This is a genomic window from Stutzerimonas stutzeri (assembly GCF_009789555.1).
Taxonomy (GTDB): Bacteria; Pseudomonadota; Gammaproteobacteria; order Pseudomonadales; family Pseudomonadaceae; genus Stutzerimonas; species Stutzerimonas stutzeri_R.
The window spans coordinates 3946982-4171580 of sequence record NZ_CP046902.1; the positions used below are offsets into that span (position 1 = coordinate 3946982).

The following is a 224599-nucleotide window of genomic DNA, read 5'->3' on the forward strand; positions in this document are numbered from 1 at the left end:
CCCTGAGCGGCAAGTCCCAGACCGGCCACGACTCCGAAGGCCTCGAAGAGATCAACCTCATCGGTGGTACCTATGCCTTCACCGACAACCTCAGCACATCGCTGTACTACTCCGATGTGAAGGATGCGTTCGAGAAGATCTACGGCAACGCCAACTACAACATGGCGCTCGCCGACGACCAGTCGCTGGCCTTTGATTTCAATATCTACAAGACCGACTACGATGCCGAATTCACCGGCACGGGTCAGGACGAAGACAACACCATCTGGAGCCTGGCGACCACCTACTCGCTCGGCGCACATAGCTTCACGGCTGCCTATCAGAAATCCCATGGTGGCTTCAACACCAACGGGTACGTGTATGGCATCGACGGCGGCGGCACCGTATGGCTGGGCAACTCCGTCCAGTATTCGGACTTCTTCTATGAAGACGAGCAGTCCTGGCAGGTCCGCTACGACCTCGACATGGCGGCCTACGGCGTATCGGGTCTCAGCTTCATGACCCGCTACATCGAGGGTAGCAACATCAACATGGGCGCCGGCAACGCCGATGCCGAAGAAACCGAGTGGGACATCGAAGCCAAGTACGTATTCCAGGAAGGCCCGGCCAAGGACCTTTCCCTGCGTGTACGTCAGGCCTTCTATCAGGCCACGAACGGTCTCGACAACGACCTGAGCGACACCCGCCTGATCATCGAGTACCCGCTGAGCATCCTGTAACGCAGGCCTGTCAGCGACTCGAGTCATACAAAGAAGCCCGGCGATCGCCGGGCTTCTTCGTTCTGGCTCACCAACCGATCGATTCTGTACGCCACCGTGGCGCCGCCGTACAATGCTGGGCCAATTTCCCCGCTCTGCAAGGACACAACGGCCCACATGCGCACCAGTCAGTTCCTGCTCTCGACGCTCAAAGAAACGCCTTCCGACGCGGTTGTCATCAGCCATCAGCTGATGCTGCGTGCCGGGATGATTCGCAAGCTCGCTTCCGGGCTCTATACCTGGATGCCGATGGGGCTGCGCGCGTTACGCAAGGCCGAAGCCATCGTTCGCGATGAGATGAACAAGGCCGGCGCACTCGAAGTCCTGATGCCTGCAATCCAGCCCGCCGAACTCTGGCAGGAGTCAGGCCGCTGGGAGCAATACGGTCCCGAACTGCTGCGTCTGAAAGATCGCCATGACCGTGAATTCTGCGTCGGCCCGACCCACGAGGAAGTCATCACCGATCTGGCGCGCAACGAGCTGAACAGCTACAAGCAGTTGCCCATCAACTTCTTCCAGATCCAGACCAAATTCCGCGACGAAATCCGCCCGCGCTTCGGCCTGATGCGCGGGCGCGAGTTTCTCATGAAGGACGCCTACTCGTTCCATGCCGACCAGCAATCGTTGCAGGAAACCTATGACCGCATGCATCAGGCGTACTGCAACATCTTCACCCGCCTGGGCCTGAACTTCCGGCCCGTGCAGGCTGACACCGGCTCGATCGGCGGCACCGGCTCGCACGAGTTCCATGTGCTGGCCGATTCAGGCGAGGATGACATCGCCTTCAGCGACAGTTCCGACTATGCCGCCAATATCGAGAAGGCCGAGGCCATCGCCCGCGAGACCGAGCGTGGCGCCGCCACCGAGGCGTTGCGCCTGGTAGACACGCCGAACTGCAAAACCATCGCCGCGCTGGTCGAGCAGTTCCAACTGCCCATCGAGAAAACCATCAAGACGCTGGTCGTTCATGGTGCCGAAGAAGGCCGACTGGTAGCACTGGTGGTTCGTGGCGACCATGAACTGAACGAAATCAAGGCCGCGAATCTGGCCCAGGTGCTGAGCCCGCTGGTGTTCGCATCCGATGCCGAGATCCGTTCGGCCATCGGTGCCGGCCCTGGCTCGCTGGGCCCGCTGAACCTACCCATCGATTGCGTCATTGATCGCTCGGTCGCGCTGATGAGCGACTTCGCGGCCGGCGCCAACCAGGAAGACAAGCATTACTTCGGCGTCAACTGGGAGCGCGACCTGCCGGTGCCTGAGGTCGCGGACCTGCGCAACGTGGTTGCCGGCGATCCGAGCCCCGACGGCGTGGGCACGCTGGTGATCAAGCGAGGCATCGAAGTCGGACATATCTTCCAGCTGGGCACCAAGTACAGCGAAGCGATGAATTGCAGCGTCATGGGCGAGAATGGCAAACCCGTAACCCTGACCATGGGCTGCTATGGCATTGGCGTTTCGCGTGTCGTCGCCGCTGCCATCGAGCAGAACTACGATGATCGCGGCATTCTGTGGCCGGACGCGCTGGCGCCCTTCCAGATCGCGTTGGTACCGATGAAATACGAAAATCAGGCCGTTCGCGAGGCGACGGACAAGCTCTACGCAGAGCTGACCGCCGCCGGCTACGACGTTCTGCTCGATGACCGTGACAAAAAGACCAGCCCCGGCGTCAAATTTGCCGATATGGAGCTGGTGGGTATCCCGCATCGCATCGTCGTGGGCGACCGTGGGCTTGCCGACGGCACACTGGAATACAAGCATCGCCGTGATGCCGAAAGCCAGGCCGTCCCTGCCGCTGAAATCCTTGAGTTCATCAAATCGCGCGCCAGTCGCTGACGGAAATCATGCTCAACCGAAGTGCTTCAACCTGCGCCACGCTTTGCGTGGCGCTTTTTGTGAGTGGCTGCGCCAACCAGTTGCCCCAGCGCAGCGAACACGAAGCCCGTACCGAGCGCACGCTGCTTGACCACAGCCTGCGCATCGAAGTGGGCGCCCCGTTACTTGAACTGCCTCAGCGACGCATACGCGTGCTCGACCAGAAGACCTTCGAAGTCACCGATTTCGAGGTGACTCGCCGCTATGACCGCTATACGCCTTATCAGGCGTGGCGTGAGCTGTACGAGGTTCCCCTGGGTGCCGTTGCAGTGGTTGCCGGAATAGGCGCCAACGTGCTCAACGTCGTGTTGCTGGGCAACTTGCCGGAGAGCGCCACGCGCGGCTGGATCAGCTACGGCTTCGCGGGCCTCAATCCGTTCGTGAACGTCGAGTCCAACGGCCGCTCGCAGCAGAACCTCGCAAGCCTCGACGAGCGGCGGCGTGATGCACGGCTCGAATATTCCAGCCTGCCTTGGGCCGAGCGCCCGGTGCTGGTGATGGCCGGTGATGAAACCCACGAGCTGAGCACCGACCGCAATGGCGTGCTGCGATTGAATCTGCTCGACGGTGCGCTCGCCGATCAGGATGTCAGTTCGGTCGGCAAGCTTTTGCTGCGCGTCGAAGATCCGCAGGACGCTACCCGCGCCGAGGCGACGCTGCTGGTCAGCCGCAGCCTGCGCGCGAAACTGCTCGAAGCCCACGACCTGATCTTCGACGACCTCGAGGGTGACGATGTCAACCAGTGGGTGCATCGCGTCCAGCGGCTGTCGAAACTCGGACTCGAGGAGGAAGCCAGTGAACTCGAACAGAGCCTGATCGAGTTGACCCGCCACGATCCGGATCTGCAGCAGGAGTTTCTGCGCAGCCTGATGCAGGACGCCGGTCGCCAGGCCAGCGATCCCGGCGAAGACGACTGACCCGCGATGAAGGCGCTTCCCTGCCTGTGCCTGTTGGCGCTGATGGCCGCCTGGCCGGTCTTGGCCAGCGTTCGTCAGGCACCGGAGCCGGAATTGCGCGAACTGATGCAACACACCGTTGCACAGGCCGAAAGCTTTGAGGATCGATTCGATGCCGAGGTCTGGCTGCTGGACATGTCGACGCGACTCAAGCGCTACGTTCCCGACCCGCAGGAGCGCCTGACGCTGCTGCGGCTGGTGCATCAGGAAGCGAGCCGGGCGGGACTCAAACCTGACATGGTCCTGGCGCTGATCCATGCTGAAAGCCATTTCGACCGATTTGCCATTTCGAGCGTTGGCGCACAGGGAATGATGCAGGTGATGCCGTTCTGGAAAGCCGAGCTGGGTCGCCCGCAGGACAACCTCACCGACAACGCCACCAATCTTCGCTACGGCTGCACCATCCTCAGTTACTACCTGAAAAAGGAAAACGGCGACATCAACCGCGCGCTGTCACGCTACAACGGCAGCCTGGGCAAACACCATTATCCCGCCAAGGTCATCGGCTTCTGGCAGGACTTCTGGTACGTCAAACCTTGAACCACGGGCTGGCAGGCAAAGCGCCGCGCGGCCTTGTCGTTCCTCAGCGCGCCTGAGCCGTCATCGCCCCAGTCGCTGCAATTGCGCCTGAAGCCCTTCGCCAGTCTGCTCGCCGACCAGACTCGCTCGCACCTTTCCACTGCTGTCGACGATGTAGGTCACTGGCAACACCGCGCTGCGCGGAAGGTCCAGTCGCTCGGATGGGTCCACACTGAGCACTCTGAACCCGATGCCCAGGTCCGCGCTCGCGGCGGTCAGCTCGTCGCCCTGGAGGCCGTCGAAGTTGACCCCGAGCACCGTCACATCGTCTCTTGCCTGGTCGAGCGCATTCAATTCCGGAATCTCGGTACGGCATGGACCGCACCATTGCGCCCAGTAGTTGATCAACAGCCATTGACCTTCGAGTTGCTGAGCGGTGACTTCCACACCGTGCTGGTCCGGCCCCCAATCTTCTGCGCAGCCAGCCAGGGCCAGGCAGGCGAGCAAACCGAGCAGCCCCTTGGATCGCTTGATCATCTTCATTTCCTTGCAGTGCCGCAGACCGAAATGTTCATACACGCCGCGCCTGCAACCAGTCAGCGACACTGCCACCGAACAGGTTCGCCTGTTCCCTGTGGAGCAACTCGAAGGACTGGCGCAGCGTCGGATACCAGGGTTCATCCAGATGCTCGGGCAGCGACTGTCTGCCCGAAAGCGGCCACGGATTGCAGCGCAGCAACTGATCGAAGCTGTAATGATGAAGGTCGCGGCACAGCACCCAACCGGACCCGGTCCGGCAAACGAGATGCTCGCGCTCGAAAAACTCGAAGATTTCGTCCCATTCATCCTCCGGTAGCGGCCAGCCGCTTCGATGGGCATCGCGCAGGCGCACCTCACGTCCGGCCAGCTGGCTGTCGTAGAGCACGCGCAGCAGCCCCAGCATGACCAGCAAACGCGGGATCGAGCGGCGCCGCCATTGCTGCGACGAAGACAGCCCGCATACCAGCTCCGCACCGAACAGGACGATCATCCAGGACAGATAGACCCAGAGCAGAAACAGCGGCACCGCCGCGAACGCCCCGTAGATCAATTGGTAGCTGGGGAAGTAACTGACATACAAGCCGAACAGCTGCTTGGCCGCCTCGAACAGCACCGCAGTGAAGGTGCCGCCGACCACTGCGTGACGCAGCGGCACGCGCGTATTCGGTACGGCGGCATAGATCAGCGTGAACGCCGCGATGCTGAGCACCAGCGGCATCGCCTTGAGCACGGTGCGGGCGCCAATCAACGCGTCGGGGCCCGAAATCAGCGACAGGGACGTGATGTACGTGCTCATGGCGAAACCGGCACCCAGCAACAGCGGGCCGAGGCTGAGGATCGCCCAGTACAGCAGGAAGCTGGAAATCCCGCGGCGCGGCTGGCGCACCCTCCAGATCACGTTGAAAGCCTTTTCGATGGTCAGCAGCATCATCAGCGCCGTCGCCATCAGGAATCCCACGCCGAACCAGGTGAGCTGCCTGGCCTGATCGGTGAAAGCCACCAGGTACTGCTGAATGGTCGCGCCAGTGGAGGGGATAAAGTTGCTGAAAATGTACATCTGGATCTGTTCACCGACGCCCTGAAACGCGGGGATCGCAGAAAGCATGGCGAAGGTCACCGTCATCATCGGCACCACCGCGAAGAGCGTGGTGTAGGTCAACGCAGCCGCGCTGTGCGGGCCACGGTCCGCCAGGAAACGTTGCACCAGGAAACGACCGAACTCCGTGAAATCCTTGATCCGTTGCTGCATTCCATCCCCTCGATGCCAATCGCGATCATCGGAACCCGCGTGTCTGCAGGCGTGTGACAACCGAAAGCCTACCTTGGCACACCAATCGTGCGCGACCGTCGTTTCAGGCCTGGCTGTATTGGAGGTTAGAATGGCCACCTACCCTGGCGCGAAGCAACCCCAAATGACCGAACTGACCCTCTATCACAATCCACGCTGCTCGAAATCCCGTGGCGCGCTGGCATTGCTCGAAGCACGGGGCATGACCCCCACCGTCATCCGCTACCTCGAGACACCGCCCTCTGCGACCGAGCTGCAACAGATCCTCGCCCGCCTGGGAATCGGGCCGCGTCAATTGCTGCGCACCGGCGAGAAGCCATACACAAGTCTCAACCTGGCCGACACCACGCTGAGCGACGCCGCTCTCATCGATGCGATGGTCGCTCATCCTGAATTGATCGAGCGGCCGATTCTGGTTGCAGGCGAGGTGGCGGTGATTGGCCGGCCGCCGGAGAAGGTGCTGGAGATTCTGCCATGAATGCGCCCTATATCCTGGTGCTCTACTACAGCCGCCACGGCGCCACGACCGAGATGGCACGGCAGATTGCACGCGGCGTCGAGCAAGCCGGCCTCGAGGCGCGACTGCGCACCGTACCGGCGGTATCAAGCGAATGCGAAGCCGTGGCGCCTGCGATTCCGGAGCAAGGCGCGGTCTACGCAACGCTCGACGATCTGAAGCACTGCTCGGGTCTGGCGCTTGGCAGCCCGACCCGCTTCGGCAACATGGCCGCCCCGCTGAAATACTTCCTGGACGGCACAAGCGGGCTCTGGCTGACCGGCGAACTGGTCGGCAAACCCGCCGGCGTGTTTACCTCGACCTCAAGCCTGCATGGGGGCCAGGAAACCACGCTGCTGTCCATGCTGCTGCCCTTGCTGCACCACGGCATGCTGGTGCTCGGCCTGCCCTACAGCGAAAACGCCCTGCTCGAAACCCGCGGTGGCGGCACGCCCTACGGCCCCAGCCATCATGCTGGTGCGGATTCCAAGCGCCTGCTGGATGAGCACGAAATCAGCCTCTGTCGCGCGCTGGGCCAACGCCTCGCCCAAACCGCCAAGCGCCTGGAGAATGACCGTGGCTAGAACACCCAAACCCCTGCCGTCCCTTGAATGGCTGGCACCGCGGGTGAAAGTCAGCCGATCGCTCAGCCTGGCCAGCTTCATCGGCCTCGGCGTACTGCTGATCGTCTGGAATCTGGTGTTCGCCGATCTGCACGGCGCGCGAACCTGGGTCGTGGTCGGCATTCAGCTGATTCCACTGTTGCTGATCGCGCCAGGCATGATTGCCGGCAGTCCCCGGGCCCACGCCTGGACCTGCTTCATCGTCAATCTTTACTTCATCCAGGGCGTGCTCGCCGCCATCGATCCGGCCCGGATGGTGTACGGCTGGCTGGAGGCGATCATCAGCCTGACGCTATTCGTCAGCGCACTGCTTTACACGCGCTGGGCTTACCAGTACGAGCGCAAGGCCGCAGGCGAGAGCTGAAAGCCCTTGACCGCGCAGTCAGGCATCACTGTTGTTCCTGACCGCGCGGCCCAGCGGATCGCTACCAGCCGAGCGTTTCCTTGAGAAAGGGAATAGTGAGCTTGCGCTGTGCCTGCAACGAAGCCTGATCGAGCCGGTCCAGCAACTCGAACAGCGCACTCATGCTACGCGCGCCACGGGTGAGGATGAAGCGTCCAACATCGTCTGGCAGGTTCAGGCCGCGGCGAGAGGCGCGAAGCTGCAACGCGCGCAGCTTGTCCTCATCGGACAGCGCCTGCAGTTGAAACACCAGCGAAAGGCTCAGACGGGACTTGAGGTCCGCCAGTTGCACAGCGATTTCCCGCGGAGAGGCATCCGCGGCCAGCAACAGCCGCCGACCACCGTCACGCAGCCGGTTGAACAGGTGGAAGAGCGCTTCCTCCCAGACGGGGTCACCGGCCACGGCATCCAGATCGTCCAGGCATACCAGCTCACTCTGTTCAAGATTGTCCAGCAGCGCCGGGCCATATTCAGCCACATCGGCCAGCGGCAGATAGACCGCCAGCTCGCCTCGCTGCTCGACACGCAGACAGGCCGCCTGCAACAGATGGCTGCGACCCACGCCCGTATTGCCCCACAGATAGACCAACTCATCGGACCAACCGGCCTCTGGCGAACAGATACGCTCGACATAACCCAGCGCGGCAGCGTTGGCGCCGGGGTAGAAGTTGGCAAAGGTGGCATCGTCGCGAAGGCGGATGCCCAAAGGAAGCTGGATGGGTTTCATGGTTGGCGCTGCGGGTCGACCGGCGGTTCTGCATAGAGGTCAGAGAGTTTATAGAGATCATGCACGTGACGCAGCAGAACCATGATCACGGCAGCCACCGGCAACGCCAGTAGCACGCCGGTAAACCCGAACAACTGCCCGCCGGCCAGCACCGCGAAAATCACCGCAACCGGATGCAGACCGATCCGGTCTCCCACCAGGAGCGGGGTCAACAGCATGCCTTCGAGCATCTGGCCGACCGTGAACACCGCAGCGACACCCAGCAGCGGATAGGGCTGCAGCCCGAACTGGAACAGGACGGCGACGACTGCCGCGCCTATGCCGACCACAAACCCCATATACGGCACGATGCTGGCAAGACCCGCCAGCACGCCGATCAACAGTCCCAGCTCGACGCCGACCAGCATCAGCCCGACGGAATAGACCACCGCCAGGGCCAGCATCACCAACAGCTGGCCGCGGAGAAAGGCGCCGATCACCTCGTGGCATTCACGCATCAGCGCCATGACGGTTTCCTCCCGCCGCCGCGGCAGTAATGATCGCAGCTTCGCCATGATCAGGTCCCAGTCGCGCAGCAGATAGAAGCACACCACAGGCACCAGCAGCAGGTTGGCCAGCCAGGCCAGCAGTGCGATGCTGGAAGCCGTCGCCTGACTGAGAATGACTGCCACCACATCCTTGGTACTGCCCAGGTTGGCCGAGAACGCGCTCTTGAGTTGATCGAAGCGCCAGAAATCATCGTCCAGTCCAAACTGCATCTGCACCCAGGGCAGCGCGGTCACCTGCAACCAGTCGAGCCCCTGCGGCGCCAACTGGTACAGGTGCATCAGTTGCTTGCCAAGCATCGGCACCAGCACCAGCAACAACAACAGGCACAGCAGAATGAACAGCGCAAAAACCAGGATCACACCCCAGGTACGCGACAGACTCCAGCGCTCCAGCCGGTCAACCAGCGGATCACCCAGATAAGCCAGCAGAATACCCACCAGAAACGGCGAAAGAATCGGCGAAAGCTGATAGACCAGCCAGCCAAGAAACAGTAGCACCGCCAGCCATAGCCAGCGGTTGGTGTGTGTGATCGTCATGCTCGGACGCCTTGCTCCAGTTGATTTCGAGGCCGCATGGCCAGTGCGGACACCGGCTGTGCTGGCACGGACACAGCGGCGCGGCCGCCGGTACCCTTTACCAGCGATAGCGCAGCAACTCGCCCTGTTCGGCCGGTGGCGTCGCCTGGACGGCAGGCTGCGCAGGCGCCTCGAGCGGCGCCTGCGCATCGATCGGCAGAGCATCGCTGGCATCGGCTGGCGCCTCGGCAGCCGGCGATGCCGCCTCGAATTCGTCAGCCGGCACTTCCTGCAGGCGCGCCAACGCCAGCTGTGCCCGCAACTGCTCGGGACTGGCATTGAGGCGATACACCAGCCGATCGCTCTCCACCCGCTGCAAACGCGCACCGAACGGTTCGAGCAGGCGGTCCAGCTCGGCGAACCGATCGACATCGGCGCCCAGCACCTCGAGCGTGATCTCCGACGTCTCGCCCGGTGCCACGCGGTATTGCGGCGCGAGGTATGTGCTGACGGCCAGCATCACCTTGTCGGCCACGGCAGGCCGACTCTCGCCGCTGGCCTTGCCCTGAGTCTGCTTGTCGCCAAGCCAGAGGCGCCAGTTCGCCTCCCAGGCGTCGCCCGACGGGCTCGCCACGACAGCCAGCAGCCCATCGGCATCGTAGCGCTCGGAGACGTCGCGCAGTGCCTGAGGCTCCTTCGCCGAAACCGTCTCGGCAGTGGCCGCCAGCTGCTCACTCAGGTCGGCCAACGGCAAACGCAACGGCAACCCGCGGTGCTGAGCAGCGGCACGCAACACGGACGAGCCCTCCTGCGCATCACCAACGAGCTGCGAGCCCTCGGGCGAGGTTGTGAGCCACCAGGTGAGAATGCTCGGCCGATCGGCCCCCCACAGCGACAGACCAGCCGATCGCAGCGCCCGCTCCGTGGTCGCAGGATCGAAGTTCACCACCACCGCGTTGTCTTCATAGGCGTACCGACTGACGAGTTGCTGCGGATCCTCGCGCAACCGCGCAACGCCCGCCTGGCCCGTCTCGGCTTCACCCGTGAGGCGCAGCACCAGCGTATCGAACGCCTTGCGCAGCGCCTCTTCACGCTCCGCCGGCTGTTGGCTGGCGACGGGTTCACGCACCTTGTAGAGGTCGCTGAGCGGTGCCGCCAGGGAATGGGCGGACGCGATCGCACAGCACAGGGCAAACATTCGGGGAATAAGGCGCATGGAGATACTCGCTGGCTGGCCAGTCATGGGGAGCCGGCCGGTCGCGCGGCGACGACCGGCACGGTGAGTCAAGCGTCATACCTTAAACAGGCCCCTGAGTCGGGGCAACCGCCGCACTCACAAGAGAGGGTCGGCATCATTAAAATCACGATAGGTTCGCTGTGGGTGGTGCGCCGGTAATTGCGCGCGGGATGGTCGCTATGCGGCAAGCCTGATAAAATCGCGCGCTTTCCGCAGACCGGTCCGGCGCCTTCGCCATGCTGAGACAGCCGTCTCGCCCAACCGGTCGCCCCGCACTCTCCTCACAGGTCCGGATTATGAGCAAGCAACCCTCCATCAGCTACAAGGACGCCGGTGTCGACATCGATGCAGGCGAAGCGCTGGTCGAACGCATCAAGGGCGTGGCCAAGCGCACTGCACGTCCTGAAGTCATGGGCGGTCTGGGCGGCTTCGGCGCGCTCTGCGAAATTCCAGCCGGCTACAGGCAACCGGTGCTGGTATCCGGTACCGATGGCGTGGGCACCAAACTGCGGCTTGCCCTGAACCTGAACAAGCACGACAGCATCGGCCAGGACCTGGTGGCCATGTGCGTCAACGACCTCGTGGTCTGTGGCGCCGAGCCGCTGTTCTTCCTGGACTACTACGCCACCGGCAAGCTCAACGTCGATATCGCCGCCACCGTGGTGACCGGTATCGGCGCCGGCTGCGAACTGGCCGGCTGCTCGCTGGTGGGCGGTGAAACCGCCGAGATGCCGGGCATGTATGAAGGCGAAGACTACGATCTGGCCGGCTTCTGCGTCGGCGTGGTTGAAAAGAGCGAAATCATCGATGGCTCGACAGTCGCCGCTGGCGACGCGCTGATCGCCCTGCCCTCCTCCGGACCGCACTCCAACGGCTATTCACTGATCCGCAAGATCATCGAAGTGGCGGGTGCCGATATCGAGAACACCCAACTCGACGGCAAGCCACTGACCGAGCTGCTGATGGCGCCGACCCGCATTTATGTCAAGCCGCTGCTCAAGCTGATCAAGGAGACCGGTGCGGTCAAGGCGATGGCGCATATCACTGGCGGTGGCCTGCTGGACAACATCCCGCGCGTGCTGCCCGAAGACAGCCAGGCGGTCATCGATGTCTCCAGCTGGCAGCGTCCAGCGGTGTTCGACTGGCTCCAGCAGCAGGGCAACGTCGACGAGCATGAAATGCACCGGGTACTCAATTGCGGCGTCGGCATGGTCATCTGCGTCGCCCAGGCGCAGGTCGAGGCCGTTCTCGACAACCTGCGCGACGCGGGAGAAGCTCCCTGGGTGATCGGCCAGATCGCGTCGGCGGGCGGAGCGGCCGACCGCGTCGTGCTGAACAACCTGAAAAGCCATTGATGAGCGAACCCAGCAACGTCGTGGTGCTGATTTCAGGGTCTGGCAGCAACCTGCAGGCCCTGATCGACAGCCTGGGTGAAGACAATCCAGTACGCATCAGCGCGGTTGTTTCGAATCGTGCCGAAGCGTTCGGCCTGCAGCGTGCGCAAGCCGCCGGGATCGCCACCCACGTGGTGGTGCACAAGGATTTCGCCGATCGCGAAGCCTTCGATGCGGCATTGATGTCGATCATCGACACCTACCAGCCGCAACTGGTCGTGCTGGCCGGCTTCATGCGCATACTGACGCCGGCCTTCGTGCGTCATTACCAGGGCCGCCTGCTCAACATTCACCCGTCCCTGCTACCGAAACACAAAGGGCTCGATACCCATCGCCGCGCACTGGAAGCCGGTGATCGCGAGCACGGTTGCAGCGTGCATTTCGTCACCGAAGAACTCGATGGTGGCCCCGTGGCGGTACAGGCCACCTTCACCATCGAAGCCGGCGACCGCATCGACACACTGACCGAACGGGTGCATGCCGCCGAACACATGATTTATCCACTGGCGGTTCGCTGGTTTGCCGAGGGCCGCTTGCGCCTTGGCGAGCAAGGCGCGATGCTGGACGACAAACCGCTGCCGGCTACCGGCCATCTGTTACGAATCTAGGAGATCTTATGCGTCGCGCTTTGCTGCTCGCTCTTGCCGTGCTGACCTTGCCGGTTCAGGCTCTGGAGCTCAAGCCCTTCTCCGCCAGCTACACCGCCGACTGGAAACAGGTGCCCGTCAGTGGCACCGCCCAGCGCAGCCTTGAAAAGCTCGACGGTGACGTCTGGGAGCTGGATTTCGAGGCCTCCATGCTGGTCGCCAGTCTCAATGAACGCAGCACCTTCAAGGTCGAGGGCGAAACCTTCGTACCGCAAAAATACCGCCTCAAGCGCAGCGGCCTGGGCAAAGGCAAAGCCATCAAGCATGACTTCGACTGGGCGACCAAGCAGGTTATCGGGGAAGATCGCGGCGACCCGGTCAAGTTGCCGCTCGACCGCGGCCTGCTGGATAAATCCACCTACCAGATCGCCCTCCAACAGGCCGTCGCAGCGGGCGAGAAGAGCATGAGCTATCAGGTCGTGGACGGGGACGAGATCGAAACCTATGACTTCCGTGTGCTGGGCGAGGAGAAGGTCAGCACCAAGGCCGGACAGGTCGATGCGATCAAGGTCGAGCGCGTACGCGACCCTACGCAGAGCAAGCGTCAGACGATCCTCTGGTTCGCCACCGAATGGGACTACATGCTGGTCCGCCTGCATCAGGTGGAAAAAGACGGCAAGGAATACCAGATCATGCTCAAGGAAGGCACCGTTGGCGGTAGAACCATAAAAGGCAACTGACAGCCACTGCGCGCCATCCACCTTGGCGCGGCATCGCCCGCTCGCTCATAGAGTCCGTCCATGACCTTGCACCGCACCTTGCTGCTTGCCTTGCTGCCGATCTTCTCCGGCTGCCAATCCTGGCCCTGGAGCAATGAGACGCCCGGACATCCGATTGAACGGCTGCAGGGCGAGCTCACGCGCAGCGAGGGCGTGCTGTCGTTGCGCACCTGCCAGGGCCAACGCCGGATCGAACTGCTCGATACGGGCGCGACCGGATTGTCCGACGATGCGCTGGCGCTGCTGTCCGACGGTGGCCAGGCCCTGTTCGCCGACGTCCGTGGCAGACTGATTTCACCCGCCAATGGTCCCAGCCAGCTGCAGCTGACCCAGGTCTATCGCGTGCAGGCCGAAGGGCACGGCTGCGGCGAACGGGAATTCAACCAGCTGACCCTGCGCGCTGGCGGCCACGAACCGGGCTGGAGCGTTCGGGTCACGGCGCAGGGCATGTTGTTCGAGCGTCCCGATCAGGCGCCGCTGGCCTTACCGTATCTGGAAGAACAGCTGCCGGGTGGCCAGACCAGTTTCAGCAGCGAAGCCAATCGCCAGCGCCTTAATCTCTGGGTTGCCCCGCAACGCTGTGTCGACGACGCGACCGGCGCGGTGAGCCATCTGACGGCCGAGCTTCGCATCGACGACCAAACCCTGCGTGGCTGCGGCTACTACGGCGGCGCGCGCAACGAATGATTCTATCGAAGCGCGATCTTCGCGCTTCCCTACGCTTCGAAGATCCCGACCATGAATGACGACCTGTCACTGCTGCAGCCCTATCCGTTCGAGAAACTTCGCGCCTTGCTCGCCGACGCGCAACCGCCAGCCGAGAAGCGTCCGATAGCGCTGTCGATTGGCGAACCGAAACACCCTTCGCCCGATTTCGTCGCCCAGGCGCTGGCCGCGAACCTCGACCAGCTCGCGGTGTACCCGTCGACGCTCGGGATTGCTGCACTGCGCGAGTCGATCGCCCGCTGGTGCGAGCGGCGATTCGGCGTGCCCGCCGGCTGCGTAGACCCGGCGCGCCATGTGCTGCCGGTCAATGGCACCCGCGAAGCGCTTTTCGCCTTCACCCAGGCTGTCGTCAACCGTAGCGCCGATGCGCTGGTGATCAGCCCCAATCCGTTCTACCAGATCTATGAAGGCGCGACGCTCCTGGCCGGCGCCGTACCGCATTACCTTGCCTGCACTGCCGAGAACGACTTCAACCCGGACTTCGATGCGGTCTCGGCCGATACCTGGCGCCGCACGCAGATCCTGTTCCTCTGCTCGCCAGGCAACCCCACCGGCGCGCTGGTGCCCCTCGAAACGCTCAAGCGCCTGATCGCGCTGGCGGACGAGCATGACTTTGTCATCGCGGCGGATGAATGCTACAGCGAGCTGTATTTCGATGAAGCGCACCCGCCAGCGGGACTGTTGACCGCCTGCGCTGCCCTGGGCCGCGATGATTTCAAGCGCTGCGTGGTCTTCCACAGCCTGTCCAAGCGATCGAACCTACCCGGCCTGCGCTCCGGATTCGTCGCCGGCGACGCCGATATCCTCAAGGCGTTTCTGCTCTACCGCACCTATCACGGCTGCGCCATGCCGGTGCAGACACAGCTGGCCAGCCTCGCCGCCTGGAGCGACGAAGCGCACGTCCAGGCCAACCGCCAGATGTACCGCGAAAAGTTCGATGCGGTGCTGGCCATACTCGCCCCGGTGATGGATGTGCAGCGTCCCGACGGCGGCTTCTACCTGTGGCCGAAGACACCCACCGATGATCAGCAATTCACACGCGACCTTTTCACCCGTGAACACGTGACGGTGGTGCCAGGGTCTTACCTGTCGCGGGAGGTAGAGGGTTTCAGCCCGGGTTCGGGCCGGGTTCGCATGGCGCTGGTGGCGCCGCTTGCCGATTGCGTCGAGGCAGCCGAGCGGATTCGCGACTTCATCACCGCGCAGTGATATCGGAGCCGGACGTCGCGACGTCCGGCTCCGACTCAAGCGACTCCCGGCGGAATCTTGTCCTTGCCGTAGTCACGCAGCTTCTCAAGGTTTTCGGGTTTCATATGTTCGGGGATGTCCGCCGCAGGGGCCTCATCGCGCTTAGTGCGCTTGTCCGTATCAGGCTTTTCGGGCTCGCTCATGGTGTCCTCCGTCAGATTGCATTTTCTTCCCAGATCAGGTCGCCTTCGTCACTCACTTCCATGACTTTGGTCAACGCCGCCTCGGCTGCGGTCTCGGCCTCCGAGGCGAGGTCGTAGCGTCGCCCGTTGGCCACCTTGAACACCTGGGCGTTGTCATCCGTGCCCCGACGTTTCACGGCGATCACCGCTTCGAATCCGTCATCGGCAGGAACGGCGGATGAAATGGCCTCATGGTTCTCGAAATGCTTGCGTGCCATACATGACCTCATCGTTGCGATTGTCCTCAATGGACAACGTACAAGGGCAAAAAGGTCGAACGGCTTGGCGACGCAGCGGCTGAACCGATGACTGCCCAGTGACTCCCAATGATTGACAGCGATGATCAGGAAGCCAGCCATGCCCATGAACGACACTTACACGATCAACGCGCCCTCGCGAGCCGAAGTGGATGCGCTCGACGGTTTCACCCTGCTGGAATTCGGTACCGCCTGGTGCGGCCATTGCCGCGCCGCGCAGCCGCTGCTGGGCCCGGCAATGGCCGAGCGTGACCTGCGCCACTTGAAAATCGAGGACGGCCCGGGTCGCCCGCTGGGCCGTTCATTCCGCGTGAAGCTCTGGCCTACCCTGATCCTGATGCGCCAGGGAGTAGAACTGGCCCGCTTGGTGCGCCCCACCAGCAGCCAGGCCATCGAGGACCTGCTGCGCCAGGCCGACGACCTCTCGGGCTGACCGGCGCTCCGTTTCCCAGGTCATCCGGTAGGCGGCAGGATTCGCCTCATCGTGGCATAATCGGCGGTCCAGTCTGGCCGGAGAACGCGGAGCTGTCATGCCCGAGAAAAGCGAAGGACTCTGTCTGTACGGCATCAAAGCCTGCGACACAATGAAAAAGGCCCGTACCTGGCTCGAAGAGCACGGGCTAAGCTACGACTTCCATGATTACAAGAGCGCCGGCATCGACCGCGCCCATCTGGAAGCCTGGTGCGACGAACACGGCTGGCAGATCGTACTCAACCGTGCCGGCACCACTTTTCGCAAGCTGGACGACGCGCAGAAGGCCGATCTCGATCAGGCCAGGGCCATCGAACTGATGCTGGCCCAACCGTCGATGATCAAGCGCCCGGTGCTCGATCTGGGCGAGAAGACCCTGATCGGCTTCAAGCCGGATATTTACGCTGCCGAACTGGCAGCCAAGAACTGATAGCGGCTCGCCAGGACGAGCCGCGATTGATGAGAAGGATTCCCTATGAGCAACACCTTATTCAGCCTGGCCTTCGGCGTCGGCACACAGAATCGCCAGGGCAACTGGCTGGAAGTCTTCTATGCCCAGCCGCTGCTGCAGCCAGCCGGTGAACTGGTCGCGGCCATCGCCCCGCTGCTCGGTTACGAAGGTGGCAACCAGGCCATTGCCATCAGCACAACCCAAGCCGCGCAACTGGCCGACGCAGTCAAGCCGCTCGACGCCGCGCAACACGCGCTGCTGACCCGTCTGGCCGAAAGCCAGCGCCCCCTGGTGGTCACCCTGCTCGCCGAAGACGCTGCGCTGACCTCGACGCCCGAGGCCTACCTCAAGCTGCACCTGCTCTCGCATCGACTGGTCAAACCCCACGGCCTGAACCTGACGGGGATTTTTCCACTGCTGCCCAACGTCGCCTGGACCAACCAGGGCGCGGTGGATCTCGCCGAACTGGCCGAGCGCCAACTGGAAGCGCGCCTGAAGGGCTACCTGCTGGAAGTCATGTCCGTGGATAAATTCCCGAAGATGACCGATTACGTGGTTCCGGCTGGCGTGCGCATCGCCGATAGCGCGCGTATCCGTCTTGGCGCCTACGTCGGTGAAGGCACCACGGTGATGCATGAAGGTTTCGTCAACTTCAACGCCGGCACCGAAGGCCCGGGCATGATCGAAGGCCGCGTCTCGGCTGGCGTGTTCGTCGGCAAGGGTTCGGACCTGGGCGGCGGTTGCTCGACCATGGGCACCTTGTCCGGCGGTGGCAATATCGTCATTTCGGTAGGCGAAGGCTGCCTGATCGGCGCCAATGCCGGCATCGGCATCCCGCTTGGCGACCGCAACACCGTCGAAGCCGGGCTCTACATCACTGCCGGAACCAAGGTGAATCTGCTCGACGAGCAGGGCGCACTGGTCAAGGTGGTCAAGGCTCGGGAACTGGCTGGACAGACCGACCTGCTGTTCCGCCGCAATTCGCAGAACGGCGCGGTGGAATGCAAGACCCACAAATCCGCAATCGAGCTGAACGAAGCGCTGCACGCGCACAACTGACCGCTTGGCGGGTCGCCTGAGCGGAGGCTGGAAGCAGCAGCTCCGCTCTGGCTTCCCGCCTCCAGCTTCAGGCTTAACGCTATGCTCTTGTCTCCTTGGCGTTCCGACTTCCCGGCCCTGGCCGTTCTTGAAGCTCAGGGCCAGACCTACCTCGACAGCGCGGCCACGGCGCAAAAGCCACAGGCCCTGATCGATGCATTGACGGGTTACTACACCTGCGGCACCGCCAACGTGCACCGAGCGCAGCATCAACCGGCAGAGCGTGCGACCCGCGCCTTCGAGGATGCCCGAGTCAAGCTGGCGCGCTGGCTCAACGCAGCCTGCCCGACCGAACTCGTCTTCACCCGCGGCGCCACCGAGGCGCTCAACCTGCTGGCCTATGGTCTGGAACCGCTGATCGAAGCGGATGACGAAATCGTCGTCAGCGCGCTGGAGCATCACGCCAACCTGTTGCCCTGGCAGCAACTGGCCAAGCGGCGCAACGCCAAGCTGACGGTATTGCCGCTGGATGAACGCGGTGTCATCGATCTGGAGCAGGCCGCCCGTCTGATCGGCCCAAGGACCCGTTTGCTCGCTGTCAGCCAGCTGTCGAACGTGCTCGGCGCCTGGCAACCGCTCGCCGAGCTGTTGCCGCTGGCGAAGGCCCAAGGCGCCCTGACGGTCGTCGACGGCGCGCAAGGCGTGGTGCACGGTCGGCATGACATGCAGGCGCTGGGCTGCGATTTCTACGTGCTGTCCAGTCACAAGCTCTACGGCCCCGAGGGAGTCGGCGCACTCTATGGACGGGGTGAGTCGTTGCTCAAGCTCCGGCATTGGCAATTCGGCGGCGAAATGGTCCGCGTCGCCGACTTTCAACAGGCTGAATTCCACGCCGCCCCACTGGGTTTCGAAGCCGGTACGCCGCCAATCGGCGCCGTCATCGGCCTCGGCGCGACGCTCGACTACCTGTCCCGACTCGACGCCACGGCGGTGGCCGGCCACGAACAGGCCCTGCACATGAAGCTCCTCGCCGGGCTCAGCGTTCGCGAAGGGGTTCGATTGCTGGGCGACCCGCAATTGGCACTGGCCAGCTTCAGCGTGGACGGCGTCCACCACGGCGACCTGGCCCACCTGCTCACCGAACAAGGCATCGCCATACGCAGCGGAACCCATTGCGCGCAACCGCTGATGAAATCCCTCGGCGTCGAGGGCGCCGTGCGTGTATCCCTCGGGCTGTACAACGACGGAACGGACCTGGAGCGCTTCTTCGGTGCGCTGGATCAGGCCCTGGAACTCTTACGATGAACGAACTGCCCGCCGCCGCCATCGAAACGCTGCAGCAGTTCCAGCAGGCCACCAGCTGGGAGCAGCGTGCGCGCCTGTTGATGCAGTGGGGCGATCGACTGGAGGCGCTCAGCGACGCCGAACGCAACGACAACACACTGGTCCCCGGTTGCGAAAGCAGGCTCTGGCTGATCGGTGAGGCGCACGCTGACCGCTGGCATTTTCGCGGCACCAGCGAAGCGCGCCTGCTGCGCGGCTTGCTCGCGGCCCTGCTGGTGCGCGTCAACGGATTGCCGACGGCCGAGTTGCAGCGGCTGGATGTGGCGCAGTGGTTCGCTCAGCTCGGGTTGTCGCGGCAACTGTCACCGTCACGGGCCAATGGAATGAATGCCGTGCTGCAACGAATGCGCGAGTTGGCTGCGGTCACCTGATCGAGCCGCAACCACCCGCAGCAGCAAGCGTCAGCCGCGCGTGCGCTCCGCCGGCCGTCTGGCACCGGCGACCAGTTTATCCACGGCACGCGCTGCCGCCACCATGCCGAAACTGGCGGTGACCATCATCGCTGCACCGAAGCCGCCGGCACAGTCGAGTTTGACACCCTCCCCGACGAAGCCCTTGCTCTGGCAGACACTGCCATCCGGCTTGGGGTAACGCAGTTGCTCGGTGGAAAACACGCAGGGCACGCTGTAGGTGCGCCCCGGTGTTCGCGAAAAGTTGTATTCGCGCCGCAGCAACGAGCGCACCTTCGCCGCCAGCGGATCGTTGAAGGTCTTGTTCAGGTCGGCGACCTGGATCTGCGTCGGGTCGACCTGCCCGCCCGCGCCGCCGGTGGCGATGATCTGAATCTTGCGCCGCTTGCACCAGGCGATCAGCGCCGCCTTAGCCGGCACGCTGTCAATGCAGTCGATGACGCAATCCATCTGTTCGGTGATGTATTCGGCCATGGTCTCGCGGGTGACGAAATCGGCGATCGCGTGCACCACGCAGGCCGGATTGATGGCACGGATACGCGCGGCCATCTCGTCCACCTTGGGCCTGCCCACCGCACCCTCGAGCGCATGAATCTGCCGGTTGGTATTGGTGATGCAGACATCGTCCAGATCGAACAGGCTGATTTCGCCAACGCCGCTGCGTGCCAGCGCCTCGGCCGCCCACGACCCGACGCCGCCGATACCGACCACAGCCACATGCGCCGCCGCCAGCCGCTCAAGGCCGACAGCACCGTAGAGACGTGCGATACCGCCGAAACGCTGATCATCGATAGACATGCCGACACCCCAGAAAAACGTCGGGCGATTATAAGGGCTTCACGCTTGTCCACACAGGGGCTGGCTGCTGCAGCCGATGCGCGTCAACCATCAGCCAGCGGCCACGCAAGCCACGGCAGAGCGCCGCTTTTGCTTTAATATGGCGCTCTTTTTCCCGCTTGTCTCGGAGCCGTGATGACCGCCGCCGCCCTCTCTCCCACCCTCGAACTCGCCTGCGAGCTGATCAACCGGCCTTCGGTGACCCCGTTGGACGAGGGCTGCCAGCAGTTGATGAGCGAACGCCTCGCGGCCTGCGGTTTCAGTGTCGAGCCGATGCACATCGAGGACGTGGAAAACTTCTGGGCGATTCGCGGCAACGACGGTCCGGTATTGTGCTTCGCCGGTCACACCGACGTAGTCCCCACCGGTCCGCTGCAAGCCTGGCAGAATCCGCCTTTCGCGGCGCGTATCGACGAGCACGGCATGCTCCACGGGCGTGGCGCAGCCGACATGAAAGGCAGCCTGGCGTCGATGATTATCGCGGTGGAACGTTTCACCACTGACCATCCGCAGCACAAGGGCCAGATCGCCTTTCTGATCACCAGCGACGAGGAAGGCCCGGCCCATCACGGCACCAAGGCGGTCGTCGAACGCTTGCGCGAGCGTGGCCAGCGGCTGGACTGGTGCATCGTCGGTGAGCCTTCGAGCACCACGCAGGTAGGCGATGTGGTGAAGAACGGCCGCCGGGGGTCGCTTGGCGGCACCCTGACCGTACGCGGCCAACAAGGGCATGTCGCCTATCCGCATCTGGCCAGGAATCCGATTCACCTTGCCGCCCCGGCCCTCGCCGAACTGGCCGCTGAACATTGGGACGATGGCAACGCGTTCTTCCCCCCGACCAGCTTCCAGATTTCCAACCTGAATTCAGGCACTGGCGCCACCAATGTCATCCCCGGCACGCTGGAAGCGGTGTTCAATTTCCGCTTTTCCACCGAGTCCACGGTCGAAGGCTTGCAGCAGCGCACCGCGGCCATCCTCGACAAGCATGGCCTGGACTGGAGCGTAGACTGGGCGCTGTCCGGCCTGCCGTTTCTGACCGAGCCTGGCGAGTTGCTCGATGGCGTGGCCGCAGCGATCCGCCAGATCACCGGGCGCGAAACCACGCCGTCCACCAGCGGCGGCACCTCCGATGGCCGCTTCATCGCCACCCTCGGCAGCCAGGTCGTCGAGCTTGGCCCTGTCAACGCCACCATTCATCAAGTCGACGAGCACATCCTCGCCAGCGACCTCGATGTGCTGACTGAAATCTACTACCAGACCCTGGTCAACCTGCTCGCATGCTGATCTGTCCCATCTGCCGTGACGCGCTGAGCGTGATCGATACTGGCGTCGCCTGCCCGGCCAACCACCGCTTCGACCGGGCACGCCAGGGGTATCTGAACCTGCTGCCGGTGCAACACAAGAACAGCCGCGACCCGGGCGACAATCTCGCCATGGTCGAGGCCCGTCGACGCTTTCTCGACGGCGGCCACTATGCGCCGCTGGCCGAGCGCCTGGCGCAGCTGGCGGCTGAGCGCTCGCCAAATAGCTGGCTGGATATCGGTTGCGGCGAAGGGTATTACACCGCGCAGATCGCCCAGGCGCTGCCGAATGCAGATGGCTACGCGCTGGACATCTCGCGCGAGGCAGTCAAGCGCGCTTGCAAGCGCGCGCCGAGCCTGCAATGGCTGGTCGCGAGCATGGCCCGGATACCCTTGGCCGATGGCAGCTGCAATCTACTCGCCAGCGTATTCAGCCCGCTGGACTGGACCGAAGCCCGCCGCCTGTTACCCCCTGGAGGGGGCCTGCTGCGCATGGGGCCGACCCGTGAGCATCTGTGGGAACTGCGCGGCCTGCTGTACGACGAAGTACGCGACTATGACGATGAAAAGCATCTGTCGCTGATCCCTGACGATATGCATTTGGCACACAGCGAAACCCTGAGCTATGAGTTGCAATTGGACAGCGCCGAAGCGCGTGCCGATCTGCTGGCGATGACACCACATGGCTGGCGCGCCAGTGCCGAACGCAGGACTGCGGTGATCGACTCGCCACTCAAGGTTCGGGTTGCGATACGCTACGACTGGATTGAGCGTGACCAGCGGTAAGCTGCTGCAACCGGCAACATCGACACTGCACGCGTATCATCTGGCGCGGCCATCATGGCCTCGCCGGCTCATTTTCCAAGGCTGCAACCACCACCGACAAGGCCATCGCCCATGCGTCAACCGGACATCGAGATTTACCTCAGGGACGCCAGCCAGGACGCCGTCACCCAATGGCTGACCCGGGCAATCGGCCCCTGCACGCCTTGGCAACCCAAGGGCAAGACGTTCAAATGCAAGGCTGGCGACATTCCGGTGACCTGGTTACCCAAAGCGGTCGGCAAATGGCACAGTCTGTTGCTTGAAAGCGACACCACCCCCTGGGAGGACGATGTCGCCTGCGCGCGCGCGGCTCACCAGACGCTGGGCGTAGAAATCCGCTGCGCACCGGGCGGCTGGCAGGAGGATGAATCTCTCGAAGATGCCGATCGCTGGATCAGCATCAGCGAGCGCGGCGAAGCGGAGATCGTCTGGCATACGGACTGAGTGGCTGCACCGGATCGACGGTTTCAGCTCAGCGCTTACCGCTAGCCACAGCACCTTCCCCCGACGTCGACCGCGCAGAGACGCGCGATCGCCAGCGGATCGCTTTGCTTCGATCGGTTATTCGGCACGGCCAATCGGAAAGAATTGGCCATCGCTCCAGACCCCCAGCCAGCTACCGTCATCGAGCTCGCGCGGCACAGCCAGCTCCACCAGTTGATAGAAGACGTTGCGATGGATCAGCGCTTCGAGGTTGGCGCGTACATGCACATAGGGCGCCGGCTCCTGGCTGTCGGGATCGAATTCGACCCGCATCGGATGCTCCGGACCCGCTTCGGTTTCATCGCCGACATTGGTGACGAAGCGAAGCACCTGCGCCTCGCCGCTGCCCTCGACCTTCAGCTCGACCGCCACGAAGGGGGCGTCATCGACCGTGATGCCAACCTTCTCTACCGGAGTCACCAGAAAGTAATCGTCGCCGTCGCGCCGGATCACCGTGGAAAACAGCCGCACCATGGCAGGTCGTCCAATCGGCGTACCCATATAGAACCAGCTGCCGTCGCGTGCGATCCGCATGTCGAGATCGCCACAGAACGGCGGGTTCCACAAATGCACGGGTGGCAAGCCCTTGTGCTCGGCTTTCGGAATCTGGCCCAGCAGATTCGCGGCTTTTCCAGAATCGCTCATGTGCGCTCCTTTAGCGACCGAGCCCTGTCAGCCGCCGGGCGTAGTCGCGCAAGGGCGGTCCCAACAAGGCCTGAGGCGTCGCGTCATAAATGTTCAGCAACCCGCCGCGGCTGCGAATCCGTGCCGTATCGACCAGATACCGATTCCCGGTCTCGATCAGCATCAGCTGAACCACACTGGTGTCGACCCCTAGCCGGTCGAGCGCACGCTGATCGTTGAGTTCGTCGAAACTGCCGATGCGGTCGTCTGCCGCGGCAAAACGCGTGTACAACAAGTAATGGGCACCAACAGCCGTCGCCTGGTTCAACGCTTCTTCCAAACCGGCCGGTTCCGGTGCGCGACGAACAAGCGGAAAGTATTCGACAAAGCCTTTGAACGTCTCTTCCGCCACCACGTTCGGCCGCGGATAAGCATTGCCGGGAGGCACGAAATGCCCCTGGGCGATGTAGATGAAGGAGTCAGGCTGCAGACGCCACGACGCGGACCTTCGGGTCTCGCTGTGATCGAGGACACCCGCGTCTCGCAATTGATAACGGGTGCCCTCGGCCATGTCACTGATTTGCATGCACCCGCTCAGTACCAGCGCGGCTGCGATAAGGCTGAGGCTCTTCATTTGTGCTCCTGCTGCTGACGGAAAACCGGCGTATAGCGAAGCAATGCAGCAAACAAGCCAGCTCTGCGTACACCTGCATGACAGGTCGCGCTGCGGCCGTTGCCGATACCGGAATCGGGCCGCGCGATCATTGCCAGCCGCGCCCCATCGCGAGGCGCACCCGCGTTGCCAGGCGTGACGATCTGTCAGTCGCGCTTGCGCTTGTTGCCCATGCGCACGCCAATGTCCATCAGGAATTGGAAGAAGCCTTCCTGATCCTCCAGCACATTGCTCCAGAACGGCGAGTGATACAGCGCCACCGCGCCGTGGACCAGGGCCCAGGCTGCGCAGTAGTGGAAATACGGCGGCACGTCTTCAAGCTTGCCTTCGGCAATACGACCCTTGATCAGTTGGGTCAGATGATCGAAGTTGGACGCGCGGATCCGATGAAGCTCCTCGACCATGTCCGGCACCTGGTTGCCCTTGACGACCTTTTCTTCGAGGCGATCGAACAGGCGATAGCGCTGCGGGTCACGCATCCGGAACTCGAAATAGGCGCGCGAGAGCGCCTCCTTGTCCTGGTCGAGGCTGGGTGAATGCAGCAATTCATTCAGGTCCCGCTCGTAGTCGAGCATAAGCCGCAGGTAAATCTCGGCCTTGGATTTGAAGTGCTTGTAGATCGTGCCTTTGCCGATGCCCACCCTGTCGGCGATCATCTCGACCGTGACACTGTCTTCTCCTTGATCGAGGAACAGCTGGAGCGCTGTATCTAGAATTTCTTGCTCGCGACGGCGAAATTCGCGGACCTTCCGAGGTTCATTCTGCATAAGAGGCTGCGGCGTGGAATCGAAGCAGATGATTATGCCCATCTGGTCAGAAAATGCACGGAACATCTCTCATGAGTTCACTGAGTGACGAATTTCCGCAAATCGAAGGTTTGCGATACCTGAATCACGCGGCTGTCGCGCCCTGGCCTCGACGCGCCAGCGAAGCCGTCATGGCCTTTGCGCAGCAGAACATGACCCTCGGTGCGCGCGACTATCCGCAGTGGCTGGCCGTGGAAACTCGCCTGCGCGAGCGTCTGCGCCGGTTGCTCAACGCGCCGACGACGGCCGACATCGCACTGGTCAAGAACACCTCCGAGGCCCTGTCCTTCGTGGCATTCGGGCTGGATTGGAAGCCAGGCGACCAGGTCATCATCAGCGATGAGGAGTTTCCATCCAATCGGGTCGTCTGGGAGGCGCTGCAACCGCAGGGCGTCGAAGTGATACAGGTCAGCCTCAAGGGCGACGATCCGGAAGCCTCGCTACTGCAGGCCTGCGGCCCCAAGGTGCGCCTGATGGCCATCAGCGCGGTGCAATATGCCAGCGGTCTCAGGCTCGATCTGCCCCGGCTCGGCGAGGGCTGCGAGCAGCGCGGCGTGCTGCTGTGCATCGACGCGATCCAGCACCTCGGTGCGCTGTCGTTCGACGTTCAGCAGTACCGGTGCGCCTTTGCGATGGCCGATGGGCACAAGTGGCTACTGGGCCCGGAGGGGCTCGGTGTTTTCTACTGCCGCAGCGACCTGCGCGCCAGGCTGAAGCTTCATGAGTATGGCTGGCATATGCTCGAACATGCCGGCGATTACGATCGCAGCGAGTGGCAGCCGGCGCGTAGCGCGCGTCGCTTCGAGTGTGGCAGCCCGAATCTGCTCGGCGCCATGGCGTTGGATGCGAGCCTGTCGCTGCTCGAAGACGTCGGCATGAGCGAAGTAAGCCGGGCGCTTGCCGAGCGCATCGCTCATCTGCAGCGCGAGCTGGCGGCCATGCCCGGCGTCGAGCTGTTGAGCCCGACCGCCCCGCTTCGACAAGCCGGCATCCTGACCTTCAGGGCCGACGGTTGGGAAAACGCGGCATTGTTTCAAGCGCTCAAGACGGAGCAGATCGTCTGCGCCCTGCGGGGCGGCGGAATACGTCTTTCACCGCACTTCTACACTAGGCCGGCGGTCGTCGAACAGACATTGGCGGTGATACGCGACGTGCTTGCAAAGTGAGCGATCAAGGTGCGCGCAAGTATTCCAAATCCGTTTTAAAAAGCACACCAATCGCCCGGCAGAGTTGCCGATCCGGGCCAATACTTCAGGCACTGGCCGCGCAATCCCCCCAATGCTCGGCCAGCTGAGGGAGCGAGGAACGTGACCTCATACTCCTAATGGTCTTGGCCCGGCTCCTCGCGACGCCGGGTTTTTTTTGCCTGCCTGGGCTACGGCTTCCATCAGCGACATGTGGTGCGTCGGCTGTATTGCCGAAGCCGGAAGCAGAGCCAGATGAACAGCACCCAGAACGGCATGGCGATGATCGACGTCCTGAGACCCGGCATCCAGAGCATGATCGCGGCAATCAGTACCACGAAGGCCAGGCACAGGTAGTTGCTAAAGGGAAACCAGAACGCCTTGAACGACGGCTCGACACCCTGCGCCGTCATGGCCTTGCGGAACTTGAGGTGCGCGAGGCTGATCATCGCCCAGTTGATCAACAGCGCCGCGACTACCAGCGACATGAGCAATTCGAGGGCGGTGCGCGGCAGCAGGTAGTTCACCAGCACGCAGAGCATGGTCACCAGCGCCGACAGCGCGATGGCCAGGACCGGAACCCCACGACGATTCACGGTCATCAATACCCTGGGCGCGTCGCCCTGCTCGGCCAGGCCATACAGCATCCGACTGTTGCAGTAGACACCGCTGTTGTAGACCGAAAGGGCCGCCGTCAGCACCACGAAGTTAAGGATGTGCGCCGCGGTGTCGCTGCCGATCAGCGAAAAAATCTGCACGAAGGGGCTACCGCTGTAGGGGTCGCCCGCTGACCCCAGGGTCTGCAACAGGCTGTCCCAGGGATACAAGGCCAGCAGCACGCTCAACGCACCGATGTAAAAAATCAGAATGCGGTAGACCACCTGGTTGATCGCCTTCGGGATGACGGTCTTTGGGTCCGAGGCTTCGGCAGCGGTGATCCCCACCAGCTCCAGCCCGCCGAAGGAAAACATGATGATCGCCAGCGCCATGACCATTCCGCTGACGCCGTTGGGGAAGAAACCGCCATGGCTCCACAGGTTGCTGAAGCTGGCCTGCTCGCCGCCCGCGCCGCTGAACAGCAGGTACAGCCCCAGGGCGATCATGCCGATGATGGCGCCCACCTTGATGATTGCGAACCAGAACTCGGTCTCGCCGAAGGTCTTCACGTTCACCAGGTTGATCAGGTTGATCAGCACGAAAAAAGCCGCCGCGGTCGCCCAGGTCGGCACCTCTGGCCACCAGAACTGAACGTATTTGCCAACCGCCGTCAGCTCGGCCATGCCCACCAGCACGTAGAGCACCCAGTAATTCCAGCCTGAAAGAAAGCCCGCGTAGGGCGTCCAATACTTATGGGCGAAATGGCTGAAGGACCCTGCCACCGGCTCCTCGACGATCATCTCGCCAAGCTGTCGCATGATCAGGAAGGCGATCAGCCCGCCAATGGCGTAGCCAAGGATCATCGACGGTCCCGCACTGCGGAGCACGCCGGCCGAGCCCAGGAATAGCCCGGTGCCGATAGCGCCGCCCAGAGCGATCAGCTGGATATGGCGGTTTTTCAGGCCACGTTGAAGCGGCCCGGTTTGCAGCGTTTCGCTGGACATGACGTCACCTTGACTGGTCTGTGACGGGTGAGCGGCACGGCCCGTGACGGCCGAACGGATGCCTTGCGTACGCAAGCCGGCAATCAGGCGCGCACACCGAAGCGGCGCGGATTGTACACGTCATCGGGGGACGAGGCTCGTCGGGCGCGCGCCCTCGAATGAGCCACCTCGCTCAGCCCTTGACCCGCGTCAACGGGAAGAGTCGCTTGAAGTTGTCCGTGGTCTGCTCGGCCAGGACCTCGAAGTCGACACCGCGCAACGTCGCCAGACACTCAGCGACCTCACGCACGTACTGCGGCAGGTTCGGCTTGCCCCGGTAGGGAATCGGAGCCAGATAGGGCGAATCCGTCTCGACGAGCAGGCGATCCGCCGGGACGCGACGGGCCACGTCACGAAGCGCATCGGCATTGCGGAAGGTCACGATTCCGGACAGCGAAATGTAGAAGCCGAGATCCAGCGCGGCTTTCGCCATGTCCCAGTCTTCGGTGAAGCAATGCAATACACCGGCCTGCGGCAATGCCGCCTCGCGGAGCAGTTCCAGGGTGTCGGCACGGGCCGCCCGAGTGTGGACGATCACTGGCTTGCCGCAAATGCGAGCCGCTTGCAGGTGCAGACGGAACGATTGCTGCTGCAGCTCGGCGGCTTCCGGCTCGTAATGGTAGTCCAGCCCGGTTTCGCCAATCGCCACGACCCCAGGCGCGTCCAGCTCGCCCAGCAACCAGTCCAGCGCGGGTTGCGCTCCGGGCTCCAGATCCAACGGATGCACGCCTACCGAGCAATCCACATCGTCATAGCGCTGTGCAAGGGCCTTGACCGCCTCGGTATTTGCCGCGCTGACGCCTATACAGAGAAAATGCCCGACCCCGCGCTGACGTGCCGCATCCAGCGCGGCATCGAGGGACCCGCCGTGCACGGCGAGATCGAGACGATCGAGGTGGCAATGCGAGTCAACCAGCATGGCGTATTACCTGAAACAGAAAGCGCGCCATTGTAGAGCAAAGCAACCATCAGGGCGCAGCCAGGTCAGGCTGATGCCGGCGTGAGGATACGTTGGGAAGACGCGATAGCGCGAAGCGAAGGGTCGCGACGGCGGTGCTACATGGTATGGGTGGGTCGATCGGACTTCATGGCACCGGCCAGATAGGTTTCGATCTTGTTGCGGGCAGTCGAATCGCCCTCGTTGAACTGCACGCCGACACCCGCGGCACGGTTGCCCTGGGCGCCCTTCGGCGTGATCCAGACGACCTTGCCGGCGACCGGGATTTTTTCCGGCTCGTCCATCAGGCTCAGCAACATGAATACCTCATCGCCGAGTTTGTAGCTCTTGTTGGTGGGAATGAACAACCCCCCATGCTTGATGAACGGCATGTAGGCTGCATAGAGCACCGACTTATCCTTGATGGTCAGGGACAGAATGCCGTTACGCGGACCCAGGTTTGCAGGCAGGCTCATGCGGTTTTCCTAGCAACAGTTCCGGAGGATTCTAGCGTGGCTCGGGCAAGCTTGCCCACTGCACCAGGAGCGCTTCGAGAAGCAAGACACGGTTGAGATTGGCTTTACCCAGCACTTTCTGTCGATGGGCCAGCAACCAATCCTGAAACGCCAGCAGCTTGGCGGGTGAAGTCTTCTGCGCCACGTACTGAATGACCTTCTGCATATCGGCAGCACCGAGCCCCGCTTCATCGCCGGTCATCTGGTAACGCAACAGCAGGTGCGCCCATTCGCAGAACCAGTCGAACAGCAGGATCAGCGACAGTGGGTTCCAAGCCTCGGCCAATTGACTGGGAGACTGCTGTCGCTTGATCAGCTTCTTGACCCCCTCGACCACCTGCACACGCATTTCCAGCACGCCGATTTCGTGGAGCTTGATCGCCTCTAGGGGCGAGTTGGCCGCCAGCGTCAGCAACTCCTCGCGCTGCGTCGGGGAAAGGTCCGGGAGCCTGCCTGCAAGCCAGTCCAGGCTCTGCTGACGGTCGGGCAAAGGGCAGCCTTGCTGTACGCAGCGACTTTTGATCGTTGGCAGAAGCCGACTGGGCTGATGGCTGATCAGCAGCAGAACGGTGTTGCCGGCGGGCTCTTCGAGACTCTTGAGCAGCGCATTGGCCGCGTTCAGGTTCATGGCCTCGGCTGGCTCGAGCAGAACCACCTTGCGGCCACCGAGCTGCGCGGTCTGGGTGACGAACCCGACCAATTGGCGGACCTGATCGACACGAATGGCCTTGTCGGCTTCTTCCGGCTCCAGAATGTAGTGATCGGGATGCGTGTGGGCAGCCAGCAGCATGCAGCCCTTGCAACGCCCGCAGGCCCCGCTCGGTGCAGGCTGCTGGCACAGCAGAAGCGCCATGAGTTGTTCGGCCAGCGCGCGCTTGCCGATGCCGGCGGGACCGTGCAATAGATAGGCATGGGCGTGCTGCTGACGGCCCGCCAGCAATTGCCAGAGGCCGGCCTGCCAGGGGAGGATGCCGTCAGCCACGGGCACGTTCCAACAGCTCCGGCAAGAGCGCATCCAGATCCTGCTGCACCATGGCCAGCGACTGAGCCGCATCGAGCACCCGGTAGCGCTGCGGAACCTGACGGGCACGACCGAGATAAGCGCTGCGCACGGCCTCGAAGAAATCCAGGCCTTCCTGCTCGAACCGATCGAGGCGCCCACGCGCAGCGGCGCGGCCCAGACCGATTTCGACCGGCAGGTCGAAAATCAGCGTCAGGTCGGGGCGCATATCACCCTGCACGAAGCATTCGAGCTGTTCGATACGCGCCAGGCACAGACCGCGTCCTGCGCCCTGATAGGCATAGGTGGCATCGGTGAAGCGGTCGCACAGCACCACGGCACCACGCGCCAGCGCTGGCCGTATGACTTCGGCGAGGTGCTGCGCACGCGCCGCGAAGACCAGAAGCAGCTCGGTGTCGCTGTTCATGGGCTCATCCGCGGGCGTCAACAGCAGCTCGCGGATACGCTCGGCCAGCGGCGTACCGCCGGGCTCGCGGGTCAGCACGACATCCAGACCGCAATCACGGAGGCGCTGGGCGAGGTAGTCGCGATTCGTGCTCTTGCCCGCCCCTTCGGGTCCTTCCAGGGTAATGAAAAGTCCTGTCACTGGATATTCTCGATCGGTGCCGGCGCTGGCCGGGGCGGTGGGCTGGAGCGATAGTCGGCGCGGCGCTTGAGCTGGTATTCGCGCACGGCACGATTGTGCTCGCTCAACGAGTCACTGAACACATGGCTGCCGTCACCCCGCGCGACGAAATAAAGGCTTTTGCCGTCGACCGGATGCAGGGCGGCATGGATGGCTTCACGACCGACCATGGCGATCGGCGTCGGCGGCAGCCCGCTGTTGGTGTACGTGTTGTAGGGCGTGGGCGTGCGCAGGTCATTACGGGTGATTCGCCCGCGATATTGCTCGCCCATGCCATAGATGACGGTCGGATCCGTCTGCAGCAGCATGCCCCGCTCCAGACGACGAACGAACACACCGGCAATTTCCCCGCGTTCAGACGGTACGCCCGTTTCCTTTTCGATGATCGACGCCATGATCAGGGCCTGATAGGCATCCTGGTAAGGCAAGCCTTCGCTGCGCTGCTGCCACTCGTCGGCGAGCACGGCTTCCAGGCGAGAAAAGGCCCGCTGGAGCAGCTCGAGGTCGGTCACGCCCCGTGTAAAGCTGTAGGTGTCCGGAAAGAAACGCCCTTCGGGGTGCAGGTCCGCCTGGCCGAGCCGCGCCATGACTTCGGCGTCCGAAAGTCCTTTCAATGTCTGCTCGATCGTGGGCAGCGCCTCCAGCGCGGCGCGCACCTGACGGAAATTCCAACCTTCTACGATGGTGAGGGTGTGCTGGACAACCTCCCCTCGCTGCCACAACCCGATCATGTCGCGCACGGTCATTTCCGGACGCAACCGATACTCGCCACTGTGCAGCGTCTGCCCGGACAGCTTCAACCGCCAGTGCAATCGCAACCAGAACGAGTCGCCCAGCATGCCGTCTCGCTCCAGGCGTTGAAACAGCCCGCTGGGCGTGTCGCCGGGCGCGACTTCCAGCGTTTGCGCTGCATCCAGCCGCAACGGCTGCTCCAGCGCGGCGTAGAGTTTCCAGGCAACGAGGCCGAGCGCCAGCACGGCAATCAGCACGGCACCCAAGAGCGCGAAAGACAATTTTCGGATCACGTATTACTCGACAGATCGGCTACCAGGCGTTGAAGTTTACGTGTGAGCGGACCCACCGGCCAGACGCGGGCTTCCAATTGCCGCACCGGCCAGATGCCGTAGAGACTGTTGCAGACGAACACTTCGTCGGCATCGAGCAGTCGTTCGAAGGAGATATCAAGGACCTGGGTGCGAATGCCCGCGTCTGCGGCACGTGACAGGAGGATTTCCCGCATCACGCCAGCGACACCACACCGCGCCAGCGAGGGCGTGAGCAGGACATCGGACGCCACAATGAAAATGTTGCTGAACACGCCCTCGATGACCCGTCCGGATACGTCACGCATCAGGCCCTCCGCGAAAGCAGCGTCCTGCCACTCTGCACGCGCCAGCACTTGCTCCAGGCGATTCAGGTGCTTCAGCCCCGCCAGCGCTGGCTGCTCGGCCAGCCGGGTCGCGCAGGGATAGACGTGTATGCCCTGATCGGCGTATTCGAACGGGAAGTCGGGTAGCGGCGAGCCGGTGATGACAATGCGTGGCCGACAGGCGGCCGGCGGCGCATAGCCACGCTTACCGTCACCGCGCGTCAGGATCAGTTTGGCTACGCCAGTGCCGAGCGTCGCGCTGAAGGCGAGCATCTGCGAACGGAGCGCTGCCAGGTCGCCGGCGATAGCCAGACGCTGGCAGCCGCGACCCAGACGATCAAGGTGATGATCCAGCAGCGCAGGTCGCCCGCCCACCACTTTCATGGTTTCGAACAGACCGTCGCCGTACGCAAGCCCCCGATCATGGACGGGCACCCCATCAGCGGGTTGCCCGTCCACCCAGGTCAATGTCACTCGACGAACCGACTGAAAACCAGCGAGCCGTTGGTGCCACCGAAACCGAAGGAGTTGGAAACGGCGACATCGATCGTCCTGGGCTTCGCTTCATGCGGAACGAAGTCCAGGTCACATCCCTCATCGGGCTCGTCGAGGTTGATGGTCGGCGGTGCGACCTGATCGCGAATGGCAAGCACACTGAAGATCGCCTCGACCGCGCCGGCAGCGCCCAACAGGTGGCCCACCATGGATTTCGTCGAACTGACCGACAGCTCATAGGCATGGCTGCCAAACACGGTTTTTATCGCGGCGGCCTCGGCCTTGTCGCCGGCCGGCGTCGAGGTGCCATGCGCGTTGATATAGCCCACCTGAGCGACATCGATCCGGGCATCGACAATTGCGTTGCGAATGCAGCGCGCGGCGCCCGCGCCATCATCGGGCGGCGAAGTCATGTGGAACGCATCGGCACTCATGCCGAAACCGATCAGCTCGGCATAGATCTTCGCGCCGCGCGCCTTGGCATGTTCGAGTTCTTCCAGAACCAGTGCGCCGGCACCGTCCGACAATACGAAACCATCGCGGCCCTTGTCCCACGGACGGCTGGCCGCGGCCGGATCGTCATTGCGAGTGGACAAGGCTCGTGCAGCAGCGAAGCCGCCGATACCAAGACCGCTGGCGGCCATTTCGGAGCCGCCGGCAACCATTACGTCAGCCTCGCCATAGGCGATGTTGCGTGCGGCCATGCCGATGCAGTGGGTGCCCGTGGTGCACGCCGTGGCAATGGCGTAGTTCGGACCTTGCAGCCCCAGGTGAATCGACAGAAAGCCGGACACCATGTTGATGATCGATCCCGGTACGAAGAAGGGCGAAATACGCCGAGGTCCCTGCTCGATCAAGGCCTTGCAACTGTTTTCGATATTGGTCAGGCCGCCGATGCCTGAACCCATCGCGACACCGATGCGCTCGCGATTGGCATCGGTGATCTCCAGACCGGAATCGCGCACCGCCTGAAAGCTGGCGGCCAATCCGTACTGGATGAAAAGGTCGAGCTTGCGAGCTTCTTTGGCTGGCAGATACTGCTCGACGTCGAAATTCCTGACCGATCCGCCAAAGCGGGTGGAATAGGCGGAGAGGTCCATATGTTCTATCAGGCCGATACCACTGCGGCCGGCGAGAATCCCCTGCCAGCTGCTTGGCACATCGTTACCCAGCGGCGATAGCATGCCCATCCCGGTGATTACGACGCGTCTACGCGACACAGCAATTCTCCTTACATGTATTCGACTCGCCCCACGCCGCCCGCATTCGCAACGGACAAGAGCCAGCCCTCACAGGCATCGCACGCACGCGCGCGACCAGCTGAATTCAACTAACTCAAACAAAAGCCGCACTGCCCGTTCAAGGCAGTGCGGCTTACTGGTTCGAAGCAGGATTACAACTTACTGCGCGTGCGCGTTGATGTAATCGATCGCTTCCTGAACAGTGGTGATCTTCTCGGCTTGCTCGTCCGGGATTTCGGTCTCGAATTCCTCTTCCAGAGCCATCACCAGCTCAACGGTGTCAAGGGAGTCGGCACCCAGGTCTTCGACGAAGGAAGCGCTGTTGGTGACTTCCTCTTCTTTGACGCCAAGTTGCTCGGCAACGATTTTCTTGACGCGTTCTTCGATGGTGCTCATACCTTGTTTTCACTCCTATGGAAAAATCAGGCAGCTGGTCTGCGCGGTAGTGTATAGAAAGCGTTTTCCGCATTTCAAGCTGAAAGCAGGCAAGCATGAACCTGCTTTCAACCATCTGTCTATAAACGAACCGCAGTTTTATAACGAAACTAATCAGCCGTTATGACTGCATACATGCGTTGGGCGTCACATTAGCTCATGTACATACCGCCGTTCACCGGAACCGTGGCTCCAGTGACATAGGCGGCGCCGTCAGAAGCCAGGAAAGCGACGACCTTGGCAATCTCTTCCGCCTGACCAAGACGACCCAACGGGATCTGTCCCAGCAAAGCGTCACGCTGAGCCTCTGGCAGCTCACGCGTCATGTCTGTATCGATGAAGCCCGGCGCCACGGCGTTGACTGTAATACCGCGCGAGCCGACTTCACGGGCCAGCGCACGGCTGAACCCCTCGAGTCCGGCCTTGGCTGCGGCGTAGTTTACCTGCCCAGCGTTACCCATGGCACCTACCACGGAACCGATACTGATAATTCGTCCCCAACGGGCCTTGGTCATGCCACGCAGGACGCCCTTGGTCAGGCGGTACAGGCTGCTGAGATTGGTGTTGATGACATCATGCCATTCATCGTCTTTCATCCGCAGCATCAGATTGTCGCGAGTGATGCCCGCATTGTTCACCAGGATAGCCGGCTGGCCGAGGTGTTGCTGGATGTGTTCCAGCGTGGTGGCCACGGATTCGTCACTGGTGACATCCAGTACAAGCCCGGCGCCTTCAATACCGTTTTCCTTGAGCGTCTCGGCGATGCGCTCGGCACCCGAGGAGGACGTGGCCGTGCCAATCACGATAGCGCCCTGACGACCAAGCTCCAGCGCGATGGCCTGACCGATACCTCGGCTTGCGCCTGTTACCAGGGCAACCTTGCCTTGCAGATTCATACGTTTCTCCTTGTTCAGGCCAATGCGCCACGAGTGGCGGCAAAGGCTTCTGGGGTGTCCAGATTGTAGGTGTTGATGCCCTTGACGCAGCGCTTGTTGAGACCGGACAGCACCTTGCCCGGACCGCATTCGACCAAATCGGTCACGCCCTGGGCATTCAACGCGACAATGGTCTCGACCCAGCGAACCGGGCTGTAGAGCTGAGCCAGGAGATCATGCTTGAGCGTATCGAGGTCCGATACGATCGCCGCACTGACATTCTGGACCAACGGAATCCCAGGCGCCTGCCACGCGGCCGCCGTGACGGAGTCCGCGAAGCGCTCGGCCGCCGGGCGCATCAGCGCACAATGTGACGGCACGCTGACGGGCAGCGGCATCGCGCGCTTGGCGCCCTTGGCCTTGCAGACCTCGATGGCTCGCGCCACGGCGGCGGCGCTACCGGCGATCACGACCTGGCCAGGCGCATTGAAATTGACGGCGCTGACGACTTCGCCCTGCGCCGCTTCGTCACAGGCCGCCAGCACATCGGCATCGTCCAGACCAAGGATCGCCGCCATACCGCCAGTACCAGCCGGAACGGCTTGCTGCATGAGCTGGCCCCGCAACTCAACCAACTTCACGGCGTCAGCGAACGGGAGGCTGCCCGCTGCAACCAGCGCAGAATACTCACCCAGACTGTGACCTGCGACGAAGGCTGGTTGTGCCCCACCCTCGGCCGACCACAGACGCCAGAGTGCAATCGAGGCGGTGAGGATGGCAGGCTGGGTCTTGTCGGTCTGATTCAGTTGCTCCTCGGGGCCCTGCTGGGAGAGTGCCCAGAGGTCGTAGCCGAGCACGGACGATGCTTCAGCGAAGGTATCGATCACCAGGGAATGCTGGGCGCCATGCTCGGCAAGCATGCCAAGGGCCTGGGAGCCCTGCCCCGGAAAGACGAATGCAAGTGATGCGGACATGAAACGGCTCTCTTGTGGTTGTTCGTCAGAAAGAATACGCCACGAGGACGCACCGAATTGTCAGTTGGATGACGACCCGCCGGTGGTGGTCACATCACCGGCGCCGTCTTGCGACCGATTGGTCACGAGTAGCTGCTCGAGGCGGCTATGCAGCAGCTCCGGCAGATTGCGCTCCACGTCATGAGCTGCGCGCAGGATAGCCGATCGGAAACCCTCGGAACCTGCACTGCCGTGACTTTTCACGACAATACCCTGGAGCCCGAGAAAGCTCGCGCCATTGTATTGCGCAGGCCTCAGATCGCTGCGCAGCTGCCGCAATAATGGCAGGGCCAGCGCGCCCACGAGGCGCGAAACCAGTGACCGGCGAAAAAGAGCCTCGACGCGCAAGCCGACCATATGCGCCAAACCTTCACTGGACTTGAGCAGGATATTGCCGACGAAGCCATCGCACACCGCCACATCCGTCTCACCGCGAAACAGCCCGTCGCCCTCGACGAAGCCGCAGTAGTTGATGTCGCCTGCCTGCTGCAGAAGCGCGGCAGCCGCCTTGACCTGCTGGTTTCCCTTGATGTCTTCGGTGCCGACATTGAGCAACGAGACGCGCGGCTGCTCGATACCGAGGCTCTGCGCTGCAACGGACCCCATCACCGCGAACTGGTAGAGCTGTTCGGCCGTACAATCCACGTTTGCGCCAAGATCAAGCAGCAGGCACGCACCATCGAGCGTAGGGATAGCCGTGGTCATGGCCGGCCGGTCGACCCCCGGCAACGTCTTCAGTACATGGCGGGCAAGCGCCATCAAGGCGCCCGTATTGCCAGCGCTGACGCATGCCTGGGCCTGACCGTCGCGCACCAATTCCAGGGCGACGCGCATGGAGGAGCGCGGCTTGCCACGCAAGGCCTGCGTCGGACGCTCATCCATCCCGATCACTTCATCGGCATCGACAATCGTCAGGCGAGCGCGATCCACAACCCGGTGGCGGGCAATGATTTCTTCGAGAACAGAGGATTGGCCAACCAGGGCCAGATGCAGCGAGGGGACTTCAGCCAGACAGTGGAGACTGGCCGGAACAATGCAGTGGGGACCGAAATCCCCACCCATTGCATCGATCGCTATGATCGGAGCAGACAAGATTTACTCGTCAGCGCCCTTGTCGATCACTTTACGACCACGGTAGAAACCTTCCGGGGAAACGTGGTGGCGCAGGTGTACTTCGCCAGTGCTCTTTTCCACGGACAGGGCGTTCGGCTCGAGCGCGTCGTGCGAACGACGCATGTCACGGGCGGAACGGGATTTTTTGTTCTGCTGAACAGCCATTGGGATCAACTCCTAAACGTTTGGGTCACGCTTTAACTGAGCCAGTACGCTGAACGGGTTGGACCGCGATACCTCGTCCTCATTCGGCTCGGGCTCATCAGGCCCAGCCGGCGGCTGGCAAACTTCTTGGTCATGGAGTGGAACAATCGGAAGAGCGAGCAGAAGCTCCTCTTCAACCAGCGCCAGCAGATCCAGAGGATCCTCTCCCACTTCCAGCACGTCGTAGCCCTTGGGCAGGTGCTGGCTGCTCGACCCTTCATTCACCACGGCATAATCGCATGCGCTGTGAATAGGCAGAACAACCGGCTCCAGACAACGCTGGCAAATCATCGTGACCTCAACGTCCAGCTCGCTATGGATAACCAGAGTCCGCTGCTCGTCGCGCCCAAAGTCGAAACTGGCGCGCACCACACCCTTGTCGTCCTCAAGAGGATCGACGAGCCGCTTCAGCTCGGACAGTTGCAGCTCACCCTTCAGGGTGGCCGCTCGGTCTGCGAGCTTGCGCGGGTCAACGTGCGGAGGTATTGGTCCTTTCAACATAAGCGCGGCATTCTAGGGATGCGCCCCTCGACTGTCAAAGGAATTCACCCGCACAATCGAGCTCGGCCGACCAGTGATCGAGCCCCTATATAAAAGGAAGGAAAATGCGCCGCCTGCTTCTCGCATCCAGCTCCCCGTATCGACGCGAACTGCTCTCGCGACTGCGCCTGACATTTGATTGCAGCGCCCCGCAAATAGATGAAACCGCACAGGCAAACGAGCCCCCGGAACAACTGGTACGCCGACTCGCCAGCGAAAAGGCTCGGGCACTGGCGTCAACTCACCCGGACCACCTGATCATCGGTTCTGACCAGGTCGCGGTGCTCGGGCAACGCATCCTGGGTAAACCTCACACCTTCGACCGGGCGAAGCAGCAATTGCGCGCCTGCAGCGGCAACAGTGTGAGCTTTCTAACCGGACTGGCACTGCTGGACAGCCGCGCCAGCACGATCGAGATCGACTGCGTCAGCTTCACCGTGCATTTCCGGTCGCTGGACGACCGCCAGATCGAGCGCTACCTGCATACTGAACAGCCATACGATTGCGCCGGCAGCTTCAAGGCCGAAGGCCTGGGGATCAGCCTGTTCCGCGCGACCGAAGGATCAGACGTCACCAGCCTGATCGGATTGCCACTGATCCGGCTGGTCGACATGCTGAACAACGCAGGGATCGAAGTACCCTGAGCGCCACAAAGACCCCGCTAGCGCAACTGCGGCCCCTGGTAGCCCATCCACATTGCCAGCTGCGATGCGATGCTGGCACCGAGTTTCTTGGTGAATCGATCCAGGGGCGAGTCCTTGACGGTGAAATCCATCAGCTCTTGCTCACCGATCACTTCACGCGCCACGTAGCTTGTACTGCCGAGGCCATCGATCAGACCAAGCTCGAGCGCCTGCTCGCCGGACCAGATGAGCCCCGAGAACAGCTCGGGATGCTCGGCGACCTGCAGCCGATCGCCACGCCCCTGCTTGACGCTGTCTATGAACTGGCGATGAGTAGTGCCGAGTACGCCGCGCCAGAACTCGGTTTCTTCCGGTTTTTCAGGCTGGAAGGGATCGAGGAATGCCTTGTGCTCGCCCGACGTATAAACCCGGCGCTCCACCCCCAGCTTATCCATCGTCTCGACAAAGCCGAAGGTCGCCGCGGTCACGCCAATGGATCCGACCAGGCTCGACTTGTCGGCGTAGATTTCGTCCGCGGCACTGGCAATGTAATAAGCGCCCGAAGCGCCCAGATCGGTGATCACCGCGTAGACCTTCACTGCGGGGTATTCGCCACGCAAACGACGAATCTCGTCGTAAATGTAGCCTGACTGCACTGGACTGCCGCCCGGACTGTTGATCCGCAGCACCACACCCTTCGTGCCGGCGTCTTCGAAAGCGGCCCGGAGCGCCCCGACGATATTGTCGGCACTCGCCGGCTCTTCGTCAGCGATCATCCCACGCACGTTGATGACTGCCGTGTGACCGCTGCTCGCACGCTTGGTGTCGCCGAACTGCAACAGCGGCGAGAAGATCAGCAGCGCGACGAAGAGATAGGCGAACGTCAGCAACTTGAAGAAGATCCCCCAGCGCCGGGCCCGCCGCTGCTCCTGCACGCCGGCCAGCAGCGTCTTCTCAAGCAGCTTCCAGCTGTTGCGATCTTCCTTCTGTTCGTTCACCGGCTCTTTCCATTCATCCGACATACGCAACGACCTCAGCTGTACGAGCGGAGCGCAGCCAATCGCCAAGCTCCGAAAAACGATTGATGGTCATGCTCGGCGAGCATGCCTGCAGCACCTCGAGCGGCTGCGCACCATAGGAGACCGCAACGCTGTCGACGCCCGCGCGCCGGGCCATCTCGAGATCGAACACCGAGTCCCCGATCATCAGGGCCCGCTCGGGGCCGACCCCGCAATGTGCCAGGATTTCATGAATCATCAACGGATCAGGCTTGCTGGCGGTTTCATCTGCGCAACGGGTCACATCGAAAAAATCGGTCCACCCCTGCCCTTGCAGCACTCGGTCCAGCCCACGACGCCCCTTTCCGGTCGCAACGGCAAGCAGATGCCCCTGATCACGAAATTGCTGCAACGCCTGGGCGACCCCCGGATAAAGCGCCGAGGGCTCGGCCTCGAGCGACAAATAGTGGTCGGCATAGGCACGACGGAAGGCCTCAGCGGTCCCCACATCCGTGACATGGGGATACAACGCTGCAATCGCCTCGGGCAACCCCAACCCGATGATGCCCTTTATCGCCCTTTCATCGAGCGGCGGCAGCGCACAGCGGGCGGCCGCGACAGAAATGGACTGGACGATACGGTCGATGGAATCCACCAGGGTTCCATCCCAGTCGAAGATCAGCAGCTCATACCTATTCACCCAACCGCTCCAGCGTCCGCGCCCAAAGCTCATCGACCGGCGCCTCCAGACGCAGCTCGCCGCCATCAGGCAGCGGCACCGTCAGGGCGTAAGCATGCAGAAACAGGCGCTTGCCACCCAGGTCGCGAATAACCCGGGAAAATTCCTCATCACCGTATTTGCTGTCGCCAGCGATGCCATGCCCTGCGTGAAGCGCATGCACGCGGATCTGGTGGGTACGACCGGTGATCGGCCGAGCCTCGACCAACGTCGCGAAATCACCGAAGCGACGCAGCACGCGGAAAAGCGTCAGCGCCTCCTTGCCCTCTTCCGTGACCTCGACCATCCGCTCGCCCGAGCGCAGGGTGTTTTTCAACAGCGGTGCGCTGACTTGCTTCCTGCTCGTTTCCCAGCGCCCCCTGACGAGTGCCATGTAACGCTTGTCGACGCCATCGCCCCGAAGCGCCTGGTGCAAATGGCGCAGCATGCTGCGCTTCTTGGCAATCATGAGCAGACCGGAAGTATCGCGATCGAGACGATGCACCAGCTCCAGTTCCTTCGCATCGGGTCGCAACTGACGCAGCGCCTCGATGACGCCAAAGCTCAGCCCACTGCCGCCATGCACCGCAATGCCGGCAGGCTTGTTCAGCACAATGAGCGCCTTGTCTTCATGGACGATGGCCGCCTCGAGGCGCTCGAGGAGCCCCTGCGCCACCGGAGCCACCTCGTCGCGCTCAGGCAGCCGAAGCGGCGGCACCCGCACCACATCGCCGGCCTGAAGCTTGTACTCCGGCTTGATCCGCCCCTTGTTCACCCGCACTTCGCCCTTGCGCAGGATGCGGTATATCAAGGTCTTGGGCACACCCTTGAGCTGGTTACGGAGAAAGTTGTCGATGCGCTGGCCGGCAAGCTCCGGCGAGACTTCGAGCATTTGCACGCCGGAGGTCTGAGAGGGGGTATTGGTCATCGGTCGATGATATCAATTTTCATGGATTTGAAGCACTTAAACATTGCTGTTATAGTCCCGAACGCCGCCAAAAGTGGCCAGGTCATCGAATGCCAGCGAAACCGCCATTCCTGACCCAGCAATGCTCGAGGACGTGAGGCCGTCCGACGGAGCTTCCCTCAAGTAGCGGTGAAGCCCCGAAACAAGCCTTGAAGACATGATGCGCAACCCTGCTGGGGAAGCGCGATAATCGACAACCCGCTCCCGGATTCTGTGAGCGGCACCCGATTTTCAAAGTATGAGTGTTGGGTGGAGATGTACAGCCATCGGATTGCGTAGCAAAGGCTTTCATAGACGCTTCATTTCGTCCGCTACCGATTGCTGATTCCTCCTCCCGAACCATTGCTTCTGTTTCGACAGCAAGCAGGAGACGTCGTCGCGACGCTGGCCCAACTGGCCTCACATCGCTGGACACTGGAGTGCCTTACAACCATTCCTGACTCACCTGACACCGACCGCGAGAGTCGTGTGTGCCGAACGCCGTTTCCGCTGCCCTGGAAACCGACGGTACTACATGAAAAGAATGCTAATTAACGCAACTCAACCCGAAGAGTTGCGTGTCGCACTGGTTGACGGCCAGCGCCTGTTCGATCTCGATATCGAATCCGGCGCCCGTGAACAGAAGAAAGCCAACATCTACAAAGGCAAGATCACCCGCGTCGAGCCCAGCCTCGAAGCCGCGTTCGTGGATTTCGGCGCCGACCGCCACGGCTTTCTCCCCCTCAAGGAAATCTCCCGCGAGTACTTCAAGAAGGCCCCTGAAGGCCGGGTCAATATCAAGGAAGTACTGAGCGAAGGCCAGGAAGTCATCGTCCAGGTCGAGAAGGAAGAACGTGGCAACAAGGGCGCAGCCCTGACCACCTTCATCAGCCTCGCAGGCCGCTACCTCGTGCTGATGCCGAACAACCCGCGCGCGGGTGGCATCTCCCGCCGTATCGAAGGCGAAGAACGCAACGAACTGCGTGAGGCTTTGAACGGCCTCGATATCCCCGCCGACATGGGGCTGATCGTCCGCACCGCCGGTCTCGGTCGCTCCAGCGAAGAAATGCAATGGGACCTGGACTACCTGCTGCAGCTCTGGAGCGCAGTCAAGGAAGCCTCGCAGGACCGCCCCGCGCCCTTCCTGATCTACCAGGAATCCAATGTCATCATCCGCGCCATTCGCGACTACCTGCGCCAGGACATCGGCGAAGTACTGATCGACAGCGTCGAGGCCCAGAACGAAGCCCTTTCCTTCATCCAGCAGGTCATGCCGCAGTACGCCAGCAAGATCAAGCTGTACGAAGACAGCGTGCCGCTGTTCAATCGTTTCCAGATCGAAAGCCAGATCGAAACGGCCTTCCAGCGTGAAGTGAAGCTGCCGTCCGGTGGTTCGATCGTCATCGACCCGACCGAAGCCCTGGTCTCGATCGACATCAACTCGGCACGCGCCACCAAGGGCGGCGACATCGAGGAAACCGCACTGCAGACCAACCTGGAAGCGGCCGAGGAAATCGCCCGCCAGCTGCGTCTGCGGGACATCGGCGGCCTGATCGTCATCGACTTCATCGACATGACGCCGGCGAAGAACCAGCGCGCCGTCGAAGAAAAGGTCCGTGAGGCACTCGAAGCCGACCGCGCCCGCATTCAAGTTGGCCGCATCTCGCGCTTCGGCCTTCTGGAAATGTCGCGGCAACGCCTGCGCCCATCGCTCGGCGAAACCAGTGGCATCGTCTGCCCGCGCTGTAACGGTCAGGGCATCATTCGTGACGTCGAGTCGCTATCCCTGGCAATCCTGCGCCTGATCGAGGAAGAAGCCCTCAAGGACCGCACCGCCGAGGTCCGGGCGCGCGTACCCTTCCAGGTCGCCGCGTTCCTGCTCAACGAAAAGCGCAACGCCATCACCAAGATCGAACTGCGCACCCGCGCGCGCATCTTCATCCTGCCGGACGATCATCTGGAAACGCCGCACTTTGAAGTGCAACGTCTTCGCGATGACAGCCCGGAGATCATCGCCGGTCAGGCCAGCTATGAAATGAGCCCGACCGAAGTCGAGGAAGCCCAACCGGTCAGCTCCACTCGCACGCTGGTTCGTCAGGAAGCCGCCGTGAAAACAGCGCCCCCACGGACCGCCCCCGCACCGACCCCGACCGCCGCGCCAGTCGAAGCCGCCGCGCCCGCAATCCAGGAGCCGAGCCTGTTCAAAGGTCTGGTCAAGTCCCTGGTTGGCCTGTTCGCCGGCAAGCAGGAAGCACCGGCCGCCGAAGTCCAGAAGAAACCCGCGGCGAGCACTCGTCCTCAGCGCAACGATGAGCGTCGCAGCGGTCGCCAGCAAAATCGCCGCCGTGACTCACGCAGTAACCGCGACGAAGAGCGCAAGCCACGCGAGGAGCGTGCGCCACGCGAAGAACGCGCCCCACGTGAAGAGCGCCCGGCCCGCGAAGAGCGTCAGCCGCGTGCCCCGCGCGAAGAGCGCAAGCCACGCGAAGCCCGAGAGCCTCGCGAGCCGGTCGAACTCAACGACAGCCCGGCGCCGCAACCGCAACCACGCCGTGAACGCACGCCTCGTGAAGACCGTCAGCCCCGCGAAGAGCGTAAGCGCGAACTGCGCGCACCGCTCGATGAGCCCGCCCAGATCGTGCCGGCTGCCGCGATCAGCGAGGAAATTACCGAGCGCAAACCGCGCCCGCCTCGCGAAGAGCGCAAACCTCGCGTCGAGCAAAGCGTAGACACGGAAGAACTGCAGCAGAACGATGCGGAGCAAATCGCCCAGGACGACCAGGAATCGACCGAAGGCAGCGATCGCCCACGTCGCCGCTCCCGTGGTCAGCGTCGCCGCAGTAACCGCCGTGATCGTCAGCGTGATGCCAACGGCAACGAGATCGGTGACGAAGCCGAGAGCTCCACTGCCGAAGTCAGCGAAAGCAATGCACCGGTGAAATCCGAGCAGGTCGCCATTGCCGCGACAGCTGCCGCCCTGGCGGCGAACACGGCAGATACCGACACAACGCTTCCGGCGGCGCAGCCAGCGAACGCGACCGAGGACACGCCGGTCGTTGCGCAGCCCACCGAAACTGTCAACGAAACCGTTGTGCAAGCGCAGGCCACCGAGCCGGCCGACGCGCTCGTAGCGCCGTCAGCGGAAGCGGAAGCCGAAGTCGAAGCCGCTGCTCCGTTGGCCGAGCCGACCCCTGCCCCGCAGGAAGCCAGTCAGCCAGAAGCGCCTGCGGTAGAGCGCGAGGTCGTAGAACCCGCTGCCGTTCCTGCCGCCGAGCAACCCGCTCCCGCTCCGGCCGAGCCAGCCGCCCCGGCGCTGACCGCTAGCGGCCGCGCACCTAACGACCCACGCGAAGTGCGTCGTCGCCGCCTCGAGCAGGAGCGCCTGGCCAAGGAAGCAGCCGAAGCTGAAGCGAAAGCCGCTGCTGAGGCGAAGGCGTCCGCTGAAGCACAGGCCCTGGCAGAGCCGGCCAGTCCGGAAATCGTGGTCAGCGAACCAGCGGTCGAGGCACCGGTCGAGCAACCGGTCGTCACCGCCAGCGATGACCAGCAGGCTGTTGAACCGGCCGCTGAGCCACACACGGCCGAACCAGAAGCCGAGCCGGTCCTCGCCGAAACGGTCCAGCCCGAGGTAGAGCCGACCAAGCCCACCGCGGACGCCGAGCCCGAGGCCGCTGACCAAACGGCTGAGCAGGATGACGTCGCCAAGCGTCAAAACTGACCGGGCACGGCTACAAAAAAGGGATGCTTCGGCATCCCTTTTTTTATCCGCCCTCTTTTGAATGAAGGCCCTGCCGGCGAATCGCTGGGCAGCACGCGGCGAACCGCCGCCTGCTGCAGGGGACGCGCGCGCCCGGTCAGGCGCTCTGCAAGGGTCAAACCTGACGGCTCCGTCGGCCCGATCCACGGACTGCTGAGGATGACGTCACGACGAAACGGACGGCGTTTCGATCAGACGATGTTCGGCTCTATTTCCAACTGCACGCCAAAACGCTCGGCAATGTCAGCCTGGATGCGCTGGGCCAGGTCCACTATCTGCTGGCCGGTGGCCCGACCATAGTTGACGAGCACCAGCGCCTGCAGCCTGTGCACGCCCGCATCACCGTCCCGATAGCCTTTCCAGCCGGCGCGCTCGATCAACCAGCCAGCCGCCAGCTTGACCTGCCCATCGTCTTGCGCAAACGCGACCATATCCGGGAATCGAGCCAGCAGCGCATCAGCCACCGACCGAGAAACCAGCGGGTTCTTGAAGAAACTGCCGGCATTGCCCAGCACCCGCGGATCAGGCAGCTTTTCGCTACGAATCGCACAGACCGCACGGCTCACATCCAGCGGGCCTGGAGCATCGATAGCGTGCTGATCAAGCCACTGCCGCAGTGGTCCGTATTCGAGCTTGAGGTGCGCCGTGCGCCGCAGCGCGAAGCGCACCCGAAGAATGATGTAGCGCCCGGCCTGACGTTTGAACAAGCTGTCGCGATAGCCGAACGCGCATGCCTGCAGACCGAACTCAACCAGACGTCCCGTTGCACGGTCCAGCGCCGTCAGCCCGTCGAAGACGTCTTTGATCTCGACGCCATATGCGCCGACATTCTGGATCGGTGCGGCGCCGACCGTCCCCGGAATCAGGCTGAGATTTTCCAGACCGGACAGGCCGAGCGCCAGGCTGCGCAACACGAACGGATGCCAGGCTTCCCCCGCCTCCGCCTCGATCACAACCCGTTCACCGTCGTCCTCGAGCAGCCGCATACCTTGGCTGGCCATGCGCAATACCAGCGCCTCCACATCAGTGGTAAGGACCAGGTTGCTGCCGCCGCCGAGCACCCATAACGGCAGACCAAGGCGTCGCGCCTCCGCGAGCGCCTCGGTTACATCCTTATCGTCATGCGCCTCGGTGAAGCGTGCCGCGCGCGCCTCGACAGCGAAGGTGTTGAACGCCTTGAGCGAGCGATTCGGTTCGATGAGCAGTGTCACAGACGCTCCCTGACTTCGTCGAGTAGCGCAGCAGAGGCGGTCTCGATCAAGTCGAGCACCCTTTCGAACCCATCCTCGCCGCCGAAGTAGGGATCTGGAACAGCGTGGTCATCCAGCTTGTATCGGCGCAGCAACAGATCGAGCGTTCCGCGCGCGCCTTGGGGGCGCAGCGCCTGCAGCCGCTCCAGGTTGTCATGGTCCATGGCCAGAATCAGATCGAAACGCTGGAAATCGTCGACCGTCACCTGCCTCGCTCTCAGCGCACTCAGATCGTAGCCTCGCCTGGCAGCCGCCAGGCACGCGCGCTGATCCGGCCCCTTGCCAACATGCCAGCCACCGGTGCCGGCCGAATCAATCACCAGCCGCTCAGCCAGCCCGGCATTTCGTGCATAGGTGCGAAACACGGCTTCAGCGGTGGGTGATCGGCAGATGTTACCCATGCAGACGAACAGGATATTCACGCTCAGGCTCCGAGCTGCTTGCGCACACGCTCGAGATCTTCGGCGGTATCGACGCCGGCCGGCGGAGCTTCGATCGCATCGGCGACGTGAATCCGCTTGCCATGCCAGAGCGCTCGCAGTTGCTCGAGGCATTCGGTGTTTTCCAGCCAGCAAGGCCCCCAGGCGACGAAGTCGGCCAAAAATCCGGCCCGGTAGGCATAAATGCCGATATGCCGCCGATAGGGGACACCCGCGGCAAGCGTATCCCGGTCGCGGGCGAACTCGTCCCGCGCCCAGGGCAACGGTGCGCGACTGAAGGTCAGCGCCAAGCCATTGATATCGCCAAGCACCTTGACGACGTTGGGGTTGAACAGCGACTGCGGATCGCTGATGGGCTCGGCAAGCGTGGCGATGGCCGCTTCCGGATGCGCGGCGAGATTGCGGGCGACCTGGTCGATGATCGATGGAGGAATCAACGGCTCATCGCCCTGCACGTTGACGACGATGGCATCAGACGCAAGGCCCAGCTTGGCCGCGACTTCGGCGAGACGATCGGTGCCCGAATTGTGGTCCACGCGCGTCAGCAACACCTGCGCGCCAAAACCATTGCACGCATCGACAATTCGCGTGTCATCGGTGGCGACCACCACCTGTTGCGCATTGCTTTGGCAGGCTTGTTCCCAGACATGGCGAATCATCGGCTTGCCAGCGATATCCTGCAGCGGCTTGCCGGGCAAGCGGCTGGACGCGTAGCGCGCCGGTATCACGACGGTGTAAGGGCTGCTCATTTGTCCAGGCGCTCGTCCACTTCAAGAGTCCGCGCTTCGCTTTCGAGCATTACCGGGATGCCGTCCCGCACCGGAAACGCCATACCGTCGGCCTTGCAGATCAGTTCGAATTTGTCTTCGGTCAGCTTCAGCGGGCCCTTGCAGAGCGGGCAGGCGAGAATATCGAGCAGTTTGGTATCCATGCGCAGTCCTTGGATGCTGCCGACTGCACCTGGCAGATCGAGCGGCTTAGGGGTGTTCGGGTAGCAACCGGTCCAGCTGGGCATCGAGCCAGGTCGTGAATGCAGCCGAAGGCTCGGCCTGCACCTGCAGATAACACCAGCCCGGCGGCGCGAATGCCCGGCATTTGACCGCATCCTTCTCGGTCATCACCAGGGGTAGCTCCGGACTGAAGGTCAGTTGCTCCAGGCTATAGCGAGCGTGATCGGCGAAGGGATGCGGAATCGGTCGCCAGTGTAGCGCCTCGAGCGTGGTGAAGAAACGCTGGGGATTACCGATCCCGGCCACCGCATGCAGTTGCTGGCCTGGCGGAAAATGGTCGAGCGGCCAGGCCTGCTCGCTGACCAGCTCGATCAGGCACGCCGGCTGCAAGGCAAAGGCGAACCCGGACGAGCTGTCGGCCAGCGCACCGTTGAACAGCACCGCATCAACCGACTCCAGGCGCTCGACCGGCTCTCGCAACGGCCCGGCGGGCAGGCAGCGACGGTTGCCCAGGCCCCGGGCGGCATCGATGAGCACCAGTTCGAGGTCGCGGGCCAGCCGGTAATGCTGCAAGCCATCGTCGGACAGGATGAGGTCCAACCGCTCCTGCTCGAGCAACTCGCGAACCGCGCGCGCGCGGTCTGGATCGATCATCACCGGTACGCCCGTCCGCTGCGCGATCAATAGCGGCTCGTCCCCCGCTTCGGCGGCCGAGTGCTCAGGCCTCACACGCCATGGATGCGACGGTGGGCTGGCACCGTAGCCACGGCTGACGACGCCGACTTTCAAGCCGCGCCGGTGGCAATGCTCGATGAGCCAGAGAATCAGCGGGGTCTTGCCCGTCCCGCCAACGGTGATGTTACCCACCACCACCACCGGCACTGGCGCTCGATAGGTATCGGCGGCCTGGCCAATGAACCTGTTTCGTTTGGCGATGACCACACGCCGATAGAGCGCCTCCAGCGGGGCGAGCAAGGCCAGGGCGGGGTGCCCTTCGTACCAGGCTCGCTGCAGACGGTCGGCGAAGGACATCAGGGCTCCGGCTGGGCCTCGACAGTGGTGATGCGCAGCTGCGCGAAGCCCAGCTTCCCGGCGGCATCCATCGCGGTAATGACGGCCTGATGAGGGGTCTTGCCGTCGGCACTGATGACCAGCGGCAGACTGGTGTCGCCGCCCGATTCCTTGCTGAGCGCCGCCATCAGCGTACCCAGGTCATGCTTGATGAGCGCCTTGCCGTTGAGGGTGAAATTGCCGTCTACATCGACCACCACTTCCAGTTGTTTCTTCTCGGCTTCCTGCGGCGGTGTACCGCTGGCCGCCTCTGGCAGATCCACCTTGAGCTGGGTTTCGCGGGTAAAGGTCGTGGTCACCACAAAGAACAGCAACAGGATGAACACCACATCGATCAGCGGAGCCAGGCCGATGTCGACGTTTTCCCGCGCCTTGCGTCGAAACTTCACGCCTTGCCCTCACCCAGATCGACGTCACGGTCACCCTGTACCACTTCTACCAGCTTGATCGCTTCCTGCTCCATTCCGACCACCAGTTCTTCGACGCGACGCTGCAGGAAGCGATGGAAGAACAGTGCCGGGATGCCCACCATCAGACCAGCCGCGGTGGTGATCAGCGCCTTGGAAATGCCCGCTGCGAGCAAGGGCGCGTTGGCCATGCCTGCGCCCATGAAAGCGCTGAAGATTTCGATCATTCCGAGCACGGTCCCCAGGAGTCCGAGAAGGGGTGCGATGCCCGCGATGGTGCCCAACGCGTTCAGGTAGCGTTCCAGGTCGTGGACGACGCGCGCAGCCGCCTCTTCTATGCACTCCTTCATGATCTCGCGACCATGCTTGGAGTTGGCAAGACCCGCCGCCAGAATCTCGCCGAGTGGCGAATCGGCGCGCAACTCCTTGAGCTTCTGGTTACTGAGCTTCTTATCCTTGATCCATTTCCATACCTGACCGAGCAGGTGCGGCGGCGTCACGCGGCTGGGCCGCAACGTCCACAGCCTTTCGGCAATGATGCCGGCGGCAGCGACTGAACACAGGATGATTGGCAGCATTATCCAGCCGCCCGCTTTGACCAGCTCCCACACGAGATGAATCCCCCTCGAAAAAGTGGCGCCACTCTAGCATAGGGCCGAGGGGCCGCCGACGGCCTCGGTTCTCATTTTTCCCGCCAGAAACGCCGTTCGGCGCGCGAACCCCGAACGGTCTCGAAACGACCGAGACGGATCTGCAAGGCGCCCAGCTCGGCCGTGTCGAAAATCTGAGCGCCCGATGCCCGGAGACGCTGCACGACATCGGCGTGCGGGTGACCGAAGGCATTGTGCAGGCTGCGCGAGACAAGCGCGCCGTGGGCGCCTGCCGCCTCGATGAAGGCGCTCGAGGAGGCGCTGCGACTGCCATGATGCGGAACCAGCAGCCAGCGCACGTCATGCGGCAGACCGCTCGCCACCAATGCCTGCTCGGCCGCCGCATCGATGTCACCGGTGAGCAGCAGCCGTTCGCCGTTCGCCTCGACCAGCAGCACACAGGATGACTGGTTGCCGTCCTCGGCCCGCTCCCAGCGCCAGAGCGTAAAGCGGACCTGGTCCCATTCCCAGCGCTCGCCCGAGCGGCACCCTTGGGCACCCAGCGAAGCGGGCAACTGCTCCGGTTCACCGCTGAGTACTCGCGCGGGCTGCATCTGCCGGTGTATCGCCGGGGCGCCGCCGGCATGATCGCTATCGGCATGGCTGAGGATCAGCAGATCGAGATCGGCCAATCCCAGCGCCCGCAACGATGGAAACACGACCCGTTCTCCGATATCGAAGTCGCCGTAGCGCGGCCCTGCGTCGTACAACACGGCGTGGTTGCGCGTACGCACCAGCACGGCCAGCCCCTGGCCGACATCGAAAACCCAGGCTTGCGCCTCGCCTGCTGCGGGACTACTGGCCGGGGGGAACAACAACGGTGCGAGCAGCACCGCACCCAGCGCGCGAAACGGCACCCCGGCAGGCAGCAGGATCAGCAACGTTCCCAACGCGACCAGCAACCCGCTCCAAAGCGGCAACGAGACCGGCAACCAGGCAGACCGCCAGTGCGCAAGCCATTGCAATCCGTCGAACAGAACCGCCAGCAACCCGCCGGCCAGCCATAACAGCGACTCGCCCACGCTGGGCAGCCATAGCAGCGCGGTGCCGATCAGCGACAGCGGTACGATCAGCGCGCTCACCAATGGAACCGCGATGAGATTAGCGACCGGACCGCTCAGGCTCACCGGCAAGCCCAGCGCAAGCAACACCGGCAACAGGCCGAGGGTCATGCCCCACTGCGCGCGGCCCAGCGATCGCCACGCGTTCCAACGCCCCAACCGCCCACGGAACATCCACACGAGCAGCCCTACCGCCGCGAACGACAGCCAGAACCCTGGCTGCAGACTCGCCAGTGGATCCATCAGCAGAACGCCGTTCAGCGCAATCAGCAAGGGCAGCCATGCGCCCAGATGGCGGAAACGCAGACGCCACAAGAGCACCAGGGCGACCATCATGCAGGCCCGCTGGACCGGCACTTCGAAGCCTGCCAGCCAGCCATACCCCAGCGCCCCCGCCAGCGCGAAAGCACAGGCCCAGGGCAGCCAAGGCACTCGCCGCGGCCAGACGCCCCAACGCGCCAGCAATGCCACCAGGCCGTAGAGCAATGCCGCCAGCATCCCCACATGCTGGCCCGAAATCACCATCAGGTGGACGGTTCCGGTGTCCTGAAGGACTCGCCAGTCGGCCGGGGACAGACCACTGTCATCGCCCACCACCAACGCGGCGATGGCGCCCGAGCGACCTTGGGCGTCCACCCCCATCAGCCGCCGACGCAGTTGGTCGCGCCACGCCCGCCCACCTCGCGCATCCGAGAGCCGTTCACCCGCCTTGACCGTGCCACTGGCGCCTATTCGGCGCGCCAGCAGCCAGGCTTCGTAATCGAAAGACTGCGGATTGACCAGACCGCGCGGCCGTTTCAGCCTGGCAGCGAGCCGCCAACGCTCGCCCGCCTGCACCGCCGGCCCGCCGTACCACGCCAGGCGCACCCGCGAAGGCAGCCCGGCGTGCCGCGACGAGACATCCACCAGTTCGAACCGCACCACGGCGCTACTGATCTCAGGGAGGCCAGCGACCTGGCCTTCAAGCCAAAACGTGCGGCCATCGAGCTCGTCAGGCAGGCGATCTTCCAATGCCCAATGCGCGCACAGGCATGCCCAACCGAAGCCGCAGAGGAAACATCCGAGCGCACGCCAGCGCAACGGCAGCAGCGCGAGCCCCGTCAGCCACAGCAATGGCAACGTCGATAAAGGTGGCAGTTGCGGAACAAAGCGCAGCAGTAAAAGGCCCACTGCAAGCGCCAGCATCGCCGTACGCATGGGATCTCCCGGATTCCGTTCCAGTGATCGGCGCCTCGAATGAGGACGACCGGCCGATCCACGGTGGCTGCGCCGACGTCCTGCCGACGCTCACAGTGTAGAATTTATGTCACAAACTACTCTCAGCGCCGGGTCTCGTTTCGGGCATAATCGGGCGCGCTTCAGCCCGCCAGAGAATTTTCATGCCGCGTCGTTTTTTCAAGCGCTACATGCCGCACCCTGACCGCTTAAAGACGCACAAGTCGTTGCGGTTTCTCGGCACGCTGACGCATGACCCCAACCTGCTGCACCTCAATCGGCATTCGGTTTCCAGAGCGATGGCCATTGGCCTGTTCTGGGCGATGATCCCGATGCCCTTGCAGATGTTGGCGGCAGCCCTGTGCGCCGTACTGGCCAGGGCCAATCTGCCGATTGCGGTCGGCCTGGTCTGGCTGACCAATCCACTGACGATGCCGCCGGTGTTTTATTGCAACTATAAGGTCGGCGCCTGGCTGATGGACACACCCGTCTCGCCCATGCCCATGGAACTGAGCCTCGCCTGGGTTCGCCAGATGCTAGACACCCACTGGCAGCCGCTGTTTCTCGGTTCGTTCGTGGTCGCTATCGTCGTCGCGGTACTGGGCTATGTCATTACCCAGGGGTACTGGCGCTGGTGGGTCAGCCGCAGCTGGCGCAAGCGCCAACAGGATCGGCGCTGACCCCGCTACTCGTAACGTAGCGCTTCGGCCGGTTGAGTCTGCGCGGCGCGCCACGCCGGATACAGCGTCGCCAGGAAACTCAGCATCAGTGCAGCCAGTGTCACCAACAGGACATCCTCCAGCCGCAGCTCGGAGGGCAAGGTGCTGATGAAATAAACATCGGAGCTGAAGATGTGCTGGCCCGATACCCGTTCCAGCCAGGTCACCAACGCACTCACGTTCAACGCGCCCAGTATCCCCAGCACGGTGCCAATCAGGGTGCCGGTCAGACCGATGATGCTGCCTTGCACCATGAAGATGGCCATGATTTGTCGCGGTGTCATACCGAGGGTACGCAGAATCGCGATATCGGCGCGTTTATCGGCCACCACCATGATCAGGGTGGCGATGATGTTGAAGGCGGCAACCGCCACGATCAGCAACAGCAGCAGGCCGATCATGGTTTTTTCCATCTTCATCGCACTGAACAGGCTGCCCTGGGTCAGCGACCAGTCCTCGCCGCGATAACCGTCGCCGACGCCGGCGACGAGTTCAGCCGTGATCGCGGGAGCCTGATACAGGTCAGCCAACTTGACCCTCACGCCTTCGACCTGATGCGGCTGCCACCGGAGGATGCGGGCGGCATCGGCCCGATGAATCATACCCAGGCTGCCGTCCAGTTCGGCGCCCACCTTGAATACCCCGACGACGTTCAGGCGCTGCATACGCGGCGTAACGCCGCCAGGCGCATCACTGAGTTCCGGCACGATGAGGGTAAGCTTGTCGCCCATTTTCAGGCCGAACCGACGGGCCGTCATCAGCCCGATGATCACCCCGGATTCGCCCGGCTTCAGGTCATCGAGGCTGCCCGCAACCAGCTTCGAGCCCAGGATCGAAACCTGCCCTTCAGCCTGCGGATCGATGCCCTTGATCTCGATCGGCTGCATCGAACCCTTGAACGAAAGCATGCCTTCAAGTTGGGTGATCGGCGCGCTACCCACTACACCGGGATGCACCCGGAGCTGCTCGGCCAGCGCTTGCCAGTCATCCACGGGCTGTCCATCGCCGGCGATCACGGCGTGCGGCACCATTCCGAGGATGCGGTTACTCATCTCACGCTGGAAGCCGTTCATGACCGAGAGAACCATGATCATCGCCAGCACACCCAGCGACAGCCCGATCATGGAGGTGAGGGAAATGAACGAGATGAAATGGTTACGGCGCTTGGCCCGTGTATAACGGCTGCCAATGAAGATGCTGAGCGGCCTGAACATTAGCCAGCCACCAGCCGGCCGTCTTCCAGGCGCAGTATGTGATCCATTTGCCCGGCCAGCTGGGGATCGTGCGTGACGACGAGAAAGGCGGTGCGCAGCGAGCTGCTCAGTTCCAGCATCAAATCCTGGATGCCTTGGGCGGTATGGTGGTCGAGGTTACCGGTCGGCTCATCAAGCAGCACCAGCGCCGGACGGTTGGCCAGCGCCCGAGCGATCGCCACGCGCTGACGCTCGCCCCCGGACAGCTCTGACGGCTTGTGCGCCAGGCGGTGACCAAGCCCCACCCGCTGCAACAGTTCGGTCGCGCGCGAGCGCGCTTCGGGGATTGGCGTCTTGCCGATCAGCAGCGGCATGCAGACGTTCTCGAGCGCGGTGAATTCGGGCAGCAGGTGATGGAACTGATAGACAAACCCCAGCGCGCGGTTACGCAACAGACCGCGGTCCTTTTCGCTGAGCGCGGAAAGCTCCTCCCCGGCCAGCCAGACGCTGCCTTCGCTCGGCGTATCGAGGCCGCCAAGCAGATTCAGCAGCGTGCTCTTGCCGGAACCGGAACTGCCGACGATAGCCACTCGCTGCCCCGGAAACAGTTCAAGCTGCAAACCGGAAAGTACGCTGACCGATTCCGGTCCCTGCTCGTAGCGCTTGCCCAGGTTGCGACAACTCAGTACCGCGCGATCCATCGAGGACCTTTCATTCATAACCAGCTCACTCATATCGTAACGCCTCGGCCGGCTGGGTGCGGGCCGCACGCCACGCCGGGTACAGGGTGGCGAAAAAACTCAGGACCAGCGCCGCGGCACAGACCTGAACCACATCGGCGGTCATCAGCCGAGACGGCAGGTAATCGATGAAGTACACATCGGCACTGAGGAACTTGTGTCCGATCAGCCGCTCCAGCGCAGCGATCCAGCTGCTGACATTGAGCGCCGCGATTATCCCGAGCAGGGCGCCCACCAGGGTGCCGACCACGCCGATGACCGTTCCCTGCACCATGAAGATCGCCATGATCTGCCGGGGCGTCGCGCCAAGGGTACGCAGGATGGCGATATCGCCGCGCTTGTCGGTCACGACCATGACCAGCGTGGAAATGATATTGAAGGCGGCCACCGCGACGATCAGCAGCAGCAACAGCCCGATCATGGCCTTCTCCATGCGGATCGCCTGGTAGAGGTTGCCATGGGTGCGGGTCCAGTCCCTGGAATAAAAGTCCTCACCCAGCTGTCCCGCCAGGTCCCAGGCAATGCGCGGTGCCTGGAACAGGTCGACAAAACGCAGGCGCAGCCCCTGGACCTGATCCGGCTTCCAGCGATGCAGCCGCGCAAGATCGGCGATGTTGGCCATCGCCACGTAACCGTCGATTTCGCCGGCCCCGACATGGAAGATCCCGCGCACGGTGAAGCGCTTCATGCGGGGGAACACCCCTGCTGGCGTAACCGTCACCTCCGGGGCCACGAAGGTAATCTTGTCGCCGACACCGACGCCTAGCTTCTCAGCCGCCTTGTCGCCGATGACAATGCCGAACTCGCCCGGTGCCAGGTCGTCCAGCGCGCCCTCGCGGAAGAACTCACCGACGATCGAGACGTCCGGCTCGACCACGGGGTCCACTGCGTTGATGAGAATCTTGGTGACTTGCCCACGATGGGTCAGCAGGCCTTGCATCTGGATGAACGGCGCTACCGCCTCGACCTGGGGATGCTCCGCGAGGCGTTGCCCCAGGCGCTGCCAGTCATCGATAGGCGTCGGGCTTTCGATGGTCGCATGCGGGACCATGCCCAGCACGCGGCTACGCATTTCATGGTCGAAGCCATTCATCACCGACAGCACGACGATCATCACTAGCACGCCCAAGGCGAGCCCGATCATCGAGGTAAAGGATATGAAGGAGACGAAGAGGCTGCGACGTCTGGCGCGTGTGTAGCGCGCCCCGATATACACGGACAGCGGTCTGAACATAAATCGATGAGTTCGCTTTCGCTGGCAGGAAATAACAAGCTGAATGACGTTGCCAGGCGGCCTGATACACTCAAGCCATCACTGCAGCCCGGGGATCGACATGCCCATAGAAGAGACCGAAGATCGCCGCGAATACTATCGTATCGAGGACATGATCGCACTGGAAATCCTGCCACCGGAACACGCCGAAACAGTATCCGGCAGGGGCTCGACGCAGCTATTCGATCTGCTTGGCGAACTGCATCAGCTCGATTTCGAAGCACAGCATCTGTTGCGCCAGATCGCCGAGGGAAATCGCACGCTCGCCAACTACCTGAAGGTGCAGAACAAGCGCATCGATCTGCTAGGCCAGGCGCTCGCGCAGGGCCTGCTCAAGGACCTCGGACCTGTACGCGAGGTGGTCCTTTCGGAAGGCGGCATCAGCTTCATCAACGACCAGCCGCTCGACGAGGGCTCGGTCTGGTCGCTCAAGCTGGCTTTGATGCCACAGGGCCTGGGCATGTTGCTGGACGCACGCATCGCGAGTTGCCAGGCGCTGGACGACGGCCGATTCGCCATCGGCACGTCGTTCGAAGCGTTGACTGATGCACAACGGCAACTGCTCGCGCGACATATCCTGCAGAAACAGGCGACCGAACGGCGCCTGGCTCGTGAAAGCCTGCAAGGAACCTGAAACATGCACCGGTTATTGATCCCTCTCCTGACACTTGCGCTCAGCGTCCCGGCCCATGCCGACACCCTTCGTATCCCTGTCGGCCAGCAGGGCCAATCCCAAGGGCCGCTCCCCACGCGTGGCGACACCAAAAATCAGGTACTCGAACGCTTCGGACTGGCCGACGAGGAGCGTCCCGCGGTCGGTCAGCCACCCATCACTCGCTGGGATTACCGTGAGTTCTCGGTTTATTTCGAAGGCAACCGGGTCATCGACAGCGTTGTGCATCACCAACGCCATACTCCATCACAGCGAGAGATACGACCTTGACCCTGATCTACGGCCACCGCGGCGCAAAAGGCGAAGCACCGGAAAACACCCTGGTCGGTTTCCAGCAATGCCTCGCCCACGGCGTGCGCCGCTGCGAACTGGACCTGCATCTGTCCAAGGACGGCGAGCTGATGGTCATCCATGACCCGACGCTGAAACGCACCACTGGACGGCGCGGTAAAGTCGTGGAGCACGACGCCGAGGAGCTCGTTCGCTACGACGCACGCCACGGCGGGCCGGGCTGGAAACAACCCTGCCCCATTCCACGGCTGGCGGAGCTGTTCGAGAAATGCGACTTCGAGCACTGGCAGTTGGAAGTCAAAAGCGCCTCGAGGGTCCGCGCCGCGCGCTCGGTGCTGGCAATCCGGGAGCTGGCCGAGCGTCATGGTCTGCTCGAGCGCATTACCGTTACCTCTGGCTCGCGGGAAGTGCTACGCGCCCTGAAGCGGCTCACCCCCGAGCTGTCCTGCGGCCTGGTTGCCGAATATGACTGGCTAGACCCACTGAAGGTCGCCAGGCAGTACGACTGCAATCTGCTGGCATTGAAATGGACGCTATGCACGCCCGAGCGAATCGCCAAGGCCCGCCAGCAAGGGCTTCACGTATCGGTCTGGACGGTGAACGAACCGGCACTGATGCGCCGGCTCGCCGATTTCGGCGTCGATAGCCTGATTACCGATTATCCCGGTCTCGCCGTCACGACACTGCGCAATACGTGAAGCAACGAGGGCCGCCATGATCGGCGGCCCTCGTCCCTGCCCTTAAAAGCTTTCCCGATTTGGCCAGCGCCAAGTGCGGGTGTCCTCTCCGACCGGCTCAGGCCACCGGTCGGAGCCGCTCAAAAAAGCCGGTTTAGCCCGTCGAACGCCGCGACGCGATAGGCTTCGGCCATGGTCGGGTAGTTGAAGGTGGTGTTGATGAAGTACTTGAGCGTATTCGCCTCGCCCGGCTGGTTCATGATCGCCTGGCCGATGTGCACGATTTCCGACGCCTGATAGCCGAAGCAATGCACGCCCAGCACGGCCAACGTCTCCCGATGGAAGAGAATCTTCAGCATGCCCACCGGCTCGGCTGAGATCTGCGCGCGCGCCATACCCTTGAAGAAGGCCTTGCCTACTTCGTAAGGCACTTTCGCCTCGGTGAGCTCACGCTCGTTCTTGCCGATCGAGCTGATCTCCGGGATGGTGTAGATGCCGGTCGGCACGTCGTCGACGAAGCGCCAGCTGTCATTCTCGACGATGCTGCCAGCCGCCGAACGACCCTGGTCATAGGCTGCACTGGCCAGCGATGGCCAACCGATCACGTCGCCGGCCGCGTAGATGTTGCCCACGTCGGTACGGTAGTGCTCGTCTACCTTTATCTGCCCACGGCTGTTGACCTTCAGCCCGATGTTTTCCAGCGCAAGCTTGTCGGTATTGCCGGTCCGCCCATTGCACCAGAGGAAGGCGTCCGCCTTGATCTTCTTGCCTGACTTGAGGTGCAGAATGACGCCGTTGTCGACGCCCTCCACGCGCTCGTACTCCTCGTTATGACGAATCAGCACGTTGTTGTTGCGCAAGTGGTAACTGAGCGCGTCGGAAATTTCGTCGTCGAGGAAGCTGAGCAACTGGTCGCGGTTGTCGATCAGGTCGACCAGCACGCCCAGGCCACTGAAGATCGACGCGTACTCGGAACCGATCACACCGGCTCCATAGATGATCAGGCGGCGCGGCGTATGGCTCAGGGTGAGAATGGTGTCGCTGTCGTACACGCGCGGGTGGGAGAAATCGATATCCGACGGACGATAAGGCCGCGAGCCGGTGGCGATGATGAACTGGCCGGCCACCAGCGTCTCGACCATGCCGTTGGCACTGACCACTTCGACGGTTTGCTCGTCGGCGAAACTCGCCGTGCCGAAGAAAATATCGATACGGTTACGTGCGTAATAGCCGGTACGCGAGGTCACCTGCTTGGCGATGACGCTCTCTGCGCTTTTCAGTACGTCGGGAAACGAAAACCAGCGCGGCTCGCCGATCTGGCGGAACAGCGGGTTGGTGTTGTACTGCATGATCTGCCGCACCGAATGGCGCAGCGCCTTGGACGGGATGGTCCCCAGATGGGTGGAGTTGCCGCCCACGTGCGGCCTGCTATCGACCACGGCTACCTTGCGCCCCGCCTTGACCGCGTTCATCGCCGCGCCTTCACCGGCCGGGCCCGAGCCCAATACCACCACATCGTAATTGTAGACAGCCATATTCACCCCTGAACACGCAGCAGGCAGCCCTGCTGCTGTTAACGAATTCGATCGGCCAGGGCGCAAGCCATCGCTGACGTACTGCCGCCCCGCACCATTGCGCCGGTAGACTGAGCGGAACCGGCGCCGCAGCACGCATGAATCGGGTTGGCGGCCTAGGCCACCGCCCCGGTCAGTGCCAGTTGTCAGCGTCTGGTCGCGTCGTACGCGAGATCTGCTCTTTCGTCCTGGCTTGCCTGCGCATTCACTTCTTCGCATTTTTCGCGGCTACCGCCGCAAATCGAACATTCCTTCTCGATACCGAGATTGGCGATGCCCCCGCAGGAGCCCGCGATAGGCTTGCGCCCCATGATCACGCCGATGGACATGCCGAACACGACCAACAACATGACGAGAAAAACGATTAACCAGGTCATTGCTCTGCTCCCGCACCGAACAGCTCATTGAAGGCCTCGGTGCTCGTGCTTATGTATTCCTGCCCTTCGCGAACGACGAAGAACGCTGCAATGTTTCGCTCTGCCGCATACGCCTGCCCCCGCTCGGGGCCCATTACCATGAGCACAGTAGACAACCCGTCAGCCCGTAATGTCGAGGGATCGATGACCGTCACGGCTGCCAGATGATGATCGATAGGCGCGCCGGTCCGCGGATCGAGCGTATGCGAATACCGGCGGCCTTCCCGCTCGAAGTAGTTGCGGTAGTCACCCGAGGTGGATACACCGTAACCATCCAGCTCGATGATCCGTTGTGCGACCCGTTCATTGTCCCGGGGCGCTTCGATCGCGATGCGCCAGGGCGCGTCATCGGGCTTGCGTCCGCGGGCCTTGAGCTCGCCCGTGATTTCCACGAGATAGCTGCGCACGCCGGAATTCTCCAGCATCGCCACCACCTTATCGACCGCATAGCCGGCAGCGATGCTGTTGAAGTCGACCTGCACGGCCCTGTCCTTGCAAAGCCTGTCGCCGTCCAGTCGAAGGTAACGGTGGCCGACATCCTGCTGGGCACTGGCGATTTCTTCGGCAGACGGCACGCGCTCGCCCTGCCCCTGCGGGCCGAAACCCCAGAGGTTGAGCAGCGGCTCGATGGTCAGGTCCAGCGCGCCGTCGCTTTCGTCCGAAAGCTGCTGGCCGGCCAGAATCAATTCGCGTACGCCGCTCGGCATGCTCATGCATTCGCCAGCGGGCAAGGCGTTGAAGGTTTCGATGTCTGAGTCGGCACGGTAGGTGGACATTTGCCGATCGATCTCGGCCAGTATCGCCTCGGTGTCGCGTTGCAGCTGCGCCTTGTCGGCAGCCTCACCGCTTGCGACGTATTTGACCGAGTAGGTACTGCCCATGGTCGGGCCGCTGTAGCTTTCCACCTTGTCCTGAAACAGACAGCCCGTCAGGGCTGCCGCCAGGGCGGCAACGATGACGGGCTGAAGTAACGCGTGGGCCATGTTAACCGCCAAAGTCGTCGAGCAGGATGTTCTCCGGTTCGACACCCAGGTCGGTCAGCATCTTGATCACCGAGGCGTTCATCATTGGCGGGCCGCACATGTAGAACTCGCAATCTTCCGGGGCCGGATGGTCCTTCAGGTAGTTCTCGTACAGCACGTTATGGATGAACCCGGTCGGGCCGTCCCAGTTGTCTTCAGGCTGCGGATCGGACAACGCCAGATGCCACTGGAAGTTCTCGTTCTCGGCCTGGAGCTGGTCGTACTCTTCAACGTAGAACGCCTCGCGCATCGAGCGGGCGCCGTACCAGAAGCTCATCTTGCGCTTGGACTTCAGGCGCTTGAGCTGGTCGAAAATGTGCGAACGCATCGGCGCCATGCCGGCACCGCCGCCAATGAAGACCATTTCGGCATCGGTGTCCTTGGCGAAAAATTCACCGAACGGACCGTATACGGTGACCTTGTCGCCCGGCTTGAGGCTGAACACCCACGAGGACATCTTGCCTGGTGGCAGATCGTCGCGGCCGGGCGGCGGCGAGGCGATACGGATGTTGAACTTGACCAGACCGACCTCTTCCGGATAGTTCGCCATCGAGTACGCACGGATCACCGTCTCGTCGACCTTGGACACGTACTTCCACTGATTGAACTTGTCCCAGTCGCCGCGATACTCCTCCTGGATGTCGAAATCCTTGTAGCGGACCTCGTGCGGCGGGCATTCCAGCTGAACGTAACCACCCGCGCGGAAGTCGACGTTCTCGCCCTCGGGCAGCTTCAGGGTCAGTTCCTTGATGAAGGTCGCCACGTTCGGGTTGGACAGTACGGTGCACTCCCACTTCTTGACACCGAACACCTCTTCCGGCACTTCGATCTTCATGTCTGCCTTGACCGGGGTCTGGCAGGACAGACGCCAGCCTTCACCCGCTTCACGGCGTGTGAAATGCGACTCCTCGGTAGGCAGCATCTCGCCGCCACCACTCTCGACGACGCACTTGCACTGAGCGCAGGTACCGCCGCCGCCGCAGGCGGACGAGAGGAAGATATTGTTCGCGGCCAGCGTTTGCAGCAGCTTGCCGCCTGCCGGAACGGTAATGGTGCGTTCGCCGTTGATTTCGATGTTCACGTCGCCGCTGGATACCAGCTTGGCGCGCGCCGCGAGGATGATCACCACCAGCGCGAGCACGATGGCGGTGAACATGCCGATGGCGAGGAAAATTTCGTAACTCATCAGTTCATCCCGTCCTTACAGCTGTACGCCAGAGAAAGACATGAAGCCCAGCGACATCAGTCCGATGGTGATGAAGGTGATCCCGAGACCCTGCAGACCGTCCGGCACATCGCTGTATTTGAGCTTCTCGCGAATACCGGCCAGCAAGGCGATGGCCAACGCCCAGGACAGACCCGAGCCAACGCCATAGACAGTACTTTCTGCCAGGTTGTAATCACGCTCGACCATGAACAGGGTGCCGCCCATGATGGCGCAGTTCACCGTGATCAGCGGGAGGAACACGCCCAGTGCGTTGTAGAGGCTGGGCACGTACTTATCGAGGGTCATTTCCAGAATCTGCACGATGGCCGCGATCACCCCGATGTAGCTGAGCAGTCCGAGGAAGCTCAGATCGACTTCAGGCAGACCGGCCCAGGACAGCGCACCGGCCTTGAGCAGATAGGTGTAGATCAGGTTGTTGGCCGGCACGGTGATGGTCTGTACCACGATTACCGCGATGCCCAGGCCGATCGCCGTTTCCACCTTCTTCGAGATCGCGATGAAGGTACACATGCCGAGGAAGAACGCCAGGGCCATGTTCTCGATGAACACGGCGCGGACGAACAGGCTGATGTAATGCTCCATTAGTAAGCCTCCTTGTTCGAGACTTGTGGCGCCATCTTGAAGGACGGCTTCTCGACCTGCTCCTTCTTCCAGCTACGGATGCCCCAGATGAACAGACCGATCAGGAAGAACGCCGAAGGCGGCAGCAGCATCATGCCGTTGGGCAGGTACCAGCCACCGTCGTTGACGACCGGGAGAATGGTGTAGCCCATCAGCTTGCCGGCACCGAACAGCTCGCGGATGATGCCGAGCGCGATCAGCATGGCGCTGTAGCCGAGGCCGTTGCCCAAACCGTCGAAGAACGACAGCATCGGCGGGTTCTGCATGGCGAACGCTTCGGCGCGCCCCATCACGATGCAGTTGGTGATGATCAGGCCGACGAACACCGACAACTGCTTGGACAGCGAGAAGGCATACGCCTTGAGCACCTGATCGACCACGATCACCAGCGAGGCGATGATCACCATCTGTACGATCATGCGGATCGAGCCAGGAATCTGGCTGCGGATCATGGAGATGAACAGGTTGGAGAACGCCACCACCAGCGTCAGCGCGACGGACATGACCAGCGCGGTCTTGAGGTTGGAGGTGACCGCCAGTGCCGAGCAGATCCCGAGGATCTGCAAGCCAATGGGGTTGTTGTTGAAGACCGGATTGAACAGGACTTCCTTGATAGTAGGTTGCGACATGATCAAGCCTCCCCAGCGCGCAGGTTAGCGATAAATGGACCGAAGCCGTTTTCGCCCAGCCAGAAATGCAACAGGTTGTCCACGCCGTTGCTGGTCAGGGTTGCACCGGCCAGTGCGTCGACCTGATGGTCGGCCCGCGGGCTTTGTGGATCGACACCGCCTTTGACGACCCGGATCGCCAGCTTGCCGTCTTCGGTGAACAGTTGCTTGCCTTGCCACTGGCTACGCCACTTCGGATTGTCGACTTCACCGCCGAGACCGGGGGTCTCGCCGTGCTGGTAGAAGCCCAGACCCTCAACCGTGTTCAGATCGCCCTTGACGGCCATGAAGCCGTACAGCGTCGACCACAGCCCGTAGCCACGAACCGGCATGATCAGCGTCGCCAGTTCGCCGTTTTCCTCGACGATGTAAACCACGCTGTAACGCTCGCGGCGCTTGATCGAGGCAATGTCCTCGCCGCCTGGCAGCGCCTGTGAGAGCGCCGGGTCCTTGGCGGCGACCAGTGGGTCGAAGGTATTGGGATCGAACTCATCGCTGTATTCGCCTGTTTCCAGGTTGACCAGCTTGGCGACGATACGCTCGTTGTACAGCGTCTTGACCTGATTGGCAGACATGCCGGCTTCACCCAGGCCGGCAATCGCCAGGATGCTGCGCTGCTTGTCCAGCTGACGGTTTTCCAATTGCGTCGGGCGCAGTGCCACGGCCGCGCCTGAAACGAACACCGAGCACACCAGGCAGACCAGCAAGGCCACGACCAGCGTGCGAACGGTGGATTCTTTTTGACTAGACATTACGTGCCAGCCTCCGCTTGATGTTGGCCTGAACGACAAAGTGGTCAATCAACGGTGCGCATAGGTTGGCGAACAGAATCGCCAGCATCATGCCTTCCGGAAATGCCGGGTTCACGACCCGGATCAGTACCACCATCACGCCAATAAGAATGCCGAACACCCATTTGCCCGCATTGGTCATCGATGCCGAAACCGGGTCGGTGGCCATGAAGATCAGGCCGAAGGCAAAGCCGCCCACCACCATGTGCCAGTACCACGGCATGGCGAACATCGGATTGCTGTCCGAACCGATCAGGTTGAACAGATAGCTCAGCGCGATCATGCCGATCATCACGCCGGAAACGATCCGCCAGGACGCGATCTTGGTCATCAGCAGTACCGCACCGCCAATGAAAATGGCCAGGGTGCTGGTTTCGCCGATCGAGCCATGGATCGTACCGATGAAGGCGTCCATCCAGGTGATGCCGCCGGCAATCACATTCTCCATGCCGCCCGCGAAGCTGAGGCTGAGCGCGGTCGCGCCGGCAAAGCCATCCACGGCCGTCCAGACCGCATCACCGGACATCTGTGCCGGATAGGCGAAGAACAGGAACGCACGACCTGTGAGCGCGGGGTTGAGGAAGTTCTTACCCGTACCACCGAAGATTTCCTTGCCGATCACGATACCGAAGCTGATCCCCAGGGCGACCTGCCACAGCGGAATGCTGGGGGGCAGAATCAGGGCGAACAGCACGGAGGTGACGAAGAAGCCTTCGTTGACCTCGTGCTTGCGGATCGAGGCGAAGAGCACCTCCCAGAAGCCGCCGACGATGAACGTCACCGCATAGACGGGGAGGAAATACGCCGCGCCCTGGATAAAGTTGTCCCACAGGCTGTTCGGATCGAAGCCGGCCAGCGCACTGATCAGCGCCATCCGCCAGCCTTCCTGGGCTGCGAGCAGATCAGGGCCCTGGGCGTAGATCAGGTTGGCCTGATAGCCGGTGTTCCACATGCCGAAGAACATCGCCGGGAAGGTGCAAAGCCATACCGTGATCATCATCCGCTTGAGGTCGATCCCGTCACGTACGTGAGCGGTGGTCTTAGTCACGCTGCCGGGACGATAGAGGAAGGTGTCCGCGGCTTCGTAGAGTGCATACCACTTCTCGTACTTGCCGCCCTTCTCGAAGTTGTGCTCGATCTTGTCGAGGAATTCGCGAATGCCCATTCCTTACCCCTCCTTCTCGATGCGAGTCAGGTTGTCCCGCAGGATCGGGCCGTATTCGTATTTGCCGGCACACACATAGGTGCACAGCGCCAGGTCTTCCTCGTCAAGCTCTAGGCAGCCGAGCTTTTGCGCGACTTCCGTATCGCCCACGATCAAGGACCGCAGCAATTGAGTCGGCAGCACGTCGAGCGGCATCACTTCTTCATAGTTGCCGACCGGCACCATGGCACGAGGGCTGCCGTTGGTGGAGGTGGAGAAGGCGAACTTCTTGCCGCCCATCAGCTTGGAAATATAGATATTGAGGATCGAGTGCTTGTCGCTACCGGCACGCAGGTAGTGCAGCATCTCGCGCTCCTTGCCCTCACGCAGACAGGAAACCTGCTGGTGATAACGGCCCAGATAGGCAAAGGCTCCGTGCGCGGTACGGCCGCCCAGCACAGAGCCGGACACGACACGGTTGGCACCGGGCTGCAGCTCTCCGGCGGTCAGCTCATCGAGGCTCGCACCCAGGCGGGTACGTACCAGGCGGGGTTTTTCCACCACCGGACCGGCAAGCGACACGACCCGCTCCATCGACAGACGGCCACTGGTGAACAACGCGCCGATGGCAATGACGTCCTGGTAGCCGACGGTCCAGACGCTCTTGCTCGCGCTGACCGGATCGAGGAAATGAATATGCGTACCGGCCAGACCCGCAGGATGGGGGCCGGCGAAACTCTCGGCCTGCACCTTGGCGAGTTGCTCGCCTGGCAGCGACGCGCCCTCGGCTTTGCACAGGAACAGCTTGCCCAGAACGCCGAGCACCTTGAGACCCGCTTCGAAGTCCGCGGCACGCTCGGCAATGACGATGGCAGGGTCGGCGGCCAGCGGATGCGTATCGATCGCGGTAACGAAGATAGAGCTAGGCACGGCATCGACGGCCGGCACCTTGCTGTACGGACGCGTCCGCAAAGCCGTCCAGAGGCCTGACTGCTGCAGGTTCTCGCGAACCTGGGCATCGCTCAGCCCTTCGAGCTCGGCGGCGCTGTACTGGGAGAACGTCACTTCGTCCGTTCCGTCCAGATCGACGACGACCGACTGCAGGACGCGCTTTTCACCCCGATGGACCGCGCTGACGACACCCGCACCCGGCGAGGTGAACACGACACCAGGCGTCTTCTTGTCGGAAAACAGTACTTGCCCCAACTTGACCCGATCACCGGCCTGGACTTCCATGGTCGGTTTCATGCCCGGGTAATCAAACCCAATGACGGCGACGCTTCGCACGGGCCTTCCAGCCTCGATACGCTGCGCCGGCGCACCTGCAATGGGCAAATCAAGCCCACGTTTTATATTGATCATCGGTTCGCTAACCACTGATTTAAAAGGCTTTTTTTACGAGCCCCGCGGCTTGGCTAAAGTCGAATTGCATCACGCGCGCTGATAGGTTATCAGCGCGACGCTATGCCGCGGGCCCAGGTAGAAATCCGCCCGATTATAGAGGTCGCGACCCGTGACTGACCACCCAAGGTCTTTCAAATTTTTGACTGGAGGCAAGCCCCGCTCGGCAACCAACTATTGACGCAAGCCGATGCAGCCCTGGAAACGCGCGAAAAAAGCGCCCAGAAAACGCAAAAACGGGAGCCGAAGCTCCCGTTTTCTCTGCACCCGATGCGTTAGCGCGGGAAGGCTGGCGGATTGACGCCGGCCATGTCTTCCATCACCCGCACGACCTGGCAGCTGTAGCCGAACTCGTTGTCGTACCAGACGTACAGAACGACACGGTTGTCGCTGCAGATGGTGGCCTCGGCATCCACCACGCCGGCGTGACGCGAACCGACGAAGTCCGTGGACACCACTTCCTGGGAGTTGACGAAATCGATCTGCTTCTGCAGGTCCGAATGCATGGCCATCTGGCGCAGGTATTCGTTGATTTCCTCGCGCGTCGTGGCCTTCTCGAGGTTCAGGTTGAGAATGGCCATGGACACGTTAGGCGTCGGCACGCGGATCGCGTTGCCGGTCAGCTTGCCCTTGAGCACCGGCAGCGCCTTGGCCGCGGCCGTCGCGGCGCCGGTTTCGGTGATGACCATGTTCAGCGCAGCACTGCGACCGCGACGACTGCCCTTGTGGAAGTTGTCGATCAGGTTCTGATCGTTGGTGTAGGAATGCACGGTTTCCACGTGACCGTTGACGATGCCGTACTGGTCGTTCACCGCCTTGAGCACCGGCACGATGGCGTTGGTGGTACAGGACGCCGCCGATACGATCTTGTCGTCAGGGGTGATCTCGCCATGGTTGATGCCATGCACGATGTTTTTCAGTTCGCCCTTGCCCGGCGCGGTCAGCACGACGCGCGCGACACCGGGGCACTTGAGGTGCTGGCCGAGGCCTTCGGCGTCACGCCACTTGCCGGTGTTGTCGACCAGCAGCGCGTTCTCGATACCGTACTGGGTGTAATCCACCGTGGACGGATCGTTCGAGTAGATCACCTGGATCAGGTTGCCGTTGGCGGTGATGGTGTTGTTTTGCGCATCGATATGAATGGTGCCGTCGAACGGACCATGCACCGAGTCGCGGCGCAGCAGGCTGGCGCGCTTGACCAGATCGTTCTCGGCGCCCTTGCGCACCACGATCGCGCGCAGGCGCAGGCCGTCGCCACCACCGGTTTTCTCGATGAGGATGCGCGCCAGCAGGCGGCCGATACGGCCAAAGCCATACAGCACCACGTCCGTGCCTTTGTGCACACCTGAGGTATTGCGCTTGTCAGCCACGTCGGCCAGCTCGTCACGGACGAACTGGTCGAGGGTACGGCCGTTGCCTTCAGCCTTGTACTTGGCCACGACCTTGCCCAGATCGACCGAAGCGGCGCCCAGGTTCATGTCGCTCATGGTGGTAAGAATCTGGTGCGTCTCGTGTACGCTGAGTTCGGCTTCGTCAGCCTGACGGTGACGCGCGAATCGATGCGCCTTGAGCAGCGCGATGACCGAGCGATTGATCAGGCCACGGCCATAGATGGAAGTCACCACGTTGTTGTTACGATACAGCTGACCAATCAGCGGAATCATCGCTTCGGCGAGGGCTTCTCGATCAATCCATTCACCAAGACACTGGTCGGGCTTCTGAGTCACGGGCAGTTCCTTCCAACATGTAGGGGCTGAGAAAAGGGGCTACATTATGCCGGTGCACCCTAGCGCCGGCAATCTGTGCAGCGGAAACACTGACAGCGTCCCGCGCAGATAGTTACAATCCGCGCGGTCCATTTTTCGACCGGAGCCACGCCCACTCGTGTCCGTATTGCGCCTTCCGCCCATGCCTGCCGCCAGCGGCAAGCAAACCTGGGGCAACCTTCCCGGAGCCGCGCTGAGCCTGGCCATTGCCGAAGCAGCCAGCAACGCAGAGCGATTCACCCTTCTTCTCACCGCTGACAGCCAAAGTGCCGAACGCCTGCAGGAAGAGCTTGCATTCTTCGCACCGGGGCTGCCGGTCCTGCATTTCCCCGACTGGGAAACGCTGCCGTATGATGTCTTTTCGCCTCACCAGGACATCATTTCCCAGCGAATCGCGGCGCTCTACCAGCTTCCCGAGCTGACTCACGGGGTACTGGTAGTCCCCATCGCCACCGCGCTACACAGGCTCGCCCCGAAGCGGTTTCTGCTCGGTTCCAGCCTGGTCCTGGATGTCGGCCAGACGCTCGATGTGGAGCAGATGCGCCTGCGCCTGGAAGCCGCCGGGTACCGCTGCGTGGATACGGTCTACGAGCATGGAGAGTTCGCGGTCCGAGGTGCACTGATCGATCTGTATCCGATGGGCAGCCCCCTGCCCTATCGCATCGACCTGTTCGATGACGAGATCGAAACGCTGCGAACCTTCGATCCTGAAAACCAGCGCTCGATCGACAAGGTTGAGTCGATTCGCCTGCTGCCCGCGCGCGAGTTCCCGTTGAAGAAAGAGTCGGTGACCGGTTTCCGCGCGCGTTTCCGCGAACGCTTCGATGTCGACTTCCGTCGCTGCCCGGTCTACCAGGACCTGTCCACCGGCATCACGCCGGCGGGCATCGAGTACTACCTGCCGCTGTTCTTCGACGAAACCTCGACGCTGTTCGACTATCTGCCGGAGGACACCCAAGTGTTCTCGCTGCCAGGCATCGAGCAGGCCGCTGAGCATTTCTGGAAGGACGTGCGCAACCGCTACGAGGAACGCCGCGTCGATCCCGAGCGACCGCTGTTGCCGCCCGCCGAACTGTTCATGCCGGTCGAGGATTGTTTCGCCCACCTGAGAGCCTGGCCACGGGTAGTCGCCAGCCAGGACGACGTCGAAACCGGCATCGGCCGCGAGCGCTTCCCGGCCAGTCGTTTGCCCGAACTGGCGATAGAGGCCAAGGCCAGCGAGCCCCTGGGCGCGCTGCGCCGCTTCCTTGACGAGTTTCCGGGGCGCGTATTGTTCACCGCGGAATCGGCCGGACGTCGCGAGGTGCTGCTGGAACTGCTGGCACGCCTGAAACTGCGACCGCAGGAAGTCACCGGCTGGCCGCAGTTCGTTCAGAGCCAGGAGCGCTTGGCGATTGCCATCGCCCCGCTGGATGACGGGCTGCTGTTGGAGGACCCGTCGTTGGCGCTGATCGCCGAGAGCCCGCTGTTCGGCCAGCGCGTCATGCAGCGTCGCCGCCGCGAGAAGGGCCGCGATGCTGGCGAGAACGTCATCAAGAACCTCACCGAGCTGCGTGAAGGCGCGCCGGTGGTGCATATCGACCATGGCGTGGGCCGCTATCAGGGGCTGGTCACGCTGGAGATCGAAGGCCAGGCCGCCGAATTCCTGATGCTGCAATACGCCGAAGAAGCCAAGCTCTACGTACCGGTGTCGAGCCTGCACCTGATCGCCCGTTATACCGGTAGCGACGATGCGCTGGCACCCTTGCACCGACTGGGCTCGGAAACCTGGCAGAAGGCCAAGCGCAAGGCGGCCGAGCAGGTTCGCGACGTCGCCGCCGAGCTGCTCGATATCTACGCGCGCCGCGCCGCCCGCGAGGGCTATGCCTTCGAAGATCCGCAACTCGACTACGAAACCTTCAGCGCCGGATTCCCCTTCGAGGAAACACCAGACCAGCAGGCCGCCATCGAGGCGGTGCGCAGCGACATGCTGGCGCCCAAGCCGATGGACCGGCTGATTTGTGGCGATGTCGGCTTCGGCAAGACCGAAGTGGCGATGCGCGCCGCGTTCATCGCCGTGCACAGCGGCCGTCAGGTGGCGGTTCTGGTGCCCACCACCCTGCTCGCGCAGCAGCATTACAACAGTTTCCGCGACCGCTTCGCCGACTGGCCGGTACGGGTCGAGGTGATGAGCCGCTTCAAGTCCGCGAAGGAAATCCAGGGCGCAGTGGACCAACTGGCCGAAGGCAAGGTGGACATCCTCATCGGCACGCACAAGTTGCTGCAGGACGACGTGAAGTTCACCAATCTCGGCCTCGTCATCATTGACGAAGAACACCGCTTCGGGGTTCGCCAGAAGGAGCAGCTCAAGGCATTGCGCAGCGAAGTGGACATTCTCACGCTGACCGCCACCCCGATTCCGCGCACCCTGAACATGGCCGTCGCCGGCATGCGTGACCTGTCGATCATCGCCACGCCGCCGGCGCGCCGGTTGTCGGTTCGTACCTTCGTCATGGAGCAGCAGAACGCCGTGATCAAGGAAGCGCTGCTGCGCGAGTTGCTGCGCGGCGGGCAGGTCTATTACCTGCACAACGACGTGAAGACCATCGAGAAGTGCGCCGCCGACCTTGCCGCCCTGGTGCCGGAAGCGCGCATAGGCGTCGGCCACGGGCAGATGCGCGAGCGCGAACTCGAACAGGTGATGGGCGACTTCTACCACAAGCGCTTCAACGTGCTGATCGCCTCGACCATCATCGAAACCGGCATCGACGTGCCCAGCGCCAATACCATCATCATCGAGCGCGCCGACAAGTTCGGGCTGGCCCAACTGCATCAGTTGCGAGGACGCGTCGGGCGCAGCCACCACCAGGCCTATGCCTATCTGCTCACCCCACCTCGCAAGGCCATGACCCCTGACGCGGAAAAGCGCCTGGAGGCCATCGCCAATGCACAGGACCTGGGTGCCGGCTTCGTCCTCGCCACCCACGATCTGGAAATCCGTGGCGCCGGGGAGCTGCTGGGCGACGGCCAGAGCGGGCAGATTCAGGCGGTGGGTTTCACGCTCTACATGGAAATGCTCGAACGCGCGGTCAAGTCGATCCAGAAAGGCGAACAGCCGAACCTCGACCAGCCGCTCGGCGGCGGACCGGAAATCAACCTGCGCGTACCGGCATTGATCCCCGAAGACTATTTGCCGGATGTGCACGCCCGCCTGATTCTCTACAAGCGCATCGCCAACGCCGCCGACGAGAACGGTTTGCGCGAGTTGCAGGTCGAAATGATCGATCGTTTCGGCCTGCTGCCCGAGCCGACCAAGCATCTGGTCAGGCTGACTCTGCTCAAGTTGCAAGCCTCCAGCCTCGGCATCACCAAGATCGACGCGGGTCCGCAAGGCGGCCGCATCGAATTCGCCGCCGATACCTGCGTCGATCCGATGGTGCTGATCAAGCTGATCCAGAGCCAGCCCAACCGCTACAAGTTCGAAGGCGCCACGGTATTCAAGTTTCAGGTGCCGATGGAACGGCCCGAAGAGCGCTTCAATACGCTCGAGGCCCTGCTCGAGCGGCTGGCCGCGGCGAACGGGTGAGGATGCCGTTCACTTGCCATTCGACCAAGGCGGCGCGCTGAGCCATGACCGGTAGCTTTCTGGCCCACCTGCCGCCCACCTGGCGGCTGGCGTTCTCTGAAAACGCGCTCGTCCGCGGGCTGCAATATGCCCGCGAAGGACGCGTCCGGCTGCTGCGCGAAGAGGCGCGTTTCGTCGAGGGCGATTGCCGGGGTGCAGCCGCCAACCGGTATCGGCAATCGCTGCAACTGACCGCCAACGGTGGGCTCAGCAGCCTCTGCAGTTGTCCGGTAGGCCTTAACTGCAAGCATGCCGCGGCGCTCATTCTCCATCTCGAACACCAGGCCGAGCATTCGACACCTGACGCCTCCGGCGCGCCGAACGGGCCGCTCCCCGGCAGCGTGGAACACTGGTTGTCGCAGCTTCCGCTCGCGCTCGGTGACGTCCAGCCCACCGACCATCAATGGTGCCTTCATTACCGCGTCATGCGCGATGCGTCCATCGAGGTGTACAAGGTCAGGCAGCGAAAGGATGGCTCATTCGGCGAACGAGAGCCCTACTACGGGGTGGCCGAAGCCAGTTTCCGCCAGCCGCGCTTCATGCAGCCGCTGGACTTGCACATTGCAGCGCTGCTGGCATTGAGCCGCGGGAGCCGCCATCGTTTCGTGCTCAGCGGACAGAACGGCGGCGAGGCCCTGCGCCTGACGCTCGAAAGCGGACGCGCCTACCTCGATTGGAACCATCCGCCCTTGAAGCCTGGACTGTCACGCACAGGGCGCTTCAACTGGACGCAGCAACCCGACGGGTGTTTTCGGCCCACGCTGGACATGAGCGAACAGGTGGACGAGCTACTCGTCGCTCTGGACCCGCTGTACTACCTCGATGCACCGCGAAACGAAGTCGGCCTGATCGACCATGGCTTGACTGCAGCCCTGGCCCGGCACTTGCTCGTCGCACCCTCGGTGCCGTCCGCCCAGGCTGCCGTGTTCAGCCTGTCTCTGAATGAAATCGCCCCACAACTCCCAGCCCCGACCAAAGCACAGGAACAGCGGATCGACGATCTGATGCCCATCGCCCGGCTTACCCTCGGCAGCCATCATTCGGTGAACTACCAGCCGAGCAGTGGGCGCATGGTCAACGAGCATCAGCACCGCGCGGGCCTGAGTTTCGTCTATGGCGGCGCTAGCGTGCACGGCAACGCCAAAGCCGAGCAGCGAATGCGTCAGACCGATGGCGAGCGGGTGCTCAGTATCGCGCGTCAGCCGGCCGCCGAGCAGGCGCTGCGCCAGCAACTGAAACAGCTGGGCTTTCGGCCGGCCCTTCGTCAAAGCCTGGCGCTGCCGAAAGATTCCGCCGAGATGTACGACTTGCCCAGCGAAACCGCCTGGCTGCACGTGGTTCAGCAACAGCTGCCGGCGTTGCGCGAACAGGGTTGGCAGATCGCCATGCAGCCCGGCTTCGCTTATGACCTCACGCCTGTGGAGGCGTGGTACGTCGAACTCGACGAGCCCATGGAGCAGGACTGGTTCAATCTGGAACTGGGCATCATCGTCGAAGGCGAACGCGTCAGCCTGCTGCCGGTCCTGCTCGGCCTGATCCGTAGAAACCCCGCGCTGCTCTCCCAGCAGGCGCTCGCCCGCCGCGCGGATGACGAAACCCTGCGCGTGCAACTCGACAAGCGCCGCGAGGACGACGACCGGCCGATGCAGGTGCTGCTGCCGTTCGGTCGTCTGAAAACCATTCTGGGCACGCTCGCCGAACTCTACCAGCGCGACCAGCCGAACGAAGGCACCCTTCGTCTGGGCCGCGCCGACGCGGCACGACTGACGCAGTTGGATACGCTTAAGCCGCAATGGCGCGGCGGTGAACATCTGCGCGCGTTCGCCCAGCGGCTACGCGACTATCGCCTGCAGGCCGTGAGCCCTCCGGACGGCCTCCTGGCGCAGCTGCGGCCCTATCAGCTGGAGGGGCTGCGTTGGATGCAGACGCTACGCACCCTTGAAGTCGGCGGCATCCTCGGCGACGACATGGGGCTGGGCAAAACGCTGCAAACCCTCGCTCATCTGCTTCTCGAAAAGGAGGCCGGTCGGCTCGACCGGCCCTGCCTGGTCGTCATGCCCACCAGCCTCATACCCAACTGGCAGGACGAGGCGGCCCGCTTCGCTCCGACCTTGAAGGTGGCTACGCTGCACGGGGCGTCGCGCCAGCAGCATTACGAGCGGCTGAACGAATACGACCTGCTGTTCACCACCTACGCGCTGCTGCCCCGGGATATCGACCGCCTCGTCGAATTGCCGCTGCACGTGCTGGTGCTCGACGAAGCGCAGAACATCAAGAATGCCAGCAGCAAGGCGGCACAGGCCGCGGGACGGCTGAAGGCCCGGCAGCGCCTTTGCCTCACCGGCACGCCGCTGGAAAACCACCTGGGCGAGCTGTGGTCACTGTTCCATTTCCTGATGCCGGGCTGGTTGGGTGATGCGAAGCGTTTCAACCGTGAGTACCGCACCCCCATCGAGAAGCATGCCGACACCGATCGGTTACAGCACCTCACCGCCCGGATCAGGCCGTTCCTGCTGCGGCGACGCAAGGAACAGGTCGCCCAGGAATTGCCACCCAAGACCGAAATCGTGCACTGGGTCGAGCTGAGCGCGGCCCAACGCGATCTCTATGAAACCGTACGGCTGGCGATGGACAGCAAGGTTCGCGAAGAAATCGACCGCAAAGGGCTGGCACGCAGTCAGATCGTCATCCTCGACGCGTTGCTCAAACTGCGCCAGGTCTGCTGCGATCTGCGCCTGGTCAAGGGGGACGACGCCCGGCCGACCCGCGCCAGCCACTCAGGCAAGCTGGACAGCCTGATGCAAATGCTCACCGAGTTGTTGGCCGAGGGGCGGCGCATCCTGTTGTTCTCCCAGTTCACGTCGATGCTCGCGCTGATCGAGCAGGAGCTGCGCAACCGCGCCATCGACTATGTTCAACTGACCGGCGACACCAAGGACCGACGCACGCCGGTCCGGCGTTTCCAGAACGGTGAAGTGCCGCTGTTTCTGATCAGCCTCAAGGCCGGCGGGACGGGCCTGAACCTGACCGCCGCCGACACCGTGATCCACTATGATCCCTGGTGGAATCCGGCAGCGGAAAGCCAGGCCACCGACCGCGCCCACCGGATTGGCCAGGACAAGCCCGTATTCGTCTATAAACTGATCGCGCGCGCCACGGTGGAAGAGAAAATCCAGCAATTGCAGCAACACAAGGCCGAACTGGCGGCCGGCGTGCTGGACGCTGGGAATCAAGGCGGCTGGCAGTTGGAAGCAAGCGATATCGAGGCGCTGTTCGCGCCGCTACCCTAGGGAAAGGAGCCTCAGATGCGCCGACTGGTCAATCCAACCGACTTCGACCGGATCTACGACATCTACATGCACGATACGGTGGTCCCCTTTCTGGGCTTCGATCCGATGCCCCGCGAAGCCTTCGGCAAGGTCTTCGATCCACTCTTCGAGAGCGGCTGCTTTTATGTTTTCGAGGTGGAAGGCCGCATTCAGGGCTTCTATCAGGTGCGACGACATCTTGGTCGCGCAGCGCATGTCGCTTATCTAGGCACCCTGGCGGTAGCACCCGAAGCGCAGGGCCGCGGCATAGCCGGCCAGATGATGGCCGATGCCCTCGCCCGCCTGCGCAACGCGGGTGTCACGCGGGTAGAGCTGAGCGTGGAAGCCGACAATCGGCGAGCCATCGCCTTCTATGAACGCTTCGGATTCAGCTGCGAAGGGGTTCAGCGGGCAGCGTACAAACGCGCCTGCGACGCAGATTTCACCGACGAACTGATGTACGGATTGCTGCTGAACACGCCGTGATCCTCGAAACGGACGCGGGCACCGGACGGCGGGGCCGGCCGGTGCCCGTCGCCAGTCAGCCCTTCAGCTTGACGGTGGTCTGAGCGACCAGTTCACCCTGGTAGCGGGCGATGGTCAGCTCTTTCTGGGAGGGCTGACGCGAGCCGTCGCCGCCTGCGATGGTCGACGCACCGTAAGGCGTGCCGCCATTGACGGCCGAAATATCGAAGAACTCGCCGATACCGTAGCCGGTCGGCACGATGATCATCCCGTGATGCGCCAACGTGGTCCAGGTGGAGGTGATGGTCATCTCCTGACCGCCACCGGTTCCGGTGGAAGTGAACACGCTGGCCACCTTGCCGTGCAACGCACCCTTGGCCCAGAGGCCGCCGGTCTGGTCGAGGAAGTTGCGCATCTGTCCGGACATGTTGCCGAAGCGGGTCGGCGTACCGAAGATGATGGCGTCGTACTCGGGCAGCTCGGCCGGGCTGGCAACCGGCGCGGGCTGCTCGACCTTGCCACCTGCGTTCTTGAAGACCTCGGCCGGCATGGTTTCGGGTACGCGCTTGATGGTCACCTCGGCACCTTCGACGCGGCGTGCGCCCTCGGCTACCGCGTTGGCCATGGTTTCGATGTGGCCGTACATCGAGTGATAAAGAACAAGGATCTTCGCCATCTGTGTTACCTCTTCCTGGGGGTTGTGGTCCGGTTCGTTGCGTCTTGCCAGCCGATTCGCGCAGCACCCCGCGCGGTTCAGCGATCGTCAGCGCCTTGCGTCCAGTGGCGCCTCGCTCGGTCTGACTCGATCATCGAAGTCAGGTGCACCGAGGCCGCCCGGCGCGCCAAGGCGCTGGCTACGAAAGCGGTCATCATCGGTGAGATCGCCAGGTCTTTGGTTGGACTATTACGTACAAACCAATCGCAAAATTCGATAGAACGCCTGCGCCGGTTCAGGACAGAAACGCCAGTGCCTCCTCCAACAGCAGCTCGGGGACTTCCTCGGCCAGGTAATGGCCGGCCGGCAACGCCTTGCCCCGCACGTCCACGGCAACCTCGCGCCACTCCTTCAACGGATCGAAGCACCGCTGAACGACGCCTTTCGCCCCCCAGAGCACCAGCAACGGTGCCTGGATCAGGCGGCCAGCGGCACGGTCCTGACGGTCGTGGTCAAGATCGATGCCGGCACTGGCACGATAGTCCTCGCAGAACGCATGGATGGTGCCCGGCAACTCCATGCAACGCAGGTACTCGGCGTAGGCCGCGTCGCTGAATGGCTGGATATGATCGGCCCGGGTCGCGACGGCGCTGCGCAGCACCAGTTCCGGATCGGCCTGGAGCAGCGTTTCGGGCAGCGGTGCCGGGCGGATCAGGAAGAACCAGTGCCAGTAGGCCCGCGCAAAGGTCTCGTTCGTCTGGCTATACATCGCCAAGGTCGGCGCGATGTCGAGCAGGATCAGCCGCCGCACCGCCTGGGCATGGTCCATCGCCAGCCGATGGGCGACGCGCGCCCCACGGTCATGGGCCAGGATATCGAAGCGCTCGAAGCCCAGCGTGCGCATGAGCTGCACCTGATCTCGCGCCATTTCCCGCTTGCTGTAGGCGCTGTGATCGTCACCGCCCTGCGGCTTGCCGCTGTCGCCGTAGCCACGCAAGTCCGCCGCCACGACCGTGAATCGCTCGGCCAGCAGGTCAGCGACCTCGTGCCACATGACATGCGTCTGCGGATAGCCGTGAAGCAGCAGCAAGGGCGGCCCGGAACCGCCCTTGCGGTAGGCGATCCGCACCCCGTTGACGTCGCATTCGTGTCGCTGAAACCGCTCGAACATACCGCTGCTCCCATGGACGCTGCTTTGTAAGACTAGGCTCAGTTTGACTGAGCGCAACCGTTGATATCAGCCCAGACCGAGCGGCAGGAACAGGGCGATCAGAATGCCCAGCAGACTCATACCAAGCGCCGCGAAGGCGCCGCATTCGTCGCCTTCCTCCAGCGCGCGGGCCGTGCCGATGGCGTGAGCATTGATTCCGTAGCTCAAGCCTCGCGCAGCCGGATGATCCACGCCGGCCCAACCCAGCAACCATGGACCCAACGCGGTGCCGATGACGCCCGTGAGCATGACGAACACCGCTGCAAGCGAAGCCAGGCCACCGAGTTGTTCGGCGACCAGCATGGCGATCGGCATGGTGGCTGCCTTGGGTGACAGACTCATCAGCACCGACATGTCCGCACCCAACGCGCCGGCAATCACTACCGTCAGCAAAACGCCCAGCACCCCGCCGCTGACCAGGGTGATGAGGATCGGCCAGAACAGTTGCCGAATGCGCCTGATGTGGCGATACAGCGGCACCGCCAGGGCCACTGTCGCTGGACCGACCAGCACGGCGATCATCGACGCGTCGGCCCGGTAGCTCGCGTAGTCGATGCCACAGAGGTAGAGCGTCGTGACGACCAATAGCATGCCGACCATGACCGGCTGTAGTACCAGCCAACCGCTGCGCCGGTAAAGTGCCAGCGCCAACTGAAACGCGATCAGCGTCAGCGCCACGGAAAACAGCGGATGCGCCAGCGTCATCGCGCCGATGTCGCTCCAGTCTCGACCGCTCATGCCTGGTCCTCCCGACGACGGTCCATGCGTCTGATGAGCACCTGCATCAGCCAGCCACACAAAGGCACCGTTATCATCAGCGACACGACCAGGCCGGCCGTGATGGCAGGCAGGTCGGCCAGCAATGCATCGGCGCTGGTCATGATTCCCGCCGCCGGCACGATCAGCAGCAACGGCAGGTATTGCAGGAGCAGCGCGGCGGTTTTCTCGAGCGGCTCAGGAATGCCACGGCGCAGCACAAGCAGGCCGAACAGCAGCACCATCCCGATGATCGGGCCAGGCAGTGCGGGCAGCACGGAATAATGGATGACGCTGCCAAGCAGCTGCAGAATGACCAGCCAGGTCAAGCCTTTGAGAACCATGGTGTTTCCTTGTTGACGGCGGAACGAAACGGGCGGCATGCCAACCATACCCAAGCTGGGCGGTCTCGATGTGTTGGGTGCGCAGGCCGACGAGTGAGAACACAGGACTATGGCGCGACGCAACGGCTGCAAGACAGGTGCAGAAGCGTTCAAAAAAAGCAGATCAGTATCCCTGACCCGCTGTGACTTGTGGTCGCAGCGTGAAGGATACCCGCGCCGTCCGGCACGGCAAGCCCGCTGCGTTCTCATGGCTGGCGCCGGGCAACACAACCCCGACCGCCCGGCCTGATCGGTCCCCGTAATCGGCGAACTGATCCGTATTTTTCTTCCCTACCTGAGTCTGTTATGCGTCGCGCGCCGGTCCGATGATCCGCCCCGCCTGATAAGCCTGATAGGGGCGAGACATGACCGAGCGAATCCCTGCGACGATCATCGAGACCGTCGACGCAAGCAAGCCCATACGCCTGACGCCTGCGCAGGCGGGCGGTCCGATTCATACACGCAGTTACAGCGGTCGATTCCGTAATCTGCGCCTGTTCGGGGGCGGGTTCCTGTTCCTGCTCTACTTCGGCATCCAGTGGCTGAATTGGGGGGAGCGCCAAGCGGTGCTCTGGGACCTGAGCAGACAGCAGTTTCATATATTCGGCGCGACCTTCTGGCCGCAGGACTTCATCCTGCTATCGGCGCTGCTGATCATCGCCGCCTTCGGGCTGTTTTTCGTCACCGTCCTGGCCGGCCGGGTCTGGTGCGGCTACGCCTGCCCGCAGAGCATGTGGACCTGGGTCTTCATGTGGGCCGAAAAGGTCACCGAAGGCGATCGCGGCCAACGGCTCAAGCTGGACAACGCCCCCTGGTCGGTCATGAAACTGCTGCGACGCAGCGCCAAGCATGCGTTGTGGCTGACGATCAGTCTGGCGACGGCGATCGCCTTCGTCGGCTACTTCACGCCGGTCCGGGAGCTGGTGCGCGACCTGTTCACCCTGCAACTCGGCTTGGCCGCCGGGTTCTGGCTGTTTTTTTTCACCGCAGCCACTTACATCAATGCCGGCTGGCTGCGGGAAAAGGTGTGCGTGCACATGTGCCCTTACGCTCGCTTCCAGAGCGTGATGTTCGACGCCGACACCCTGGTGGTCTCATACGATGCCGCCCGCGGTGAAGCCCGCGGCGCTCGCCGGAAGGACAGCGACCCACGGTCGCAAGGACTCGGCGATTGCATCGACTGCACCCTGTGCGTGCAGGTCTGCCCCACCGGCATCGACATTCGAGACGGTCTGCAGCTGGACTGCATCAGCTGCGGCGCCTGCATCGACGCCTGCGACAGCGTGATGGACCGGATGGGCTATGCACGCGGGCTGGTACGCTACACCTCCGAACGCGCATTGGAGGGCGACGACACTCGACTACTGCGCCCACGCCTGATCGGCTATGCCGCTGCGCTGGTGATGATGGTTGGCGCCTTCGTCTGGGCGCTGGATGCGCGACCGATGCTGTCACTGGACGTGACCCGGGACCGCACGCTCTACCGGGAAAATATGCTCGGGCAGACGGAAAACATGTACAGCCTCAAGATCATCAACAAGACCCAGCAACGTCGTGATTACCGGGTCACGCTTGCCGAAGGCCCCTTCGCACTGCACGGGCGGCGGGAGGTCAGCCTGGCGCCCGGCGAGATCATCGATCTGCCGGTCAGCGTCGCGCTGCTCGCAAGCGACGGCTTATCGCACCGCGAGTTGCACTTCGCCGTGAGCGACCTGGCCGACCCGACGAGCCGGGTGAGCGCGCCGAGCAGCTTCATCGCGCCACGGGTCCCGTAACGTGCGGTGCGGGATGCGCGGCCGTCCGCAAAAGCACACGCATCGAGGCCCGGCTGCAGTATCGTGCTGCGGCACCCTACCCTGAGCCCGCACATGAAGCGCTACGAGAAATTCGCTGACGAGATTGCCGAACTGATCCGCACCGGGGTGCTGACGCCGGGTCAGAAAGTTCCCTCGGTGCGGCATGCCAGCCGCACGTACGGCGTCAGCCCTTCCACGGTCTTCCAGGCCTATTACCTGCTCGAGGATCGCGGTCTGATCCAGGCACGGGCGCGCTCGGGCTATTTCGTTCGAACGCACGCGCAACGCCCGCTGCACGAGCCCGACATCAGCCCGCGCCTGACCGAAACCACAGACGTCAGCGTCAGCGAGCTGGTGTTCTCGGTGCTCGCCTCGCTACGCGATCCCGATACCGTACCGTTCGGCTCCGCTTTCCCCGGTCCGGAGCTGTTTCCGCTGCAACGGCTGGCGCGCTCGATGGCCCAGAGCGTGCGTCAGATGCCAGCACGCGAAGTGATTGCCGAGATGACCGCTGGCAACCCGGACCTGCGCAGGCAGATCGCCCTCCGCTACATGGTCAGCGGCGTCATGCTGCCGATGGAGGAACTGGTGATTACCAGCGGGGCGATGGAGGCCTTGAATCTCTGCCTGCAGGTCGTGACCGAACCGGGCGATCTGGTCGCCATCGAGGCGCCGGCGTTCTATGCCACGCTACAGGTCCTGGAACGCCTCAAGCTCAAGGCGGTGGAGATCCCGGTACACCCGCGCGACGGCATCGATCTGCAAACCCTCGCCGACAGCCTCGCCAATCTGCCGATCAAGGCGTGCTGGTTCATGAGCAGCCTGCAGAATCCGCTTGGCGCAAGCATGGGCGAGGCGAAAAAACTGCACCTCTACGAGCTGCTGCGCTCGCATCAGGTGCCATTGATCGAAGACGACGTCTACGCCGAACTCTATTTCACGCGGGAACCGCCCAAGCCGGTTAAAAGCCATGATCGCGAGGGGCTGGTGATGCACTGCGGCTCGTTCTCGAAAAGCCTCGCGCCCGGCTACCGGGTTGGCTGGGTCGCCGGAGGGCGTTACGCCGAACGCATCAGCCGTCTCAAGCTGATGACCACCATTTCGCCCTCGGTACCCGCGCAGGCGGCCATCGCCGACTACCTGCAGCACGGCGGCTACGACCGCCATCTACGCAAGCTGCGCCACGCCCTGGAAGCGCAGCAAGGCTCGATGCTCGCCTCGGCCGCTCGGCATTTCCCGACCAGCACCCGCGTGACCCGGCCCAGCGGTGGTTACTTCCTCTGGTTCGAGTTCCCCGAACGGGTCGACGCGCTGCAGCTGCTGCAACTGGCGCTGGCGCAGGGCATCAGCCTGGCGCCCGGCCCGATCTTTTCAGCCACCCGCCGCTTCGGAAATTGTGCACGGTTGAACCACGGCCATCCCTGGGACGCACGCAGCGAGAAGGCCATGGAATTGCTTGGGCGGATGATCAGGTCCTTCTGAGGCGCCTCTACGGCTACGGCGTCAATGCTAGAGTTCAAGGGTGCCTTGCAGGTACCGCACCGCTCGCCCGGCGACGAACACCCGATCCCCTTCCACGCGGCAGTACAGCAGCCCGCTGCGACGCGAGGCTTGCAGCGCGACCAGCGACGACTTGCCCAGGCGCCCGGCCCAATAAGGGGCGAGGCCAGCGTGGATCGATCCGGTGACCGGGTCTTCATCGCCGCCATTGGCCGGCCAGAAGTAGCGGGAGACGAAATCCTGCTCACGCCCCGGTGCGGTGATCACCACGTCCAGCGGCGCCAGCGTCTTGAGCGAAGCGAGGTCGGGGACCAACTGACGCACCCGATCCTCGTCCTCATACACGGCAAACCAGGCCTGACCGTTCTTCAGAACGGCCTGCGGGGCGACGCCCAGGCCGTCGAGCAACGCTGCTGGCGGAGCGTCGACGCGCTCGGGTTCACGATTGGGAAAATTCATTTCCAGCCGACCGTCGTCCAGTTGCACGACACTCACCTCACCCACCGCCGCCGCCGCCCGGAAAACGAGCGGCGATGTGGCCAGTCCCTGCTCGATCAGGACGAAGGCACTGGCCAGGGTGGCGTGGCCACAGAAATCGATCTCGGTGAGCGGCGAGAACCAGCGGATATGATAGGCACCGTCCGGCTCACGAACCAGGAAAGCCGTTTCCGACAGGTTGTTTTCCATCGCGATCGACTGCATCTGGGCATCGCCCAACCATTGTTCCAGCGGCACCACCGCGGCCGAATTGCCCTTGAACAGCTCATCGGTGAACGCATCGACCTGGTAGATCGGCAGTTTCATGCTCGGCCCTCATCCTTGCGCGGCGTCCGCCATCGGACGCGCTGATCGGGCAGTCTCACCGAGCGGGACGCGCCCGGCAATCCTGATAGAGAGGGTGCGCTAGCGATGAATCAGCGCCGCGACGCCATGCCAGCAGTCAGCGTGGGCTGGATCGGCTCTGCCGGGGGCTGGCACTGGGTCTGCGCGCCGACCTGCAGGTAAGGCTGGAGGATCGGCGCCATGCCCTTGAGCACCTGGACGGGCAACGCCGAGGTGAAGCGAAAACTGTCCGCGCCGCGCCCGGGCACATAGGCGGTCAAGGTGCCGAAGTGATTGGGGCCCAGGTAGAAGACGAAGGTAGCCGTACGATTGAGGGCCAATGAGCTGATCAGCCGTCCGCCAGCGCCGACGGTCTGAATGCGGTTATCCCCCGTCCCGGTCTTGCCACCGACCTTCAGCGGCTCCCCATCGGTTTGCTGAAAGCTGCCGCGCAGACGCCGCGCCGTACCGCCGTCGACTACGCTGGCGAGCGCCTCGCGCAAGGCCGCGGCCACTTCGCTGTGCAATACCCGAACGCCTGCATCCGGCTTGATGCCCAGGCGGGTCTCGTAAGGCGTGTCACTGGCGAAATGCAGACTGTCGATACGCACACTCGGCAGCCGCACGCCATCATTGACGATGATGCCCATCAATTCCGCCAACGCCGCCGGACGATCGCCCGAGCTGCCCAGTGCCGTGGCCAGCGACGGCACCAGATGATCGAACGGATAGCCCAGGCGCTGCCAGCGGCGGTGGATATCGGTGAACGCTTCCACCTCCAGCATGATCCGGATCCGGCTGTCGCGGGCGCTCTTGTGGCGGCTGCGGAACAGCCATCCATAGATCCCCTGCTGGCGCTCGGCGGCGCTGGCTTCGATGACCTCCGAGATGCCGGCGTCGGGATGCCTGGTCAGATAGCCCAGCAGCCACAGGTCCAGCGGGTGCACGCGGGCGATGTAGCCCTGATCCGGCAGGCTATAGGCACCCGGCCCATAACGGGTGTACAGCGAGTCGAGCGTCTTGTCGCTGAGTTCGGCATCCGGCAGGTTGTCCTTGAGGAAGCGCTCGAATGCGGCAGGGCCGGCGTCCGGCATCAGGTAGCGATGCACGGCGGCAAGCCTGGGCGGTGTTGGCCGCATGCCATCCAGAAGCGCTTCGATGCGTTGCGTATCGCTCTTGCCCCGGTATTTTTTCCAGAATCGCTGGATGAACACCGAGCCCTCGCGGTCTGCGAAACGTCTGAGGTATTCGCGCCGCTCCGGGTTGTCGTCGCTCTTCAACAACTCGGCACCGTTGGAGGTCTGGTAGGTGCTGTAGCTGACCAGGTCGCGCATCAGCCGTACGAAAGGCAGGTTGATCGATTCCTGTAGCGCCTCGCGCATCGTCGGCAGACGCCCGTCATCCTCACGGCGGAAGTTGCCGAAACGGTGCATCCCCGCACCCGTGAAGAAGCGTTCGTTCGGACTCGCCGAATAGCGTCGTTCCAGCGCAGCATCGAGCATCGCTGGCAGGTTGCGATCCTCGTGCTGGATCAGGTAGCCGAGCGCCCAGCGGGTCAGCGGATCGACCGCTTCGGCTTTGCGCAGCTCGCTGACCGGACGCTGTGCGTAGCGATCATGCAGTTCGGCAACGACTTCCAGGTAGCTCGTCAGCACGCGCAGCTTGGCCGTAGACCCCAGTTCCAGCTTGCTGCCCTCGTTGATGTCGAACGGCTGATTCGTATTATCGGTCTGCACGCGCACGCGGAAGCCCTGGTCGCCGCGCTCGAACAGCGTGAAGCTGTAACGCACGTCGGCGGTGCGCTCCGGCGACAGCATGCGCTCGCCGAACAGCCCCACCTCACCGGCGAACTGCGGGTCCGCCAGGCGATGCAGGTACTCGCTGACCTGTGTCTGCAACTGGGCATGCAACGGCGTGGTCGCAGCCAGGTCAAGGCGATCCAACTGATACAACGACACCCCAAGCAGGCTGCTCAGGCGCATGCGTGCGGCGGTGATGCCCTTGCTCGACGGCACCTCGCGAATCCCCGGTTCGACCCGCAGATCGCGGAACACCACCGTCTGCTGCAATGCGGCATTGCGCAACCGCGTGCCGATCACGCCGCCGTTGGCCAGAAGACGGATGTGGCTGTCGGTGAGTTCAGCCATGTCGTCGCGCCCCGCCCCCAGGTAGTAGGACGGTCGGCGCTGGGCGATCAGCAGCGACAACACCTGACGCAGCGCCAACCCCTGGGCTTCAAGATGAGTGCCGGCGTTGCGGCGAGAATCGAGCAGTCTATTGACCTCTGCGAAGTCCGCGCCGAACCAGAGGCGCAACCCATCGGCGATGCCGTGCACCTCGCCATGCCCGTAGGCGGCAGAAAGCGGGACGCTGTTGAGGTAGTCGCGCACGATGCGTTTGCGCGTAGCCAGGGTCTGCTGGCCTTCCCGATAGGTGCGAACGCTCGCCGAGATCATCTGGCGGATCTTTTCTTCGGCGCTGGCGGTTCGGCCTTCGGGAGAATGACGGTACTTCTCCACCTGCGTCGCCAGGGTGCTGCCACCGGCCGCCTGGACGGGCAGGCCGAGCTTCTTCTCGACCTGGCTCAGGGCCGCCATGGTGAAGCGAGGCCAATCCACCGCCGGGTTGGCCCGCGGGCGCTGCGCATTGAGCAAGCCCCGATCCTCGATGAACAGCAGGCTCATCGCGATGAGCGGCGGCACGTCGTCGAAGCTTTCGTAGTATTGGTGCGGATAACTGTTGGCGTACAGCGGCTCTCCACGGCAATCGTCGATCGTCAGTCCCGCCTGAGACTTCTCCGGATAGGGCACGAAAAAGCCGTGGCTGGCGTAACGCTGCAGGGCGGGCGAAAAACGCACCTGCTGCTCGATGTCGAAGCCACGTTCGGTCAGCCGGTCGAGGAAGGTCGGCAGGGCCGCGTAGCCCAGGCGCCGGTCGAACGGCCCAGCCTCCGGGAACCGGATAGCGGTGCTTGCGCCGGGTTCGAGCTGGTAGTCGAGGTTCTCGGCGTAACGACTGAGCCAGAGCGCCTGTAGCTTCGAGGTTTCCATTTCATGCCAGACGGCATAGCCACCGCCTGCAAGTAATGAAACGCCCAGCAACAGGCTCATGCGGCGCGCCATACGGCGACCGTGCGAGGGGTTTCGACCGGGCTTGCTGTTGGATGGCACGCGTTTGCTGCCACCCGCCCGGGAGGTATCGGTCTGCCATACTGCGCCCATCTTGTCCGGCCTGGCTTCCTGGGAAATTACAGGCTTAAGCTTAGCTGGCGGCGCTTCGTTCAGCGTGCGCCAGCAGACGAACGGAAGGGCTCAAATACGGGGCCTGAAGCGAAACGATCCCGGGGCCGGCAACGCCCGCTTCACTCGATCCAGCGAGGATAGAAACCAAGCCTCGCCTGCGAACGGGCATCCTCTATCCGAATAACCCCGGCGGGCAGCGGTCTGGCGTTGGATGGCGCGCCTGCCGCGTCGCCCTGGAAGAAAAAACGGCGGCCGTCATCCAGGGTCAGAAACAGCCCCAAAGCCCCATGGCCAGGCAGCTTCACCAGCACCAACCGTTCGTCGCCAAACAGATCGAGGCTGTGTTCGTAGCCATGAAACGGGCGCTGCTCGAAGCGCAGCGGCTGCCATCTGACGCCATGCGCGAATTGCGACGCAAGGACGGCCGGTGGCGTCGCAGTGCGTGCGTAGTGAATGCTTTCCGGACTGGCCAGAACCGGCAGCTCGGCAAAATCGGCGAGCCCCGAGGCGTATTCCCAGCGGGCGCAGCCCAGCACCACCCGGTCGATGCGGAGGTCGTCGCGTTCGAGCTGATCGCGGGCAGGTTGGAGGTCACCGTAACGCTTGTCCCGCCACGGAATTTCGCTGTCCAACTGGTGATCGATGTGCCGCCCCAGCCCCGTGCCGAACAGCAGCCGGTCCGTGCCATGCTCGATCAGTACGGCAATGTGATTGACCGGTGCTGGCGGGACCCAGCCACCGTCGCGCCAGGCATATTCGCTGCTGGACGTCGTCTGTCCGGTACGCACCAGACTGAAGCGTACATCCGTGGCGCTCGCGGTTCCGGTTAGCAACAACAACGACAACGACAACGCGATGATTTTCAGGCTGCACATGGCTCATGCTCCTGGCTCGGGAAGGAACGGCGAAACCTGGGGTGCCGCGAAGGCCAACGGCAACCGCGCGCGGCGCAGCATCCAGCGCCCCGGACTCAAGGCCAGCATGCGCTCCGCACCTGGGGGCGCGCTGATACCCAGCGCCGCGTATTGCTCGGGCCAGACAAGCTCCGCTCGTGCCTGCAGATGCAGCAGGTCGCCGCTTGAGAAATCGATCACTAGCAGCCCGCACCGCGGCTCGCTCAGCAGATTACCGAGCGTGTTGAACAGCCGGTTGCCGCTGTAGTCCGGCAGCCAGAGCCGACCGTCCCGTCCGATATCGACGAAGCCGGGCGGCCCGCCGCGATGGGAAATGTCCACGCCACCGCCGCGCGGGTCCGGACTCTGGCTGGCGATGAACAGCGTGTCCGCCGCCTGCACCAGTCCCCGCCATCGGTCGTCGAGCCCGTGCCCCTCGAGCATTAATCCAGGCAAGCGCGGGCTTACCTTCCATTGGCGCGCCTGGATGTACTTGGGGCAGTTGCCGAACGACTGGGCGACCGCAACGCTGAAGCCCCGCTCGTCGCTTTCGACGATGCGCCCGTTCAAGCGATTGCGCCGGCGCGTCGGCCATTCCAGGCCGAGCAGGCCGACGGCGGCGCGAGGGTGCAGCAGCGAGGCAATCGGATCATCGATCTGCGGGCGAGCGCCCACGCACAGCAAGGCCGGATGGGGTGACCAGGCAAACCCGGCCGCGCCCCAGAGAACCGACGCATGAGGCTGACCTTCGCCATCCACCGCCGCCACCAGCAGCGCCGGCAGTTGCGCGAAAAACTCACGATGCTGCTCAGGCATGAACGCGCGGATCAGGCGGGTACCCGTCTGCTCGGCTTTTTCGCGGACGCCGGCGCGGGTCTGAACCGATTGCTCGCCAGCGTGGAAGGGGCTGCTCATGGTGGTGTACCCCTTACTCCAGGCCGGGCATGCCGAGGTAACCCGGCAGCTCACGGATGCGCGAACACCAGGCTCGGATGGCCGGGTACGCGTCGAGATCGATGCCGCCCTCGCCCGCCAGGGCCGCGTAGGGGTACACCGCGACATCGGCGATGGTCGGCGTGGCGGTTTCGGCCAGCCAGGTGTGCCCGGTGAGTTGCTGCTCGACCAGTTGCAAGGCGGCGAGCGCACGGCTGGCGGTCAATGGCTCGTCGATCGGACGACCGAATAGACGCCCTACCCGAGCCGTCGCCGGACCATGATGCATTTCGTTGGCGGCGAAGCTCAGCCAGCCAACGATGCGCGCCTGCACCAGCGCGTCCTGCGGATACCAGGATTGATCGGCGTAGCGACGCGCCAGGTAGACGAGGATGGCCTGCGAGTCGACGATTCGAGCGTCACCGTCTTCGAGGACCGGCACCTGTCCGCGCGGATTGATCGCGAGAAACGCAGCGCGCTTATGCTCGCCCTCCAGCAGATTCACCGGCACCCGCTCGGCCGTCTGGCCGATCAGGCTGATAAACAGACGCGCCTTGTAGCAGTTACCGGACAGGGTCAAATCGTAAAGTTTCATCGCGAGGCTCCTTGCAGGACAGTGGTGGGTCAGTCACGACTGGATAATAGACAGACCTGTCTGTACACTGCAAGCACATCTTTCTCGGCGATGCGCGATTGGAGGGAACAGAAGCGCTCCCGCATAATGGCCGTCAGAGGAGACCCACATGGCAACGAACAAGCGCGACCTGTTGCTCAGCACGGCTGAGCGGCTGTTCTACACAGAGGGCTATCACGCCACGGGCATCGACCGGATTCTCAGCGAGTCCGGCGTCGCCAAGATGACGTTGTACAAACACTTCAAGTCCAAGGAAGAGCTGATCCTGGCCGTGCTCGACGCACGCCAGCAGCCGATGCTCGAGCGCCTGCGCGAGGCACGCGACAGGCTGCCGCCGCGCAAGGCGCTGCTCGGCGTTTTCGAAGGGCTGAACACCATGATTCAAAGCCCGAGCGCGTTCTGTGGCTGTCTGTTCATCAACGCCGCGGCCGAATATCACGACCGCGACCATCCGATTCACCAGCGGTCGGCGGCTTACAAGGCGCAATTCCAGGCGCACCTGCGCGAACTGCTGGAAGCACTCGACGCACCCGAGCCGGCACGCCTGGCACGGCAACTGCAATTTCTGATCGAAGGCGCGCTGAGCATGGCGCACATTGAGGGCCCGGCAGACCAGGCGCTGCTGGCCAAGGCGGCGGCCGACAAACTGCTTCAGGCCGCCGGTATCTGAGCCCTGCCGGGCCCGGTGCGCTTATACCGGGTGCTGCTGTTCCTTGACGCGGAACCAGGCGGCGTACAGCGCAGGCAGGAACAACAGTGTGAGTGCGGTCGCGATGATCAAGCCGCCCATGATGGCCACCGCCATCGGCCCGAAGAACACACTGCGTGACAGCGGGATCATCGCCAGCACCGAGGCCAGGGCGGTGAGTACGATCGGCCGGAAGCGACGCACCGTGGCGTCGATGATCGCGTTGAAACGGTCCTGCCCCGCTCCGATGTCCTGCTCGATCTGGTCCACCAGAATCACCGAGTTGCGCATGATCATCCCGGACAGCGCGATGGTGCCGAGCATTGCGACGAAGCCGAACGGCTTGCCGAACAGAAGCAGGAACAGCGTAACGCCGATCAACCCCAGGGGCGCGGTGAGAAAGACCATGGTCGCGCGCGAAAAGCTCTTGAGCTGCAGCATCAACAGGCTGACCACCACGATGACGAACAGCGGCATGCCCGCATTGACCGATGCCTGCCCCCGGCTGGAATCCTCGACCGTCCCGCCCACTTCCAGCAGGTAGCCGCTGGGAAGCGCATCGCGAATCTCGGCCAGGGTCGGTTCGATCTGCTGCACCAACGAGGCGGGCTGCTGATCGCCGTAGATATCGGCACGCACCGTAACCGTCGGCAGGCGATTGCGGTGCCAGATGACACCTTCCTCGAAGCCATACTCCAGCGTGGCGACCTGGGACAACGGCACGCTGCGACCGCTGGCGGTGGGAATCGCCAGGCTCGGCAACCTCGACAGCATTTCGCGCTCCTGCGCGGTCCCGCGCAGCGAAATTTCGATCAGCTCGTTGTCTTCCCGAAATTGGCCAGCAGCCGTACCGATAAACGTCCGCTGGAGGAAGCCTGCCAACTCGACGGTGGTCACCCCCAGGGCGCGGGCACGGTCCTGATCGACATTCAGCGAGACCACCTTGCTCGGCTCCTGCCAGTCCAGGTGCACGTTCGCCACGTAGGGGTTCTCGCGCACCTTGGCCGCGACTTGGCGTGCCAATCCCCGCACCACGTCGATGTGCTCGCCGGTCACGCGGAACTGCACCGGGTAGCCCACGGGCGGTCCGTTTTCCAGTCGACTGACACGCCCGCGCAGCGTGGGGAAATCGTCTCTCAGCCGCTCGATCAGCCAACTGCGCAGGGCTTCGCGGTCCTCGATGCTTTTCGCCAGGACCACCACCTGGGCGAAACTGGTCGCGGGCAATTGCTGATCCAGGGGCAGGTAGAAACGCGGCGAACCATTGCCGATGTAGGCCACATAATTGTCGATGCCGACGCGTGCCTTGAGCATTTCTTCCAGGCGATGGACCTGCGCTTCGGTGGCCTTGAGCGAAACGCCCTCGGCGAGCTTCAGGTCGACCATCAATTCCAGACGCCCCGAGGCCGGAAAAAACTGTTGCGGCACGACGCGGAACAGACCGATCGCGCCGACGAAGAGCAACAGTGTCAGCACGATCACCGTCTTACGGCGACGCACGCAGAACTGAATAAGCCGTCTCACCCTCTGGTAGAACGGCGTCGAATAGGGGTCGTGGCCTTTGTCACTGCCGCCGTGCTTCTGCGCGTGTCGCTTGGCCAGATCCGGCAGCAGCTTGGCGCCCAATAGCGGGACGAACATGACCGCGGCGATCCAGGAGGCCACCAGCGCGATGGTCACCACCTGGAAAATCGATCGGGTGTATTCACCGGTACTCGATTGCGCCGTGGCAATGGGCAAGAAGCCCGCCGCCGTGATCAGCGTCCCGGTGAGCATTGGAAAGGCTGTGCTGGTCCAGGCATAGCTCGCCGCCTTGAGCCGGTCGAAGCCCTGTTCCATCTTGATCGCCATCATCTCCACGGCGATGATCGCATCGTCCACCAACAGCCCGAGCGCCAGCACCAGTGCGCCGAGGGAAATCTTGTGCAGGCCGATATCCAGGTAATGCATGGCGGCGAACGTCATCGCCAGTACCAGCGGGATCGACAAGGCCACCACCAGGCCGGTGCGCACGCCGAGCGAAAAGAAGCTCACCAGCAAGACGATTGCCAGCGCCTCGATCAGCACCTGCACGAACTCACCGACACTGGTTTTCACCGCCGCGGGCTGGTCGGAGACTTTGCGCAGTTCCATGCCGGCGGGCAGTTCCTGCTGCAGCCGAGCGAACTCGTCTTCCAGCGCTTGGCCCAGCATGAGGATGTCACCACCGGCTTTCATCGAAACGGCCAGCCCGATGGCGGGCTCGCCCATGAAGCGCATGCGGGGTGATGGCGGATCGTTGAAGCCCCGGTGAACCTCGGCCACGTCGCCGATACGGAAGGTGTTGCCCGCGACCCGGATCGGAAAATCGCGGATCTGCGCAACCGTTTCGAAGCTGCCCGTAACGCGCAGCCGGACGCGTTCGCTGGGCCCTTCGACGAAGCCCGCCGGCATCACCGTGTTCTGGGCTTCGAGCGCCTGCCTGACCGCTTCCAGCGGCACGCCCAGGTTCGCCAGTTTGACGTTCGACAGCTCGATCCAGATTTTCTCGTCCTGCAGGCCGATCAGTTCGACCTTGCCGACATTCTTCACCCGTTGCAGTTGCAGCTGGATGCGGTCGGCGTAGTCCTTGAGTACCGCGTAGTCAAAGCCCTTGCCCGTCAGGGCATAGATGTTGCCGAAGGTCGTGCCGAACTCGTCGTTGAAGAACGGGCCCTGCACGCCCGCAGGCAAGGTGTGACGGATGTCACCGACCTTCTTGCGCAGCTGGTACCACAGGTTGGGGATGTCTTCGGAGCGCAACGAATCACGGGCCATGAACGTCACGTTGGATTCGCCCGGACGCGAGAAGGATACGATCCGCTCGTACTCGCCGGTTTCCATCAGTTTCTTCTCGATGCGCTCGGTCACCTGCCGGGAGACTTCCTCCGCGGTGGCGCCCGGCCATTGGGTCTGAATCACCATCGCCTTGAAGGTAAACGGTGGGTCTTCGCTCTGGCCCAGCTTGCTGTAGGAAAGCGCGCCCACGACGCCCATCAGCAGCATCAGATAGATGACGATCTGCCGGTTGCCCAGCGCCCAGGCTGAAAGATTGAAGCGCATCCCGATCACTCCTGGGCCGCCAGCACGACCGGGCGATTATCGCGATCGACCGCCCTCACCGTCTGGTTCTCATGGAGCATCTGTACGCCAGCCAGCACGACCCAGTCGTCAGCTCGCAGCCCTTCGAGCACCGGGACCAGCGTGTCGCCGAAAGCCCCGGTCCGCACGGCTACGCGCTCCAGCGTGGCATCACGCCTGATGCGCCACACGAACGCCTCTCCCTGCTCGGCGGTCACTGCCGAGAGCGGGACGGCCAGAGGCACGGCCCCGTTGCTGCGAATCGACACCAGCGCGCTCTGGCCCAGCTCGGCGGACACCTCGGCGTCAGTGAACGCGACTCGCGCCGAGTAGGTACGCGATTGCGCGTCAGCCGCCGGTGACAGTTCACGAATCCTGCCAGGGTACTGCTTGCCCGGTTGCGACCATATTTCCACCGACACGTCCTGGCCGACCGAATGGCGATCCAGCGCTTGCTCGGGCAGGTTGATCGCGACCTCACGCTCACCGTCCGCGGCAAGAACGAACGCCGTCTGGCCGGCTGCGACCACCTGCCCAACCTCCACCAGACGCCTTGCGATGACCCCGTCGCGGGTCGCGCGCAAGGTCGCGTAATCGACCTGGTTGCTGGCCACATCGAACTCGGCGCGCGCCTGTTTCAGGCGTGCCTCGGCCGAGCGATAGGCGTTTTCGGAGGCATCGAACTGCGAACGGCTGACCAATTGCCGGCCCATCAGCGTCTTGTAGCGCTCATGTTCGGCGCGAGCGACCCGCAGATTGGCTTCGGCGGCCGTCACCTGGGCGCGGATACCCTCGAGTTGCAGGCGCACGTCCTGCGGATCGAGTTTGGCCAGCGGCTGGTCCTTGCGCACCCGCTCGCCGACTTCAACCATGCGCTCGGTCACTTTCCCGCCGATACGGAACGCCAGTTCCGGCTCGTAGCGCGCATGCACCTCACCCGGATAACGCTCGACCGCCTGGCTCGCCGGTTCAGGCTGTATCACCATCACCGGCCGTGCAGAGAGCGGTTCGGGCTCGCCGTTGCCACAACCGGCAAGCAAGGCGACGGCGATGGCGCCGAGGAAAGGCAGGACATGTCGGGACACGTTGAATCTCTCTCTGTCGCAAGACGGGTTCTAATACTTATACTGGCCGGTATAGTAAAAATACCGAACTCACCAGTCTAGTATTAAAAACACCCATGACAGAAATCCCCTCAACATCTTCTGGCCCGGGGCGTCCGAAGGATCTCGCCAAGCGCGAAGCCATTCTTTCGGCCGCTCGGGAGCTGTTTCTCAGCAATGGCTACGAGGGCAGCAGCATGGACGCCATCGCCGCCGAAGCGGGCGTTTCGAAGCTCACGCTCTACAGTCACTTCAAGGACAAGGAAGCGCTGTTCGGCGAAGCGGTGAAAATAACCTGCGAGACACGACTGCCGCGCCGACTGTTCGTACTTGAGGCCGGTTGCTCGATAGAACAGGTTCTGCTGAACATCGGCCATGCGTTCCAGGCCCTTGTGAACAGCCCCGAGTCCATTGGCTTGCACCGCGTGATGGTGGCCATGGCGACGCAGAATCCGGCCCTGTCACGGATGTTTTTCGACGTAGGGCCGCAGCGCCTGCTGCTGGATCTCGAACAGTTGCTGATCCAGGCGAACCAGCGCGGGCTACTCAGTACGAGCGAGCCCATGCGTGCTGCAGAGCACTTTTGCTCGCTGATCAAGGGCGCCGCGCATTTCCGTTTGCTGATCGGCTACGCGCCACAGCCCGATGCGCAGCAGGCGGCCAGGCACGTCGAGGACTGCGTCGCTCTGTTCCTGCGGGCCTATGGCGGCATGAAGCCCACCGCCGATTGAGCCGGCCTGGCCCGCTCGGCGTATGCAAGGGCAGCGGGGGCACGCATTCGTCGCGAGGCGCGGGCGAGCGCGATTGCCAGCCCGCACGTTGCGCGTCGCTCAATCGTGGCTCAGGGCACCGATCCGATGGATGGACAGGTCTGCGCCGTTGAACTCGTCCTCCTGACTCAGACGAATCCCGATGACCGCTTTGAGCAGGCCATACACCAGCAAGCCGCCCGCCAGGGCAACCAGAACGCCGAGCGCCGAGCCGATCAACTGGCTGACCAGGCTGACGCCACCCAGGCCACCCATCGCCTGCTGGCCGAAAATGCCGCAGGCCAGGCCGCCCCATACGCCGCACAGGCCATGCAGCGGCCACACGCCGAGCACGTCATCGATCTTCCAGGTGTTCTGTGCGGCGGTGAACGTCCAGACGAACAAGGCACCGGCCACCACGCCGGTCGCCAGCGCACCAATCGGGTGCATGACATCTGAGCCCGCGCAGACCGCGACCAGGCCGGCCAAGGGTCCGTTATGCAGGAAGCCGGGATCGTTGCGTCCGACCGCCCACGCCGCGGCGGTCCCGCCAACCATCGCCATGAGGGAATTGATCGCCACCAGCCCGCTGACGCCTTCGAGCGTTTGCGCACTCATCACGTTGAAGCCAAACCAGCCGACGATGAGAATCCATGAGCCCAGCGCGAGGAACGGGATATTGGATGGCGCGAAGGCCACCACCCGCCCGTCGCGATAACGCCCGTTGCGTCGCCCCAGCAGGATGACCGCACCAAGCGCCAGCCAACCCCCCACTCCATGCACCACCACCGAACCGGCGAAGTCATGGAATGGCGCGCCGAAGCGACCTTCGAGCCAGGCTTGCACACCGAAATTGCCGTTCCACATCATCCCTTCGAAGAACGGATAGATAAACGCCACGATCAGCAAGGTCGCGCACAGCTGCGGGCCGAAACGCGCCCGCTCGGCGATGCCGCCGGAGATGATCGCCGGTATCGCGGCGGCGAAGGTCAGCAAAAAGAAGAACTTCACCAGTGAGTAGCCGTTGTCGATGACCAACTGGTCAGCCGGCTGGATGAAGGTCACACCATAGGCGATCCAATAGCCGACGAAAAAATAGGCCAAGGTCGAAACAGCGAAATCCGCGATGATCTTCGACAACGCATTGACTTGGTTTTTCAAGCGCACCGTACCGACTTCGAGAAACGCGAAGCCTGCGTGCATGGCCAGCACCATGACCGCGCCCATGAGGATAAACAACGTGTTGGCGCCGTGAACCAACACTTCCACCGCACTGCTCGGGTTTTCCATCTACTGCATCCTGCTGTGAAACGCACCAAAACGGCCAGTCTCACCCCTATACGCACCATCATGCGTCATCTTGCGGGCGAGACTTGCCATAGCCTGGAGCGGACGGCTGGACGAGCACATCGAACGCGATGATCTCTCCCCCTTGAAATTCAAGGACCTCGCGCAGCCGCCGCTTTTTCAGCACGCGGACGCCGCGCCATTTGAGGGCAACGGCGGCAACACGCGCACCAAACGACTGCAAAGTCTGTACCAGCGAAACGGCGACAATGAACCAACTTGGCGCAGCGGGCCGCGTTACAGGGCGGACAGGATGCGGTATTCATCCTGCGCCAGCTGGTCGGTCATGCCGCTGACGAAATCCTGCAGCATGCGGCAGCGATAATAGAACTCCCAAAGCGGCTGGTCCGGCGAACCCTCGGGGTGCGCGTTCATCGCTTCGTGATAGGCCTTGATCAGTTGGCTGGGCAGTCGTCGCGCAAGCATCTGCAGATGCGGCTCGCTGCGACACTCGCCGGCGGTCAGCGCCTGGAAGGTCTGCGGTGCGACGCGCAGCAGCGGCGCGTAGCTGTCGAGCAGGCCCTGGAGAATTCGATAGCCCTGTAACTGGAGCGTTTCCACCTCGCGGTGACAGAAGACCCGATCCATCGCCACATCCTTGAAGGTCTGTACGATGGCGTTGGCCAGGCTGGCATCTTCGAGCAGCGCCCGGTCCAGGGTACCGTGGTACACCGCCTCGATGTGCTCGATGAACTGTTGAGCGGCGTGCTGCACGAGCGGATGGACCATGATCACTCGCAGCCAGATGAAGAATTCGCCAACCTTGTTGATGGGTTCCTTCTGTGCGCGGGATTCGGCATACGCCACCATGCTGCGGAAGCTGCGACCAGTTGGCGCGATCGGCGCGTCCAGCGAACCGTGCTCGGCGAACTTGGCCAGCAGCAGTTGAGCCAATTGCTTGATGGTGAAAATGCCTTTTTCTACCGAGTCCTCGATATCCGCCAGGCAATAGGCGATATCGTCCGCCGCCTCCATGATGTAGGCAACCGGATGGCGCGCCCCTGGCTGCAGGTCCAGAGCGGCACGCAGATCGGTGATGAAAACCTCCTCGGACAGATAGAAACCTGGCTTCTTGTTCAGGTAGGCCCCAGGCGTGCCCTTCGCCGGCCTGGGTGCATAAGCGGCACGAACATACTTGAGCAGACCGGCCGTCTGGGTGTACGTCAGGTTCAACCGCAGCAGGCTGACCACCAGCCGGATTGCCTGAGCATTGCCTTCGAACTGCTTGAGGTCCGCGAGCATCCGGCTGCGCAACGCGTCATCGCCCTGCTCCAACGGGACGGCGGCCTCGAATAGCGCTTCGAGCTTGCGGCCGAACCACTCGCTGATGGCAAACTCGCCAAAGTGACCGAACGGTGGATTGCCGATGTCGTGCATCAGGCAGGCCATCTCCACCAGACTTTCCAGCGCCCCCTCGAGCAAATCCAACCCATAGTCTCCCGCCTTGTCGCCGAGCTGCTTGTACAGCGTGCGAACGATGAAGCGACCTGTCTGCTGGACTTCCAGGGAATGTGTCAGACGGCTGCGCACCGCCGCGTTACGCTCCAGCGGAAAGACCTGAGTCTTCTGCTGCAACCTTCGAACGGCCGCTGAATGAATGATGCGCCCACGGTCGCTTTCCAGTTGATCGATGACCAGCGACAGATCGCCCTCGGACGCCTTGAGGCCAGGCTCTACCTGCCCGTAAGGCCGCTGACGGGATATCTTGTCCTTGAAATTAACGGGCCGCGGCATGGTCGCTCTCGCTGTGACGAAACAGCGAGCCTAGCGCGGCTTGTCCGCTTTACCAAGACCACCAGGTGCACGGTCAGCTGCCTCGATTAGAATCGCCGTTCAGTCAGGAGCGAAGCCAGATGAAGCGGTCGGAATTTCACCAGCAACATGCCGAGCGTGCGACCGCCGAAGCACGCCGGTTGCTCGAACAGCAATCCGCGCTGGGCGCACGCTGGCTGGCCTGGGTCGCCAGCCAGTTGTATCTGCTCAGTCCGCCGGAATATGCGGCGATGGTTCGCCGCGAACTGGCCCGTCTCAGGGACGCTTGAAGCGCTAGGCCATGAACCGATATCCGCCTCGGGCACAGCCCATGCAATGGCCGGTCGAAGGTCCTTTCCTGCGGGACCGGTTAGTGCCGCTGCCCGGCACTGGAAAACCATCGGCCATCGACAAGCAGTTGGCAGCGGCGCCAGTCTGGCTGGATTTCGCGGGCCTGGCCGGGGACCGGGTCGCTGATCGTCGCTACCACGGTGGGCCGGATCGCAGCCTTTGCCACTACCCCGCCGAACATTACGGTCATTGGCGCAGAGCCTATCCGCACCTTCGGCAACTCGGTCCGGCTGCCTTCGGTGAAAACCTGTCCACCTGCGGCCTCGATGAGGCGCAGGTGTGCATCGGGGATCGCTTTCGTTGGGGCGATGCCATTATCGAAGTGAGCCAGCCGCGTTCGCCATGCGCCAATCTCGACCGTCGCCACAACGCGCGAGGCCTGGCACGACAGCTGGCCAGCAGCGCCAGGATCGGCTGGTTGTACCGCACCCTCGAAGCCGGCGAGATCGCGCCGGGCGCCGCGCTACAGCTGATCGACCGGCCCTACCCGACCGTCAGCGTCGCGCATCTATGGCAAAGCGTCGTCAACGGCACCGCCAGCGACGACGAACTGGCCCAACTGGCTGAACTTCAGCCGCTGGCCATGGAGTATCGCAAGCGCTTGGGCCAGCAACTCGATTCGAGGCGGTTCCGGCGCGACCAGGGCAGCCTGTTCTAAGCCGGGTCACAGACTCGGGCGTCGAGGCTCTTGCCACTGATCGGCGTGCGAAACACCCAACGTTCAGGTGCGGCGCTCGGACGCGTGATCCAGTCGGGTCAGGTCTGACACCTCGAACGGATGGAAAGAACGGTAAACCGTGCCGCCATTGCGCCGAAGCCCCAGCAGAATTTCGACCCGCTTCTATACTGATATCCACGCCCATTCCGTGGTGCACGGGCTCATTGCAGACCACGCAGGGATGCACAACCCAGCCATCGATCCGCGAGGCGACACCATGAGCAAAGGCATGGATTCAAAGAAGAACGCGAAAAAGAAACCGCAGAAAACCGCGCAGCAAAAGCGCCTGGCCAAACGAGAGAAAGCCAGCGGCGAGTCCTTGCTGGGCAGTCACGCAGCCCGCTGACATCAGGTGACTTGCGCCCCGCCCGGCTTTCGGTGCGGGGCACTTTGCATCAAGCGGGGGACCCACCGAACGCCATGCGCAAGCGGCCTATCAGCCAGACGCCGGCCACGTTGATCATCAGCCCCAGCATCACCAGCAGCGCGCCCACGGCCTGCAATACACCCAGGTGCTCATCGAGCAGCAGCGCGGCCGAGGTCAGCCCCACCACCGGCACCAGCAACGAGAACGGCGCGACGGTGTTGGCCGGGTAACGCGACAGCAGCCGACTCCACAAACCATAGCCCAGGATGGTCGCGCCGAAGGCCAGGTAGATCAGCACCAGCAAGGCGTTCAGCCCGAATCCACGCAGCGCGCTTTCGATCACCTGCGGGCCCTCCAGCAGCCAGGACAGGAAAAGGAACGGAATCGGCGGAATCAGGCTGCCCCACACCACCAGCCCAACCAGATTCACCTTGCCGACCTTGCGCGTGACGATATTGCCCAACGCCCACATCGACGCTGCACAGATGGTCAGCACGAAACCGGCCAGGGTCATACTGCGGTCGCCCTGCATGCCGATCAGTAGCAGCCCGCCCGCGGCGATGAGCAGTCCGATCAGGTTGCTGGCTCGCAGCCGTTCACCGAGAAACAACGCCGCGAAGAACAATGTAAAGAATGCTTGCGATTGCAGCACCAGCGACGCCAACCCGGCCGGCATGCCCACCTTCATCGCCGAGAACAGAAAGGCGAACTGTCCCAGCGAGATGGTGGCGCCATAGGCAAACAGCCAGCGCAGCGGCATCTGCGGTCGCTTGATGAAAAGAATGGCGGGGAATGCCGCCAGCATGAACCGCAGCGCACCGAGCAGCATCGGCGGAATATCGTCCAGCCCGATCTTGATGACCACGAAATTCATACCCCAGACGACGATCACGACCAGGGCCAGCAGCAGGTCCTTGGGCGACATGGCAGACTCTCCGCAGGCAAAGGACTCATTAAAGCCCGTGCGCGCCACCGGCGCACTCATACAGCGAGCAGGCAAAACGACCATACAGTCGACACCGCGTGCCGCACGACCGACTATCCTGTCGCCGACAAACAGCCATGCCGGGCCGTGCCTGTATCGGCGACAACGGCTAGAATCGGCCCCTAGCGGCGTACAGCCTTCATCCGTACACATCGAGAGTAACCATGGGCGCACAGTGGAAAGCGAAACATAAGGAAGCGGCAGCCAACGCGAAGGGACGCACCTTCGGCAAGCTGTCCAAGGAAATCATGATCGCGGCCCGCAGCGGTTCCGACCCGGACATGAACCCTCGCCTGCGCCTGGTCGTCGAGCAGGCCAAGAAGGCCTCGATGCCCCGCGAAACGCTGGAGAGAGCCATCAAGAAAGGCGCCGGCCTGCTCGGCGAAAGCGTCAACTACGAGCGCACCACCTATGAAGGGTTCGCCCCACATCAGGTGCCGGTGATCGTCGAATGCCTGACCGATAACGTCAACCGCACCGTTGCCGAGATTCGCGTGCTGTTTCGCAAGGGCCAGCTCGGGGCGTCCGGCTCGGTGGCATGGGACTTCGACCACTGCGGCATGATCGAAGCGGCGCCGGCATCTCCGGAAGCGGATCCGGAATTGGCCGCGATCGAGGCCGGCGCACAGGATTTCGAAGCCGCCGAAGAAGGCGCCACATTGTTCATCAGTGACGCCACGGACATGGATGTGGTCTGCCGTGCGCTGCCCGAGCAGGGGTTCACCGTGCAGTCGGCGCAGCTCGGCTATCGTCCGAAGAATCCGGTGACGACGCTGACCGACGCACAGCTCGAGGAGGTGGAAGCCTTCCTTAGCGCAATCGATGCCCATGACGACGTGCAGAACGTCTACGTCGGGCTCGCAGGCTGACAGGACACAGAAAGCGATGAGCACGAACAAACCGAACACGCCTTACGCACAGCGCGAACAGGGCTATCGCGAAAAGGCACTGAAGATGTACCCCTGGGTGTGCGGGCGTTGCGCCAGGGAATTCTCAGGCAAGCGCCTGAGCGAGCTGACGGTCCACCACAAGGACCATAACCACGACAACAATCCAGAGGACGGTTCGAACTGGGAGCTGCTCTGCCTGTATTGCCACGACAACGAGCACTCGCGCTATACGGACAATCAGTACCACGCCGAAGCCAGGCCAGGTGGCGACCTTGGACCGAAGGAAACCTTCAAGGCCTTCGCCAACCTGGGCGATCTGCTCAAGGGCAAGTCGGATTGACCACCGCCCGCCCCTCGGTACCGGTTACTTGACCAGAAGCACCGGCACCGAGACCTCGTGAACCACGCGATTGGCCACCGACCCCATCAGCATGCCGGTGAAACTTCCCAGGCCGCGGGTCCCCATCACCACCGTGTCGCACCCGAACTGCTGGACCGCATTGTTCACCTGCTCGGCGACATTGCCCAGGATCGCATGGGTGTGGTGCGCGATCCCGGCCGCTTGCAGAGCAGTGGCGGCTTCGGCGAGCGTACGGTGCGATTTGTCGAGAAAGCTCTTGTTCAGCTCCTCGACCGTATCCGCGGTCACGAACTCGCCGTACAGCACCGGTTCCTGCTGCACATTCAGCACGTGTACCTGGGGCGGCTTGGGCGCATCGATGGCGAAATCGATGATGTACTGCAGCGCACGCTTGGCGTTGTCAGAACCGTCATAAGCTAGAAGGATATTACGCATTGTGAGACCTCCGTCGACTGTGACAGACAGCATAGACCACCCCCCAGCCGCGCTTGACCGCAAGGGTTCGAACCCTTGCGCTGGATCAATCCCCGCGGCGCCAGGCGCCTCCATTCAGGGTCCAGGGATGCACACGACCGACACGGTTCCGTTTGGCGTCGGCGACGCTTCATTTCAGGCAGCCGGCGGCGAAGCCGGTATCGAGCGGTTGGTCGTCGACTTCTATCGGATCATGGACCAATCGCCGGCAGCCACGTGTGTCCGCCGTCTTTATCCCCAGGACCTGGAAGACTCGCACAAACGACTGGCCGCGTTTCTCTGTGGCTGGCTGGGCGGTCCGCGCCGCTACGCTGAACGATACGGCAGCATCAACATCCCGCAGTTCCACACGCGCTGGCCGGTGGGACAAGCCGAGCGCGATGCCTGGCTCGAATGCATGGAACAGGCCATTGCACGGCAACCCTATACGGCGCGGTTCGCCGAGTACCTACTGGTGCAGTTACGGGTTCCTGCGCAGCGCATTCTCCAGGCCGGGCAGCGATCCTGCCCCGGCGCGGCAAACCTGCCGGCAAGCGACCCGACCGCCTGACCGGCGAACCCTGAGCCTGTCGCTGCGTCATAGCTGTGTGGGTCACGATGTACGTCCCGCGGTTTCGAAGTCCGAACAGCGCAGCCAGGTGGTTGAGATGAAGATCCGCTTTGCCTCGGTCAACGAGCAGAAGGTACGAGATGCCACGGAATTTCTAGGGCAGAGCGGCATCGAGATCGTTCACTTCCCGGTCCGGATCGTGGAAACCCAGACCGAGGACCTGCATCGGTTGGTCAGCGACAAGCTGCTGCATGCCTTCAAGCTGATAGGCAAGCCGGTATTCGTCGAACATTCAGGGTTGTTCATCAATAGCCTGAACGGTTTTCCCGGTGGCCTGACCCAAGCATTCTGGGACCGCTTGCACGCGGTGCGCTTCTCCGAGCTGATCGGCAACCTGGAAGACCCTTCGGCCGTGGCGCGCACGCTGATCGGATACTGCGACGGTCGCAAGCGGCATTTCTTCAAAGGCGAAGTCGCCGGCAGGATTTCCCGCGCGCCGGCGGGCGACGAGGGTTTCGAGTGGGATAACGTGTTCGTCCCGGACGGCTATGACGCCACCTTCGCCGAATTGGGGGGTGCGCATAACGACCTGTCTACGCGCAAGCGGGCCATGGACGCATTCCTGACTCACCTGCGCGCGAGTTGAGAGGTAGTCGATGCAGAAGCTTCTAGAGGCGTACCGGCAGGACCGTCTGATCCTTTTCGTCGGTTCCGGCGTGTCGGCCAATATTGGGTTACCGCCCTGGCGCGATCTGATCGATGAAATCGCGCTGCAGCTCGATTACGATCCGGACGTCTTCGACACCTACGGCAACTTCCTGTCCCTGGCCGAGTACTACCGCATCAAGAAGGGCAATATCGGCCCCTTGCGCAGCTGGATGGACCGGGAGTGGCACAAGAGCATCGAAATCCGCGATTCGGAAATCCACCGTCTGATCGTACAGGGACGTTTTCCCGCCATCTACACGACCAATTACGACCGCTGGCTCGAAAACGCCCATGACGCGCACGGCGTCAGCTACATCAAGATTGCCAATGCCAGTGACCTGGTCAAGGCCCGCGACGGCATCCGCCAGATCGTCAAGTTTCACGGGGACTTCGATGATGACGACTCGATTGTCCTCGACGAAACCAGTTATTACGAGCGGTTGCAGTTTGAAACGCCGCTGGATATCAAGTTGCGCGCCGACACCTTGAGCAAGGCCGTATTGTTTATCGGCTACAGCCTTTCGGATACCAACATTCGATTGTTGTTCTACAAACTATCAAAGATGTGGAACGAGCACGAGACCCTCGGCGTTCGGCCGATTTCGTATGTCTTTTCACATAAGCCCAATCCGGTGCAGGAGGAGATTCTCAGTCAATGGGGGATTCGCATGATTACTTCGGAAGATGACGATCCCGGGTTGGCATTGAAGAACTTTCTCAAGCAGTTGACGGAGAACTGATCGAACTGCCACGGCCATACCGAGTCTGGCGGACAAGCGAAACAAGAGAACGAGTGCGATGCCGCAAGACACCGCACTCGCCAACCTCAGTAGTTGTAGCCAATACCCACGCTGTAGAAGAACGCACCATCATCGTAACGATCCCGGGCATCGCTCCCGCTCTTGAACAGGAACTGATATTCAGCCATCGCGGTAATGAAGGTTTTGTCCTGGACCCAGTGTTTGATACCGATTTCAGGCCCCCCCATGAAGGTTTCATCAACCTCCTCGCCATAGAGCCCACCGACGCTCAGACCCACGAACGGGCGGGTGTTGCCGCTACCGAAGTGATAGTCGTAGAACACCCGGGTCGAACCGTCGAACTGGACGCTTTCGCCTTCCGAGTCTCGCGCGTTTACCGTTTGCCGGATGCCCCACATGGAAGCGTCATCCAGATAAGTACCCCAACTACCCTGTACGGAGAACACTGTATCGTCGAAGTCCTTGTCACTACTGCCCGCACCGCTCAGAGTCACTTCTCGATCGCCGGCTACCGGAGCGGCAACTGCGAAAGCGGGAAGCATGGCGGCGACCAGGAGGGAAGTTTTGAAAAGTCGGTTCATGACACAACACCTCTTGTTCTTACTAGCTATGGCGGAATACGCACTGGCTTACGCGATGCGCATTAGTAGTGACACGAGCACAACTAGACTGTTCACTTTATTTTAAGTACAGCTGGCAAGTTATTATTTTTACGAGATTTTTTGTTTTGCCAGCCGCTTCGTCAGTACACGCTGCAACGGCGATTTTCCGTATCGTCTGTTATCCATCCGGACATGCCGCACGCGTTATCGGGCAACTAACGAAACGGTCTTGCGTAATGCGCGTTTATCGCATGCGCGCCGCTGACGGTCAGACACATCTTCATCTCACGCGTGACGTGTCCGGCAGGGGCTCGTCTTCCGGATCGGTATCAAGCGCCCTGCCCATCGCAATCCGCAACCACACCGGCACCAGCAACAGGCCGAGGGCCAGGCACGACCCGCCGATCAGGGCACTGCCATCAGGCGGCAGGAACATCAAACGGCCGGCGCCGAGCAACATCGCAAACAGCGAAACGGCCGTCACGGTCACGGCGAGCAGCCGAGTGCGCAAGGCCTTGACCGGCACCGCTGCATCGACCCCGTTGAGCATGGCCGCGTGCTTCCAGAAGCCAAAGGGGCGCACCCGCCGATAGAAGCGCTTGAGCGTCGCATCGTCGGTCGCTGGCGTGACGAAGGTGACCAGGATGGCGGCGCTGGTGGTAACAACCGCCATGATGCTGAGACGCACCCACTCACGCTCCGGATCGATGCCCAGATAGACCAGCAGCAACGGCGCGGTGATCAGCGACATGGCCATCGCGGTAAGCTCCGAATACAGGTTGATGCGCTCCCAAAGCCACCGTAGCACCAGCACCGATCCCATTCCCGCGCCGAACAGCAGCGAAATGAACCAGGCGGTCTGGATCGAACCCAGGTTGGCCATGATGATCATCGCGATAATCAGGATCAGGACGTTCGCCAACCGCGCCACGGCCACCAGCTCTCGATTCCGAGGTTTGCGCTTGAGCACCTGCGGTGCGAAGACGCCGGCGTAGACATCGTTACTCCAGTAGGACGCGCCCCAGTTGAGGTGGGTATCGACAGTGGAAGCCAGTGCCGCCAGCAAACCCACCAGCATCAGGCCGCGCGCGCCCGATGGCAGCAGGTCGTCGATGCCCTGCACGAACAGTGCCTCGCGCCCGGCGATAAAACCCTCGTTCGCCATGTCTCCCGGCGCGAACGGATACAGGACGAGCAGCCCTATCGCGATCGCCATCCAGAACAGGCTGCGCAGAAAAATCTGTGACCAGATGAACACCAGTGCGGCGATTCGAGCGTCACGATCGGTCGGGCAGGCCATGCTGCGCTGGGCAAGGTAGCCCGTGCCATCGGAATTCATCTGGAACAGCCATTGCAGCCCAATGATTACCAGAAACGGCATCAAGGCCTCGCCAGTGCTGGTCGGCGGCCCGAAAGACAGCATCTTGCCGGCCTGTTCGATGCCGTACAGTTCGACAAGGCGATCGGACAGCCCACCCAACCCGCCGGCGGCATCCACGACGTACCAGGCATAAAGCAGCGTGCCGATCATCGCCAGGCTGAACTGCATCACATCGGTCTGGACCACCGCGCGCAATCCTCCGGTGATCGAGTACATCGCGGTAAACGCGAGGATCAGGAGGATGGATATCAGCTGGTTGGCGCTCGTCATCGCCGGGTCCAGTCCGGTGATGCTGGCGCCCAGGCGAATACCGCTGTCGGCTACGAAATGAACGATGGGCATGTAGAGCCCATCAGGCAACCACAGGTGCCAGGGCAGGAAAATCTCGGCGATGCGGATGGCGGCGACCAGCACCATTGCCAGCACGATGCAGTTGATCACCGTGCCGTAATAGATCGCCTTCAACAGACGCAGCGCAGTAACGCCCTTGCCGCTATAGCGCACGCAGGTCAGCTCGGCATCGGTCAGCACGCCGGCCCGGCGCCAGCCTACAGCGAAGATGAAAGCCATCAACAGGAAGGCGATGCCATAGATCCACAGGCGCCAGAGGGCGAAAATGCCGGCGGTCGCAACCAGGCCCGTCACCAGCAGCGGCGTATCGGCGGCGAATTGGGTCGCCGCCATGGAAAAACCCGCCTTCCAGCCCTTGATCGTCCTGCCCGCGAGGAAATACTCGTCGAGGCTCCTGGACGCCTTGCTGCGCGCCCGCAGCCCGGAACCCAGCCCATAAACCATGAAGGCCGCGACGATCAGTAGATCCAACATATCGTTATGTCTTGTTGGAGAGCTGTGCTGCGTAAGAACCTGTGCAACGACCAAGATTGCAGCGGACGGATGAACGGAGCAAACCCGGCATATCCGACGGTAACGTCGCCCCAGGCCAGCGACGGCAGGTTTCGGTTACCATGCGCATTGCCGTCAGGGTCCCCCATGTGCGAAATACCGCTGCGCCAGTTACCGCTCGAATACCGAGCGCTACTCGACAAGTTCTACCGTGCCCATCGCAGCCACATGCGCGTGCCGGCCGGGGCGCAATGTTGGGTCGCCGGACACACCGATATCGTCGCAGGCCTGTGCCTGACCCGCATCGCCGAGGGGCATTGGCTGACGGGATTGCTGGTCGCGCCCGGACACCGCAACGAGGGTCTGGCGAGGCGGCTGGTAAGTCAGGCGGTCTCCGTCAGTGGAGGCCCCCTGTGGCTGTTCTGCGAGCCGAACCTGACGGCTTTCTATCAACGGCAGGGTTTCAGCGAGCCCGCTGCGTTGCCCGAGGTGCTGGCCTCCCGCCTGCATCGCTACAACCGAACCAAAACGCTCCTTGCGCTATGCCACGACACGAGAAAGACATGTCCACAAACGTTCTGAACATCGCTACCGCCTGCCTGCTCGATGGAGCGGGCCGGGTACTGGTCGTGCGCAAGCGCGGCACCCGCCTGTTCATGCTGCCCGGCGGCAAGGCTGAGCAAGGGGAAACGCCCCTGCAGACCCTTGGCCGCGAACTTCAGGAGGAGCTCGGTCTGGTGATCGGGCCTTCACAGCTGCAGTCACTGGGGCATTTTCAGTCGCGGGCGGCCAACGAACCCGACCATTGGGTGCACGCCGATGTGTTCGTCGGCCGCGTGGCGGGCGACGTAAGGGCACAGGCGGAGATCGACGCCCTGGACTGGCTTGATCCGCATGCGCAGCAGCAAATACCTCTGGCGCCGCTGCTGCGCGAACAGGTGCTTCCCGCTCTGCTTCGACGCCTGGAAAGCGACGACGAACGAGGCTGAAGACGCGATCGGCTCAGGGAGAAATCGGATCGCTGGCTGGGAAGGTTTCTTCCAGCGCTTCGTCGAGTTGATCCTCATCGGCCTCGTCTGGACGCCGTTTGATCGGGTCTTCCTGGCCCTGTCCGGGTTGGTTAGGTGCGTTCGAGTCATTGCCGTTCATGGTGAACTCCTGTGGTTGGGTCAACAAACGTTAGGCCGCCCCGCACCGCAGTCGTTCGCCAGGATCGATGCCATACCGGAAAATCGCAGGCAAAAAAAAGGGGCGGGGTTTTAACCCCGCCCGCCTCCTTCCCTACTCCCTGTGTTTCCTGCTCATCGTCCTGATGAACCGCATCCAGCGGTGGGTCCCGACCGACATCCGTGCCGGCTGTGCTTGTCCTTAAGCACAGGTGCGATATTAAGGCTTTAGCGGACCACGGCAACTCCTGAAAATGCATGATGGCATTTGGACGCCTGTTTTACTTTTTTTAAATATTCAAAGGAAACAGTGGCATACGCAGGTAATGCAGGCAGGAAAGCAGTCCACCCAACCGGATTTTCAGCGTTCGCTTACACACCGTGTAAGCAAATGCTTACGCACTGGATAGCTGAATCGGAAAAGATGGTGATGCCAGGGTTAAGCCCTGAAGGCCACGACGACGGGGGCTACCTGGCATCAAGCGCAACCGCGGGTGAGAGGCGTAAGGATTGAAGGCAGCATCACCCCCTACCGCGAGGCAAGGGGTTATGGGCTGCTACCTGAACAGCGAGTCGCTGGACAGGCCGTTACGCTCGAGGATCTCGCGCAGACGCTTGAGCGCCTCGACCTGAATCTGCCGCACCCGCTCGCGGGTCAGTCCGATTTCTTGCCCGACCTCCTCGAGCGTGCAGCTTTCGTGGCCGCGTAAACCGAAGCGCCGGATGACCACCTCGCGCTGCTTCTCGGTCAGATCCGACAGCCATTGGTCGATGCTCGCAGACAGATCGTCGTCGAGCAGCAGATCGCACGGGTCGCTCGGCCGATCATCGGTCAGGGTATCGAGCAATGTCTTGTCGGTATCCGGTCCGAGCGAGACATCCACCGAGGTCACTCGCTCGTTCAGCCCGAGCATCCGCTTGACCTCGGCAACCGGCTTCTCGAGCAGGTGGGCGATTTCCTCCGGGCTGGGCTCATGGTCGAGTTTCTGGGTCAGTTCGCGCGCGGCGCGCAGATAGACGTTCAGTTCCTTGACCACATGAATCGGCAGGCGAATGGTACGGGTCTGATTCATGATCGCCCGTTCGATGGTCTGTCGAATCCACCAGGTGGCGTAGGTGGAAAAGCGGAAACCGCGTTCGGGATCGAACTTTTCAACGGCCCGTATCAATCCCAGGTTGCCCTCCTCCACCAGATCCAACAACGACAATCCGCGGTTTACATAGCGTCGGGCAATCTTCACCACGAGCCGCAGGTTGCTTTCGATCATCCGCTTGCGCCCCGCCGGATCACCCTTTTGCGCCAGACGTGCGTAGTGCACCTCCTGCTCGGGAGTCAGGAGGGGAGAAAATCCGATTTCGTTGAGGTACAGCTGAGTGGCGTCAAGCGCCCGGGTGTAGTCGATGAACTTGTGTTGCTTGGCGGTTGCGGTCTTGGATCGGGTGCCAGCCGAACCGACGCGAGGCATGTCGCAGCGTGGATCGACCTCCGCGGACGGTTCCATGAGTAGAACGGCATCGTCTACGTCAAACTCCGGCACTTCTTTTTTGAGAGCCATTATTGTTTTCCTGTTCTGAGTTCGACAACAGGCTCGGGCGGCACGCACTCCCTGGTATCGCTCAAGCCCCTCCTAGTGCCGGAACAGGAAAATACAAATCAACGCTTTGGCAGGTATTGAAGGGGATCTACAGGTTTGCCTTGGCGGCGAATCTCAAAATGCAGCTTCACCCGGTCGGTTCCAGTCGATCCCATCTCGGCAATTCTCTGCCCAGCCTTGACTTGTTGACCCTCCTGAACCAGCAGCCTGCGGTTGTGACCGTAGGCACTTACATAGGTATCGCTGTGCTTGATGATCACAAGTTCGCCGTAACCCCGTAAACCACTGCCGGCGTACACAACAGCCCCATCAGAAGCAGCTAAAACAGGCTGTCCTAATTCCCCGGCGATATCAATGCCTTTATTCAAACTGCCGTTTGAGGAGAATCGGCCGATCACGGTACCGCCTGCAGGCCACGCCCAGCCGCTTGCCGAGCGGGCCACAGGCGTGACGGGTGTCGTTGCGGCGGGCGTCTTCGGCGCGGGTACGCTGGGCCTGTTCAACGGCGGCGGCGTCGGGACGGGTGTGGTCACGACAACCGGGGGTTTCGAAGGCGTCGGGGTCGGACGAGCGGTTACGGTCCTGGGTGGCTGCCCGCCGAAGCGAATCGTCTGTCCCGGATAAATGACGTGCGGCGGATTGATGCGATTGAGTCGCGCGAGGTCCCGCCAATCCCAGCCGAAGCGAAAGGCAATCGACCATAACGTATCGCCACGCTGGACCACGTACTGGCCGCTGGTCACCCGGTCACGGCTGTTGCGGTCCACCACATGCACGCCCCCCGACGGCGAACTGGCACAGCCGGCAAGCAGGGTGGCAGCCAGAACGGCGACGAGTGCGCAACGAACGGGCGAGGTGCTTATCCATCGCTTGGCGGCTGTGAGCTTCACTGCTCGCTCCCTTTGATCAACAAGACTGTTCAGACCGTTTCCGCCAGCGGCTGGCGCCGCCCGGCAAACCATTCGAGTCCGAGCACGAGGGCGATGCCGGCCACCGCCAACAGGATGGCCAGCAACAGCTGCGGGTCCTGGCCGGTCAGGTCGCCGTAGTTCCCGGGCAGCAGGTTCTGCTCGAGTACGGGTACACGTTGGCCGTGGGAATCGACGCGCCAGGTCAGGGTTTCCTTCCACGGCCATACCTTGTTCAGCGAGCCGAGCATCAAGCCGGTCAAAAACGCCAGGGTCAGGTCACGCCAGCGTTGCAGGACCCAGCTCAGCAGCCGGGCGAAACTCAGCAGGCCGACCAGGCATCCCGCGGCGAACGTCAGCATGATACCCAGATCCAGCGCTTTGACGGCGCCAAGCACGACCGGATACAGGCCAAGCAGTACCAGAATGAAGCTGCCGGAAATACCGGGCAGGATCATGGCGCAAATGGCGATGGCGCCGGCAAAGAACAGGCTGAGGCTGCTGGTGCTCCATTGCATCGGTGCCGCGACGGTGATCCAGTAGGCGAAGCCGATCCCCAGGCACAGGCTGACCAACCGTGACAGCGTGCGTTGCCGGATTTCCTTGCCCACCAGGTGCACCGAAACGAGGATCAGACCGAAAAAGAATGACCACACGGGTATTGGATGATGTTCCAGCAGATAGGTGATCAGCTTGGCCAGGCTGAGTACGCTGGTCAGGATGCCGGCAAACAGGACCAGCAGAAAACTCGCGTTGGCCGTACGCCACGCTTCGACGACACGGCCGCGCAACAGCGGGCCCACCGCGTTGGGCACCGCACCGATGGAGCGTAACAGTTCATCATAGATGCCGGTGATGAAGGCGACCGTTCCGCCCGAAACGCCAGGGACCACATCAGCGGCACCCATGGCCATGCCCTTGGCGTACAACAACAACGCGTTTTTCATGCTTCCTTCCGCTGAGATCAAACTACCGGTCCATTGAGCAGCGGCACGAAGCGTACGGTGTCCAGCAGGTGGCGGGAAAAGCCGTCTTCCTCTCGAATGATCAGCATCAACTGCTGGACTTCGCCAACCCCGACCGGAATCACCAACCGCCCACCGGGAGCCAGTTGATCGAGCAGGGCCTGTGGCACATCGGCTGCCGCCGCGGTAACGATGATGCCGTTATAGGGAGCCAACGCAGGCCAACCTTCCCAACCATCACCCCAGCGAAAGACCACGTTGCGCAACTTGAGTTCGACCAGACGTTCTTTTGCCCGGTCCTGCAGCGCCTGGATGCGTTCGACGGAAAACACGCGTTCGACCAGTTGTGCCAGCACCGCAGTCTGATAGCCGGAACCGGTACCGATCTCCAGCACCTTGTCCAGAGGGCCGTCAGCCAGCAGCAACTCGCTCATGCGCGCGACCATGAAGGGCTGCGAGATGGTCTGGTTGTGACCGATGGGAAGCGCGGTATCTTCGTAGGCGCGATGGGCCAGGGCCTCGTCGACGAACAGATGGCGCGGCGTGCGTCTAATGACTTCCAGCACGCGGGGGTCGGACAGGCCCTCTTCATACAGGCGCTGGATCAGGCGATCCCGGGTGCGCTGCGAAGTCATGCCGGTGCCGTGGCGCAGCAGGTCGTCTTGTCCGCGATGGTTCACAGCACGCCCTCCAGCCAGTTATCGAGCCCCTTGAAGGCCTCGTGGAAGGTCCGATCGAGCTGCAACGGTGTGATCGATACGTACCCCTGCATCACCGCATGGAAATCGGTGCCCGGCCCGCCGTCCTCGACGTCGCCGGCGACCGAAATCCAGTAGCCGTCCTTTCCGCGCGGATTCGCCTGCTTGATCGGTGGCTTGGCACGGCTACGGTGGCCGAGCCGGGTCAACTGAATGCCACGGATGTGATCGAGCGGCAGGTTGGGCACGTTGACGCTCAGCACGGTACGCGGCGGTAGATCGAGCGAGGACTGATGTTCGATCAGTTTACGTGCGACATACGCAGCGGTCGGCAGGTTGTCGGGCAGCCGGGACACCAGCGAAAAGGCGAATGCCGGCCTGCCGGTGAAGCGGCCTTCGATGGCCGCAGCGACTGTGCCGGAATACAGCACGTCGTCGCCCAGATTGGCGCCCATGTTGATGCCGGACACCACCATGTCGGGCGCTTCGTCGAGCAACCCGTTCATGCCCAGGTGGACGCAATCGGTGGGCGTGCCGTTCACACCGATGAAACCGTTCGGCATGGTCGTTGGATGAAGCGGGCGGTCCAGCGTCAGCGCGCTGCTGGCACCGCTCATGTCCTGGATGGGGGCGACTACCTTGCACTCGGCATAATCCGCCAGCGCGTCATAAAGCGCGGCGAGCCCAGGCGCATACACCCCGTCGTCGTTGGCGATCAGAATACGCATCAAATGTCCGTCTGCCCTGCCAGGCTGACCAGTTCACGCACCACAGCAGTGGCGAAGCATCCGGTCGGCAGGACGAATTCAAGTTGCAGAATGTCAGGCTCGGGATAATGCCACGACAAGCCGCCAATGGGGAGGCGAAGAATGCGCCGCTCATGCTTCATTCCAGCTTCTGCGAGCCACTTGGCGATTGACGGTTCCGCTCTAGCGGCCCCTGCCTCAAGCGCCTGTACCGCTCCTGTTGCTGGCGACTCCCCAGCGCCCCAGAGCGGCCCCGTGGGATGCAGATCGAGCAGCGCCAGCCGTGGGTCGGCGCACTCGGCTTCGCCTGCCGGGAAAAAGCTGCGGCTATCGGTAAACGCCAGCAGGTCTCCCACCAGCGCCCGATCCCAGCTACCGGCGGCAACCCGCTCGGCCAGTACCCGATTGAACAGGTAGCTGCGTCCGGCCGACAGCAGGCGCGAGCGCAGGTTGCGCTGAACCGGCAGCTCCTGACGAGCAGCGTATTCACGGGCACCGTCAACGTTGCCGCCCCCGAAACCGAACCGCTGCAGGCCGAAATAATTGGGGACGCCGTGGGTCTTGATTCGCTCGAGGCGAGCGTCCAGCATCGTCCGGTCCGCCCGTAGCTCGGTCAGCCGCAGGGTAAAACCGTTGGCCGAGTGCGCGCCGCGTTGCAGCTTGCGTTGATGACGGCCCGCCTGAAGGATTTTCAACGTTTCGTCTTCGGCCTTGCCCAGCGGCGGATCGGTCTTGCCGGGCAGATGCAGGCTGAACCATTGACGGGTCAGCGCCTGACGATCCTTCAGACCGGCATAGCTGATATTTCGCGCCGGCACGCCGGCCGCTCGGGCAATCCGGCGTGCTGCCTCCTCGGTGTTCAGGTTGCGTTTCTCCACCCACAACCATAGGTGCTCGCCGGAGCCGGACAGGGGAATATCCAGCACTTCGTCTACCTGAAAATCCTCGGCCACCGCCTTGAGCACCGCAGTGCCACAAGGCCCGCCGTGAGCCCTCGGGCCGAGCAGTTGATCTTCGTTCATGCCTTGACCAGCAAGGCGACGGCATGCACGGCGATGCCCTCTTCCCGCCCAGTGAAGCCAAGCTTCTCGGTCGTGGTGGCCTTGACGTTGACCTGATCGAGGTCGACTTGCAGGTCCGCGGCGATCAGGCTGCGCATCGCCTCGATATGCGGCGCCATCTTTGGTGCCTGTGCGACGATGGTGGCGTCCACGTTGCCGACCTTCCAGCCCTTGGCCTGCACCTGCTGGAGCACATGCCGCAGCAGTACTCGGCTGTCCGCGCCCTTGAAACGAGGATCGGTATCGGGGAAATGCTTACCGATATCGCCCAATGCCGCGGCGCCGAGCAGCGCATCGCTCAACGCGTGGAGCAACACATCGCCATCCGAATGAGCGAGCAAACCGAATCTGTGAGCAATCTGCACGCCGCCCAGAGTGACGAAATCCCCTTCGCCAAAACGGTGCACGTCGTAGCCGTGGCCGATACGCATAGTCTAGATACCCTGAATAGATCAGCCTGCGATTCTACAGGACCCGACCCTGGCGGCGAGCCCATACGCAGCGAGGCCTTCACGCGCGCATCGATGAGCGTGATTAGCACCATTAACCGTTTCGATCTTATATCGTTAAAACCCGATATATAGTTCGCCTCATCGCGATACAGCGAACCAGGCGAACCCCGATGTCCAGCGAACTCGACGAAATCATCAAGGCCCTCGCGCATCCGTTGCGGCGGCAGATCCTGCAGTGGCTGAAAGAGCCGCACCGCTATTTTTCCGAGCAGCATCATTCGCTGGAGAACGGCGTTTGTGCCGGACAGATCGACCAACGTGCCGGGCTGTCTCAATCAACCGTATCAGCGCACCTGGCCACACTTCAGCGCGCCGGCCTGATCACCAACCGCAAGGTCGGCCAGTGGCATTTTTTCAAACGCAACGAGCCCGCCATTCAGGCATTCCTGTCCCGTCTCGGCCAGGAACTCTGAGCACGTTCATCATCCTTTACCCAGGAGCAAAAACGCTATGCCCACGCTTTTCGACCCGATCAGAATTGGCGACCTCGAGTTGAGCAACCGCATCGTCATGGCCCCGCTGACCCGCTGCCGCGCAGAGCCTGGCCGCGTGCCGGGCGATCTGATCGCCGAGTACTACGCCCAGCGCGCCGACGCCGGCCTGATCATCAGCGAAGCGACATCGGTCACGCCGATGGGTGTCGGCTACCCGGACACCCCCGGCATCTGGTCATCCGAGCAGGTCCAGGGATGGAAGAAGGTCACCGACGCCGTGCACGCCAAGGGCGGCAAGATCGTGCTGCAACTCTGGCACGTCGGCCGCATCTCCGACCCGATCTACCTTGACGGCCAACTGCCCGTCGCGCCCAGCGCGCTCAAGCCGGCCGGCCATGTCAGTCTGGTTCGTCCGATGAAGGATTACGAAACGCCGCGCGCCCTGGAGACAGCGGAGATCGCAGGCATTGTCGACGCTTACCGCAAGGGCGCCGAAAACGCACGCGAAGCCGGTTTCGACGGCGTCGAGATTCATGGAGCCAACGGCTACCTGCTCGACCAGTTCCTGCAAGACAGCACCAACCAGCGCACCGACGCGTACGGCGGATCGCTGGAGAACCGCGCGCGTCTGATGCTGGAAGTGACCGATGCCGCGATCAGCGTCTGGGGAGCGGGCCGCGTCGGTGTGCATCTGGCACCGCGGGCCGACTCGCACGACATGGGCGACTCCAATCGCGCCGAGACCTTCGGCTACGTCGCCCGCGAACTGGGCAAACGCGGCATCGCATTCATCTGCACACGGGAAAAAGCTGGCGAAGATAGCCTCGGCCCGCAACTCAAGCAGCTCTTCGGCGGCGTCTACATCGCCAATGAACGTTTCACCCGAGATCAGGCCAATTCCTGGCTGGCAGAGGGCAAGGCCGATGCCGTGGCCTTCGGCATTCCCTATATCGCCAATCCGGATCTGGTCCAGCGGCTGCGTCAGGGTGCGCCCCTCAACGAACCCCGCCCCGAGTTGTTCTATGCCAAGGGCGCCGAAGGCTATACCGATTATCCATCGCTCTAGCTCCTTGCGATGGAAGGCCCGACCGGTTTATCCGGCCGGGCCTTTTTCGTAGCCGTGAAATAACAGGCGGGCCACGATCTCGGCTCAACGACAGCCTGACCCACGACCGTGCGGCTACTTCAACGCCTTCGCATGGTGACGCAGGTGATCATCGATGAAGCTGGCGATGAAATAGTAGCTGTGGTCGTACCCAGGCTGGATACGCAACGTCAGCGGGTGCTGTGCCGCCCTGGCTGCCGCCTCGAGCGCTTCGGGCTTGAGCTGGCTGGCCATGAAGTCGTCGCGATCGCCCTGATCGACCAGTATCGGCAGCTTTTCTCCAGCCCTGGCGATCAGCGCGCAGGCATCCCATTCACGCCATCCGGCGCGATCTTCTCCAAGGTATCCCGAGAAGGCTTTTTCGCCCCACGGGCAGTCGACAGGATTACAGATGGGGGCGAAGGCCGACAGCGACTGGTAGCGGCCCGGGTTTCTCAACGCGCAGACCAACGCGCCGTGCCCGCCCATCGAATGCCCGCTGATACCACGCTTGTCGGATACCGGGAAATTGGCTTCGATCAGTGCGGGCAGCTCCTCGACCACATAATCATGCATGCGGTAGTGCTGGGCCCACGGCTGTTGCGTGGCATTGAGGTAGAAGCCCGCGCCAAAGCCGAAGTCATAAGCCCCTTGCGGATCATCGGGCACGCCCGCGCCACGCGGGCTGGTGTCGGGTGCGACGATGATCAGCCCAAGCTCGGCGGCCAATCGGTGCGCGCCGGCCTTCTGCATGAAATTCTCATCGGTGCAGGTCAGGCCGGACAACCAGTAAAGAACCGGCAGTTTCTCGCCCTGCTCCGCCTGCGGCGGCAGGTAGACGGCGAAAACCATGTCGCAGTCCAGACGGGTCGAGCGATGCCGATAGCGCTTGTGCCAGCCGCCGAAACTTTTCTGGCTGGCGATAATGTCGAGCGTCATTGAATATCCTCCGAAGCCGAAGCCGAAGCCGAAGCGGGAAGCCGGCAGCAGCGCGCTTGCCGTTCGCTCCCGGCTTCAGGCTTCCTGCTGCTTCTCAATAATGGATGACGGTCCGAATGCTCTTGCCTTCGTGCATCAGGTCGAATGCCTGGTTGATCTCGTCCAGCCCCATGTTGTGGGTGATGAAGGTATCCAGAGGGATTTCACCGCTCTGCGCCTTCTGCACGTAGCCCGGCAGCTCGGTCCGCCCCTTGACGCCACCGAACGCGCTGCCGCGCCAGACGCGACCGGTCACCAACTGGAACGGGCGTGTGCTGATCTCCTGGCCGGCACCGGCCACGCCGATGATCACCGACTCACCCCAGCCCTTGTGGGCGCATTCGAGGGCGGCGCGCATCAACTGGACGTTGCCCACGCACTCGAAGGAGTAATCCACGCCACCGTCGGTCATTTCGACGATGACTTCCTGGATCGGCTTGTCGTGATCCTTCGGATTGACGAAGTCGGTGGCGCCCAGCTCTTCGGCAATGGCGAACTTCGAGGGGTTGATATCGATGGCGATGATCCGGCTGGCCTTGGCCATCTTCGCACCGATGATCGCGGCCAGACCGATGCCACCCAGTCCGAAGATCGCCACGGTAGCGCCCTCTTCCACCTTGGCGGTATTGAGCACCGCACCAATGCCGGTGGTAACGCCGCAACCAAGCAGGCAGACCTTGTCCAGCGGTGCCTCCTTGGGAATTTTCGCCACGGAGACTTCCGGCAGCACGGTGTATTCGGAGAACGTCGAGGTGCCCATGTAGTGATAGATCGGCTCGCCCTTGTAGGAGAAACGGGTGGTGCCGTCCGGCATCAGGCCCTTGCCCTGAGTCGCGCGCACAGAGCTGCAGAGGTTGGTCTTGCCGGACGTGCAGAACTTGCACTGGCGACATTCGGCGGTATACAGCGGGATCACGTGATCGCCCACCGCGACAGAGGTGACGCCCTCCCCGACCGCTTCGACGATACCGCCCCCTTCATGGCCCAGAATGCACGGAAAGACGCCTTCGGAGTCTTCGCCGGACAAGGTGTAGGCATCGGTATGGCAAACGCCGGTCGCGACGATACGCACCAGCACTTCGCCGGCCTTCGGCGGCTCGACATCCACCTCCACGATCTGCAGGGGCTGGTTGGGCGCGAAGGCGACGGCGGCACGGGATTTGATGGTCATGGGGCTCTCTCATGAAAGGGATTTTGCAAAGTGTAGTTTGCCCGGCACAGGAGGTTAATAAGGCGTTCATGGAAACATTGTTGCCGTACAGGGATAATCGATCGACCTAATACTCCCTCGTAAGGAGCCGACATTGAATCGCTGGGAAGGTCTCGATGAGTTCGTCGCCGTCGCCGAATGCGGCAGCTTCATGCGCGCCGCCGAGCAGTTGCGGGTCTCGTCCTCGCACGTCAGCCGCCAGGTGGCGCGCCTCGAAGAGCGCCTTCAGGCCCGGCTGCTCTACCGCACCACGCGGCGCGTGTCGCTGACCGAAGCGGGCCATACTTTTCTCGCACGCTGCCAACGGCTCATCGAAGAACGCGACGAGGCCTTCCACGCCATCAGCGATCTGCATAGCGCACCAACCGGCCTGCTACGCATGACCGCGGCAGTGGCCTACGGTGAGCGTTTCGTCGTACCGCTGGTGAACGATTTCATGGCGCAGCACCCGCAGCTGCGCGTCGAGATCGAACTGTCGAACCGCACCGTGGACTTGGTCCAGGAAGGTTACGACCTGGCGATACGCCTGGGCCGGCTCAGCGAGTCGCGCCTGGTCGCGACGCGCATCGCCCCGCGCGCCATGTATCTCTGCGCGGCACCGGCCTACCTCGAGCGCTACGGGCGACCGCACACGCTGTCGGAGCTGGCGCGGCACAACTGCCTGGTCGGTACGGGAGACACCTGGATGCTTCAAGTGGATGGACGCGAACAGCCGTTCAAGCCCACCGGCAACTGGCGCTGCAACAGCGGTCAAGCGGTGCTGGACGCCGCATTGCGGGGGTTCGGGCTCTGCCAACTGCCGGACTATTACGTACAGGAACCGCTGCGTCGTGGCGAGCTGGTATCGCTACTGGACGCCAACCAGCCGCCAAACACGGCGGTCTGGGCGGTTTATCCGCAGCGCCGGTATCCGCTGCCAAAGGTGCGGCTGCTGATCCAGTCGCTCAAGGAGGGGCTCGCCGTGCGTCCCGAATACCGCAGCCAACGCGATTAAGTCGCGACTGCACCGCGCGTCCGACGCCCAATCCCCAGGCGGAACCCGCGTAATCTGGTCACGTCGATATTCTGTAGCCGGTGCCCTTTGCCTTTGCCTGGAGCTATCCGGCGATTCAATCAGGAGGACATCATGCAGATTCTGGTGAACAGCAATCACAGCGTCAACGTGACCAGCAACCTCGAGGAGCACGTAAAGGCAACCGTGGAGAGCGAGCTGGAACGTTTCGATGATCAGCTGACCCGAGTCGAAGTTCATCTCAACGACGAAAACAGCGGTAAAAGCGGCCCCCAGGACAAACGCTGCCAGATGGAAGCCCGAGTCAAAGGCCATGAGCCGATCTCGACCACCCACAAGGCGGATTCCATGACACTCGCCATCGACGGGGCCGCAGCGAAGCTCAACCACGCGCTGGCGCATGCGCTGGACAAACTCAATCATCACTGACAACGACCCGCCCACGACCGGCCCACCGGCCCGTCGACATCATGAGGAACCGAACCTTCCGACCATAGAGAGGCCGTGCATGAACAGATTGCTCGATCGTGAAACCCTGTCCCAACTGCTGGCAAAGCGCGAAGGCCCTTGCCTGTCGCTGTACCAGCCTACTCACCGCAGCTTCCCCGAACGCCAGCAGGACCCCATCCGCTTCAAACATCTGGTGCGCCAGCTGGAAGATTCCCTCAAGCAGCAGGGCCGAGCCGATCAGGTCAAAACGCTGCTCGAGCCGTTTCATGCGCTGATCGACGACGTGGATTTCTGGAATTCCAACCGCGACGGGCTGGCCGTGTTCGGCGCCAGGGATTATTTCGAAGTGTTCCGTCTACAGCGCAGCGTGCCGGAGCTGGCCGTTGCCAACGACCGAATGCACCTCAAGCCGATGCTGCGCATCGCCCAGTCCGCCGACCGCTATCAGATCCTCGCGATCACCCTGGATTCAGTTCGCCTGTTCGAGGGCAACCGTGACGGCATCGATGAAGTGACGCTCGCCGATGGCGTACCGAGAACCGTCGAGGAAGCACTTGGCCGCGAGTTGACCGAAAAGGGCCAGACCGGATTTCCGCAAGGCTACGGTCGCGCCAGCGAGCGAGGCGATCCGATGCAGGTGGAAAGCGGTGGCGCCGGCCGGCAGGATGAAATCGACCGGGACCGTGAGCGCTTTTTCCGTGAGGTCGACCGCGCCATTCTCGAACACCATAGCCGCCGCACCCGCCTGCCTCTGATCCTCGCGGCGCTCCCCGAGCACCAGTTCCATTTCCGCAAACTCAGCCACAACGAGTTCCTGCTACCGGAAGGTATCGAGAACGATGCCTCGCTGCTCAGCCACGACGAGTTGCGTGAAAAGAGCTGGATGGTCATGCAGCCGCGTTACATCAAACGGCTCGAAGGCTTCATCAACCAGTACGGGGAATCCCACGGACAAGGCCTGGCATCCGATCAGCTCGAGCAGATCGGCCAGGCAACCATCGAAGGACGTGTGGCGACGCTTCTGGTCGAGGCCGAGCGACAGATTCCAGGCGTGGCGGACAAGCAACAGGGCAAAGCCCTGGCCGTCGATGACGATTCGGCGACCACACCGGACCTGCTCGACGAGCTGACGATCTGGACGCTGGAACAAGGCGGCGAGGTGATTTCTGTGCCGACCGAACGCATGCCGACGCGAAGCGGCGCGGCTGCCATCTACCGCTACTAGCGCACCCGGCGGCGCGAGCCTCGCTCGATGCTCGGGGCAGCGCTGGCGGTCAGGATCGCCAGCGCTGCTCCAGCCATTGCAAATCTTCCGGACGGGTCACCTTGAGGTTATCGGCCCGGCCTTGCACCAGCGCCGGCCTGTGCCCGGCCCATTCCAGTGCCGAGGCCTCGTCCGTGATGGCCACGCCAGCCCCGAGCGCGCCGGCAAGCGCATTGCGTAGCGCCCCGAGACGGAACATTTGCGGCGTGAACGCCTGCCAGATGACACTGCGGTCGACGGTCTCCTGCACGCGCCCATCGGCGCCCGCGCGCTTCAAGGTATCGTGCGCCGCAACGGCAAGCAGGCCGCCGACCGGATCATCGGCCAGATCGACCAGCAGCTTGTCGAGATCGTCGCGCGACAGATTAGGGCGCGCCGCATCATGCACCAGCACCCAGTCGTCGTCTCGTGCACCCAGCGTGGATGCATGACGCAGCCCCGAAAGGACCGAATCGGCGCGCTCAGCTCCACCGTCGGCGCGCTGGATGCGAGGGTCGGCCGCGCAGCCAAGCTGCGGCCAATAGGGGTCCTGAACCGCCAGGCTCACGACCAGACCCAGCAGGCCAGGGTGGCCGAGAAAACAATCGAGGGTGTGTTCGATGATCGTCTTGCCGGCCAGCGACAGGTACTGTTTGGGCCGGTCGGCACGCATGCGGCTGCCGACACCGGCCGCCGGAATGACCACCCAGAACGACGGGAGCACCGGCACAGTCATTCGGTCAGCTGGTAGAGAGTCTCGCCCTCTTTGACCATGCCAAGCTCGTGACGGGCGCGCTCCTCGACGGTTTCCATCCCCTGCTTGAGCTCCATCACTTCAGCTTCGAGAATACGATTGCGTTCCAGGAGACGCTGGTTTTCGCCTCGCTGTTCGGCGATCTGTTTGTTCAATCCATTGACCTGAGCAAGGCTTCCCTCACCCACCCAAATACGATACTGAAGACCGCCCAACAGCAGTATCAGAACGACGAACAACCAGTAGGGACTGCGCATGGACGGCATGGAGCGAGTTCGATTGGTTTGCACTGAGGGTATATGGGCGGCGGTCAGCGACATGGTTCGGCTTCCTCTGCTGGCTAGCGCATCGCCCGTTACTTGCGGCGACCTTAACAGCGCTGACCGTAATCCACAAAAAAGGGCGACCAACTGGCTGTGTGAAAACATTGCGAGTCCACACGGCCTGTAGCGCCGCCCCTTTTCCTGCTGCCTGGGCTCAGCCGCGGAACTCGGCACGACCCTTGTAAGGCGCTTTGGCGCCCAGCTGCTCTTCGATACGCAGCAACTGGTTGTACTTGGAGACGCGATCCGAGCGGCACAGCGAACCGGTCTTGATCTGGCCTGCGGCGGTGCCTACCGCCAGGTCTGCAATGGTGCTGTCCTCGGTCTCGCCGGAGCGATGGGAAATCACGGCAGTGTAACCGGCTGCTTTCGCCATCTGGATCGCTTCGAGGGTTTCGGTCAGCGAGCCAATCTGGTTGAACTTGATCAGGATCGAATTACCGATGCCCTTCTCGATGCCTTCCTTGAGAATCTTGGTATTGGTCACGAACAGATCGTCGCCCACCAGCTGGACCTTGTTGCCGATCTTGTCGGTCAGGACCTTCCAACCATCCCAGTCGGACTCATCCATGCCGTCTTCGATGGAAATGATAGGGTAGCGCTCGGACAGGCCGGCCAGATAGTCGGCGAAACCGGCAGCATCGAAGACCTTGCCCTCACCGGCCAGATCGTACTGGCCGTTCTCGAAGAACTCGCTGGAAGCGCAATCCAGTGCCAGGGTCACATCATCACCGAGCGTGTAACCGGCATTGGCCACGGCTTCGGCGATTGCAGCCAGCGCGTCTTCATTGGACGCCAGGTTCGGCGCGAAACCGCCCTCGTCACCCACCGAAGTGCTCAGGCCGCGCGCCTTGAGTACGGCCTTGAGGTGATGGAAGATTTCGGCACCCATGCGCAGCGCATCGGCAAAGGTCTTCGCGCCGACCGGCTGCACCATGAATTCCTGGATGTCGACGTTGTTGTCGGCGTGCTCGCCACCGTTGATGATGTTCATCATCGGTACCGGCATGGAGTACTGCCCAGGCGTGCCGTTGAGGTTGGCGATGTGCGCGTACAGTGGCAGATCCTGATCCTGCGCAGCGGCCTTGGCGGCGGCCAGCGACACGGCGAGGATCGCGTTGGCGCCCAGCGATGCCTTGTTTTCGGTGCCGTCCAGCTCGATCATCGCGCGATCCAATGCTTTCTGATCCAGCGGGTCCTTGCCCAGCAGCAGGTCACGGATCGGGCCGTTGATGTTGCTGACAGCCTTCAGCACACCTTTGCCCATGTAACGGCTCTTGTCGCCATCGCGCAGTTCCAGCGCCTCGCGGGAACCTGTGGATGCACCCGACGGCGCACAGGCGCTGCCGATGATGCCGTTATCCAGGATAACGTCCGCTTCCACGGTGGGGTTGCCACGGGAGTCCAGAACCTCACGCCCTTTGATGTCGACGATCTTTGCCATTTTTATTAACACTCCGTAGATAGCTGCAAGGCTTCAAGCAGTTTCGATTGGCGAAAAATTCTTGATCAGGTCATCCAGCTGCTTGAGCTGGGTGAGGAAGGGTTCGAGCTTGTCCAGACGCAAGGCGCAGGGGCCGTCACACTTGGCATTGTCTGGATCGGGGTGCGCCTCGAGGAACAGACCGGCCAGGCCCTGGCTGAGTCCGGCCTTGGCCAGATCGGTCACCTGGGCACGACGCCCGCCCGCCGAGTCGGCACGCCCGCCCGGCATTTGCAGCGCGTGGGTCACATCGAAAATCACCGGGTATTGCATGCGCTTCATGATGTCGAAGCCGAGCATGTCGACGACCAGGTTGTTGTAGCCGAACGACGAGCCGCGCTCGCAGAGAATCAACTGGTCGTTCCCCGCTTCCTCGCACTTGGCGAGGATATGCTTCATTTCCTGCGGCGCGAGGAACTGCGCCTTCTTGATATTGATCACCGCACCGGTCCTGGCCATGGCGACCACCAGATCGGTCTGCCGGGACAGAAACGCCGGCAGCTGGATGATGTCGCAGACCTCGGCCACCGGCTGGGCCTGATAAGGCTCATGGACGTCGGTAATGACCGGCACGCCGAAGGTCTTCTTCACGTCCTCGAAGATGCGCATGCCCTCTTCCAGGCCCGGGCCGCGGAAGGAATGGACCGACGAGCGATTGGCCTTGTCGAAGCTGGCCTTGAAGATATAAGGGATGCCGAGTTTCTCGGTGACCTTCACATAGGTTTCACAGATCTGCAGCGCGAGGTCGCGCGACTCGAGCACGTTCATGCCGCCGAACAGCACGAACGGTTTGTCGTTGGCGATCTCGATGTTGCCGACGCGAATGGTTTTCTGGGTCATGCCTTGCTCGCCTTGTGATCAAGCGCCGCCTTGACGAAACCGCTGAACAACGGATGGCCATCGCGAGGGGTCGAGGTGAACTCGGGGTGGAACTGACAGGCCACGAACCATGGATGATCCGGCGCCTCGACCACTTCGACCAGCGCACCGTCACCGGAACGGCCGGTAATCTTCAAGCCGGCGGACTGCAGCTGCGGCAGCAGGTTGTTGTTCACCTCGTAACGGTGGCGATGACGCTCGACAATGCGCTCCTTGCCATAGCAAGCGAACACATTCGAGCCTGCCTCAAGGCCGCATTCCTGCGCACCCAAGCGCATGGTGCCGCCCAGGTCGGACGCATCGGTACGGGTTTCCACCGAGCCTGTGGCATCCGCCCACTCGGTGATCAGGCCAACCACGGGGTGCGTGCTGTCCTTGTCGAATTCCGTGGAGTTGGCATCGGTCCAGCCGAGTACGTTTCGGGCGAACTCGATGACCGCCACCTGCATGCCGAGGCAGATGCCCAGGTAGGGAATCTTGTTTTCGCGTGCGTACTTGACGGTCGCGATCTTGCCCTCGACGCCACGCAGCCCGAAGCCACCTGGAACCAGAATCGCGTCCATGCCTTCCAGCAGGCCGGTGCCTTGGTTTTCGATGTCTTCGGAGTCGATATAGCGAAGGTTCACTTTGGTACGGCTCTGGATGCCAGCGTGGCTCATTGCCTCGATCAGAGATTTGTAGGCGTCCAGAAGTTCCATGTATTTGCCAACCATGGCGATCGTGACTTCTTTCTCGGGGTTCAGCTTGGCGTCGACCACGCGGTCCCACTCGGAAAGATCGGCGCCGCCACACTCCAGGCCAAAGCGCTCGACGACAAAATCGTCCAGGCCCTGCGCGTGCAGCACACCGGGAATCTTGTAGATGGTATCGACGTCTTCCAGACTGATTACCGCGCGCTCTTCAACGTTGGTGAACAACGCAATCTTGCGACGCGATGACACGTCGATCGGATGATCGGAGCGGCAGACCAGCACATCCGGCTGCAAGCCGATGGAACGCAGCTCCTTGACCGAATGCTGGGTCGGCTTGGTCTTGGTCTCGCCGGCAGTGGCGATGTAGGGCACCAGCGTCAGGTGCATCAACATGGCCCGCTTGGCGCCGACTTCGACACGTAGCTGGCGAATCGCCTCGAGGAAGGGCTGCGATTCAATGTCGCCAACAGTCCCGCCGACTTCCACCAGCGCGACATCGGCGTCACCGGCACCCTTGATGATCCGACGCTTGATCTCGTCGGTGATGTGCGGAATGACCTGGATGGTCGCACCCAGATAGTCGCCGCGGCGCTCACGGCGCAGTACGTCTTCGTAGACGCGGCCGGTGGTGAAGTTGTTGTTCTGGGTCATGGTCGTGCGGATGAACCGCTCGTAATGACCCAGGTCGAGATCGGTCTCGGCACCGTCGTGCGTGACGAACACTTCACCGTGCTGGAACGGGCTCATTGTGCCCGGATCGACGTTGATGTAAGGGTCCAGCTTGAGCATCGTGACCTTCAGGCCCCGCGCCTCCAGGATGGCCGCCAATGAAGCCGAGGCGATGCCTTTCCCCAATGAAGAAACAACACCACCCGTGACGAAGATGTAGCGCGTCATGAAAAACCCTAGAAGTCTGCGTTAAGCGGTCAGCGCCGCCGGGGAAAAGCGAAGGTGCCATTGCGCCGAAGGCGGCAATAGCGCAACTGCCACGGTTTTCGAAGAAAGCCGCAGAAGCTGTATTGGGACGGGAGCGTAGTCTACTCGAAAGACCCCACTAGCTCAAACCTGGCGTCGGTCGGTGGCGTCCAGATCAACGACAGTGCCTGAACATCCAATTGCGGCAGATTCGATACCGCGATCAGCCGGTCGTCACGATAGAGCAACGGCAAACGCGAACGAACGAAGCCCGGCACCCCTGCCTCGTTGAGCAGTCGCTTGAGATCGCGGCGCCCCCGCCCCGGCAAATCCAGCGACTCGCCGCCATGGCGATAACGCACCTCTAGCGAAGACGCTCCAACATGACCCACGAGGCGCAGGCTGCCATTGCCCGGCAATTGCAGCGCCTTATCCGGTTGCGACCATTCCAGAGGGCCGCTCGGAGCATCCAGCCAGGGCCCGGAAAGCCACCAGATGCGACCGTCTCCCCGATGCAGTTCGCCGGCGGCCAGTCGCCAGACCGGCGCGGCATCCGAAACGGCGTCGCGCAAGGCCTCCCAGCCTGCCCAGTGGTCGCTGTCAGGCAGCGCCGTCCAGTTCGCCAGCCAACGCCGCAGCGCATTACGCTGGCGTGCAGGGCTTAGCCTCTGGAGGGAAGACAGGCAGAGACTCGGCACCCCCAGCCACTGATAGCGACCGCCCACCCGAGCGTGTTGCAAATCGATTTCGGCGAGTTCGTCCAACAGATGCTGCGCCTCGCCCAGATGCGTCGCGGCGCGCGACATGCACGCGGCAGCGCCTGGCCAGCGCCTCCGCAACACTGGCATGACGTGGTGTCGAAGGTAATTACGGGCATGGTCGTCGCACTGATTGCTTGGGTCGTCGATCCAATCGAGCCCCTGCTCCCGCGCATACGCCGCGATCTCGTCGCGACCGATATCCAGCAAGGGTCGCATCAGCCACCCTTTACCCAGCGCGCGGCACGCAGGCATCCCGGCCAGCCCGCGCACACCCGCACCGCGCAACAGGCGGAAGAGCACGGTTTCCGCCTGGTCATCGCGATGCTGAGCGGCAAGCAATACCTCGCCAGGATTCAGAGACTCGCAGAAGGCGTCATAGCGCGCCTCCCGCGCCGCACGCTCGAGACTGGGGCCAGGCGCGACCTGGACGCGCCTGACATGCAGGTCGACGCCCAGCCGCTCGCAAACCGCCCGGCAGTGCGCCGGCCAGGCATCCGCGGATGCCTGCAAACCATGATGAATATGGAGAGCGCCGAGCGGCGGCAACGCCTGCCTTTTTGCGAGCCGCGCCAAGGCATGCAGCAGTACGGTCGAGTCCAGCCCACCGGAAAACGCCACCAGCCAACGAGGCGCGGTGCGCCAGGGTTTCAGAGCATCAAGCAGGCGAGACTCGAGAGACATGGGATCGCAACTCCGGATACAGGGCGGCAACATAGACCGGAAAGGCCAGGCACCCATCAATCGATGCGACGAACCCCTGAGCACGGACGAGCACCGGGCAAGGTCGCGTCCTCAGGCCAAAAAAAACGGCGGTAACCCGCCGTTTCTATTTAGCCTTAAAGCGACCGTCAGGCGATACCGTAGCTCATCAGGCGCTCGTAGCGACGGGTGAGCAAGGCGTCCGTGTCGAGGCCCTTGAGCATGTCGAGCTGAGCGGTCAGCTCTTCACGCAGGGAGGCCGCGGTCACGGCCGGATTACGATGGGCGCCGCCCAGGGGTTCGGCGATGACCTTGTCGACGATACCCAGGTCTTTCAGACGCTCTGCGGTGACGCCCATGGCCTCGGCCGCTTCCGGCGCCTTGTCCGCGGTGCGCCAGAGAATAGAGGCACAACCTTCCGGAGAGATGACCGCATAGGTCGAGTACTGAAGCATGTTCAACTGGTCGCAAACACCGATCGCCAAAGCGCCGCCAGAACCGCCTTCACCGATCACGGTCGCGATGATAGGGGTCTTCAGGCGAGCCATGACGCGCAGGTTCCAGGCAATCGCCTCGCTCTGATTACGCTCCTCGGCATCGATGCCCGGATAGGCGCCCGGCGTGTCGATGAAGGTCAGGATGGGCATCTTGAAGCGCTCGGCCATCTCCATCAGGCGGCACGCCTTGCGATAACCTTCCGGACGCGGCATGCCGAAGTTACGGCGGACCTTTTCGCGCACTTCACGGCCCTTCTGATGCCCGATCACCATGATCGGCTCACCGTTCAGGCGAGCTGTACCACCCACGATCGCCGCGTCATCGGAGAAATGACGATCGCCGTGCAGCTCTTCGAACTCGGTGAACAGGTGGCTGATGTAATCGAGCGTGTAGGGGCGCTGCGGGTGGCGAGCCAGGCGAGCGATCTGCCAGCTGGTGAGATTGCCGAAGATGCTCTCGGTGAGCGACTCGCTCTTGTCCTGTAGACGAGCAATCTCATCGCCAATATTCAGCGAGTTGTCATTACCAACCAGGCGCAGCTCTTCGATCTTGGCTTGCAGGTCGGCGATCGGCTGTTCGAAATCGAGAAAATTCGGGTTCATAGGCATCCGTCATGCGTCGACGGCCAGGCGGCCGGGAGGCTGTTCCGTTTTTTGCGCCCTACCTTACGGGACGGGCGCATTCAGGTCGAACAAAATGTTCGCAATCTGACCCGATCCAGGATCGGGCCGCTTCGGGCGTAAGCCGGGGTGCACGCGGTATTTGGCGCAAAGACCCGCTACGTCCCGCTATCGGTATTGCAGAAAGACGTTGTCGCGCCCGAACTGGTCACGCAATGCCTGAATCAAGTTATCGGCCGGGTCGATTCGCCAGCTTTCGCCGAATTGCAAAAGGGCTCGGGCGTCGCTTCCGGTGTACTCCAGCGTGATCGGGCAGGCGCCCCGGTGGCGCCCGCAGACGTCTGCCAGCCAGCGTACCCGATCACCTTTCAACGCGTCGCTGGCGACCTTCACACGCAGACTCTCGGCCAGCCCGGTGCGCGCTTCTTCAAGGCTCATCACCCGCTTGGCACGCAGGCGCAGACCGCCGGAGAAGTCGTCGTTACTGACTTCACCTTCAACGACCACCAGCGCGTCGGTCTGCAACAGGGCCTGGGCACTATTGAACGCTTCGGCGAACAGCGACGCTTCGATCCGTCCGGAACGGTCGTCCAGGGTGATGAAGCCCATCTTGTCGCCTTTCTTGTTCTTCATCACGCGCAGGTTGACGATCAGGCCGGCAATGGTCTGCTCGCCGCGCGCGGGACGCAGATCAATAATTCGCTGGCGGGCAAAGCGGCGAACTTCGCCCTCGTACTCGTCGATCGGATGACCGGTAAGGTAAAGCCCGAGCGTGTCCTTTTCCCCCTTCAGCCGCTCCTTCAGCGACAGCTCGCGCGCCTTGCGATGGTTGGCATAGACGTCAGCCTCCGGCTCGGCGAACAGACCGCCGAACAGGTCCATGTGACCGCTGTCGAGGCTGCGCGCCGTCTGTTCGGCGGCCTGGATGGCTTCTTCCATGGCCGACAGCAGAACCGCGCGGTTGCGATCGATATTGGCCTGATAGGTCTTCGGTTCGTCGGAAAAGTAAGGGCCGAGACGGTCCAGCGCGCCACCTCGTATCAGCGCTTCGAGCGTGCGCTTGTTGATACGCTTGAGGTCGACGCGGCTGCAGAAGTCGAACAAATCCTTGAACGGTCCGCCTTCGTTGCGGCATTCGCAGATCGCCTCCACCGGCCCCTCGCCGACGCCCTTGATGGCGCCGAGGCCGTAGACGATTCGCCCGTCATCGCTGACGGTGAACTTGAACTCGGAGTTGTTCACGTCCGGCGCATCGATGCGCAGCTTCATGCTGCGGCATTCTTCGATCAGCGTGACCACCTTGTCGGTGTTGTGCATGTCGGCCGAGAGCACCGCCGCCATGAAGGGCGACGGGTGATGAGCCTTGAGCCAGGCGGTCTGGTACGACACCAGCCCGTAGGCCGCCGAGTGCGACTTGTTGAAACCGTAGCCGGCGAATTTTTCCACCAGATCGAAGATGTTGCCCGCCAGATCGGCATCGATTCCGTTGTTGGCGCAGCCTTCGATGAAGCCGCCGCGCTGCTTGGCCATTTCCTCGGGCTTCTTCTTGCCCATGGCGCGGCGCAACATGTCCGCCTGACCGAGCGTATAGCCGCCCATCACCTGAGCGATCTGCATCACCTGTTCCTGGTACAGGATGATGCCGTAGGTGGGCGCCAGCACCGGCTTGAGGCCTTCGTACTGGTAGTCCGAATGCGGGTAGGAGATTTCCGCGCGACCGTGTTTGCGGTTGATGAAGTCATCGACCATGCCCGACTGCAGCGGACCAGGGCGGAACAGCGCCACCAGAGCGATGAGATCTTCCAGGCAGTCCGGCTTGAGCTTCTTGATCAGCTCCTTCATCCCGCGGGATTCGAGCTGGAACACCGCTGTGGTTTCGGCCTTCTGCAACAAGGAGAAGGTCGGTTTGTCATCCAGCGGGATGAAATCGATGTTCAGCGGCTCCAGGCCCTTCTTGGCCTGTTCGCGATTGATCGTTTCCATGGCCCATTTGATGATGGTCAGGGTGCGCAGTCCGAGGAAGTCGAACTTGACCAAACCGGCCTGCTCGACGTCGTCCTTGTCGAACTGGGTGACCAGGCTGCCGCCCTCATCATCGCAGGCAATCGGCGCGAAATCGGTGAGTTTGGTCGGCGCGATGACCACGCCGCCAGCATGCTTGCCGGTGCCGCGCGTGATGCCTTCGAGCTTGAGCGCCATGTCCCAGATTTCCCGGGCATCCTCGTCGACGGCAAGGAAGTCCCGAAGCGGCTCCTCCATCTCGTAGGCCTTTTCGAGGGTCATGCCGACTTCGAATGGAATCATCTTCGAGAGTCGGTCAGCCAGGCCATAGGACTTGCCCTGCACGCGCGCCACGTCGCGCACCACGGCCTTGGCCGCCATGGTGCCGAAGGTGATGATCTGACTGACCGCGTTGCGGCCGTATTTCTCGGCCACGTAATCGATTACGCGGTCGCGGCCATCCATGCAGAAGTCGACGTCGAAGTCGGGCATGGAGACCCGCTCGGGGTTCAGGAAGCGCTCGAACAGCAGGTCATAGGCCAGCGGGTCGAGGTCGGTGATCTTCTGTACGTAGGCGACCAGCGAACCGGCACCCGACCCCCGCCCGGGCCCAACCGGCACACCGTTGTTCTTCGCCCACTGGATGAAGTCCATAACGATCAGGAAGTAGCCCGGGAAGCCCATCTGGATGATGATGTCGAGCTCGAAATTCAGCCGGTCGACATAGACCTGCTTCTTCGCCTCATAGTCGGGCGTGTCCTTGGGCAGCAGCACTTCCAGACGCTCTTCGAGACCGTCGAACGACACCTTGCGGAAATACTCGTCCATGGTCATGCCGTCCGGCACCGGAAAATCCGGCAGGAAGTAGGTGCCCAACTGGACTTCGATGTTGCAGCGGCGCGCGATCTCGACGGTATTTTCCAGCGCCTCGGGCAGATCGCTGAACAACTCCCACATTTCCTCGGGGGTTTTCAGGTACTGCTGATCGGAATAGTTACGCGGCCTGCGCGAATCGTCGAGGGTACGACTTTCACCAATGCAGACGCGCGTTTCGTGAGCTTCGAAATCGTCCTGTTTGAGAAAGCGTACATCGTTGGTGGCGACCAGCGGCACGCTGCAACGCTGCGCCAAGGCGACGGCGGCATGCAGATGCTCTTCATCGTTGACGCGGCTGGTGCGCTGTACTTCGAGATAGAAACGTTGCGGGAACACCGCTTGCCACTCGGCCAGCAGCGTCTCGGCCAACGCGTCCTCGCCATCCAGCAGCGCATGACCGATCTCACCTTCCTTGGCGCCTGACAAGGCGATCAGCCCTTCGGCCGCCGCCTTGACCCATTCGCGTTCGATGATGATCTGATCGTTTCGCTGGCCCTCGGTCCAGCCTCGCGAAATGAGTTCGGTGAGGTTCCGATAGCCCTTGCCGTTCATCGCCAGCAACGTCAGCCGGCTGAGCGGGCCATCCTCGTCGCGATTGGCCAGCCAGATGTCAGCGCCGCAGATCGGCTTGATCCCGGCGCCCTGGGCGGCTTTGTAGAACTTGACCAGCGAGCACATGTTGCTCTGGTCCGTGACCGCTACCGCGGGCATGCCTACACCCGCGACCGCCTTGACCAGCGGCTTGACGCGCACCAGCCCGTCGACCAGGGAGTATTCAGTATGCAGGCGGAGATGGACGAAGGAGACGGACATGAACGAACCTTGGACTGGCGAAACGACAAGCCGGCAATTGTACCGGAAAGCCTGCCTGATTAAGGCGGCCGGTGATGGATTGCGTCACCGGGACGCGTCCACTCAGACGGGCAGCGCGACCGTGACGCTCACGGGCTCGGCCATGGCGGCCTGCTCCAGCAGCACGCGCACCGGCGCGAACGACCGACGATGGATGATCGTTGGGCCGAGCCGTTGCAACGCCTCCAGGTGATTGGGCGTCGGATAGCCCTTGTGTGCGGCAAGGCCATAGCCTGGATAGCACAGGTCCAGCGCACACATTTCCCGGTCCCGGCTGACCTTGGCCAAAATCGAGGCGGCGGCGATAGCCGGAACCTGACCGTCACCCTGAATCACCGGAGCACTGGGCACCGCCAGCTGGGGACAACGATTGCCGTCGATCAGCGCCAGCCGAGGCGTTACGCTCAGGCCTTCGACCGCACGCTGCATCGCCAGCATGGTCGCGTGCAGGATGTTCAACTCATCGATCTCCTGCACCTCGGCGCGCGCGATGCACCAGGCCAGCGCCTTCTCGCAGATCTCGTCGAACAACGCCTCGCGCCGCGCCTCGGTCAGCTTCTTCGAGTCGTTGAGGCCGTCGATCGGGCGCCGCGGATCGAGAATGACCGCAGCCGTCACGACGGGACCGCATAGCGGGCCACGGCCCACCTCGTCGACGCCGGCGACCAGCTCTTCGACCAGGTTGAAATCGAGCCCCATCTGCATCAGTTTGCCTCGACCAGATCCAGCACTGCGCGGGCGGCCTGGGTCGACGCGTCACAGCGCAGGGTACGATGAATGGCGTCGAAACCCTCGGTCTGTACGTCGCCGTTGTCGAGCAAGGGCGAAAGCGATTGAGCCAGGGCGTCAGGGGTCGCCGCATCCTGCAACAGTTCCGGCACCAGCAAGCGCTGGGCGAGCAGATTGGGCAGCGCGACGTAAGGGCTTTTCACCAGACGCTTGAGGATACGAAACGTCAGCGGCGCGACGCTATAGGCCACGACCATCGGTCGCTTGTACAGCAAGGCTTCGAGCGTCGCAGTGCCAGAGGCGATCAGTACGGCATTGCAGGCGGCCAGCGCCTCATGGGAACGTCCATCGAGCAAGGTCAATGGAAGATCGCGCCCCACCAGCATCTGTTCGAGCTGGGCACGGCGCTCAGGACTGGCGCACGGCACCACGAACCGAATACCTGGGCGCATCGAACGAAGCCGGTCGGCCGCCGTGAGAAAAAGCTCACCGAGACGCCCCACCTCTCCACCGCGGCTGCCAGGCATCAACGCAACGATCAAGCCGTCCGGCGGCAAATCCAGCGCCACCCGCGCCGCCGCGCGGTCAGGTTCCAGCGGGATGGCATCGGCCAGCGGATGACCCACGAAACGAACCGCTACCTGGTGAGCGTCGTAGAACTTCGCCTCGAAGGGAAACAGTGTCAGCATCAGGTCACAGGCATCACGAATCTTCAGCACACGTTTCTGCCGCCAGGCCCAGACCGAGGGGCTGACGTAGTGCACGGTCCTGATGCCGTTGCGGCGCAGTTTGAGCGCGAGGTCCAGATTGAAATCCGGTGCGTCGATGCCGATGAACACATCTGGACGCGCATCGAGCAGGGTTTTCAGCAAGCGCTTGCGACGCGCCAGGAGCTCGGGCAGCCGGCCCAGCACTTCCACCAGGCCCATCACCGCCAGACGCTCCATTGGAAAATAGGACGTCAGCCCCTGCGCTTCCATTCGCGGACCGCCTACGCCGATGAACCGGACATCGGGATGTTGCGCTCTGAGCGCCTGCATCAGGCCCGACCCGAGGATGTCGCCGGACGCTTCGCCGGCCACCAGTGCGACTGTCAGCGGCCTGGACATATCAGCGCGTGATGCCGCGGTTCGAGGCCTGCACCGAATCCCGGAACAACGCGACTTCCGGATAGGCCTCGGCATCGGCCGCAAGGGCAGCCAGCGCGGCCTCCACCGTCAGCCCTCTGCGATAGACGATCTTGTAGGCGTTACGTAGGGCCAGAATGGCTTCGTCGCTGAAACCGCGACGGCGCATGCCTTCGAAATTCATGCTGCGCGCCTCGGCCGGATTGCCGAATACCGTGACGAATGCCGGAACGTCCTTGCCGATGGCGGTCCCCATTCCGGAAAAGCTGTACGCCCCGATGTGGCAATACTGGTGCACCAGGGTGTATCCGGACAGGATTGCCCAATCGCCCACGTGCACATGACCCGCCAGCGCGGTGTTGTTCACCAGGATGCAGTGGTTGGCGATCACGCTGTCATGACCGATGTGCGCGTAGGCCATGATCAGATTGTGGTCGCCGATGGTGGTCTCGCTTCGATCCTGCACGGTGCCACGGTGAATGGTCACGCCTTCGCGGATCACATTGTGATCGCCGATCACCAGGCGGGTCGGTTCACCCTTGTACTTGAGATCGGGTGTGTCTTCGCCCACGGACGAAAACTGGAAAATCCGATTGTGCCGACCGATGCGGGTAGGCCCCTTGATGACCACGTGAGACGCGATCACCGTTCCCTCGCCTATTTCGACGTCCGGGCCGATGATCGACCAGGGGCCGACCTGGACGTCATCCGCCAGCCGGGCCGCAGGATCGACGATGGCGCGAGGGTCGATCAAAATCATATCTTCTGTTCCGCACAAATGATTTCGGCAGAGCATACGGGTTTACCGTCGACACTGGCGCGGCAATCGAATTTCCAGATGCCACGCTTGGCGCTGATGAACGAGGCCTCGAGAATCAGCTGGTCGCCCGGCACCACCGGCTGGCGGAAGCGCAGCTTGTCCGATCCGACGAAGTAATAAAGCGTTCCGTCGGCGGGCTTCACGCCCATCATCTTGAACCCGAGCAACCCGGCCGCCTGCGCCATCGCTTCGATGATCAACACGCCCGGCATGATCGGATGCTGCGGGAAATGGCCGTTAAAGAACGGCTCGTTGATGGTGACGTTCTTGTAGGCGCGAACCCGCTTGGCATCCGTGTCCAGCTCCACCACCCGGTCTACCAGCAGAAAGGGGTAACGGTGGGGAAGGTATTCGCGAATCTCGTTGATATCCATCATATGAAGAAAAAGCCCGTAAGGATTATGGGAGCCAGCACGGCAACAGGGCCGTGCAACCCGCTGGCGAACGCCTCTAGCAGGGGCAATCAGACGATAGGGTCAGGCATCAGAAGACGCATCGCCTTGCGGGGTCACGCAAGCCAGGCGTTTTTCCACTTGTTGCAGGCGGCGAGCCATGTCATCGAGATGACGAATTCGAGCGGCACTCTTGCGCCATTCCGCAGCCGTTTGCATCGCCGTCCCCGACGAATAGCTTCCCGGCTCGGTGATCGAGCGAGTGACCATGGTCATGCCGGTGATGAATACGTTGTCGCAGATTTCGATGTGCCCGACGAGCCCGACCCCTCCAGCCAACATGCAGTTGCGACCGATCTTGGTGCTGCCGGAGATCCCGGCGCAACCCGCAATGGCAGTGTTGTCGCCGATCTGGACGTTGTGGGCAATCATGATCTGGTTATCCAGCTTCACGCCGTTGCCGATCACCGTATCGGATATCGCACCGCGGTCGATGGTCGTGTTGGCGCCGATTTCGACGTCATCACCGATACGGACGCCGCCGAGCTGAGCGATCTTTTCCCAGTTCCCTTGCTCGTTGGCAAAGCCGAATCCTTCTCCGCCAATCACGGCGCCGGGCTGAATGACCACCCGCTCACCAATGATCACGTCATGACAGAGGGTGACCCGAGCGGCCAATCGACCTCCGGCGCCGACGCGACTGCGCGCGCCTACGAGCGATTGCGCGCCGATCTCGACGTTGGGCCCGATCCACGCATCCGCCTCGATCACCGCCTGAGCACCGATACTCGCGCTCGGATCGATCACCGCGCGGGGGTCGATGACGGCGCTCGGATGGATACCGGCAAGCGCTGGCGGGCGCGTCTCGAACAGATGCGAGAGCCGCGCATAGGCCAGATAGGGATTGGCGACCACCAGCGCGACACCCGCATAGCCATCGGCATCCCCGGGCGTCAGCAGCACGGCTCCGGCCCGCGTCGAAGCGAGGAACTTCCGATATTGCGCGTTGGCCAGGAAGCTCAGTTGCTCGGGGCCGGCGTCCTGCAGCGTGGCCAACCCCGACACCTGCTGCGCGGCGTCGCCACGCAGCTCGCCGCCCAGGCGCTCGGCCAGCTCGCCGAGCGTATAGACAACCCGGTTCATCAGCGCTGCTGATTCATGCGCTCGATGACCTGGCGCGTGATGTCGTATTGCGGCTTGACATCAACCACCGCACCGCGTTCGAGCACCAGGTCGTAGTCACCCTTCTTGATGACGTCTTCCACGGACTTGTCCAGCTTCGGCTTGAGCTGCTTGAGCATGTCACGATCGGCGGCCGCCTTGGATTCGTTCAGTTCCTTGGAGAGGAACTGGAAGTCCCGGGCCTTCTGCTTGAATTCAAGCTCGAGACGCTCACGCTCGGCCTGCTGCATCTTGTCGCCGTCCTTGCCCAGGCGATCCTGAATACGCTTGGCGTCGCTCTCAAGCCCCTTGAGCTTCTCCAGCTGCGGTCCGAATTTCTTCTCCGCATCGACCGAGTAACGCTTGGCAGCGTCCGATTCGAGCAGTGCCATCTGATAGTTCATTACCGCAATCTTCATTTCTGCGAATGCGGGGGTCGCCACGAGCGCTGCGGCAACAACAAGCAATTGGGTCAACTTACGCACGGTATATACCACTCTTCAGGAAAGCGCTGGAGCGTCGCTCCAGGTGATTAAAAGGTTTGGCCCAGCGAGAACTGGAAGACCTGGGTATCGGCATCGTCCGGCTTCATCACCGGCATCGCCAGACTGAAACTCAAAGGCCCCATGGCGGTGATCCAGGTCAAACCGACGCCGACCGAGCTGGCCATGTCGCCGAAATCGATGTCGCTGCACTTGGTCGAGCCCGAGGGACAGTTGGTATCGTAGACGTTACCGACATCCCAGAACACCGAGGTGCGCAGCGATCGCTGGTCCTTGACGAACGGCATTGGGAAGAGCACTTCCACGCCGCCCTGAATCAGTACGTTACCACCGAAGGGAAGCTCATCGTCGTCCGGATCTTTGATAGTACCTGGGTTCGAACCGTCACTCGGCGTGCTGCGAGGACCTAGGCTGCTGTCTTCGAAGCCGCGAACCGAGTTGAAGCCACCAGCATAGTAATGCTCATAGAAAGGCAGGCGCGAGGTAGAGCCGTAGGCATCGCCGTAGCCGAGTTGGGTATGCAGGCGCATGGTGTACGTCTTGGTCACCGGCACGAACAGCTGCGCGTTGTAGTCGAGCTTGTAGAACGACAGGTCGCTGCCCGGAATGGTGGTTTCCAGCGAAAGGCTCTGCGAATGCCCCCGGGTCGCCAGCACGCCACGGTTCAACGTGGATTCGGACCAGCCCACCGATGCCTTGAAGTTGAGGTAGCTGTCGCCCTCCTCTTCAATGAAATCGAAAATCTCGTCGACCGTATAGCGGCCGCTATCGATGGTGTCCTGCTGTGCGGACAGACCGAACGAAAGCCGTGAGGTCTCGCTGATCGGGTAGCCGATGTTCACACCGGCGCCAAGGCTGTCGACCGAGTAGCTGGACACATCGTAGTCCAGTTCGTCGTAGTCGGTGGTGCGGTAGAAGGCGTTGTAGCCGAGGCTGACGCCGTCTTCGGTCCAGTAGGGATCGACGAAACCGAAGTTGTAGCGCGACTGGTATTCGCTGCGCGTCAGCCCCAGGCTGACGCGGTTGCCGGTGCCCAGGAAGTTGTTCTGGCTGATCGAGCCGCCGAGAATCAGGCCGGCGTTCTGAGCGAAGCCGATGCTCGCCATGATCGAGCCGGATGGCTGCTCTTCGACGCTGTAGTTCACGTCGATCTGGTCGTCGGTGCCTGGCACCTGCGGGGTCTCGACGTTCACCTCCTTGAAGAAGCCCAGCCGCTCGAGACGTGTCTTGGACTGGTCGATCAGGTAGGTCGAGGCCCAGCCGCCTTCCATCTGGCGCATTTCGCGACGCAGTACTTCGTCTTCGGTCTTGGTGTTGCCACGGAAGTTGATGCGGTTGACGTAAGCGCGCTTGCCCGGATCGACCACGAATGTGATGGAAACGGTGTTGTCTTCGTCATTGGCTTCCGGCACGCCATTGACGTTGGCGAAGGTGTAGCCCTCGTTCCCCAAGCGGCGGGTTATGAGCTCCGAGGTGGTGGTCATGACCTTACGCGAAAAAACCTGCCCTTCCTTTGCCAACAGCAAGGATTGCAGTTCTTCCTGCGGCACTTTCAGGTCGCCGCTCAGCTTGACATCGCTGACGGTGTAACGATCGCCTTCGGCAATGTTGACCGTGACGTAGACGTCTTTCTTGTCCGGCGTAATGGACACCTGGGTGGAGGTGATATCCATGTTGATGTAGCCGCGGTCCAGATAATAGGACCGCAGGCGCTCGAGGTCGCCGGACAGCTTTTCCCGAGCGTATTTGTCATCGTTGCGGAAGAACGAGAGCCAGTTGCTGGTCTTGAGTTCGAACAGGTCGGTGAGATCTTCGTCCGGGAAGACCGAGTTGCCGACGACGTTGATGTGCTTGATCGAGGCAACGGAGCCTTCGTTGATATTGATCTTCAGCGCGACGCGGTTACGCGGCTGCGGCACCACTTCCGTTTCGATGGTTGCCGAGTAGCGGCCCTGCGCCACGTACTGGCGCTGCAGCTCGTTGCGCACGCCCTCCAGTGTGGCGCGCTGGAAGATTTCGCCTTCGGCAAGGCCCGACTGTTGCAGGCCGGACAACAGGTCTTCGGTCTTGATCGCTTTGTTGCCGTCGATTTCGATACCGGAGATCGACGGGCGCTCGACCACGTTGATCACCAGCACGTCACCCTCGCGGCCGAGCTGGATGTCTTCGAAAAAACCGGTACGGAACAGCGCACGGGTTGCGTCTACCAGACGACTGTCATCGGCAGCCTGCCCGACGTTCAACGGCAAGGCGCCAAAGACGCTGCCCGCGGAGACGCGCTGCAGGCCATTGACACGTATATCGGAGATGGTGAAGGACTCGGCGTGAACTTCGGCAATCATCAGTGCGGAAATTACCGCAGGTAGCAGCAGACGTTTCATGAAGTCCTTTCTTTTCAAACCTGATAACTGGACCTGCGCTTAGCGCGGCGACATCAAGGTATATGGCGATTAAAGGCGGCCAAGGTCGTTGACCAACGCAAGCAGCATCACCCCAACAACCAGGCTGATACCGATCTGTACTCCCCAGCCTTGGACCCTGTCCGACAAAGGACGTCCACGGACCCACTCGACCAGATAGAAGAGCAGATGCCCACCATCCAGAACCGGGATAGGCAATAGATTGAGTACTCCAAGACTAATGCTCAGGTAGGCGAGGAAGTTGAGAAAGTCGCCCACGCCGGACTGTGCAGAAGCGCCCGCCACTTTAGCAATGGTTATCGGACCGCTCAAGTTTTTTACCGAGAGCTCGCCGAACACCATTTTCTTCAGCGAATCGAGCGTCAGCACACTCATCGTCCAGGTCCGACGGAGCCCTTCGCCAATCGCCTCGAACGGCCCATGGCTGACGTTTCGAAGCATTTCTGCAGGCCACTCTCCGGGCGCAACCCCGGCCCCCAGGTAGCCACGACGACTGTCCGCCTCGCCGCGCTCGGCCAGCGTCAGCGGCAGCACTACACGCTGCCCGTCACGCTCGATTTCCAGTTGCACGGACTGACCGCTCAGCGGCTGGACGCGATCGATGACGTCCTGCCATTCGTTCAGCGGCTCGCCGTCGAGACTGATCAGCCGATCTCCAAGACGCACCCCTGCCGCCTGGGCAGGCCCCTCGGGGTCCAGCTGGGCGACGACCGGGACGATTTCGGGGCGCCAGGGCCGAATGCCCAGCGAGCCGATGGGGTCCGGCTCCTCGACGCCCTTGAGCCAGTCATTGAGTTCTAGCTGCAACCGCTGCGCTTGATCGCCGTCCGCCTGCACGCGCATCTCGAGCGTACCGCTTTCGCCAAGCCGACGGATCAATTGAAGATTGACGTCTGCCCAGCCAGTGGTGGGCTTGCCATTGATTTCCAGGATTTCCTGCCCGGCCATGAGTCCGGCACGTTCAGCAAGACTTCCCGCTTCGACGGCGCCGACAACCGGCCGAATCTGCTCGGTGCCGAGCATCGCCAGCGCCCAGAAAAACACCAGGGCAAGCAGGAAGTTGGCCAGTGGCCCGGCGGATACAATGGCGAAGCGCTGCTTCACCGTCTTGCGATTGAACGCCTGGTCCCACAGGGCGGGCGGAACGTCGCCCTCGCGCTCATCGAGCATCTTCACGTAACCGCCCAGAGGAATCGCCGCCACGACGAATTCGGTGCCCTGCCGATCATGCCAGCGCAACAGGGGCCGGCCGAAGCCTACCGAGAAACGCAGCACCTTGACCCCGCAACGACGCGCGACCCAGAAGTGCCCGTACTCGTGGAAGGTTACCAACACACCCAGCGCCACCAGGGTGCCCATGATCATGTACAGCGCGCCCATATATTCCTCTGCCCGAAAGGCCTGTTTGGAAGCCGCCGGCTTCGGCGAACTCGTAGCCCTTACCGCCCCGCTGGCCCGGAGCCTCAGTCGTTAGCGATCGCGATCGTGCAACCAGCGCGAAGCCAATGCGCGAGCCTGCGCGTCGGCCGCAAGTACATCGGCCAGGCAACGCGCCGGAACCGATGCTTCCAGATCGAGAACGTCCTCGATGATACTCGCGATCTCGGTGAAGCGAATGCGTCCGCCCAGAAACGCTTCAACCGCCACCTCGTTCGCCGCATTGAGCATCGCCGGCGCTGTCCCGCCGTCCTGGGCAGCCTGCCGAGCGATGCGAAGACAGGGAAAGCGTTGCTGATCCGGCGCCTCGAAATCCAGACGCCCGGTCTGCAGCAGGTCCAGCGCCGATACACCCGAGTCGATTCGCTCCGGCCAGGCCAACGCATGGGCGATCGGGGTACGCATGTCCGGGTTCCCGAGCTGCGCCAGCACCGAACCGTCGATGTAGTCGACCATGGAGTGAATGACGCTTTGCGGGTGAATGACCACCTCCACCTGTTCAGGGCGCGCATCGAACAACCAGCACGCCTCGATGAGTTCGAGCCCCTTGTTCATCATGCTGGCCGAGTCGACGGAAATCTTGCGTCCCATGGACCAGTTCGGATGCGCGCATGCCTGATCGGCAGAGACGGCTGAAAGCTGCTCCAGCGGCAATTGGCGAAACGGACCACCGGATGCAGTCAGCAGGATCCGCCGCACCCCGACACTGCCAAGCCCTTTCGAATAGTTGCCAGGCAGGCATTGGAAAATCGCGTTGTGCTCGCTGTCGATGGGCAACAACACCGCCTCGCTATCGCGCAGCGCCTGCATGAACAAGGCGCCGGACATGACCAGCACCTCCTTGTTGGCCAGCAGCACCCGCTTGCTGGCCTGAACGGCCGCCAGCGTGGGCCGCAAGCCGGCAGCGCCGACAATCGCGGCCATCACCACATCGACCTCTGGGTGCGCCGCGACCTCGTTCAACCCGCCCTCGCCCACCAGCACGCGGGTCTTGATGCCGTCCGAGTCCAGTTGATCCTGAAGCTCCCGCGCCCTGGCGCTGTCATCGACCACCGCGTAGCGCGGACGATGCAGCCGGCACAGGCCGCGCAGCTCGGCAATCCGGCTGAATGCAGTGAGCGCGAAGGCCTGGTAGCGCTCCGGATGACGAGCGATGACATCCAGGGTGCTCAGGCCGATCGATCCCGTCGCGCCGAGCACGGTGACTTGCAACGGTCCGCTCACCAGGCACCCCAACCCGCCAGCCACAGCAGAACGGTGAACACCGGCACTGCAGCGGTGAGGCTGTCGATACGATCCATCACGCCGCCGTGGCCAGGCAGCAATTGGCTGCTGTCCTTGATACCGGAACTGCGCTTGAACATGCTCTCGGTCAGGTCGCCCACCACGGAAATCACCACGACCACCGCTGCGCCGAGCAGGCCGAGCACCAGGACCCGTGGCGACCAGCCCTGGTAAAGCCCCACGCCGAGTGTAATCAGCAGACTGGTGATGAGCCCGCCTATCAGGCCTTCCCAACTTTTGCCGGGACTGACCTGCGGAGCGAGCTTACGGCGACCCAGCGCCTTGCCGGAAAAATAGGCACCGATGTCGGCCGCCCACACCAGCACCATGACCGCCACGATCAGCCAGTTTCCTTGTGGCCACTGCTTGAGCACCACGAGCGCCTGCCACGCCGGAAGCAGAATCATCAGGCCGATCATCAGGCTGCCCACCCGACCGCCCCAGTGGCGCTGACTGGCCGGATAGCTCAGCACCAGCGCCGTGGCGACCAGCCACCAGACGACACTGAGTGCAAGCAGCCAGGGCGTAATGGCCGGCAGCCGGTACAGCAGCATCAACAGCAACGAGACGATGACCGCATAGCCGATCCGCGCCCCCTGGCCGGAAAAGCCCGCCAGGCGCGCCCATTCCCAGGCCCCCAGGACCACCACAACCCCGATGAACAGGGCGAATGCGAGACCTTCGAGGAGAAAGAAGCCAATCAGTGCGATCGGCAGCAGGATGGCGGCGGTAATGATGCGTTGCTTCAGCATTCTGCACGAACCTCTGTCTCGACCTGATCGCCGGTCTTACCGAAACGCCGCTGCCGCTTGGCAAAGTCGGCTAGCGCGGCGCGCATGGCATCGTGCTTGAAATCCGGCCAGAACAGGTCGGAAAAATACAACTCGGAGTAAGCCAGCTGCCACAGCAGGAAGTTGCTGATGCGCCGCTCACCGCCAGTGCGAATGCAGAGATCTGGCAGCGGCATATCGCCAGTGGCGAGGAAGCTCTGGAAGACGGCCGGCGTCACCTCGTCCGGATCGAGGCGACCCTCCTGGGCTTCACGCGCCATGCGCTGCGCGGCTTGAAGGATGTCCCATTGGCCACCGTAGTTGGCGGCAACCTGGAGCACGAACCGACCAGGCCCGGAGGTCATCTCCTCGGCCTCGAGCATTGCCGTTTGCAACTCGGGATGAAAACGCGAGCGATCGCCAATGATCCGCAGGCTGATGCCGTTTTCATTGAGCTTGCGCGCCTCGCGGCGCAGCGCAGTCAGGAACAACTCCATCAGCGCACCGACCTCCTCGGCCGGCCGCTGCCAGTTCTCGCTGGAAAAGGCGAACAACGTCAGCACCTCGACACCCGCCTCGGCACACACCTCGATGACGGCTCGCACTGCATCGACACCGGCCTTGTGCCCAGCCACGCCTGGCAGCAGGCGCCGCTTTGCCCAGCGATTGTTGCCATCCATGATGACTGCGACATGACGGGGTACATTCCGCCCGGCCATCTGCCTGACCTTTTCCATGAAACGACTCTACCTGCGCTCAATCACGCTGCGAACAATGGGAGAAATTGCCGGCGGCAATTCCCGGGGATACGACTGGTTAGCCCCTCGCGCATCGGCCCGACAGGAGCGGCGCGCTCCGACGTGAGCAGTACGGACGACGTCCGGTACAGCACCATCAAACGGCCATCAGGTCGGTTTCCTTGCCTTCAAGCGCCTTGTCGATTTCCGCAACGTACTTGTCGGTCAGCTTTTGAACGTCATCCTGGCCGCGGCGTTCCTCGTCTTCGCTGATTTCCTTTTCCTTGACCAGGTCCTTGAGTTGCGCAATCGCGTCACGACGGATGTTACGCACCGCGACACGGGCGTTTTCAGCCTCGGCACGCGCCTGCTTGGTGTAGCCCTTGCGGGTTTCTTCGGTAAGCGCCGGCATCGGCACGCGGATGGTGGTGCCGGCAGTGGCTGGGTTCAATCCCAGATCGGACGTCATGATGGCCTTTTCAACGGCCTGGATCATGCCCTTGTCGAACACGGTCAACGCCAGGGTGCGCGAGTCTTCGGCCACCACGTTGGCAATCTGGCGCAGCGGCGTGTCGCTGCCGTAATAAGACACCATCACGCCATCGAGGATGCTCGGATGAGCACGGCCGGTGCGGATCTTGGCGAACGCGTGCCCCAGCGATTCCAGGGTTTTCTTCATGCGTTCCTGGGCGTCTTGCTTGATCTCGTTGATCATTGGTTCTGTTCCTCGATCAGGGTTCCTTCAGCGCCGCCGAGCACGATATTGAGCAGGGCACCGGGCTTGTTCATGTTGAACACCCGCAGCGGCATGTTGTGGTCGCGGCACAGGCAGATGGCGGTCAGATCCATTACGCCCAGCTTGCGGTCGAGCACGTCATCATAAGTCAGCTGCTCGAACTTCTCGGCATTGGGGTCCTTGAAAGGATCCGCCGTGTAGACGCCATCGACCTTGGTGGCCTTGAGCACGACATCGGCATGAATCTCGATTGCGCGCAGGCAGGCAGCAGAGTCGGTCGTGAAGAACGGATTGCCGGTGCCGGCGGAAAAAATCACGACCTCGCCGCTCTTGAGGTGACGCATCGCCTTGCGGCGATCGTAGTGGTCAGTAACGCCGACCATCGAAATCGCCGACATGACCAGTGCGGGAATGTTCGAACGCTCCAGGGCGTCACGCATGGCCAGCGAGTTCATGACCGTCGCCAGCATGCCCATGTGGTCGCCGGTGACCCGGTCCATACCGGCCGCAGAAAGCGCCGCGCCGCGAAACAGGTTGCCGCCCCCGATGACCAGGCCAACCTCGACGCCGATCCCCACCAACTGCCCGACTTCCAGCGCCATGCGATCGAGCACCTTGGGATCGATGCCGAAGTCTTCGGACCCCATCAGGGCTTCGCCGCTTAATTTGAGCAGAATGCGTTTATAGCGAGGATTGCGTGCACTCATCTGCTGAGCCATTGGCGTTGTTTCTCCTGCGGCGTTTGTATGACCAGACTGACCCTGCGGCCAGAAAATATCTGCGCTATGACAGCGCAGTCGCGAATTGGTGCCAAGCGCTGACTATAGCGTGGCAAAAAAACTTTTCTGCGCCCCAGTCCGACAAAGAGGCCGCGCGCGTGAGCGGGCAGCCTCTTCGAGGACAACGGGAGCGTCTTATTGCTTGGTGGCAGCGACCTGAGCGGCAACTTCGGCGGCGAAGTCAACCTCGGCACGCTCGATGCCCTCGCCCACTTCGTAACGAACGAAGGAAACGATTTCTGCACCGGCCTTCTTCGCCAGCTCACCGACCTTGACGTCCGGGTCCTTGACGAAAGCCTGCTCGACCAGGCTGGCTTCGGCAAGGAACTTGCTGATGCGGCCGGCGACCATTTTCTCGACGATTTCGGCGGGCTTGCCTTTGATCTTGTCTTCGTTCAGCGCCAGGAAGATTTCCTTTTCCTTGGCAACGGCTTCTTCGGAAACCTGCGACGGGTCCAGGAACTGGGGGTTGCTGGCGGCGACGTGCATGGCGATTTCCTTGGCCAGCTCGACGCTACCGCCCTTGAGGGCAACCAGAACGCCGATGCGGTGACCGTGCAGGTAGGAACCCACCAGCTCAGCCTCGACCGTGGTCAGACGACGGATGTTGACGTTCTCACCGCACTTGGCGACCAGCGCCTCGCGATCGGCTTCCTGAGCGGCGATCAGCGGAGCTGCGTCGGTCATCTTCTCGGCAAACGCCTTCTCGACGCTGCTGCTCACGAAATTCTTGAAGTCGTCCTGCAGAGCGAGGAAGTCGGTCTGCGAGTTCACTTCGATAATCACGGCACGGGTGTTGTCATCGGCGACCTTGACGGCGATGGCGCCCTCGGCCGCGATGTTGCCAGCCTTCTTGGCGGCCTTGATCGCGCCCGCAGCACGCATGTCATCGATGGCTTTTTCGATGTCGCCACCAGCAGCGGTGAGTGCTTTTTTGCAATCCATCATGCCTTGGCCAGTGCGCTCGCGCAGTTCTTTAACCAGGGCTGCAGTGATCTCTGCCATGTTCGCAAATCCTCTCGATTCGATTTTCGATCACCGTCCATTCAATCGGACGATCAATTCGGAAGTGGCAAAAAGGGGGCATAGCCCCCTTTCTGTTCAACGGGTATCAGCTAGGCGACCGCTGCGCTCAGCCTTGAGCAGCCTCGGGAGCAGCTTCTTCGACGAACTCGTCAGCACCGCCAGCGCCGTTCTGGCGGCCGCGCAGTACGGCGTCCGCCATGGAGCCCAGATACAGTTGCACGGCACGGATGGCATCATCATTACCAGGAATGATGTAATCGACACCTTCCGGGCTGCTGTTGGTATCGACAATGCCGATGACCGGGATGCCCAGCTTGTTGGCTTCGGAGATCGCGATGCGCTCGTGATCGACGTCGATGACAAACATCGCGTCCGGCAGACCGCCCATGTCCTTGATACCACCCAGGCTGCGATCCAGTTTTTCCAGATCACGGGTACGCATCAGGGCTTCTTTCTTGGTCAGCTTCTCGAAGGTGCCGTCCTGAGCCTGGGTTTCCAGCTCACGCAGGCGCTTGATCGAGGCGCGAATGGTCTTGTAGTTGGTCAGCATGCCGCCCAACCAGCGATGATCGACGTACGGCGAGCCACAACGCGCGGCTTCTTCGCGAACGATCTTGCCAGCGGAACGCTTGGTGCCGACGAACAGAATCTTGTTCTTGCCCGCTGCCAGCTTCTCGACGAAACGCAGTGCGTCGTTGAACATCGGCAGGGTTTTTTCGAGGTTGATGATGTGAATCTTGTTACGCGCGCCGAAGATGTATTTATCCATCTTGGGGTTCCAGTAACGGGTCTGGTGGCCGAAGTGCACACCGGCCTTCAGCATATCGCGCATGGTGACTTGAGACATGGGACTTCCTCAGATAAGTCGGGTTAGGCCTCCACGCGTCCCGATATCCAACTCTTGCGAGCACCCAGGATACCGTGTCGACACGTGTGTGGGGTCAGGCTCGGCGGGTAGTCCCGCAGAGCGGCGCGTTTTATAGCACAAAGAACCTCGAGAGGCTAGCGCCTATCCTGTTTCAACGCGCGCATCAGGACGCGGCAGGGGCGACGACGCCCTCGGTGCCAGGGTCGCCTGCAGGCCGGGGGCTCTTTGGTTTATCATTCGCTCCTTCATTTTTTTCCGCGCCTCTTGGCGCCAAGAGGGTTGCATGACTGTTTCCATCAAGACGCCTGAAGATATCGAGAAGATGCGCATCGCCGGTCGCCTGGCCGCCGAGGTCCTGGAAATGATCGGCGAGTACGTCAAGCCAGGCGTTACGACCGACGAGCTGGACCGTCGCTGCCACGACCATATCGTCAACGTGCAGCACGCCACACCCGCCCCGCTCAACTACAAGGGGTTCCCGAAGTCGATCTGCACCTCGATCAATCACGTGGTCTGCCATGGTATCCCCAACGACAAACCACTGAAGGATGGTGACATCCTCAATATCGACATCACCGTCATCAAGGACGGTTACCACGGCGATACCAGCAAGATGTTCATTGTCGGCAAGGCGCCGGAATGGGCCGAACGCCTTTGCAAGGTGACCCAGGAATGCCTCTATAAAGGAATCGAGAGCGTCCGTCCCGGTGCCCGCCTCGGCGACATCGGTGAGGTCATCCAGAAACATGCCGAGAAGAACGGCTTTTCGGTCGTACGCGAGTATTGCGGCCACGGCATCGGCAAGGTTTTCCACGAGGAGCCGCAGGTGCTGCATTACGGTCGCGCCGGGACCGGCCTGGAACTGAAAGAAGGCATGACCTTCACCATCGAGCCGATGATCAATCAGGGCCGCTCCGAAACCCGCCTGCTTGGCGACGGCTGGACGGCCATCACCAAGGATCGCAAGCTCTCCGCCCAGTGGGAACATACCATTCTGGTCACCGCCGACGGCTACGAAATCTTCACGCTGCGCAGCGATGACACCATCGCCCGCACGTCGGCCTGAGCTTATCGACACTGTAGTTTGAGAGGACGAAGGCATGCACCAGGTTGATCCCGAGCTGTTCGACGGCGGCCAGTTCCAGGCAGAACTGGCGCTCAAGGCCAGCCCCATCGCTGCCTTCAAAAAGGTCATACGCAACGCGCGTGAGGTGCTCGATGCGCGTTTTCTGGCCGGTCATGACATTCGTCGACTGATCGAGGATCGCGCCTGGTTCGTCGATCAAATCCTCCGTGCCGCCTGGGGCCGCTTCGACTGGGACGGCGATACCGAAATCGCCCTGGTGGCCGTGGGCGGTTACGGCCGCGGGGAGCTGCATCCCTATTCGGATATCGACCTGCTGATACTGCTCGATGACAGTCGCCACGAGAAATTCCGCGAATCCATCGAAGGATTTCTGACGCTGCTCTGGGACATCGGCCTGGAGGTTGGCCAAAGCGTGCGCTCGGTCCAGGAGTGCGCCGAACAGGCGCGCGCGGACCTGACGGTCATTACCAACCTGATGGAAAGCCGCACGATCGCCGGACCCGAGCGCCTGCGACAGCACATGCTCAAGGTCACCAGCCCATCGGAAATGTGGCCGAGCAAGGAGTTCTTCCTTGCCAAGCGTAACGAGCAGGCGGCGCGCCACTCCAAGTACAACAACACCGAGTACAACCTGGAGCCGAACGTCAAGGGATCGCCCGGCGGACTGCGTGACATCCAGACGATTCTCTGGATTGCGCGGCGCCAGCTCGGCACCCTGAACTTAAGCGCGATCGTCGATCAGGGCTTTCTGACCGAAGGCGAATACGCGCTGCTGGTGTCCAGCCAGGCATTCATCTGGCGTGTCCGCTACGGCCTGCATATGCTGGCCGGCCGCGCCGAAGATCGCCTGCTGTTCGACCATCAGCGCAGCCTGGCCGCACTCCTCGGCTACGAAGACAACGACGCCAAGCTGGCCATCGAGCGCTTCATGCAGAAGTACTACCGCGTCGTCATGAGCATCTCCGAGCTCAGCGACCTGGTGGGGCAGCATTTCGCCGAGGTCATTCTCTGGGAAGGCGCCAGCGGCGAGGCGGTGCCGGTCAACAGCCGCTTTTTGGTGCGCGACGGCTATCTGGAAGTGACCGACGCGTCGGTGTTCAAGCGCAGGCCCTTCGCCATCCTCGAAATCTTCGTACTACTGGCGCAGCACCCGGAAATACAGGGCGTGCGCGCCGAAACCATTCGACTGCTGCGCGACCACCGCCACCTGATCGACGATGATTTTCGCAGCGACATTCGCAACACCAGCCTGTTCATCGAACTGTTCAAGTGCAGGGAAGGCATTCACCGCAATCTGCGACGTATGAATCGCTACGGCATTCTCGGGCGCTACCTGCCGGAATTCGGCCACATTGTCGGCCAGATGCAGCATGACCTCTTTCATATCTATACGGTCGACGCCCACACCCTCAACGTCATCAAGTACCTGCGCAAACTGAGCAAGCCCGGCGTTGCCGAGAAATACCCGCTGGCCAGCAAGCTGGTGGAACGACTTCCCAAACCGGAGCTGATCTACATCGCCGGGCTCTACCACGACATCGCCAAGGGCCGCGGCGGGGATCATTCGGAACTCGGCGCGGTGGATGCCCAGGCGTTCTGTATGCGTCACAAGCTCCCGGCATGGGATACCCGCCTGGTGGTCTGGCTGGTGGAAAACCATCTGGTGATGTCCACCACGGCCCAGCGCAAGGACCTTTCCGACCCACAGGTGATCAACGATTTTGCCCAACGGGTCGGCGACGAAACGCACCTCGACTATCTCTACGTGCTGACGGTGGCGGATATCAACGCAACCAACCCGACCCTCTGGAATTCCTGGCGCGCCAGCCTGCTGCGCCAGCTGTACACCGAAACCAAGCGGGCGCTCAAGCGCGGCCTGGAAAACCCCCTGGGTCGCGAGGAGCAGATCCGCCAGACGCAACGTGCTGCGCTGGACAATCTGGTGCGCAACGGCACCGATCCGGACGACGCCGAGCAGCTATGGTCGCAGTTGGGTGACGATTACTTCATGCGCCACAGCTCCACCGACGTGGCCTGGCATACCGAAGCCATCATCGAGCACCCGAGCGATGGCGGGCCGCTGGTATTGATCAAGGAAACCACCCAGCGTGAATTCGAAGGCGGTACGCAGATCTTCATCTACGCACCCGATCAACATGATTTCTTCGCTGTGACCGTGGCCGCCATGGACCAGTTGAACCTGAACATCCACGATGCCCGCATCATCACGTCCAGTAGCCAGTTCACCCTGGACACCTACATCGTGCTGGACGCCGACGGCACCCCGATTGGCAATGATCCCGAACGCACCGAAGAAATTCGCCAGGGGCTGATCGATGCGCTGCGCAACCCCGACGACTACCTGACGATCATTCAGAAGCGCGTGCCGCGGCAGCTCAAGCATTTCGCATTTCCGCCGCAGGTCACCATTCATAACGACATGCAGCGTCCGCAGACGATCATCGAGGTGGTCGCACCCGATCGTCCCGGCCTGCTGGCTCGCATCGGCCAGCTGTTTCTGGATTTCGATCTGTCGGTGCAGAACGCCAAGATCGCCACGCTCGGCGAGCGCGTGGAAGACGTATTCTTCGTCACCAACGCCGACAACGAGCCCCTGTCCGATCCGCAGCTGTGCATCCAGTTGCAGCAGGCGATGATCGAGCAGTTGTCCCAGGATAACGAGCGTCAGCCCTCCCCGAGCAGCATCGTCATCTAGCCGCGCCGCGGCCGGACCTCACGCGTGCCGGCCGCGGCGGCACGCACAAGGCCGCCACCAGGGAATCAATCCCAGGGTTTGCCTCGGGTCCTGGCCGTGACCGGCAACTTCTGCTGCATTGCAGCCTTCGCCAGCACGTGAGCGCTGACCGGCGCGGTCAGGAACAAAAACAGCGTGATCAGGATTTCGTGCAAGCTGAGGCCGTCGCCGCGGTTGCCGAAAAAGATCATCGACGCGACCACGATGCCGCCCACGCCCAGCGTGGTTGCTTTGGTCGGCCCATGCAGCCGCGTGAAGAAATCCGGAAGACGATACAGACCGATCGCCCCCACCAGCGCGAAGGCGCTGCCGAGTATCAGAAAAACGCTTATCAACAGCTCGATCCAGAATGGCATGCAGACTCCTCAGTCGATGATCTCGCCATGCAGCAGGTGCTTGCCCACCGCGACGGTACTGACGAAGCCCATCACCGCGATCAGCAAGGCAGCCTCGAAAAACAGATCAGACGCCAGCCAGATACCGAACAGGACGATCAGCGCCAACGCATTGATGTACAGCGTATCGAGCGCCAGCACCCGATCCGGCATGTCCGGCCCTTGTACCAGCCGCACCACATTCAGGATTGCTGCCAGCCCGAGGACCGCCATGCACAGCGGAATCACATAGGTGAGCATTGGAATATCTCCAGCAACGGCTTTTCGTAACGGCTCTTCACCTCGGCGACGAGCGCCTCGATGTCGGGCGCATCCAGTGCGTGAATGAGCAACACCTTGTGATCGGCCCGCAATGAGGCTGACACCGTACCTGGCGTGAGCGAAATGATGCTGGTCAGCACAGCCAGTACGAAGGGATGCTCGATCGCCATCGGAATTTCAACGAACGCAGGTTGCAGGTTCCCACGCGGCCCGAGCACCAGCTTGGCGACATGCACGTTGGCAACCACGATGTCATAGAACACTTTGAGGCAGAACAGCACGAGCTTCACAGGGCGGCGTACCGCCGGCACGTCGATCAGGAACCCTTTGACCAGCAATGGAATCACCCAGCCGAGAAACAGCCCGAGCAGCAGATGCCCCACGTTCAGCGTGTTATTGAGCATCAGCCAGAGCACGGCCAACAGCAGGGTCAGCATCGGGTTGGGCAGCAATCGCGATTTCATACACCACCCCCCTGGATGATCTGCAGATAGGGCGCAAGGTCTAACAGCTGCGTCGCCGTCGCCTGCATGTAGGCCTGGATCGGCTGGGCCGCCACGACCAGCAGCACGCTGCCGAGCAACAAACCGAAGGCAGCCAGAAGACGCATGCCATCAGCCGGTTTGCCAACGCTGACCGCATCGCTCGGGCGCCAGAAGACCATGCTGCCCGCACGGCTGAGCGAAATCACCATTCCCAGTCCCCCGACCAGAATCACCGGCCAGAGCACCGACGCGTTGGCGCCAGGCGAAACTGCCTGCAGCAACATCACCTTGCCGAGAAAGCCCGAGAAAGGTGGAAGTCCCGCGATGGAAATCGCGCCCGCGAAGAACAAGGCGCCCAGCATCAACGGCTGCTTCAACGCCGGCGCCGAGACCAGTTCGGATGCTGTATCGCCGCGTTGCCGGGCAATGATATCCGCCAACAGGAACAGCCCCCCGGAAACCAGCGTGCTGTGCACCAGGTAGTAGAGCGCAGCGCCCAAGCCAGCCTCCGTCCCCAGCGCGACACCGGCCAGCAAGGTGCCCACCGAAACCACCACCAGATAGGACAGCAGGACCTGAAGGTTACGAGCGGCCAAGGCCCCGAGAACCCCCGCGGCAAGCGTAAGCATCGACAGCGGCCACAACCAGTCGAGCACCATGTTGCTCAGCACGCCCGCTTCGCTACCGTAGACGAGGGTGAACACCCGCACGATGGCATAGAGACCTAACTTGGTCATGATCGCAAACAGGGCCGCGACCGGCGCGGTGGCCGACGCATAGGCACGCGGCAGCCAGAAGTAAAGGGGCAGAATCGCCGCCTTCAATGCGAACACCACCAGCAACAGGTAGCCCGCGGCTGCCAGCAACGGCGCATCGGCTGGGTCGGCGGCGCTGACCCGCCCCGCCAGGTCCGCCATGTTAAGGGTCCCGGTGAGCCCGTAGAGCATGCTGACGCCGATCAGGAACAACGACGACCCCAACAGATTCAGCACCACATAATGGATGCCGGCCTGCACCCGCTTCGCGCCCTGGCCATGCAGCAACAGTGCATAAGAGGAAATCAGGAGGATTTCGAAGAACACGAACAGGTTGAACAGATCGCCAGTCAGAAAGGCACCGTTGACGCCCGCCAGCTGGAACTGGAACAACGCGTGAAAATTCGGACCGCGCTCGTCATCGCCCCGCGCCGCATAGAGCACCGAAAACCCGGCGAGCACGGCGGTGACCAGCAACATCATCGCGCTCAGCCGATCGAGCAACAGCATGATGCCGAACGGCGGCAGCCAATCGCCCAGGCGATAGACCGACAGCGCGCCACTGTCGGCCTGCACCAGCAGCCACAACGCCAGCGGCACCAGCATCCAGGTGGCCAGCAACGAGACCAGACGCTTGAAGCCAGCCCTCTGTCGGTGGGTCAAAAGCAGAATGCAACCGGTCAGCAGCGGGAGCAGGATCGGTAGGATCAACGCATGATTCATTCGCGCGGCTCCCGACCATCGACGTGATCGGTACGCAACTCGCCAAGGCCCCGAAGCGCCAGCACCACAACGAATGCGGTCATTGCGAAACCGATCACGATGGCGGTCAGCACCAGCGCCTGCGGTAACGGATCACCGTATTCGGCACTCCGACCGATGATGGCCGGAACGCCCGTGGACAGCCGCCCCATGGAAAAGATGAACAGATTCACCGCATAGGAGATCAGCGTCAGCCCCATGACCACCGGGAATATCCGGGCCCGCAGCAACAGATACACCCCACTGGCCATCATCACGCCAAGCGTGACCGCGAATACCACCTCCATCAAACCACCTCCTTGCACGACTCGTCCTGGCTGACATGACCGAGATTGGAAAGAATCAGCAGCGTTGCACCCACGACCGCCAGATAGACCCCGAGATCGAACAGCATGGCGGTAGCCAGCTCGAATTCACCCACCAGCGGAAGATGGAAATGGCCGAACGCCGAGGTCAGGAACGGTCGGCCGAACAGCCAGCTGCCGAGTCCGGTCAGGCCGGCGATCAGCACGCCGAGCCCGGCCACGCCGTGATAACTGAATGGCTGGCGTTGCTGCGCCCAGACCACGCCATGGGAAATGTATTGCAGGATCAAGGCGACTGCGGTGATCAGACCGGCAATGAACCCACCGCCCGGCAGGTTATGGCCGCGCAGGAAGATGAACGCCGACACCAGCAGCGCCATCGGCAACAGCACCCGCGACAGCGTATCGAGCACCATCGGATGCCGATCGGTCGACCATAGTCGGCCCCCGTAGTCGCGAATCGGATGCGGCAGGCGCAGCCCGTGTAGCAGGCCGTAGATGCCAACCGCCGCAATCGCCAGCACGGCGATCTCGCCAAGCGTATCGAAACCACGGAAGTCCACCAGGATCACATTGACGACGTTGGTTCCGCCGCCTCCGGACACGCTGTTCTCAAGGAAGAACGAAGCGATGCTGTCGTAGGGGCGCGTCAGCACCGCATAGGCAAGCAGAGCGACCATCGTTCCGAAGGTCGCGGCCAGCACCAGATCCCGAAAACTGCGCAAGCTGCTCGACTCCACTGGCGTGCGATCAGGCATGAAGAACAGCGCCAGAATCAGCAGGATGATGGTCACCACCTCGACCGAAATCTGAGTCAATGCCAAATCCGGCGCCGAATAGCGTGCAAACACCAGCGCGACCAGCAACCCGACCACGCTCAGCACCATCAGCGCCATGAGCCGCCTGCGGTGGAAAAGCACCGTCATGACCGAAGCCAGCCCGAGCAGCGCCAGGCCGAACACGGTAATGCTGTCCAGCGGCGATAGCGCCACCGGTCCGCGCAGCGACTGCAGCGGCGTCAGGGCGTATACCACCAGCAACAGCGAGCTGAGCAGCATCAACGCCAGGTAGCGTTGCAACGAGCCGTTCTCCATGCGCTCGGTTATCCAACGCGCCGTTCCGGCAATGCCGCTGACCACAAGCGAAAACACCTGCAAGGAATCAACGCGTGGCAACCCTTCGTACCAGCGAAACGCCCATTTGCGCATCGAATAGATCAGCAGGCCTCCCGCCAGGGCCACGAAGCTCATGGCCAGCGGCAGGTTGAAGCCGTGCCATATCGCCAGGCTGTATTCGGGCACGTCGCCACCCAGGCTACCGGCCACGGCGGCAGCCAGCAGCGGCGCGACCGTATAGGCAGGCAACATGCCAACCACCAGACAGAGCAGGACCAGGATTTCCACCGGGATTTTCATGTACCGCGCCGGCTCATGGGGCGGGTACTTGGGCAGGTCGATCGGCTCGCCGTTGAAGAAGACGTCATGCACGAAGCGCAGCGAGTAAGCGACCGAGAACGCACTCGCCAACGTCGCCAGCGCGGGGATCGTCCAGTAGAAGCTGCCGAGCAGATGCTGCTCGAGGGTCTCGGCGAAAAACATTTCCTTACTCAGGAAACCATTGAGCAGCGGCACCCCTGCCATCGCCAGCGATGCGACCATCGCCAATGCCGCCGTATGCGGCATGTATTTCAACATACCGTTGATGCGTCGCATGTCGCGCGTTCCGGTCTCGTGATCGATGATGCCGGCCGCCATGAACAACGACGCCTTGAACGTCGCGTGGTTGATGATGTGAAAGATGGCCGCCACCGGCCCCAGGCGCGAATCGATGCCGAACAGCAGCGTTATCAACCCCAGGTGGCTGATGGTCGAGTACGCCAGCAGGCCCTTGAGATCATGCTGGAACAGCGCCATCACGGCGCCGATCAACAGCGTTGCCAGCCCCGTCAGGCTGACCAGATAGAACCACCACTCCGAATCGGAAAGCGCCGGGTATAAGCGCGCCAGCAGAAATACGCCGGCCTTGACCATGGTCGCCGAATGCAGGAAGGCCGAGACCGGCGTCGGTGCCGCCATCGCCTGCGGCAACCAGAAGTGGAACGGAAACTGTGCCGACTTGGTGAACACACCGAGCAGGATCAGAATCAAGGTCAGTGGATACAGCGCGTTGGCACGGATCAGATCACCGGATGCGAGCACCGCACTCAGCTCGTAGCTGCCGACGATATGGCCAATCAAGAGGATGCCGGCCAGCAGTGCGAGCCCTCCTCCCCCCGTCACGGCAAGCGCCATTCGGGCGCCTTGGCGTGCATCGGAGCGATGGTTCCAGAAACCGATCAACAGGAAAGACGAGAGACTGGTGAGTTCCCAGAACATCAGCATCAGCAGCAGGTTCTCGGCAAGCACCACACCCAGCATCGCGCCCATGAACAGCAGGAAGAAGCCGAAGAACCGCCCCATCGGCTCGTGCTTCGACAGGTAGTAGCGCGCGTACAGGATGACCAGCAGGCCGATCCCCAGAATCATCAAGGCGAACAGAAAGCCCAGACCGTCGAGCCTGAGGCTCAGGTTCAGTCCAAGCTCGGGCAGCCAAGGCAGCGTCAGCACCTCCGTTTCGCCGCCAAACACGGCGGCGCGCTTGGATAACAGCAGTACCAGCGCCACCAAAGGAGCGAGCCCGGCACCGAACGCACAGGCCGACCTGCCAAAACGTTCGAACAGCAGCGGCAGGCAGATTCCCAAGAATGGCAGAGCGATTATCAGCGCAAGCGCCATGAGCAAAAACCCCTTGAGCCGCGCACGCGCGCGGCAGTTATATCCCTAGGTAGACCAGATCTCAGCCCGAAGGGCATGGCGGTGTGCGCCGATTATCCATACCGATAGCAGCAACGTCATGAATTCATGTATTTCGAAAAACAAAAAAGGCGCAGCCCGACGACCGAAACAGACGGTACTCAGGCTGCGCCTTGGTTCACTACGCGGCGGCGCAGGCAGCCGCCAGCATGGGCGTGCGGTAACGATCACCGCTGGCTGCGCAATTCCGAGTCAGGGGCATCTTCACCGGCCAAGCGGGTCGGGCGGCATCAAGGCGCGATACGACTGGTGCCATTGACCGTCATGATGCGAACGCGCTGACCGACGCGAAAGACCTGGTTCGGCTCGACCTCCTGGACGTAGGCGCGCATGTTGCCGTCGTCCTCACGCACGGTGATTTCAACACCCTGCGCCCGTGTGATGCCCTCTTCCGCCGCAGCGCCAAGCATCCCACCGGCTACCGCGCCGATCACCGCAGCGACTGCGCTGCCACGGCCTCCGCCGACGCCGCTACCGGCGATTCCACCCACGACCGCACCGGCACCGCTGCCGATCGGCGTCTTGGTGCCCTCGAGCTTCACCGGGCGTAGCGACTCGATGGTTCCGTAGCGGACGGTCTGGACCGTACGCGCTTCATCGCGCGAATAGGAATCCCCCGTAAGGTTGGACGTACAACCGCCGATAGCGAGGGCCACGGCGGTAAAGGAAGCCACGAAAAAGGAGTTGCGCATGATGTACCCTCCTGGGAAACGGTTGTTCATCCCCGACCGCGTAGAGCGCGCGACTGCGGCGAAGAGACGCTTGGCAGCGGCCTCGAGCTGACTCAGCATTCGTGCCAATTAGGACCGTACTTTACCCGAGGCGATCCCTCGCCGCATGCACGACGCTCACCCAGGTGGCGCTACGAGAGGCTAATGGACTACTTCATCATCACCGTTGTCACCTTGGCCGGGCTGGTTTTCCATGCCTGGCTGTTCCTGCATTTCAGGCGCTGGGCCGATCGAGACCTGGCGTTGTCGCTGGCCGGAGACGATCCGAAGAAACGCGAATGGGCGCTGCAGCGGCTTGCCGCAGCAAAAGCCACCAGGGTGAAGCGGAAAGATCTGCAGACATGGCTGGAGCGGGAACTGAACGGTTACGACCGGGATGTCACTGCCGCCAGGGCACCGGCTGCTGGCCGCTGACCCTGGCGGGCGTCGTGCCCGTCAGCGCGTCACGGCGCCAAACGCTCGCGCTGCCAGGCGCTGGCGACGCGCCGATAGTTGAGACGGTCATGAAGGCGGCTGGGACGCCCCTGCCAGAACTCCATCCGCTCCGGCAGCAAGCGATAGCCGCCCCAGTGAGGCGGGCAGTGAGGCGCCCGGTCCAGGAAGCGCAATTCGGTTTCAGCGAGCAGTCGCTCCAGCTCGGCACGATCCCGAATCACACGGCTTTGCGGCGAAGCCCAGGCCCCCAGGCGGCTGCCTAGCGGGCGGACTTGATAATAAGCATCCGATTCGGCCGGACTGACCTTCTCTACCCGCCCCTCGATCCGGACCTGGCGCTCCAGGCTCGGCCAGAAGAACGTCATGGCGGCAAACGGGCAGGCGGCCAGCTGTTCGGCCTTGGCGCTCTCGTAATTGCTGAAAAAGGTAAAGCCGCGATCATCGAGTGCCTTGAGCAACAGCACGCGACAGTGCGGACGTCCTTCGTCGTCTACCGTGGCCAGGGTCATGGCGTTAGGTTCGACCGGAAGCTGCTCCGTCTGCACCGCGTCCTCGAACCAGTGACGAAAAAGCGCAAAGGGCTCGTCCGGCGCGTTCGCTTCGCTGAGGCCATCACGGGTGTAGTCGCGGCGCATATCGGCCAAGGTCTGGGTCATCGCGCAATTCCTGAAAACAGTCGAAGCCAAAGCTTACCGGCTTGTTGGCCAACCTCCTTGATTCAACGCAACACCCGCCCAGGCAATACGTCCCGCGACGGCAAGGTCACGCCCCTTATTTGGCTTTGGCCACCTCCGCCGAGGCGACCTGCGTCGGCTCACCGGGCACTTCGCTGTACTGGGCGATCAAGGCCAGCAGCGTTGGTTGAGGTGCCAGCACCATCTCGACGCGTCGATTCAGGGCGCGGCCTTCCTGATGTTCGTTGGACGCCCGCGGCATGTCCGAACCCAGCCCACGGATGCGCAGCCGGTCGTGCTTCAGGCCACTGAGACGGAAGATCGCGGCGACGGCGCCGGCACGCTTGCGGCTGATCTCCCGGTTGAGGTCCGCCGGCCCGGTACTGTCGGCGTGCCCCAAGACGACCACAGCGGTCTTTTCATCGCCCTCGACCAGCTTGGCCACTCGGCTGAGCGGACCCAAGGTGACCGGCAGCAGCATACCGGGACGATCCGGGTTGAACGATGCATCGACCGGCGCCGTCACCACCAGCACCCCCTCGCGGCGCTCGAGCTCGAAGCGGCTGTCCTTGAGCGCATCCTTCAATCGCGGCTCGTATGCATCCAGCCAGGCCGGGTCGATCACCGGGCCCGGTACGACGGCTATTTCGGTCGGCTTTTCGCTGTTGGAGCTACAGCCGGCAATGACCAAGCAGAGAATAAGGGAGGCGCTTTTCAGCAGGTTCATGAGCCAGGTTCCATGAAGGTGATTTGCGAATACAAGCCGTGCGAGACGGACGCAGAGCTTAAGCAAGGATTCGTCTCAAATTGTGGACGCAGGTCATTGTTATGAAAAGCCTCCTTGTGGCAAACAGACGAGCGGTTCAGCCGAGGCATTGATTCACCGCCCGGGCCAGTGCCTGCGCTCGAGGGTCCATCAGCACATACGGGCCGAGCGTATTGGTGACATAACCGAACGCCACGTCTCGCTGCGGATCGGCAAAACCGATGCAACCGCCAGCGCCCGGATGTCCGAACGCGCCGGGCCCCATGGCGAAGGTCGCATTCTCCATCTCGGGCTGATCCAGCCAGCAGCCTAAAGCGAAACGGGTATGGCTGAGCAGGGTACGATCTTCGCCGACACTCTGTTCGCGTGTCATCTCGGTCAGCAATTCGTAATCGAGCAGCTCACCGCGCAGCAGCCCGTCATAAAAACCCGCCAGCGCACGCGCGTTGCCATGCCCGTTGGCGGCTGGCTGTGCCATTCGCCGCCACTCAGGCTTGTTGGAACTGTTCATGATCGAGGGCGGATTGGTGAAGGCGCGCGCCGTCATCGACTGCGGATCGCCAGTCAACGCCTTGAATACCCGCTGGGCAGCGGCATCCCCAAAATTGTTTTTCTGTCGGGTGAGATAACCGACACGGTGGAACTCGGAGTCGGCCAGGCCGACATGGAAGTCCAGCCCCAGCGGGCGCGCGGTCCGGGCGACGATCGCCTCGCCCGGCTCGCGACCATCGACGCGGCGAATCAGCTCGCCCAGCAGCCAGCCATAGGTAATCGCAGCGTAGCCATGGCCATCGCCAGGCGTCCACCAGGGACTCTCGGCGGCCAGCGCAGCGGTCATCGCATCCCAATCGTACAAGGCTTCGGGAGGTAGAGGCTGGCGGATCGCCGGCAGCCCGGCCTGATGGCTGAGCAACTGCCGCAGCGTAATCCGCTGCTTGCCATTGGCGGCAAACTCGGGCCAGTGCCTGGCGACCGGCTCGTCGAGCTGCAGCTTGCCTTCACCGACCAGTTGCAGCGCCGCCACTGCCGTAAAGGTCTTGGTGCAGGAGAACAGGTTGACCAGCGTATCGCTTTGCCAGGCCTGCTCACCGGCGTTGTCAGCGACGCCGGCCCATAGGTCGACGACGGTTTCGCCGCCGACTTTCACGCAGACGGCCGCTCCGCGTTGCTGGGTCTGCTCGAACAGATCGCTGAACGTCTGTTTGACCGCCTCGAAACGAAGATCGAAATATCCCTGGATCTGCACGCTTGCGCCTCTCATTCCGCTGTGTGATCGGTGCATTGTTTCAGCCGTGCCGGGGCAAAGGAAACAGACTCGCTGCCGATTGCGGACTCATCAGCCACCTGAATGACCCTGTATGCAACCTGCCGGGCCGATGCGTATTTCATCAACCGATTTCACGCCGAAACGGCGGCAATGCATTGAGGATGGCCTTGCCGTAGCGCTGGGTAACGACCCGGCGATCGAGCAATGTAATGGTGCCGCGATCCTCTTCGGTACGCAGCAGCCGTCCACAGGCCTGCACCAGGCGCAACGATGCATCAGGCACAGCGATTTCCATGAAAGGATTGCCGCCCCGCGCCTCGATCCACTCGGCCAAGGCCGCCTCGACCGGATCGTCGGGCACCGCGAAGGGGATCTTGGCGATCACCACGTGCTCGCAGTAGGCGCCCGGCAGGTCGACGCCCTCGGCAAAACTGGCCAGCCCGAACAGCACACTCTTTTCACCGTCATCCACCCGCGCCTTGTGCTTGTTCAAGGTTTCCTGTTTGGACAGGTTGCCCTGAATCAGTACGCGCCGACGCCAGTCGCGTTCAAGCCCCTCGAATACATCCTGCATCTGTTTGCGCGATGAAAAGAGCACCAGCGTGCCGCGCGAGGCTTCGACCAGGCCTGGCAGATCGCGCACGATCGCGGCGGTATGGGCGGTGGCATCACGCGGATCGGCCTTCAGATCGGGCACCCGCAGCACACCGGCGTCGGCATGGTGGAACGGGCTCGGCACCACCGCAGTCACGGCGCAGCGCGGCAATCCGGCACGCATGCGGTATCGATCGAAACTGTTGAGTGCGGTGAGCGTCGCCGAGGTGACCAGCGCGCCGTAGCAGACATTCCACAGATTGCGGCGCAACGTCTCGGCGGCCAGGATCGGGCTGGCGTTGACTTCAATATCGAACAGCGCACCGCCATCGGCCAGCGTCAGCCAACGTGCCATCGGCGGGCTATCCTGCGGGTCGTCAACGGTAAAGGCAGTCCACAATTCCCAATTGCCCTGCGACCGTGTCAGCAAGCTGCCGAACAGCGGATACCATTCTTCTGCCTGGTGACTGGCGATGCCGACGCCCGCCTCACCGTCCATGGCTTCTTTGAGCAGTTCGGTCAGGCGCGTGAACAGGTCGGTCAGCTTGGCAAAGCCCTTTTTCAGCTCGATACCCAACTCGATCAGGTGCTCGGGTACAACGCCTCCGACAAAGCGGTGGCGCGGTCGCTCGCGACCCTCCATGTCTTCCCCGGCCTTGAAATCGGCCAATTGCTCGCACGCACTGAACATGAACTGCTGCTGGCTGCGCAAGTCGCGGGCGATCTCCGGCACCGCTTCGATGAGCCGACCGAGATCGCCTGGCAACGGATGCTGAGCCAGCAGCTTGGTCAGGTTCTTTTCGACCTGGGCAAGCCAGTCGGCGGTTGATCGCAGCCGGGTGAAATGAGCGAAATGACCAATCGCCTTGTCCGGCAGATGATGGCCCTCGTCAAAGACATAAAGGGTGTCGCGCGGGTCCGGCAGCACGGCCCCGCCGCCCAGCGCCAGATCGGCCAGCACCATGTCGTGATTGGTCACGATGACATCGACCTTGGTCATGCCCTCGCGCGCCTTGTAGAACGCACATTGCTGGAAATTGGGGCAATGACGCCCGGTGCATTGGCTGTGGTCGGTGGTCAGGCGAGCCCAGTCGGGATCGGCCAGTTCCTCCGGCCAGCTGTCACGATCGCCATCCCAACGGTTGCCGGCAAGCTTTTCGATCATGCTGCCAAACAGCTTTTCGCTGCGCTCGTCGACATCGATGCGAAAGCCTTCTTCTTCGAACAACTGAGCGGTGGCGCTCTGCGCCTGGCCTTCCTGCAGCAGCACGTCGAGCTTGGACAGGCACAAGTAGCGGCCTCGCCCCTTGGCCAGGGCGAAGGAAAAATTGAGCCCGCTGTTGCGCATCAGGTCCGGCAGGTCCTTGTGCACGATTTGCTCCTGCAAGGCGACAGTGGCCGTCGCGATCACCAGCCGTTTGCCGGCGGCCTTGGCCGTCGGGATAGCCGCCATGCTATAGGCGACGGTCTTGCCGGTGCCGGTCCCCGCCTCGACGGCGACAACCGCCGGCTCACCCTCTCGCCGACCTTCGTCGTCGGCTTTGATCGCGCCCAGGACCTTCGCCACTTCAGCGATCATCAGGCGCTGGCCATAGCGCGGCTTGAGGCCTTTGGCTTCGAGAAATCGAGAGTAGGCGCCCTGGATCTGGGACTTGAGTTCGGTGCTGAGCATGGGCGCGGAAGCTGTATATATTTTCAGTATTTCGATGGGGTGGCTATGATAGCGCGCGTTCGTTCAATCGCCACCGGAGATTTGCCCAATGACCGCCTTCGCCCTGCTCTATTCGTTCCATGTCCTGGCCGCCGTGATATGGGTCGGCGGCATGTTCTTCGCCTGGATGGTGCTGCGCCCCGCCGCCGTGTCCGAGCTTGCGGCCCCCGAGCGACTGAAACTGTGGGCCGAGGTGTTTCGGCGTTTCTTCAAATGGATCTGGGTCGCCGTTCTGGTATTACCGATCAGCGGTATCGGGATGTGGCACATGCGATTCGAGGGTCTCGACGCGGCACCCCGCTACGTTCACGTCATGGCAGGGCTGTTTCTGGTGATGCTGGCGCTGTTCCTGCGGATCCAATGGCTGCTGTTGCCCGAACTCAAACGCGCCATCGCGGCGCAGAACTGGCCTGAAGGCGGCACGGCACTGGGCAAGATCCGCGGCCTCGTCGGCACCAACCTGCTGTTGGGACTGCTGGTCGTGGCATTGGCCAGCGCACGCCCGCTGTTCTGAACCAGCCAGACGAACCGTCGGAGGGCCTAGATGAAAAAGCCGGGCGAAATGCCCGGCTTTTTTTGCAGCATCGCCTCGGATCAAGGACGAGCTTCAACCTCGGCTTCTACACGACGGTTGATCGCACGACCCTCGGCCGTCGAGTTATCGGCAACCGGGCGGGATTCGCCGTAACCGACCGCATCGACACGACTCGCGTCCAGGCCATGCTGATTGACCAGCACATCGCGCACGGCATTGGCGCGGCGCTCGGACAGGCGCTGGTTGTACGCATCGGTACCCACCGAGTCAGTATGCCCTTCGACCACAGTCGAGGTCTGGCCATACTGTTTCATGAAGTCGGCCAGGTCCTGGATGTCAGCCATGCTGTCCTGCTTGACTTCTGCGCGGTCGAAGTCGAACTTCACGTCCAGTTCGACGCGAACGGGTTCGGCCATGGGCTCCGGCTCGGGCTCGGCAACCGGTACCGGCTCAACGGTTTCGACTACGGCGACCGTCTCTTGCTCAGTGCCGTTGGCCCAGCAGTACGCCGCCGCCATACCGCCGCCGATCAACGCGCCATAACCGGCATAGGTACTGCTTTCGATTGCACCCAGCGCAGCGCCAGTCACGCCGCCGACAGCCGCACATGTGGGCCAATCCTGCTTCTGCACCCCTGCACAGCCGGCCAGGACGGTGGTCATTACTATCACGGGTACTGCTGTCCGTAAGCTACTCATTGGTAAAACCTCCTAGTTTGGGATCGGCCAGAGCGCCATGCGGACGGCATAAGCGGCTCTAGTTATTACGAGACTAGGACGGCACGCGCCGCCGCGCTAGTCTTTACGCTGCGACAGAGTGTACGAATCACACATTCTGCCGCCCGAAACGTCTCATCGAGGATCCTGGCTTGGTTGCATCCCATACATTGCAAACACCGCAGCAGGCGCTGGCCGCACTGCTTGAACACCACGTTCCGACGCGGTTGCTGCATGTCGGACGCAGCGACATGCCCGCAATCGACGCATTCAGCCGTAGCCACCCAAACAGTCAGCTCGATCGCTCGCCGTCCGCCCCATTGCCCGAAGACCTGGCCCGTCGTCGCTACGACTTGGCCATCATCGCCGATTGCCTGGAGCACCTGCCCAAACGCGACGGCCTGCAGTTGCTTGGCGGTATTCGCAATCTCAACGCCAGCCGCATCGCGGTCCTGGTCGATCTCGGCGCGTGCGGTTGGCAGGCCACCGATTTTTTCGCCCTCGCGTTGCAGATCAATGCGCATTTCGAGCGCGACGGACAGACCCTGACCCTCTTCACCTACGACCTGCATGCTTACAAGCAGGTTCCGGACTGGTTGAACGCGAAGTTCTGGGCCAATCCGCAGATGTTCGGTAAATATTGGTGGTGATGCCTGATGATCGACCCTGACCCACACCGCGATATCCGCTGCCCTTGTGGCAGCGGCGACCCCCTAGAGGCGTGCTGCGGGCGCTACCACGGCGGGCTCCCGGCGCCGAGCGCGGAGCGGCTGATGCGGTCACGCTACAGCGCCTACGTGCTCGGATTGATCGATTACATCGAGTCCACCACACTGCCTGTCCAGCAGCCTTCGCTGGACCTCCAGTCGATGAAGGCCTGGAGTGCCGGCAGCACCTGGCTGGGGCTCGAGGTGGAAGAAAGCCAACTGCTCGGCGGACAGCCAGAACACGCGCGCGTCACGTTCACCGCTCGCTGGCACGACCTGACGGGTGAGCATGTCCAGCATGAACGCTCAGCCTTCGTCCAGCACGACGGGAAATGGTATTTCATCGACCCGACCGTCCCGCTGAATGCCGGTCGCAACGACCCCTGCCCGTGCGGCAGCGGCCAGAAGTTCAAGAAGTGCTGCGCTGCCTATCTATAGTCTCCCCGCCACGAAAAAGGCCGGCAGGCGTATCGCGCCAACCGGCCTTTCACTGGCGGCGCCCGATCACTTCTCGACGAACGCGCGCTCGATCAGGTAATGCCCCGGATCGCCCATGCGCGGCGAAGCCTTCAGCCCGAAGCTATCCAGGACTTCACTGGTCTCGGCCAGCATGCTCGGGCTCCCGCAGATCATCGCGCGGTCATCCTCGGGGTTGATCGGAGGAAGGCCGATATCGCTGAACAGCTTGCCGCTGCGCATCAGGTCGGTGAGGCGGCCCTGGTTTTCGAACGGCTCGCGCGTCACGGTCGGGTAGTAAATCAACTTGCCCTTCAGGGCGTCTCCAAAAAACTCGTTCTGCGGCAGATGCTCGGTGATGAATTCCCGATAAGCCACCTCGTTCACATAGCGCACGCCGTGAACCAGAACCACCTTCTCGAAACGCTCATAGGTTTCCGGATCCTGGATCACACTGATGAACGGCGCCAGCCCCGTACCCGTGCTCAGCAGGTAAAGATGCTTGGCGGGCAACAGGTCGTCCAGCACCAGCGTACCGGTGGGCTTGCGACTGACCATCAGCGAATCACCTTCCTTGAGGTGCTGCAGACGAGACGTCAGCGGGCCATCCGGTACCTTGATGCTGAAGAATTCAAGGTGCTCTTCGTAATTGGGGCTGGCGATGCTGTAGGCACGCATCAATGGCCGGCCTTCCACTTCCAGACCGATCATCACGAACTGGCCATTTTCAAAGCGCAGGCCCGGATTACGGGTCGTTTTGAAGCTGAACAACGTGTCGTTCCAGTGATGCACACTGAGGACTCGCTCTACGTTCAGGTTGCTCATGTACGGTTTCCCCTTCCAGCGCGCGACGGGCGCTTCGATATTTGCGTGAGTTTAACGGCACCGCTAATATCCGCTAAACGAATATTAACGATATAGCTTATCGGTTATATAGATATGCATTTTACGCTGCGCCAGCTCGAGGTGTTCGTTTCCGTCGCCCGTCAGGAAAGCGTCTCGCGCGCGGCCCAGAGCCTGGCGCTGTCGCAGTCGGCCACCAGCACGTCGCTGGCCGAGCTGGAGCGTCAATCCGGGTGCCAGTTGTTCGACCGCGCCGGCAAACGCCTGTGGCTGAACGCGCTGGGCCGCCAGTTGCTACCGCAAGCGGTGAGCCTGCTCGATCAGGCCAAAGCCATCGAAGATCTGCTCGCCGGCAAAACCGGCTTTGGCTCACTCAACGTCGGCGCAACCCTGACCATCGGCAACTACCTGGCGACCCTGCTGATCGGGAGCTTCATGCAGCGCCATCCGGAGTGCCGGGTGAAACTGCACGTACAGAACACCGCCCACATCGTCCAGCAGGTCGCCCAGCATGAACTCGACCTGGGGCTGATCGAAGGTGACTGCCAGCACCCGGACATCGAAGTGCTGCCGTGGGTCGAAGACGAGCTGGTGGTGTTCTGTGCACCGCAGCACCCATTGGCGAATCGCGCCGAGGCGAGTCTGGAGCAGCTTTCACGCGAAGCGTGGATCCTTCGCGAGCAGGGCTCGGGCACACGCCTGACATTCGACCATGCCATGCGCCATCATCCCGCCAAACTCAATATCCGGCTCGAACTCGAGCACACCGAAGCGATCAAGCGAGCCGTCGAGTCCGGCCTGGGAATTGGCTGTATCTCAAGACTGGCGCTGCGCGACGCGTTTCGCCGGGGAAGCCTGGTTGCAGTAGAAACCGCTGAACTGGATTTGAGCCGGCAGTTCTACTTCATCTGGCACTCGTCCAAGTACCAGACCGCGGCGATGCGCGAGTTCATCGAGCAGTGCCGGGCGCTGACTGCCGGCATCCGGCGCAGTGACGAGATTGTATTGCCGACCATCGCCTGATGACCGAATGAACCGACCCGTCTGCGAACCATCACAGCCGCGAGCGATGGCGTTGCCTGCCGGTTGCCTAAAACGCTGCTCGAGCAGGCCTCGATCAGTTGCCCGGAATCGAACCCATCTGCTGCAGCAACAACGCGGCCTGGGTCCGGGTGCGCACGCCCAGCTTGCGGAAGATCGCGGTGACATGCGCCTTGATGGTCGCCTCGGACACACTGAGTTCGTAGGCGATCTGCTTGTTCAACAGGCCGTCACACACCATGGTCAGTACACGAAACTGCTGGGGCGTGAGACTGGCAAGGCCTTCGCTGGCCGCCTTCGCCTCGGGACTCACATGCGCGACGTCCTGAATGTTACTGGGCCACCATACATCGCCGTCGAGCACCACTTGCACGGCCTCCTGGATGGTCTCCAGGGAGCTGGACTTGGGAATGAAGCCGCTGGCGCCGAATTCGCGCGAGCGGGCGACGACCGCCGAATCCTCTTGCGCCGAGATCATGACCACCGGGATCTGCGGATACTGCCCCCTGAGCAGTACCAGGCCGGAAAACCCATAAGCGCCCGGCATGTTCAGGTCCAATAACACCAGGTCCCAATCGGCGGTTCGATCCAGCTGGGCTTCCAGTTCGGCGATGCTTGCCGCTTCGGACAACCGCACGCCACTGCCCAGGCCAAGCGTCAACGCCTGCTGGAGGGCACTGCGAAACAACGGATGATCATCGGCGATAAGGATTTCGTAAGCAGCCATGGCGGACCTATAGTTTTTATTGGCGCTTTCACCGGCCGGAGCCGGATGCCGGCATCACGCCGGTAAGAACCCGGAATATGCTTGAGGATGGACCGAAGGTGATGATATCGCGCCACCACTGTAAATTCGATCACCGTCGCGCATTTAATCGAGCATTTTGCCAGCCAGACAGCCAGGCGGTGGTCAAGCGCATCGGTTTGAGGCAAAGTTCCCGGCTTTCCCTGACGAGCCCAAACATGCGTAACCAAGCCCTTCGCGCCGATTTCCTGATGCTCATCACGGCCATGATCTGGGGGAGCGCTTTTGTCGCACAGCGGGTCGGGATGGATAACATCGGTCCGTTCCTGTTCACCGGCCTGCGCTTCGCATTGGGTGCGCTGGTGCTACTGCCTTTGCTGCTTCGCCAGGGCCGTGGCGCTGCCCGACATGAACCGTTCTTTCAACGCGGTCTGCTGCTTGGCGGTCTCAGCATGGGACTTGCGCTCACGCTGGGCATCAATCTGCAACAGGTTGGCCTGCTGTTCACCAGTGTCACCAACTCCGGGTTCATCACCGGTTTGTACGTCATCGTCGTGCCGCTGCTGGGACTGATCATCGGCCAGCGAACCGGAATGGGCACCTGGCTGGGGGCGATCCTGGCGGTGGTGGGCATGGCGCTGCTCAGCATCGACGAAAACTTCCAGGTTGCCTCCGGTGACTGGATACAACTGGCCGGGGCATTCGTGTGGGGCGTGCACGTGTTGCTGGTGAGCTTCTTCGTCAGCCGCCACGACGCCATTCGCCTGGCGTTTCTGCAGTTCGTTACCTGCGCGGTGGTCAGTCTGGTGCTGGCAGCAATTTTCGAAGACGCCACGCTGGACAGCATCTGGCTGGCGGCGCCAGCGCTGGTATATGGCGGCATGTTTGCGGTCGGGGTCGGCTATACCTTGCAGGTCGTGGCGCAGAAGCACGCCATTGCCTCGCATGCAGCCGTCATCCTGTCGCTCGAAGCGGTGTTCGCCGCTGTGGCCGGCGCCTTGTTCCTCGACGAAAGCCTCAGCCTACGTGGCTATTTCGGCTGTGCGCTGATGTTCGTAGGTATGCTCGCCGCGCAGCTCTGGCCTCGCAAGCCAGTACCGGCGCCGATTGAGGTTGCGCAAACCGCCAGGCACTGAGCGCACCCGAACCTCACGGGCGGGCGAGCGCGGCCAGCGCCCGGTGAGTGGCATCATCCGGGTCCGGCGTGCGGTGATGCTTGGCCGCCAGGTAGTGATCGGTGAATGCATCGAGCCAGCCGTCCAGCGCACCTGCAGCCTGTTCATCACCGGCCAGCTGCAGGCATAACGCGGCAACTTCCGCGGTGCACAGGTGTTCACTGCGCGTCGAACGACGCAGCCGATAGCGTGACAATACCTCGGCCTGCAGGCTCAACACCGGCAAACGGTTCAGATAAGGGCTCTTTCGAAACATTTTTCGCGCTTCGGTCCAGGTCGCGTCGAGCAGGATGAACAGCGGGCGCCTGCCGGTCACGCGATCGACCGTGGAAACTACCCGCTCGGGTTCGGCGTATTCGCCAGGAAATACCACGAACGGCTCGTATCGGTCATCGTCCAACAATTGCAGCAAGGCCGCATCCACGCCGGTGCGCTGCCAGGTGAAGGCGTGCGTGTCGGCCACGATGTCGGCGATCAGCCAACCGGTGTTGCTCGGCTTCAGCGGCTCGATGTCGTGCATGATCAGGCACACCGCGCTCTGCGCCGCGACATGAGGTTGCCAGGCGCACAGGCAATGGCTGGGCGAGGCTCGACAGCGGGCGCAGCGGGGCGTACGGGAACCGCGTGCGATAAAGGGCTTGGCGCTGCGAGCCAGGCGCGCGTCGCGCAGGCGGGCTACGGCATGAGGCATTGGGAATGTTCGACCGATTCGATTGAGGGCCGCAGTTTATCAGCCTGCGCCGAATCCATGCCGTCGCTGAACCGTGCCGATCGACACCGGTCGAACGTCGGCAGTCATCAGGAGATTTATCATGCACCGTCTGACCACTCTATTCACGCTCTGCCTCGCCCTTCCCTTTGCTCATGCCGCCTCGGCGCAGGATCAGGCACTCGGCCAGTTGCTCGACCAGGTTGCCCGCGAAAGCAGCGTGGGCACGCCGCGCGCGATCAATTCCGACCTTCTCGACGAAGGCTACAGCGTTGACGGCAACGAGCTGGTCAACCACCTGAGCGTCCAACCGCGCCACGCCGCGCAGATGCGTGACAACCCTAAGCAGGTTCGCACACAACTGGCGGCCAGCGTCTGCAACAACGATGGCCTACGCCAACTCATGAGCCAGGGCGCGGTGTTGCGCTTCGAATTCAGCGAGTATCAGAGCAAGAAGCCGATCACCACCGAGCGGTACCGCTCCAGCGACTGCTGATTCACAGGCCTGCCGAGGGCCGCTGATCAACGGCCTTAGCGCAGGATGCGCGGATCCCCTCTGCCCGCTACCGCGGCAGCCTCATCCGGTTTCAACAGAGCGGTCCTCGGCACGTCGAGCAACCGCGCGCAGGCAGCCAGCACATTCGCCCAAGAGGCACGGTTGGCGAATTGCATTCCGGCCTCGTCCAACGTACCGCCGCGGTTACGGTACCCCAGGACCGAACTGCGGCGCGCATCCGGAAGGATGGGCCAGAGGTGACCGCGCGCCACCTCGGGCCGCATATGCGTGAGCATTACCCGCAGCTCCATTTGTTCAGGGAACAGCCGCTCGGCCACGCCGTCGGCGGCGAGCGCATCGATTTCCCAGCGATCGCGTGGCGCCCGGAAACGCCCCGGCTCCTGCAGGTAGACCAGCCGATAGGCAACGCCCGCCTCGTTCAGACGGGCAGCTGCGCGCTGCATTTCGGTCAGTTGGTAGCTGCCGTTGGCGATTAACAGGATGGCATCGCTGCCAGCCCGCTCGTCGACGATGATTGCGCCGTCCCTTGCCAACTGCTCCGCCTGCGCGCGATCGAACAGCGTTGGCCGCTCGCGCTTGGGCATTACCAGGCAAGCCAGGGTCCCGCGTGCACGGTAGATCGAAGGCAGCAGCGCCAAGGCGCTGTTGTGGTCCGCCGGGAACAGCACCCTGGCCATGTCATTCATCTCACCCAGCAGCGCCTCGCAGAAACTGGTGTCCTGGTGCGACTGCTGATTCTTGCCGTTTTCCCAGGTGTGCGACGTGGCGATGAGCGGCCAGCCAAGCCAGCCTGCCGGACGCCCCGCCTCCTTCTGCTGGCGCGAGAAAATCAGGGTCTGACGTACTGCACCGAGCATCTTTACGCAGAACGCCTCGTAGCTCGCCACCAGATTCAGCCCACCCTGGTTGGCCAGGCATGCCGAGACCACTGCCTCTTCGTTCAAGGCGGTGATGATTTTCCCGTCCACCGCCTCGAACGCGCTCTCCGGGTCGATCACACGGTGCTTGAGTGCCTCGAGGACACCGCCAAGGCGGTTGCTCGCCAGTTCGTCAGGATTTCCCACCCTCGGCCGTAGCGAAGGGTTGGCACGTGTCAATTCCACGAAGAATCTGTCCACGGCGGCCATGGGAGAACAGCTGTCCTGCCGATAGTCGAGCGCCGGCATCACGGGCTCGGCGGGCCGTCGAAGCGCCACTGTGTTGTCCCGTTCGGCCGGGCGACCCTGCCGTGATTGCCGTAACAGGTCACGCGCGGCCTCAAGCGCTTCTTGCGGCACGAAAAGCCGCGCTACATGGCTGTTGAACAACTCGCGAGAGGCGTCGTCGAAACGCGGATTCGCGGGTAGTGGCAGATTGTGCGCGGCATTGCTCCCAGCACCATAGAAGCCAAACCCCTTGACCGTCTCGGCGATGCCATACGGAATCGGCAGGGGGTAATGGAGCAGTCCGCGCGCCTTTTCCTCGACGCGCCGCGCCAGCCGCTGCTCCATTTCCCACAGCATGCAGACAAACGCCGCGGGGTCCCGTCCATCGAACAGGATCGGATCGAAGCCACAACGACTCAGATGCTGGCGAAACCCTTCCAGCCCTTCATGGGTGCCCAGCTGGGTTCGCTGCTCGATGCGCCGGCCGTTGGCGATCATGATCGGCAACGCCATGCCGCAATCCTCGGCCCGCCACCAACGGGGAATCCAGTCGCTGCCCCGCTGCTCCTCCGCGGCGCCATCGGAGAGGAACGCCACCAGCGTTTCGCCCGGCAGCGGCATGTGCGCATATTGCAGCTCTGCAAAACCAAGGTAGCCGCCTTCGGCAATGCCACCCCCGGTATGCGCGTTGACATGGCTGCCAAGCGGTGCCGCCGGAGTCCCATCCGCCGCCTGGTGATAGCCATAGAAATCCCCGAGGAGGCGATTGATGCCTGCTTCGCCGTCACCGTAGGCCTGCGCCTGTTCGGGATGCAGATTGTCGCTGAGCAGGTTCAGTGCCTCGATCGCAGCAACGCAGTGTCCCTGCCCCATCAGCCACGCGCGGGTGCTGCCCGTCAGTGCGTTGAGCCCAAGGTAACCGGCGTAGGCGGGAACCATATTCAGCGAGCCGCCGGTGTGCCCTTCCGGCGATGCCTTGAAATCTTCAGCGCAGAGGGCCGCGCCATCGAGCCTGACGCGGCACGCATAGGTCATGTGGACCACCAGCCAAAGCCCGGCCGAAGCGATCCGGTCGATCGCCTGCAACATACGATAGACAGTGGCCAGATCCGGCTGCAGTTGCGCCTGTACCAGTTGATGGGCCAGGCGAAATACCGCCGCCTGGGTCTCCAGCGCATGCTCGAAGACGCCATAGCCGGTCCGCCAGCGTGCGAACTCAGGCTGGTTTTCGGCGTGGCGGTCCAACTCGTCGAGACTGGGCAATAACTGGTTCATGGAGCGCTCCGTTGAATGGCGGTAGCGACAGTCTAGTCAGCGACTGAGCAGCCATCTCTGATATGCATCAAGCTGCACAATCGGAGCGGCGGGCATGCCGGCGCGAATGCCTATGGCGAAGCCTTCAGGCGGCCCTTGGGGCTCACCGTAACCCTTGTCGACACGGGTCATATCCGGCTCGGCCATCTTCCGGCCACCTCGAAGATTCAGCCGCACGCGTCGGGTGGTGTTCGCGGCGCTCTGGACGATGCCGGCTCGCCACTGATGCATGCGCCGCCGCCAATGAGCGACGCGAAGCGGTTGATAGTGCCGACCTGGCGACCGCGACCGGCGCGATCATCAGGCGACACTCGAGGAGTTGACCCGTATCCTTGAGCAGCTCACCGCGACGGCGCCAATGTGCTAAATCACCCTGCCCGCAACCGGTGGCTGCTAGGCTTGAGACAACTGCCGCACGGCTCGCCACGCAATCGCTCAGGGGTGAAGTCAGAGATCGCCGGAACAGGCCCGACACATTGCACGGGCCGCCAGTTCCATTACAAGGGAGACGCTGCATGCCTTTCGAACCGGACGATTACCTGTCGCGACATTTCAAGACCAGCGGCGCGGAGCTGTCGAAGAAAATCGACGAGCTGGTGGCTCTGGTCGTCCCGCCCAATAGCCAGAACCTGCCGCTGTACCGTGAAATGCTGGTCACCGTCATACGTATGGCACAGGCCGACCGGAGCCGCTGGGACGCCAAGATACTGCTGCAGACCATGCGCGAGATGGAACACGCGTTCAGCCGGCTCGAGCCGTTCAAGCGCCGTCGCAAGGTCACCGTCTTCGGTTCAGCACGTACCCCCGTCGAGCACCCGCTGTACGCCTTGGCTCGCCAACTGGGAGAAACCCTCGCGCGCTATGACCTGATGGTGATTACAGGCGCTGGCGGCGGCATCATGGCGGCGGCGCACGAGGGTGCTGGCACGGATAACAGCCTCGGACTGAACATCACCCTTCCGTTCGAGCAGCACGCCAACCCGACGGTCGATGGCACCGACCATTTGCTGTCGTTCCATTTCTTCTTCGTACGCAAGCTGTTCTTCATCAAGGAAGCCGATGCGCTGGTGCTGTGCCCGGGCGGTTTCGGTACGCTGGACGAAACGCTGGAAGTGCTGACACTGATACAGACCGGCAAGAGCCCGCTGGTTCCGGTGGTGCTGCTGGACGAACCCGAGGGCACATTCTGGCAGGATGCGTTGAGCTTCATGCGCCGCCAACTCGAGGAAAACCGCTACATCCTGCCCACTGACATGCGCCTGATGCGCCTGGTGGACAACGCCGAAGACGCCGCCGCCGAAATCGACAGGTTCTATGGCAACTTCCATTCAAGCCGTTGGCTGAAAGACCGCTTCGTCATGCGCATGAACCATATGCTGACCGAGGCCGCACTGGCGTTTTTGAACAGCGAATTCGCCGATCTTCGCCTGAAAGGCCGCTTCGAACAGCAGGCGTGCTGCGAGATGGAACTTGACGAGCCTGAGTTGCAACAGCTGCCGAGGCTGAGCTTCGTATTCAACGGCCGCGACCATGGGCGGCTGCGTGAACTCACTGATTTCATCAACGAAAAACAGAATTGGGTGGTCCAGCCGTAAACGGAGCACGGGCCCAAGGCAAGTCGCGCCGCGTTCGGCAACAGGGAGCAGGCCGAACGTTCGGCGCTTTCGCCTCAGCCTTCGACCGATCCGCTGCGCAACAGCTTGCCAATCATGTCCAGGGGATATCCTCGGTAACTGAGGAAGCGCCCTTGCCGTGCCCTTTCCCGTTGGTCACCCGGTAACTCGCCGGCGAACTTGCGCATCCAGACGTCATGCAATTGCACGTTCCAATCGAAGCCACTGTCACGTAGAGCCTGCTCGATATCCGCTCGGGCCAAGCCCCGCTGGGACAATTCCTCGCGGATGCGCAAAGGTCCGTAGCCAGCATTGGCGCGCATGCGGACGAAGCTTTCCAGATAGCGGGCTTCGCTGAGCAGGCCTTCCTCTGCCAGCCTGTCCAACACCGGCTCGATGAGTTCCAAAGACGCACCGCGAGCGCGCAACTTGCGACTCAGTTCGAGGCGTCCATGCTCTCGCCGGGCCAGAAGATCCATGGCTGCCCGCCGCACGGCGGCGGGGCTATCGAGCACAACCGGCATTCAAATCAAAGATCGGCTTCGGCCAGATCCGCGGCAACCGGGCTGGCCTTTGTATTCGGCGCAACAACCAGCAGCTTGTCGCGAATCTGCTGCTCGATCTCGCGGCCGATCTCCGGATTCTCTTCCAGATACTTGGCGGCGTTGGCCTTGCCCTGCCCGATCTTGTTGCCCTTGTAGGCATACCAGGCGCCAGACTTCTCGACCAGGCCTTGCTGCACACCCAGATCGATGACCTCGCCGTTGCGGTAGATACCCTTGCCGTACAGAATCTGGAACTCAGCCTGGCGGAACGGCGGCGCTACCTTGTTCTTGACGACCTTGACGCGGGTTTCGCTACCCACCACTTCGTCGCCTTCCTTCACTGCACCGGTACGGCGAATGTCGAGACGCACCGAGGCGTAGAACTTCAGGGCGTTACCGCCGGTAGTCGTTTCCGGGCTGCCGAACATCACGCCGATCTTCATGCGGATCTGGTTGATGAAAATCACCAGACAGTTGGCGTTCTTGATGTTGCCGGTGATCTTGCGCAATGCCTGGGACATCAGGCGCGCCTGCAGGCCCACGTGGGTGTCGCCCATCTCACCTTCGATTTCCGCCTTGGGAACCAATGCGGCCACCGAGTCGACGATGATCACGTCAACCGCGTTGGAGCGCACCAGCATGTCGGTAATTTCCAGCGCCTGCTCGCCGGTATCCGGCTGGGAAACCAACAGATCGTCGACATTGACGCCTAGCTTGCCCGCGTAATCGGGATCGAGTGCATGTTCGGCATCGACGAAGGCGCAAGTCGCCCCCATTTTCTGGGCTTCTGCGATGACCGAGAGCGTCAGCGTGGTCTTGCCGGAAGATTCCGGACCATAGATTTCAACGATCCGGCCCTTGGGCAGACCGCCAATACCCAGCGCGATGTCCAGGCCCAGCGAGCCGGTGGAAATGGAGGGAATCGCCTGACGATCATGATCGCCCATGCGCATGACCGCGCCTTTACCGAACTGTTTTTCGATCTGGCCCAAGGCAGCAGCCAAGGCACGCTTCTTGTTCTCGTCCATTACGATCCTCACTTGATCAAGAGGGCCAGAGGCCACGACAACTGTATAAGTAGACAGTATTAGAACATAGGCACAATGACGCGCCTAGCCCAGAAGCGGATTTTCTCCCGCGGCGAGTCGGATCAATCCGACGAGCGCGGCTTCCACGCTCTGCTCCCGTACGGCCTGCCGATCGCCCTCGAACCGATAATGCCGGGCAACGACCTGTTCGCCGTCCGCCCAGGCGAGCCATACCGTGCCGACCGGTTTTGCCGGCGAGCCGCCACCCGGCCCCGCAACGCCGCTGACCGCGACGCCATAGCGCGCCCCGCTGGCATGCCGCGCGCCACGCACCATGGCCTCGACCACCTCGCGACTGACAGCGCCAACCTGGTCGAACAACTCTGCCGGGACGCCGAGCTGACGGGTTTTCTGCACGTTGGAATAGGTGACGAAGCCGGCCTCGAACCAGGCCGAGCTACCGGCGATACGGGTGATGGCTTCGGCGATACCGCCGCCGGTGCAGGACTCGGCGGTAGTCACCTGTGCGGATTGGGTCTGCAACGCGGCACCCAGCCTTGCAGCCAGATCGGTCAGGGACGACATTGAGCGCTCCGGATTACCAAAACACGTACCTTAGCAGGCCTTGCGCCGCGATGGCCCGGTCCGCCCGTCGTACCGCACGGGCTCTTTCGCATCGCCTTGGCGCCGGGTGCGAAGAACCGACAGGCACGCCTCGCTCCGCCGCCTCTTCACCTGTTTTCCCAATGCCGCTGCATTTCAAGAAACAGGAACGAAGCAGTCCAGGTGATCAGTACCAACCCCGTCAGCGCCTCGATGCCGACCAGGAATCTGATTGGCCCAACCGGATGGATGTCGCCGAAACCGAGCGTGGTGAAGGTCGTGAACGAAAAATAGACGCAGTCCATGAGGCTGCCGCTGAACTGCCCGGTCAGCTCGCCCCACCCTGGCACTCGACTCACGAAAAAATAGGCGAGGGCGAATATCCACACCTCTACCGCATGGGCCGCGAGCGTGCCGCAGACACCCAGAATCATTCCGACCCGATAGCTGCCCGGTGACCTGCCTTGGCGCAGCGACAGGCGGGACAGAAACTCGTAATGCACCGCCACTACCGTCACCACGAGAAACAGATTCACCAGCGAAACGATGATCAGATCAGGTGCCCAGTCCAGTGCTTGTGTCAGTTGTGTCATTTGCTCGATCCGTGTTGCTTGCCAACCCCAGGGGCAGATTCCCAGCCCCGTCTGGCGCATTTACGCATTGAGGGCAGTTCCGCATCGATACGGCGACAGCCCATGTTAACCTTGCCGGTTTGATCCAGCCGGCACAATCCAGCGCGGCCAGCCGATGGCCGAAACAGCCGCCGATGCCCATGGACAACGGCCGCCATCACTGCATCCCTTTTCAAGTATCCAACCCTATGTCGTCACAAGATCTGTCCCACCACACCCCAATGATGCAGCAATACTGGAAGCTCAAGCGCGAGCATCCGGATCAGCTGATGTTTTACCGCATGGGTGACTTCTATGAGCTTTTCTACGAAGACGCCAAGAAAGCGGCAAAGCTGCTGGACATCACGCTGACCGCTCGCGGGCAGTCCGGCGGCAAGGCCATTCCCATGGCCGGGATTCCGTTCCATTCGGCCGAAGGCTACCTCGGCCGACTGGTCAAGCTCGGCGAGTCGGTAGTGATCTGCGAGCAGATCGGCGATCCGGCGACCAGCAAAGGACCGGTGGAACGTCAGGTGGTACGCATCATCACTCCCGGTACGGTCAGTGACGAGGCGCTGCTCGACGAGCACCGCGACAACCTGCTGGCCGCCGTGGTGGGCGACGAGAAGCTGTTCGGGCTGTCGGTACTGGATATCACCAGCGGCCGCTTCAGTGTGCAGGAGTTCAGCGGCTGGGAAACCCTGCTGGCCGAAGTGGAACGCCTGAATCCCGCCGAGTTGATGATCCCGGATGACTGGCCGGCCAACCTGCCGGTCGAGAAACGACGCGGTGTGCGTCGGCGTGCTCCCTGGGATTTCGACCGTGACAGTGCATTCAAAGGTCTCTGCCAGCAGTTCGGCACCCAGGACCTGAAGGGTTTCGGCTGCGAAAAGCTGACCCTGGCCATTGGCGCCGCCGGGTGCCTGCTGACCTATGCCAAGGAAACCCAGCGCACCGCCCTGCACCACCTGCGCAGCCTGCACCACGAACGTCTCGACGACACTGTGGTGCTCGACGGTGCGACCCGCCGCAATCTGGAACTGGACATCAACCTCGCTGGCGGGCGCGACAACACCCTGCAATCGGTTGTCGACCGCTGCCAGACCGCCATGGGCAGCCGCCTGCTCAGCCGCTGGCTGAACCGCCCGCTGCGCGACCGCGGTGTGCTCGAAGCGCGCCAGGATTCGATCACCTGCCTGCTCGAACACTACCGCTACGAACGAATCCAGCCGCAGCTCAAGGAAATCGGCGACCTCGAACGCATTCTCGCGCGAATCGGTCTGCGTAACGCACGCCCACGCGACTTGGCGCGCCTGCGCGACGCACTCGCTGCCCTGCCTCAATTGCAGGCCGGCATGCAGGAGCTGGTGGCGGCGCACCTCACCGAGCTGGGCACGCGCATTGGCGTCTACCCAGAGTTGGCCCAACTGCTGGCCAAGGCGATCATCGACAACCCGCCGGCAGTCATCCGCGACGGGGGCGTGCTGAAAGCCGGTTACGACGCCGAGCTGGACGAATTGCAGTCGCTGTCCGAAAACGCCGGCCAGTATCTGATGGACCTGGAAACCCGCGAGAAAGCCCGAACCGGCCTGGCCAACCTCAAGGTCGGCTACAACCGCGTGCACGGTTACTTCATCGAGTTGCCCAGCAAGCAGGCTGAATCGGCACCGGCCGACTACATCCGTCGGCAGACGCTCAAGGGCGCCGAGCGTTTCATCACACCCGAACTGAAAGCGTTCGAAGACAAGGCCCTGTCAGCCAAAAGCCGTGCCCTGGCGCGCGAGAAGCAGCTCTACGACGAATTGCTCGAACGGCTCATCGGCCATTTGGCTCCGCTACAGGAAAGTGCTGCGGCACTGGCCGAGCTCGACGTACTGAGCAACCTGGCCGAACGTGCGCTTACGCTGGATCTCAACCGCCCACGTTTCGTCGAACACCCCTGCCTGCAGATCGACCAAGGCCGTCATCCCGTCGTCGAACAGGTCTTGCAGACGCCCTTCGTCGCCAACGATCTGGGCCTGGATGACGACACCCGCATGCTGGTCATTACCGGACCGAACATGGGCGGTAAATCCACCTACATGCGCCAGACCGCCTTGATCGTGCTGCTGGCGCAGATTGGCAGCTTCGTCCCGGCGAAAGCGTGCGAACTGTCGCTGGTCGATCGCATTTTCACCCGTATCGGCTCTTCCGACGACCTGGCCGGCGGTCGCTCGACCTTCATGGTGGAAATGAGCGAAACCGCCAACATCCTGCACAACGCCAGCGACCGCAGCCTGGTGCTGATGGATGAAGTCGGTCGCGGCACCAGCACCTTCGATGGCCTGTCTCTGGCGTGGGCGGCAGCCGAGCATCTGGCGCATCTGCGCGCGTTCACGCTGTTCGCGACGCATTATTTCGAGCTCACCGTGCTGCCGGAAAGCGAGCCGGTCGTCGCCAACGTGCATTTGTCGGCTACCGAACACAACGAGCGCATCGTCTTCCTTCACCACGTGTTGCCAGGGCCGGCCAGCCAGAGTTATGGCCTCGCGGTGGCGCAGTTGGCGGGCGTCCCGGGGTCGGTGATTCAGCGCGCACGCGACCATCTGTCGCGCCTGGAAACCACCAGCCTGGCCCATGAAACGCCGAAAATCCCGGCGGGTCAGCCCGCTCCACCAATGCAGAATGACCTGTTCGCGAGCCTGCCCCATCCAGTGATCGAGGAGCTGGGACGGGTCAATCCCGATGAGTTGACCCCGCGCCAGGCGCTGGACCTGCTATACAACCTGAAAACACGAATCTGACGGCTGCGAAAAAGCTGCTAGAATCGCGCGCATTTTTTGGATATATGCGGCATTGCCTGGTGCCGCTATAAGCCCGCCGAACGGGGGCGTCATTGCAACGCCACCCGACACGCCCGAGGAGATAGCTAGAAATGACCTTCGTCGTCACCGACAACTGCATCAAGTGCAAATACACCGACTGTGTGGAAGTCTGTCCGGTGGACTGCTTCTACGAAGGCCCGAATTTTCTGGTCATTCACCCGGACGAGTGCATCGATTGTGCGCTTTGCGAACCCGAATGCCCGGCCCAGGCGATCTTCTCGGAAGATGAAGTCCCCGACGAGCAGCAGGAGTTCATCGAGTTGAACGCCGACCTGGCGGAAGTCTGGCCGAACATCACCGAGAAGAAGGATGCCCTTCCGGACGCCGAAGAATGGGACGGCGTGAAGGACAAGCTCCAGTACCTGGAGCGGTGATCCACTGACGAGACAAAAAAATGCCCGCTGATGCGGGCATTTTCAATGGGGTTCGATCAGGTGCGATCGATGCCTTTCTTCAAGGTATCCTTGACGTCGCCCTTCACCTGCTGCGCATCGCCCTTGACTTCCTGGCGCTGGCCGTCCTGCCTCATGCGCTCGTTGCCGGTTGCCTCACCAACGCCCTGCTTCACCTTGCCGGCGGCTTCATTGAGGTTGCCTTTCATCTTGTCTTCAGTACTGCTCATGACTGTGGTCCTCTCTTCGTGGGTTACCTTCAGTGGACCGGACCGGCCGCCGGATAGTTTCGCTGGTCCGAGCAACGGTACCGGATCGCCATCCAGAGGCCGGGCTCAACCGTTGCGCGCTTTCACCAGCCGGTTGAACAAGGGCCGACCCGCCAGATGCAGAAACAGCGGCGCGCCCGCGATCAGGTAGAAGTAGTAGGTCACGAAGCGCCAGACGAGGATCGCTGCCGCCGCGGTGGATTTGCCCACCAGAGGCGTGAGCAATGCCGCCGATGCCAGTTCGGCACTGCCGGCGCCCCCCGGCAACAGACTCAATTGACCCGCGGTCAGTGCCAGCAACTGAACGATGAAGGTCCAGGCCCAGGCCAGTTGGCTGCCCAGGCCCTGCAACGTCAGATACAGCACGCTGTAGCGCAGCAGCCAATGCAGTGTCGTCAGCACGAAGACCCCGAACAGGATCGCCCGTGGCAACCGGAAGCACTCAAGCAGCGCGTTACGAAAACTCAGTACCTTGCGGGCCCAGTAGCGCTTGCGCACCGCTTTCATACCCAGCCGACCGACCAGCCAGCCGTTGAGCCGAAACACCTGTCGATGAAAGCGCCCGAGCAGCGCCAGCAGCACCATCAGCCCGATCAACAACGCTGCGCTGAAGCCGAGCAGACTGGCGATATAGGCATTGAGCGAGTGGGTCACCGCGTAGATCAGCACGCCAACCAATGCGCAGGCGAAAAACAGCAGATCGGTCAGTTGCTCCACCGCATAGGTGGCGGTGCCCTTGGCAGGCGGCACGCCCTGGCGCAGCAGCAAGGCCATCATCGTGAGCGGCCCCCCCGCGCCGCCAGGCGTGGCGCAGATGGCGAATTCGGTGGCAATGACGATGCCCAGCGCGCGACGCTGGCCGATCCGCCGCCGGCCGACCAGCAGACGCAGACGCAGCGCGTTGAGGTACCAGCCCACCAGAATCATGCCGAGCATGCCGACCAGCAACCACAGCGGGAAACGCATCAGCCGTTCGAACAGACCGCTCCCACCCAGCAGCAACGGAATCAGCGCCGCCACCACCAACGCCCCCAGCAGCAACCACCAGCGGCCATTCATGCCGCAGCGCTCGGGGTCAATACGTAACGGTTCAGCCAGTCGATCTTGGTCACCGGCTGACGCCCGTCTTTCAACAGGCGCGTCAGCAGATCCAGCCAGTATCGACGTGAAAACTCATGTCGCATATCCACCGGGTGCAGGCCCAGGCGCAGCACCGGGGCGCCCCGATGGCGAGCGAACGTTCGCTCGCTGATCAGCCGCGACATACCCCGACGCCAGGCACTGCGCGCGCTCCAGACGAACCCTGGCGCGTCGATGGCGGCGTAATCGGGAAGCAGGTAGAGGTGCCCAGGATCGCTGGTGTAGGTCAGCCCGGTCTTCGCCAGTGCCGCCCGGGCGCCCGGCCCCAGCAACCACGCAGGCGCCACGAACCCATGAAGCGGCCATTGCCGGCGCGCGAACAGCGCCATGCCCTGCCGCAATCGCCGCGCCGCCTCAGCCTCATCCAGTGAGTAGAATTCTCCCTCATGGGTGAAGACGCGCCGCATGAACCAGTCCCGCGGCGAGCGCGGCGCCGGCGATTCGTCGGCATGGTAGCAACCATGCAGTACCAGCTCGTCGCCGCGGCCCAACCGTTGATCCAGCATGCGGCAGAAGCCAGGGTGCCGTTCCAGGTCATTGCGGCGATGAAAGTCCGGCACCACCAACCAGGAAACAGGGATATCGCCCAGCGCATCGACGGCCTGGACAAAGGGCCGGTAATCAGGCCAGGTTTCCGGCGCCACGTCGTGCAGTACCAGCATCAGGCTGCGATCAGCCATGCACGGCGACCGGCAGATCCGCGGTGCCGAGCACCGCATGGTAATGCGCGAGCAAACCGGCGACCACGGCGTCCCAGGCGTGATGCGCCTCGACGTGCTGTCGGGCCTGGGCGCCGAGCAGACGCGGATCATCTTCGAAAAGCTCGCGCACGGTTTGCGCCATCGCCGGGGCGTCAAGCGGTCGGCACAGACGCCCGGTATGGAACGGCACCAACTCGGGCAGCGCACCGGCGCGCGCGGCGATCACGGGAATCCCGCTGGCCATGGCTTCCAGCGCGACCAGGCCGAACGTCTCTTGATTGCCCGCGTGCAGCAGCACATCGCAGCTGGCCATGTAGCGCGCCACTTCGGAGGCCGGGCAAAAACGATCGATCACCGATACGTTGTCCGGCACCCGGTGCGGCATGCTCGAGCCCACCAGCAGCAAGTGATAGGGCTTGCCGAGCAACCGGGCCGTGTCCAGCAGGACGTCGATGTTCTTTTCCCTGGAGCCCCGACCGGCGAAGACCATCAGCCGCGTGTCGTCGTCCAACCCCAGCGTCCGACGAATATTCGGGTCTCGGCGGTCTGGACGGAAGGTTTCCAGATCCACCCCCAGCGGCTGCACGTAGACATTCCCGACGCCCAATTCCTGAAGCTTCTGCGCCATGACCCGGCTCGGTGCCAGTACTCGGTCGAAACTGCCGTACAACCGGGAGACATAGCCATTCATGTTGGTGCCAAGCCAACCGCCAATGCGGTTGCTGACCAGCAAAGGCAGGTCGGAGTGATAGAACCCGATCACCGGAACGTCGAGGCGGCGTCCGGCATCCAGCGCGGCCCAGGCTGTCATGTAGGGATCGCCGACCTCGATCACATCGGGACGCAGGACCCGCAACTGGTTGCGCCAGGGTGCGCGCCGAACCGGGAATCGATAACCCTTGCCGAACGGCAGCGCGGGCGCGGGAATCTGGTAGATGCCACCGTCGTGGCTGTAGCTGCCGCCGGGTACGAGAATGCTGTGACGAACGCCCGAGTACAGTTGCAGGCGGCGGTGCTTGGCCTCGAGGTAAGTCCGCACCCCCCCACTGGCGGGTGCGTAGAACATGGTCATGTCGGCGATATGCAAAATGGAGCGTCTCCGTGAGGTCTCGATGCAGAGTCTTCGAAGACGAATACCGGTCGGGGATCGAGCCAGCCCCCCGACAAGCCAAGGCCGGGGCGTTCGTCCTGAAAGATTCTGCAATGAAATCAATGGACCACCGAGCCAGACGGTTGTTCGCAGACGCATTCGGCAAGTCGACAGCTGACGCTTGGCGTCAGCTATCGAGGCGCTTGTCCCCTTCATTCTTGCCTTCGGTGGAGGCATGCTCGATCACAGCGTTCATCTCCGCGCCGAACAGCAGTACCGCGGCGGAGATATAGAAGTAGAGCAACAGCACGATGACGGCTCCGATACTTCCATAGGTGGCGTCGTAGTTACCGAAGTTCTGCACGTAGATGCCGAAACCCACCGAGGCGGCAATCCAGACGATCACCGCCAGTACCGATCCCGGCGTGATGAAACGAAACTCCTGCTCGACGTCCGGCGTGACGTAGTACAGCAAGGCGACGACGAGCATCATCAGGATCACGATGACCGGCCAACGCAGCCAGGTCCACAGCGTCACGACGATCTCCTTCAAACCGACCTGGGACGCGAGCCACTCCATGACCTGCGGACCGGTCACCATCAGGCCCGCCGTCGCGAGCAGGATCAGCGCGAGGCCGATGGTATAGACGACCGCCAACAGCATCAGCTTCCAGGTCGGGCGCCCCTCCTGCACGTCGTATGCCTTGTTCATGGCGTTCATCAACGATCGCACGCCAATCGAGGCCGACCACAGTGCGATGAGGATCCCCACCGACAGCAAGCCGCTTTTCTGCGCCTGCATCTCATCGATCACCGGGTTGACCAGCTCCAGCGCATCCGGCGGCAACACCAGCGAGACCTGCTCTCGCAGCCAGGCGAAGAAATTCTGCAGATCCAGCATGCCCAGCATGGCAATCAGAAACAGCAGAAACGGAAACAGCGAAAAGATCGCCCGATAGGCCAACGCTGACGCATAGGTCGTCATATCGTCATTGCTGAATTCCCTGAAGGTGCGTTTCAACAACTCGAAACCGCCGATGCCCCGCGTCTCCAGCAATGCCATTGCGTTACCCCCGAGCGAACAGAACCAGACCCAATTAAAAATGGGACGACCAGCCTCTACAAGAGTTCGCACCCGCCGGGCCAGCGGTCGCTCCAGCGACCCAGCGACAGGTTCGAAGCAGCCTCAGGCGTAGCGGCCGGCCACTCGGCGGCATCAGCTGAACGCAGCCGTCCCTGTCCGCCAAGGAACTTTCAGCCGTGACAACGCTCTTGATGGAGTCTCCCGTTCAGCCCTTCGCTGACCAAGGCACGAGCGCCCGGCGCGATGATCGGTGCAGGCGGCGGGCTCCGTCCCGAACCCTGGCTCGCTCCGGCGATAGCCGCCCGGACTCGCCAGACATGGCTTACGTCGTTTTTACGACCGCAGGAGCATTGAATGAAATCGGCATATGCAACGGACGCCCCACAGACAGGAATCAAAGCCGACCTCTTCAAATACGCCAGGCTGGTTTTCACCAAAGGCAGCGGGGCTGCCGCTACGCTCGGCCTTAACATCCTGTTGGCACGCCTGCTCATACCCGAGCTGGCCGGTACGGTGTTTTTCTGCGTGGCACTGGGCATCTTCCTGTCGCTGGTCGCCCGGCTGGGGCTGGACATCGCGTGCCTGAAGAACATTTCCTCTTTAAGCGATGGCCAGCAGCGCCAATACTTCCACCGCGCGCTCGGGCTGGCCGCACTGATGAACGTTCCCGCCTGCCTGATCGGCCTCGTGGTGGTGTATTTTTCCAAGACCACCCAAGCGCATTTTACTCATGCCGCGGTTCTCTTCGCCGTCACCGCCCTGGGTCTTTCATTGCTGAGCATCGCCAGCGAGACACTGAAAGCCAAGCACAAGACCAGCGAGGGACTGTTCTGGCAGACAGCCTTCCAACCGGCCCTGACGCTGCTACTGGTGTCGATTACCGGCAATGACCTGACCACCGTGGCGGGCTGCTTCGCCATCAGCTACGGGCTGGCCATCGTCGGTTCGATATGGCGCGCCAACGTCAGCCTGCCCGCTTCGACAGCGGACACCGCACCGAGCTGGCGAGCCATGCTCACACTGTGCATTCCGCTGATGCTCATCGCCGTGATGAACAGCATCATCGAGTTGTCCGACACGCTGCTGCTCGGCGTACTGCGCTCGGCAAGCGAAGTCAGCATCTACTACATCGCCGCCAAGATCGCCGCCCTGTCGACGACCCTGCTGTTCATCATCAACGGCACCATCGGTCCGGACATAGCCAGACGCTGGGCCCAGCACGACCGCGCAGGCACCTTCGCCCTCGTCAGGAAATACGCTCGTTTCATGCTGGCGCTCGCGCTGATGATCCTGCTCGCCATCGGCCTGCTGCGCGAATACATCCTCGCCGTATTCGGCGCCGAATACCGTGAACAAGGCGTCTACCCGCTGCTGGTACTCGCGTTTGGTTATTTCTTCGTGCTGGCCGCCGGGCCGCTGGGCATCTTCATGACCATGACCGGCAACCATCGCCGCTACCTGCACAACAACATCGCCGCCTGCGTCATCAACGTGGCGCTCAACCTGATCCTGATCCCGCGCTACGGCGTCAATGGCGCCTGTATCGCCACCGCCGTGGCACTGACCCTGAAAAATGCCCTGCTCTACGTGCAGTTCAAACAAATCGAAAGGAGTCCGACGCCATGACTGACCGGGTAAACGTGATCGCTTACGGAGCCTATGACCGGCACAACTATGGCGACCTGCTCTTCGCAATCGTCCTCAAGCGCTACCTGGAGGCCGATGGCCGCTTCAATGTACTGGTCGCCGCGACCAAGAAGTCGGACCTTTCCAGCTATGGCGCACTGCCGACCATCCCGCTGAAAAAAGCGCTGGAGGCCACCCGGCAGCAGCCGAAAACCATGCTCGTCGTCGCTGGCGGCGAGTGCCTGACCGCCCAGTGGGAAAGCATCATCGGCTACCTCGCGCCGCAGGCCATCTACTACCCGATCAAGGCGAGCCCTTACCTGATCGGCCACCGGGCGTTCATCCGCCTGAGCCGGATGTTCACCTCGATCCCGTCGGACATCCCGCTGGTGCTGGGCGAGCGCGATCTGCCGGGCTACAAGGTCATGTACAACAGCGTGGGCGGTAACGAAATCAGCCGGAAGAAACCGCTGATCCATGAGGCGATCAAACGCAATCTCAAGGACTGCACCTACATATCCGTGCGTGATCGCGAAACCTCCGCCGAACTCGACAAGCTTGGCGTCGAACACAGCCTGGTACCTGACAGCGCCATCCTGATCTCGGACATTTTTCCGCAGGATCAGACAGCCGCGCCCGGCCATATCGTTTTCCACATTTCGGATCACCATGCCAAGCGACGCATCGAAGCGATCGCCCAGCAACTGACCGAACTCAACGTCAACACCGGATTGAAGATCGCACTGCTGACCATCGGCAAGGCGCCGGGCCATTCCGACGACGGCCCGCTGGACAAGCTGCACAGCCTGCTCGGCGACGAACGCGCCTACCGCGTCGACAGCGGCAACATCGAAGACATCATCCGCTGCATCGCCACCAGCAAGCTGTACTGCGGCACCAGCCTGCACGGCGCCATCACCGCGCTGGCCTACGCGGTACCCCAGATCGCCCTGTTGCCACAGCGTGTGATCAAGCTGTCCAGCTTTCTTGAAACCTGGGTACCCAAGCAATCATGCGGATTCGCAGAAGTCCCCCAGATCAGCCAGATCGGTACCAACCTGATCAACGCGTTCGGTGACAGCCAACGCGCGGAGCTACGCGCCGTGGTCGAGGCCATGAAAGGCCGCGTGCGCGCCAACCTCGACCACATGATCAAGCTGTACGAACAAGCGCCGGCACGCGGCGAACCCACCGCCCAGCGCCCCGAGACGCAAGCCGTGGCGGCCAACTGAGTCCCGCACCGACTCGAAACGACAAAGGCCCGCTGTGAGCGGGCCTTTTCATTGGTGCCGGTGAGAGGAGTCGAACCCCCGACCTTCGCATTACGAAAGATCGGCACCTGTGATCGCAAAAGCTGGGAGCCAGTAAACTCGGGCCTTCCAGCGCACCTAAGATGCCGTTCAGTGTGGCTCATGCCAGACTTCAGCCTATTTTGGGACACCACGTTGTTGCGTGTTGCGCAACATGCTAGGCTCAGCAAATGATCAAAACGTTCCAGCACAAAGGGCTTCGCAAGCTCTTCGAAACGGGCAGCACGGCCGGCGTACAGCCAGCCCATGCCAAGCGGCTACGGATGCAACTGGCGGCCCTGGATACGGCCATAACGATAGACGACATGGATATCCCAGGCTTCCGGCTGCACCCGCTCAAGGGCGAAATGCGAGGGCGCTGGTCGATCATGGTGAACGGCAACTGGCGGCTGACGTTCGAGTTTCGCGACGGAAACGCTTATGTCCTGGACTATGAGGATTACCACTGATGAACATGTACAACCCACCCCATCCTGGTGAGTTCATCACCGATATCTACCTGGAGCCGAACGGCATAAGCGGCCGCGAGCTGGCGGAAAAGCTAGGCGTTGCGCCCTCTACTCTGAGCCGCGTCTTGAAGGGCACCAGTCGGATTACGCCGGAAATGGCCCTGCGTCTGTCCGTAGCGATTGGCCGCTCGCCTGAGAGCTGGCTGGCTATGCAGGATGCCTATGATCTGTGGGTTGCCCGGAAACATGTGGATTTGCAGCATGTTGGTAAATTGGCTTTTGCCTAATTGAGCGAACATGACATTTGCAGTCCTGACGAGCATCGCGGCGTCAATGAAAGAGTTCAAACGAGACCCTATTGGTGTCGTCGAGAAAGCTGACGGTGAGGCTGTGCTTGTCATCGAACGAAACAAGCCGGCATTCTATGCCGTGCCCCCAGCTTTGTACGAGGCGATGATGAGTTCAGTTAATTTTCAATGCCCAGCCGCAACTCTAAAACCCCAGCAAAATTCCGGTACGCAGAAATAATTCAGCCCGTCTCCTTGAAATAAATCAGCCCCCTTAATAAAAACCATGCTAAATCAACACTGAAAATCACACCACCAAGGACGAACTCCATTATGAAGTGGAACCTAGCACTACCAACAATATCACTCTCGCTACTTATCGTGGGCTGCCAAGCAACTGCACCGACTGCAATTTCAGGGTCCCCTAGCGGAAAAACCGAAAAAGCTGAGTGCGGATTCTATCAAACCGACCAGCCAGAGTATGAGCTTACTCAACTCGCAAAACAGTACGTAACAAACTCCGTTCGATCAATTCCAAACGGAAGCCATGATCCACAATTCCGAAACAGCAATTACTTCAAGCCAGTGATTGAAAACACCTTTAAGTTCTCGCTCGATACTCAAAAACAAAATTTGTACAATGAACTCCAGAAAGATGACATTATCGAGCTAGACAATCAGCCATATGTTTATAGTGGCTATGAGATGGTCAAGATCGTTACATCGACATGCCAAGTATTTTGGTACGAACGTGGAAATTTTGCGTCTATAACACTAGATAATGTCCGAAGAGCTGATGGCAGAGAGCTGAGCTTGGACGACTACAAGTTCATTTTGGGCGAAAAGAACCTAAAGCCATTTCAGATTCCACCAGCAAAAATTGAAAATGACAAATTTAAGAACACAATTAAAATAACCGGCCTATATGACAACAACATGATGTTCAGAGCTTGGGGATCAACCAAGACAGGGAAGTTGAACGACTCAAACGTTCAGCTATACGCTGATGTTAAATTTCTCGAAAACTGGGCGCAGTTAGAGCAGGCTTACGACGAAAACGCAAATGAGAGAAAGCTGGTAAAGATCGACAAGGATGCTAATTGCAGCAACAAATATCTAGGGTGCCAACTTACTGAAACCGTTGGCGTTGAACTCCCAATCAACTACTTAAAAACGAAGCCAAATGGGTTTGAGTTAAAAGTATCAGGAAAACAGGAACGCATCCTTAAAATAGCTAGCTATCAAATAAAACAAATTCTTGATGCGGTCAAGAATTTGGAATAATTGGCTGATATGCAATGGAAACAGGCCAATTTATGATGGGCCTGGTTTCCTCTCTAAAGATCTGTAACAAAGCCCATCGTCGTCTTCTATAAAGCACTAACTCGATCTTCTAGCGAACCATCGCCGGGCCGCTTCGGCTGTTATTTGCTGCCCGCGTTTTGTCCTTCCAACTTTAGGTCCGCTTCGGCGTACGCCGGACTGATTTGGCCTTTGGTTAGATCTATTTCGCCTGTTCTCAACCACAAGCTGTATTGCTGATAAGCGTGCGCGATCATGTCCAGCTCAATCGTCCGAACATTCGCATCGGTTTTGTACCTGATGGTCTTCAGCCGCTCTTCTTTGATCCCAGTCGCCTGGGATACGGCCTTATGGCCCAACATATGCACAAGCGCTCTAACTCTGTCTTGAGTTAGCTCCATTTCTTCTAAAAACTCTCTGTGGAATTATTCCACGACTATCGTCGCGGTGTTATAGTTCCTCTGCCAGTGGAATATTTCCACGGATCGAAACACCCTTTAACGACAGTTTATGAGCATTTCAAAGGCAGGGATAGGCGATGACTACGCATCTAAACGAACCACCCTTCGACGTGAGCTTCGATCTGGACGGCAAGCGAGTGATCTATCTCGATTGTCGCAACGCCCTCATGTGTAGCAAGGAGGTCTACGGGGCGATGCTTGGCGTCAGCGTCGATACCGTAATTGCCTGGATGCAGAGCGGCACCGTACCCAGCGTAAAAATGGGCCGGCCTCGCGTGGTCAACCTCGCCCAGATTCGTACCGATCTCGCAAAAGGCAAAACCATCTTCGCCCAGGGGGACTACACCGATGAGTAAGCCGAACGGAGATCAGCAACAGCCCAAAACCGGCAGCAACGTTGTGCCCCTTGGCGCCGCCATCAGCAACCTGTGCAGCATCGTGACCTTCGCCTCGGCCAGCGGCATTCCGGTGGAGGAAGTCGTTGAATGGGTAGAGAACGGCACGCTACCCAGCGTCACCTTCTCAGACTTCCGCATGGTGAACGTGGGCAAGCTGCGGGCCGACTTGCTGAGCGGTAAGGAGAGCTTCAACGAAGGAGACTACAGCCATGACTAGCCAGCACGCCGTCGTGGATGCCTCCACCTCCCAGGGCTACATCGGCCAAACCGTTCTCGTTGAGCTGCACTGGGATGATGAGCCTGAATCCTACTGGTACTGCGTGCACATCGTCGGTATTGCGCTGCCGATGGAAGGCGTTCACGACCAAGCGTATTTCCTGACTTTCGATCTCAACGCGCAGGAGCGCCATCCTAACGAAGTGTTCTTCTCGGACATTCGCACGATCAGGGTGATGCGGCACCGCGACCGGCATGGTTCCGGCAACGTACTGGGCCGTATCGCCCTCCCCAACTCTGCAAGGTCCAGGGCCGCGCTCCCGGCTCGTCGGAACAGCTTCACCGTTCCGTCGAACGGAAGCACGGGCGCAGCGCACCCTTGACCCTGCACGATCATGAACAGCCTATCGCTCGGAGTGTGGGGTAGCTTCTCCACCCCACGCTCCCGAGCCCTCGGCGGCAAGAGCGGGATGACAAGGGCTGCGCCCTTGGTGTGCTTTGCTTTCGCCCGCCTCCTCCATGCCTTCGCCGCGCTGCTGGCCAAGCGCCCGCGCCTGTTGCTTCTTCTGCTGATCGGCCTCATTCCCTGGAGCGCCTGGGTCGCCGCGCTGCCGCCCAACAGCCAACCCGCTCTGCTTGCCCCTCCCTACGAACGCGCCTGCCCAAGTGATCCGTTCGATCACGTCTCTGACCCGATCAACTGGATTGAGAAACCTTGGTGCGCGCTGGCCTGGCACTCTCACACGCGCGGAGGCACGAGGCGCGTGAGCGTGCGCAGCCAGCGCGCACCCCCTCGCTGACGTTCCTGTAACACGTCAGATAACCAGTTGTGGATTCAGTGGTAAACGCTCAATAAAGGTAGAACCGATGCAAGTTAAAGATTTCATCCGCGTTGATCGAACGACCGGCGAAGAAAGCAGCAAAGGCCGGCTTTTTCTGGACATTGGCTATACGGGCTTCAAGGACCTCTCAGGCGTTCGGCTGCTGCGCTGCGGCGTCGATACGGTTCGCCAGCTGTACCGCGGATTGATCCGCCCGGAAATCATGGCGCTGTTCGAGAAGCCGGGCGCGATGGTCGAGTTCGCCGGGCACATCTGGCACTCGGGCCGTGTGGGCCGGGACTCGGGCTACCAGTACAAGCTGCAGAACGCCGACCTGGGCTTCATCCTGCTCATCAAGAACTTCAACGCTAAGCTCGAACACATCGGCCCGCACTTGAAAATCGAGGTGTCGCCGCACGCCATCGACACGCTGTCACCGGAACGGCTGCAAGAGCGTATGGATTACTACGCGGCCGCCGTAATGACTCACCGGGAACGCAACCAGTGCGCCGTCCACCTCGCCTTGGACCTGCAAGGCTGGAAGCCCCCGGTCGATCTGGTCGCCCGACTGCATTGCCGAGCCAGAACGCACCGCGATATCTCGGGCATCAACCAAATCGAGTGGGCCACCAAGTCCAGCGTTTACGGTCGCGGGGAAACGTCCATGTTCGGCTCTGCCGGTGGCGTGCAGCTGTGCATCTACAACAAGACCGAGCAGGCCCGCGCAACGGACAAGCTCGACTTCTGGGAAAGCCTCTGGCGGCGTCGGGATTCGTTCGATGCGGCTGATCCGGACAACTACGATCCAGCCCAGGACGTGTGGCGGGTCGAGCTGCGTTATCACCATTCGATCATCCAGCAGTTCGCCAGCGGCTCGATTGACGTGAAGACCGGCAAAGCCATCGACACGGACTCCTTTGCGACCTTCTCCGCCCATCTGGACGGTCTGTGGCGCTACGGTCTGCGCCAGTTCAAGCTGATCGCCCGCCCCGGTTACTACGAGCCGATCTGGACACTGATGCGCGATGACGTGCGGGTCGATGTGGCCGTGGATTCACTGATCGATGACACCGAATACAAGCGCTACTACAAGACCTCTCGAGGCTTCTCGGGCAAGAACGTGGAGCTGTTCCTGGGAAACTTCGTAAGCCTGCTAGCAAGGGAGCGGGTGGGCGCTAAGAAAGCATTCGAGACCCTACAGCAATGGGATTGCTGGCCGGTCATCCGGGACCACTACGCCGCCAAGGAGATGAGCGAGCGAGACCTGTACAAGCACATCAAAGCATTGCTTGAGGAACGCCATGTTCGCTGGGGGCGTGCCGTTTGATCACCAAGGGACCGAACGGTTGGGACGTCGACTTCTGGCTGGATAGAACCGCTGGCATCCGCAAGCGCAAACGCGCCTTTCGTACCCGAAGCGAAGCCGAACGATGGGTCGCAGAACTGCGCCGTGACTATAGCCGCCGTGGCCGTGATCCGGGTGAGCGCTTGGCCGATCTGGTGCAAGTCTGGTACGAGCTGCACGGGGTACAGCTCAAGGATCAGCGTCGCTACGGGCGCACCCTGGCGATTGTCGAAGCCCTGGGTAACCCGATTGCCTCATCGCTGACGGCCCTGGAGTTCAGTCGCTACCGGGCCGAACGGCTCAAAAGCTGCACCCCGGCAACGGTCAACCATGAACACCGCTACCTGAAAGCCGTCTTCAACGAACTGATCCGCCTGGGCGTCTGGCATGAAGCCAACCCGCTCGCCAATCTGCGGCAACTGCGTATCGACGAAACCGAGCTGACCTTTCTCACCCTGGACGAATGTCGATTAGTGCTGAGCGAGTGCGCCCGTTCCACAAACAGCCATACCCTGCCTGTCGCCAAGCTGTGTCTGGCTACCGGTGCTCGCTGGGATGAGGCCGAATCGATCACCCGCAATCAGCTCGCCAATGGGCAGGTTCGGTTCTCTCGGACGAAGAATGGACGCGTTCGGTCGATCCCGGTGCCTGATGATCTGGTGAAATTGCTTCTCGAGCGTGGCTACCCAGGATCGGGCAGGCTGTTCAGCTCCTGTCGATCGGCGTTCCGCAAAGCCTACGAACGCACCGGTCTGCATACCCCCGGCCAGCTGACCCACATCCTGCGGCACACGTTCGCCAGCCACTACATGATGCAGGGCGGCAACATCCTCACACTGCAACGAATCCTGGGGCATGGCGATATCAAGATGACCATGCGCTACTCACACCTGGCGCCGGATCACTTCGCGACCGCCCTCACCCATTCGCCTCTCGCATTGCTGAGACAAGAACGGGACACTTGTGAGACACCGCTATAAACGAAAAAGGGCTAGCCGAAGCTAACCCTTTGATCTCATTGGTGCCGGTGAGAGGAGTCGAACCCCCGACCTTCGCATTACGAATGCGCTGCTCTACCTACTGAGCTACACCGGCTTGGAGCGGCGCATTATCGGATTTCGCCGGTGCGGACTCAAGCCCACACCGGCGAAAAGATTGCCGCATCTGGCGATGCGGCATCAGCACGTTACAGCCCGGCGGATGTCGGGTCCGGCGCGTTGGAGCTGGAGGTGGTGCTGGAGCTTGTGCGACTGGATTCGCTGCCGCTGGTACTCTGCTTGACCTGCGCGGCAACTTCCTCACCCTTGGCCGAGACTTTCTGGTAACCCTCTTCGGCCTTGTGCCGCAGCCGGTCGGTTACGCGGTCGCTCACCTCGCCCAGCGCCTCGTCTTCACGACGCGTCGGTGGTATGGAGGCGGCAAGCAGCGCGCCCAGCGCAATGCCGATGGCACCCAGTGCCAACGGTTGCTCTTCCAGCAGATGATTGAAGCCTCCGCGAGCCCGATCGGCGCCACCGCGCAAACGCTCTGAAGCATGGCGCGTGGAATCGCTGGCCCGCGCACGCGCGTTGCCAATGGACTCGGAGACGCTGTGGCTCATCTGGCTGGCCTTGTCCTTTATCCCCGCACCCTGTTCCTTGAGGCCCGCCGTCTTGGCGGAAAGTTTTTCGCCCATCGAGGGGCCGGTCGAGTCGCCGGTGTAGCGCGTCGTGGTCACGCTCGAATGTGGTTGGCGATTTTGCCCCGCCATCAGCCAGAGCAAGCCGATGGACGTCAGCACCGTCGGGACGGGATTGGCCTTGACCGTATTGCTCAGATTGGAAAAGAACTCACCGCTGCCGCCTTTCATATAGCTCATCGCGGTATCGATGAGTTCACCCGGGGACAGCTTGTTTTCCAGCGCGTTGACGATATTGCCAATCTCGGCTCGCTGTTGGTCGATCTCGCGCTCCAGCTCTGCGGGATCCTTTTGCGCTTCGGCATCGATCTGATTGCGTGTGCTCATGATGTGTGCCCCTTGACGGCTTCTTTATCCTTGTTGACCGAGTGGATGGTGCGCTCGGGCTTGAATGAGGACGCCTCGAATTTCTTCTTGCCGGCCGACACCATGATCAAGCCAATCACCACGACCACGGCGCCGACGATCAGCGCAGCGAGCCAGGGCTCCATGAGTTTGCTCAGGCCATAGACCGCCGACATCAGCAGGACGATGAACCCGCCGAGCAGCACCGCGCCGCCCGTTGCGACACTCGCCGCGCCGGCTTTGGTGGCCCGCAGCGATTCGCTCAGCTCGGCTTTCGCCAGTGCCAGCTCCTTGGTCACCAGGGACGGCACTTCGTGGGTCAACTGCCGCAGAAGGCCGCCGACGGAACTGTCGTTCTCGGCGCGCACGCCGGGTTCGGTCGGATTCACCGAGGTCGTATTGGTTGTGTTACGTGCTTCGCTCATGGGAAAAGCCCTCCATCAGTACCTTTGCCGTCGCGGCTGGAAGTGGAGCCGAGACCCGTTCCCGACGTAGAGCCCAACCCGCTGTTCGTGCCGGCGTTGGTCCCGCTGGAGCCAAGTCCGGTCCCGGACGTGCCGGTTGTGCCGCCCATGCCTGTTCCGGATGGGGTCGCAGGTCGGGAGGCAGCGCCGGTGGTAGACGAGGTCCCGGCATTGCTGATGCTGCCGATGGTTCCCGATTCGCCGGTGTTCAGGCGGTCGTTGAGCTCATCCTGATCGGACAGATGCCCGCTCTCGGAGGCACCATAAGAACTGGCCGAGGATGAGAACGAGGTCGAGCTGTCATGGCCGTGGCTGTAGCCGTCCTGCGCGACTCGCTTGCTGGAGGCACGGGCGAAACGAGTCAGACCAAAGCCCAGCGCAACGCTACCGGCGATGAACAGACCCGGGTTGTTGCGTGCCAGCCGGTTAACGTCCTGGAGCAACTCGTCGACGTTCTTGCCGCGCAGATCCTCGGAGAACCTGCCCATGCTCTGCGCCAGGGTCGATACATAGTTGGACAACCCTAGACGATCCTGCCCTTCCAGCTGTTCGGCAGCCGCCTTGGCGCTCTGCGCAACCTTTTCGAGTTCGTCGGCTGCGGTTTCACGATAGCCTTCGAGCTGGCTTTTGCCCTGGTTTTTGACCTGGGTCTTGACCTCGTCGGCCGCCTGCCGGGCCTTGGCTTTGGCATCCTCAGTCACGTTCCCGGTTGTCGTGCCGGACCCGGACTGACTCCCGCTGGTGGGTGTGGAGGTTGTCGATGAGGTGTCGGGGCCGGTCTTGGGTAGGCCACCGTAACCGGTGATTTCTTCGTCGGGTGTAGTCATTTGATTCACCTTTATATGGCTTGGCCGGAAGACCACGGTCCGTAGGAACACAGCAACTGCGGTGGACCGCGAACTGTGTAATTTTCGGTGCGCACATATAAGGTGACCGGGGCGCTATTTTCGAGTTCCATTATTTCCACGCGCCTCAAGCAAGGCCGCGTAATTATCCGGAGTTGTGCGGCACCCCTGTTTCTCTCGCGTAATTAATGGCAAGTTGCCTTCGATATAACGACAAGCCGCGTGGCGACTGCATTTAAGCGTAACGGCATGAAAAACAAGCGAAACGGGTTACTGACCACCATAAGTCGTTTAACCGGCCGCAGGTGTCCGCCAAACGAAACCGCAGCCGACGAGCAGCGCGCTTATTTGATGCCCGCCATATAAGCGAGACAAAAAAAAACGGGCCCGAGGGCCCGTTCTTTCATACCGGTCGCGATTTACAGCGGACCGATGGTGGAGCAAGTCTTCTTGGCAGCGGCATGCTTTTGCAGCGGAGCCAACTGAGGACGGTGCTTACCGCTTGTAACGTCCAGCGCCATGATGTTCTCGCCCCAGCGAGGACCGGCAGCCCAGTAGGTGCTCGGGATGCAGTTCTGGTTCAGGTAGGCCAGCAGGTTGTCAGTGGCGACTACGGCAGACGGAGAGAAGTCCGGGATGCCATGCTCGCCAAGGAAACCGCGCAGCTTGTTGGCCTTCAACCACTCTACCCACGGCTTGACCCGCTCGACGCCCAGGTTCGGCGCGAAGGTTTCGGCACGATTGCGATAGGTGCCCGAGTAATCGTAGTCCAGGTACTGGTGCGCTTCGTAAACCAGGTTGTTCTTCGGATCGCGCATCCATGGATCGTTGATCAACTGGGTGTTGTACTTCTGCCAATGGAAGGCACTGGAGTAACGGTCGCCAGCGATCATGATCCACTTGCTCGGGTCGACCTTACGAATCGCCTGTCCCGCTGCCTGCGCCGTCTGCGGCCAGAGGTTGTTGCCGGTGTTGTACGGCTCGTTCATCAGACCGTAGCCATACAGGGCCGGGTGCTTGGACACCTGCACGGCGATCTTGCGCCAGGTTTCAGCGAACTGCGCGCGCGGTACTTCCGGCGAGTTGATTACCTTGCCGTAGTAGCGGTAGTAGTTGTGCATATCAAGGATGACCTTGATGCCGTACTTCTGCGCGTAATCGAGCGACTGCTTGATGCGGCCCAATTCGGCGGCGTCCAGTTCGGTACCCAGCTTGGGCTGGATTCGCTCCCAGAGGAAGCCCAGACGGATCAGCTTGAAGCCCAGGCCGGCGTGGCGCTTGTAGTAGGACTCGTCCGCGTAGGTGTAACCCTTGTTGTAGATGCCCGGTACGTTCGACGGGTCGAACACGCCGGAACCGAAGTTCACGCCCACCAGGTTGATACCGCTGCCGTCACTGACGACGGGGGGAGCAGGTGTCGGCGCTGGCGCCGGAGTCGGTGCCGGGGTTGGGGTCGGCGTCGGGGCAACGTTCGCCGGCGGTGTGGTTGTGCCGGTGCTCGATACCACGCTGATGGTCTTCGGATAGCCAACGGCGCTGGCCGACAGGGCCGTGCCGCTCAGCATGACGGACAGGTGAGCGCCCACGTCATAGACCGCGTTAACCTTGCGCACCTGGCCATCGGCCAGTTTCACCGAAGAGCCCACCACGAACGCAGCCTTGTTGGCAGCGTTGTCAGGAACGGAGAAGCCGGCGCCTTTACGGTAAATGCCGTTTTCCCAGTCCGAGTTGGTGAAGCTGTTCAGGCCTGCGCTAAACGTGTTGCTGGGTGCGGTCGGTGTCGGTGTCGGTGTCGGTGTCGGCGTTACGCTAGCCGGAGGCGTGGTCGTGCCGGTGGAGCCGGACGCAACGCTGACGGTTTTCGGATAGCCAACGGCGCTGCCAGAGAGCGCAGAGCCGCCCATCATGACGGAGAGATGCGCACCGGTGTCGTAGACGGCGGTGATCTTGCGTACCTGACCGTCTGCCAGCTTGGCCGAAGCGCCGACCACGAATGCAGCCTTGTTGGCAGCGGTATCCGGGATCGAGAAGCCGGGCGACTTGCGATAAATCCCCTTGTCCCAATCGGCGCTGGTGAAATTGTTCAGAACGGCAGAGTGCGAGCTGCTCGGTGCAGTCGGCGCAGGAGCCGGCGCGGTGGCCGAAGGCGATCCTGTGGAAGCGACCACGGTGCTGATGGTGCGCGGTGCACCGACCTTGCCACCGTCAAGAAGGCCGCCATCGACGTAGATGCTGAGGTTGCTGCCTACGACGTAGACCTTGGTGATCTTGCGAACCTGGCCATCGGCAAACTTGATCTGCACGCCCGGCTTGAAGGCGGCAATTGCGGCAGAGCTGGCGGGAATGGACAGGCCAGCGGTGCGGCGCCATACACCGTTCAAGAAGTCGGTGCTGGTGAACTTGTTGATTGGAGAAGTGAAGGCAGTCGCAGAGGACGCACTTACGGTAATCGCGGCAGCCGCTTCGCCAGTGAACGCGACGGCGCCAAATACGGTAGCAAAAGCGATGGAACGAACGAGTGCCCTGGGGGCACCAGTAATTACATTGATAGACATTCAGTCTCTCCGGAACTTAATACTTCAAAAGGCCGAAGCCTTTAAAAAAGTGGCGGGAGTTTTAAATTTGAGTCGTACAGGCGCTTTACTGGGACAGATGCTGCACTTAGCGCCACCGGACGAACCGCGTTACAACGACGCCGGATTACCAGTAGGTGAACCGGCAATCCGTTGCGTGGCGCCTTTATAATAGGTTTGCAAAACGATTCAAAATTTTTTTGACGGCTTTAGAGCGCCAAGCTGCCGTCACATTTTTGACCGGCCATTAATCCGCTATTAGAAAGTGTCCTTGTGCCAGTACGCTCGATAGCCCACGAGCCGCTTTAAACCGTTTCGCTAATACTCCGTCGGCGTCATTTTTTTGAATGAACCAAGTCACAGAAGCCGATATTGGCTATGGCGATAACCGACGAACGGTAAGAGCAAGGAACCGCTCTTTCCGGTCTTGCTTATAAGAGAGGAAGAGGGACTTCCGCCCTGGTTATTCCTGAAACGCTCGTTCTGCAGCGAAAGCGTCACCCTGGGATGACAATCGGCAGGCGACCCGACAACAACCGGAGCAGCCATGGCGCATCACACATTCAAGGTTGGCGACCACGTCCGATGGAATTCCGAGGCGGGATTCGTGACAGGACGCATCATTAAGGTCCATGTCGAGGACACCGACTTCAAAGGCCGTAGGCGTCGGGCCAGCCCGCAGACGCCGCAATACGAGATCGAGAGCGACAAGACCGGCCATGTGGCGATGCACAAGGGCAGCGCGCTGAGCAGAATCGAATGACCACGTCCGTGCCGCGTCAAATCTGGACCATCGGCCATTCCACCCGCACGCCTGAGGCGTTCATCGCCGTGCTGGAGCACTACGGCATCGAGGCCGTTGCGGATGTTCGCCGCTTTCCGGGATCGAGGCGGTTACCGCAGTTCCTTTCGGCGAATCTCGCAGCCGCGCTGTCCGAGCGAGGCATCGCCTACGAATGGATAGAGTCATTAGGCGGTCGGCGGCGCCCGCCCCCGGGCGCGAGCACCAGCGCCTGGCGCAACGCGTCCTTCCGGGGCTACGCCGAGCACCTGAAAACCGATGAGTTCGCCCGTGGGCTGGCGCAGCTCCTGCGTCTGGCCGCGACACAACGCACCGCAATGATGTGCGCCGAAGTGCTCTGGTGGCGCTGTCATCGGTCCATGGTCTCGGACGTGCTGAAGCTGCGCGGGATCGACGTGCTGCACATTCAGGACGCGCAGCGACTGACGCCTCACCCCTTCACTTCGCCCGCTCGGCTGGTGGACGGTGAGCTGAGCTACGTAGAGGGCGTGGGGCAGCCACTGAAGACAACCGGGCCGGACGTGGGCGGATAGCGCGGCACCGCGTATGACCGGAAAGACGCCCTGGACCATCCGCGCCTCTCCCGTTCAGCGCAGCGACAGCGGGATCTGCGCGCCACATAACGACCGCAACGGCCCGACAGGCTGCATCGACAGAAACTTTTGCGCCGCTACGGCTTCATATACGCAATCAACAAGCCAAGCGCCATCGAGCCGTTGGATACCAGGGTATCGATTGACGACCCACCTGCATGAAGGATGCACACCGTCATGCACCGCTCACAGGGAGGAGTGCCAGTGCCAGGCCTCGGTTTTATGGTCAAGCGCATTGCAGCCAGGCAATGGCTGGCGGGAGGATCGTCCGCCAAGGTGTTCAAGGGCATGGCGACCCTGGCGGTTGGCAACGGGCTGGCGCGGATCGTGGGGCTGGCCGCGATTCCCATCCTCACCCGAATCTACAGCCCCGAGCACTTCGGCGTGCTGTCGGTATTCACCGCCCTACTGCTGATTCTCACGCCCTTGATGACGTTGCGCTATGAGCTGGCAGTGCCACTGCCCCGCAGAGACAGCACAGCCATGGCGCTGATGGTGCTGTCAGCCAGCCTCATCGCCGTGATGGCCCTGGTCCTGGGCACGTTGCTGTGGCTCGCCGGTCCGACCGTGCTGAGCCTGGTCTCGGCGCAGGCACTCATCCCGTACAGCTGGATGCTGGTCATCGCCCTGATCAGTGCGGGCGTGTACGAGGTGTTGCTGATTTGGGCGGTGCGCCGGCGCGCCTATCCGGCGATCGCGCGCACTCAACTGCAGCAGAGTGCCGTTGGTTCGATTGCAAAGATTGCGTTGGGCGTAATGGGTATGAAACCGCTCGGGCTTCTGGCTGGCCAGGTATTGGGCGCTGGCGCGGGGACGATGTCGCTGTTGAGGCTGTTTGGAGCGGATGTAAGACAGTACTGGCGCCACGTTACGCGGCGGCGAGCCTGGTTCATGCTAAGGCATTACAGCAGCTTCCCGACCTACCGCTTGCCTTCGCAACTGCTGCAGATCTTTTCCAGCCAGGCACCGCTGCTACTGACCGCAGCGCTGTATGACGCCCAGACGACGGGACAGCTCGGCCTGGCGATGATGACGCTGGCCTTGCCGATGAACCTGCTGGGGCATTCGACCAGCAAGGCGTACTACGCGGAAATCGCCTCAATCGGGCGCAAGCGACCTGCCGATATTCGCAATGTGACGCACGCAGTGATCAAACGCCTGCTGCTGCTCGCGATTGCGCCAACCCTTATTCTGCTGGTTTTCGGCGAGGCGCTGTTCGCACTGGCGTTCGGCGCTCAGTGGGCCCAGGCCGGCGAGCTGGCGTCGGTGATGGCGATCTACCTGCTATTCCAGTTCATGCATGCACCGGCGTCTCACCTGTTATCGGTGTTCGAAGGTCAGCGCCTGCTGTTGATGCTGAACGTACAGCGCACGGTACTGACGCTTGGCTGCTTCGCCGTCGCGCACCTTCTCAGCCTGTCGATCACGGCAGTGCTTGTGCTCTATGCGCTAGTGCTCTCGGCGCACTACCTGTTCAGCTTGCTGGTGACCCTGCGCGTCATCCCCCGGTAAGGCGGGTTGCCCGTCCAGCCGCCCCGGTTATCGCCGCCGGCCTCCCTGGCCGAGCGGCACCGCGATCAGGGTTCGCGCTTGAGCACGTTCCAGCCGCCAACACGCCGTGCACCGGAGAACGCATTACGCGACAGATAATAAAAGAACAACGGGATGCCCACCGCGTAGCGCTTGAACAGCCGCCGGGGCTCGATGAGCATGCGGAACGCCCATTCCAGCCCGAACCGGCGAAACAGCATCGGTGCGCGCGGAAAGCGCTGCGCTGAAAAATCCAGGATGGCGCCACCGCAGATCAGCAGTGCGCGTGTGTTCATCGACTTTTGCAGATGCAGCGCCACATGCTCCTGCTTGGGCATGCCCATCGCCAGCACGATGATCGGAAAGCGCCCCGGGACATGGTGCTGCTGATAGAACGCCAGATAGTCCTCGGAGCGCTGGAACCCATCCACCGCATGGAACCTGCGATCCCCGAAGAGCTTGCGCGCACCGTCGCTCAGCCAGGGTTCACGCGTGCCCATGGCGAACAGCTCGTAGTGATCCTCGGCATCGCCTACCAACTCGTCGATCAGCTCCGGAATGAAGTCCGATCCATTGAGGTTGGCCTTCGGGTCACGCCCGTTGAACAGGCAGGCGATCTTGATCCCGATGCCATCGCGCAGCAGATAGTTGACCTGCAGAAAACTCTCGAGCACCGAAGAGTGGCGCTGCGCGATGTTGTAGCCGTGCTGGTTGAGAAACCCGAGGATCGTCGGCGACTCGCGCTTCTTCAACTCGCAGATAAAAGGTCCCGTATCCACTTCATCCAATAGTTTTAGCTTCCCTATCAAAGGATCCATCCTTTTGGCGAGGGGATTTTTCATAAATAGCTTCTCTGTCTGTAAACCAATGAAAGTCGTTGGGGCGCGCTGCGAGGAACCCGAGGTCAACGCGCAGCGCTGAAGATTCGCCTGAAAAAAATGAACAATGCCTGCCCGTGTCGGACAAACGAAGCAGCCGCTGCCGCGGTGTCTTCCCAAAGAGTAGAAAGAGGTAATCAGATGTTAAGGACACATAGCGCTTCACAACGATCAAAAGGAATACTCCTCGGACTCATGCTGGTGCTCGGGAGTGCCGCTAGCCAGGCGGAAAATATTGATCTGATCGGGCTGAACATCGGCGGCGCCGCGTTTTCCGGCAATGTCATTCCCGGAAAATATAAAACAAATTATTTCTTCCCCGCCCCCGGCTACCTTTCGCAGTGGAAAGACAAGGGCATCCAGACCATTCGATTCCCCATCATGTGGGAACGTCTGCAACGCGAGTTGAACGCCGAACTCGACGAAGATTATGCACAACTGATCGAACAGACATTTCAGCAGGCCGCCGACAACGACATGAGGGTCATCCTCGACATCCATAACTACGCCCGCTATCAGAAACAGCTCATTGGAACCGAAGCTGTTCCGATATCGGCCTACCAGGATCTGCTGGAGCGTATTGCCAAACGCTGGAAGGATCAGCCAGGGCTTTACGCCTACGACATCATGAATGAGCCTCACGGCGCCGATGAATATTGGCCGGCGGCGGCGCAGGCCGGTATCGATGCCATCAGGAAACACGACAAGGATCGCCCGCTGTTCATCGAGGGAAACTTCTGGTCCAGCAGCCTTCACTGGCCGAAGTTCAATGACCCGCTGTTGCAATTGAAAGACCCCTCCGACAAGTTGATATTTTCCGCCCACCTGTACCTCGATAAACACGGGAGCGGACAATACAAGGAGCCGCTGGAGGATGACTTCGACACCATGCTCGGCGTCAAACGTGTCAAACCCTTTATCGACTGGCTGATCAAGCACGACAGGCAAGGCCATATCGGCGAGTTTGGAATCCCTGCCGATGATCCTCGCCTGCTGGAAGCCATGGACAACCTCCTGGCTTACCTGCAGCAACATTGCATCCCCATGACGTACTGGGCTGCGGGTTCTTCCTGGGGCAAGTACAAGCTGTCCGTCGAACCGAAGGACGGCGTGGACCGTCCGCAGTGGGAGGTGCTCCGCAAGTATGTCGGCCAGGGCGACTGCAGCCGTATCGGACCGGGCGCCTGAGCCACACCCTCGCCGTTCCGTCCCGTGCGCTTGCAAGGCGACCGGGACGGAACGCATCAGCCCTTGGATGAGGGTACCAACATCGCCCATTTGCCCAGTATCGACTTGGCCTTGCCGACCAGTTTGGCCTTCAGGCTGTAGCTCTTGCGCAAGGCATTGGCCTTGAGGTTGTAGACCTGGCCAGGCGCATACATTTCATTGGTTTCGATGCAGTACACCGGTTTTCCGCTGAGCTTCATGATCTCGATGGCCTGCCGCACTTCACTCTCGACGAACAGGCGCGTCAGCGGTTGCTTGGCGTAGACCTCCGCCTTGAACTTGTGATGGATATTCAAGCGCCGCCGCTCTTCAGCGCTGGGCAGGTCGAGCATGTGCAGGGTTCCGTACTGCACGCCATGGCGCTGCAGCCAGTCCTCGGTTTGCGCCCGGTACTTTTCCAGGCGACTGGTCACCAGATGCGCAACCTTGACCGACGGGATGAACAGCGGGCGCGTACCACTCAGGAAGTCCCGGTAGTTCGGGCCGTCATCGTTTTCCTCGACGGTCGGGTCGACACACAGCACCCCGTCGATGTCCAGGCAGGCCTGGGCCAGAAAGGGGTGATGCATGACATTCCATTCGAACACGCGAGGCTGCTCGACCAGCTCCAGGTACATGTCCACGTGGTGCCGATTGTGCCGTTCGGCAAACACCGCCATGGTCACCACGTGCCCGTCGTAGACGGCGCGCACCTGTTCTTCGGCGGCCCGCATCGACTTGGCCGATGAGATACTGTCGTCCACCAGCAGGATCTTCTTCGCATCCCTTGGATTGACCAGTTCGGCGTGTTTGTAGGTGCGGGTGTTGCCCTTTTTCAACTCATCGTTGCGCAGGAACGAATAGAGATCCGTCAATGGCAGGTTCTGCTTCAGCGCGATGATGCTGGCGACCAGCATTCCACTTCGAGGAATGCCGACCACCAGATCGATGTCGTTTGGAATCTTGCCGGCACATTCAGTGCTGAGCCGTGATAGATCATTCAGGCTTCGGTAGTTCATAGAATCCCCCCTGCGCCTTGTCCCTAGGATGGTTCATTCCGGATGAAAGACTGGCCGTGTTCAACGCCCCAATGACGAACGTAGCTGCTTGGTGTGCGTATGCACGTAATGCAGTACATAAAGTGCCAGGGCGTTGGGTTTGGAAAAGTTCAGAAAACGGGTTCTGATCTCCATGTCTTCGCGAATGGCTTCGAAGCGGCGCTTGTGCGATACGCCAGTGGTATCGAAGATGCACAGCGGAAACGGCAATTGCAGCACTTCACCCTGCAAATCCAGGCCCTGAAGAAATTCCAGCAACAGGCAATAATCGGCGGACAACTTGTAATCGAGCCTGAACTCGAACTGACGCAGCCGCTCGTTTTCGAAGTACATCGTCTGATGGCTGGCGGGCAGCCCCAGGGGTGCGCGTTCGATCGGCCTCGCAGCAGTGAGTTTCAGTTCGCCACTGGCTTCCTTGCGATAGAAGTCGCCATAGATGAACTTCGGCGTCACCGTCGTTTTCGATAATTCTTCATTGATGCGCTCAAGTACCGTCGGATCGGCCAGCGAATCCCCACTGTTGAGAAAGAGCGTATAGCCGGGCGTCTCGACGGCACGCAGACGCCCTTTGTTCATCGCGTCGTAGATACCCTTGTCCGGTTCTATGGTTATTTCCGCCTGGCTGTCATCCAGGCGTTTCAACCATTCGCCGCTGCCGTCCTTGGATGCTCCATCGATAACGATCCAGCGAAAGTTCCGGTAAGTCTGGCTGGCCAGGCTCCGATAGGTTTCCTTCAGGCCATCAAGATTATTCCAGTTTATAGTTACGATACTGAAACTGACCATAATTCACCTGTTCGAGATTTGTCGTAAGAGGAGTATTCGCTGTTTGCAACTTCGCGTAATAAAGGAAGAACGCAGCCGCCATGCCATAAACGTCACCCGAAAAGGTCAAGGCGTTGGACAGCGTGATATTCAATATGCTGAACACGAAGGACAATTGCAGTGCCGCCAGCAGAGGGCCCTTGTTCGCACAGTGACGCATGATCCAGATGAACCCGCCATAGAAGATCAGCGCGATGACCGGCGTCAGGAACCCATAGCGATAATAGACACCGAAGATGCCGACGTCGGCGAGATAAAAGTGCGAGTTATATATCCGCGAGAAACCGCCCTGCCATTGCAGCGACAACGCGCCCATGCCGAAATAATTATTGGCGCTGATGGCATCGAGAATGATCGCGACCGTTCTTTCCCTCACGCCCGGACCCGCCGTGGCATCGAACAGCAGCGCATCGAATCGGGCGTATTGCTCGTGATAGAACTCTGGAGCCAGGAGATAAGACACCACCAGGATCGCAAGGCCGAGCACGCTCATCTTCATCAGCGAATCGATACGCTTGCGGAATATCCATACCCCCGCCAACGCCCAGACCAGCATCGTCTGCCGGGTTTGCATGACCAGCCACAGGTAGGCCACGAAGTAGAGAAGAATGGCCAGTCTTGCGAGCGTGACCCGATCCTTCATGCTGTACATCAGCATGAAGGCCGAGATGGTGACGAAGGCCGAGCCGATGCGGAAGCGATTCGGCCGCAGCAGGTCCTCGAACTGCGTCCAGTCGTCGACCGTGAAGGAAGCCACCTTGTTCTGCGCAATGATGCCCAGGTAATAGGCAAAGCCCAGGGTGGCGCAGAACAGGGCGACGTAGAGAAAGTACTTGCCCAGTTCTTCCTGGGTCGGTGCCGCCTTGATCAACAGGAACAGGGTCGGAAAGAACACCAGGTACTGAAAGAAACGGCGCTCTTCCAGCAACCCATACGCCAGGGGCTGGCCAAAATTCAGATTGGCGAGCACCGCCGACATGACCGGCAGCACGGTGCCCATGAAAATGATCCACAGGCTGGTCTTGGACTGATAAACCCATCGCCATGCGACGAACAGGCAGGCTGTCGCCGCTATCACGACCAACAGGAACAGCTCCTGGAAGTACGGAATTCCGGCCCGCTTGTCATCCGTCAGGAAGAAGCAGGTGGAGTTCAGCAACAGCAGCATGAACAGCAGATTCTTGTACGCCAGAACTTTCCTTAACAAGCGCTTTCCCCATTTTTCCAGATATGCGTGGCGAACACAGAACCGAGCCGGCCTGGTTTGACGACTTGGGATAGGCGGTTCACCACGGCGAGGAATCATGTGCCATGGATGGACAACGGCAGCGGCAAAAAAGTCCGCTGCTGTCAGCCAAATGCACCTGCGTTCTCATCCGGGCGCCGACAGCCCTTCCCGTCCTGATCGTACGAGGGCCGATTGCGCGGGCCGCAGCCCGCGGGCCGGTCGGTCAATGCCGGGCTTGATGCTGGTTTTCGACGAACCAGCGATACGCATCGCGCAGGCCATCCTCCAGGCTGATGCTGGACTGCCAGCCGAGGGCCTTGAGCCGAGAGACATCCATCAGTTTGCGCGGCGTGCCGTCCGGCTTGCTGCTATCGAACGTCAGCCGGCCCTGGTATTCGGTCACCCGCGCGATGGTCTCGGCCAGCTCGCGAATGCTGCAATCGACGCCCGTACCCACATTGATATGCGACAGCATCGGCTGGGTATGCGCCTGATAAGTCGCATCGTCCAGTTCCATCACGTGCACGCTGGCAGCGGCCATGTCGTCGACGTGGAGGAATTCGCGCTGGGGCTTGCCGCTGCCCCAGATGACCACTTCGTCGTCACCGCGCTGAGTCGCCTCATGGAAGCGCTTGAGCAGGGCCGGCACCACATGGCTGTTTTCCGGATGGAAATTGTCGTTGGGGCCATAGAGGTTGGTGGGCATCACGCTGCGGTAGTCGCGACCGTACTGGCGGTTGTAGCTTTCGCACAGTTTGATGCCGGCGATCTTGGCCACCGCGTACGGCTCGTTGGTTGGCTCGAGTACGCCGGTAACCAGCGCTTCTTCCTTCATCGGCTGCTCGGCGAACTTCGGGTAGATGCACGAGGAGCCGAGGAACAGCAACTTGTTGACGCCGTTGCAATGCGCGGCATGGATGATGTTCGCCTCGACCATGAGGTTCTGGTAGATGAACTCGGCCGGGTATGTATTGTTGGCGTGGATACCGCCTACCTTCGCCGAGGCCATATAGACCTGGTCGATCGGATTCTCGGCAAAGAAAGCGTTCACCGCCGCCTGGTCGACCAGATCCAGCTCTTCCCGCCCTCGGGTGATGATGTTCTGATAACCCAGCGCCTGCAGGCGGCGGACAATCGCGGAACCCACCATGCCGCGATGTCCCGCAACGAAAACACGTGCGTCACGATTCATATTCAGTTCTCCAGTGTCACGGGAATGTCAAAGCCGTGCTCCTTGAGCAGGGCATGGCGCTGGGCGACCTTGAGGTCTTCGCGGACCATCTCGGCGCACATCTCCTGCACGCTGATTTCCGGGGTCCAGCCGAGCTTGTCCTTGGCCCGGCTCGGGTCGCCGAGCAGGGTTTCCACTTCCGCTGGGCGGAAGTAACGCGGATCGATACGTACGATGACGTCACCCACCTTGAGCGCGGGTGCCTTGTCGCCGACGATGCCCGCGACGATGGCGCGTTCATCCACTCCGTTGCCTTCGAAGCGCAGTTCGACCCCCAGTTCCGCAGCCGACCACTGGATGAACTCGCGCACCGAGTACTGCACACCGGTGGCGATGACAAAGTCTTCGGCCTGTTCCTGCTGCAACATCATCCACTGCATGCGCACGTAGTCCTTGGCATGACCCCAGTCACGCAGCGCGTCGAGGTTGCCCATGTGCAGGCACTTCTCCAGGCCCTGGGCAATGTTCGCCAGGCCGCGCGTAATCTTGCGGGTCACGAAGGTCTCACCACGACGCGGCGACTCGTGGTTGAAGAGAATGCCGTTGCAGGCATACATGCCGTAGGCTTCGCGGTAGTTGACGGTGATCCAGTAGGCGTAGAGCTTGGCCACCGCATAGGGCGAACGCGGGTAGAACGGGGTGGTTTCCTTTTGCGGAATTTCCTGCACCAGCCCGTAAAGCTCAGAGGTCGAGGCCTGATAGAAACGTGTTTTCTTTTCCAGCCCCAGCAGGCGAATGGCCTCGAGGATACGCAGCGCGCCCATGCCGTCGACATCCGCTGTGTACTCGGGTGATTCGAAGCTGACCGCGACGTGCGACTGCGCACCCAGGTTGTAGACCTCGTCGGGTTGCACTTGCTGGATGATGCGAGTCAGGTTGGACGAGTCGGTCAGGTCGCCGTAATGCAGGACGAAGTTCTGGTCCTCGGCAGGCTGGTCCTGATAAATGTGATCGACCCGCTGGGTGTTGAACAACGAGGCGCGGCGTTTGATGCCATGGACTTCGTAGCCCTTCTCCAGCAGAAACTCGGCGAGGTAGGAACCGTCCTGGCCAGTAATACCGGTGATCAGCGCGCGTTTCTTTTCCATTTCAGAGTACCTGTAGGTTCCAGATGACAAGGGGGGTGAGAGGCTCGCTGGCCGACGCAGGCGCAAGCAGGCGCCCTGCCCCGTCGAGCAGATTCGTTTGATTGTTGGCAGCCCAGGTGAACGACGCGTTACCGCTCTGCCCTGCACGGACGAACGGACCGCTCATGCGAGCATTTCCTCGTACAGGGCTTGGTATTGGCGAGCGATGACCGGACTGTCGAAGGTGCTGGTGATCTTTTCCCGCGCATTGAGCACAAGTTGCGCATAGTCGGCCTCGCCAGTGACCCACTCGACCCCTTCGGCGAGCCCGCGGGCTTCGAAAGGCGCCGCCTTATAGCCGTCATGCAGGTGGGTCACGATGTCTTTCGGGCCGGTCGCATCGAAGCACACGACAGGCGTGCCGCAGCCCATGGCTTCGGCCAGGGTCTTGCCGAACGCCTCCATCAGGCTCGGTGCGATGAACACATCGGCGGCCGAGTACAGCAACCGCAGCGAGATGCTGTCGTGCAGATAGCCGAAGGAGGTGTAGTCGAAGCCCAGGCTGTCGGCGACGGAGCGATCCAGCTTGCCGAAGAAGCACAGGTGATACTGCGCGGGGTCGAGATGTTCGAGCATCTCGAGGTACTTGCCGAAGCCCTTGTAGGTGTCCTTGGCGCTGGTGCAGCCGGTAAGAATGATCTTCTTCTCGGTGTTCAGCCCCAGCAGTTGCCGGGCCAAGGTCTTGTCCAACGGGAAGAACTCGCTGGCGTCCACATTGTTATGAATGGTGCGTACGTCGAAGTCGCGAAACAGCAGGCTCTGCCTGGCCTGTTCGGACACCCAGTCGCTGATGCCGATCATCTTCATCGACTTGGGCAGATACTTGCGCTTGCGGTTGAGTACGAAGCGCGACAGGTCCCGGTCGGAACGGCTGCCCAGCTGGTCGCAGCTGCCGCAGCCAGTGGTGAATTTCTCGCAGCCCATGGCGTAATGGCAGCCCCCGGTCATCGGCCACATGTCGCGCATGGTCCAGACCAGCGGCTTACGCAGCTTGGCCAGATGCTTCATGTCGACGAAGCCACCGTTGACCCAGTGCAGATGCACCACGTCCGCCTCGCGACATTGCGCGCTTTCGGTGAAATCGGCGCCCATCACCCCGGCGCTGAACATGCCCGATTGGCGTTTACGATAGAGGCTGGCGAACGCCTGGTCGGCCTGGCTCCTGGCGATGCTGATGATCTTGTCCTTCTTGCTGCGGCTGACGGACACCACCGAGGTGTCGCCATGGGTCACCTGGCTGTTGGTGTACACGAGCGAATCGACACCCAGCGAGCGCAGCCCCTGATGCAGCCAGTACGCGCCGCGCGCGGCGCCTCCGGTCAATTCGCCGGCGACCAAATGCAATACCTTCATATCAATCGAAGCTCTCTGTCGGATGCTGGGCTTCCGGCTGCCGCGCCTTGAGTTGCTGGGCGGCATACCACCGGCGCGAAGCGATCAGCACGATCACCATCAGCGATGAGTAAATGACGATGCTGGCAACGGCAAATGCCTGCACGGTGGCCAGCGCATGGCCGATCCACACCGCGCCGACGAACAGCGAAAGCACGCGCAGGCTGGTGCTGAACACTTCGAACAGCAGGAAACGGCCTTGCAACGACAGCGCCGGGACCGCGACCACACAGGGGCGCGAGACGAAGATCACGTACTCGGCCAGGGCCAGCCAGCGGGCATATTCGCCCGCCACATGCCACTGTTCGCCGAAAACCAGCGCAAACAGCCAGGGGCCGAACACGGCCACCACCGAAAACGGCACCAGGCCGACCAGGCCCAGCGCGGTGGTCGCCTTCAGCAGCATCGCCGCCACCGGCTCGCGATCATGAATGGCGCGGCTGATGCGCGGGTAATACACGTCGGCTACCGACTTGCCGATCAGGTTGGTCGGCATGGTCAGCGCCTGTTTGCACAAGGCGAAGAAACCCGCCGCCGCCGGACCGAAATAGGCCGCCAGCACGAGCGTCGGCAAATGCTGCGAGCAGGCGTTGATCAGCATCACCGGCGCGCGATACTTGGGGAAATCGCTGTGCATGCGCGCCAGCTCCAGCACGCCGGGATCGCCCTGCCCGGCTTCGCCTGCATGGTTGTCGCGATGGGGTTTGGCGCGCAGCATCGCCAGCGCCAGCATCGCGGCATGCAATGCCTGTTGCAGCGCAGTCGTACACACCAGTACCAGTGCCGATGACTGCACCAGGCCGGCAATGGTGCGCATCGAATTGAACAGCAACGAGTGTCCCACCGCCACGCTCGCCGTAATACGGAAGCGTTGGGTACGGAATAGCCATTGCTGGCAGATTTCCAACGCCGCGCCACAGAACATGACGAATGGGATGAGCATCAGGTACGGCTGTACGATCTGGATTTCCAGCACCGCAACCAGCCGATCCCCGACGAGGTAAAACGCCAGTGCGACCAACGCCGCCAGTAACAGTGCGGTCGCCAGCGACAACCGCACCAGGCCTCGCGCATCACCGTCGCGCTTGGGCAGCACGATGGCGATGGGATAGGTGAGCGCGGCAACCGGAACCAGCATCATGGTCACGCTGAGAAAGGTGCCCAGGACCCCATAGGCTTCCGGCCCGTAGATCCGGGTGATGACCGGCATGAAGGCCAGCGTGATCGCCTGGGCCCCGGCGGTACCGGTCACCACGGTGAGGATATTGCGCAGCAACTTGCTGCGCATGCTTCCATGCAGCAGCGCGGCGAGCCTTTCCCTGAACGGGGAAAGGCCGCGCCGAACGCTGGGCTGATCGATGGCGCTCACTCGCTGGCCCTCGCTCAGGCGTGGATCGGCTGACGGCCGACGCCGTAGTAACTGAAGCCTTCGCGCTTGACCTGTTCGCGGTCGTACTGGTTACGTCCGTCGATGATCAGTGGCGTATTCAGCAACCGCTTCAGGGCACGGAAGTCCGGGCGACGGAAGGGTTTCCATTCGGTCACCAGGCACAGCGCGTCGGCATCGATGGCGGCCTCGTACTGGCCTTCGACGATCTGCAGACGCCCCTCGTTGAACCAGCTTTCCGGGAACTCGCGTCGCGCAGTTTCACGCGCGACCGGATCGAAGGCCCGCACCTTGGCGCCGGCTTCGATCAGGCTGTTGATCAGTACGACGCTGGGCGCTTCGCGCATGTCGTCGGTGCCCGGCTTGAACGCCAGGCCCCAGACGGCGAAGGTGCGGCCAGCGAGATCGCCGTTGAAATGAGTGGAAATCTTGTTGAACAGCGAGTGTTTCTGCTGATCGTTACGGGCCTCGACCGCCTGCAAGAGCTTGGGCTCGAAGTCGTTCTGGTGGGCAATATTGATCAACGCCTTCACGTCCTTCGGGAAGCAGGAACCGCCGTAACCGCAACCGGCATAAATGAAGTGGTAGCCGATACGCTCGTCCGAACCGATCCCAAGGCGTACGTTTTCCACGTCCACGTCGAGGCGCTCGCAGAGGCTCGCGATTTCGTTCATGAAGGAAATCTTGGTCGCCAGCATGGCGTTGGCGGCGTACTTGGTCATTTCCGCATCGCGGATACCCATGAACATGGTGCGAGGACGGTTGCGGATAAAGGGCGCGTAGAGCGCGCTCATGACCTGGCGGGCATGTTCGTTGTCAGCGCCGATGACGATCCGGTCCGGGTGCATGAAATCGTTGACCGCGGCGCCTTCCTTGAGGAATTCCGGGTTCGATACCACCGAAAACTCGATGTCCAGGCCACGGGCCTCGAGGCGCTCCGCCACCGCTGCGCGAACCAGATCCGCCGTACCCACCGGCACGGTGGACTTGTTCACGACGATGGCCGGGCCGCTCAGCGTGTCGCCGATCTGCCGCGCGACTTCCAGCACGTAACGCAGATCAGCCGAGCCGTCTTCGCCGGGCGGCGTGCCCACCGCGATGAAGAACACCTCCGACTGCTTGGCGGCTTCGCCCAGCGAGGTGGTGAAATGCAACCGCCCGGAGGCATGGTTCTCGGTGACGATTTCTTCGAGGCCCGGCTCGTAGATCGGCAGAATGCCCTGCTTGAGATTCTCGATCTTGGACGTGTCGACGTCGACACAGTAGACCGTGTTGCCCATTTCCGCGATACAGGCACCGGTTACCAGCCCAACGTAGCCGCTTCCAACGACGGTGATGTTCATAGCAGGATCCTCGATTCAGTCATTGATACAGGCGTGCCTCGGCGCGGCCCTTGAGGCGGCCGGAGGCGCAAATTCGTTTGCTGGGCAGATCATCAATCCGGGGCGGGTCCACCGCTGGAGGAACACGCCCCGGAGACGGATAGCGCGAGCTGGCCGCTAGACCGTCTGCTCGCTGTATCCGTAATGGTCGTAGTAGCCACGGAACTGACCGTTCTTCTTGGCTTTCTCGATGTCGACGTGGTTGAGCACCACGCCCGTGACCGGCGCGTTGCTGTTCTGCAACTGACTCACACCTTTCTGGACATGTGGAATCAGCGTGCTGTCGGACTTGACGACGTAGATCACCGCGTCCGCCAGGGTCGAAAGCACCGCGGCATCGCTGACCGCCTGGCTCGGCGGCGAGTCGATGATGATGCGGTCATAGCGGCCCTTGACCACTTCAAGCAGCTTGGCGAAGCGTGGCGAGGACAGCAGTTCCAACGGATTGGACGGCACCGCGCCGGCCGCGATCATGTCGACGTTGCCGACCGAATGGATGCACTCCTCGAGCTTCGCATTGCCGCCGATGAGGTTGACCAGCCCCGGCGTGCCCGGCTTGAAGTCGAACGCCTTGTCCAGCGTCGCACGACGCAGGTCGGCGTCGATCAACAGGACGCGATGCAGCTGCCCCATGGCGAACGCCAGGTTGGCCGATACCGCACTCTTGCCTTCGTCGGGCGCCGTGGACGTCACGACCAGGACCTGCCGCGGCTGGTTGGCTTCGCTCAGCAGCAAGTTGGTGCGGATGGTCCGTACGGCTTCGCAGAAGCGCTTGTCGGCGTTGCGCTCGAACAGATGGCTGACTTCCTTGCGCAGCTTGCGTGGCACCTGCGGAACGATGCCCATCACCGGCAGACCCAGCTTGCTCTCGACTTCCTCGGAACTCTTGAAGGTGTTGTCGAGAATTTCACGGATGATCGCCTGGGCGATGCCCAGCACCAGGGCCAGGAACAGCGCTACCACCATGATCAGCTTCTTGTTCGGCGCGCTGGGCTCGGTCGGCGGGATTGCCGCGTCGACGATGCGGGCATTGGTAGAACTCAGGTCCGAAGTCGCGGTGGTTTCCTGCAGACGGGTCATGAAGGTGTCATACAGCGCGCGGTCGCTTTCGACCTGGCGCTGGAGGTCACGCACCTTGAATTCCTTGCGGGAGATGTCCTGGATACGACCCTTGTTCTCGTCGAACGATGCGCGCAACGAGTTCTCGTTGGCCACCGCCAACTGGTAGTTGCGCTCGATGCTCGCCACCACCTGCTCGACCTGCTGGCGCAGACTGGCCGTGGCCGCGTTCAGGTCGGAACGCGCCGACGCCATCGCCGGGTGGCGATCGCCATAACGACGCGACAGGTCTTCGACGCGGGAGCGGGCGTGCGCCTGGTCGGCCTTGAACTGCTGGATCAGCGGATGGCCAAGTACCGCCGGCACGCTGGCAAGACGCTCCCAGCCCTGGCTGCGCATGGATTCGACCTGGCGGTACTGGCTCTCGGCCTCGGCCCGCTGACGACGCGCATCGATCATGCGATCACCCGTCAAGGACAGCTCGTTGGCACTGATGGTGCCGACACCGTCCAGGTCGACGAGACCCTCGGCGTCCAGGTAGGCCTGGAGCTTGTCTTCGGAATCCTGCAGCTTCTGGCGCAGGGAAACCAGACGCTCGTTCATCCAGCTGGCAGCGGTCATCGACATGTCGACTTTGGCTTCCAGCTGCGCTTCGATGTAGGCCTGCGCCAGTTGGTTGGTCGCTTGCGCGGCGGTCAGCCGGTCAGCCATGGCGATGGACAGATAGACGAGCTGGCTTTTGCCCTCGACCCAGACCGAGGTGCGCTCCATGAATGTTTGAGTCGCGTAATCGATGATCTGCGCTTCGCTGAGCGCTTCGGGCTCCTCGCCGGTCAACGAATCGATGATGCCGCCGAAGTCGACCAGCGGACCGGGCTGCTGGCGCAGATCGAATTCGGGGTGCTCGGTCAGGTTGAGATCGCGCACCACACGCTCGGCCACACCACGGCTCTGCATCAGGCTCAGTTGGGTCTGCAGGTACTCGCTGAGCTCGACCGGGGTGTCGGCCGCCGGCTGGAACGACAGGACCGGCGTACCCTTGGTCTCGATGAGCACCGAGGCGACGGCTTTGTAGATGGGCGTCATCCGCGAAAGCAGGAGCATCGTCAGCAACGCGACGCCCCCCACGATCAATGCGATGCCCATCTTGCGCGACCAGATCGCGTGCCAGATTTTCTTGAGATCGATGAAATCGCTGTCGGCTGCTGGCCCTACGGGGCGCTGCCACGGTCGATCCGGGCGAACTGGGCTGTTCATCAGAAGAATCCTTCGTCGATGTTGATCGTGTCGCCAGGGCGGACCTTGGTGTCCATGGTGGCTTTTTCCTCGGCGCGGCTGCCTTCTGAACCGCGCACGATGGTCATGCGTTTGGTCGAGGCGCGCTCGGTGAGCCCACCCGCCAGGGCAATTGCCCGATCCAGGGTGAGTCCGGGCTGGTAGGGATAACCGCCGGGAAGCTTCACCTCGCCGGCAATGTAGAACTCGCGATAATTGACCACCGATACCGAAACACGCGGATCGATCAGGTAGCCGTCCTTGAGCTTTTCAACCAGAAGGTTGCGTACTTCTCCGGCCGTCTTGCCGTTGGCATCGACTTCGCCGATGAAGGGAAACGTGAACGTGCCGGCGTCAGTCAGGCGTATTTCTTCGAATGAAAGGTCTGGCTCGCCGTGAACGCTGATGCGGATCACGTCGCCCGAGCCCAGTTCGTATTGAGCAGCGCTGGCAGCGGCGCTGAACGCCAGCAGCAACAGCACGGATAAGCATTTATAGATGTTCGGGATGCGCATGATCGGCTCCTCCTTAGGCACTGGTTAACGTCCTACCCGGCCTCAAAGGCTCAGGTCGAAACTCAGCAGGTAAACGTTTCGGTCGTAGGTCTCCGAGCTCAGGCTGGAGTCGTTTTCCGTTCTGAGATACGAAAGGGTCACGTCGATCCAGCGATCCGGTGACCAGGTCACGCCAGCGCCGTAGCCGGTGCGCTCATCGTCGCGGTTGATTCCTTCGTACTCCCGATCGGAAAAGCGGTAGAGCAGTTCGGTCGAAACACGCGAGGTCCACTCATGATCCCAACTGGCGATGGTCGTCCAGTCGTTGATGGTGCTGGCACCGTCGTCGCCCTCGTCGAAGGCACGGCGGGAATTGATCGTGAAGGCCGAATAGGACCGTGGCTTGTAGGTGACGCCGACTTCCCACATGGGGCTGGTGAAGTCTTTGCGCTGATCGCTGTCGAAATCCTTGCGCTCGGCACCAAGCTTGACCGTACCGGATGTCTTTGCGGTGGCATCCCAGGTCGCGCCCCCGAGCAGCGCCAGGTTCGTGCTGTCGCGCAGCGCACTGGCGAGTTTGTAGTCGTGATCGGTGTGCCGAACCTCGACGAGTGAGCGAGTTCTGGAGCCAAGGCGATGGAACCAGATGGAATTGAACATCAGGCTGTCGCGCTCTTCAGCCGCGTTGAGGTTGCCGCTGTTGTGATACCGGCGCTGTTCGTAATTGGTTCCGAATTCGAGCTGGTTACGCGCGGTACTGGCGCCGAAACGGTACGCCGCACGGGCAATCGCCCGGCTGTACTTGTCGTTTTCGGTCGCATCTTCGGTGTCCGCGGTCTCTTCCACGCGGTGGTAGGCGAGCCCCCAGCTCAAACGATGGCGGGAGGTGAACTCCATGACGCTTCTGAGCTGCAGGTGATGGTCGGTGTTGCTCGCTTCGGAGTCCGAATGAAAGATATCGCTGTTGAAGGAATACTCCAGTTCGTACTCGCTGTTGCGATTCCCCGTACCCAACAGGAAGGTCGGGTTGATGCCCGTCACCCAGGACGCCTGCTCGTTGTCCGACAGCCCGCGATAGTTGTCGTCGTAGCTTTCGCGCACAACCAGCGTCGGGGTGAACTCGAAACCACCAATGCGTATGTCCTGCGGGTCGTTCACTGCCCAGCTTTCGGTAGCGACAAGACACAGTAGCGATACACCTGGAAGCGTGATGTTCCTCATATGGAATCCCTTCTCGGAGATAAATTGTTGTTCATGCCTCGACTCCGGCCGCGACGCTGGCTCTTGTGAGCAGGCATAGACACGAAACAGACCGCAAATATCCCCGACAGTTGCAGAATCGATGAGTGGCGCGCCTTCGAAGCGTTGCCGGCGCTCGCCGAAACAGAACCGCCGCTGCGGTTCAGGCACGCTACCGCCCCAGGGCGACGCCCTGTAACGGTGGTCTCGGCGGCCAGAAAGCAAGCCGCCGCCCACGTCGAGCAGATGCTCGAGACGGCAGGCGAAACCAAGAGAGATTCGTTACTTATTATTAGGAAGGCACTACTGCGCGCCGTTGGACGGGTTGAATGCGTGCCAGCGGTATCTGGACCTGCTGCTGGCGATTGAGCACGTTCAACAGCACCATCACCCGCTGCTCTGCGTCCATGGCGACAAAAACAGCCTCGATGTCGGCGCGCGCGCCCACCTTGACCTGTACGCGATCACCGGGCATCAGCGCAGCCCGGACATCGGTCGTTTCGCAGCGCTGCCTGAGGTGCTCGACGATGGCGTCCTGTACCCGACAGGGCTGGCCGCAGAACGCGACGACTCGACTGACCCCGCGCGTCGAGCGTAGCGATAGCCAGTTGTCGTTCTCGCCCATTCGAATAAACAGATACCCCGGAAACAATGGCTCCTGAAGCTCACGCAGCCTCCCGCCGCCCATCGTCTGCACCTTGACGATGGGTGCAAAGCATTCGAAGCCCTGGCGCGCGAGATGCGCTTGAGCCCGGCCATCCTGGCGCGACTTGCACTGCACCAGATACCAGGCCTTCGGCCATTCGGTATGTCTATCCACAGCTTCTCCGAGCGCACGGAACATTCGGCGAGGGCCTGCGACCGATTCGTGAACCGCTGGATGACCAGTCGCCCTTTCTGGACCTGACGGGCACAAAGGGAGTTCCGCCCCGCTACACCCGGCAACATCCGGAAAAGGATGAGCGGTAGCGCTACGACGTCATGTCGGACGAACGTTGGCCGAAATGCCACCAACGACGCGGTCTGTCGCTGCGCGAGACGGGATTGACACTGGGAAAGACGAAGGGGCCTGGCGGCCCCTTGGCGTGCGGATCAGGCGCGTTCGATGCGATCCGGGTGGATCACGATCCGGCCCTGCTTGTACAGACCGCCGATCGCCTTCTTGAAGTTGCCCTTGCTGACACCAAAGAGCCGAGCGATTTCGTCGGCTGCGGTCTTGTCGCTGACCGGGAGTGCGCCCTGGTTTTCCTGCAGTTTCTGCAGGATCAGCGCCTGCAACGCATCAGCCGCTTCGCTGCCCACCGGCTGCAGGCTCAGGCTGATCTTGCCGTCGGCCCTAACTTCCTTGATATAGCCTTTTTCGCGCATCCCGCCACGCAGGAACTTGAAGGCCTCGTTCTTGTGGATCAGGCCCCAGTGCTTGCCATTGACGATCGCCTTGTAGCCGAGATCGGTGGGTTCGACGACCAACAGGTCCACCGCTTCGCCAGCCGCGTAGCGAGGCGGCGTCTTGTCCAGATAGCGATCCAGCCGCGCCGTCGCGGTGATGCGTTTGCTGTGCTTGTCCAGATAGACGTGCACGACACAATAGTCGCCTTCTTTCAGCGGCCGTTTTTCTTCGGAATGCGGCAGCAGCAAATCCTTGGGCAATCCCCAGTCGAGGAAGAGTCCGACCCGATTGATCTCGACGACCTTGAGGCTGGCAAATTCACCCACCTGGACCTTGGGCTTGTCGGTCGTCGCGATGAGCTTGTCCTCACTGTCGAGGTAGATGAAGACGTTCAGCCAGTCATCGACCTCGGTCGGGACGTTCTTGGGAATGTAGCGATTGGGCAGCAGAATCTCGCCGTCCGGCCCTCCGTCCAGGTACAAACCGAAACCGGTGTGCTTGACGATTTGCATGCTGTTGAAACGCCCGATGGCAGCCATGTGAAGAATCCTGTGTTCGAATCCGACAATTCTAACAGGCCCATTGGACCCGAGCGCGCCACGGTCGACCGAACCGCTGCTGCCTCATCAGACAAGGCCGACGCTCGTCTCGCCCCGTTCTAGCGAGGCAAGGCGTAGGCGATGATCGCATCGCCCGCCCGGGTCCCGAGGGAGCCATGGCCGCCAGCGACCACGACGACCATCTGCCGCCCGGTACGGCTCAGATAAGTCATCGGCGTGGCCTGGCCACCGGCAGGCAATCGCCATCTGCCCAGCTCCTTGCCCGTACTGACGTCGTAGGCGCGCAGGTAGTTGTCCAGCGTGCCGCTGAGAAACGCCACGCCGCCGCCAGTGAGCATCGGCCCGCCAAGGCTCGGAACGCCCATCTTGAACGGAAGCGGAATCGGCGAGCGGTCGCGCACGGTGCCATTGCGGCGCATCCAGTGAGTCTTGCCGGTACGCAGATCGGCGCCGGCGACATATCCCCAGGGCGGCGCGACGCAGGGCAGGCCAATTGGCGAAACGAAAGGCTTGAGTTCAACGGCAAAGGGCGCGCCGAAATTCTCGTTGAGGTGCGGCTCATTGCTCGACACATAGGTGGCGCGATCATTCTCGCGGGGAATCAGCGTCGACGTGAACGGCAGGTAAGCTGGCGTGCTGAACACCATCTGCCTGACCGGATCGACGGCGACACCCCCCCAATTGAACACGCCGAAGTTCCCGGGATGCACCAGCGTGCCCTGGGTGGACGGCGGTGTATAGCGGCCTTCATAGCGCAACGAATGGAACCGGATGTGGCAGATCATCTGATCGATGAACGTGGCCCCCCACAGGTCCTTGCCTTGGAGCATGGGCGGCTCGTAGGACAGTGCCGACACCGGCTGGGTAGGCGCTGTCCAGTCACCATCGGCCGCCCCTTGCGGCGCCGGCACTTCGCGCACTGGCAGGATCGGTTCCCCGGTGCGGCGGTCCAGTACATAGATATCGCCTTGCTTGGTTGGCGCGACCAGCGCGGGGATCGGCCCATGTTCCGTGTCGATATCGACCAGGCTCGGCTGCGCGGGCACGTCCATGTCCCAGAGATCGTGATGCACCGTCTGGAAGACCCAGCGCAACTCACCGGTTTCCAGCTCAAGGGCAACGATGGAAGACGAGAAACGCTCGCTGTTCTCGCTGCGATTGCCACCCCACTGGTCCGGCACCTGGTTGCCCAGCGGCACGTAGACCAGGCCCAGCGCCTCGTCGGCGCTGGAAATGCTCCAGCTGTTGGGCGTGCTCTGGCTGTAGGTTTCACCTTCGCCGATCGGCTCGGTCTGCTGCGGATTGCCCGGATCCCAGTTCCACTTCAGCTCGCCGGTGATGACATCGTAGGCCCGTATGACCCCGGACGGCTCGGTGGTCGAAACGTTGTCGTTCACCGCTCCGCCAACGATGACCAGATTCCGGGCGACCACCGGCGGTGAGGTCGAATAATAGAAGCCTTCCTTCACGTTCGGCATGTTTGCCCACAGATCCACCGCGCCATTGCGACCGAACCCGGGACACACCCGACCGGTCCGGGCATCCAGCGCGATCAGCCGCGCATCGGCGGTCGGCATGAACAACCGTTGGCGGCAGGCCTGGTCGCCGGGCGCCGCCTCGCTGAAGTGGTAGGACAGCCCGCGACAGGTCAGATGCTGGCGATTGACCGAGGCCGGCACCTGGGGATCGAAGCGCCAACGTTCCTGCCCCGTCTCGGCGTCCAATGCGATGACGAAATTGTGCGGCGTACAGATATAGAGACTGTCGTCTATCTTGAGCGGCGTGACCTCGTAGGTGGTCTCGGGTGGGTCGTCCTCGCGGCGCCGATCACCGGTATTGAACTGCCAGGCCTTTTCCAGCCGAGCGACATTGCTTGGCGTGAGCTGCGCCAACGGGGAATAACGCATGCCATGCTGGGTGCGACCGTAGGCATGCCATTCGCCGTCCGGGACATCGGCATTCGGGTCGCCGGGCGCCGCTGCCAACGGTGGCGGCAATATTCCCTTGAGGTCGTGACTATCGCTGGAGAGCGCCTGTGCCGCCGCCGCGCCCCAAAGCAGAACCGCCAGCATCAGGGCGAGCGCGCTGCCGCCCCAGGCCCGCGCGCCGAAGTGTTGCCAACCCAGTCGCTGCGCAACCCAGGGCGTCAGCAACCATAACCCCAGCGGCGCAACGATGCTGCCGCGCGGCGCCAGTTGCCACCAATCGAAACCCACCTCGTACAGCGCCCAGCCCAACGCACCGAGCATGACCAGTGCATAGACCCACAACGCCGCGCGGCGCCTGGCCAGCAGTAGCGCACCGGTGAGCAGAAAGCCGGCGGCGAGGATCGCGAAATACCAGGTCCCGCCCAGCGAGACGATTTTCCACCCGCCGACGGCAAGCGTCAGGCCCAAAATGATGCACAAGACTGCACTGATGACGACCGCCACGCTTCCTCCTATCCGTGCGTCAGGCCTGGAGATGGCGAAACGTAACCCCTGTCAAAGCCTCCCCAGCGACCCGCCATGCCGGAGCATTCGATCATCCGGCACTACAGTGGACCGACGGCCGGCGAGAACGCTCCCTGCCCATGGCTGCGCCGGCGATCCCGATCATGGCTCTGCACTCAAGCCGACCCGCAGCAACTGGCCGCTCGACGAGTCGGTCAGCAGGTACAGGAAGCCGTCCGGCCCTACACGAACGTCGCGAATTCGCGCGCCCAATTGCTTGAGCAGGCGTTCCTCCCCGGCGATCCTGTCGCCGTCGAGCTGCAAGCGGATCAGCGACTGGTCGACCAGCGCGCCGATGAACAGGTTGTGCTGCCACTCCGGGAACCGCTGCGCGTCATAAAAGGCCATGCCGCTGATACCTGGCGATCGTTCCCACACATGGTGCGGCGGCTCGGTCCCCGCGACGGTTTTGCCTTCAGCCTCCGGTATCGGTTGGCCGCCATAGTTGATGCCATGGGTCGCCAGTGGCCAGCCATAGTTGCGCCCCGACTGGGGAATATTGATCTCGTCGCCGCCGCGCGGGCCGTGCTCGTGGGTCCAGAGCTTGCCGCTCCACGGGTTGATGGCGGCGCCCTGCTGATTGCGGTGACCGTAGGACCAGATTTCCGGGCGAGCCTCCTGGGTCGCCGCGAAGGGGTTGTCGTCCGGAACCTTGCCGTCAGGGTAGATGCGCACCAGCTTGCCCTGGAGTTTGTCGAGCTCCTGGGCCGTGGGCCGCTGGTTGTTCTCGCCCAGCGCAATGAACAGATGCCCCTCGTCATCGAACACCAACCGGGAGCCGAAATGAATGCCGGTGGACAGCTTCGGCTGCTGGCGAAAGATAACCGTGAAGTCGTCCAGCCCACTCAGGTCGTCGGCCAGCCGGCCGCGCCCCACGGTGGTGCCCGCCTGGCCGTCATCGCCGGCCTCGGCGTAGCTGAGATAGACCAGCCGGTCCTGCCCGAACCCGGGCGACAGGCGAACATCGAGCAAGCCACCCTGTCCACGCGCAAACACCTCCGGCACACCCGCGAGCGGTTCGGATATCTGCCCATCGCCACTGATGATACGCAGCCTTCCGGGCCGCTCGGTCACCAGCATGCCCTTGTCATCCGGCAAAAACGCTAAGGCCCAGGGATGCTCCAGGTCGCTGGCGACGGTCTGCACCGTGACGCGACCTTGCTCGCTGTCGAAGTATTCGACTTCGGCGAACGCCGGCGACGAACAGGCCAGAACCAGGCTGCAGACAAGGGCGTGACGGGCAAAGCGAGACATGGGATAGCTCCTGAGTGAAAGGCGACTGTTTAAGAAGACCATGGACGACCCGAAATGCTCAGCGCGTGGCCGCGCACCGAAAATCGAACAAAAATTAGCCAGATCTGTATAATGTCCGGTTCGACTGACCAAAGGAACCCGATGACGATGGCCTCCAAGACCACATCCGCCAAACGTAAACCCGAACCCGCCAGCGAAACCAGCCAATCCCTGGCCGCTCAGATGGCTGCCTTCCTGAAGGCCGGTGGCGAAGTCCAAAAGATCCCCAACGGCGTCAGCGGCCAGACCCAGGGCCCGTCGCGACAGATCACCATCAGCAAGAAGTAACGCACCACCTGACCGACACGCGAGCTCCCGCCGTTACTGCCGTACCGCAGCAGCTCGCCAGGTTCCCCTGCACACCCTCCGAGATATCCATGACCGACCCCATGCGCCTGTCCAAACGCCTCGCCGAGCAACTCGGCTGTTCCCGGCGCGAGGCTGAGCTGTATATCGAGGGCGGCTGGGTCAGCGTCGATGGACAGATCATCGAAGCCCCGTATTTCAAGGTCGAAGACCAACGGATCGAGCTGCTGCCGGGCGCTACCGCGACCGAAGTGCAGCCGGTGACGTTGCTCCTGCACAAGCCAGCCGGCACCCCCACCGCCACCGACCCCGCGTCCGCCCAGGCGCAACTGAGCCAGGCGAGACACTGGTCTGGCGACGATGCCCGGCTCACTCCGCGCGACCGCCACCTGGCTCGCCAGACCGCGCTGCTTGCGCTGGAACCGGACGTCAGCGGGCTGGTTGTGTTCAGCCAGCAGCGCGAGGTAATTCGTACGCTTGCCGACCCACGCGGCAAGCTCGAGCACGAGTACATCGTCGAAGTGGCGGGTGAACCCGAGGAAGGCGGCCTGGCGCTGCTGGCCAAGGGCATCGGCCATCGCGGCAGGGTACTGCCCAAGGCCAAAGCCAGTTGGCAGAACGAAACCCGTCTGCGGATCGTGCTCAAGGCGCCGCAAGCGGGCGACCTGCGCCAGCTGTGCGAAGCGATCGGGCTGCAGATGCGCAGCTGCAAGCGCATTCGCATCGGCCGTCTGTCGATGGCCAAACTGCCGGTCGGCGAGTGGCGATTCCTCGGCGAGCACGAACGCTTCTAGACAGCACGCTGGCGGCGATCGCCCTGATCGCTCGCGCCGCCGGGCCCCTCGGCTACGCTGATGCCATTGAAACGGACAGAGGCCATTGGAGGTCACAGCTCCAACGTCGGGCAGTCTCGTCCTCAAGCCGCGAAGGTTCGTCATGCAGAGACTCGTGCTGGTACTCACCCTGGCTCTGGTGCCTCTGGTCTGCGGGGCGCAGCAGCAGAAAGTCGAAGTCTGGACCTATCACCTTTCGCCACCTTTCATTCTCGACGACGCCCGAGGCCTTTCGCATGCCTTCGTCGAACTGCTCAACGACGACCCGGCCAACGGTGAGCGTTTCCACTTCGAGTTGGTGGAATTGCCGCGCAAGCGTGTGGACGTTCGCCTCGCTCGCAAGCGCCCCGGCGTGCTGCTATGGGCCACCCCTCGCTTCTTCACGACTGCACAGGCGGCCCATGGCAAATGGTCGCAGCCGCTGCTGATCGACCAGCAGGATTTCGTCTCGCTACCCGATGCGCCCGTTGAATACGAGGGCCCTCGTTCGCTGCACGGTCTTGTCCTGGGAGGTGTGCTCGGGCACCGTTACGCGGCGCTCGAAGAGGATATCGCCCGTGGTGCGATCACGCGCCAGGATGTTCAGACCGATTTGCAGAACCTCCAGAAGCTGCTCTCCGGACGCATCGACACCTTGCTGATCCCGCGCTCGACCTTGCTCTATTACCGCAAGGACG

At 62.1% G+C, this 224599-nt stretch carries 225 protein-coding genes, 1 tRNA gene and 1 pseudogene (2 of these 227 cut by a window edge); 80 read left to right on the forward strand and 147 right to left on the reverse strand.

The window, feature by feature from the left end; all coding sequences use genetic code 11:
* From GQA94_RS18230 to GQA94_RS18245, 4 genes are all read left to right on the forward strand, one after another.
* Window positions 1-719 carry the 3' portion of an OprD family porin gene (locus GQA94_RS18230; protein WP_158189332.1) on the forward strand. The gene continues 562 nt to the left of window position 1, outside the view, so 719 of the gene's 1281 nt are visible here — the last part of the coding sequence; its start codon lies off the left edge, out of view; its stop codon occupies window positions 717-719.
* A 156-nt stretch (window positions 720-875) separates the two neighbouring features.
* Window positions 876-2591, forward strand: coding sequence for a proline--tRNA ligase (locus tag GQA94_RS18235; RefSeq protein WP_158189333.1), 1716 nt, complete (start codon window positions 876-878; stop codon window positions 2589-2591).
* A gap of 8 nt (window positions 2592-2599) precedes the next feature.
* Window positions 2600-3547 carry a hypothetical protein gene (locus tag GQA94_RS18240; RefSeq protein ID WP_158189334.1) on the forward strand — a complete coding sequence of 316 codons (948 nt, stop codon included), beginning with the start codon at window positions 2600-2602 and terminating at the stop codon, window positions 3545-3547.
* 6 nt (window positions 3548-3553) lie between these two features.
* Window positions 3554-4126: a lytic transglycosylase domain-containing protein gene (locus tag GQA94_RS18245; protein WP_158189335.1), complete on the forward strand. Its 573-nt coding sequence runs from the start codon at window positions 3554-3556 to the stop codon at window positions 4124-4126.
* Between the two features lie 60 nt (window positions 4127-4186).
* On the opposite strand, the gene GQA94_RS18250 is transcribed toward GQA94_RS18245, so the two are convergent.
* Complete coding sequence (locus GQA94_RS18250) at window positions 4187-4642, reverse strand: TlpA family protein disulfide reductase (protein WP_158189336.1); 456 nt, start codon at window positions 4640-4642, stop codon at window positions 4187-4189.
* Window positions 4643-4676: 34 nt separating this feature from the next.
* A complete protein-coding gene (locus GQA94_RS18255) occupies window positions 4677-5894 on the reverse strand; it encodes a virulence factor BrkB family protein (protein ID WP_158189337.1) in 1218 nt (405 codons plus the stop codon).
* Between the two features lie 163 nt (window positions 5895-6057).
* Between GQA94_RS18255 and arsC the strand changes: the two genes are divergently transcribed.
* The 3 genes from arsC to GQA94_RS18270 are packed head-to-tail and all read left to right on the forward strand — an operon-like array spanning window position 6058 to window position 7416.
* Window positions 6058-6411 (forward strand): arsenate reductase (glutaredoxin), encoded by a 354-nt coding sequence (gene arsC, locus GQA94_RS18260; RefSeq protein ID WP_158189338.1) that lies wholly within the window; start codon window positions 6058-6060, stop codon window positions 6409-6411.
* On the forward strand, window positions 6408-7013 hold the full coding sequence (gene wrbA, locus GQA94_RS18265; protein WP_158189339.1) for an NAD(P)H:quinone oxidoreductase: 606 nt from the start codon (window positions 6408-6410) through the stop codon (window positions 7011-7013). Before arsC ends, wrbA (GQA94_RS18265) begins: the two co-directional genes overlap by 4 nt.
* Complete coding sequence (locus GQA94_RS18270) at window positions 7006-7416, forward strand: DUF2069 domain-containing protein (RefSeq protein WP_158189340.1); 411 nt, start codon at window positions 7006-7008, stop codon at window positions 7414-7416. Before wrbA (GQA94_RS18265) ends, GQA94_RS18270 begins: the two co-directional genes overlap by 8 nt.
* Before the next feature lie 61 nt (window positions 7417-7477).
* Here GQA94_RS18270 and hda read toward each other — a convergent pair whose 3' ends face one another.
* The 3 genes from hda to GQA94_RS18285 all read right to left on the reverse strand — a co-directional run bounded on the left by hda (window position 7478) and on the right by GQA94_RS18285 (window position 10462).
* On the reverse strand, window positions 7478-8182 hold the full coding sequence (gene hda / locus GQA94_RS18275) for a DnaA regulatory inactivator Hda (protein ID WP_158189341.1): 705 nt from the start codon (window positions 8180-8182) through the stop codon (window positions 7478-7480).
* Window positions 8179-9267 (reverse strand): AI-2E family transporter, encoded by a 1089-nt coding sequence (locus GQA94_RS18280; RefSeq protein WP_158189342.1) that lies wholly within the window; start codon window positions 9265-9267, stop codon window positions 8179-8181. Before GQA94_RS18280 ends, hda begins: the two co-directional genes overlap by 4 nt.
* Window positions 9268-9364: 97 nt before the next feature.
* Complete coding sequence (locus GQA94_RS18285) at window positions 9365-10462, reverse strand: DUF2066 domain-containing protein (RefSeq protein WP_158189343.1); 1098 nt, start codon at window positions 10460-10462, stop codon at window positions 9365-9367.
* 317 nt (window positions 10463-10779) lie between these two features.
* Between GQA94_RS18285 and purM the strand changes: the two genes are divergently transcribed.
* From purM to dapC, 5 genes are read left to right on the forward strand one after another with little or no spacing between them, the layout of a single operon-like run.
* A complete protein-coding gene (gene purM / locus GQA94_RS18290) occupies window positions 10780-11838 on the forward strand; it encodes a phosphoribosylformylglycinamidine cyclo-ligase (protein ID WP_158189344.1) in 1059 nt (352 codons plus the stop codon).
* On the forward strand, window positions 11838-12485 hold the full coding sequence (gene purN / locus GQA94_RS18295; RefSeq protein WP_158189345.1) for a phosphoribosylglycinamide formyltransferase: 648 nt from the start codon (window positions 11838-11840) through the stop codon (window positions 12483-12485). Before purM ends, purN begins: the two co-directional genes overlap by 1 nt.
* A gap of 8 nt (window positions 12486-12493) precedes the next feature.
* Window positions 12494-13204, forward strand: coding sequence for a DUF3108 domain-containing protein (locus GQA94_RS18300; RefSeq protein WP_158189346.1), 711 nt, complete (start codon window positions 12494-12496; stop codon window positions 13202-13204).
* 60 nt (window positions 13205-13264) lie between these two features.
* Window positions 13265-13930 (forward strand): COG3650 family protein, encoded by a 666-nt coding sequence (locus tag GQA94_RS18305; RefSeq protein ID WP_158189347.1) that lies wholly within the window; start codon window positions 13265-13267, stop codon window positions 13928-13930.
* A 51-nt stretch (window positions 13931-13981) separates the two neighbouring features.
* The gene (gene dapC, locus GQA94_RS18310; RefSeq protein ID WP_158189348.1) at window positions 13982-15178 is read left to right on the forward strand and encodes a succinyldiaminopimelate transaminase; all 1197 of its coding nucleotides are present in this window, start codon (window positions 13982-13984) and stop codon (window positions 15176-15178) included.
* 35 nt (window positions 15179-15213) lie between these two features.
* Here the strand turns inward: dapC and GQA94_RS23275 are convergent, their stop codons facing one another.
* Together GQA94_RS23275 and GQA94_RS18315 are read right to left on the reverse strand one after the other, a co-directional pair.
* Window positions 15214-15360, reverse strand: coding sequence for a hypothetical protein (locus GQA94_RS23275; protein ID WP_199270064.1), 147 nt, complete (start codon window positions 15358-15360; stop codon window positions 15214-15216).
* 11 nt (window positions 15361-15371) lie between these two features.
* Complete coding sequence (locus tag GQA94_RS18315) at window positions 15372-15617, reverse strand: hypothetical protein (protein ID WP_158189349.1); 246 nt, start codon at window positions 15615-15617, stop codon at window positions 15372-15374.
* Between the two features lie 139 nt (window positions 15618-15756).
* Between GQA94_RS18315 and GQA94_RS18320 the strand changes: the two genes are divergently transcribed.
* The 5 genes from GQA94_RS18320 to GQA94_RS18340 all read left to right on the forward strand — a co-directional run bounded on the left by GQA94_RS18320 (window position 15757) and on the right by GQA94_RS18340 (window position 19332).
* Window positions 15757-16089: a thioredoxin family protein gene (locus GQA94_RS18320; RefSeq protein WP_158189350.1), complete on the forward strand. Its 333-nt coding sequence runs from the start codon at window positions 15757-15759 to the stop codon at window positions 16087-16089.
* Window positions 16090-16186: 97 nt separating this feature from the next.
* Window positions 16187-16558 (forward strand): ArsC family reductase, encoded by a 372-nt coding sequence (locus tag GQA94_RS18325; RefSeq protein WP_158189351.1) that lies wholly within the window; start codon window positions 16187-16189, stop codon window positions 16556-16558.
* Between the two features lie 45 nt (window positions 16559-16603).
* Window positions 16604-17638 (forward strand): 2,3,4,5-tetrahydropyridine-2,6-dicarboxylate N-succinyltransferase, encoded by a 1035-nt coding sequence (gene dapD / locus GQA94_RS18330; protein ID WP_158189352.1) that lies wholly within the window; start codon window positions 16604-16606, stop codon window positions 17636-17638.
* An 81-nt stretch (window positions 17639-17719) separates the two neighbouring features.
* A complete protein-coding gene (locus GQA94_RS18335) occupies window positions 17720-18922 on the forward strand; it encodes an aminotransferase class V-fold PLP-dependent enzyme (protein ID WP_158189353.1) in 1203 nt (400 codons plus the stop codon).
* The gene (locus GQA94_RS18340; RefSeq protein ID WP_158189354.1) at window positions 18919-19332 is read left to right on the forward strand and encodes a SufE family protein; all 414 of its coding nucleotides are present in this window, start codon (window positions 18919-18921) and stop codon (window positions 19330-19332) included. Before GQA94_RS18335 ends, GQA94_RS18340 begins: the two co-directional genes overlap by 4 nt.
* Before the next feature lie 30 nt (window positions 19333-19362).
* On the opposite strand, the gene tcdA is transcribed toward GQA94_RS18340, so the two are convergent.
* Window positions 19363-20169 carry a tRNA cyclic N6-threonylcarbamoyladenosine(37) synthase TcdA gene (gene tcdA, locus GQA94_RS18345; protein ID WP_158189355.1) on the reverse strand — a complete coding sequence of 269 codons (807 nt, stop codon included), beginning with the start codon at window positions 20167-20169 and terminating at the stop codon, window positions 19363-19365.
* Between the two features lie 174 nt (window positions 20170-20343).
* On the opposite strand from tcdA, the gene dapE reads away from it, so the two are divergent.
* The 3 genes from dapE (at window position 20344) to GQA94_RS18360 (ending at window position 22778) form a co-directional block, all read left to right on the forward strand.
* Window positions 20344-21492, forward strand: a complete 1149-nt coding sequence (gene dapE / locus GQA94_RS18350) for a succinyl-diaminopimelate desuccinylase (RefSeq protein WP_158189356.1) — start codon at window positions 20344-20346, stop codon at window positions 21490-21492.
* Complete coding sequence (locus GQA94_RS18355; RefSeq protein WP_158189357.1) at window positions 21486-22295, forward strand: putative RNA methyltransferase; 810 nt, start codon at window positions 21486-21488, stop codon at window positions 22293-22295. Before dapE ends, GQA94_RS18355 begins: the two co-directional genes overlap by 7 nt.
* Window positions 22296-22406: 111 nt before the next feature.
* Window positions 22407-22778: a hypothetical protein gene (locus GQA94_RS18360; RefSeq protein WP_158189358.1), complete on the forward strand. Its 372-nt coding sequence runs from the start codon at window positions 22407-22409 to the stop codon at window positions 22776-22778.
* A gap of 117 nt (window positions 22779-22895) precedes the next feature.
* Here GQA94_RS18360 and GQA94_RS18365 read toward each other — a convergent pair whose 3' ends face one another.
* From GQA94_RS18365 to GQA94_RS18375, 3 genes are all read right to left on the reverse strand, one after another.
* Window positions 22896-23462 carry a DUF1285 domain-containing protein gene (locus tag GQA94_RS18365; protein WP_158189359.1) on the reverse strand — a complete coding sequence of 189 codons (567 nt, stop codon included), beginning with the start codon at window positions 23460-23462 and terminating at the stop codon, window positions 22896-22898.
* Between the two features lie 10 nt (window positions 23463-23472).
* Window positions 23473-24075, reverse strand: a complete 603-nt coding sequence (locus GQA94_RS18370) for a DUF4823 domain-containing protein (protein WP_158189360.1) — start codon at window positions 24073-24075, stop codon at window positions 23473-23475.
* Window positions 24076-24260: 185 nt separating this feature from the next.
* Complete coding sequence (locus tag GQA94_RS18375) at window positions 24261-24881, reverse strand: TetR/AcrR family transcriptional regulator (RefSeq protein ID WP_025241028.1); 621 nt, start codon at window positions 24879-24881, stop codon at window positions 24261-24263.
* Between the two features lie 71 nt (window positions 24882-24952).
* On the opposite strand from GQA94_RS18375, the gene GQA94_RS18380 reads away from it, so the two are divergent.
* On the forward strand, window positions 24953-26086 hold the full coding sequence (locus tag GQA94_RS18380; RefSeq protein ID WP_158189361.1) for an aminotransferase class V-fold PLP-dependent enzyme: 1134 nt from the start codon (window positions 24953-24955) through the stop codon (window positions 26084-26086).
* A gap of 221 nt (window positions 26087-26307) precedes the next feature.
* Here GQA94_RS18380 and GQA94_RS18385 read toward each other — a convergent pair whose 3' ends face one another.
* From GQA94_RS18385 to GQA94_RS18450, 14 genes are all read right to left on the reverse strand, one after another.
* Complete coding sequence (locus tag GQA94_RS18385) at window positions 26308-27705, reverse strand: amino acid permease (RefSeq protein WP_158189362.1); 1398 nt, start codon at window positions 27703-27705, stop codon at window positions 26308-26310.
* Between the two features lie 172 nt (window positions 27706-27877).
* Window positions 27878-28663: a TatD family hydrolase gene (locus GQA94_RS18390; protein ID WP_158189363.1), complete on the reverse strand. Its 786-nt coding sequence runs from the start codon at window positions 28661-28663 to the stop codon at window positions 27878-27880.
* Between the two features lie 137 nt (window positions 28664-28800).
* On the reverse strand, window positions 28801-29157 hold the full coding sequence (locus GQA94_RS18395) for a PilZ domain-containing protein (RefSeq protein WP_025241024.1): 357 nt from the start codon (window positions 29155-29157) through the stop codon (window positions 28801-28803).
* A gap of 31 nt (window positions 29158-29188) precedes the next feature.
* A complete protein-coding gene (locus GQA94_RS18400) occupies window positions 29189-30211 on the reverse strand; it encodes a DNA polymerase III subunit delta' (RefSeq protein WP_158189364.1) in 1023 nt (340 codons plus the stop codon).
* The gene (gene tmk / locus GQA94_RS18405) at window positions 30171-30803 is read right to left on the reverse strand and encodes a dTMP kinase (protein ID WP_158189365.1); all 633 of its coding nucleotides are present in this window, start codon (window positions 30801-30803) and stop codon (window positions 30171-30173) included. Before tmk ends, GQA94_RS18400 begins: the two co-directional genes overlap by 41 nt.
* Window positions 30800-31867, reverse strand: a complete 1068-nt coding sequence (gene mltG, locus GQA94_RS18410; protein WP_158189366.1) for an endolytic transglycosylase MltG — start codon at window positions 31865-31867, stop codon at window positions 30800-30802. Before mltG ends, tmk begins: the two co-directional genes overlap by 4 nt.
* Complete coding sequence (gene pabC, locus GQA94_RS18415; RefSeq protein ID WP_158190162.1) at window positions 31864-32679, reverse strand: aminodeoxychorismate lyase; 816 nt, start codon at window positions 32677-32679, stop codon at window positions 31864-31866. The genes mltG and pabC overlap by 4 nt, the downstream gene beginning before the upstream one ends.
* Window positions 32680-32681: 2 nt before the next feature.
* On the reverse strand, window positions 32682-33926 hold the full coding sequence (fabF, locus tag GQA94_RS18420; protein WP_158189367.1) for a beta-ketoacyl-ACP synthase II: 1245 nt from the start codon (window positions 33924-33926) through the stop codon (window positions 32682-32684).
* A 180-nt stretch (window positions 33927-34106) separates the two neighbouring features.
* Entirely contained in the window at window positions 34107-34343 is a 237-nt protein-coding gene (acpP, locus tag GQA94_RS18425; RefSeq protein WP_003283670.1) for an acyl carrier protein, read from the reverse strand.
* A gap of 191 nt (window positions 34344-34534) precedes the next feature.
* Window positions 34535-35278, reverse strand: coding sequence for a 3-oxoacyl-ACP reductase FabG (gene fabG, locus GQA94_RS18430; protein ID WP_158189368.1), 744 nt, complete (start codon window positions 35276-35278; stop codon window positions 34535-34537).
* 14 nt (window positions 35279-35292) lie between these two features.
* Window positions 35293-36231: an ACP S-malonyltransferase gene (gene fabD / locus GQA94_RS18435; protein ID WP_158189369.1), complete on the reverse strand. Its 939-nt coding sequence runs from the start codon at window positions 36229-36231 to the stop codon at window positions 35293-35295.
* A 60-nt stretch (window positions 36232-36291) separates the two neighbouring features.
* Window positions 36292-37362 carry a phosphate acyltransferase PlsX gene (gene plsX, locus GQA94_RS18440; protein ID WP_158189370.1) on the reverse strand — a complete coding sequence of 357 codons (1071 nt, stop codon included), beginning with the start codon at window positions 37360-37362 and terminating at the stop codon, window positions 36292-36294.
* Between the two features lie 3 nt (window positions 37363-37365).
* Window positions 37366-37548, reverse strand: coding sequence for a 50S ribosomal protein L32 (rpmF, locus tag GQA94_RS18445; RefSeq protein WP_019342480.1), 183 nt, complete (start codon window positions 37546-37548; stop codon window positions 37366-37368).
* Between the two features lie 12 nt (window positions 37549-37560).
* The gene (locus tag GQA94_RS18450) at window positions 37561-38088 is read right to left on the reverse strand and encodes a YceD family protein (protein WP_158189371.1); all 528 of its coding nucleotides are present in this window, start codon (window positions 38086-38088) and stop codon (window positions 37561-37563) included.
* 104 nt (window positions 38089-38192) lie between these two features.
* On the opposite strand from GQA94_RS18450, the gene GQA94_RS18455 reads away from it, so the two are divergent.
* Window positions 38193-38771 (forward strand): Maf family protein, encoded by a 579-nt coding sequence (locus tag GQA94_RS18455; protein WP_158189372.1) that lies wholly within the window; start codon window positions 38193-38195, stop codon window positions 38769-38771.
* A gap of 17 nt (window positions 38772-38788) precedes the next feature.
* Here GQA94_RS18455 and GQA94_RS18460 read toward each other — a convergent pair whose 3' ends face one another.
* The 3 genes from GQA94_RS18460 to rluC are packed head-to-tail and all read right to left on the reverse strand — an operon-like array spanning window position 38789 to window position 41394.
* Window positions 38789-39772 (reverse strand): S49 family peptidase, encoded by a 984-nt coding sequence (locus GQA94_RS18460; RefSeq protein ID WP_158189373.1) that lies wholly within the window; start codon window positions 39770-39772, stop codon window positions 38789-38791.
* Window positions 39762-40448 (reverse strand): HAD-IA family hydrolase, encoded by a 687-nt coding sequence (locus GQA94_RS18465; RefSeq protein ID WP_158189374.1) that lies wholly within the window; start codon window positions 40446-40448, stop codon window positions 39762-39764. The genes GQA94_RS18460 and GQA94_RS18465 overlap by 11 nt, the downstream gene beginning before the upstream one ends.
* Entirely contained in the window at window positions 40441-41394 is a 954-nt protein-coding gene (rluC, locus tag GQA94_RS18470; protein ID WP_158189375.1) for a 23S rRNA pseudouridine(955/2504/2580) synthase RluC, read from the reverse strand. Before rluC ends, GQA94_RS18465 begins: the two co-directional genes overlap by 8 nt.
* A gap of 553 nt (window positions 41395-41947) precedes the next feature.
* On the opposite strand from rluC, the gene rne reads away from it, so the two are divergent.
* Window positions 41948-45130: a ribonuclease E gene (rne, locus tag GQA94_RS18475; RefSeq protein WP_199270065.1), complete on the forward strand. Its 3183-nt coding sequence runs from the start codon at window positions 41948-41950 to the stop codon at window positions 45128-45130.
* Window positions 45131-45360: 230 nt separating this feature from the next.
* Here the strand turns inward: rne and murB are convergent, their stop codons facing one another.
* The 8 genes from murB to GQA94_RS18515 form a co-directional block, all read right to left on the reverse strand.
* A complete protein-coding gene (gene murB, locus GQA94_RS18480; RefSeq protein WP_158189376.1) occupies window positions 45361-46380 on the reverse strand; it encodes a UDP-N-acetylmuramate dehydrogenase in 1020 nt (339 codons plus the stop codon).
* On the reverse strand, window positions 46377-46841 hold the full coding sequence (locus GQA94_RS18485; RefSeq protein WP_158189377.1) for a low molecular weight protein-tyrosine-phosphatase: 465 nt from the start codon (window positions 46839-46841) through the stop codon (window positions 46377-46379). Before GQA94_RS18485 ends, murB begins: the two co-directional genes overlap by 4 nt.
* A gap of 2 nt (window positions 46842-46843) precedes the next feature.
* Window positions 46844-47608 carry a 3-deoxy-manno-octulosonate cytidylyltransferase gene (kdsB, locus tag GQA94_RS18490; protein WP_158189378.1) on the reverse strand — a complete coding sequence of 255 codons (765 nt, stop codon included), beginning with the start codon at window positions 47606-47608 and terminating at the stop codon, window positions 46844-46846.
* Window positions 47605-47790, reverse strand: a complete 186-nt coding sequence (locus GQA94_RS18495) for a Trm112 family protein (RefSeq protein WP_158189379.1) — start codon at window positions 47788-47790, stop codon at window positions 47605-47607. Before GQA94_RS18495 ends, kdsB begins: the two co-directional genes overlap by 4 nt.
* A 46-nt stretch (window positions 47791-47836) precedes the next feature.
* Window positions 47837-48841, reverse strand: coding sequence for a tetraacyldisaccharide 4'-kinase (lpxK, locus tag GQA94_RS18500; protein ID WP_158189380.1), 1005 nt, complete (start codon window positions 48839-48841; stop codon window positions 47837-47839).
* Window positions 48841-49269: an ExbD/TolR family protein gene (locus tag GQA94_RS18505; protein WP_158189381.1), complete on the reverse strand. Its 429-nt coding sequence runs from the start codon at window positions 49267-49269 to the stop codon at window positions 48841-48843. Before GQA94_RS18505 ends, lpxK begins: the two co-directional genes overlap by 1 nt.
* The gene (locus GQA94_RS18510) at window positions 49266-49898 is read right to left on the reverse strand and encodes a MotA/TolQ/ExbB proton channel family protein (protein ID WP_158189382.1); all 633 of its coding nucleotides are present in this window, start codon (window positions 49896-49898) and stop codon (window positions 49266-49268) included. Before GQA94_RS18510 ends, GQA94_RS18505 begins: the two co-directional genes overlap by 4 nt.
* A gap of 71 nt (window positions 49899-49969) precedes the next feature.
* Entirely contained in the window at window positions 49970-52195 is a 2226-nt protein-coding gene (locus GQA94_RS18515) for a DNA internalization-related competence protein ComEC/Rec2 (RefSeq protein ID WP_199270066.1), read from the reverse strand.
* A gap of 182 nt (window positions 52196-52377) precedes the next feature.
* Here GQA94_RS18515 and GQA94_RS18520 point away from each other — a divergent pair, with 182 nt between their 5' ends.
* Entirely contained in the window at window positions 52378-52893 is a 516-nt protein-coding gene (locus GQA94_RS18520; RefSeq protein WP_158189383.1) for a DUF2062 domain-containing protein, read from the forward strand.
* 5 nt (window positions 52894-52898) lie between these two features.
* Here the strand turns inward: GQA94_RS18520 and GQA94_RS18525 are convergent, their stop codons facing one another.
* The 3 genes from GQA94_RS18525 to GQA94_RS18535 are packed head-to-tail and all read right to left on the reverse strand — an operon-like array spanning window position 52899 to window position 56099.
* The gene (locus GQA94_RS18525) at window positions 52899-54146 is read right to left on the reverse strand and encodes a lipoprotein-releasing ABC transporter permease subunit (protein WP_158189384.1); all 1248 of its coding nucleotides are present in this window, start codon (window positions 54144-54146) and stop codon (window positions 52899-52901) included.
* Window positions 54146-54844, reverse strand: a complete 699-nt coding sequence (gene lolD / locus GQA94_RS18530; protein ID WP_158190165.1) for a lipoprotein-releasing ABC transporter ATP-binding protein LolD — start codon at window positions 54842-54844, stop codon at window positions 54146-54148. Before lolD ends, GQA94_RS18525 begins: the two co-directional genes overlap by 1 nt.
* A 7-nt stretch (window positions 54845-54851) precedes the next feature.
* Window positions 54852-56099 (reverse strand): lipoprotein-releasing ABC transporter permease subunit, encoded by a 1248-nt coding sequence (locus tag GQA94_RS18535; RefSeq protein WP_158189385.1) that lies wholly within the window; start codon window positions 56097-56099, stop codon window positions 54852-54854.
* Between the two features lie 100 nt (window positions 56100-56199).
* Here GQA94_RS18535 and GQA94_RS18540 point away from each other — a divergent pair, with 100 nt between their 5' ends.
* Genes GQA94_RS18540 through GQA94_RS18550 form a run of 3 tightly spaced genes read left to right on the forward strand, consistent with a single transcriptional unit; the run spans window position 56200 to window position 57800 of the window.
* Entirely contained in the window at window positions 56200-56772 is a 573-nt protein-coding gene (locus GQA94_RS18540; RefSeq protein WP_158189386.1) for a PilZ domain-containing protein, read from the forward strand.
* A gap of 3 nt (window positions 56773-56775) precedes the next feature.
* The gene (locus tag GQA94_RS18545; protein WP_158189387.1) at window positions 56776-57081 is read left to right on the forward strand and encodes a phosphodiesterase; all 306 of its coding nucleotides are present in this window, start codon (window positions 56776-56778) and stop codon (window positions 57079-57081) included.
* Complete coding sequence (locus tag GQA94_RS18550) at window positions 57078-57800, forward strand: glycerophosphodiester phosphodiesterase (protein WP_158189388.1); 723 nt, start codon at window positions 57078-57080, stop codon at window positions 57798-57800. Before GQA94_RS18545 ends, GQA94_RS18550 begins: the two co-directional genes overlap by 4 nt.
* Window positions 57801-57919: 119 nt before the next feature.
* Here the strand turns inward: GQA94_RS18550 and sthA are convergent, their stop codons facing one another.
* The 10 genes from sthA to GQA94_RS18600 form a co-directional block, all read right to left on the reverse strand.
* A complete protein-coding gene (gene sthA, locus GQA94_RS18555; protein ID WP_158189389.1) occupies window positions 57920-59314 on the reverse strand; it encodes a Si-specific NAD(P)(+) transhydrogenase in 1395 nt (464 codons plus the stop codon).
* A gap of 185 nt (window positions 59315-59499) precedes the next feature.
* The gene (nqrM, locus tag GQA94_RS18560) at window positions 59500-59730 is read right to left on the reverse strand and encodes a (Na+)-NQR maturation NqrM (protein ID WP_158189390.1); all 231 of its coding nucleotides are present in this window, start codon (window positions 59728-59730) and stop codon (window positions 59500-59502) included.
* Window positions 59727-60752 carry an FAD:protein FMN transferase gene (locus GQA94_RS18565; protein WP_158189391.1) on the reverse strand — a complete coding sequence of 342 codons (1026 nt, stop codon included), beginning with the start codon at window positions 60750-60752 and terminating at the stop codon, window positions 59727-59729. Before GQA94_RS18565 ends, nqrM begins: the two co-directional genes overlap by 4 nt.
* A 1-nt stretch (window position 60753) precedes the next feature.
* A complete protein-coding gene (gene nqrF / locus GQA94_RS18570) occupies window positions 60754-61980 on the reverse strand; it encodes an NADH:ubiquinone reductase (Na(+)-transporting) subunit F (protein ID WP_199270167.1) in 1227 nt (408 codons plus the stop codon).
* Between the two features lie 12 nt (window positions 61981-61992).
* Window positions 61993-62601: an NADH:ubiquinone reductase (Na(+)-transporting) subunit E gene (nqrE, locus tag GQA94_RS18575; RefSeq protein WP_122165194.1), complete on the reverse strand. Its 609-nt coding sequence runs from the start codon at window positions 62599-62601 to the stop codon at window positions 61993-61995.
* Window positions 62601-63275: an NADH:ubiquinone reductase (Na(+)-transporting) subunit D gene (locus GQA94_RS18580; protein ID WP_199270067.1), complete on the reverse strand. Its 675-nt coding sequence runs from the start codon at window positions 63273-63275 to the stop codon at window positions 62601-62603. Before GQA94_RS18580 ends, nqrE begins: the two co-directional genes overlap by 1 nt.
* Window positions 63272-64060 carry a Na(+)-translocating NADH-quinone reductase subunit C gene (locus GQA94_RS18585; RefSeq protein WP_158189394.1) on the reverse strand — a complete coding sequence of 263 codons (789 nt, stop codon included), beginning with the start codon at window positions 64058-64060 and terminating at the stop codon, window positions 63272-63274. The genes GQA94_RS18580 and GQA94_RS18585 overlap by 4 nt, the downstream gene beginning before the upstream one ends.
* The gene (locus GQA94_RS18590; protein ID WP_158189395.1) at window positions 64053-65264 is read right to left on the reverse strand and encodes an NADH:ubiquinone reductase (Na(+)-transporting) subunit B; all 1212 of its coding nucleotides are present in this window, start codon (window positions 65262-65264) and stop codon (window positions 64053-64055) included. The genes GQA94_RS18585 and GQA94_RS18590 overlap by 8 nt, the downstream gene beginning before the upstream one ends.
* A 3-nt stretch (window positions 65265-65267) precedes the next feature.
* Window positions 65268-66605 (reverse strand): Na(+)-translocating NADH-quinone reductase subunit A, encoded by a 1338-nt coding sequence (locus tag GQA94_RS18595; RefSeq protein WP_158189396.1) that lies wholly within the window; start codon window positions 66603-66605, stop codon window positions 65268-65270.
* A gap of 314 nt (window positions 66606-66919) precedes the next feature.
* Window positions 66920-68371 (reverse strand): glyceraldehyde-3-phosphate dehydrogenase, encoded by a 1452-nt coding sequence (locus tag GQA94_RS18600; RefSeq protein WP_158189397.1) that lies wholly within the window; start codon window positions 68369-68371, stop codon window positions 66920-66922.
* Window positions 68372-68528: 157 nt separating this feature from the next.
* Here GQA94_RS18600 and mfd point away from each other — a divergent pair, with 157 nt between their 5' ends.
* From mfd to GQA94_RS18615, 3 genes are read left to right on the forward strand one after another with little or no spacing between them, the layout of a single operon-like run.
* Window positions 68529-71975 (forward strand): transcription-repair coupling factor, encoded by a 3447-nt coding sequence (mfd, locus tag GQA94_RS18605; RefSeq protein WP_158189398.1) that lies wholly within the window; start codon window positions 68529-68531, stop codon window positions 71973-71975.
* 44 nt (window positions 71976-72019) lie between these two features.
* Window positions 72020-75304: a DEAD/DEAH box helicase gene (locus GQA94_RS18610; RefSeq protein ID WP_158189399.1), complete on the forward strand. Its 3285-nt coding sequence runs from the start codon at window positions 72020-72022 to the stop codon at window positions 75302-75304.
* 15 nt (window positions 75305-75319) lie between these two features.
* A complete protein-coding gene (locus GQA94_RS18615) occupies window positions 75320-75808 on the forward strand; it encodes a GNAT family N-acetyltransferase (protein ID WP_158189400.1) in 489 nt (162 codons plus the stop codon).
* A 55-nt stretch (window positions 75809-75863) separates the two neighbouring features.
* Here the strand turns inward: GQA94_RS18615 and wrbA (GQA94_RS18620) are convergent, their stop codons facing one another.
* The 4 genes from wrbA (GQA94_RS18620) to GQA94_RS18635 form a co-directional block, all read right to left on the reverse strand.
* Window positions 75864-76463, reverse strand: a complete 600-nt coding sequence (gene wrbA / locus GQA94_RS18620) for an NAD(P)H:quinone oxidoreductase (RefSeq protein WP_158189401.1) — start codon at window positions 76461-76463, stop codon at window positions 75864-75866.
* Between the two features lie 274 nt (window positions 76464-76737).
* The gene (locus GQA94_RS18625) at window positions 76738-77613 is read right to left on the reverse strand and encodes an alpha/beta fold hydrolase (RefSeq protein WP_158189402.1); all 876 of its coding nucleotides are present in this window, start codon (window positions 77611-77613) and stop codon (window positions 76738-76740) included.
* 66 nt (window positions 77614-77679) lie between these two features.
* A complete protein-coding gene (locus GQA94_RS18630) occupies window positions 77680-78390 on the reverse strand; it encodes an LrgB family protein (protein ID WP_158189403.1) in 711 nt (236 codons plus the stop codon).
* Complete coding sequence (locus GQA94_RS18635) at window positions 78387-78752, reverse strand: CidA/LrgA family protein (protein WP_158189404.1); 366 nt, start codon at window positions 78750-78752, stop codon at window positions 78387-78389. Before GQA94_RS18635 ends, GQA94_RS18630 begins: the two co-directional genes overlap by 4 nt.
* 404 nt (window positions 78753-79156) lie before the next feature.
* Between GQA94_RS18635 and ccoG the strand changes: the two genes are divergently transcribed.
* Entirely contained in the window at window positions 79157-80566 is a 1410-nt protein-coding gene (ccoG, locus tag GQA94_RS18640) for a cytochrome c oxidase accessory protein CcoG (protein ID WP_158189405.1), read from the forward strand.
* A 93-nt stretch (window positions 80567-80659) separates the two neighbouring features.
* Complete coding sequence (gene mapR, locus GQA94_RS18645) at window positions 80660-82069, forward strand: GntR family transcriptional regulator MpaR (RefSeq protein ID WP_158189406.1); 1410 nt, start codon at window positions 80660-80662, stop codon at window positions 82067-82069.
* 27 nt (window positions 82070-82096) lie between these two features.
* Here the strand turns inward: mapR and GQA94_RS18650 are convergent, their stop codons facing one another.
* From GQA94_RS18650 to GQA94_RS18670, 5 genes are all read right to left on the reverse strand, one after another.
* Complete coding sequence (locus GQA94_RS18650; protein ID WP_199270168.1) at window positions 82097-82879, reverse strand: PhzF family phenazine biosynthesis protein; 783 nt, start codon at window positions 82877-82879, stop codon at window positions 82097-82099.
* Window positions 82880-83001: 122 nt separating this feature from the next.
* Complete coding sequence (locus tag GQA94_RS18655; RefSeq protein WP_158189408.1) at window positions 83002-86130, reverse strand: transglycosylase domain-containing protein; 3129 nt, start codon at window positions 86128-86130, stop codon at window positions 83002-83004.
* A 140-nt stretch (window positions 86131-86270) separates the two neighbouring features.
* Window positions 86271-87026: a Zn-dependent hydrolase gene (locus tag GQA94_RS18660; RefSeq protein WP_158189409.1), complete on the reverse strand. Its 756-nt coding sequence runs from the start codon at window positions 87024-87026 to the stop codon at window positions 86271-86273.
* Between the two features lie 3 nt (window positions 87027-87029).
* On the reverse strand, window positions 87030-87959 hold the full coding sequence (locus tag GQA94_RS18665; RefSeq protein ID WP_158189410.1) for a pyridoxamine 5'-phosphate oxidase family protein: 930 nt from the start codon (window positions 87957-87959) through the stop codon (window positions 87030-87032).
* A 13-nt stretch (window positions 87960-87972) separates the two neighbouring features.
* A complete protein-coding gene (locus GQA94_RS18670) occupies window positions 87973-88572 on the reverse strand; it encodes a glutathione S-transferase family protein (RefSeq protein ID WP_158189411.1) in 600 nt (199 codons plus the stop codon).
* 148 nt (window positions 88573-88720) lie between these two features.
* On the opposite strand from GQA94_RS18670, the gene GQA94_RS18675 reads away from it, so the two are divergent.
* Window positions 88721-89281 carry a TetR/AcrR family transcriptional regulator gene (locus tag GQA94_RS18675; RefSeq protein ID WP_158189412.1) on the forward strand — a complete coding sequence of 187 codons (561 nt, stop codon included), beginning with the start codon at window positions 88721-88723 and terminating at the stop codon, window positions 89279-89281.
* 21 nt (window positions 89282-89302) lie between these two features.
* On the opposite strand, the gene GQA94_RS18680 is transcribed toward GQA94_RS18675, so the two are convergent.
* Both GQA94_RS18680 and GQA94_RS18685 read right to left on the reverse strand, forming a co-directional pair.
* Complete coding sequence (locus tag GQA94_RS18680; RefSeq protein ID WP_158189413.1) at window positions 89303-92380, reverse strand: efflux RND transporter permease subunit; 3078 nt, start codon at window positions 92378-92380, stop codon at window positions 89303-89305.
* A 5-nt stretch (window positions 92381-92385) separates the two neighbouring features.
* Window positions 92386-93483, reverse strand: coding sequence for an efflux RND transporter periplasmic adaptor subunit (locus tag GQA94_RS18685; RefSeq protein ID WP_158189414.1), 1098 nt, complete (start codon window positions 93481-93483; stop codon window positions 92386-92388).
* Window positions 93484-93578: 95 nt separating this feature from the next.
* On the opposite strand from GQA94_RS18685, the gene GQA94_RS18690 reads away from it, so the two are divergent.
* A complete protein-coding gene (locus GQA94_RS18690) occupies window positions 93579-94232 on the forward strand; it encodes a TetR/AcrR family transcriptional regulator (RefSeq protein WP_158189415.1) in 654 nt (217 codons plus the stop codon).
* A gap of 99 nt (window positions 94233-94331) precedes the next feature.
* Here GQA94_RS18690 and GQA94_RS18695 read toward each other — a convergent pair whose 3' ends face one another.
* The 3 genes from GQA94_RS18695 to dgt are packed head-to-tail and all read right to left on the reverse strand — an operon-like array spanning window position 94332 to window position 97331.
* Window positions 94332-95540, reverse strand: a complete 1209-nt coding sequence (locus tag GQA94_RS18695; protein WP_158189416.1) for an ammonium transporter — start codon at window positions 95538-95540, stop codon at window positions 94332-94334.
* A gap of 58 nt (window positions 95541-95598) precedes the next feature.
* A complete protein-coding gene (locus GQA94_RS18700) occupies window positions 95599-95781 on the reverse strand; it encodes a hypothetical protein (RefSeq protein ID WP_158189417.1) in 183 nt (60 codons plus the stop codon).
* Between the two features lie 53 nt (window positions 95782-95834).
* The gene (dgt, locus tag GQA94_RS18705; protein ID WP_158189418.1) at window positions 95835-97331 is read right to left on the reverse strand and encodes a dGTPase; all 1497 of its coding nucleotides are present in this window, start codon (window positions 97329-97331) and stop codon (window positions 95835-95837) included.
* Window positions 97332-97450: 119 nt separating this feature from the next.
* Here dgt and GQA94_RS18710 point away from each other — a divergent pair, with 119 nt between their 5' ends.
* The 3 genes from GQA94_RS18710 to GQA94_RS18720 all read left to right on the forward strand — a co-directional run bounded on the left by GQA94_RS18710 (window position 97451) and on the right by GQA94_RS18720 (window position 98764).
* Window positions 97451-97639 carry a hypothetical protein gene (locus tag GQA94_RS18710; protein WP_158189419.1) on the forward strand — a complete coding sequence of 63 codons (189 nt, stop codon included), beginning with the start codon at window positions 97451-97453 and terminating at the stop codon, window positions 97637-97639.
* Window positions 97640-97650: 11 nt separating this feature from the next.
* A complete protein-coding gene (locus tag GQA94_RS18715) occupies window positions 97651-98358 on the forward strand; it encodes an MOSC domain-containing protein (RefSeq protein ID WP_233270182.1) in 708 nt (235 codons plus the stop codon).
* 139 nt (window positions 98359-98497) lie between these two features.
* Window positions 98498-98764, forward strand: coding sequence for a hypothetical protein (locus GQA94_RS18720; protein ID WP_158189420.1), 267 nt, complete (start codon window positions 98498-98500; stop codon window positions 98762-98764).
* Between the two features lie 49 nt (window positions 98765-98813).
* Here GQA94_RS18720 and GQA94_RS18725 read toward each other — a convergent pair whose 3' ends face one another.
* A complete protein-coding gene (locus tag GQA94_RS18725) occupies window positions 98814-99710 on the reverse strand; it encodes an EamA family transporter (RefSeq protein WP_158189421.1) in 897 nt (298 codons plus the stop codon).
* Between the two features lie 224 nt (window positions 99711-99934).
* Here GQA94_RS18725 and GQA94_RS18730 point away from each other — a divergent pair, with 224 nt between their 5' ends.
* Both GQA94_RS18730 and GQA94_RS18735 read left to right on the forward strand, forming a co-directional pair.
* Window positions 99935-100639: a YebC/PmpR family DNA-binding transcriptional regulator gene (locus GQA94_RS18730; protein WP_158189422.1), complete on the forward strand. Its 705-nt coding sequence runs from the start codon at window positions 99935-99937 to the stop codon at window positions 100637-100639.
* Window positions 100640-100655: 16 nt separating this feature from the next.
* Window positions 100656-101000, forward strand: coding sequence for a YajD family HNH nuclease (locus GQA94_RS18735; RefSeq protein ID WP_158189423.1), 345 nt, complete (start codon window positions 100656-100658; stop codon window positions 100998-101000).
* Between the two features lie 24 nt (window positions 101001-101024).
* Here the strand turns inward: GQA94_RS18735 and GQA94_RS18740 are convergent, their stop codons facing one another.
* Window positions 101025-101456, reverse strand: coding sequence for a universal stress protein (locus GQA94_RS18740; RefSeq protein WP_158189424.1), 432 nt, complete (start codon window positions 101454-101456; stop codon window positions 101025-101027).
* A 127-nt stretch (window positions 101457-101583) separates the two neighbouring features.
* Between GQA94_RS18740 and GQA94_RS18745 the strand changes: the two genes are divergently transcribed.
* The 3 genes from GQA94_RS18745 (at window position 101584) to GQA94_RS18755 (ending at window position 103493) form a co-directional block, all read left to right on the forward strand.
* A complete protein-coding gene (locus GQA94_RS18745) occupies window positions 101584-102045 on the forward strand; it encodes a group II truncated hemoglobin (RefSeq protein WP_158189425.1) in 462 nt (153 codons plus the stop codon).
* A 97-nt stretch (window positions 102046-102142) separates the two neighbouring features.
* The gene (locus GQA94_RS18750; protein WP_158189426.1) at window positions 102143-102691 is read left to right on the forward strand and encodes a non-canonical purine NTP pyrophosphatase; all 549 of its coding nucleotides are present in this window, start codon (window positions 102143-102145) and stop codon (window positions 102689-102691) included.
* A 10-nt stretch (window positions 102692-102701) separates the two neighbouring features.
* A complete protein-coding gene (locus GQA94_RS18755; protein ID WP_158189427.1) occupies window positions 102702-103493 on the forward strand; it encodes an SIR2 family protein in 792 nt (263 codons plus the stop codon).
* Between the two features lie 86 nt (window positions 103494-103579).
* Here the strand turns inward: GQA94_RS18755 and GQA94_RS18760 are convergent, their stop codons facing one another.
* Entirely contained in the window at window positions 103580-104095 is a 516-nt protein-coding gene (locus tag GQA94_RS18760; protein WP_199270068.1) for a hypothetical protein, read from the reverse strand.
* Window positions 104096-104396: 301 nt separating this feature from the next.
* The gene (locus GQA94_RS18765; RefSeq protein ID WP_158189428.1) at window positions 104397-106322 is read right to left on the reverse strand and encodes a sodium:solute symporter family protein; all 1926 of its coding nucleotides are present in this window, start codon (window positions 106320-106322) and stop codon (window positions 104397-104399) included.
* A 165-nt stretch (window positions 106323-106487) separates the two neighbouring features.
* On the opposite strand from GQA94_RS18765, the gene GQA94_RS23280 reads away from it, so the two are divergent.
* Both GQA94_RS23280 and GQA94_RS23285 read left to right on the forward strand, forming a co-directional pair.
* A complete protein-coding gene (locus tag GQA94_RS23280; protein ID WP_199270069.1) occupies window positions 106488-106922 on the forward strand; it encodes a GNAT family N-acetyltransferase in 435 nt (144 codons plus the stop codon).
* On the forward strand, window positions 106904-107329 hold the full coding sequence (locus tag GQA94_RS23285; protein ID WP_199270070.1) for an NUDIX hydrolase: 426 nt from the start codon (window positions 106904-106906) through the stop codon (window positions 107327-107329). The genes GQA94_RS23280 and GQA94_RS23285 overlap by 19 nt, the downstream gene beginning before the upstream one ends.
* Before the next feature lie 13 nt (window positions 107330-107342).
* Here the strand turns inward: GQA94_RS23285 and GQA94_RS18775 are convergent, their stop codons facing one another.
* The 8 genes from GQA94_RS18775 to ispF all read right to left on the reverse strand — a co-directional run bounded on the left by GQA94_RS18775 (window position 107343) and on the right by ispF (window position 113910).
* Window positions 107343-107489: a hypothetical protein gene (locus GQA94_RS18775; RefSeq protein WP_158189429.1), complete on the reverse strand. Its 147-nt coding sequence runs from the start codon at window positions 107487-107489 to the stop codon at window positions 107343-107345.
* Between the two features lie 574 nt (window positions 107490-108063).
* On the reverse strand, window positions 108064-109062 hold the full coding sequence (gene rpoS / locus GQA94_RS18780) for an RNA polymerase sigma factor RpoS (protein ID WP_158189430.1): 999 nt from the start codon (window positions 109060-109062) through the stop codon (window positions 108064-108066).
* A gap of 98 nt (window positions 109063-109160) precedes the next feature.
* Complete coding sequence (locus GQA94_RS18785) at window positions 109161-109991, reverse strand: peptidoglycan DD-metalloendopeptidase family protein (protein ID WP_423835330.1); 831 nt, start codon at window positions 109989-109991, stop codon at window positions 109161-109163.
* A gap of 29 nt (window positions 109992-110020) precedes the next feature.
* Complete coding sequence (locus GQA94_RS18790; protein WP_158189432.1) at window positions 110021-110956, reverse strand: DUF368 domain-containing protein; 936 nt, start codon at window positions 110954-110956, stop codon at window positions 110021-110023.
* A 17-nt stretch (window positions 110957-110973) separates the two neighbouring features.
* Complete coding sequence (locus GQA94_RS18795) at window positions 110974-111609, reverse strand: protein-L-isoaspartate(D-aspartate) O-methyltransferase (RefSeq protein WP_158190168.1); 636 nt, start codon at window positions 111607-111609, stop codon at window positions 110974-110976.
* 41 nt (window positions 111610-111650) lie between these two features.
* Window positions 111651-112400, reverse strand: coding sequence for a 5'/3'-nucleotidase SurE (gene surE, locus GQA94_RS18800; RefSeq protein WP_158189433.1), 750 nt, complete (start codon window positions 112398-112400; stop codon window positions 111651-111653).
* Window positions 112400-113440, reverse strand: a complete 1041-nt coding sequence (gene truD / locus GQA94_RS18805) for a tRNA pseudouridine(13) synthase TruD (RefSeq protein WP_158189434.1) — start codon at window positions 113438-113440, stop codon at window positions 112400-112402. The genes surE and truD overlap by 1 nt, the downstream gene beginning before the upstream one ends.
* Window positions 113437-113910 carry a 2-C-methyl-D-erythritol 2,4-cyclodiphosphate synthase gene (ispF, locus tag GQA94_RS18810; RefSeq protein WP_158189435.1) on the reverse strand — a complete coding sequence of 158 codons (474 nt, stop codon included), beginning with the start codon at window positions 113908-113910 and terminating at the stop codon, window positions 113437-113439. The genes truD and ispF overlap by 4 nt, the downstream gene beginning before the upstream one ends.
* A gap of 191 nt (window positions 113911-114101) precedes the next feature.
* On the opposite strand from ispF, the gene GQA94_RS18815 reads away from it, so the two are divergent.
* Window positions 114102-114404 carry an ArsR/SmtB family transcription factor gene (locus GQA94_RS18815; RefSeq protein WP_158189436.1) on the forward strand — a complete coding sequence of 101 codons (303 nt, stop codon included), beginning with the start codon at window positions 114102-114104 and terminating at the stop codon, window positions 114402-114404.
* 37 nt (window positions 114405-114441) lie between these two features.
* The gene (locus GQA94_RS18820) at window positions 114442-115491 is read left to right on the forward strand and encodes an alkene reductase (protein WP_158189437.1); all 1050 of its coding nucleotides are present in this window, start codon (window positions 114442-114444) and stop codon (window positions 115489-115491) included.
* A 114-nt stretch (window positions 115492-115605) separates the two neighbouring features.
* On the opposite strand, the gene fghA is transcribed toward GQA94_RS18820, so the two are convergent.
* Together fghA and GQA94_RS18830 are read right to left on the reverse strand one after the other, a co-directional pair.
* Window positions 115606-116448, reverse strand: a complete 843-nt coding sequence (gene fghA / locus GQA94_RS18825) for an S-formylglutathione hydrolase (RefSeq protein ID WP_158189438.1) — start codon at window positions 116446-116448, stop codon at window positions 115606-115608.
* 94 nt (window positions 116449-116542) lie between these two features.
* Entirely contained in the window at window positions 116543-117658 is a 1116-nt protein-coding gene (locus tag GQA94_RS18830; RefSeq protein WP_158189439.1) for an S-(hydroxymethyl)glutathione dehydrogenase/class III alcohol dehydrogenase, read from the reverse strand.
* A 133-nt stretch (window positions 117659-117791) separates the two neighbouring features.
* Here GQA94_RS18830 and GQA94_RS18835 point away from each other — a divergent pair, with 133 nt between their 5' ends.
* The 3 genes and pseudogenes from GQA94_RS18835 to GQA94_RS18845 all read left to right on the forward strand — a co-directional run bounded on the left by GQA94_RS18835 (window position 117792) and on the right by GQA94_RS18845 (window position 120384).
* Window positions 117792-118691: a LysR family transcriptional regulator gene (locus GQA94_RS18835; RefSeq protein ID WP_158189440.1), complete on the forward strand. Its 900-nt coding sequence runs from the start codon at window positions 117792-117794 to the stop codon at window positions 118689-118691.
* Between the two features lie 132 nt (window positions 118692-118823).
* Window positions 118824-119126, forward strand: a pseudogene (hpf, locus tag GQA94_RS18840) (ribosome hibernation-promoting factor, HPF/YfiA family); the annotation flags it as partial.
* A 91-nt stretch (window positions 119127-119217) separates the two neighbouring features.
* Window positions 119218-120384 carry a hypothetical protein gene (locus GQA94_RS18845; protein ID WP_158189442.1) on the forward strand — a complete coding sequence of 389 codons (1167 nt, stop codon included), beginning with the start codon at window positions 119218-119220 and terminating at the stop codon, window positions 120382-120384.
* Between the two features lie 49 nt (window positions 120385-120433).
* Here the strand turns inward: GQA94_RS18845 and ispD are convergent, their stop codons facing one another.
* The 23 genes from ispD to rpsB form a co-directional block, all read right to left on the reverse strand.
* Window positions 120434-121138 (reverse strand): 2-C-methyl-D-erythritol 4-phosphate cytidylyltransferase, encoded by a 705-nt coding sequence (gene ispD, locus GQA94_RS18850; RefSeq protein WP_158189443.1) that lies wholly within the window; start codon window positions 121136-121138, stop codon window positions 120434-120436.
* Entirely contained in the window at window positions 121135-121413 is a 279-nt protein-coding gene (gene ftsB, locus GQA94_RS18855) for a cell division protein FtsB (RefSeq protein WP_158190169.1), read from the reverse strand. Before ftsB ends, ispD begins: the two co-directional genes overlap by 4 nt.
* Window positions 121414-121633: 220 nt before the next feature.
* The gene (gene eno / locus GQA94_RS18860) at window positions 121634-122923 is read right to left on the reverse strand and encodes a phosphopyruvate hydratase (RefSeq protein ID WP_158189444.1); all 1290 of its coding nucleotides are present in this window, start codon (window positions 122921-122923) and stop codon (window positions 121634-121636) included.
* Window positions 122924-122956: 33 nt separating this feature from the next.
* A complete protein-coding gene (gene kdsA, locus GQA94_RS18865) occupies window positions 122957-123802 on the reverse strand; it encodes a 3-deoxy-8-phosphooctulonate synthase (RefSeq protein WP_158189445.1) in 846 nt (281 codons plus the stop codon).
* Window positions 123799-125430: a CTP synthase gene (locus GQA94_RS18870; RefSeq protein WP_158189446.1), complete on the reverse strand. Its 1632-nt coding sequence runs from the start codon at window positions 125428-125430 to the stop codon at window positions 123799-123801. The genes kdsA and GQA94_RS18870 overlap by 4 nt, the downstream gene beginning before the upstream one ends.
* 140 nt (window positions 125431-125570) lie before the next feature.
* Window positions 125571-126890 carry a tRNA lysidine(34) synthetase TilS gene (gene tilS / locus GQA94_RS18875; protein WP_158189447.1) on the reverse strand — a complete coding sequence of 440 codons (1320 nt, stop codon included), beginning with the start codon at window positions 126888-126890 and terminating at the stop codon, window positions 125571-125573.
* 167 nt (window positions 126891-127057) lie between these two features.
* Window positions 127058-128008 (reverse strand): acetyl-CoA carboxylase carboxyltransferase subunit alpha, encoded by a 951-nt coding sequence (locus tag GQA94_RS18880; RefSeq protein ID WP_158189448.1) that lies wholly within the window; start codon window positions 128006-128008, stop codon window positions 127058-127060.
* 186 nt (window positions 128009-128194) lie between these two features.
* Window positions 128195-131716: a DNA polymerase III subunit alpha gene (gene dnaE / locus GQA94_RS18885; RefSeq protein WP_158189449.1), complete on the reverse strand. Its 3522-nt coding sequence runs from the start codon at window positions 131714-131716 to the stop codon at window positions 128195-128197.
* 102 nt (window positions 131717-131818) lie between these two features.
* Window positions 131819-132460 (reverse strand): ribonuclease HII, encoded by a 642-nt coding sequence (gene rnhB / locus GQA94_RS18890; protein ID WP_158189450.1) that lies wholly within the window; start codon window positions 132458-132460, stop codon window positions 131819-131821.
* Complete coding sequence (gene lpxB / locus GQA94_RS18895; RefSeq protein ID WP_158189451.1) at window positions 132460-133593, reverse strand: lipid-A-disaccharide synthase; 1134 nt, start codon at window positions 133591-133593, stop codon at window positions 132460-132462. Before lpxB ends, rnhB begins: the two co-directional genes overlap by 1 nt.
* Before the next feature lies 1 nt (window position 133594).
* On the reverse strand, window positions 133595-134371 hold the full coding sequence (lpxA, locus tag GQA94_RS18900) for an acyl-ACP--UDP-N-acetylglucosamine O-acyltransferase (RefSeq protein WP_158189452.1): 777 nt from the start codon (window positions 134369-134371) through the stop codon (window positions 133595-133597).
* A complete protein-coding gene (fabZ, locus tag GQA94_RS18905) occupies window positions 134368-134808 on the reverse strand; it encodes a 3-hydroxyacyl-ACP dehydratase FabZ (protein WP_158189453.1) in 441 nt (146 codons plus the stop codon). The genes lpxA and fabZ overlap by 4 nt, the downstream gene beginning before the upstream one ends.
* 99 nt (window positions 134809-134907) lie before the next feature.
* Window positions 134908-135966 carry a UDP-3-O-(3-hydroxymyristoyl)glucosamine N-acyltransferase gene (gene lpxD, locus GQA94_RS18910; protein WP_423835331.1) on the reverse strand — a complete coding sequence of 353 codons (1059 nt, stop codon included), beginning with the start codon at window positions 135964-135966 and terminating at the stop codon, window positions 134908-134910.
* A complete protein-coding gene (locus GQA94_RS18915; RefSeq protein ID WP_158189454.1) occupies window positions 135966-136469 on the reverse strand; it encodes an OmpH family outer membrane protein in 504 nt (167 codons plus the stop codon). The genes lpxD and GQA94_RS18915 overlap by 1 nt, the downstream gene beginning before the upstream one ends.
* Before the next feature lie 47 nt (window positions 136470-136516).
* The gene (bamA, locus tag GQA94_RS18920) at window positions 136517-138868 is read right to left on the reverse strand and encodes an outer membrane protein assembly factor BamA (RefSeq protein WP_158189455.1); all 2352 of its coding nucleotides are present in this window, start codon (window positions 138866-138868) and stop codon (window positions 136517-136519) included.
* Between the two features lie 69 nt (window positions 138869-138937).
* Complete coding sequence (gene rseP / locus GQA94_RS18925) at window positions 138938-140287, reverse strand: RIP metalloprotease RseP (protein WP_158189456.1); 1350 nt, start codon at window positions 140285-140287, stop codon at window positions 138938-138940.
* Between the two features lie 90 nt (window positions 140288-140377).
* On the reverse strand, window positions 140378-141568 hold the full coding sequence (ispC, locus tag GQA94_RS18930) for a 1-deoxy-D-xylulose-5-phosphate reductoisomerase (RefSeq protein WP_158189457.1): 1191 nt from the start codon (window positions 141566-141568) through the stop codon (window positions 140378-140380).
* Window positions 141565-142380 (reverse strand): phosphatidate cytidylyltransferase, encoded by an 816-nt coding sequence (locus GQA94_RS18935; RefSeq protein WP_158189458.1) that lies wholly within the window; start codon window positions 142378-142380, stop codon window positions 141565-141567. The genes ispC and GQA94_RS18935 overlap by 4 nt, the downstream gene beginning before the upstream one ends.
* A complete protein-coding gene (uppS, locus tag GQA94_RS18940; protein ID WP_158189459.1) occupies window positions 142374-143135 on the reverse strand; it encodes a polyprenyl diphosphate synthase in 762 nt (253 codons plus the stop codon). Before uppS ends, GQA94_RS18935 begins: the two co-directional genes overlap by 7 nt.
* 157 nt (window positions 143136-143292) lie before the next feature.
* Window positions 143293-143850: a ribosome recycling factor gene (frr, locus tag GQA94_RS18945; RefSeq protein WP_158189460.1), complete on the reverse strand. Its 558-nt coding sequence runs from the start codon at window positions 143848-143850 to the stop codon at window positions 143293-143295.
* Window positions 143847-144590 carry a UMP kinase gene (gene pyrH, locus GQA94_RS18950; protein WP_019342381.1) on the reverse strand — a complete coding sequence of 248 codons (744 nt, stop codon included), beginning with the start codon at window positions 144588-144590 and terminating at the stop codon, window positions 143847-143849. The genes frr and pyrH overlap by 4 nt, the downstream gene beginning before the upstream one ends.
* 195 nt (window positions 144591-144785) lie before the next feature.
* A complete protein-coding gene (gene tsf / locus GQA94_RS18955) occupies window positions 144786-145655 on the reverse strand; it encodes a translation elongation factor Ts (protein ID WP_158189461.1) in 870 nt (289 codons plus the stop codon).
* A 127-nt stretch (window positions 145656-145782) separates the two neighbouring features.
* The gene (rpsB, locus tag GQA94_RS18960; protein ID WP_158189462.1) at window positions 145783-146523 is read right to left on the reverse strand and encodes a 30S ribosomal protein S2; all 741 of its coding nucleotides are present in this window, start codon (window positions 146521-146523) and stop codon (window positions 145783-145785) included.
* 304 nt (window positions 146524-146827) lie between these two features.
* On the opposite strand from rpsB, the gene map reads away from it, so the two are divergent.
* Window positions 146828-147610: a type I methionyl aminopeptidase gene (gene map, locus GQA94_RS18965; RefSeq protein WP_158189463.1), complete on the forward strand. Its 783-nt coding sequence runs from the start codon at window positions 146828-146830 to the stop codon at window positions 147608-147610.
* Between the two features lie 34 nt (window positions 147611-147644).
* Window positions 147645-150347 carry a [protein-PII] uridylyltransferase gene (locus GQA94_RS18970; RefSeq protein WP_158189464.1) on the forward strand — a complete coding sequence of 901 codons (2703 nt, stop codon included), beginning with the start codon at window positions 147645-147647 and terminating at the stop codon, window positions 150345-150347.
* Window positions 150348-150412: 65 nt separating this feature from the next.
* Here GQA94_RS18970 and GQA94_RS18975 read toward each other — a convergent pair whose 3' ends face one another.
* The 7 genes from GQA94_RS18975 to GQA94_RS19005 form a co-directional block, all read right to left on the reverse strand.
* The gene (locus GQA94_RS18975) at window positions 150413-150742 is read right to left on the reverse strand and encodes a Na+/H+ antiporter subunit G (protein ID WP_158189465.1); all 330 of its coding nucleotides are present in this window, start codon (window positions 150740-150742) and stop codon (window positions 150413-150415) included.
* Window positions 150743-150751: 9 nt separating this feature from the next.
* Complete coding sequence (locus GQA94_RS18980) at window positions 150752-151021, reverse strand: K+/H+ antiporter subunit F (protein WP_158189466.1); 270 nt, start codon at window positions 151019-151021, stop codon at window positions 150752-150754.
* Window positions 151006-151506: a Na+/H+ antiporter subunit E gene (locus GQA94_RS18985; RefSeq protein WP_158189467.1), complete on the reverse strand. Its 501-nt coding sequence runs from the start codon at window positions 151504-151506 to the stop codon at window positions 151006-151008. The genes GQA94_RS18980 and GQA94_RS18985 overlap by 16 nt, the downstream gene beginning before the upstream one ends.
* Window positions 151503-153005, reverse strand: a complete 1503-nt coding sequence (locus GQA94_RS18990; protein ID WP_158189468.1) for a monovalent cation/H+ antiporter subunit D — start codon at window positions 153003-153005, stop codon at window positions 151503-151505. The genes GQA94_RS18985 and GQA94_RS18990 overlap by 4 nt, the downstream gene beginning before the upstream one ends.
* Entirely contained in the window at window positions 153002-153331 is a 330-nt protein-coding gene (locus GQA94_RS18995; protein WP_158189469.1) for a Na+/H+ antiporter subunit C, read from the reverse strand. The genes GQA94_RS18990 and GQA94_RS18995 overlap by 4 nt, the downstream gene beginning before the upstream one ends.
* Entirely contained in the window at window positions 153331-156123 is a 2793-nt protein-coding gene (locus tag GQA94_RS19000) for a monovalent cation/H+ antiporter subunit A (RefSeq protein ID WP_158189470.1), read from the reverse strand. Before GQA94_RS19000 ends, GQA94_RS18995 begins: the two co-directional genes overlap by 1 nt.
* Before the next feature lie 308 nt (window positions 156124-156431).
* On the reverse strand, window positions 156432-156893 hold the full coding sequence (locus tag GQA94_RS19005) for a glycine zipper domain-containing protein (protein WP_256371957.1): 462 nt from the start codon (window positions 156891-156893) through the stop codon (window positions 156432-156434).
* Window positions 156894-157076: 183 nt separating this feature from the next.
* On the opposite strand from GQA94_RS19005, the gene GQA94_RS19010 reads away from it, so the two are divergent.
* Window positions 157077-157346: a hypothetical protein gene (locus GQA94_RS19010; RefSeq protein ID WP_158189471.1), complete on the forward strand. Its 270-nt coding sequence runs from the start codon at window positions 157077-157079 to the stop codon at window positions 157344-157346.
* A 29-nt stretch (window positions 157347-157375) separates the two neighbouring features.
* Here the strand turns inward: GQA94_RS19010 and pdxH are convergent, their stop codons facing one another.
* From pdxH to dinG, 4 genes are all read right to left on the reverse strand, one after another.
* Window positions 157376-158023, reverse strand: coding sequence for a pyridoxamine 5'-phosphate oxidase (pdxH, locus tag GQA94_RS19015; RefSeq protein ID WP_158189472.1), 648 nt, complete (start codon window positions 158021-158023; stop codon window positions 157376-157378).
* Between the two features lie 115 nt (window positions 158024-158138).
* Entirely contained in the window at window positions 158139-158768 is a 630-nt protein-coding gene (locus GQA94_RS19020) for an OmpA family protein (protein WP_158189473.1), read from the reverse strand.
* 136 nt (window positions 158769-158904) lie between these two features.
* The gene (locus GQA94_RS19025) at window positions 158905-160053 is read right to left on the reverse strand and encodes a serine hydrolase domain-containing protein (RefSeq protein ID WP_158189474.1); all 1149 of its coding nucleotides are present in this window, start codon (window positions 160051-160053) and stop codon (window positions 158905-158907) included.
* A gap of 142 nt (window positions 160054-160195) precedes the next feature.
* Window positions 160196-162340, reverse strand: a complete 2145-nt coding sequence (gene dinG / locus GQA94_RS19030; RefSeq protein WP_158189475.1) for an ATP-dependent DNA helicase DinG — start codon at window positions 162338-162340, stop codon at window positions 160196-160198.
* 88 nt (window positions 162341-162428) lie between these two features.
* Between dinG and GQA94_RS19035 the strand changes: the two genes are divergently transcribed.
* On the forward strand, window positions 162429-162893 hold the full coding sequence (locus tag GQA94_RS19035; protein WP_158189476.1) for a CopD family protein: 465 nt from the start codon (window positions 162429-162431) through the stop codon (window positions 162891-162893).
* An 80-nt stretch (window positions 162894-162973) separates the two neighbouring features.
* Here the strand turns inward: GQA94_RS19035 and GQA94_RS23545 are convergent, their stop codons facing one another.
* Window positions 162974-163576 (reverse strand): OmpA family protein, encoded by a 603-nt coding sequence (locus GQA94_RS23545; RefSeq protein WP_158189477.1) that lies wholly within the window; start codon window positions 163574-163576, stop codon window positions 162974-162976.
* Window positions 163577-163782: 206 nt separating this feature from the next.
* Here GQA94_RS23545 and GQA94_RS19045 point away from each other — a divergent pair, with 206 nt between their 5' ends.
* The gene (locus GQA94_RS19045) at window positions 163783-164280 is read left to right on the forward strand and encodes a DUF6231 family protein (protein WP_158189478.1); all 498 of its coding nucleotides are present in this window, start codon (window positions 163783-163785) and stop codon (window positions 164278-164280) included.
* Window positions 164281-164286: 6 nt separating this feature from the next.
* Complete coding sequence (locus GQA94_RS19050) at window positions 164287-164775, forward strand: YchJ family protein (protein ID WP_158189479.1); 489 nt, start codon at window positions 164287-164289, stop codon at window positions 164773-164775.
* 66 nt (window positions 164776-164841) lie between these two features.
* On the opposite strand, the gene fpr is transcribed toward GQA94_RS19050, so the two are convergent.
* Window positions 164842-165618, reverse strand: coding sequence for a ferredoxin-NADP reductase (fpr, locus tag GQA94_RS19055; RefSeq protein WP_158189480.1), 777 nt, complete (start codon window positions 165616-165618; stop codon window positions 164842-164844).
* A 114-nt stretch (window positions 165619-165732) separates the two neighbouring features.
* Here fpr and GQA94_RS19060 point away from each other — a divergent pair, with 114 nt between their 5' ends.
* Window positions 165733-166659 carry a LysR family transcriptional regulator gene (locus GQA94_RS19060; RefSeq protein WP_158189481.1) on the forward strand — a complete coding sequence of 309 codons (927 nt, stop codon included), beginning with the start codon at window positions 165733-165735 and terminating at the stop codon, window positions 166657-166659.
* Between the two features lie 94 nt (window positions 166660-166753).
* Here GQA94_RS19060 and erdR read toward each other — a convergent pair whose 3' ends face one another.
* Window positions 166754-167404, reverse strand: coding sequence for a response regulator transcription factor ErdR (gene erdR / locus GQA94_RS19065; RefSeq protein WP_158189482.1), 651 nt, complete (start codon window positions 167402-167404; stop codon window positions 166754-166756).
* A gap of 236 nt (window positions 167405-167640) precedes the next feature.
* Between erdR and GQA94_RS19070 the strand changes: the two genes are divergently transcribed.
* Complete coding sequence (locus GQA94_RS19070; RefSeq protein WP_158189483.1) at window positions 167641-168558, forward strand: DMT family transporter; 918 nt, start codon at window positions 167641-167643, stop codon at window positions 168556-168558.
* Window positions 168559-168571: 13 nt separating this feature from the next.
* Here GQA94_RS19070 and GQA94_RS19075 read toward each other — a convergent pair whose 3' ends face one another.
* Window positions 168572-169288: a tRNA-uridine aminocarboxypropyltransferase gene (locus GQA94_RS19075; RefSeq protein WP_158189484.1), complete on the reverse strand. Its 717-nt coding sequence runs from the start codon at window positions 169286-169288 to the stop codon at window positions 168572-168574.
* Between the two features lie 121 nt (window positions 169289-169409).
* Between GQA94_RS19075 and GQA94_RS19080 the strand changes: the two genes are divergently transcribed.
* The gene (locus tag GQA94_RS19080) at window positions 169410-169802 is read left to right on the forward strand and encodes a PA3611 family quorum-sensing-regulated virulence factor (protein ID WP_158189485.1); all 393 of its coding nucleotides are present in this window, start codon (window positions 169410-169412) and stop codon (window positions 169800-169802) included.
* A gap of 35 nt (window positions 169803-169837) precedes the next feature.
* Here GQA94_RS19080 and GQA94_RS19085 read toward each other — a convergent pair whose 3' ends face one another.
* Window positions 169838-172243, reverse strand: coding sequence for a xylulose 5-phosphate 3-epimerase (locus tag GQA94_RS19085; RefSeq protein WP_158189486.1), 2406 nt, complete (start codon window positions 172241-172243; stop codon window positions 169838-169840).
* Window positions 172244-172279: 36 nt separating this feature from the next.
* A complete protein-coding gene (locus tag GQA94_RS19090) occupies window positions 172280-172513 on the reverse strand; it encodes a hypothetical protein (RefSeq protein WP_158189487.1) in 234 nt (77 codons plus the stop codon).
* Window positions 172514-172797: 284 nt separating this feature from the next.
* Here GQA94_RS19090 and GQA94_RS19095 point away from each other — a divergent pair, with 284 nt between their 5' ends.
* Window positions 172798-173877 (forward strand): LOG family protein, encoded by a 1080-nt coding sequence (locus GQA94_RS19095; RefSeq protein WP_158189488.1) that lies wholly within the window; start codon window positions 172798-172800, stop codon window positions 173875-173877.
* 74 nt (window positions 173878-173951) lie between these two features.
* Here GQA94_RS19095 and recX read toward each other — a convergent pair whose 3' ends face one another.
* The 4 genes from recX to GQA94_RS19115 all read right to left on the reverse strand — a co-directional run bounded on the left by recX (window position 173952) and on the right by GQA94_RS19115 (window position 176625).
* Window positions 173952-174419 carry a recombination regulator RecX gene (gene recX, locus GQA94_RS19100; RefSeq protein ID WP_158189489.1) on the reverse strand — a complete coding sequence of 156 codons (468 nt, stop codon included), beginning with the start codon at window positions 174417-174419 and terminating at the stop codon, window positions 173952-173954.
* 5 nt (window positions 174420-174424) lie between these two features.
* Window positions 174425-175468, reverse strand: coding sequence for a recombinase RecA (gene recA / locus GQA94_RS19105; RefSeq protein WP_158189490.1), 1044 nt, complete (start codon window positions 175466-175468; stop codon window positions 174425-174427).
* A gap of 84 nt (window positions 175469-175552) precedes the next feature.
* Window positions 175553-176053 carry a CinA family protein gene (locus GQA94_RS19110; protein ID WP_158189491.1) on the reverse strand — a complete coding sequence of 167 codons (501 nt, stop codon included), beginning with the start codon at window positions 176051-176053 and terminating at the stop codon, window positions 175553-175555.
* 146 nt (window positions 176054-176199) lie between these two features.
* Window positions 176200-176625 carry a potassium channel family protein gene (locus tag GQA94_RS19115; RefSeq protein WP_158190172.1) on the reverse strand — a complete coding sequence of 142 codons (426 nt, stop codon included), beginning with the start codon at window positions 176623-176625 and terminating at the stop codon, window positions 176200-176202.
* A 266-nt stretch (window positions 176626-176891) separates the two neighbouring features.
* On the opposite strand from GQA94_RS19115, the gene mutS reads away from it, so the two are divergent.
* Complete coding sequence (gene mutS, locus GQA94_RS19120; protein WP_158189492.1) at window positions 176892-179465, forward strand: DNA mismatch repair protein MutS; 2574 nt, start codon at window positions 176892-176894, stop codon at window positions 179463-179465.
* A gap of 131 nt (window positions 179466-179596) precedes the next feature.
* The gene (gene fdxA / locus GQA94_RS19125) at window positions 179597-179920 is read left to right on the forward strand and encodes a ferredoxin FdxA (RefSeq protein WP_158189493.1); all 324 of its coding nucleotides are present in this window, start codon (window positions 179597-179599) and stop codon (window positions 179918-179920) included.
* A 56-nt stretch (window positions 179921-179976) separates the two neighbouring features.
* On the opposite strand, the gene GQA94_RS19130 is transcribed toward fdxA, so the two are convergent.
* The 5 genes from GQA94_RS19130 to GQA94_RS19150 form a co-directional block, all read right to left on the reverse strand.
* The gene (locus tag GQA94_RS19130; protein ID WP_158189494.1) at window positions 179977-180168 is read right to left on the reverse strand and encodes a CsbD family protein; all 192 of its coding nucleotides are present in this window, start codon (window positions 180166-180168) and stop codon (window positions 179977-179979) included.
* A gap of 105 nt (window positions 180169-180273) precedes the next feature.
* Entirely contained in the window at window positions 180274-181266 is a 993-nt protein-coding gene (locus GQA94_RS19135) for a lysylphosphatidylglycerol synthase transmembrane domain-containing protein (RefSeq protein WP_158189495.1), read from the reverse strand.
* Window positions 181263-182027: a DUF2334 domain-containing protein gene (locus tag GQA94_RS19140; RefSeq protein WP_158189496.1), complete on the reverse strand. Its 765-nt coding sequence runs from the start codon at window positions 182025-182027 to the stop codon at window positions 181263-181265. Before GQA94_RS19140 ends, GQA94_RS19135 begins: the two co-directional genes overlap by 4 nt.
* Entirely contained in the window at window positions 182020-183135 is a 1116-nt protein-coding gene (locus GQA94_RS19145) for a glycosyltransferase family 4 protein (protein WP_158189497.1), read from the reverse strand. Before GQA94_RS19145 ends, GQA94_RS19140 begins: the two co-directional genes overlap by 8 nt.
* Before the next feature lie 190 nt (window positions 183136-183325).
* On the reverse strand, window positions 183326-184201 hold the full coding sequence (locus tag GQA94_RS19150; protein WP_158189498.1) for a YihY/virulence factor BrkB family protein: 876 nt from the start codon (window positions 184199-184201) through the stop codon (window positions 183326-183328).
* A gap of 375 nt (window positions 184202-184576) precedes the next feature.
* Between GQA94_RS19150 and GQA94_RS19155 the strand changes: the two genes are divergently transcribed.
* The 12 genes from GQA94_RS19155 to GQA94_RS19210 all read left to right on the forward strand — a co-directional run bounded on the left by GQA94_RS19155 (window position 184577) and on the right by GQA94_RS19210 (window position 193417).
* A complete protein-coding gene (locus GQA94_RS19155) occupies window positions 184577-185848 on the forward strand; it encodes a lipopolysaccharide biosynthesis protein (RefSeq protein ID WP_158189499.1) in 1272 nt (423 codons plus the stop codon).
* A complete protein-coding gene (locus GQA94_RS19160) occupies window positions 185845-187080 on the forward strand; it encodes a polysaccharide pyruvyl transferase family protein (protein WP_158189500.1) in 1236 nt (411 codons plus the stop codon). Before GQA94_RS19155 ends, GQA94_RS19160 begins: the two co-directional genes overlap by 4 nt.
* A gap of 248 nt (window positions 187081-187328) precedes the next feature.
* Window positions 187329-187607 carry a type II toxin-antitoxin system RelE/ParE family toxin gene (locus GQA94_RS19165; protein WP_158189501.1) on the forward strand — a complete coding sequence of 93 codons (279 nt, stop codon included), beginning with the start codon at window positions 187329-187331 and terminating at the stop codon, window positions 187605-187607.
* On the forward strand, window positions 187607-187894 hold the full coding sequence (locus tag GQA94_RS19170; protein ID WP_158189502.1) for a HigA family addiction module antitoxin: 288 nt from the start codon (window positions 187607-187609) through the stop codon (window positions 187892-187894). The genes GQA94_RS19165 and GQA94_RS19170 overlap by 1 nt, the downstream gene beginning before the upstream one ends.
* Before the next feature lie 10 nt (window positions 187895-187904).
* On the forward strand, window positions 187905-188135 hold the full coding sequence (locus GQA94_RS19175; RefSeq protein ID WP_158189503.1) for a hypothetical protein: 231 nt from the start codon (window positions 187905-187907) through the stop codon (window positions 188133-188135).
* Between the two features lie 92 nt (window positions 188136-188227).
* Window positions 188228-189178, forward strand: a complete 951-nt coding sequence (locus GQA94_RS19180) for a hypothetical protein (protein WP_158189504.1) — start codon at window positions 188228-188230, stop codon at window positions 189176-189178.
* Between the two features lie 556 nt (window positions 189179-189734).
* The gene (locus GQA94_RS19185) at window positions 189735-190013 is read left to right on the forward strand and encodes a DNA-binding protein (protein ID WP_158189505.1); all 279 of its coding nucleotides are present in this window, start codon (window positions 189735-189737) and stop codon (window positions 190011-190013) included.
* Window positions 190006-190272 carry a hypothetical protein gene (locus GQA94_RS19190; protein ID WP_158189506.1) on the forward strand — a complete coding sequence of 89 codons (267 nt, stop codon included), beginning with the start codon at window positions 190006-190008 and terminating at the stop codon, window positions 190270-190272. The genes GQA94_RS19185 and GQA94_RS19190 overlap by 8 nt, the downstream gene beginning before the upstream one ends.
* Window positions 190265-190654 carry a hypothetical protein gene (locus tag GQA94_RS19195; RefSeq protein ID WP_158189507.1) on the forward strand — a complete coding sequence of 130 codons (390 nt, stop codon included), beginning with the start codon at window positions 190265-190267 and terminating at the stop codon, window positions 190652-190654. Before GQA94_RS19190 ends, GQA94_RS19195 begins: the two co-directional genes overlap by 8 nt.
* A gap of 12 nt (window positions 190655-190666) precedes the next feature.
* A complete protein-coding gene (locus tag GQA94_RS23290; RefSeq protein ID WP_199270177.1) occupies window positions 190667-191071 on the forward strand; it encodes a hypothetical protein in 405 nt (134 codons plus the stop codon).
* Window positions 191072-191138: 67 nt separating this feature from the next.
* Window positions 191139-192419: a hypothetical protein gene (locus GQA94_RS19205; protein ID WP_158189508.1), complete on the forward strand. Its 1281-nt coding sequence runs from the start codon at window positions 191139-191141 to the stop codon at window positions 192417-192419.
* Entirely contained in the window at window positions 192416-193417 is a 1002-nt protein-coding gene (locus tag GQA94_RS19210) for a phage integrase (protein ID WP_158189509.1), read from the forward strand. The genes GQA94_RS19205 and GQA94_RS19210 overlap by 4 nt, the downstream gene beginning before the upstream one ends.
* A gap of 39 nt (window positions 193418-193456) precedes the next feature.
* Here the strand turns inward: GQA94_RS19210 and GQA94_RS19215 are convergent.
* The 5 genes from GQA94_RS19215 to GQA94_RS19235 form a co-directional block, all read right to left on the reverse strand.
* Window positions 193457-193532, reverse strand: a tRNA-Thr gene (locus tag GQA94_RS19215).
* Between the two features lie 91 nt (window positions 193533-193623).
* Window positions 193624-194442 (reverse strand): DUF3618 domain-containing protein, encoded by an 819-nt coding sequence (locus GQA94_RS19220; RefSeq protein ID WP_158189510.1) that lies wholly within the window; start codon window positions 194440-194442, stop codon window positions 193624-193626.
* Window positions 194439-194885: a phage holin family protein gene (locus GQA94_RS19225; RefSeq protein WP_158189511.1), complete on the reverse strand. Its 447-nt coding sequence runs from the start codon at window positions 194883-194885 to the stop codon at window positions 194439-194441. The genes GQA94_RS19220 and GQA94_RS19225 overlap by 4 nt, the downstream gene beginning before the upstream one ends.
* Window positions 194882-195751 carry an apolipoprotein A1/A4/E family protein gene (locus GQA94_RS19230; protein WP_233270183.1) on the reverse strand — a complete coding sequence of 290 codons (870 nt, stop codon included), beginning with the start codon at window positions 195749-195751 and terminating at the stop codon, window positions 194882-194884. Before GQA94_RS19230 ends, GQA94_RS19225 begins: the two co-directional genes overlap by 4 nt.
* Window positions 195752-196188: 437 nt before the next feature.
* Window positions 196189-198324, reverse strand: coding sequence for a glycoside hydrolase family 5 protein (locus GQA94_RS19235; RefSeq protein WP_158189512.1), 2136 nt, complete (start codon window positions 198322-198324; stop codon window positions 196189-196191).
* Window positions 198325-198889: 565 nt separating this feature from the next.
* Between GQA94_RS19235 and GQA94_RS19240 the strand changes: the two genes are divergently transcribed.
* The 3 genes from GQA94_RS19240 (at window position 198890) to GQA94_RS19250 (ending at window position 201249) form a co-directional block, all read left to right on the forward strand.
* Window positions 198890-199105 carry a DUF2945 domain-containing protein gene (locus GQA94_RS19240; RefSeq protein WP_158189513.1) on the forward strand — a complete coding sequence of 72 codons (216 nt, stop codon included), beginning with the start codon at window positions 198890-198892 and terminating at the stop codon, window positions 199103-199105.
* On the forward strand, window positions 199102-199677 hold the full coding sequence (locus GQA94_RS19245) for a DUF488 family protein (RefSeq protein ID WP_158189514.1): 576 nt from the start codon (window positions 199102-199104) through the stop codon (window positions 199675-199677). Before GQA94_RS19240 ends, GQA94_RS19245 begins: the two co-directional genes overlap by 4 nt.
* 282 nt (window positions 199678-199959) lie before the next feature.
* Window positions 199960-201249 (forward strand): oligosaccharide flippase family protein, encoded by a 1290-nt coding sequence (locus GQA94_RS19250; protein WP_158189515.1) that lies wholly within the window; start codon window positions 199960-199962, stop codon window positions 201247-201249.
* Window positions 201250-201314: 65 nt separating this feature from the next.
* Here GQA94_RS19250 and GQA94_RS19255 read toward each other — a convergent pair whose 3' ends face one another.
* A complete protein-coding gene (locus tag GQA94_RS19255) occupies window positions 201315-202085 on the reverse strand; it encodes a WecB/TagA/CpsF family glycosyltransferase (protein WP_158190173.1) in 771 nt (256 codons plus the stop codon).
* A 120-nt stretch (window positions 202086-202205) separates the two neighbouring features.
* On the opposite strand from GQA94_RS19255, the gene GQA94_RS19260 reads away from it, so the two are divergent.
* Window positions 202206-203333: a glycoside hydrolase family 5 protein gene (locus GQA94_RS19260; protein ID WP_233270184.1), complete on the forward strand. Its 1128-nt coding sequence runs from the start codon at window positions 202206-202208 to the stop codon at window positions 203331-203333.
* Between the two features lie 56 nt (window positions 203334-203389).
* Here the strand turns inward: GQA94_RS19260 and GQA94_RS19265 are convergent, their stop codons facing one another.
* From GQA94_RS19265 to GQA94_RS19335, 15 genes are all read right to left on the reverse strand, one after another.
* Complete coding sequence (locus tag GQA94_RS19265) at window positions 203390-204370, reverse strand: phosphoribosyltransferase family protein (protein ID WP_158189516.1); 981 nt, start codon at window positions 204368-204370, stop codon at window positions 203390-203392.
* 60 nt (window positions 204371-204430) lie between these two features.
* Window positions 204431-205195: a glycosyltransferase gene (locus GQA94_RS19270; protein WP_158189517.1), complete on the reverse strand. Its 765-nt coding sequence runs from the start codon at window positions 205193-205195 to the stop codon at window positions 204431-204433.
* Window positions 205158-206441 (reverse strand): hypothetical protein, encoded by a 1284-nt coding sequence (locus GQA94_RS19275; protein WP_233270185.1) that lies wholly within the window; start codon window positions 206439-206441, stop codon window positions 205158-205160. Before GQA94_RS19275 ends, GQA94_RS19270 begins: the two co-directional genes overlap by 38 nt.
* Window positions 206442-206685: 244 nt before the next feature.
* A complete protein-coding gene (fcl, locus tag GQA94_RS19280; protein ID WP_158189518.1) occupies window positions 206686-207654 on the reverse strand; it encodes a GDP-L-fucose synthase in 969 nt (322 codons plus the stop codon).
* 2 nt (window positions 207655-207656) lie between these two features.
* Entirely contained in the window at window positions 207657-208781 is a 1125-nt protein-coding gene (gene gmd, locus GQA94_RS19285) for a GDP-mannose 4,6-dehydratase (RefSeq protein ID WP_158189519.1), read from the reverse strand.
* Window positions 208782-208943: 162 nt separating this feature from the next.
* Window positions 208944-210173, reverse strand: coding sequence for a glycosyltransferase family 4 protein (locus GQA94_RS19290; protein WP_158189520.1), 1230 nt, complete (start codon window positions 210171-210173; stop codon window positions 208944-208946).
* Between the two features lies 1 nt (window position 210174).
* Window positions 210175-211581 (reverse strand): lipopolysaccharide biosynthesis protein, encoded by a 1407-nt coding sequence (locus GQA94_RS19295; RefSeq protein WP_158189521.1) that lies wholly within the window; start codon window positions 211579-211581, stop codon window positions 210175-210177.
* Between the two features lie 14 nt (window positions 211582-211595).
* Complete coding sequence (locus tag GQA94_RS19300; RefSeq protein ID WP_158189522.1) at window positions 211596-212942, reverse strand: UDP-glucose dehydrogenase family protein; 1347 nt, start codon at window positions 212940-212942, stop codon at window positions 211596-211598.
* A 156-nt stretch (window positions 212943-213098) separates the two neighbouring features.
* Window positions 213099-215297, reverse strand: a complete 2199-nt coding sequence (locus GQA94_RS19305) for a GumC family protein (RefSeq protein WP_158189523.1) — start codon at window positions 215295-215297, stop codon at window positions 213099-213101.
* Window positions 215297-215830: a polysaccharide biosynthesis/export family protein gene (locus tag GQA94_RS19310; RefSeq protein ID WP_158189524.1), complete on the reverse strand. Its 534-nt coding sequence runs from the start codon at window positions 215828-215830 to the stop codon at window positions 215297-215299. The genes GQA94_RS19305 and GQA94_RS19310 overlap by 1 nt, the downstream gene beginning before the upstream one ends.
* A 42-nt stretch (window positions 215831-215872) precedes the next feature.
* Complete coding sequence (locus GQA94_RS19315; protein ID WP_158189525.1) at window positions 215873-217030, reverse strand: outer membrane beta-barrel protein; 1158 nt, start codon at window positions 217028-217030, stop codon at window positions 215873-215875.
* 310 nt (window positions 217031-217340) lie between these two features.
* Window positions 217341-217868 carry a transcription/translation regulatory transformer protein RfaH gene (rfaH, locus tag GQA94_RS19320; RefSeq protein WP_233270186.1) on the reverse strand — a complete coding sequence of 176 codons (528 nt, stop codon included), beginning with the start codon at window positions 217866-217868 and terminating at the stop codon, window positions 217341-217343.
* Window positions 217869-218140: 272 nt separating this feature from the next.
* Complete coding sequence (locus GQA94_RS19325) at window positions 218141-218977, reverse strand: CvfB family protein (protein ID WP_158189527.1); 837 nt, start codon at window positions 218975-218977, stop codon at window positions 218141-218143.
* Between the two features lie 119 nt (window positions 218978-219096).
* Window positions 219097-221430 carry a membrane-bound PQQ-dependent dehydrogenase, glucose/quinate/shikimate family gene (locus GQA94_RS19330; protein WP_158189528.1) on the reverse strand — a complete coding sequence of 778 codons (2334 nt, stop codon included), beginning with the start codon at window positions 221428-221430 and terminating at the stop codon, window positions 219097-219099.
* A 162-nt stretch (window positions 221431-221592) separates the two neighbouring features.
* A complete protein-coding gene (locus tag GQA94_RS19335) occupies window positions 221593-222744 on the reverse strand; it encodes a PQQ-dependent sugar dehydrogenase (protein ID WP_158189529.1) in 1152 nt (383 codons plus the stop codon).
* Between the two features lie 147 nt (window positions 222745-222891).
* Between GQA94_RS19335 and GQA94_RS19340 the strand changes: the two genes are divergently transcribed.
* From GQA94_RS19340 to GQA94_RS19350, 3 genes are all read left to right on the forward strand, one after another.
* The gene (locus GQA94_RS19340; RefSeq protein WP_025240851.1) at window positions 222892-223071 is read left to right on the forward strand and encodes a hypothetical protein; all 180 of its coding nucleotides are present in this window, start codon (window positions 222892-222894) and stop codon (window positions 223069-223071) included.
* A gap of 89 nt (window positions 223072-223160) precedes the next feature.
* Window positions 223161-223883 carry an RNA pseudouridine synthase gene (locus GQA94_RS19345; protein ID WP_158189530.1) on the forward strand — a complete coding sequence of 241 codons (723 nt, stop codon included), beginning with the start codon at window positions 223161-223163 and terminating at the stop codon, window positions 223881-223883.
* Window positions 223884-224025: 142 nt separating this feature from the next.
* Window positions 224026-224599, forward strand: partial view of a substrate-binding periplasmic protein gene (locus GQA94_RS19350; RefSeq protein WP_158189531.1) — the 5' portion only. Its footprint extends 191 nt past the window's final position; 574 of the gene's 765 nt are visible here — the first part of the coding sequence; the start codon lies at window positions 224026-224028; its stop codon lies off the right edge, out of view.

Excerpts from the sequence above, each read along its gene's own strand:
- GQA94_RS18495 (WP_158189379.1), bottom strand. The coding sequence starts at position 47,790 with ATGGATACCAAACTGCTCGATATTCTCGCCTGCCCGCTCTGCAAGGGC.
- GQA94_RS19160 (WP_158189500.1), top strand. The coding sequence starts at position 185,845 with ATGACTGACCGGGTAAACGTGATCGCTTACGGAGCCTATGACCGGCAC.
- fcl (WP_158189518.1), bottom strand. The coding sequence starts at position 207,654 with ATGAATCGTGACGCACGTGTTTTCGTTGCGGGACATCGCGGCATGGTG.
- rseP (WP_158189456.1), bottom strand. The coding sequence starts at position 140,287 with ATGGGCGCGCTGTACATGATCATGGGCACCCTGGTGGCGCTGGGTGTG.
- fabG (WP_158189368.1), bottom strand. The coding sequence starts at position 35,278 with ATGAATCTGCAAGGCAAGGTTGCCCTGGTAACAGGCGCAAGCCGAGGT.
- GQA94_RS19245 (WP_158189514.1), top strand. The coding sequence starts at position 199,102 with ATGACCACGTCCGTGCCGCGTCAAATCTGGACCATCGGCCATTCCACC.
- fdxA (WP_158189493.1), top strand. The coding sequence starts at position 179,597 with ATGACCTTCGTCGTCACCGACAACTGCATCAAGTGCAAATACACCGAC.
- dapD (WP_158189352.1), top strand. The coding sequence starts at position 16,604 with ATGAGCAACACCTTATTCAGCCTGGCCTTCGGCGTCGGCACACAGAAT.
- GQA94_RS18970 (WP_158189464.1), top strand. The coding sequence starts at position 147,645 with ATGCACCAGGTTGATCCCGAGCTGTTCGACGGCGGCCAGTTCCAGGCA.
- GQA94_RS18880 (WP_158189448.1), bottom strand. The coding sequence starts at position 128,008 with ATGAACCCGAATTTTCTCGATTTCGAACAGCCGATCGCCGACCTGCAA.
- dapC (WP_158189348.1), top strand. The coding sequence starts at position 13,982 with ATGAATGACGACCTGTCACTGCTGCAGCCCTATCCGTTCGAGAAACTT.
- GQA94_RS18980 (WP_158189466.1), bottom strand. The coding sequence starts at position 151,021 with ATGCTCACCTATGTGATTCCGCTGTGCATGGCGGTCCTCGGGCTGGCA.
- kdsB (WP_158189378.1), bottom strand. The coding sequence starts at position 47,608 with ATGAGCAGCCCTTACACCGTCGTGATACCGGCGCGCTACGCGTCCAGC.
- GQA94_RS19080 (WP_158189485.1), top strand. The coding sequence starts at position 169,410 with ATGCACCGTCTGACCACTCTATTCACGCTCTGCCTCGCCCTTCCCTTT.
- GQA94_RS19335 (WP_158189529.1), bottom strand. The coding sequence starts at position 222,744 with ATGTCTCGCTTTGCCCGTCACGCCCTTGTCTGCAGCCTGGTTCTGGCC.
- GQA94_RS18245 (WP_158189335.1), top strand. The coding sequence starts at position 3,554 with ATGAAGGCGCTTCCCTGCCTGTGCCTGTTGGCGCTGATGGCCGCCTGG.
- eno (WP_158189444.1), bottom strand. The coding sequence starts at position 122,923 with ATGGCAAAGATCGTCGACATCAAAGGGCGTGAGGTTCTGGACTCCCGT.
- GQA94_RS18320 (WP_158189350.1), top strand. The coding sequence starts at position 15,757 with ATGCCCATGAACGACACTTACACGATCAACGCGCCCTCGCGAGCCGAA.
- rpsB (WP_158189462.1), bottom strand. The coding sequence starts at position 146,523 with ATGTCTCAAGTCACCATGCGCGATATGCTGAAGGCCGGTGTGCACTTC.
- dinG (WP_158189475.1), bottom strand. The coding sequence starts at position 162,340 with ATGCTCAGCACCGAACTCAAGTCCCAGATCCAGGGCGCCTACTCTCGA.
- GQA94_RS18305 (WP_158189347.1), top strand. The coding sequence starts at position 13,265 with ATGACCTTGCACCGCACCTTGCTGCTTGCCTTGCTGCCGATCTTCTCC.
- GQA94_RS19130 (WP_158189494.1), bottom strand. The coding sequence starts at position 180,168 with ATGAGCAGTACTGAAGACAAGATGAAAGGCAACCTCAATGAAGCCGCC.
- nqrE (WP_122165194.1), bottom strand. The coding sequence starts at position 62,601 with ATGGAGCATTACATCAGCCTGTTCGTCCGCGCCGTGTTCATCGAGAAC.
- GQA94_RS23280 (WP_199270069.1), top strand. The coding sequence starts at position 106,488 with ATGTGCGAAATACCGCTGCGCCAGTTACCGCTCGAATACCGAGCGCTA.
- GQA94_RS18460 (WP_158189373.1), bottom strand. The coding sequence starts at position 39,772 with ATGTCGGATGAATGGAAAGAGCCGGTGAACGAACAGAAGGAAGATCGC.
- GQA94_RS19190 (WP_158189506.1), top strand. The coding sequence starts at position 190,006 with ATGAGTAAGCCGAACGGAGATCAGCAACAGCCCAAAACCGGCAGCAAC.
- GQA94_RS19075 (WP_158189484.1), bottom strand. The coding sequence starts at position 169,288 with ATGCCTCATGCCGTAGCCCGCCTGCGCGACGCGCGCCTGGCTCGCAGC.
- ispF (WP_158189435.1), bottom strand. The coding sequence starts at position 113,910 with ATGCGTATCGGCCACGGCTACGACGTGCACCGTTTTGGCGAAGGGGAT.
- GQA94_RS19305 (WP_158189523.1), bottom strand. The coding sequence starts at position 215,297 with ATGAACAGCCCAGTTCGCCCGGATCGACCGTGGCAGCGCCCCGTAGGG.
- GQA94_RS18695 (WP_158189416.1), bottom strand. The coding sequence starts at position 95,540 with ATGGAAAACCCGAGCAGTGCGGTGGAAGTGTTGGTTCACGGCGCCAAC.
- kdsA (WP_158189445.1), bottom strand. The coding sequence starts at position 123,802 with ATGACCCAGAAAACCATTCGCGTCGGCAACATCGAGATCGCCAACGAC.
- GQA94_RS19060 (WP_158189481.1), top strand. The coding sequence starts at position 165,733 with ATGCATTTTACGCTGCGCCAGCTCGAGGTGTTCGTTTCCGTCGCCCGT.
- GQA94_RS18675 (WP_158189412.1), top strand. The coding sequence starts at position 88,721 with ATGGCAACGAACAAGCGCGACCTGTTGCTCAGCACGGCTGAGCGGCTG.
- GQA94_RS18655 (WP_158189408.1), bottom strand. The coding sequence starts at position 86,130 with ATGGGCGCAGTATGGCAGACCGATACCTCCCGGGCGGGTGGCAGCAAA.
- GQA94_RS18990 (WP_158189468.1), bottom strand. The coding sequence starts at position 153,005 with ATGAATCATGCGTTGATCCTACCGATCCTGCTCCCGCTGCTGACCGGT.
- acpP (WP_003283670.1), bottom strand. The coding sequence starts at position 34,343 with ATGAGCACCATCGAAGAACGCGTCAAGAAAATCGTTGCCGAGCAACTT.
- ftsB (WP_158190169.1), bottom strand. The coding sequence starts at position 121,413 with ATGCGCAGTCCCTACTGGTTGTTCGTCGTTCTGATACTGCTGTTGGGC.
- GQA94_RS23545 (WP_158189477.1), bottom strand. The coding sequence starts at position 163,576 with ATGACCACCGTCCTGGCCGGCTGTGCAGGGGTGCAGAAGCAGGATTGG.
- rluC (WP_158189375.1), bottom strand. The coding sequence starts at position 41,394 with ATGACCAATACCCCCTCTCAGACCTCCGGCGTGCAAATGCTCGAAGTC.
- GQA94_RS19225 (WP_158189511.1), bottom strand. The coding sequence starts at position 194,885 with ATGAGCGAAGCACGTAACACAACCAATACGACCTCGGTGAATCCGACC.
- GQA94_RS18255 (WP_158189337.1), bottom strand. The coding sequence starts at position 5,894 with ATGCAGCAACGGATCAAGGATTTCACGGAGTTCGGTCGTTTCCTGGTG.
- GQA94_RS18335 (WP_158189353.1), top strand. The coding sequence starts at position 17,720 with ATGCTCTTGTCTCCTTGGCGTTCCGACTTCCCGGCCCTGGCCGTTCTT.
- frr (WP_158189460.1), bottom strand. The coding sequence starts at position 143,850 with ATGATCAACGAGATCAAGCAAGACGCCCAGGAACGCATGAAGAAAACC.
- GQA94_RS18370 (WP_158189360.1), bottom strand. The coding sequence starts at position 24,075 with ATGAAGAGCCTCAGCCTTATCGCAGCCGCGCTGGTACTGAGCGGGTGC.
- GQA94_RS19180 (WP_158189504.1), top strand. The coding sequence starts at position 188,228 with ATGAAGTGGAACCTAGCACTACCAACAATATCACTCTCGCTACTTATC.
- map (WP_158189463.1), top strand. The coding sequence starts at position 146,828 with ATGACTGTTTCCATCAAGACGCCTGAAGATATCGAGAAGATGCGCATC.
- GQA94_RS19240 (WP_158189513.1), top strand. The coding sequence starts at position 198,890 with ATGGCGCATCACACATTCAAGGTTGGCGACCACGTCCGATGGAATTCC.
- lpxK (WP_158189380.1), bottom strand. The coding sequence starts at position 48,841 with ATGTCCTTCGCCGACCGTCTGCAGCGAGCCTGGTACGAAGGGCACCCC.
- erdR (WP_158189482.1), bottom strand. The coding sequence starts at position 167,404 with ATGGCTGCTTACGAAATCCTTATCGCCGATGATCATCCGTTGTTTCGC.
- GQA94_RS18830 (WP_158189439.1), bottom strand. The coding sequence starts at position 117,658 with ATGACCATCAAATCCCGTGCCGCCGTCGCCTTCGCGCCCAACCAGCCC.
- nqrM (WP_158189390.1), bottom strand. The coding sequence starts at position 59,730 with ATGACCTGGTTAATCGTTTTTCTCGTCATGTTGTTGGTCGTGTTCGGC.
- GQA94_RS19255 (WP_158190173.1), bottom strand. The coding sequence starts at position 202,085 with ATGGATCCTTTGATAGGGAAGCTAAAACTATTGGATGAAGTGGATACG.
- GQA94_RS19290 (WP_158189520.1), bottom strand. The coding sequence starts at position 210,173 with ATGAAGGTATTGCATTTGGTCGCCGGCGAATTGACCGGAGGCGCCGCG.
- GQA94_RS18240 (WP_158189334.1), top strand. The coding sequence starts at position 2,600 with ATGCTCAACCGAAGTGCTTCAACCTGCGCCACGCTTTGCGTGGCGCTT.
- ccoG (WP_158189405.1), top strand. The coding sequence starts at position 79,157 with ATGACCGAGCGAATCCCTGCGACGATCATCGAGACCGTCGACGCAAGC.
- GQA94_RS19070 (WP_158189483.1), top strand. The coding sequence starts at position 167,641 with ATGCGTAACCAAGCCCTTCGCGCCGATTTCCTGATGCTCATCACGGCC.
- lpxA (WP_158189452.1), bottom strand. The coding sequence starts at position 134,371 with ATGATTTTGATCGACCCTCGCGCCATCGTCGATCCTGCGGCCCGGCTG.
- GQA94_RS18365 (WP_158189359.1), bottom strand. The coding sequence starts at position 23,462 with ATGAGCGATTCTGGAAAAGCCGCGAATCTGCTGGGCCAGATTCCGAAA.
- purN (WP_158189345.1), top strand. The coding sequence starts at position 11,838 with ATGAGCGAACCCAGCAACGTCGTGGTGCTGATTTCAGGGTCTGGCAGC.
- GQA94_RS18935 (WP_158189458.1), bottom strand. The coding sequence starts at position 142,380 with ATGCTGAAGCAACGCATCATTACCGCCGCCATCCTGCTGCCGATCGCA.
- GQA94_RS18755 (WP_158189427.1), top strand. The coding sequence starts at position 102,702 with ATGCAGAAGCTTCTAGAGGCGTACCGGCAGGACCGTCTGATCCTTTTC.
- GQA94_RS19220 (WP_158189510.1), bottom strand. The coding sequence starts at position 194,442 with ATGAGCACACGCAATCAGATCGATGCCGAAGCGCAAAAGGATCCCGCA.
- truD (WP_158189434.1), bottom strand. The coding sequence starts at position 113,440 with ATGAACGAAGATCAACTGCTCGGCCCGAGGGCTCACGGCGGGCCTTGT.
- GQA94_RS18735 (WP_158189423.1), top strand. The coding sequence starts at position 100,656 with ATGAGCACGAACAAACCGAACACGCCTTACGCACAGCGCGAACAGGGC.
- GQA94_RS18870 (WP_158189446.1), bottom strand. The coding sequence starts at position 125,430 with ATGACGCGCTACATCTTCGTCACGGGTGGTGTTGTTTCTTCATTGGGG.
- GQA94_RS18710 (WP_158189419.1), top strand. The coding sequence starts at position 97,451 with ATGAAGCGGTCGGAATTTCACCAGCAACATGCCGAGCGTGCGACCGCC.
- GQA94_RS18515 (WP_199270066.1), bottom strand. The coding sequence starts at position 52,195 with ATGCGTACGGCGATGCTGGCGCTTGCAGTGGGCCTTTTACTGCTGCGC.
- GQA94_RS19175 (WP_158189503.1), top strand. The coding sequence starts at position 187,905 with ATGACATTTGCAGTCCTGACGAGCATCGCGGCGTCAATGAAAGAGTTC.
- GQA94_RS19050 (WP_158189479.1), top strand. The coding sequence starts at position 164,287 with ATGATCGACCCTGACCCACACCGCGATATCCGCTGCCCTTGTGGCAGC.
- GQA94_RS18845 (WP_158189442.1), top strand. The coding sequence starts at position 119,218 with ATGAACAGATTGCTCGATCGTGAAACCCTGTCCCAACTGCTGGCAAAG.
- GQA94_RS19230 (WP_233270183.1), bottom strand. The coding sequence starts at position 195,751 with ATGACTACACCCGACGAAGAAATCACCGGTTACGGTGGCCTACCCAAG.
- GQA94_RS19005 (WP_256371957.1), bottom strand. The coding sequence starts at position 156,893 with ATGCGCAACTCCTTTTTCGTGGCTTCCTTTACCGCCGTGGCCCTCGCT.
- dgt (WP_158189418.1), bottom strand. The coding sequence starts at position 97,331 with ATGCCGCGGCCCGTTAATTTCAAGGACAAGATATCCCGTCAGCGGCCT.
- pyrH (WP_019342381.1), bottom strand. The coding sequence starts at position 144,590 with ATGGCTCAGCAGATGAGTGCACGCAATCCTCGCTATAAACGCATTCTG.
- GQA94_RS19260 (WP_233270184.1), top strand. The coding sequence starts at position 202,206 with ATGAACAATGCCTGCCCGTGTCGGACAAACGAAGCAGCCGCTGCCGCG.
- fpr (WP_158189480.1), bottom strand. The coding sequence starts at position 165,618 with ATGAGCAACCTGAACGTAGAGCGAGTCCTCAGTGTGCATCACTGGAAC.
- fabD (WP_158189369.1), bottom strand. The coding sequence starts at position 36,231 with ATGTCCGCATCACTTGCATTCGTCTTTCCGGGGCAGGGCTCCCAGGCC.
- GQA94_RS19185 (WP_158189505.1), top strand. The coding sequence starts at position 189,735 with ATGACTACGCATCTAAACGAACCACCCTTCGACGTGAGCTTCGATCTG.
- fabZ (WP_158189453.1), bottom strand. The coding sequence starts at position 134,808 with ATGATGGATATCAACGAGATTCGCGAATACCTTCCCCACCGTTACCCC.
- GQA94_RS18730 (WP_158189422.1), top strand. The coding sequence starts at position 99,935 with ATGGGCGCACAGTGGAAAGCGAAACATAAGGAAGCGGCAGCCAACGCG.
- GQA94_RS18285 (WP_158189343.1), bottom strand. The coding sequence starts at position 10,462 with ATGCGCCTTATTCCCCGAATGTTTGCCCTGTGCTGTGCGATCGCGTCC.
- fghA (WP_158189438.1), bottom strand. The coding sequence starts at position 116,448 with ATGACGCTCGACATTATCGCCAGCCAGAAAAGTTTCGGCGGCTGGCAC.
- GQA94_RS19165 (WP_158189501.1), top strand. The coding sequence starts at position 187,329 with ATGATCAAAACGTTCCAGCACAAAGGGCTTCGCAAGCTCTTCGAAACG.
- GQA94_RS18315 (WP_158189349.1), bottom strand. The coding sequence starts at position 15,617 with ATGGCACGCAAGCATTTCGAGAACCATGAGGCCATTTCATCCGCCGTT.
- GQA94_RS19035 (WP_158189476.1), top strand. The coding sequence starts at position 162,429 with ATGACCGCCTTCGCCCTGCTCTATTCGTTCCATGTCCTGGCCGCCGTG.
- GQA94_RS18595 (WP_158189396.1), bottom strand. The coding sequence starts at position 66,605 with ATGATCAATATAAAACGTGGGCTTGATTTGCCCATTGCAGGTGCGCCG.
- GQA94_RS18250 (WP_158189336.1), bottom strand. The coding sequence starts at position 4,642 with ATGATCAAGCGATCCAAGGGGCTGCTCGGTTTGCTCGCCTGCCTGGCC.
- GQA94_RS18540 (WP_158189386.1), top strand. The coding sequence starts at position 56,200 with ATGCCCATAGAAGAGACCGAAGATCGCCGCGAATACTATCGTATCGAG.
- uppS (WP_158189459.1), bottom strand. The coding sequence starts at position 143,135 with ATGGAAAAGGTCAGGCAGATGGCCGGGCGGAATGTACCCCGTCATGTC.
- GQA94_RS23290 (WP_199270177.1), top strand. The coding sequence starts at position 190,667 with ATGAACAGCCTATCGCTCGGAGTGTGGGGTAGCTTCTCCACCCCACGC.
- GQA94_RS18670 (WP_158189411.1), bottom strand. The coding sequence starts at position 88,572 with ATGAAACTTTACGATTTGACCCTGTCCGGTAACTGCTACAAGGCGCGT.
- GQA94_RS18790 (WP_158189432.1), bottom strand. The coding sequence starts at position 110,956 with ATGAAAAACGCGTTGTTGTTGTACGCCAAGGGCATGGCCATGGGTGCC.
- GQA94_RS18740 (WP_158189424.1), bottom strand. The coding sequence starts at position 101,456 with ATGCGTAATATCCTTCTAGCTTATGACGGTTCTGACAACGCCAAGCGT.
- GQA94_RS18535 (WP_158189385.1), bottom strand. The coding sequence starts at position 56,099 with ATGTTCAGACCGCTGTCCGTGTATATCGGGGCGCGCTACACACGCGCC.
- GQA94_RS18725 (WP_158189421.1), bottom strand. The coding sequence starts at position 99,710 with ATGTCGCCCAAGGACCTGCTGCTGGCCCTGGTCGTGATCGTCGTCTGG.
- lolD (WP_158190165.1), bottom strand. The coding sequence starts at position 54,844 with ATGAATGAAAGGTCCTCGATGGATCGCGCGGTACTGAGTTGTCGCAAC.
- gmd (WP_158189519.1), bottom strand. The coding sequence starts at position 208,781 with ATGGAAAAGAAACGCGCGCTGATCACCGGTATTACTGGCCAGGACGGT.
- GQA94_RS18565 (WP_158189391.1), bottom strand. The coding sequence starts at position 60,752 with ATGGCCCACGCGTTACTTCAGCCCGTCATCGTTGCCGCCCTGGCGGCA.
- surE (WP_158189433.1), bottom strand. The coding sequence starts at position 112,400 with ATGCGTATTCTGATCGCCAACGACGACGGGGTGTATGCGCCTGGGCTC.
- GQA94_RS19000 (WP_158189470.1), bottom strand. The coding sequence starts at position 156,123 with ATGGCGCTTGCGCTGATAATCGCTCTGCCATTCTTGGGAATCTGCCTG.
- recX (WP_158189489.1), bottom strand. The coding sequence starts at position 174,419 with ATGCCGGTTGTGCTCGATAGCCCCGCCGCCGTGCGGCGGGCAGCCATG.
- GQA94_RS23285 (WP_199270070.1), top strand. The coding sequence starts at position 106,904 with ATGTCCACAAACGTTCTGAACATCGCTACCGCCTGCCTGCTCGATGGA.
- GQA94_RS19345 (WP_158189530.1), top strand. The coding sequence starts at position 223,161 with ATGACCGACCCCATGCGCCTGTCCAAACGCCTCGCCGAGCAACTCGGC.
- GQA94_RS19150 (WP_158189498.1), bottom strand. The coding sequence starts at position 184,201 with ATGGCATTGCTGGAGACGCGGGGCATCGGCGGTTTCGAGTTGTTGAAA.
- GQA94_RS18585 (WP_158189394.1), bottom strand. The coding sequence starts at position 64,060 with ATGTCTAGTCAAAAAGAATCCACCGTTCGCACGCTGGTCGTGGCCTTG.
- GQA94_RS18300 (WP_158189346.1), top strand. The coding sequence starts at position 12,494 with ATGCGTCGCGCTTTGCTGCTCGCTCTTGCCGTGCTGACCTTGCCGGTT.
- GQA94_RS19235 (WP_158189512.1), bottom strand. The coding sequence starts at position 198,324 with ATGTCTATCAATGTAATTACTGGTGCCCCCAGGGCACTCGTTCGTTCC.
- GQA94_RS19310 (WP_158189524.1), bottom strand. The coding sequence starts at position 215,830 with ATGCGCATCCCGAACATCTATAAATGCTTATCCGTGCTGTTGCTGCTG.
- mapR (WP_158189406.1), top strand. The coding sequence starts at position 80,660 with ATGAAGCGCTACGAGAAATTCGCTGACGAGATTGCCGAACTGATCCGC.
- GQA94_RS18625 (WP_158189402.1), bottom strand. The coding sequence starts at position 77,613 with ATGTTCGAGCGGTTTCAGCGACACGAATGCGACGTCAACGGGGTGCGG.
- GQA94_RS18385 (WP_158189362.1), bottom strand. The coding sequence starts at position 27,705 with ATGTCCAGCGAAACGCTGCAAACCGGGCCGCTTCAACGTGGCCTGAAA.
- GQA94_RS19195 (WP_158189507.1), top strand. The coding sequence starts at position 190,265 with ATGACTAGCCAGCACGCCGTCGTGGATGCCTCCACCTCCCAGGGCTAC.
- GQA94_RS19155 (WP_158189499.1), top strand. The coding sequence starts at position 184,577 with ATGAAATCGGCATATGCAACGGACGCCCCACAGACAGGAATCAAAGCC.
- GQA94_RS18525 (WP_158189384.1), bottom strand. The coding sequence starts at position 54,146 with ATGTTCAGGCCGCTCAGCATCTTCATTGGCAGCCGTTATACACGGGCC.
- GQA94_RS19205 (WP_158189508.1), top strand. The coding sequence starts at position 191,139 with ATGCAAGTTAAAGATTTCATCCGCGTTGATCGAACGACCGGCGAAGAA.
- tcdA (WP_158189355.1), bottom strand. The coding sequence starts at position 20,169 with ATGTCTATCGATGATCAGCGTTTCGGCGGTATCGCACGTCTCTACGGT.
- GQA94_RS18715 (WP_233270182.1), top strand. The coding sequence starts at position 97,651 with ATGAACCGATATCCGCCTCGGGCACAGCCCATGCAATGGCCGGTCGAA.
- GQA94_RS19140 (WP_158189496.1), bottom strand. The coding sequence starts at position 182,027 with ATGGCTGATCGCAGCCTGATGCTGGTACTGCACGACGTGGCGCCGGAA.
- GQA94_RS18450 (WP_158189371.1), bottom strand. The coding sequence starts at position 38,088 with ATGTTGAAAGGACCAATACCTCCGCACGTTGACCCGCGCAAGCTCGCA.
- hda (WP_158189341.1), bottom strand. The coding sequence starts at position 8,182 with ATGAAACCCATCCAGCTTCCTTTGGGCATCCGCCTTCGCGACGATGCC.
- GQA94_RS18340 (WP_158189354.1), top strand. The coding sequence starts at position 18,919 with ATGAACGAACTGCCCGCCGCCGCCATCGAAACGCTGCAGCAGTTCCAG.
- GQA94_RS19085 (WP_158189486.1), bottom strand. The coding sequence starts at position 172,243 with ATGAACCAGTTATTGCCCAGTCTCGACGAGTTGGACCGCCACGCCGAA.
- wrbA (WP_158189339.1), top strand. The coding sequence starts at position 6,408 with ATGAATGCGCCCTATATCCTGGTGCTCTACTACAGCCGCCACGGCGCC.
- GQA94_RS18610 (WP_158189399.1), top strand. The coding sequence starts at position 72,020 with ATGACCGGTAGCTTTCTGGCCCACCTGCCGCCCACCTGGCGGCTGGCG.
- GQA94_RS19340 (WP_025240851.1), top strand. The coding sequence starts at position 222,892 with ATGGCCTCCAAGACCACATCCGCCAAACGTAAACCCGAACCCGCCAGC.
- GQA94_RS18630 (WP_158189403.1), bottom strand. The coding sequence starts at position 78,390 with ATGAGCGGTCGAGACTGGAGCGACATCGGCGCGATGACGCTGGCGCAT.
- GQA94_RS18750 (WP_158189426.1), top strand. The coding sequence starts at position 102,143 with ATGAAGATCCGCTTTGCCTCGGTCAACGAGCAGAAGGTACGAGATGCC.
- GQA94_RS19270 (WP_158189517.1), bottom strand. The coding sequence starts at position 205,195 with ATGGTCAGTTTCAGTATCGTAACTATAAACTGGAATAATCTTGATGGC.
- GQA94_RS19010 (WP_158189471.1), top strand. The coding sequence starts at position 157,077 with ATGGACTACTTCATCATCACCGTTGTCACCTTGGCCGGGCTGGTTTTC.
- GQA94_RS18975 (WP_158189465.1), bottom strand. The coding sequence starts at position 150,742 with ATGCCATTCTGGATCGAGCTGTTGATAAGCGTTTTTCTGATACTCGGC.
- GQA94_RS19095 (WP_158189488.1), top strand. The coding sequence starts at position 172,798 with ATGCCTTTCGAACCGGACGATTACCTGTCGCGACATTTCAAGACCAGC.
- GQA94_RS19090 (WP_158189487.1), bottom strand. The coding sequence starts at position 172,513 with ATGCATCAGTGGCGAGCCGGCATCGTCCAGAGCGCCGCGAACACCACC.
- lpxD (WP_423835331.1), bottom strand. The coding sequence starts at position 135,966 with ATGAACCGGGTTGTCTATACGCTCGGCGAGCTGGCCGAGCGCCTGGGC.
- GQA94_RS18395 (WP_025241024.1), bottom strand. The coding sequence starts at position 29,157 with ATGAGCCTGCCTGCAAACCTGGGTCCGCGTAACGGCATTCTGTCCCTG.
- GQA94_RS18665 (WP_158189410.1), bottom strand. The coding sequence starts at position 87,959 with ATGAGCAGCCCCTTCCACGCTGGCGAGCAATCGGTTCAGACCCGCGCC.
- lpxB (WP_158189451.1), bottom strand. The coding sequence starts at position 133,593 with ATGTCCAGGCCGCTGACAGTCGCACTGGTGGCCGGCGAAGCGTCCGGC.
- GQA94_RS19250 (WP_158189515.1), top strand. The coding sequence starts at position 199,960 with ATGGTCAAGCGCATTGCAGCCAGGCAATGGCTGGCGGGAGGATCGTCC.
- bamA (WP_158189455.1), bottom strand. The coding sequence starts at position 138,868 with ATGAAACGTCTGCTGCTACCTGCGGTAATTTCCGCACTGATGATTGCC.
- dnaE (WP_158189449.1), bottom strand. The coding sequence starts at position 131,716 with ATGTCCGTCTCCTTCGTCCATCTCCGCCTGCATACTGAATACTCCCTG.
- GQA94_RS18400 (WP_158189364.1), bottom strand. The coding sequence starts at position 30,211 with ATGCGCTCTTGCCGGAGCTGTTGGAACGTGCCCGTGGCTGACGGCATC.
- GQA94_RS18390 (WP_158189363.1), bottom strand. The coding sequence starts at position 28,663 with ATGCTGGTTGACTCGCATTGCCACCTCGATCGTCTCGATCTCGCCGTG.
- dapE (WP_158189356.1), top strand. The coding sequence starts at position 20,344 with ATGACCGCCGCCGCCCTCTCTCCCACCCTCGAACTCGCCTGCGAGCTG.
- wrbA (WP_158189401.1), bottom strand. The coding sequence starts at position 76,463 with ATGGCGAAGATCCTTGTTCTTTATCACTCGATGTACGGCCACATCGAA.
- GQA94_RS18615 (WP_158189400.1), top strand. The coding sequence starts at position 75,320 with ATGCGCCGACTGGTCAATCCAACCGACTTCGACCGGATCTACGACATC.
- GQA94_RS18545 (WP_158189387.1), top strand. The coding sequence starts at position 56,776 with ATGCACCGGTTATTGATCCCTCTCCTGACACTTGCGCTCAGCGTCCCG.
- tilS (WP_158189447.1), bottom strand. The coding sequence starts at position 126,890 with ATGTCTCTCGAGTCTCGCCTGCTTGATGCTCTGAAACCCTGGCGCACC.
- GQA94_RS23275 (WP_199270064.1), bottom strand. The coding sequence starts at position 15,360 with ATGAGCGAGCCCGAAAAGCCTGATACGGACAAGCGCACTAAGCGCGAT.
- GQA94_RS18760 (WP_199270068.1), bottom strand. The coding sequence starts at position 104,095 with ATGAACCGACTTTTCAAAACTTCCCTCCTGGTCGCCGCCATGCTTCCC.
- GQA94_RS18635 (WP_158189404.1), bottom strand. The coding sequence starts at position 78,752 with ATGGTTCTCAAAGGCTTGACCTGGCTGGTCATTCTGCAGCTGCTTGGC.
- sthA (WP_158189389.1), bottom strand. The coding sequence starts at position 59,314 with ATGGCTGTCTACAATTACGATGTGGTGGTATTGGGCTCGGGCCCGGCC.
- GQA94_RS18765 (WP_158189428.1), bottom strand. The coding sequence starts at position 106,322 with ATGTTGGATCTACTGATCGTCGCGGCCTTCATGGTTTATGGGCTGGGT.
- arsC (WP_158189338.1), top strand. The coding sequence starts at position 6,058 with ATGACCGAACTGACCCTCTATCACAATCCACGCTGCTCGAAATCCCGT.
- GQA94_RS18775 (WP_158189429.1), bottom strand. The coding sequence starts at position 107,489 with ATGAACGGCAATGACTCGAACGCACCTAACCAACCCGGACAGGGCCAG.
- GQA94_RS18235 (WP_158189333.1), top strand. The coding sequence starts at position 876 with ATGCGCACCAGTCAGTTCCTGCTCTCGACGCTCAAAGAAACGCCTTCC.
- GQA94_RS18360 (WP_158189358.1), top strand. The coding sequence starts at position 22,407 with ATGCGTCAACCGGACATCGAGATTTACCTCAGGGACGCCAGCCAGGAC.
- GQA94_RS18680 (WP_158189413.1), bottom strand. The coding sequence starts at position 92,380 with ATGCGCTTCAATCTTTCAGCCTGGGCGCTGGGCAACCGGCAGATCGTC.
- ispD (WP_158189443.1), bottom strand. The coding sequence starts at position 121,138 with ATGACTGTGCCGGTGCTCCCGTCGTTCTGGGTGGTCATTCCGGCGGCC.
- GQA94_RS18660 (WP_158189409.1), bottom strand. The coding sequence starts at position 87,026 with ATGTGCAGCCTGAAAATCATCGCGTTGTCGTTGTCGTTGTTGTTGCTA.
- GQA94_RS18380 (WP_158189361.1), top strand. The coding sequence starts at position 24,953 with ATGAGTTCACTGAGTGACGAATTTCCGCAAATCGAAGGTTTGCGATAC.
- GQA94_RS18355 (WP_158189357.1), top strand. The coding sequence starts at position 21,486 with ATGCTGATCTGTCCCATCTGCCGTGACGCGCTGAGCGTGATCGATACT.
- GQA94_RS18815 (WP_158189436.1), top strand. The coding sequence starts at position 114,102 with ATGTCCAGCGAACTCGACGAAATCATCAAGGCCCTCGCGCATCCGTTG.
- GQA94_RS19020 (WP_158189473.1), bottom strand. The coding sequence starts at position 158,768 with ATGAACCTGCTGAAAAGCGCCTCCCTTATTCTCTGCTTGGTCATTGCC.
- GQA94_RS19265 (WP_158189516.1), bottom strand. The coding sequence starts at position 204,370 with ATGAACTACCGAAGCCTGAATGATCTATCACGGCTCAGCACTGAATGT.
- mutS (WP_158189492.1), top strand. The coding sequence starts at position 176,892 with ATGTCGTCACAAGATCTGTCCCACCACACCCCAATGATGCAGCAATAC.
- pdxH (WP_158189472.1), bottom strand. The coding sequence starts at position 158,023 with ATGACCCAGACCTTGGCCGATATGCGCCGCGACTACACCCGTGATGGC.
- GQA94_RS18690 (WP_158189415.1), top strand. The coding sequence starts at position 93,579 with ATGACAGAAATCCCCTCAACATCTTCTGGCCCGGGGCGTCCGAAGGAT.
- purM (WP_158189344.1), top strand. The coding sequence starts at position 10,780 with ATGAGCAAGCAACCCTCCATCAGCTACAAGGACGCCGGTGTCGACATC.
- GQA94_RS18795 (WP_158190168.1), bottom strand. The coding sequence starts at position 111,609 with ATGACTTCGCAGCGCACCCGGGATCGCCTGATCCAGCGCCTGTATGAA.
- GQA94_RS19170 (WP_158189502.1), top strand. The coding sequence starts at position 187,607 with ATGAACATGTACAACCCACCCCATCCTGGTGAGTTCATCACCGATATC.
- recA (WP_158189490.1), bottom strand. The coding sequence starts at position 175,468 with ATGGACGAGAACAAGAAGCGTGCCTTGGCTGCTGCCTTGGGCCAGATC.
- GQA94_RS19315 (WP_158189525.1), bottom strand. The coding sequence starts at position 217,030 with ATGAGGAACATCACGCTTCCAGGTGTATCGCTACTGTGTCTTGTCGCT.
- GQA94_RS18820 (WP_158189437.1), top strand. The coding sequence starts at position 114,442 with ATGCCCACGCTTTTCGACCCGATCAGAATTGGCGACCTCGAGTTGAGC.
- GQA94_RS19300 (WP_158189522.1), bottom strand. The coding sequence starts at position 212,942 with ATGAACATCACCGTCGTTGGAAGCGGCTACGTTGGGCTGGTAACCGGT.
- GQA94_RS19325 (WP_158189527.1), bottom strand. The coding sequence starts at position 218,977 with ATGGCTGCCATCGGGCGTTTCAACAGCATGCAAATCGTCAAGCACACC.
- GQA94_RS18985 (WP_158189467.1), bottom strand. The coding sequence starts at position 151,506 with ATGAAATCGCGATTGCTGCCCAACCCGATGCTGACCCTGCTGTTGGCC.
- GQA94_RS18375 (WP_025241028.1), bottom strand. The coding sequence starts at position 24,881 with ATGCAGAATGAACCTCGGAAGGTCCGCGAATTTCGCCGTCGCGAGCAA.
- GQA94_RS18280 (WP_158189342.1), bottom strand. The coding sequence starts at position 9,267 with ATGACGATCACACACACCAACCGCTGGCTATGGCTGGCGGTGCTACTG.
- rpmF (WP_019342480.1), bottom strand. The coding sequence starts at position 37,548 with ATGGCTGTTCAGCAGAACAAAAAATCCCGTTCCGCCCGTGACATGCGT.
- rne (WP_199270065.1), top strand. The coding sequence starts at position 41,948 with ATGAAAAGAATGCTAATTAACGCAACTCAACCCGAAGAGTTGCGTGTC.
- GQA94_RS18745 (WP_158189425.1), top strand. The coding sequence starts at position 101,584 with ATGCACACGACCGACACGGTTCCGTTTGGCGTCGGCGACGCTTCATTT.
- GQA94_RS18325 (WP_158189351.1), top strand. The coding sequence starts at position 16,187 with ATGCCCGAGAAAAGCGAAGGACTCTGTCTGTACGGCATCAAAGCCTGC.
- GQA94_RS18520 (WP_158189383.1), top strand. The coding sequence starts at position 52,378 with ATGCCGCGTCGTTTTTTCAAGCGCTACATGCCGCACCCTGACCGCTTA.
- GQA94_RS19110 (WP_158189491.1), bottom strand. The coding sequence starts at position 176,053 with ATGTCGTCCCTGACCGATCTGGCTGCAAGGCTGGGTGCCGCGTTGCAG.
- GQA94_RS18455 (WP_158189372.1), top strand. The coding sequence starts at position 38,193 with ATGCGCCGCCTGCTTCTCGCATCCAGCTCCCCGTATCGACGCGAACTG.
- tsf (WP_158189461.1), bottom strand. The coding sequence starts at position 145,655 with ATGGCAGAGATCACTGCAGCCCTGGTTAAAGAACTGCGCGAGCGCACT.
- GQA94_RS19135 (WP_158189495.1), bottom strand. The coding sequence starts at position 181,266 with ATGAATGGCCGCTGGTGGTTGCTGCTGGGGGCGTTGGTGGTGGCGGCG.
- rpoS (WP_158189430.1), bottom strand. The coding sequence starts at position 109,062 with ATGGCTCTCAAAAAAGAAGTGCCGGAGTTTGACGTAGACGATGCCGTT.
- GQA94_RS18995 (WP_158189469.1), bottom strand. The coding sequence starts at position 153,331 with ATGGAGGTGGTATTCGCGGTCACGCTTGGCGTGATGATGGCCAGTGGG.
- GQA94_RS18590 (WP_158189395.1), bottom strand. The coding sequence starts at position 65,264 with ATGGGCATTCGCGAATTCCTCGACAAGATCGAGCACAACTTCGAGAAG.
- rnhB (WP_158189450.1), bottom strand. The coding sequence starts at position 132,460 with ATGCAGATGGGGCTCGATTTCAACCTGGTCGAAGAGCTGGTCGCCGGC.